Origin of the sequence: Marinobacterium jannaschii DSM 6295 (assembly GCF_000620085.1) — a bacterium.
Classification (GTDB): domain Bacteria; phylum Pseudomonadota; class Gammaproteobacteria; order Pseudomonadales; family Balneatricaceae; genus Pontibacterium; species Pontibacterium jannaschii.
Map to the genome: position 1 here is coordinate 57,672 of NZ_JHVJ01000006.1, position 230,686 is coordinate 288,357.

A 230,686-nucleotide genomic window follows, 5' to 3' on the forward strand; every position below is an offset into this window, starting at 1 on the left:
AGCCTGCTGCATCTGCTGCCCCAGGCGAGCATGACCGTAGTCGAGCTGCGCGAGGCCGTAGCCGAGGTCGCACGACGCTGGTTCTGGCTGCCAGACAGTGACCGGCTGGAACTGGAGATCTGTGATGCACGCGAATTCATGCGCTACGACCCGCCGCAGACCGATATGCTGTTTGCCGATATCTATCTGGATCACGGTATGGATGACGGCATGCTGAAAGAGAAGATGCTGGCCGCCTGTTACGACTGCCTGAGCGATGACGGCATTCTGGTGCTTAACCTGTGGGATCAGGGCAAAGGCCAGCATCCGCGGGCACGGGAGAAACTCTCTCACTATTTTGGGGATGCCAGCCTGTTCTGTCCGGTCGGCGGCGGCAACCTGATCGCCTTTGCTTTTAAGGGCGGTATGCCGGCCATCAATGCCCGCCGGATGCAGCAGCAATCACGTAAACTGGCCAGGCAGCTGGACACCTCGTTCTCTGCATTGCTTGAGCAACTGGAAAACCCTCCATGTTGAGGGATATAGTTGACGTCGGCCATGGCTATGCTTTATTCCTGAATAGCAGGATAATAGCCTGACAAAGGCGGGAAACCGCATCGTATAACCCGAAGAAAGACAAGACTATGCCTCTACTAGACAGCTTTACAGTTGACCACACCCGTATGGAAGCACCGGCAGTTCGTGTTGCCAAAACCATGACCACCCCGGGTGGCGATACCATCACTGTATTCGACCTGCGCTTCTGCCGTCCAAACGAGGAGATCCTGTCCGAAAAAGGTATCCATACGCTGGAGCACCTGTTTGCCGGATTTATGCGCGATCACCTCAACGGCAACGGCGTTGAGATTATCGATATCTCGCCAATGGGCTGCCGTACCGGCTTCTACATGAGCCTGATCGGCACCCCTGATTCAGAGAAAGTCGCTCAAGCCTGGCTGGCAGCGATGGAAGATGTACTGGGCGTCCAGGAGCAGAGCGAAATCCCTGAACTGAACGAATACCAGTGCGGTACCTACCAGATGCACTCGTTGCAGGAAGCGCAGGATATCGCAGAGAACATCAAATCCCGCGGCGTCGGCGTCAACAGCAATGACGAACTGAAGCTGGATCCGAAGTTCCTGGAAGAGCATTCCTGAGCACTTTTCAGCCTGGCTGCGGCCGGTGAATAAAAAACGGAGCTACGGCTCCGTTTTTTATTTCTGGCGATTTAGAGGGCAAAAATAGTTACTCACAGAATCTGTGGATAAACTTTGGGGAAATCTTGGGGTAACTGCATTCGCCTCTGCTACAGGCCCCGCCATATAAGGCCTTCAGAAAGCTGGTCTTTTTTTAACCAGCGCCTGATTCGTCAATTTTTTTATACACTGTCAAGTCTTGACGGCTTCTTTTCGCTACTTTTTTCACAGCTTCAAGATCCACAAATACTGTGGATAAGTTGTTGGATAAGTTCAGGAAAAGAGTCTCTGCACCAGCTATAGTGGCCTTTGTTACAAAACGGTCAGGAAACAGTCACAGGCTGGTCACCAGCTTCCACTCCTGACAGAAGCGGATAAACTCGTCCCGGGGAACCGGCCGGGTCAGGAAGAAGCCCTGAATATAGTCACAGCCTAATTCCTTCAGCAGATTAATCTGATCCAGAGACTCGACCCCTTCCGCCACCACCCGGATGCCCAGTGTTTTACCCATACGGATAATTACATCCACCAGGGTACGGTCCTGCTCGTCGGTCAGCAGATCCATAATAAAGCTGCGATCGATCTTGAGGATCTCAACCGGATAGCTGCGCAAATAGTTCAGCGCCGAATAACCGGTACCAAAGTCATCAATGGCAAATTGCACACCGGCCTTACGCAGATTCTGGATGGCGGCCAGCTGCTTGGCATTCTGCTCCATCAACAGCGACTCGGTGATCTCAAAGATAATATCTTCGGCCTTAACCAAACGCTGCGCCATGATCTGCAGCCAGCGCTGATCCACATCCAGGGCACTGAACTCCTTCACCGAACGGTTGACCGCTACTTTCAGCTTCAGCCCGGCATTGCTGAAGTGCTGCATATCAATACAGACCTGCTCCAGCACGAAGTTGCCCAGTGCCCGGATCGCACCGGTCTGCTCGGCGACCGGAATAAATTCCACCGGAGATATCTGGCCCCGCTCCGGGTGGTTCCAGCGCACCAGCGCTTCGCACTTATTGATCTCACTGCCTTTCAGTTCCAGAACCGGCTGGTAATACACCTCAAACTGACCATCATCGATACCGCGCACAATCTCGTTATGCATCTGGACATGACGTTCCACCTCCAGCCGCATATTCCGATTGAAGAAAAACACCCGGTTACGCCCGGCACTCTTGGCGGCGTACATTGCATGGTCGGCGTTCTGCAGCAGCTGACTGGCGCTGTCGCCATCGGTCGGGAAGATCGCTATACCAATACTGGATGAGATCGACAGCATACGGCCATCGATCGAGAACACGTCGTTAAAACGTTCCAGTAGTTTCTCCGCCAGCATCTCCACCTGGGTAGCGCTGTCTACCTGTTTCACCAGCATCACAAACTCATCCCCGGCCAGGCGCGCCACCAGATCATTGCGCCTCAGGGTATCCGTCATACGATGGGAAAACAGCTGCAGCAGGCGGTCGCCGACATCATGGCCATAAGTGTCGTTAACCTGCTTAAACATATCCAGGTCGGCAAACATCAGGGCAAAACGCTGACCGTCACGGCGGGCATCCGCGATGTGATTTTCCAGCTGTCGGGTAAAGTAATGGCGGTTCATCAGGCCGGTCAGGCCATCGTAGTTGGCGCGATGGATGGCCGTTTCAGTGGCCAGGGTCTTGGCTCGGTAAGTATGTGCCATAAAATAGGCGGCAATGGCATTGATCGCGGCAAACAGCGCCCCCAGAATCCACATCTGCAATGCGCGCTCCCGGGAGACCTGCCAGCCCTCCGGCGGATAGTAGCCCAGTACCCAGTTGCCGTGCGGCAGGTTGACATCAACCACGATGGAACCGTCACGAAAGGTCTGTTCAGAGCCGAAGAACACCTCACCTTTAGCACCGCTGGCATTACGGCCGCGAATCGCCAGTGCGCCGTCCCAATCCACGCCGAGGATTCCAGCCTGGTCCAGCAGCTCATCGTAGTCGATGACCGCCGCGACGATTCCCCAGAAGCGATCATTTTCGAGAGACTGGTACACCGGCAGCCGGGCGATAAGGCCCTGCCCTCCCTGCACCAGGTTAAGCGGCCCGGCCACCATCACCTGACGCTGGTTAACAGCGCGCTGAATAGTGCCAATCTGATCCGGCAGGGTGCGCAGGTCCACCCCCAGGATCTTTTCATTACCCTGGCGTGGATATACATCGCTGACCACAAGGTCCGGTGCCAGGGCGATATGGCGCAGCTGCAGGTCATTGCCCAGCAGTTCCGCCGCAATGGCCGGAAAGCGCCGGGCGACCAGGTCCGGATCGACGGCGATCTGGGCTTTCAGGCCGCGCAGAACACTCAGATTCGCCCCCATCAAGCCTTCCAGATCAGCCTTTACGGAGCTCAGGCGCATGAAAGCCGCGTACTTCTGTTCAGCTTCAAGACGGCGCTCTTCATTCAGCACCATCATAAAGATCAGTCCCATCAGAATCGTGAAGACGATACATGCTATGACAGGAGGATATTTCACCATCTGTTTCATGACTGCCCGCTTAGAATAGCAATAAGCCTTTAGATTAAGCTTTCAGATTAGATCAGTCATACTATCAATGTCATCAGACTTTTGGCGATTTTCCCCCTTGCGGCAACGGATGGGGCCGCAGCTGAAATAGCGGGACAATAAAAAAGGGGCGCGATGCCCCTTCAGCTAAACAATCAGCCTGCGCTCAGATCAGCGTGCTGCCAGCCATTTTTCCAGGTCGTCTGCACTGCCGACATGATCACCATCGATGAATACCTGCGGTGTGGTGCCCTGTCCCGAGATGGCCGCCAGCGAGCTGTAGCTGATACCATGGCTCCCCATCACAATCTCTTCATAACGGTAGCCGTTATCCTGCAGTGCCTGCTTGGCACGGGTGCAGTGCGGACAGCCCGGTTTAGTCAGCACTGTCACACGTACCGGCTGCTGGGCCTGCGGGTTAATGTACTCCAGCATAGTGTCGGCATCAGACACCTTGAACGGATCGCCTGGCTCTTCCGGCTCGACAAACATTTTTTCCACAATGCCGTCACGCACCAGCATCGAATAGCGCCAGCTGCGTTTGCCAAAGCCCAGTTCGGCTTTATCCACCAGCATGCCCATCCCTTCAGAAAACTCGCCGTTGCCGTCCGGCAGCATCATGATATTTTCTGCTTTCTGATCTTCAGCCCAGGCATTCATCACAAAGGTATCGTTGACCGAAAGACAGATGATGCTATCGATTCCGTTCTCTGCGAATACCGGTGCCAGCTCGTTGTAACGTGGCAAGTGGGTACTGGAGCAGGTAGGGGTAAACGCACCCGGCAACGCGAACAGGATGACATTCTTACCTCTAAACAGCTGGTCACTGCTGACATCGACCCAGTCATTACCCTGACGGGTGTGGAAAATAACCTCTGGTACCGGCTGTCCTTCTTTACTCTGTAACATCGTCTGCCTCCTTTGGCTCTCGTAAACTTGATGATGCAAGAATAGACGACCACCAATCATTTATAAAATTAAATAAGAGAATGATGTCGATTGGTAAATACTATTTAAGATCACTCTGTTCCCGCTTGCAGATAGCTCAATCTATACCAGACTTCACTATCGAATAAAGGACTAGCAGAGGAATGAAAGATGGCAGGAAGCACCCCTCGGATCGCATTTGCCCTTGGAGGCCTGGGCGGATTCAATGCACACGGCGTCGGGTTTCTGGATGCAAGCCTGAGTGAAAAGATAGCCCCCGACCTGATCAGCTGCACCTCAGGCCAGATCTACTGGGCCTGGCGTTACCTGCTGCAATTGAACAACGAACCCGACCCTGAAAGCGGTAAAAGCGTCAATATCGCCGCAGAGTTAACCGCAGAGATCGAAAAAACCAACCGCTTTCCCGCCCCTTTCCAGTGGCTCGATGGGCCTGTGATGGCGATGACCGGCGACCCCGGTATCTTTGCCCCGGCCGTAAATCAGTACTGGAGTAACCTGCTGAAGTTCCGCTTTCCGGAAGACCTCGAAAACTACTTCAGGAACCCCCGCGACGAAACCCTGCGACGCCTGATGCCAGCGCAGGTGTTTGTGCCCGAGCGCAGTCCCCACAGCCTGACCAACCTGGGTCTGAGACTGGCAAGAGAGCAAAAAACCGGGATTATCTTCAATGCGTTCGACGCCCGGGCCGGTGAAGAGATCCTGTTCGTTAACCAGCCGGCTCTGGATCAGCTGGAAGCCGCCCGTCCCGGCAAATACCGTAATGGCAGCCGGCACAATGACAGCCGGATCCGGCTGCTGGACGCCAACGATGAACAGGGATGCTTTGCAGCCGTGGAAGCCGCACTCTGGCTCTACCTCTATGGATTTGAGAATCCGGATGGCAGCGAAAGAACACTGGTCGACGGCGCCTACCACCGCCAGTTCATTATTCGCGAGCTGGCACCTCTGGCTGACCTGGTATTTTCCGTCAGGCCTCAGAGTACAGAGTGGCTGGCCGGCATGCCCCGCAATCAGCTGCAGGTTTCCAACTTCGTCACCCAGCTCTGGTTCAACTCTTCCTATTCAGGTGAAACCGCCCGAATCCACCTGATTAATGACCTGATCAACAGGGGCTACCTGCAGGCGGGAAAACCCTTCAGGCCCATAAGGCTGGAACCGGTTCAGTACGATACCCCTATCCATTACAGTGAGTACTTTGTCGAACGCGCCAGCGTTTATCAGGATGCCTACGATGCCACTGTGGAACGTATCCAACAACTGAAGCAACAGCATATCCTCTGAGCCAGGATTAAGAGGCTGGCGAACAGATCTGACAACCTGCCGGGGACACTTCAGATCGGTTCGCGGCAGCCTGAAAGTTTTGATCTGACCCGGCCTGCGGGTCGATCTTTCTCAAAATACCAACACCCGAGTCAATACTACATTTTTCCGGACTTGAAAAAGTCTCTCAGCATCTGTAAAAAGCCTCCCGAAAGCTCAATTTCTGCCCGCCCAGTCATATTTTTGTAAAGGAATACAACATGCTCAGCCTGAGAGTTATTGCCATGGTTTCGGCAACTGTTCTGATTTCCGCCTGCTCGAACACCAGCACCCGTTACAATACGACCGCTCAGGCACCGGCCCTGCAAGAACCGCTTGAAGCAGCCGGTCAGTGGCAACAACTGGCGAACGATGAGGCAAATAAGATCGGAACGGCCGGAGTTCTGGCCTATCCGGTGTATATCCAGCTGCCTGCCGAACCGAGCCCCTTTGAGCACAGCTACCGCGACCTGCTAACCAGCCAGCTGCTGCAACGCGGCGCTACCGTGGTCCTTAACCCGGATGCGGCCAAAGCCCAGATCTCTTACCGGGTTCAGCTGGCCGAGTTCCAGCAGGCCGAAGCGGCTAAAACCTATAACGCGGTGATTACCACTCAGGTACGGCGTCAGGCGCAGGTACTGCACTCCTCCTCCCATATCTACAATATCAGTGAGTCAGAAAGCGTTAACTTCCGCGAGTAGTCCTAGCCGTAACAGGGGCACTAACAGGTCGGGATATGGAAGAGGTATGCACTGGCTTTACCAAGCCCGACACTTTTCTCGAAACTGTCCTGGGTGTACGCAAGGTGCTGCAGGGCAGATCCCCGGCATTGATGCACCGTGATGCAGAACAGCGGCGCCCCTGGAGCAGCCGGACTGATCCAAACCGGCGCATAAGAAGTATTAAAACAAGACCGCCTGAGTTCTCGCCGCAGAAATAATTGCTAAGCGCAGAAAAAGTCGACTAAAGTGAAATCAGATATGAGATACCACTGGCGTCACAGGCGAGCGTCAGCGGTGATGGTGTGGCATATATCAGGGTGCAATCCCTTGCGTGTGCCTTCCCTGTGTACTCCTGCTGCGTCCCCTCCCCGCATCCTGCGGTTGTTGGGGGAAACGTAACTATACGGGCTGGCTTATCAGAGCTGAATAAAGGTCCATTCTGTAGGTTCCTGAATTCAGTCACAGGGAGGTTCTCCCTGTACCTTTACTGACATAGACAGTCTGCTTGTTAGAGAATCGCCTCGTGAATACTCGTGCACAACGATTGAAACAGGCAAGGATGCGGATGCGCCTCACTCAGGTAGAGGTAGCCCGGCGGCTTTCGAAAGCCGTGTCGACGATAAAGGGATGGGAAAGCTCCAACGGCACTGAACCTGCCACTCTGGACGACGTCCTTCGCGTATGCGAACTGTACCAGATATCCATAGACCACTATGTCCGTGGCGACGGCCCCCTCGACGGCTTGCTCGCAGGACAGAGTCGGCTTCTCAGGGCCTACGATGCACTGCCTCCGGCCACCCAGACCAGGATGATTCAGCTGATAGAGCAGATTAATCTTGATTTCAAATAGTCAGAATTCTGACGCTGTCCGGGAATCAGTATAAATTCCTGTTGTATTGCTGACTGTATCCCGGACAATACACACCGACTCACATGTATTACAGCGAAGATAAACGCAGTTCCGGATACGGCTGTTCAGACAATGCACTACCCGGTGCCGGTCTCAGCCAGTACATCAGCCAATGAGAAATCAGAAGATGGCAAAGGCCAATCGTAAAGTCGTGAAATATCTCAAGCAATTGTTTGCCTCTGTTGAACAGGCCACTCACGAAACTCCATGGATGCTTGACCGTCAGGACTTCTACGTGTTCCTGGAAAAGGAGCGTTACCGGGCAGATCGCCTCAACAGCCCTTTTTCACTGATTTTGCTGCCAGCGATTTCCGACAGCCAGGACCGGTCACGTTGTCTGCAACAACTTGATCAATCGATCAAGCCGCAGGTACGGCTGGTCGATGAAATGGGCTGGTTTAATGATAATCAGGTCGCCATTTACCTGTTCAATACCGGCAAGTCTGGCGCACACAGTTTTCTACAGCGCCTGCAGGCACTGAAAGACAGTCCTGCCAGCCTGAACAATGCTGAAATTCTGGTGTATCCGGATACCCTGAGCGACATCTCTGCGCCAGACCAGCGGGACCAGGATCGTCACGATCTGGAACTGTCTGCTAATCTTTTACTGCAACAGGGCCGCAGCGAGCAGGCGACGACGCGGGATATTTCAGCACGCGGCGTATTCCTGTTAACCAACTCACCACTGGCCGAGGAAAGCAAGGTCAGACTGGATATCACCCTGCCTATCGGAGATATCGATGGCCTGGCCGGCGAAAAGCTTGCACTGCATGCAACCGGTAAGGTGGTGCGCAGCGAAGCCAATGGTGTCGCCATAGAGTTTCAATCTGAGAATGAAGCCCTGGCTCAGAAAGAACTGGAAACCGAAACCTAAGTCATGTCGCTAAATCGCCCCTCAACAGCTCCCAGCAGTGATGCTCAGAAATTTTTCGCTCAGCCAATCCCACGCTGGAAGCGTGCCATGGATCTGCTGGTCGCGGGTACTATGCTGCTGTGCCTGGGGCCTTTACTGCTGACGGTTTACCTGATTATCAAGATTACCGACCCGGGCCCCGCTTTCTTTGTCCAGCAACGCATGGGGCGTGGAGGCATTCCGTTTGGCATGTACAAGTTCCGCTCCATGGTAATGAATGCCGATGCCCTCAAGACCGAACTGCTGAGCCAGAATGAGCGTGTCGGGCCTGCCTTTAAGATGACCAACGACCCGCGTATCACCCCGATCGGTCGTTTCATCCGCAAGTGGAGCATTGACGAACTGCCGCAACTCTTCAATGTACTGCGCGGCGAAATGAGTCTGGTGGGACCGAGACCACTGCCTCTGGAAGAAGATCAACAGATGGCTCAGTGGCACAATATGCGTCGCCAGGCCAACCCCGGCCTGACCTGTTACTGGCAGATATCCGACCGGGACAGCCTCAGTTTTGATGAGTGGGTCAGGCTGGATATCAAGTACCTGCGTGAGCGATCTTTACTTACTGACCTGAAAATCCTGCTGATGACCGTGCCTGCAGTGTTAAGCCAGCGCGGCGCTAAGTAATTCTTCCGGCTTTTCGGGGAAAGCCGCTTTCCACAAGCCCCCTGAGTCACAAAAGCCGCGCGCCATCGGGCACCAGACCGACCAAACTCCCGGCAAAAAAAACAGCGCCCCCCTTTTCTCGCGTTTCCCGGCCGTGCAATATTAGAACGCTATAACGTGTGGATTGATCAGGAAAGCGGCCAACAGTCGCAGCTCGGCAGCGGCTTGCTGAGTACTTCAGGGGCAGGGCAGCGAATCCCCCGGCCCGCTGCATGTGTATTAGTATTGCAGCAGCAGTCAGGAGAATCGTCCGCACTATCGACGGAAAGGATCTATGGGAATTAATTTCAGTAACTTCTCACTGGCAACACGTGCCTGGTCCATCTTTGCTATCTGCCTTATCGGCATTATCGCCAATGCAGTGACGGAGGTGGCGGATATCCGCAAGCATATCCGTCAGGCGCATGCGAACGAGATAGAACATCTGGTCGAAGCCTCACTGGGTATTCTGCGCTATTACGAACGCCGCGCCTCCCGTGGCGAATTGCCCTTGAAAGAGGCCCAGCAGCAGGCGCTGGCAGTGCTCTCCTCCATGCGTTACCAGCAAAGTAACTATATCTTTGTGGCCAATGATGACGGTTACTCTATCAGCAATGGCAACGCACAGCTGATCGGCACCGACATCCGTAATATGCGCGATGCCAATGGCAAGCTGTTTGTACAGGAACTCTACACCGTCGCCAAAGCCGGCGGCGGCTTTGTGAATTACCTGTTTCCCAATCCGAAAGCCAACGGCGAACAGCAGCCCAAGACCAGCTACGCCCGTTACTTTCCCGCCTGGGGCTGGACGGTCGGAACCGGTATCAATATCCGCGAGATGGAATCCCAGATCTCTGCCGCGCAGCAGCGCGCGTTGTTAATCGCTGCGGTGATCATCCTGTTGGTTTCAATCCTGATCGCTATCTTTATCCGCGGCCTCACCCGCCCGATCGCCCGCACCATCGAGGCGATGCAGAACCTGACTCAGGGTGATATGGATCTGGAGCAGCGGCTGCCGGAAAAGGGCTGCCGCGAGCTGGCCGATCTGGCGCGGGAATTCAACCAGTTCGTCTTCTCTCTGCGCACCCTGGTGAATCAGGTCAACCTGGCAGGGCATCGCCTGAACAGCGCCCTGACCCAGTTGCATGAGATCGGCAAGGATATGGAACCCGATCGCAGCACCCCCGAAAAGCAGTTGCAGCTAAACCGGGGCATTGAGCATATGCTCTCCACTGTCAGCAAGATATCGGAACGCACCCGGCAGATGCAGTCCAGCCACGAGCTGATGCGGATGCTGGCTGAACAGGACCCACTCACCGGCCTGCTGAACCGGCGCGCCTTTCTGGAGAAAGTGGAAGCCCAGCTGGCCGGTCTGGATGAGGGCGAGCCCCACTGCCTGCTGCTGGCGGATGTCGACCACTTCAAGGCGATCAACGATACCTTCGGCCACGACACCGGCGACCAGGCGCTGCTGGAGCTGTCAGTGATCCTGCAGGAGCATTTCGGTCGCCATGCCCTGGTATCCCGTTATGGCGGTGAGGAATTTGTAATCTGGCTGCCCAGCATGTATGAAGCGCTTGCCAGCGATATCTGTGAGCAGTTGCTGGCGCGCCTGCGCCACTATGAGCTGCTGACGGATCGCGGCGCGGTCAGTTTCACCCTCAGTATCGGCCTGACCTGCACCCGTGGCTCGGTGACGCTGAAAAACCTGCTGCGTAAAGCCGATGAGGCGCTGTACCGCGCTAAATCCAATGGCCGCGACCAGTACCAGGTCTGGCATGACGCCGAGCTGCTGGAAGAGAACTTCTGAGTGCAGTCGCAAACCGGGATAAAAAAGGGGCCTCAAAAGACCCCTTCCGGTTGCAGCGATAAGCCGATCAGCTTTCTGCCTGAATCGCCGTCAGGGCGATGGTGAAGACGATATCGTCCACCAGTGCGCCCCGTGACAGGTCATTCACCGGCTTATTCATCCCCTGCAGCATCGGCCCGATACTGATGACATCGGCACTACGCTGTACCGCCTTGTAGGTGGTATTGCCGGTATTCAGGTCGGGGAAGACAAATACCGTCGCCTTACCGGCCACCGAGCTCTCCGGCGCCTTACTACGCGCGACATTTTCCATAATCGCCGCATCGTATTGCAGCGGGCCATCGATCAGCAGATCAGGACGCTTGTCACGGGCGATACGGGTCGCTTCACGGACTTTATCCACATCGGCCCCGCTGCCGGAACCGCCGGTACTGTAACTGATCATCGCCACCCGTGGCGGAATACCGAAGGCCTTAGCGGAGTCAGCGCTCTGAATCGCGATATCGGCCAGCTGTTCTGCATTCGGATCCGGGTTGATGGCACAGTCACCGTAGACCAGTACCTGGTCGGGCAGGCACATAAAGAACACCGACGACACCAGGTTGGTGCCCGGCGCGGTCTTGATCAGCTGCAGCGGTGGGCGGATGGTATTGGCAGTCGTGTGTACCGCACCACTGACCAGGCCATCCACATGATCCATCTCCAGCATCATGGTTCCCAGCACGACGTTATCGCGCAGCTGCTCATCGGCGATGATTTCCGTCAGCCCCTTGTGTTTACGCAGCTCGACCAGACGCGCTATATAGTGTTCACGAATCTGTTCCGGATCAAAGATCTCAATACCCGGCCCCAATTTTACGCCGTGGCCTTTGGCGATGCGGCGGATCTCCTCCTCATTGCCCAGCAAGGTACAGCGGGCAATCCCCCGTTCGGCACAGATCGCTGCCGCCTTGATGGTACGAGGCTCGTCCCCCTCCGGCAGCACGATGCGCTTATTGGCACGACGGGCGCGCTCAATCAGCTGATAGCGGAACGCCGGTGGCGACAGGCGTCGCTCTTTGTTGGGCGCGCTGAATCGCTGCAGCCACTCGCTGTCGATATGGGAGGCACTGGCATCTTTCAGCTTCTCAATCCGCTCCAGGTCATCCAGTGGAATATCCTGACTGAAACGCGGCAGGCTGAGCGCCGTCTGCCAGCTGTCACTGCTCACCGTCAGGATCGGCAGGCCGGAGGCGTGGGCATCGTTGCAGAGCTTCATAATATCGGCATTGGGCTGGTAACCACCGGTCAGCACCAGCGCCGCCAGATCCACCCCGTTCAGGGCCGCCAGGCAGGTTGCCAGGATCACATCATCGCGATCACCCGGGGTCAGTATCAGAGAGCCGGCCTTTAGCTGATGTACGATATTCGCGACGGTACGGGCGCAAAGGGTGATCCGGGAGACACGGCGGCTGCCCATCTCACCGGTATTGATCACCTTGGCATTGAGGTAATCGGCAATATCTTTCACCCGGGGCGAGTTCAGCGCACTGCTCCAGGGGATTCCACCCAGCAGGCGAAAATGGTCACCGAAGATGGTGCAGTGTTCCCGCACCACCTCTTCGGTCAGGCTCAGGGCCATCGGATTTTCCGACGCCGCTTCCCAGCAGGGGCGACCATCGCGGTCAACCGGCGCGCCCAGCTTGGTTAGCAGGCATCCCAGCACCTTGGAATTGCGGATACCGCCAAAAGCGCGGGCAGTAATATCGATATGGTCTTCCAGTGCTTCCGGCGTATCGTTGCCCGGTGCGGCCACCAGCACCACCTCCGCATCCAATGCCTTGGCGATCTCTTTATTGATACGGGTTGCATAGGGCTGGTTGTGGGTCGGCACCATCCCTTCGATAATCACCACATCGGCGTCACCCGGCAGCGACTGTTCGAACCGGGCCACCAGCTCCTCCAGCAGCTCATCACCGCGCCCTTCACTGACCAGGTGTTCGGCTTCGCGGATATCGATCGGATCAGCAATCGGTGCCTTACAGCTGCCCTGTAATATGGCTACAGTGCGATCCAGCCCCTTGTCGCCGGATGCGGGCTGGGCGATCGGCTTAAAGAAATGTACCTTGATGCCCTGGCGATCCATCGCATGAAACAGGCCCAGTACGGCGGTTGTCAGTCCTGCACCGAGACCGGTCGGCGCCACCATTAACGTATGAGACACGTGAATACCTTATGAGTGTCCGCTGCAGCGCCGGGATCATGCGGGCGCAGCAGCGGATAGGGAGTTAGGCGATAAAAGCAGCAGCATCCTGCGCGATCATCAGTTCCTCATTGGTCGGTATCACCAGCGCTGCCGTGCTGCCTGCACGGGAGATCAGACCGCTGTTGCCCCGGATACAGTGCTCATTGGCGGCGCTATCCAGCTCGATACCCAGGAAGCGCAGCTGCTGCAGTACCTCAGCCCGGATCAGGCTGGAGTTTTCACCGATGCCACCGGTAAACACCAACGCATCCAGCCGTCCCAGTGGCACCACCAGCGATGCGATCTCCTTCGCCAAACGGTAGCTATAGACCTCCAGCGCCAGCTGGCTGCGGCTGTGTTCTTTAGCCGCCGCTTCTTCAATGGTCCGGCAATCGTTGCTGATACCCGACAGTCCCAGCAGGCCGCTCTGTTTCCAGAGGATGTCATGCACCTCTTCGATGCCGATATCCAGGCGCTGACACAGGTATTCATGGATACTCGGGTCGATACTGCCGCAGCGGGTGCCATGCACCACCCCTTCATTCGGCGTCATTCCCATACTGGTATCCAGTCCCTTCCCCCCTTCGACAGCCGCGACACTGGCGCCGTTGCCCAGGTGGGCGATGACCAGCGCCGTATCGGCTTCCGGTTTCCCCAGCATCTGTGCTGCCTGAGTAGAGATATAACGGTAGCTGGTGCCATGGAAACCATAGCGACGCACGCCGTGATGGATATAGAGCTCATACGGCAGTGGATAGATATAGGCCTTAGCCGGCATCGACTGATGGAAAGCGGTGTCGAATACTGCGGTATGCGGCAGCGTCGGGAAAGCATCACGCGCTGCCAGGATACCCAGCAGGTTGGCCGGATTGTGCAGCGGCGCCAGGTGCTCCACCTGACGCAGGGTATCGATCACCTGGTCGGTGATCAGGGTCGAGGCACGGAAAAATTCGCCACCATGTACCACGCGATGGCCAACGGCGGAGATACGCGCACTCAGCCCCTCAATACCACGAATCACCGCCACCAGTTTGTTTATGGCAACGGCATGATCCGCCTGGTTAATTTTGTAGACTGTTTTTTCGCCGTCGATCTTCACAATCAGCTGGGCTTCGTTGCTGAACAGGCGCTCAGCCAGCCCCTGCAACACTTGGTCGCCGCTGCTGGAATCGATTATGGCAAATTTAAGGGATGAACTACCGCAGTTCAGGACGAGTACCAAAGACTCAGACATTAATCGCATAACCTTCAATCATTACAGTCCATCGCAGTTATCAGCCGTTTCCAGTGACTGTTTGGCAGGTGCCGGTTTACTCTTGGCGGGTAAGACGATCAGACAGGACAGACCTGGCGGTAGCCTGGCAGCGCCCCGGCGGGTGCGGGGGATTCCTTCACTGCAGCAACCGGGAGTCAGTCAACATCAGAGTTGTCTCACCGGGTTACCAGGGTTATGGCTATTTTTATTGGGCTGGCTATGGGGCAGAATTTTAAGGTTTCTATTGTTAAAATCCAGCGACATTACCAACTAAAGTCTAATAAACAGCAAAAAGATTGTCGCCTGTCAGACCAGTTGGCATTTAGCGTTTACAGAGACTGCCGCCGGCGGGCCGTCAGGGCACGGCCAGCACCCCAGGTTCAGGTATTGAGGCGGGTATGCTCCCGCTCCAGTGAGGCATAGAGCAGGCAGTCACTGGCGGCGATAGTCGGACTGGTGGTCACCATAAACAGTTTCAGCCGCTGTGCCGTCACCAGATGGTTACCGCAGCAACGGAAGTACTGCCCCATCAGGTCTTCACCGCTCTTATTGTGCAGCTTCAGTCGCTCCAGCGAGCGCTCGGATGCGACCCAGCCAATCGGCAGCCCCTGTTCCACTTCACCAAAATTATACCGGTCCAGATCCTTGGGAATGGTCAGATCGGCCCCCAGTACAGGCTGGTTAGCCACCGCCAGGACACAGCTCGGGGTCAGCTCCAGCCGTACCGGGTGATGATAGAGATCGATCTGCAACCCCTCCTGTGGCGTCAGTACATCCTCCTGCTGCAGATAGCGCTGCAGTCCTTTCCAGGCAATATCATCAGCCTTGGGATCAGTCAGGCCCCCGCATTCAATAGTCACAATCGGGCAGTGCCGGTCACTGTGCTCCATAATGGCTCCCAGCCTCAGATCGGTGACGACCAGATGCTGGGCAAACAGCGATAGCAGCGCTTCATGGGCCGGATCTTCATGGGTCGCCACACCGAAGGCCGGGCTGTGCCCGGAGGTATTGTGGATATCCAGCATCGATTCCGGACACTGACTGCGCAACAGCGCCAGTATCTGTTCTGCCAGCCGCCCCGGCCTGTCCTCAAAAGGCGGCAGAAAACAGCGGTTCATATCGCGCTCATCCGGCAACTGCCGTAACGTATAACGCGGTTCAGTCAGGCAGACTTTCACTCCGACCACCAGAAACAGGGTATCAAAGTGCGGCTTCATGGCGCTGCTAAGCCAGCGATGCACCGCTTTGACCCCCGACAGTTCATTGCCATGCAGCAGCGTACAGACCACCCTCGGTGGCCCGCTCTGCAACCCTTGCTGGCGGATCAGGGTTGCCCCCGGCAACTCTTCAAGCCAGGCGAGTGGATCGACGGGTAAGCTATCCGGCGCCGGACAATCCAGTTGGTGTAAGTGCGTTCCTGCTAGGCTCATCGCAACTCTCCCCAGTTCGCTACCGGCTGGTTTTCCGCCACATTGCGCATGTAATGATGCAACATGGTAGACAGCGCGCGGTGACGTTTCTGACGCTGGCTCAGACGCTTCACCTGTCGCATCTGCCAGCGTGCACCGGTGGCGCTGAGCTCCAGCCGTTTACTGATAATGTCGAGATAGAAACTGATCTCCTGCTGATCCACACCGATCTGCTGCAATCCCTGCGCGGCCCGGGGCAACAGGCCCTGTACGATCTCTTTTACCGGCCGCGGTGTCAGGCGTGGATGACCATCCGGATCGGGCCATAACAGCTGGGCTCCGATACCGCATTCTGCGGCGCGGTAGAAATTAAAATCCATAGTGGCGAAAGGCAGTCCCGGGATCAGCTGTTCGATATCGTCACTCAGCGCCTCGGCCAGGCCGATCGCCAGCGCTGCATTGGCTACCATATCGCAGGGGCTCGGGCCCGATGGCAGTGCCCGCATCTCAATCCGGATATGTCCGCCATCGGCGGGGTCATAGATCGCCCGGTTCCAGGGCCAGACCGTGCCCTGATGCAGCCGCAGTTCAAACAGCTCGGGGGCTTCGCCATTGTTTGACGGCACGTCCCTGCACAACGGAATCAGGGGCGGATGCAGATGTACCGTCTCGGCAAACAGTTCATAAGCGCCGCGCCGCACCCAGCCGGTGCCAAAGTCAACCCTGGAGGGCAACTGCTGGTCCCGGGCATTGCGCGGGCGTCCATCGATCGCCTGCTTAAACAGCGGCACCCGGGTCTCATGCCAGAGCCGGTGCCCCAGCAGAAAAGGAGAGTTACTGCCCACGGCCAGCAGCAGGGGCGTCACCAGCTGCATCGCATTAAACAGGTCGGCAAAGCGCTGCGGTGTCACCCGGTAGTGCAGCTGCAACGAGGTATTGGCGCCCTCCAGCGATACATCCTGGGCCCTGAGGGAGATCGGTTCGGGGCCATTGATGCGCACCGCGAACATCCGTCCGCGCAGGCGGCGCAGTTCACGGGTCAGCACATGGTAGCGGCTCTGGTTGGTCATCGCCTTGACGCCGAAATCACTGCGTTTCAGGGTAGGCAATATACCGATAGGCACCACCTTGCCGCCCTGCTCAGCGGCAGCATCATTGAGCATCCCCAGCACCGCGCAGATCTCCGTCTCCAGGGCTGAAAATGGCATGCCCGCAGCAGCCACCGGCGTCAGGTTGTACTCGAGATTGAAACGGTTAAGCTCCAGCGCCAGTAACGGATCATTCACCCGCGACTGGATATCCTGATTGATCGCCAGCGCCCGTCCCTGCTGATCGGTAATTGAGAGTTCCAGCTCTGCGCCGATTGATCCCGGCCCCTGGCCAAAGCTGTGACTGGCCAGCAATGCGCGCAGCTCTTCCAGCTGATCAAGCAGCCGGTCCTGAAAGCGCTGGTAATCCTGCTGGGTAAATTCCCGGGTATCTATCTCGTACCCCATACCTTATCGCCTGTAGTGCCGTAGGAGTCTGCCAATAAAGCGCTCTGCATCTCTGCGGTATCGCCTGCGCCCTGAGCATGCGTTTTCAGGCGGCCGGAATTGTCCATAGTCCCCGTATAAGGGTAGTCCGGGCCTCTGACTTCTGCGCTAAATTCATCCCGATTCAGATGCCAGATCGAAGCACTGCCCGGCTTTAGCCAATGGCCGCAACGTGACGCGGTGCAGCAAGGCGATGAATATTTGCTAGGCTATAGGCTGGGACTGCCGGCCAGCGCCCAGCAATTTCAGGAGATAGAGGAAGCCAAGGTGACCTGTCGTAAATTGATCCCGGCTCTGAGCGGCCCGCTACTGGCGCTGTTGTTTTTTATATCGACACTGTCGACCGCAGAACCGCTCAGTCAGGAAGAAGCTGCCCACCTGCAGCAAAAAGGTAAGGTCAATGTCTGTATCGATCCCAGCTGGATGCCATTTGAGGGGATCGATAAACGGGGGAACTACACCGGTATCTCTGCGGACTTTATGCAGGCCTTTTCAGACCAGCTGAAAATACCCTTCGAGCTGGTTTCGACCAAGACCTGGGCCGAATCGATGCAAAAGGCAAAGCAACGGGAATGCGATATCCTGGCCATGCTGCACTACAACGAGCAGCGGGCGAAATTCCTGAACTTTACGCCGCCCTACATTTCGGTACCGGTGGTGCTGATCGCGCGGGATGACGCGCCCTTTCTGGATGATTTCGGCGCGATCAAACAGCAGAGCCTGGGCATTGTCCGGGGCTATGCCACTGAACACTTTATCCGTCAGCGTTTCCCGAACGTAAACATCGTCTATACCAACTCCCTCACCGACAGCCTGCGCAAGGTCTCGCGCGGCCAGCTTTATGCCACGGCCACGACCCTGCCCACGGCTCTCTACCTGATCCAGAAACTGGGACTGGCCAACCTCAAGGTCGCTGGCCATACCAGCTTTCTCTATGAACTGAGCATCGGTGTACGCAAGGATGACCTTCTGCTGGCCTCGGCCCTGAGTAAGGCTGTACGCCAGTTCCCACAGGAGGAAGCGGACAAGATTATGCAGCGCTGGTACACGGTGAAGGTACAGCAACAGATTGACTACACCCTGTTACTGACTATCACTGCGGTGTTTGTTGTCATCATTATGTTGCTGATCTATCGCAACCGGACGGTGCATGCCTTTAACGCCAAGCTGGCGAAGATGAATGCGCGCCTGACGGACCGTAACCAACGCCTGGAGCAGATCAGCAAGCGCGACTACCTGACCGGCATCTATAACCGGGTGCGTATGGACGGCGATATCCAGCAGGAGATCAACCGTTTCCAGCAGGGAGGCGGTAAGTTTTCAGTGATTCTGTTCGACCTGGATAATTTTCAGCAGGTGAATCTGGAGCACGGGCACGGCGTCGGCGACCTGATCCTGATCGAGGTCTGCCGCATGGTCGAAGACGTGATCCATGACTGGGACTGTTTCGGCCGCTGGGGAGGGAACAGCTTCATTATCCTCTGCCCGGACACCTCACTGGAAAAGTCAGTGGTTTTGGCAGATAAGTTATTGCGGGTGATGCACCTGACCGAATACAGCGAGGGTGTGTCGATCAGAGCCAGCTTCTGCTGTGTCGAATTTTGTAACAGCGAGACGCAGGCCGAACTGACCCGACGTATGGAGAATGCCCTTAAGCAGGCGAAAAACGAAGGCGGGGACCGGGTGATTACGCTGCAGTCGCCGGTCACTGAAGATGAAGATCCCGAGTAACCCACGGCTGGCCGTCAGGACAGGAAGCCAAAGGGATGCGCGCCCGAGACGTCCAAATCAGACTCGCCCCGGCGGACTTTCAGTCCAGATAGCAGTGCAGAAAGGCCAGAACGGAGGCCCACTGGGCCGGATCGGCGGCATCAGCGTCTTCGTGAAACAGGTCCGGTATCACCGCCTGTAGCGGGCCTGACCAGCTGTGGTATTGCTGGGGTGAGCGGCGCCCACTGCGCAGCGGCAGGGATACTTCAAGTGTTGCGATGGCGGCCCGATTCAGCCCCTGTTTTGACCTGGTACGGGGAATAATCAGGGCAGCGGGTTCCAGTATCAGCGCCAGTTGATCGGTCAGGACAGAGGATTCGGATCCGGCGATCAGGGCCATGCGACCATTACAGTGGACACAACCGGCAATCTGCTTCAGCCAGTGCTGTAAAGATGTCAGGTCCTGACTGATATTTCGACTTAAGCGTTCGGGATTGTATTCCAGGTGCAGGGCGATAAATCCCAGGCTGGCAAGATCATTCAACAGTGCACACACTTCTGCATCGTCGCTCTCACCCTGATCGAGCAATACCACGACAGGCACGGCCCTGTTGCCTTCCGGGCGGATCCAGCGGGCACGAAGCGGTAGTTCCACATCATCACAGTTCAGGTTCTGCGGCATTTTGCCCTTAACGCCGGCCAGCTCCGCATCCGATTCGATCACCGTCAGCGGTAAGCTGATCATCCCACGCATAAACGCACGCCGTTGCCGACTCGTGAGTAAAGACCTTGTGATGCGCTCCCATGGATTACCCGGAGCACGAATATCCCCCATCAGCCACCTCCACTTAACCAATGCGCGTCCGGAGTTTTGCCGTATTCCATAGCAAAGACGCATACTTAATCAGTTAAGACTTGCAAGAAATCTATACAGAATAATTTCAGTGTAGACGGGCGAGTTATTTGTGCAATTAAAATCAGTAAGTTAACTGACAACCTGCCGCTATCGTCGCATGGAGGGAGAGCCCGTAAAGGCCTGCTTACACCACCTCTTCCTGCCGATGACCAGCACGCTGAGCCAGCGATTCCAGCAATTGCGGCGTAATATCACTGGCTGGCACCGGACGGCTGTAGTAATAGCCCTGCACCATATCGCAGTTCAGCTCACGCAGAGCCTGCTGCACCTCGGCCGTCTCTACCCCTTCGGCAATGACCCCCATACCCAGGCTATGCCCCAGATGGGTCGCGCCACGGACAATCTGATAGTTACTGGCGTCCGTCGCCATATCCAGCACAAACTCCTGAGCCAGCTTGATCGTTTCTACCGGTAACTGTCTCAGATACATCAGCGAGGAAAAACCGGTACCAAAGTCGTCGATCGAGAAACGGATTCCATGTCCTGAGAGTTTATCCAGCGTAACCCTGACGGTCTCCAGATCACCCATAAACAAGGTTTCGGTAATCTCCAGCTCCAAATTCCGGGGGGGCAGCCCGGTTTGCTCCAGTATCATCAGCACCCGATCTGCAAAGCCCGCCTCAACAAACTGGCGCACTGAAACATTTACCGCGACATAGTCAAACGGCAGTTTCTGCTTGCGCCACTCGGCAGCCTGGCGGCAGGCCGTCTGCAATACCCAGTCGCCCAGCGCCGAAATCAGGCCAAAGCGTTCGGCCCAGGGAATAAACTCGGCAGGCGATATCCGCCCCTGATCCGGATGCTGCCAACGCACCAGCGCCTCGAAGCCGATCACTTTCGAGCGGCGCAGGCAAAGCTGTGGCTGATACTCCAGAAACAACTGATGACGCCGTATCGCCAGCGTCAGCGCTTCTTTCCAGTGCTGGTCGCGGGATTCATTACCACTCATGCTGGCATCATAAAAGGCAGCCGAGCCACGCTGATGACGCTTGGCATACTTCAGTGCCAGCTCTGCCCGCTCCAGTGGCTGCTCAGGTCGGGCATCCAGATCGGCATGATCTTCTATCAGGCTGGCTCCGACGGTCGCCGTTACCAGCTGCACCGAGCCATCCCCCAGCAGCAGCGGACTGGCGATCTCCTTCAGCAACTGCTTGATCATAAGCTCCGGCAATGTATTCAGTTGTTTCAGCATCACACCGAACTCATCACCACCAATCCGTGCCACAACCCCCTGGGTTCCCAGGCTGGCCTGCAGGCGCTCGGCGACACGACGCAGAATCTCATTACCGATACGCTGGCCCCAGATCTCGTTCTTGGCGCGGAACTGATCCAGGCCAAGCACGAAAATCAGCTGCCAGCGGCCGCCCTCATTGGGGGCAGTCAGCTGATGCATAAAACCGCTGCGGTTCAGGACCCCGGTAATCTCATCATGGTAAGCCAGAAAGGCCAGGCGCCCTTCAGCATCCCGGCGCTGGGAGACTTCCCGGCGCATCGAGCGCACGGACCAGGTCAGCCAGACCAGGGCCAGCACGCCGATGACCACCCCGGCATAGGCCAGATATCGCAATACCATGGCCTTATCAACCTTGCCCGGATCACGCGGCATAAACCAGCGCTGGGCGATCAGATCCTTCTCCGCCTCAGGAATAGCAGTCAGCGCTTTCTGTAGAATACTGGTCAGGTGCGGAATCTCTTTGCGCACGCCAAAGGACATCTCATAGTTGAGCCCCACCGGCCCCTCCATCCGTATCCGGTGCAGGCCGTTGCGCTGTGTATAGGCAAAAGCCGTCGACACGCTGGTCACCACGGCATCGACCTCACCGGCAGAGAGCTGCAGAAATGACTGAGATGAATCGGGATAGGACCGGATCAGTATGTCGGGGTGATTGTTGCGAATAAACTCATGCAGTGCCGTGCCCTGAACAACCCCGACCTGATGGCCGGCCAGGGTCTCCATCGAAGCCGATCCCTTATGATCCTCGCGGACAAATATATGGGTCTCAAGCCGGCCATAGGGGGTGGTGAACGTCAGAAACTGGCGCCGTTCCGGTGTACTGGTAGCCCCATACACCAGATCGGTCTCGCCCGCGCGAACCTGGCGGATCATCTCGCCATAGGAAGATGCCAGCACCGGATTAAAGCGGATACCAAGGCGCTGCTCTAACTCTTTAATATAATCCCAGGAAAGGCCGCGTAATTCACCAGCAGGGCCGTTTACCAGCATATAGGGCGGAACTATGGCGACACCCAGACGCAGCTCCTGGCCATGGTCGTGCAACCAGGCCCGCTCCTCTTCAGACAGTATCAGTTGCGCACAGAACCCTGCTGAGCTAACGCTCAGGATCATTAACAACCCGATCAGTCTGAAAATCACCGATATTCCCTGTTTCAACTGAATGCTCCGACAGCTGGCCAAATTCCATAAACACTGATGGTCTGCAGCGGCTGTCGACTGAATTGTCAGCAAACTCAATCAACTAAATGGAAAAGCATCTGAGAAAGCGTTTCATTCTACGCGCTTTAGGTTAGGGCGAACGGTCGGTTTAGTGACCTGGATCAACAGATCATCCAATTACCACCGGTAGCCGAGACCTCCCTGTCTAGCCAGGCAGCTGCCGGGCCTGGTGTACCAGCTGATCGATCTGGTTAATTCCGCGGCCCAGCCCGCGGGTGATATTCATCAGCAGAATCGTAAAATCCTGCGGATAGGCTTCATACAGACGGTGAAACAGGTCGCTGGGAATTTTCAGCAAAATACCGGGCTGCACCATGATGGCATTACCGACCCGGGGGTGTAACGCAAACATACCCACGAAGCCCACCTCTTCTCCGTGCTGATGTTCACGGGTAAAGGCAAGCTGGCCATCACTGAATTTCTCAAAATTCATCCGGCCAGAGAGAATAACGGCAAAGTAATCAGAGGGTTCGCCCAGCTCAAATAGCGTTTCACCGGCAAACAACTGCAGAATTTCGCCTTCTGTCAGCAGAAACCGGATCGCCTCATCCGAGAGGGCTCCCAGACATGAACAATCCCGAAGCTGCGTTATCGGCAACTCCGCAAACATCTGATCTGGATTCAGGAGGAGCATCGCACCATCTCCACAACAACTGCGATTATCTAAAGCATAGGAGATTTTCTGCAGCTACCCGGCAGAATTAACGATCGATCGATAAAAAATCATGACAACCCGCCTCAGCGCGGCACTCTTAACATCAGTTCAGACGTTCAAAGACCGTCGCCACCCCCTGTCCCATGCCAATACACATCGTCGCCAGTCCGAAGGTGCCATCCCGCTGTCGCAGTATGGTCAGCAAGCTGGCGCAGATTCGGGCGCCGGAACATCCCAGCGGATGCCCTAAGGCTATGGCGCCGCCGTGCAGGTTGACCTTCTCCTCCATCTTGTCGAGCAGCAGCAGGTTTTTCAGCACGGCCAGCGCCTGGGCCGCAAAGGCCTCATTCAGCTCAATATAATCAATATCATCCAGCGTCAGACCCGCGCGCTTCAGCGCCTTCTGACTGGCCGGTACCGGGCCATATCCCATCACGGCCGGGTCACAGCCGGCACTGGCCATGCTCAGTACCCGTGCCACTGGTTTCAGTCCCAGCAGCTCGGCCTTCGCTGCCGACATCAGCAATAACCCGGCGGCGCCGTCAGAGAAGGCGGAAGAGCTGCCAGCAGTGACCGTACCCACTTTCGGAATAAAAGCCGGTGGCAGTCCGGCCAGCGATTCAACGGTGGTTTCCGGCCGAATCACCTCGTCGTGGCTGAGCATACTTTTAAAGCCATCCGTATTGTGGCCTTCAATCGGAATCATCTCGTGCTGCCAACGCCCTTCCCGGGCAGCGCTAGCCGCCAGGCGGTGGGAGCGTGCAGCGAAGCTGTCCTGCATCTCACGACTGATACCGTTCATCCTGGCCAGCATCTCAGCCGTCAGGCCCATCATCATCGACGCTTTGGCAATCCGCTTAGATGCCGCCGGATTAATATCGAGACCATGCATAATCGGCAGGTGTCCCATATGCTCGACGCCTCCGGCGATACAGATATCCCCCTGCCCGCTCATAATGGTCATGGCGGCAGTGTGTAGCGCGGTCATTGAGGAGCCGCAGAGACGATTCACGGTCTGGGCCGGCACGGAGTGCGGAACCTCTGCCAATAGCGCGGCATTGCGGCCAATATTAAAGCCCTGTTCTTTGGTCTGGTTCACACAGCCCCAGACAATATCCTCAATCGCCGCGGCCTCCAGCGCAGGGGTGCGCCTCAGCAGCGCCCGGATCACTTCTGCCGACAGCTGCTCGGCCCGGACATTGCGGAACGCACCATGCTTCGACCGGGCCATGGGCGTGCGCAGGCAATCGACAATCACTGCATCTTTCGGATGTAATTTCATGACTTCTCTCCCTGAGCAAAATAGCGTTTTCCCGCTGCAGCCATAGCCTGCATTTTTGCCGTAGGCTGGTAGAGCGCTCCCAGAGCGGCGTGTGGCCCGGCCTGCTGGCAAAACTGATCCAACCCGAGATGATCAAGATAGTGCAGCGCCCCGCCCCTGAATGGCGGAAATCCGATGCCGTAGACCAGTGCCATATCCAGTTCAGCCGGGCTGGCAACAATGCCCTCTTCGAGACAGCGCACCGCCTCGATACAGAGCGGTATCATCATGCGCTGGATAATCTCTTCATCACTAAACGCGCGAGGCTGGCCGGTCACGTCATCCAGCATGCTATCGATCTCCGGATCGGCCTGCTTCAACGGCTTGCCTTTGTGATCGGTCTCATAACGATAGAAGCCCTGACCGCTCTTCTGGCCGAAACGTTTCAGGCTGTATAACCGCTCCAGTGCGCTTTCGCCCTGATGCCCCATACGATCGGGAAAGCCCTGTGCCATCACGCTTGCGCCATGACAGGCCGTATCAATACCCACCACATCCAGCAGATAGGCAGGCCCCATCGGCCAGCCAAACGCCTCCATAACCCGGTCAACCTGCCTGAAATCAGCGCCATCGTGAAGCAGCAGGCTAAAACCGGCAAAGTAGGGAAACAGTATGCGATTGACCAGAAATCCCGGACAGTCGTTCACCACCACGGCACTCTTACCCAGCGTCTGGGCGTAGGCCAACGTGCGCGCCACTGTCGCGTCGGAGGTTTTCTCACCCCGGATCACCTCCACCAGCGGCATGCGGTGGACAGGGTTGAAAAAGTGCATACCGCAAAAATTCTGGGGCCGCTTCAACCCGCGGGCCAGCTGGCTGATCGATATCGTCGAGGTATTGGAGGTGAGAATCGTATCCTCCGCTATAGCCTGTTCTGCTTCGATCAGTACCGCCTGCTTTACCTGCGGATTTTCCACTACTGCCTCGACCACCAGATCGACAGCGGCGAAGTCGCCGTAATTGAGAGTGGGCGTAATACGATTCAGTGTTGCTGCCATTTTCGCCGGGTCCGTGCGTCCCCGCTTCAGCTGGCCGCCAAGCAGTTTACTGGCTTCACTGAGCCCCAGCTGCAGTGCCTGCGGGGCAATATCCTTCATCAGGATCGGCACGCCTTTGCTGGCCGACTGGTAGGCGATACCACCGCCCATAATCCCCGCGCCCAGCACCGCCGCCTGCCTCACCGGCACACAGCCGGCTGCCTGTGTGCGCGCGACTTTTTTCAGGTACTGGTCCTTCAGGAAGACCCCCACCAGCGCATCGGTCACCTCACTGCGGGCGACCTTCAGGAAACCCGCCGTTTCTGCCGCCTGGGCCTGCTGCCGCTCCATTGCGGCATGCTGTTGCATCACCTTCAGCGCCGCCAGGGGGGCCGGATAGTGCGGCCCGGCCTTGGCTCCGATCACGCCTTTCGCCGACTCGAAGGCCATCAGCTTCTCTATCTCCGTCAGACCAACCGGGCGCTGTTTCTCGCTGCGACGGGCACGATAGTCGAAAGTGCCACAGGCACACTGCCCGAGCAGATCCAGCGCGGCGCTGTGCAGCAATTCCGCGGTGACCAGCGCATCGACAGCACCCTCGGCCAGCGCCTCAGCGGCGCGCTTTTCCACGCCACTGCAGATCCATTCATTGGCATTATCGATGCCGATCAGTCGTGGCAGCCTCACCGTACCGCCCCAGCCCGGATAGATCCCCAGCTTCACTTCCGGCAGCCCGACCTTCGCACCCTCGGCGATCACCCGGTAATCCGCAGCCAGGCACAACTCGAAGCCACCGCCCAGAGCCAGACCATTGATCGCGGCCACTGTGGGACAGGGCAGGTCCTCAATCCGGTTAAACAGCGCATTAACCTTGGTCAGCAGAGCGGCCAGTACCTCGTCGCTCTGACTGAAGGCCGCGCTGAACTCCGTAATATCGGCCCCGACAATAAAGCTTTGCTTAGCGCTGCTGATCATCACACCGCGAAGCTCTGCAACCTGCTCCAGTATCGAGACCGCCTGTTCCAGCTCCTGCAGCGTGTGCTGATCAAATTTATTCACACTGTCCTGCGCGCTGTCGAACAGCAGCTGGCAGACCCCTTCCCCGAGGTTTTCAACACGGATCGCTTTTCCTTCCATCAACATCTTCAGGCTCCTGCTGATATTGTCTGGCGATCGGTCCGTCCTATGCCGGATCAAATCGTTTCATCTCCTTTCCAGTCTAGACCGTCAGTGAAAAGCCTTCATAACAGATGCGCTCAGCCAGGCTGACAAGATAGTGCGGAAGCGGTGAAAAACAGGCTCTACAGGCGGCATCTGAACTAGCCTGAAATCAGTATTCCGGCACCCGGCCAGACTAGACTTAAGTCGCATGCAAATCATGCTGAGAATCGTTCGCAAATTAGCAGCAGGCAATATATTGACGCCTGTCAACCGGCCTGCAGGTAGCACTATGCCTGAGATGCTAAACGAGTAATCATTCCACATGTTTGCTGCCCAGCAGCGTTCTCTCCCGCCTAAAACCGATGCGGAGCATTGAATATGCAACAGTCGCAAGATCAGTCAGATCCGAAAACAGAACTGTCTGCCTTCCTGATACTAACCGCTGTAGTAGCCCCGCTGCTGGCAATCGCCATTGTTGGCGGCTACGGCTTTATGGTTTGGATCTCGCAGATTCTGACAGGACCTCCGGGAGTCTGACCGATGGTCGATCTTAACCGGCGCGCACTGCTAAAGGGTCGGCTCAGACCCGGAAGCAGTCCTCAGACTCAGCCTATACGTATGCCCTGGCTGATTGCTGAAGACGCCTTTACCGATCGCTGCACCCGCTGCCAGGCCTGCCAGCAGGCCTGCCCGGAACAGATCATCATCCGCGCAGATGGTGGTTATCCCGAACTGGATTTCCAGCGAGGCGAGTGCACGTTCTGCCGTGCCTGCGCAGATAGCTGTCCTGAACCCCTGTTTCGGGACGCAGGCGAAGCGCCCTGGCAACAGATCGCCAGCATGAGTGAAACCCTGTGCCTGGCCCATAACAACGTTATGTGCCGCAGCTGTGAAGACAGCTGTGAGCCCCAGGCCATCAGCTTCCGGCCCCAGGCGGGCAGAGTGGCCCGGCCGCTGATCGATCCGGACCTTTGTAACGGCTGCGGGGCCTGCGTCAGCAGCTGTCCTCAGCAGGCGATAACCCTGACTAAAACATCCGAGGTGCCTTATGGCGGATGACAGTATTCACATCGTCAGCCTGGTGATGATGACCCGGCCAGCCAACCTTGACGATGTCAAATCCCGTATTACCGACGTGGATGGCTCAGAAATTCATGCTACCAGCCCAGAAGGCAAGCTGGTGGTAACCGTGGAAGCCGACAGTAACCGCGAGCTGCTAGAGCGCGTGGAAACCCTGCAGGGCCTTGAAGGCCTCGTGGCTTCCAACCTTGTTTATCACCAGATGGCCTGATGCCAAACCATACGAGGAATATCATGAAGCTTTCCAGACGTGACTTCGTGAAAACCCAGGCAGCGGCTTCCGCTGCGGCAGCGGCAGGAATCAGCCTGCCCGCTTCTGCTACTAACCTGATCACTAAGTCATCCGACACCGAGATCAACTGGGACAAAGCACCCTGCCGTTTCTGCGGTACCGGCTGCTCTGTACTGGTAGGCACCCAGAACGGCCGTGTCGTCGCAACTCAGGGCGACCCGGAAGCACCGGTTAACCGTGGCCTTAACTGCATCAAGGGCTACTTCCTGTCCAAGATCATGTATGGCAAGGATCGCCTGACCTCACCGATGCTGCGTATGCGCGACGGTAAATATGCTAAGGATGGCGAGTTCACCCCGATCAGCTGGGACCAGGCCTTCGATATCATGGCCGAGAAGTGGAAGGATGCGCTGGCGAAAACCCGTAACTCCGACGAGATGCCACCGGTTGGCATGTTCGGCTCCGGTCAGTGGACCGTGTGGGAAGGTTATGCCGCCTCCAAGCTGATGAAGGCCGGCTTCCGTACCAACCATATCGACCCGAACGCCCGTCACTGCATGGCGTCTGCCGTGGGTGGCTTTATGCGTACCTTCGGCATGGATGAGCCGATGGGCTGCTACGACGACCTGGAACAGGCCGATGCATTCGTGCTCTGGGGCTCCAACATGGCTGAGATGCACCCGATCCTGTGGTCGCGTCTGACTGACCGTGCCCTGAGTGCCTCCCATGTCCAGGTTGCTGTGCTGTCGACGTTCAAGCACCGCAGCTTTGAGCTGGCGACCAACCCGATCATCTTCACACCACAGACCGACCTGGCGATCCTGAACTATATCGCCAACTACATCATCCAAAATGACTCGGTCAACCAGGAGTTCATCAACAAGCACACCCAGTTCCGTCGCGGTGTCACCGATATCGGTTACGGCCTGCGTCCGGAACATCCGCTGGAGCAGAAGGCGAAGAACCCGGGCAAAGGCGCCTCCACACCGATGACCTTCGACGAGTTCGCCGAGTTTGTCAGCGAATACGACGTGAAGTCCGTATCCGAACTGTCCGGTGTCCCGGAGCACAACCTGATCGAGCTGGCCAAACTGTATGCCGATCCGAAAACCAAGGTCGTCTCTTACTGGACTATGGGCTTCAACCAGCACACCCGTGGTGTCTGGGCCAACAACATGGTCTACAACATCCACCTGCTGACCGGCAAGATCTCCGAGCCGGGCAACGGTCCGTTCTCCCTCACCGGCCAGCCATCCGCCTGCGGTACTGCACGTGAAGTGGGCACCTTCGCTCACCGTCTGCCAGCCGATCTGGTGGTGAAGAAGAAAGAACACCGCGATATCGCCGAGAAAATCTGGAAAGTGCCTGAAGGCACTGTACCGGCGAAGGTGGGTTACCACGCCGTACTGCAGAACCGCATGCTAAAAGACGGCAAGCTGAATGCGTACTGGGTGATGTGTAATAACAACATGCAGACCGCACCAAACATCAACGAAGAAGGTCTGCCGGGCTACCGCAACCCGGACAACTTTGTTGTTTGCTCCGACCCATACCCGACCGTAACCGCACAGGCTTCCGATCTGGTCCTGCCAACAGCGATGTGGGTGGAGAAAGAAGGCGCCTACGGTAACGCCGAACGCCGCACCCAGTTCTGGTACCAGCAGGTGCCTGTACCGGAAGGCGCCAAGTCCGACCTGTGGCAGCTGATGGAGTTCTCCAAGCGCTTCAAGGTGGAAGAGGTCTGGTCTGATGCCCTGCTCGCCAAGGCACCGCATCTGCGCGGTAAAACCCTGTACGAAGTGCTGTACAAAAACGGCAATGTGGATGCTTTCCCACTGTCCGACTTTAAAGGCGGGGAAAAAGGCCACAGCAACGACGAAGCAGAATACTTTGGCTTCTACGTGCAGAAAGGCCTGTTCGAAGAATATGCCGCCTTCGGTCGTCACCACGCGCACGACCTGGCACCGTTTGATATGTACCACCAGGCACGCGGCCTGCGCTGGCCGGTAGTAGACGGTAAGGAAACCCTGTGGCGCTACCGTGAAGGCTACGATCCGTACGTCGAGAAAGGTTCCGAAGTCCAGTTCTACGGCAAGCCGGACAAGAAAGCGGTGATCTTCGCCCTGCCATACGAACCGGCAGCAGAGTCTCCGGATGAAGAGTACGACCTGTGGCTCTCTACCGGCCGTGTCATCGAGCACTGGCATTCCGGCACCATGACCCGTCGTGTGCCAGAACTCTATCGCGCCTTCCCGGATGCGGTGGTGTTTATGCACCCGGACGACGCCAAGAAACGCGGCATGCGCCGTGGCGATCAGGTCAAGGTACTGTCCCGTCGTGGCGAGGTACTCAGCCGTATCGAGACCCGTGGCCGTAACCGTCCGCCGGTTGGCCTGATCTTTATGCCATTCTTCGATGCCAGCCAGTTGGTAAACCGTCTGACTCTGGACGCCACCGACCCGCTGTCCAAAGAGACCGACTACAAGAAATGTGCCGTTAAGGTCGTGAAGGCCTAAGCGGCCGGATCAGCTAAACAGGAAGAGAATCACCGATGCCAGCCAACAAACGCCAGCACGCAGCCAACCCGGGACGTCGTCAGTTTCTGACTGACGCGGCACGGGGTGCCTGTGCGGCCGGTGTCTGTGGCCTCGGTCTTGCGGCCTACGCATCGCAGGCCAGCCAGAAAGACGCTCAGGCACTGCGCCCACCCGGTGCCCTGCCTGAAGCCGATTTTCTGTCTGCCTGCCTGCGTTGCGGCCTCTGTGTGGAAGCCTGCCCCTATGACACGCTGAAGCTGGCACGGCTGTTTGATCCAGCCGCCTCCGGCACACCCTATTTCGATGCCCGCACGACGCCCTGCGAGATGTGTGACGATATCCCCTGTGTCCCGGCCTGCCCCAGTGGCGCGCTGGATCAGGCACTGACCGATATCAACAACGCCCGTATGGGCACTGCAGTGCTGATTGACCAGAAGAGCTGCCTCAACTTTCAGGGCCTGCGCTGTGACGTCTGTTACCGTGTTTGCCCACTGATCGATGAGGCGATCACTCTGGAGATGCAACGTAACCGCCGTACCGGCGCCCATGCGTTGTTTATCCCAACGGTCAACAGCGATATCTGCACCGGTTGCGGTAAATGCGAACAGGCCTGTGTGCTGGACGAGGCGGCTATCAAAGTGCTGCCGGAGAAGCTGGCTGTCGCCGGTGCGGATAAGCATTACCAGCTTAGCTGGGAAGTGGAAGCGGAGCGGGGTTCACCTCTGGTACCTCAGCAGCTGAAGCTGCCGGTAAGGAAGCCGGGGGACAGCCAGTGAACGCACCGGGCAGCCGTATGGTCGAGCGTCAGGGCTGGTGGAAGGCTCACCGCTTTCTGCTGCTGCGCCGCATCAGCCAGCTGAGCATTCTGGCGCTGTTCTTCGCCGGGTCGCACCTTGGCATCACCCTCCTGCAAGGCAACCTCAGCAGCTCGCTGCTGCTGGAAACCGTGCCGTTGAGTGATCCTTTCGTGCTGGCTCAGCTGCTGGCTTCCGGCCACTGGCCTGAGCTCAGCGCGCTGATTGGTGGCCTGCTGGTGATCGGCTTCTACGCACTGGTGGGTGGGCGCAGCTACTGCAGCTGGGTCTGCCCGGTGAACCCGGTGACTGATCTGGCGGCCTGGCTGCGACGCAAGCTGGGGCTGGTGAAAACCACTCAGTTATCGCCACAGCTACGCTACTGGATTCTGGCCTGCAGCCTGATCCTGCCGCTGTTCACCGGTTACATCGTGTGGGAGCTGGTCAATCCGGTTTCCCTGCTGCAGCGCGGGCTGATCTTCGGTATCAGCGCAGGCTGGAGCCTGATTGCGGCAATCTTCCTGTTCGACCTGTTTATTACCCAGCGCGGCTGGTGCCGGCACCTTTGTCCGATGGGGGCCTTTTACAGCCTGATCGGCAAAGTCAGCCTGGTGCGCATCACCACCCCCGGTCGCCAGCGCTGCGACGACTGCATGGACTGCTACAAGGTTTGCCCGGAACCTCAGATTCTGAAGCCGGTGCTGAAACCCAATAAAGACCCGCTAACCGGAGCAGCGGAAACTGCCCCCGTTATCATCGCCTCGACCTGCACCAACTGCAGTCGATGCATCGATGTCTGCGCTGAAGATGTATTTAAGTTCGGTAACCGATTTGCCACTGAGGTGGAGAGAACACAATGAAAAAAATGACACTGTTGCTCGCATCTGTCCTGCTGTCTGCCTCGGCGACAGTTTCCCTGGCCGAAGATATCAGCGGCCTCGATTCCCTGCGCAAACAGGGACTGGAAACCCAGGACCCGGCAGCAAAGCTGAAGAACTACCCGAAAGACAATGAGAAAGTTGGCCTGTCCTACATTCAGCAGCCGCCGCTGGTACCTCACTCAGTGCGTGGCTACCAGGTAGACCGAAACGTCAACAAGTGCCTGAGCTGCCACAGCTTCAAGAACTACAAGAAGTACGATGCGACCAAGATCAGTACCTCCCACTTCACCAACCGTGACGGCACTGTCCTGAGTGACGTATCGCCACGGCGTTATTTCTGTATGCAGTGCCACGTTCCTCAGGTCAAAGCCCAGCCTCTGGTTGAGAACGACTTCAAACCTTCCGGTGCGCTGAGCGACTAAGGAGTACGCCATGAACCTGATTAAAAAGTTGTGGCGGGCCCTGCGTCGTCCCAGCGTGCACTACAGCCTTGGCTTCCTGACTGTCGGTGGCTTTATCGCCGGTATCATATTCTGGGGTGGCTTTAACACCGCGCTGGAATACACCAACACCGAGCAGTTCTGTACCTCCTGTCATGAGATGCGCAACAACGTCTTTGAGGAGCTGAAGCCAACCATTCACTACACTAACCGTTCCGGTGTACGTGCCTCCTGTCCGGACTGCCACGTACCGCATAACTGGACCGATAAGATCGCCCGTAAGATGCAGGCATCGAAAGAGGTGTGGGGTAAGCTGTTCGGCACCATCGACACCCGTGAGAAGTTCCAGGCTCACCGCCGCGAACTGGCAGAAAACGAATGGCGCCGCCTGAAGGCCAACGACTCGCTGGAATGCCGTAACTGCCACAACTTCGACAGCATGGACTTCACCTTGCAGGCCAGCCGCGCCGCCAAGCAGCACTCCACTGCCCTGGCCACTGGCGAGAAAACCTGTATCGACTGTCATAAGGGTATCGCACACGAACTGCCGGATATGACCGGCGTGAAGGGCTGGCACTGAGTTAGTTCGCCATCACGCTTAGCGATAGTAAAAACCGGATACAGGCTACTGCATCCGGTTTTTTGTTGCCTCTCTCTCCGGGGGCCAGCGTAATGATCTGGCAGCTACGCCTGTCTCTTCAGGGGGACTGTCTGGAGAGTCCGCCAGAATTAGCAAGCCCATCTTGTCCGGCTTTGTCAGTCACCGGTGATCGGTGGCCAGCCCCCCCTGAAGGTGCATCCCGCGTCAGGGTTACAGACATAAAAAATGGAGCCAGATGGCTCCATTTTTTATCGCGTTAAGCGGATCAGAGTTTCTGCTCCAGCTCCGGTACCACTTCAAACAGGTCTGCCACCAGGCCGTAATCCGCCACCTGGAAGATAGGCGCCTCTTCGTCCTTGTTGATCGCCACGATCACCTTGGAATCTTTCATCCCCGCCAGGTGCTGAATAGCACCCGAAATACCCACGGCGATATAGAGTTCCGGTGCCACCATCTTACCGGTCTGGCCCACCTGCATATCATTCGGAACAAAGCCTGCGTCAACGGCTGCACGGGAAGCGCCGACAGCGGCACCCAGCTTATCGGCAACCTTCTCCAGCATGGCGAAGTTCTCGCCATTGCCCATACCTCGGCCACCGGATATCACCACGGACGCAGCGGTCAGTTCAGGGCGGTCGGATTTCGCCAGTTCTTCGGCAATAAAGGTAGAGGTACCGGCATCACAGTTTTCAGAAACCGCTTCGATCGTCGCGCTGCCATTGCCCGCTGCCGCAGCATCGAAGGCGGTGGCACGCACTGTCATCACTTTCACCGCATCCGTGCTCTGTACCGTCGCGATAGCATTACCGGCATAGATGCTGCGTTTAAAGGTATCCGGGCTTTCCACTGCGATGATCTCGGAGATCTGGTTCACATCCAGCAGAGCAGCAACGCGTGGCAGGATATTCTTAGCCGTGGTGGTAGCGCCGGCCAGAATATGGCTGTAGCCCGAGGCAACGGAGAGCACCAGCTTACTGATATTCTCCGCCAGCTGATGCTCGTAAGCGGCATTGTCAGCCAGCAGTACTTTAGCGACACCGTCGACTTTGGCTGCGGCATCCGCCACCGCCTGACAGTTAGCACCGGCTACCAGCAGGGTGATTTCACCACCGATCTGTCGGGCCGCAGCCACGGTATTCAGGGTGGCCGGTTTCAATTCCAGATTGTCGTGTTCAGCAATTACCAGAATACTCATTACCCTGCTCCTTAAATAACCTTGGCTTCGTTTTTCAGTTTTTCCACCAGCTCGTCAACAGAGCCGACCTTGATACCGGCCTGACGCTGGGGAGGATTCTCAACCTTGAGCAGGCTGATATTACTGCCCACAGTGACGCCCAGCTCATCCGCTGTTTTCACGTCCAGTGGTTTACGTTTCGCCTTCATGATATTCGGCAGGGAGGCATAGCGGGGTTCGTTCAGGCGCAGGTCGGTGGTGACGATTGCCGGCATCGCCAGTTCAACCGTCTGCAGGCCTCCATCGACTTCACGCGTCACCTGCAGCTTGTCGCCATCAACTTTGACTGCTGATGCAAAGGTACCCTGAGGACGGTCCAGCAGCGCTGCCAGCATCTGACCGGTCTGGTTATTATCGGAGTCGATCGCCTGCTTACCCAGAATCACCATCCCCGGCTGTTCGGCCTCAACCACTTTAGCCAGCAACTTGGCGACGGAGAGGGAATCCGGAGAATCTGCAGTATCAATACGGATAGCGCGGTCGGCACCCAGTGCCAGTGCGGTACGTAACTGCTCTTCACAGCTCTTGCTACCGATAGAGACCACGACCACTTCATCAGCGGTACCCGCTTCTTTCAAACGCACCGCTTCCTCGACTGCAATTTCACAGAAAGGGTTCAGGGCCATCTTGACGTTAGCCAGGTCCACATCGGTATTGTCTGATTTGACGCGGACTTTGACGTTGTAGTCAATCACGCGCTTTACTGCGACCAGTACTTTCATGCCTCGATCCTTATCTTTGTTATCTAAATCCATCTTACGGCGGTTGCCTGATGAAACAATAACAAAAACACACAGATTAACTGACAAGAAAAAGCGCCAACCCTGTGATAATTACGACCGGTCAGGTTTCAGAATTCGGCCGTATCCACCAGCAGGCATACGGCATCGTGCCGCCAGTATTCATAGTCACAATCCAGTATCCGGTTTTCCTGATCGTAGTTCACACGAATAATCAGTAATCCATGGCTGCCCTGGGCGACATTTAGTGCCGCAGCGGCCTCCCCCGTCAATGCGGTCGGGTAGATCTGAAGCCGCAAGCGACCATAGCCGACACCGTAATGTTGCTGGTAGATCTCGGTCAGTGAGCCGTTCAGGTTATGTTGCAGTATATCGGGGAAAGGGGCCGGGTTCAGGTAGTGCTCCACATAAAGAACAGGACGCTGATCGATCCGGCGCAGCCGCTGAACCCGATGCACCCGGGACAAGGCGGGCAACTGCAGTAATCGGCTGATTTCCGTGTTCGCAGCCAGGGTCTGGCAGTCCAGTAACCGGGTATCCGGCTGGCGTCCCTGCTGCCTGACCATCTCATGGAAATGGCTGCGCTCTGCCGGGTTATAGTCCAGGCGCGGTGGTGAAACAAACCAGCCTCGCCGCTCCTCACGATAGATCACGCCCTCTGATTCCAGCAATACCAGTGCCTCACGCAGGGTGATACGCGTGGTATCAAACAGTTCTGCCAGTTTACGCTCCGCCGGAAGCTTACAACCGGCTGTCAGCAATCCACTCTCTATCTGGTCCTGTAGGGTACGTTTAATCGTCTGAAACTGGGACATCGTGATCGACCGGCTCTGATTTCTCTAACGGATCTTATTCTGACCACACCTGAGGCCAGGCACAAAAACTTTGTTCTTTTGGACTAGACCACATATTCATACTGGTTGGATCTATGATACAACACTGACAACAGGCTAAGTTAGCCCACATATAGGTATAAGCGATTATTTCTGCGCTAAATGTTTGCAATATAACTGCAATAGCCGCCGTTTATATTACTGCAGATATAATCTGATCTAGACCAATTCAAATTACAGCAGAAGCGGCGCGCGCTTAACAGGCCGCACTTCGGAACTTTACCGGGAATGGGTAAGCAGATGTCGAACAAAGTTATTCTGGTGATATTGGATGGCCTTAACTATCAGGTCGGCCGGGCCTGTATGGGCTTTACCCAGGCCCTGTGTGAACAGGGCATGGCGCGTCTTTATAAAGTGCAATGTGAACTGCCCTCGATGTCTCGCCCGCTGTACGAATGCATCCTGACCGGAGTAACGCCGGTCGAGAGTGGTATTGTGCATAACCACGTCAGTCGCAATTCCAATCAGCAGAGCGTCTTTTCTCTGGCCCGTGCTAACGGCCTGCGCACCGCCGCAGCGGCCTATCACTGGATCAGCGAACTCTATAACCGAACGCCCTGGGATGCAGCCCGCGATCGCCATACCGACGATGAAAGCCAGCTGATTCAGCACGGCATGTTCTATAGCGTGGATCATTATCCGGATTGCCACTTGTTTAATGATGCTGAATATCTGCGGCGCAGATTTGACCCGGACTTCCTGCTGGTGCACCCGATGAATATCGATGATGCCGGTCATAAAGCCGGACTGGACAGCGCTAAATACCGTAATACCACCCGCCATACCGATATATCGCTGTCAGAGTACCTGCCACGCTGGATTGAGGCCGGCTATCAGATTCTGATCACGGCTGATCACGGTATGAATGACGACAAGTCCCACGGCGGATTACTGTCCGAAGAGCGGGATGTACCGCTCTGGGTCATTGGTGATGCGTTCAGCTTGATGGAGGCGGAGCCTCTGCAAACCGATATCTGCGGCACGCTATGCCAGCTGTTAGGGACTCCGCACGACAAACCGCTGTGCCGGGAGCTGTTGAAGTGAGTCGACGGAACCGATCCGGAATACTGCCCGCCAGAATCATTGGGGGGATGAGTTGATGCCTCTGGCAGTATTTGATCTGGATGAAACACTGGTTCAGGCTGACTCCGCATCTTTATGGAGCCGCTATCTTGTCGAACAGGGCTATGTAACCGAGCCGGGCTTCCTGCAAAAGGAGTCTGAACTGATGGAGCTGTACGCTGCGGGCAAGCTGGATATGGCTGACTACATGTCCTTCAGTTTGTCGCCATTGAAGGGAAAACCGGCGGCAGAGATCAGGGCTATGCTGCCGCAGTTTATCGAAAGCTGGATAAAGCCACGCATATATCCGCAGGCCTTTGACCTGCTCTCCGACCTGAATCAGCGCGGCTATCGTCTGCTGATCATCTCTGCCACTGCAGAGTTTCTGGTTCGGCCAATTGCGCTGGAGCTTGGTGTGGCGGACGTGCTGGCGATCGATTCAGAATATGACGATCGGGGCTGCCATAGCGGTCGAACCCGTGGCATCCTGACGTTTCGCGAAGGAAAAGTGCTGCGATTGCAACAATGGCTGAGCGACCAGGGCCTGACGCTGGAAGGCGCCCGTTTCTACAGTGATTCAATGAATGACCTGCCGCTGTTGGAACGGGTCGATCATCCGGTTGCAACCAACCCCGATTCACGACTCCACCGACTGGCGACTGATCGCAACTGGGAAATTCTGGACTGGCGCAGCTGACCCTGTTCAGTGAATGCAGACTGCAGCGCAACCCTGATCAGGTCAGTTACCAGCATAAATATCAGCCTCCGGGCATTTACTCCCCTGTCACCTACACTTTACGGGTGTTACAAAACTGCAGGGAGAGGCCGGATGCAGGACGTTGGATACCAACCACAAAAAACCCTTAGCCACTGATGAGTGTGTTTCTGCAGGGCTTATTGCTCGGCGTGCTGGTGGCGGTGCCGGTCGGCCCGATCGGAATGCTCTGCATCCAGCGCACCCTTAATCATGGGCAGGCTGCCGGGTTGCTAACGGGGTTGGGAGCGGCCTGCGCCGATGCGATCTATGGCCTGGTCGCAGGCCTTGGGTTGACGGCGATCACGCTATGGCTCACCGCATCGCAGCAGTGGCTGAGCCTGGTCGGTGCGCTGCTGTTGATGGGACTCGGCGTACAAAGCCTGCTAAACCAACGCTATAACCTGCAACTTAAGGTGAAAGATTACAGCGGCTGGCATATGTTCGCCGGCACCTTCCTGCTGACCCTGAGTAATCCGGCAACTATCCTTTCATTTCTCGCCTTTATCTCAGCACTGGGGCTTAGTGGCAACAGTTCAGGCACTCTGTTACTGGTGGTCGGCGTGTTTAGTGGCTCCGCCTGCTGGTGGCTGCTGCTGGTAGTGATAGTGATGCGTCTGCGCCAGCGAATCAGTCATCACTGGCGTCGGCGCATCGGGCAGATCGCCGCCTCGGCTATGATCGGTTTTGCGCTGCTGCTGTTATCCCGCCAGTTTCTCTGATCGAAACTGCAGATCAGAGCATCTTTTTCAGGCTAAAGGCACCGCGCAGATCCCCGGCCTTAAAACCTGTCGCCTGGTCCTGTGGATAAAGTTGCTGCAACTTAGCAGCAACCGGGGCGGCAATGTCACTGCCGTGACAGGCGAGACACTTATCCTGCACCGGGATCGCTTTCATCATACGAAACTGCTGCTGCCCGCCCACGTCCACCACTTCAGAATAAGCCAGTGTTTTCAGATTAGCGCCCTGCGCAGCCTGATCGGCGAACTGCTGCAGAACCTTCAGCTCCCAGGCATCCGGTTTGTTTTCAGCGTTACGCAATTTCAGGCTGGTACGACCGATCTGCCAGCCCTGCTGCTCGGATATCTGTGCCGTGATCGGCAATGCCTTAGTATTACAAACCTCAATCGCTGCACCTGGTCCGCCGGACTTCATCGCTGTTTTCAGCTCACCAGACAGGTTCTTCGCCAGTGCCATCATTGCCTGCTTGGCCTCTGCCTTTAGCTCAGCAGGCTCAGCCGCACCTGCAGATACCGCCACTGTCGATGTCACCATCAGCGCCAGCACAATACTCAGTTTCATCAGATTAACCCCTCACCTGGTTTCAGAAACGAAATGATGAAGAGAGGCTAACAAAAAACCATTAAATTAGTAATATCTAATTTAATGGTTTTTAATATTACCCTATCAGGCAACGGCAGCCTTGAAGCTGCCGTTTCAAAATGCGGGTCGATCAGAAACTGTATGGGAAACGCACTCCGAAGGAGAAGTCGGGCGAGTCAGGCGTCAGGCCGATCGATAAGCTGGTCGCCATGGATAGGCCATCACCAAAGGAGTAGGTCACCCCGGTGTTAAATGTCGCAGCATTTGCATCACTGCCCACCACATCGCGCCAGATGCCATCTGCACCTCTGGTTTCTGCCTCATCCTGCAGGGTCTGGGAGTAGGAGAAGCTGATACTCATCACATCATTCACGGCAAACGCCATACCGAGACCAAACGCCAGAGAATCACCTAGACGCACTTCACCTGGCACCACTTCACCCGGGGTCGACGAAATATCATCAAACTTACGGGCAAACTGATGGGTATATTCAATACTGGCGAACAGAATGGCCGGGTCGGTGGTTTTAACGAAGGAGAGTCCGGTTCCCAGTGCCCAGAGACCACTGCCGGTTGGCAGTTCTGATGGATGTGTAATAGTGACCGCATCACCATTGCTGTCGACCAGTCCCTGCGGGGTCACATCATCGACACCATAGGGGTGCGAGCCGGAGGGCGCTTTCAGCCTCAGGCTCCAGACTGTGTCGGGGCGACTTGGCGTTTCAGAAAACAGCTTGTAGTAGGAGGACAGTTCGGCATCACCGAGCTGGAAATCTTCATCGACATTGACCTCAACACCTGACTCTGAGTAGGTGTTGTAACGGGTGATAAACGGAATTCGGGTAGCAAACTGCCAGCGATCATTGACGTTAAAACGGGAGGAAAAATCCAGTGTTATGATATCGGATTCAACATTATCCACCGATATGTCACCCAGGAAGATCGCGTCCAATGCCAGAAAGCCATCCAATACCAGCTGCTTACGATCATAATGGCTATAGGACAGGCCAACTTCCAGCGTCCACTTACGGCTGAAGTCTGCGTGCGTCTGCGCCATCAGGTCATCCACACTGTTGGAGCGATCCGCCTCACGCTTGATCGGCTGACCCGCTTGTTGTTCTGCTGGCTGTTGGCCCTGTGGCTGCTGAGCCCTCTCTTTAAGAGTCTCGTTCAGCTGCTGGCTTTCAAGCGAACGTAAACGTCGTTCCAGTTTCTCCACCTGCTGCACCTGGCTCTGATTGATCAGGCGCATCTGCCGGATTTCAAAACGGAGCTGATTGAGCTCCTGCTGTTCTTCTTCGGTTACCGCGTAGACGTTTGTACCGGCACATATCAGGCCTGCAGCCAAAGGTGCCCATAGGAGAACGGGTCGACGAATATACATATAAAAGTCCTTTCTCTGCCCACTAAATGCCATGGAGCCTGCCCGGACTCCATGACCCAACAGCTGCGAACAGCTGTCTACAGCCTGATCACTTGTAAGACTAGCGTATACCTATGAGATTGCGTAACGACTGGTTTACACCCTGTCCAATTTTCCCGGAATGCTGGGGATTGAGGACAACACGTAAACGCGAGCTGTTATACACACTGTTATAACTACCTCCCAGCTGAGTGCTCTGCACCAGCCCTCTGACTGAACCACCGCTGATCCCCTGCACTACTTTACCGACGCCGGGAACGACGATGCTGTAACCCACTTTGTTCTTACCGATATCCATATCCAGAACGGCACCACCGGAGAGCGTTTCCGCACCGCCACTGGTTACTTTAGTACCTCCGCTGCCACTGCCGCCGAAGTGTTTATCTGTGATATCCCACTGCACCGCGTTCTGCACGCCGTTGCCGTCACCGGCGACCTGGATATTCTGCACCACACCACTGATATCATGCAGGCTGTCGTTGCTGACATTATCCAGTCCGGCAGAAACCGAGTTGGTTGAAGCGCCACTGGCGCCGTTGCGGTAGATGGAGATGGCAGGTTTGTATTGATTGGAGAAGTCGAGATCGAGGTTAAGACCGTACTTATAGATCTCACCGGTTGCTGTTTTCCAGTACGAGTTCATCTGTACGCCGAAAAACAGCACTTTGCTGCCATCGACAAAACGTCCCCGTATCTGGGCCAGTACAGGATCAGATACCTTGTCACCCCGTACACCGTAACCGGTGAAAGAGGCACTATGGGCAACTGACGAAACAGCCAGGGTGCCGGCCACAATCAGGCCTAACATTACCCTCTGCATGACAGTTCCTCCTGTTGTTCGTTGCTAGAACAGTTCAGAATAGCGAAAACCAAAATCCAGCAGATCCATATCGCTGACCGGCGCATTGATATTGTGGAGATTACGGGCGGTCAGTGGAGGGGGTGGATTTAAGAGTACAGAGTTACGATCGAATCCAGGACCGATCACCGCAAATACGATGCCGTTCCACTGGTTCACAAAATCCTTCTTATCGATGATTTTGTTACCCAGTGCAGGATCAGATACATACACCTTATCGGTGTCTGATTTTTTCAGCACTACGAAGTGCTTATAGCCGTTCAGGTCCAGCAGGATGATAGTTGGAATCTTCAGATTATTCAGGGTATCCATATTGACCTGATATCCACGACCACGCATACCCAGTGCTTCAACATACTGCTTGATATTCAGCAATGAGAATCCCCGCTTGAGCACAACATCGGGATCACTGACAGCAAACAGGCCTTGCAGTACCTTCTGCTCGTCCACTTCCAGACGGTAGGCATATTTCATGATTGTTGCCAGAGCTGCAGCACCACAACTGAAGTCCGTCTGCTGACGAATCAGGTTGGCGTACTTACGCCCCTGCATACTCTGAATCTTGCGTTCCTGAACCCCCATACCGGGAGCCAGATGTCCGAAAGGTGCGGCATAAGAGATCGCTGGCAAAGAACAAGACAAGCTAACCAGCAAAACCAGTGTCCGGGTTACTCTGTTCATGGCTTTCTCCCTTAGATGAGCGCCGACCTGCCCCAAGGGCAGGTCGGCTCCTGAGATAACCGGTCGCTTAGTTAGCGCGGTTACGAGCGATGGACAGACTGTTAGACTGGGCGTTGGCATTACCGGCGGCGTTGTTGACACCGATATTACCAGTTGCATTCTCCAGAGCGTTGCCTGTCAGGATGGCATTATTTTCAGCCCGGACATACATTTTCTGGAAGTGCTCAACTTTACCGCTGAAGCTACCGTACAGTGCCTGTACACCGGCTTCTTTGAAGGCCAATTGACCGCGCTCTTTGCCACGATATTTACCTTTACCATGACCGTAGTAGCTGCCTTCGGTATAACCGTATTCAGAACCCCAGGTACGACCACTCTCTTTACCACGAGTGTAGCCACCTTCTTTACCTTTATAGGTTCCGCTCAGGCCTTTGCCATAGCCGTTACCGCAACGGGTTTTACAGCCTTTACCGGTACTCCACTTACCAGACTCATAACCGGAGTAACGCTCGCTGGTTTTACCTGAGTATTTCTCCTGGGTTTTGCCGTAGTAAGAGCCTTCCATATTGCCTGACTCTTTAAAGCCAAGGCGTCCAGATGTATTCCCTTTGTACTGACCTTTACCGTAACCGGCATAGTAACCGTACATCTGGCCATCCATCTTGATTCGGGTGGATGTTCCCACCTTCTCAACACCGGCTGAGGTATTGATAGTGTTGCCACTGACGTTCTGACCAGCCTGAACAGTCGCTTCGGCAATACCACCATGTCCGGAAGTCAGCGCCAGGTTGTTTTTCTGCGAGTTAGCCGCACCGGCAGCGTTGTTGACATTGATATTACCCATGGCGCCCCGCAACGTGTTGCCACGCATATGGGCATTATTTACAACACCGGTGGTTGTTACCCTGTTGTTACGCACCATATTGCTGGACTCGATATTGGACTCCAGCAGACCGAACACAAGGCTGGCATCCGCTGCAGCCAGCGCAACAGAGTTACCCTGCGCGTTGCCATCACCGGCGGCGTTGTTGACACCGATATTACCCTTGGCATTTGCCATGTAGTCCTTGTTCATAACAGCGTTGTTATCAACATGGTACTGGGTAATTTTGTTGCCATTGACCCGCTGAGTATCACCATCATCAATCACCGCACCACCGACGCTGTCTACCCAGAGGCGACCGTGCACATGTACATGACCTTTTACCGGTACATCTGCTACATCTTTATTGAAATCTTTACCGTGATGACCCCAGCGTTTTTTACCATAGTCGCCACCGGCGTTAGCCACTGAAGTGACGCAGAGACCAGCGATAGCCAGAGCGAGAGGAAGAGCTGCGAATTTAGTTTTCATTGTTGTTCTCCTTGCCATTATGCAATCTGTGTTGGTACTGCTTTTACTGTTTACTTAGTTGTTACTAGGACTACTGACGGAAATATTGAGTTTGAAACTGTTGGCGGTGGCGTTGCCCGAACCTGCCAGCTGGTTGATCTGAACCAGTCCACTGGCCCGGCCTAATGCCTCACCTTCTATTCGTGCTTCGCGGTACCCCTGTGGTACCTGAGCGTCTCCATCTACCGCATTACCGGTGACAGTTGCTGCGAGTTGCGACTCATTGACTACAAAGCCCCCACCTAAACCCAGTCCGATTGAAAAACCGTTGATCTGGGCGTTGCCCTGACCACTTGCCTGGTTGATGGAGATCAGACCTGAGGCCTGACCAAATGCATTCGCTGAGATCGTACTTACAGCCGCGCCACTTCGATCAGCTCCGTTGAGTTCTACGGTTTGAGTCAGATGCAGAGAGCTGTGAACTCCCTGCCCGACACTAACGGCCAGAGCACCTGCATTAAGTTGAGCGTTACCGTTGCCGGCAACCATGTTAATGCCGATGATTCCTTTACCGTTTTCCAGCACGTTACCGCTAATAACATTGAAGTTATCCGGTCCCGGCGGCCCTGCCTGGGCGCTCAGTGCTACCAAGGCTGCAGTACCCAGAAGCACACAGGTCAGCTTGTTCATGGCTGTTTCCCGATGTTGATTCGGATCTGCACGTTCGCGGTGTTTTTAGGTTTTCCCTGACCTCTGGTGGAGCTGTCCTCATCCCATAGGATCACCCCAGACCGGCTGAAAAACTGTATAGGTAATGAAGTTGCTTGGATCCCCTGCCCATACACCTGTCTTAAAACCTGTTCCTGAATCGGTTGGCCGAGAACAGAAGCCTCACGGGCAACCTCCTCAGACCGGGCCTCACCTGAAACACCGACTGTTCCAAACAGCAAAGCGCCAACCAGCAACAGTGGGATGCGCAAGCGCGATTCCTTTTTTTGCTGTGTTGTCATAAGTGTTACCTCGCTGTCGGTTTACAGTTCCTATATCGCAAGAGCGGGGCCAGTTTTTCTAACCGATTGATTTAAAAGAGCGAATTATCAAGAGCAGTAAAAAATGGATAGCAACACTGAGTTAGCCTGATGACAGCCGGTCAAAACTGTTTCAGAGACGTAACAGCTAACCTGCAACAAACCTTTCAAGGGGTGTTAAGTAATTGATAGACAAGCGAAACAGCAGCTGTAACAGGATGTGGTGCAAATCTGTCACAGTATTGAAACGAGGGCTGAAACCCAGCTTGATATCCAAATAAAGTCATTTAAATTCAAACAGATAAGAACTGTGTAACAGTTGAAAACAAAATTGAAATGTCACCACCCTGAAGGCCGTCATCTGTACACCTTGTGTAATGCAGGTTTTTGCAACCGCTGCACAATTGAGCCTGTAATAAATCCCGCTTTACAGCCTGAGGTACCGCTGTAACAGAAGTATCAGCTTTTTGCAGTCCTTGTATCTGAGCAAGCGAGATGCAGAAGAAAGTATGAAGAATGGAAGAAAAACTGACCTGGGAAAGGCCATTGCAGTCTCATCACAGGCCGTACTAGCCACACTGCAGCGATAGTGGACAAAAGCCTGTGCCTGCCCTGGAGGGCTTTACAGTCGATTCAGAAGTAAATCAGGGTAATTAACAGCTGGCCGCCGAATAGCGACCTGCAGTGCGGCAGGTTTACCAGAGACCATTCTTTGCATCCTGAAATAGCCGGGGCAACAGAGATCAGACACCGGTCCGGTAGCAACCGCTGTCAGACAAACATAAAAAACCCCGGAGTCAATCCGGGGTACTTATTACTGCTATTGCCGGTATTCAGGACGCTTCACTGTTCTCCTCAAGGCCGTGTTTGTGCATCAGGCGATACAGAGTCACCCTCGACACTCCCAGTTGCCGTGCAGCCTCCGAAACGTTGTTCTTAGCCTGAAACAGTGCCCGGCTGATACTGTTTTTTTCCGCCCGCAATCGGGCTTCTTCAAGCGTCAGAATCTCCTCGCATAACGGATGAGAGGCATCCAGCCCCAGATCAGCCGGAGATATCATCCGGCCATCACACATTACCAGGGCGCGTCGCACACGGTTTATCAGTTCCCGCACATTCCCCGGCCACAGGTGCTGGTTCATCGCGACCAGCGCCTTACGCGTATAACCACGGATATCCCGCCCGGCTTCGCCACCAAAGTGCTTAAAGAAGAACTGGGCCAGCAGCTCTATATCCCCCTCCCGTTCCCTTAGCGGCGGCGACTGCAGATTAAGCACATTGAGGCGGTAGTAGAGATCCTCGCGGTAACGTCCTTCCTCAATCGCCTTATTCAGATCGACATGGGTCGCTGCTATAACACGGACATCAACCGTGATAGCCTCTGTACCCCCAACCCGCTGAATGGTCCCCTCCTGCAGGAAGCGCAGCAGGTTGACCTGAAGTTCCAGTGGCAAATCGCCAATCTCATCCAGAAACAGGGTGCCGCCTGAAGCCAGTTCGATCCAGCCCTGCTTGCGCTGGGTTGCACCGGTAAAGGCTCCTTTCTCATAGCCAAACAGCTCAGAGTGGATCAGGTTATCCGGTAAAGCACCGCAGTTGACGGCGACGAAAGCCCCTTCGCTGCGTAGCGAGCGCTCATGGACCGCCCGGGCGATCAGTTCTTTACCGGTACCACTCTCTCCGGTGATCAGCACCGGAGCCCCGACGCTGGCGACCTTGCGAATGGCGGTGAATAGATCACGCATCACCGGCGAACTGCCCACCATCTCGTAAGAGGCGTAGGGATCCTGACTCTGGGCTTTGCGGGTCAGTTTGGCCATCCCCCAGGCATGGCCCAATGTAGCAATCAGGCTGTCGAGACAACCGGTAATCGGTAGAGTGTAATAATCTACAAAGTTATTCTGTATCAGTCGGCAGATATGGCCTGACACCAGGGCATCTGAAGACACCAGCGCCACCCAGGTCACCATACGGCTGGCGGCCACCAGCTCCTCAATCTCCCAGAGTTCCTCTTCCTCCAGACCATCCAGGTGAATCAAACCAACGTAAAAGGTGTCTTCTTCCAGACGTCTCCGTGCGTGGCCAACACTGTCAACGGTGTCCACCTGCCATCCTGTAGCTTCAATCTCTTCACACAGGTTGAAGGGTTGGGAAGAAGGACAGATATACAGGATAGGTCTTGCCTCCTCACAAGTAAGCGCCATCCTTATTCTCTCCTTTATCTCTCAGAAAACGTCCTTCTGCTGCTCTCGGTTGCACGCCCTTGCATCCGGAATACATGGTAGCCCCGCCGGGGGCCTTTATTATTCTCAGCTCCCTATCCGGGGAGTCGGATTGTTATCTGAACCGTTACCGGCCAGTGCACCGTTCTGCATCAGTTGCAGGATTTTCAGACGCTGTTGTCTCATTGAGCGATCTGGCTCTGGTGTGTTCAGCCAGGCCCGGTTGCTAAAGTAAAGCGCCCGCTGATACTTCCCTTCCAACATACAGATGTAACTTAACTCGCTGTACGCCTGCGCTTCTGTCATTAAACGACTGAGCGCTTGCAGGGCTTCCATATACTTCCCCTGCCGGGCATAGAGCAGGCCGAGATTTCGCCACGCAGGCGGGTAATCCGGACTGAGCTTCAATACCTCAGTATAACTCTGTTCGGCCGCCTGCCACCGGGATGCCAGGTAGTGGGAATAACCGCGGTTATTAATAACCTCACGATCATTCGGTGACAGCCGTAATGCCTTCCGGTACAACCGCTGTGCTTCCCGATAGTGCCCGGAGATATCCGCCAGCACAGCCAGGGCGTTATAGGCCCGGTGTTGCAGACGGGTCAGCGTTTTCTCCGTCGGCTCGCTTCCGGACCAGTGCACTACAGAAACAGATCCCTGCCGGCTCAATACAATGGCCTGCTGCAGATAGCCCTGCGCAGATTCAAACTGAGCCCTCGCAATATTGATCAGTCCCAGCTGCACCAGGGCGGTAACATCAGCAGGATCTGCATCGAGCGCCCGCTGATAAAGTTCGGCGGCATTCCCCTGCTCACCAAGCTCAAGCTGCTGCGCTGCGGCCGCAAGCAATGCAGCCTGGTTGTCCGGATTCAGGGTCAAAGCCTTCAGATAGGCCATCAGTGCCAATCTGTTCTCATCTGCTGATTCATGCTTCTGTCCGGTCAGCAGCCACTGTTGTGCTGTCGCAACATCGTTGCCATCCTGTTCCTCAATTGAAACAGGCTGTACCACCGGTGCAGGCATGCGGCTCTGTTTCAGGTTACATCCCATCAACATAAGCAGTAACAGTGCCATAACTACTGTTGAGGTTAGTCTGCCAACCGATACTTTGCGTTGTTTCAGTATTGGAACAAATTTCATAGAACTTACTGCCAAATTCGTTACTATTTGGTCTACATTTGTAAATCTACCGTTAAATCAATCAGATAAAACGGTGCAGACTGATCAGTTCAGATGCCGTCCTGCCGCAATACTCTGTGCTAATAAGTAAAGTGCCCTAGTCATATCGCTGTGTTCACGCTGCTCTGCTCGGCGCTGACTGCATGCCAGCGCGTCCCGGGCAGCCTGATAATCGTTGGGAATCTGACATATCGTCAAGTGCGGTAGCGTTTGTTCAATTTCATGCAGCAAGAAACCGCCGCCATGCTGACAACGATTTACCACCAGCATGATCCGGCTTTCTGCAATATCCAGTTCGTCCTGCAGCATACGGATAAGGTGCACACCTTCAGTAAGGTGCTCCGGTGTCTGCTCCAGTACAACGACAATGCGATTGGCCCGTTCCAGTACGACCGATGTGAGCAGGTCGATATGCCGTGGCAGATCGATCACCAGATGTTCTGAGCTGTGCAGCAACAGTGTCAGCAACTGCTGCATGCGCTCTGACGTCACTTCATCGCACAGCAGCAACTCAGGTCCCCGGGCACTGATAAGGCGCAGGTTTTCATCGATCTGCGGCATAAAATCCCGCAACGTCTGGCGATCCAGCTGTTCAACACTTTCCAGTGCCTGTCGCAGCCCATAACGTACTTTTACGCCGGTATAGTGGCTGAGCGAACCGGATTGCAGGTCCATATCCATCAGGATCGTCTGGCGCTGATGCTCAGCAGCCAGGGCACGGGCGATCCCGGCGGAGATCATGCTGGCACCGGCACCACCCCGGGCATTAATAAAGGCGGTCATCAAAGCCGACTCCCGCCCTGCCCGTTGCCGGACCCGGTCCAGCGTCAGGCTAACCTCATGGATCAGCTCGGTACGGCTGACCGGTTCGATCAGTATCCTCTGCAGCGACAACTGCGCGGCCTCCGCCAGCAGTTCAGGACAGGGCTCCGGCAGTACCGCGATGATATCCGGTCGCAGGCACTCGGGGCGCAGCGCAATACTCTGCAACACGGACAGCGCCTCTTCTTCGAGGTAAAGCAGCAGCAGGTCGGGCAGCCGGTCCAGACCGAACAACGGGTCAGCGCAGCCCTTTGGCATTAAGCGGATCCCGCTGTGAACGTCACTGAGCATCGCCACCGATTCCTGCAGAAAAAGCAGCGGCGGCAATGTCCGTCCGGTAATCATAATCTGACAGTGCTCCGGCCTTTGCTCCTCTTCCGGCAACAGCAATGAGTTGAGATTCGGATTCATAGTGAAACCTCCCCGGCGCAGCCGATAGCACCACTTCCCGGCGGATGTAAGCCAAGGCTTTCACCGGTGGTGATGGTGGAAAATTCAGGTGCCGCAATCTGCAGGTCGAAAAAGGGCAGCGCCAGCGGGTGCTGATAGTTTTCGATCGCTACCCTGACAAAGCCAATGTCACTGTGACGGCGAACCGGATCATTCAGCAGGTCGCCCTGGCGGTCCAGGTATTGCACACGGATATGATCGATCTGCAGACCGGGCAGTGCAGCGGCCCGGGCAACGGTGCTATTGCGAATCGCGTAGACGGCGTCGACAGAACACATCGAAGCCAGCCGCGCGCCCTGCTGCGAGAGCGCGTCCAGCTTATTCCAGACATAGAATGCACGGCCAAACTCCAGCGCCATAAACAGGGAGGCGGATAACAGAACCGCACTGAGACAGAGTTCAAGCTGCAGTCCGGATGCCGGTTGTTGTACTGAGTGATTCATGCTTATCCCCCCTGTACCAGCGGCATGGTGATGGTGCTGTTGATCGGATAGTGGGATTTCAGATCTGTAGCGATACCAAAGACATGCAGCAGTTCAAGCACCCTGGGCTGATACTGCAGTTCAACGACGACCTGGACGCTGTCGCCGGTCGGCGCACTGATTTCAACATGATCGGGCGACAGCCCCGGCAACAACCGGTTACCCCGCCCTGCGGTGTTGCCGAATACCAGCAGGTTGCGCGCCTGCCAGGCATACCCCTCAGCATCAGCAACCCGGTCAACCATACCCTGTGCCTGTCCGGCCATCGTGTGTGATGCCAGAAAACGGGCAGCATTGCGCTGGGCCTTACCCAGGCTGTGGATATCCAGAACTATCCGGCCCAGTTCGGCGGTGACCATAAACAGCAGAATCATCAGCGGCAGGATTTTGATCAGGTCGAGCAGCGCCCCGCCCCTCTCATTGCCGGCCCTTTGTCTGTGCGCTTCTCCCGATGTATTAAAGCCTCTGTGCTGTCTCATCCTGCACCTCCCCGATCACCGTCCAGATAAAGTACTATTCTGCTGGGTTGCGGGCCGGGCGCAGAACCAACGCTGCTCCCACCCTGCCCCAGACACCCTTTCACCAGCTCAATATCGAGCTGGGCATGGCCTGACTGGCGCTGTACCGGTTGCAACAGAAAGGCACAGGCGAAGCCAAGAATACGGGCTTCGGCCTTAGCTCCCTCAGTCGCCCCACAGGCTGCGACCGGCATAATCATCTCGCGCCGCCCGGCCAGCCCCTGTGCATTGCAGCCGGCCAGAGAAGGATCTGCCATACAACGGGCGGTATAGTGGCGATATCCGGCGTAATCGAAATCAGGCAGCTCAGTGGCCGAGCCAGAGCGCGTCAGGCTGACCAGATCCGGCAGACTGTAGGCTGAAGTGATCCCTCGCGGGGTAAAGCGATTGGCAATGCTGGCCGCAACCGGCCGCACCCGGTCACCACGGTAGAGTTCGACTTTATCGCCGACTTTCAGACACTGGTTGTAACCCTGGTCCAGGGCTCGCTTGATACCCTGGGTATTATGTCCGGCCGCCTGTGCCAGCAACTGGTAGCCTCCCAGCGCCTGCCCCCTGGCGCTGCTCAGGCGATTAATATTACCGGCGGCGTGGTTGCCAGCCTGGTAATTCAGCCCCAGATAGCTGTCTTTCGCGCAGCCTGTCTCTCCCGGCGTGCAGCCACAGATTAGAATGGGAGAGACACCGCAGACCTGCTTATCCAGCCCCGCAGAGGGTCCCGCCACGGCACTGGAAATCCATTCCCCTGAAGATCGCTCCAGTACCGCGATGCGGACAAAGTAGCGCTCTGTTGCAGTGCTGGCGGAAACCGGTGAAAACGGCGCCAGCTGATCAGAGAAGTCCACCTTCAGACTCAGCTCTTTCCTCTGCCAGGCCTTATACAACGTCTGATTGCCCTCAGATTGCAGGTTTCTCTCAAATGTCGAAATTGCGCGGCGTCTCGCCAGTGACTGATTGCCGGCGGTATCGTGCAGCACCTTCGCCGCACTGAGGGCCGCAGCGTCCACCAGAAACTGCAACCGGCTGCGACTCAGCATCAGCTGGCTGCCCTCCAGGGTGTAGGTCGCCATTCCCAGCATTGCGGCCAACACCACGGCGGTAGTGACATAGAGGCCGCTCTGTCTTTTTCTAGCTGAACCGGACATAACAGACTCCCAGCACTGTTCAGTTGATCACATGGCCAAAACCATGGGCGGATCCCTGCAGAGCAGCCCTTCTTACCGGCTGAGGCAGCGGTGCCAGCGACAGGTCTTTATCCACACCGGGACGGGGCTGCCAGTCATGTCCCAGCAGGTAGAGTGTGCCTGCCTGAGGCGGCAGCGATTGCGCTGCCCGGCTGATACGGAGTTCTGGCTGCGGCAGACTCGCAGTCACCAACAGAACCAGATCACTGTATCCCTGCTGGTAGGCTGCACTGCCAAACAGACGCCCGATCACCGGCAATTCGATTAATCCCGGCAGCTGCTGTGACAGCGCTCCCAGCTCCTCTTCCAGCAGACCGCTGAAGGCGATGGTCTGATTCGGCAACATATCTACCTGGCGCAGGACCGTCCGCACCTGCCCCAGCGGAGCGATCTCAGTGTTGATGGCTTTACGGATTTCCGTGGCTGCCTTATCTGCGGTCAATGAGGACACCTCAAACTCGGCCTGAAGGCTGATGCGATCATCTTTCTGCAAACGAGCCAGAAAGCGCGGACGCAGTACAAAGCGACGATACTGAAGCGATGATGCCAGCAATGCGTCTGAATCCGGTGCATCAGCCAGCTGTTGCAAGCTACCTGGCTGCTGGGAAGGAGGCAGTGGAAAAGTCCCCCCGGCGCGCAGGAAAACAGCTTCACCTGAACGCAGGTCCAGATCGGCTGTCGCCAGTAAACGGATATGGCCTTTCTCTTCTTCAGCACGTATCTGGTTCTGCATTAACTGCCGGTGGTAATCCTGCACCTCCCGGTTTTCGGCACGCACACTGGAAGCAGAAGCCGCAACCCGCCCGTCAACGGCAACGTAATCAGCCCCCAGCTGAGACACCAGATGCCGCGGAATCTCTGCGATCATCACCTGCAACTGTATCGCTGCGCTGTCGCTTAGCCGCAGCTGGTCCACTACAGTGGTAAAGTTTCCGCCTGAGTGCTGAAACTCCGGACGCAGGAAACCCTCAATCAGTCTCAGTATCTGTTCCCGGCGTTGCTCGCTGCTGATCGATCCGGACAGCAACAGCTTGTCCTGCAATTGCTCAACCTTCACCCTCTCTCCCGGCATAGCGGCCTTCAACATCGCCCGCAAATCATCAAGGTTGGCTGTTACCTCAACCTGATATTGCCGGATCAGTTTACCGTCACGGTCCAGCAGACTCAGCCGACTCTTTCCCAGCCCCCGAGCCTGGATAAACACCTCTCTCCGGTCCGATAACAGCGAGGCGATATATTCATTGTCTATTTTCAACTGATGGACTGATTCCGGCAGACTCAGCTGCTGGCTTTCATGCAGGCTCAGCTGAATACGGCCGGACTGCGCAGCAGACGCCACTGCAGACAGCGCCAGTAATGAAAAAGACAAGGCCACAAGGGCACAGGTACGAAGTGAAAATCTGATTCGGGCCATGACAAAACCTCGGCGGTGTTTTATCAGGTCTGATCCAAGGGATAGTGCCTGAGGCTGTTCGACAGCCGCACGGGACTAACACGCAGTTCCCTGCACGATGGACATTAGGAGAGTTTCCCTGGCTCCGGCGTTGATGGCAGCAGAGGAGCCATCAAGCGGCTCCTGTCTCGATATCGCAACCAGCGAGGGGCTGCGATACTGTAGGAATAGGAGGAGATAGCATCCGAAGACCGGTAACAACCCGATGCTGATAAACTCATTTCCGTCAGTATATTGAACAAACCAACACCTGACGCTACGAGTCTTCGGATGCTATCCAGGTGACCCTGAGATCACCGCCAGCGTGCAATTCACGCCGACTGAAACGGCCCTGAGGCCTGCAAAAAACTGCTGATGCCTGTAGTGCAGTGGGCTCTTAAAAGCAGGATCGGTCAGAGGAGAGTGCACTGCCAACACTGCTTCCCCTGCCGTCCTGCAAGCACGACCACCCAACTACAACCACCATACTGAAACCGCTAAGCAACTGAATAGACTGACAATTTCCCCTAAACTTCCATTCCCTGCCAGTTACTCTCTGTGTCCGGGGACGTTGTTGCTTTGTGTCTTTAATCATAGTGTTCACAGGCGGCGGGGTTGGCACTTTGACGGCAAGAGTTTGTAACTATTTTGATACCCGGCACGGTAAACTTCAGTCATTTTGTTACAGCATTGATACAGGTTGCTGCAAAACAGCGACAACCTCTGCTGAAATCCGAACGGATTGAACTATTCTGAGTGCATACTCAACCGTATTGGGCACATTATGGAAGATCCTCTACTGCTCTGGATTGATCTGCGCAGCTCCCCCGATTCAGACACCCTGATCAGCTACTACCGTGAAAACTTCCGGATCAGCTACCACGGCAATAATGTATCGGCGCTCGACCTGCTGGAACTGACGCCCCAGCCAGCGGCCATCTGCTTTGACTTCGATTACCCCGATCAGCAGGGCCTGAATCTGTTGCGTCAGATGCGACTGACCTATCCGGCCATCCCTCTGCTGATGATGAGCATGCAACACTCCGAACCCCTGGTGCTCTGGGCCTTACGGGTACGGGTGTGGGATTTTGTCTTCAAGCCGGTGCCCGCCCTGCTGGCACAGAAACAGTGTCAGGCGCTGCAGCAGCAAACAAGATCGACCAGCCACTGGGAGGAAAGCTGCCTGATAGAGGGTAACGCTCCACGCCTGCCGGACGAAGTCCGCTATTACAGCGAAAGCAGTGAAATGCGGGAACTGCATCCGGCGGTCTCCCATATGCAACAGCACTACGGCGAAAAGATCAGTGAAGAAGCGGTGGCGGCACTCTGCGGTATGCGCACCTTCCGCTTCAGCCGCACTTTTAAGAAAGCCTTTGGCGTCACCTTTCAGGAACACCTGCAAAAGATCCGCCTTGATGAAGCTAAGCGCCTGCTGAAGACCCCGAATATCAGCATACTGGAGATCGCCCTGACCGTAGGCTTTCATGACCAGTCCTACTTTGCCCGGGTATTTAAGAAGCGAATCGGCCTGACACCCAAACAGTACCGCGAACAACACCTGAGCCAACTGACACAGAAGCTCGATATACAGTCATAAGCGTGTCAGCGGCAAGTAACGTCCACCGCCTGTCAGCCATAAAAAAACCGCCCGAGGGCGGTTTTTTTATACGCAGGCAGTCAGCAATCAGACTTCCAGATAGTCCAGAATACCTTCAGCCGCTTTGCGGCCTTCAGCAATCGCTGTTACCACCAGGTCGGAGCCACGCACCATATCGCCACCGGCAAACACTTTCGGGTTGCTGGTCTGGTACGGGAACTCGTTTGCTTCAGGTGCAATCACGCGGCCATCCTGATGCATAGAGATCCCAAACTCTTCGAACCATGGCGCCGGGCTTGGACGGAAGCCGAAGGCAACCAATACTGCATCAGCGGCTACGATCTCTTCAGAACCTTCCACCACTTCGGCGCGGCGACGGCCATTTTCATCCGGCTCACCCATACGGGTCGTCACCAGCTTAATACCTGTCACCTGGCCCGCTTCACCGACAACCTCTACCGGCTGACGATTGAACATGAACTTCACACCCTCTTCACGAGCGTTCTGTACTTCGTTCTTGGAACCCGGCATGTTGGCTTCATCACGGCGGTAGGCACAGATCACCTGATCAGCACCCTGACGGATAGAGGTACGGTTACAGTCCATCGCCGTATCACCACCACCCAACACCACGACTTTCTTCCCTTTCAGGTCGATAAAGTCAGCAGGATCTTTCTCGAAGCCCAGGCAATGGTTCACATTGGAGATCAGGAACGGCAGTGCATCATATACGCCCTGCAGCTCTTCACCCGGGAAACCACCCTTCATATAGGTGTAGGTCCCCATGCCCAGGAAGACTGAATCGTATTCGTCGATCAGCTCCTGCATGGTGATATCTTTACCGACTTCGGTGTTCAGACGGAACTCGACGCCCATCTCGGTGAACACTTCGCGGCGTCGGGACATCACGCCTTTCTCAAGCTTGAACTCCGGGATACCAAAGGCCAGCAGACCGCCGATCTCAGGATTGCGGTCGAAGACCACCGGTGTCACGCCGTTACGTACCAGGATATCCGCCGCCGCCAGGCCGGCAGGTCCGGCACCGATCACCGCGACACGCTTATCGCTTTTAGGCACATCGGACAGGTCCGGCTTCCAGCCCATGGCGAAAGCGGTATCGGTGATGTACTTCTCCACCGAACCGATGGTGACTGCTCCGAAACCGTCATTCAGGGTACAGGCGCCTTCACAAAGACGGTCCTGCGGGCAAACACGGCCACAGACTTCTGGCAGCGAGTTGGTCTGATGACTCAGCTCAACGGCTTCCAGGATATTGCCCTCAGACACCAGCTTGAGCCAGTTAGGGATATGGTTGTGTACCGGGCATTTCCAGCTGCAGTACGGGTTACCGCACTCCAGGCAGCGGTGTGCCTGATCGGAAGCCTCCTCTTTCGGGAACGGCTCGTAGATCTCGGCAAACTCATTTTTACGCACGTCGGCCGCGATTTTCTGCGGCCCCTCGCGGGTTACGTCAATGAACTGGAAGTCGTTCTGTAAACGTTTAGTCATTGTCCCCACCTCTTGCGGGATACCTGCCGCCCAAAGGGCGGCAGGTACGGGTTACTCTTACTCCAGCGAATTCGCTGCGCTTATTCAGGACGGCTACGCATGTTATCCAGCAGATCGCCCAGACTTGCGGCCTTCGGCTTCACCAGCCAGAAGCGGCCGATATAGTCGTCGAAGTCTTCGAGGATCTGCTGTCCCCATGCACTGCCTGTTTCCTGAGTAAACTCAGTGATCACAGTACGCAGGTGGTTTTTGTAGGCTTCCATCTGCTCGACATGGACACGGTGGATCTCAACCAGCTCATGGTTGTACTTATCGACAAAGCTATTATCCATGTCGAGTACGTAGGCGAAACCACCGGTCATACCGGCACCGAAGTTATAGCCAGTCTCGCCCAGCACCGTTACCAGACCACCGGTCATATATTCACAACAGTGGTCTCCGGCACCTTCGATGACTGCATGAACACCGGAGTTACGCACACCGAAACGCTCGCCAGCACGGCCCGCTGCAAACAGCTTACCGCCCGTCGCACCATAGAGGCAGGTATTGCCCATGATGGAGGTTTCGTTGGAGTTAAAGGTCACTTCCTTAAACGGACGCAGTACCAGCTTACCGCCAGCCATACCTTTACCAACGTAGTCGTTGGCATCACCTTCAAGGTAGAGGTTCTGACCGCCGGCGTTCCAGACACCGAAGGACTGACCTGCATGGCCCTTGAAGTTAAAGGTGATCGGCGCCGTGTTCATGCCCAGATTACCGTGTGCCTTGGCAATCGCACCGGAAGTCCGGGCACCGACAGAGCGGTCACAGTTGGTGATCTTCAGATCCCAGCTGCCGCCGGATTTGCTGAAGATAGCGTTGCTGGCGATCTTCGCCATTTCGCTGTTCAGCTCACCCTTGTCGTACGGCTCATTGCGCTGTACCTGACAGATCTGCGGCATATCCGCAGCCACACCACCATCAGAGATGATCGGGCTCAGGTCCAGGTTCTTCTGGCGTGGCGTTTCACCTTCCAGAATCTGCAACAGGTCAACGCGGCCGATCAGCTCATCCAGAGTTCGAACGCCCAGCTCAGCCATCCACTGACGGGTTTCTTCAGCGACAAAGCGGAAGAAGTTCTTCACCATCTCAACCGTACCGCGGAAGTGTTTCTCACGCAGCCCTTCGTGCTGGGTCGCTACACCGGTGGCACAGTTGTTGAGGTGACAGATTCGCAGGTACTTACAGCCCAGCGCCACCATCGGCATAGTACCGAAACCAAAGCTTTCCGCCCCCAGGATGGCACCTTTCACCACGTCCAGACCGGTTTTCAGGCCGCCGTCTGTCTGCAGGCGGATCTTGCCACGCAGGTGGTTGCCTCGCAGGGACTGATGCGCGTCCGCCAGACCCAGCTCCCATGGCGAACCGGCATAGTGGATAGAGGCCAGTGGAGAGGCTGCCGTACCGCCGTCATAGCCGGAGATGGTAATCAGATCAGCATAGGCCTTGGCTACGCCGCAGGCGATAGTACCAACACCCGGACGGGACACCAGTTTGACCGATACCAGGCCATCAGGGTTAACCTGTTTCAGGTCAAAGATCAGCTGCGCCAGATCCTCGATGGAGTAGATATCGTGATGCGGCGGCGGCGAGATCAGGGTCACACCCGGCACCGAGTAACGCAGACGCGCAATCAGCTCGTTCACCTTACCACCCGGCAGCTGACCACCTTCACCCGGCTTGGCGCCCTGGGCGACCTTGATCTGCATAACCTCGGCATTCACCAGGTATTCCGGCGTCACACCGAAACGGCCGGACGCGACCTGTTTGATCTTGGAGCGCTTCATGGTGCCGTGACGGGCCGGGTCTTCACCACCCTCACCGGAGTTGGAGCGACCGCCCAGCTCGTTCATCGCCACCGCCAGGGCTTCATGTGCCTCAGGTGACAGGGCACCCAGAGACATGGCCGCAGAGTCGAAACGCTTAAGGATGTTCTCGATCGGCTCCACTTCATTCAGGGAGATCGATTCAACATCGCTACGCAGCCCCAGCATATCGCGCAGGGTTGCAAAGCCGCGGCTGTTCACCAGTTCGGCGTACTGCTTATATTTGGCAGCATCACCGCTCTGAACCGCTTCATGAATAGTGCGCACCACATCCGGATTGTAGGCGTGGTATTCACCGTCATGCTTGTACTTCAGCAGGCCACCGGCCTGGATCGGCTTACGCGCCACCCAGGCTTCTTTTGCCAGCAGACCCTGCTCGTACTGGAAGTCTTCAAAGCGTGCGCCTTCGATACGGCTGACCACACCCTTAAAGCAGAGATCAACAATCTCGGAGCTGAGGCCTACAGCTTCAAACAGCTGGGCACCACGGTAAGAGGCGATCGTAGAGATCCCCATCTTAGACATGATTTTCAGCAGGCCTTTGTTAATACCCTTACGGTAGTTCTCGTGGCTGTCCAGCGGCGCCAGTGTCAGCTCACCTGCAGCACAGAGATCATTCAGTACCCGGTATACCAGGTATGGGTAGACCGCAGTGGCACCAAAACCAAACAGCACCGCAAAGTGGTGCGGATCACGTACCGTACCGGACTCAACTACGATGTTGGAATCACAACGCAGCCCCTGCTCGATCAGACGGTGATGCACGGCACCGGTTGCCATCGCGGCATGTACCGGCAGGTAACCGCGGCGGATATTGGCATCGGACAGAATGATGATGACCTTACCGTCACGTGCAGCCTGTTCAGCCTGATCTGCTACCGCTTCCACGGCCTCGGCAAGGGATTTCTCATCCGGGTTGTAGTTCAGGTCAACCGTCGCTACACCGAAGCCATCGACATCATTGTCACGCAGACGGCGGAACTTACTGGCAGAGAGCACCGGTGTGGTCAGAATGACACGGCGGGCACGCTCAGGCGTCTCAACAAAGACATTGCGCTCGGCACCGACACAGGTTTCCAGTGACATCACGATCGCCTCACGCAGAGGATCGATCGGCGGATTGGTTACCTGGGCAAACTGCTGGCGGAAATAGTCGTAGGGAGAACGTACTTTATGTGACAGCACCGCCATCGGCTTGTCATCACCCATGGAACCGACCGCTTCCATTCCGGTTTCACCCAGAGGACGGATGATCTGATCACGCTCCTCAAAAGTTACCTGGAACATCTTCATATGAGCCTTCACTTCATCCGCAGACATTTCGCGGAAGGACTGAGACTCTTCGGTCAGGTTCATGGTCTGCTCGAGACGCAGGGCGTTCTCTTTGAGCCATTTTTTGTACGGCTGGGCCGTTTTCAGGCGGTTATCAACATCGGCCGTGTGCAGCACTTCGCCGGTGTTGGTATCGATCGCCAGGATCTGTCCCGGGCCAACCCGGCCCTGAGCCACGATATCTTCCGGCTCATAGCTGAATACACCGATCTCGGAGGCGGTGCAGATCATGCCATCTTTGGTCATGACCCAACGGGACGGACGCAGACCGTTACGGTCCAGCATACATACGGCGTAGCGACCATCGGTCATTACCATACCGGCCGGGCCATCCCACGGCTCCATATGCATGGAGTTGTACTCGTAGAAGGCACGCAGATCAGCGTCCATGGTATCAACGTTCTGCCAGGCAGGCGGCACAATCATGCGCACGGCACGATAGATATCCATACCGCCGACCAGCAGAAACTCCAGCATGTTATCCATGGAGGAAGAGTCAGAACCGGTGGTATTTACGATCGGTTGCAGCTCATCCAGGTTAGGCAACTGCTCGGTCTGGAACTTACTGGCACGGGCACGGGCCCAGTTACGGTTACCTTCAATGGTGTTGATCTCACCATTGTGTGCCAGGAAACGGAACGGCTGCGCCAGCGGCCAGCGCGGCGCTGTATTGGTGGAGAAACGCTGGTGATAAGTACATACAGCGGTTTCCAGACGCGGGTCGGCCAGATCCTTAAAGAATACCGGCAGGTCCACAGGCATCGTCAGGCCTTTATATGACAGAACCTTGTCAGAGAAACTGGCAATATAAAAATCAGGATCTTCGCTCAGGGCGTTTTCAGCTTTTCGGCGTGCCACAAACAGGCTGACAGCAAACTCACGTTCGGCTTTGTCAGTGTTGATAAACACCTGCTCAATCTGCGGCAGCGTGTCCTGGGCAATCGGCCCGAGACAGCTTTCATCGGTTGGAACCAGACGCCAACCGGCAACACTCAGTCCCTGAGCTTCTAATTCAGCGTTAACAATCTCACGGGCGGCCTGAGCTCTGCCCTCATCCTGAGACAGGAAGACCATACCCACTGCATACTGATCGCCAAGTTCGACGTTCAGCTCTTCTTTAGCTACGGTGCGCAGAAAACTGTCCGGCTTTTGCATCAACAGGCCACATCCGTCACCTGTTTTCCCATCCGCTGCAATACCACCGCGGTGGGTCATACAAGCCAGTGCTTCGATCGCTTTGTTCAGCAGATCATGACTTGCCTCGCCCTGCATATGGGCCATAAGGCCAAAGCCACAGTTATCTTTGAACTCACCGGGGCGATAAAGACCTTTGCTCATAAGCCAATCTCACTTAAAAATTCTTTATAATCAATACCTTACTTCCCCACCCTTTGTTCTGCAGTTGCGCTGCACAGACAAAAAGGGACAGCTATCTTACACGCCACAGCGCTTAAGAACAAATTTTGCTCAAGTCTGGCCAGAAATTATCCTCTCTAAGAGGCCCGAAACAGGAATTATTTCTTTCTTATATCAGCCTGAACGCCTTGTACGCTGCGGGCCCAGGGGCGAAGTTTACGCAATTTAGGAGGAAGTTTAGCCGTGGCCGCGACAGCGGCTTTACGGGAGGAGTAACGCCCATATACCACTACATGCCAGGGCTTACCCTTGTAGATGGTAGAGAAACTGTAGAAGCGATCAGGGGCAGTTTGCTGACGCAGGAATTTGTTGACGGTCGCGCGATCCCGGGCGCCCAGCATCTGCAGTGTGTACTCACGCTCAGACCATGTCATGATCGGATTACCCGCCTGGCGGGGAGCCACCGGCTTAACGCGTTTCACTACTGGCGTTGCTACCTTGACCGGCGGTTCCGGCTGAACGCTGACCGTTTCAGGCTTCACAGTAACCCGCGGCTTTTCCGCTGCCTTCTGTGGCTGGGATTTTTCGACTACCGTAATCTCCGGCCTGGCTTTAGCCGGCGCAGCAGCGGCAGTTTTCACTCCGGTAGCGGTTGCTGGTTTAGATCTGCTTTCGCTTAGCACCGGAGCAACGGCCGGTTTGCTCACGACAGGGCTGAGCCTGTCCTTGAGTGGTTTCTCTGCTGCAGGCAGGGGCTGACCAACAGCGTTGTCGCGCAAATCCGGCAATGCCAACTCAAGCGGCTTATCCGCTGTCAGCAAAGCCGGGGCTTGCGTTACAGATGCCTCCCGGACAACGGCGGCTTCAACAGGCTGCGCCACAGCAGAGCTGTCGGACGATACGGTTTGTTCGGCTATCTTGGCCGCATTTGCCGAAGACTCGGCCTGAACCCGTTTCAGGGCCGCTTCGATCTTACGTTCCTGTTCCTTCAGACGTTGCGCCAACACCTGGCGCGCCTGGTCTTCCTTGCCCTCATCAACGGATCGCGGTTGCGCCTCATCGGCGGGCACCTGCAGTTCAATCTCGACCCGATCGACGCTGTTGACCAGATTCACATCCGACTCCGGCATAAACTGCCAGGTCGCAACGCCGGTAATCGCAATCAGCACAAAAACGATACCGGCGAGATGTGGCAAAGGGAAAGGAAATGCGCGCGCACTGCCTTTTCCTGTCAGTTCTCCGGAGCGCAGTAATTCAATTGCGGCGGAGTCCAGGGCCCCGGGAAGGCCGGCAGCATTCTGCAGCAGTTCTTCAATCTTCTTCTTGGGCTGGTTCTGCAAGGTCGGATAGCGCAGACGCAGGAACTCTCTGGCCTCGTCCTCCGCATATGGCTCCAGCAGGGTGCGGTGCAACCGCCCCTCGCCCTGATCCAGCAACCGTGCCTGCCGCAGACGCTGTTCGAAATCTGGCTTACCCAGCAGGACCGCCTGGGCACCCTTGCTGTCACTGCCACCGGCCGCCATAAAGTTAAACAGCAATTCCAGTGCAGCGTCACTCAGCAGATCGGCATCATCGATCAGCAGCAGCAACCGCTGGCCCAGCGCCCGCATAGCCGAAACCTGCTCGTACAGTGCCTTCAACTGCCCTGCCTGATCGGTACCGTAGCGACTATGGCCGGGTAGCTGACTCAGCAGCAGCCCCATCAATTCAGGGACATCCATGGCAGCCTGAGGTGTCACAGAACAGACATGCAGGGTCGTATCCCTGAGATCGACAGGCGTGATCTCCTGCAACAGACGACTCTTGCCGCTGCCCTCGTCCCCCAACACCAGTAATACGAAATCGGAGTATCGCACCAGATGGCTTAGCTTATCTGCCTGCTGTAGTCGTGAGGGCGGCTCATAGAACATCTGGCCAGCCTTCGGCGAGCTCTGCATCGGTCGACTCATCCGCTACCGCAACCTCAGACCTGACCCAACCGGGCACCGGCGGTCAGGGTCTGCTGCAGCAACGCCGGATCGAATGCAGCAGTGACCGTTGCACGCCCAATCTGCTCCAGCAATACCAGCCGCAGCTGACCGTCGATCACCTTCTTATCGACCGCCATACGGGAGATAAAATCGTCAGCGCTCATCGCTTCGGGGGGCTGCACCGGCAATCCGGCCTGCTGGTGAATAGCCTGAATACGCAGATACTCGTCTGCACTGATCCAGCCAAGACGGCAGGACAGATCCGCCGCCATCATAGTGCCTGCGGCCACGGCCTCGCCGTGCAACCATTCACCGTAGCCCTGATGCGACTCGATGGCATGGCCAAAAGTATGTCCCAGATTTAGCAGGGCGCGGATTCCGGACTCTTTCTCGTCCTGGGCAACCACCTCCGCTTTGACTTCGCAGCTGCGGTAGATCGCCTGGATCAGTGCATCCTGCTGTTTCGCCATCAATGCCGGCATATTGCCTTCAAGCCATGAGAGAAACTCGGCATCGTAGATCAGACCGTACTTGATCACTTCGGCCAGCCCGGCCGACAGCTCCCGCTCAGGCAGGCTGTTCAGCACCCCGGTATCGATCACGACACAGCGCGGCTGATGGAAAGCGCCGATCATATTTTTACCCAGCGGGTGGTTAACGCCGGTTTTGCCGCCCACGGAGGAGTCCACCTGAGACAGAAGCGTTGTCGGTACCTGCACAAAATCCACACCGCGCTGATAGGCCGCAGCGGCAAAACCGGTCATATCACCGATCACACCGCCCCCCAATGCAATCAGGGTCGTACTGCGGTTATGGCGATCAGTCAGCAGGCCGTCGAAGATACTGTTGACCTGATCCAGTGTCTTAAACTGTTCACCGTCCGGCAGGATAACCTGATCAATCTTCAGGCTGCTGTCCAGGCTGGCTTTCAGCTGTTCCAGATAGAGCGGTGCAACGGTTTCATTGCTGACGATCATTACCTGCTTACCGCGGATATGATCGTTCATCAGCCCTTTATCCAGCAGGCCTTCACCAATATAAATAGGGTAGCTGCGATCACCCAGATCAACGTTCAGTGTCTTCATGGCTTTATTCAGAGGTCAGGTAGGTTATCGGCCAACGCGCTTATTTGCTTCCAGCTGTCGGATGATTTCGTTAGCGACAGCACGCGGATGGCGCTTATCGGTATAGATGATAAGGTCACTGGCTTCACGATACAGCGGATCACGCTTCTCAAATAACCCAGCCAGTACCGCTCGCGGATTTTCCGTTTGTAGCAGCGGGCGGTTCTTGTCCTTAGAGGTACGTTCGAGCTGCTGGTCAACGCTGGTGTGCAGATAGACGACGAAGCCGCCCGACTGCAGGTTACAGCGGTTTGCCTGTCGCAGGATTGCCCCGCCACCGGTTGCCAGGACAATATTGTCACGGCCGCAGAGTTCTTCGATCATCGCCTCTTCGCGCTCCCGAAATCCCTCTTCGCCTTCGACATCAAAAATCCAGGGAATATTAGCCCCTGCACGCTCCTCGATCTCCCGATCGGAGTCGAGGAATTCTATCTTCAGCTCTTGCGAGAGCAAACGGCCGATGGTGCTTTTACCCGCACCCATAGGCCCCACCAGAAATATATTCAATTCAGCTCTATCCGTCAGTTAATGCTCAGAGACTCCCGAACCATTTTAGGTGTGATAAAGATAAGGAGTTCTGTTTTACTGCTGCTATTCTCGGTGTTCCTGAACAAGTTGCCAAGTACCGGAAGGTCACCCAGCAGCGGAGTTTTGTTCACCGTCGTGGATGTCTCGTTCTTAAACACACCACCGAGGACAATAGTCTGCCCATCAGGAACCACAACCGAGGTTTCCAACTCATTGTTATCGATACTGATATTACCGGTTGGCAATACCTCGCCCAGTGAGTCCTGCTTGATCTTCAGCTCCATCGCAATTCGTTCACCCGGGTTGATGCGCGGTGTGACATCCAGCGACAGCACTACATCCTTGAATTCGATCTTCACTTCGCCATCTTCGACCGTCTGGAACGGGATCTCACGGCCGGATTCGATCCGGGCAGCCTTACCATTGGTGGTCACGATCTTAGGCTGGGAGATGATCTCCGCCTTGCCATCGGTCTCCAGTGCAGACAATTCCAGTCCCAGGATCGCGCTGGAACCCGGTTTAAAGCCGATCGCAAAAGAGGTCGGATTGGTCGCCGTTGCGCCCAAATCAACCATCAGACCGGCATCGGTGGGCGGGGTCGCAAAGTTGATACCGCCGATTTCATTGTTAACAATCAGGCCGCTGCCACCGTCGACATCCTCGTAGCCCAGCCCCCACTTGATCCCCAGGTCCTTGGTCACGTTGGCGCGGGCAGTGACCAGACGGGCCTCAATCAGTACCTGCTGTACCTCAACGTCGAAACGTTTCAGGGTACGGCGAATCTCGGAAATCGCCCTCTCGGATTCACGCACCATCAGCACATTGGTTTCATCATCGGCCATGATAAAGCCACGCTCAGATACCAGCCGGGCCTCCTGCAAGCGGGACTTCATCTCCGACGCCTTACGGTAATCCACCTGCACGAACTCCGTCAGCAACGGCGCCAGCTCCTCAATTTTCTTGCTGCTTTCCAGCTCCTGGCGTTCACGGTCAGCAATCTCAGCGGCCGGCGCAACCAGTAACACATTGCCCATAATCCGCTTATCCAGATCCTTGGTTTTCAGGATAATATCCAATGCCTGATCCCAGGGTACGTTTTTCAGGCGCAGGGTGATGCTGCCGGATACCTGATCGCTCACCACCAGGTTAAGCTCGGCGGTTTCAGCAATGATCTGTAACACTGCGCGCAGTTCAATATCCTGGAAGTTCAGGTCGATCGGCTCCCCCTGAAACGGGAACAGCTCCTGTTCTCGCTCCTCTTTCTCCGCCAGCGTCAGCGGCTTAAAGTCCAGCACCAGGCGGGTGCCGGCCTGATAAGCCATATACTCATAAGGTGCAGCGCCAGGTTTCACCAGCAGCGTGGTATTTTCGCCATCTGCCATCGCATCGATAAACATCACCGGCGTGGCGAAGTCCTGCACATCGATACGTTTTTCCAGCGCCCGGGAGAGGTGGGCCCCCAGCAGGTTGACCACTACATTATTCCCTTCCTCGATGATGTCCAGTCCGGCATCATCATCGGACAGCGAGATCACTACCCGGCCAAGACCGCCATCGATGCGCTCGAAATCAATACCGGATACCCGGGTCTGATCCGAGTTCAATGGCAGTGGGGCATTGCGCGCCAGTTTAGGCTTTTCCTCTTTGATCACCCGGCCTGACGCGGCAACCTTTTCTGCGCCTCCGGCAAAAAACACCACAAAGAGACTGTTGCCCTCTGCAGAGATCTTAAAATCACTGGCTTCAGTCAGCTCGGTGACGATACGCAACCGCCCCGGGGTCTGAGCAAAATTGACTTTCTTCACCGTCCCGGCATTGACGTCCAGGGCTTTGATTCCCAGATCGTTCTCTGTCCCCCAGAGATCGAGCACAGTGCGGGCAGGCTGCGAGATTTTATAGCTTTTCGGCACCGGTGGCGGCGCATCAAAATCGAATCGCAGTTCGATCTTCTTCCCTGGCAGCGCGACAAAGTTTGCATCCTGCAACATCAATGCCGCAGAAGCGTTTGATGACAATAAAGCCACAACCAAAAGCACCATCAGCCCTTTCAGTTGCCACAGCATGCCCGGATTATTCTCAGGTCTGGATTTGGCCATACTCACTGTCAATTTCCTTATTAATTCCGCGTATCAAGTACCAGGTTACGGCTACGTCGCATCCAGCCACCCCGGCCGTTATCGACGATCTCCCGCAACTCTACCTTATCATTATCGATCTTTCTGACTTCGCCATAGTCCAGACCGATGTAGTCACCTACCACAACCCTGTGTACGGCACCGTTCTGATCCCTCACCAGCGCAACAAACTGACCTTTGCCACCTTTGCGAATAGTTCCGACCATATTCAGATCATCCAGGGAAAAACTCTCCAGATAACCTTTCTCGCGTTGCTGATCCGGCTGCAGCGTGCTGGCAACCTGCTTAGGCTGTTCTTCCAGCACCTCAGGCTGGAGCGGCGTCAGGGCTCTGAACGGCTCTCTCAGACTAACGCCGTGATAGACGAAATTTTCATAGGGCTTATATTCAGGCAAGGGTTCGATACGCCCGGAAGGTTGAGAACGTGCCTGACTGACAAACTGCTTAAGATCTGCCAGATCCTCCACCCAGACCACACAACCGTTGAGCAAGCCACTCAGCGATAATACGCCCACCAGGCGCAATGGGATTTTCATAACCATTCCTTTATCACTGTCAGTTGGTATCGTCGTAGCGATAGGTTTTCGCACTAAGATTCATCGTCAGCTGGTCATTCCCGGCAGTCTTAATATCATAGTCATGCAGGGTCACGATGCGGGGCGTTGCCGCGACACCGCTGACGAACTGTCCCATCTGATGATAACTGCCGGTCACGGTAATGTTGATCGGCAGCTCGATATAGAACGCTTCCTTACGTTCGTCAGCCAATGCAATACTGGCAATATCAAGTCCGCTTTCGCGACCAATGGTAGTGATATCGTCCAGCAGTCCCGGCACTTCCTTCTGGGTCGGGAGCTGTTGCAATAACACCGCAAACCGTTCCTCAACATCCGCCATCTGCTTGCGCAGTGCATCCAGACTGGCAACCTGGTAAGCCTTGGCCTGGTATTGCTGTTTAAGTTCCTGCTCTTTGGCTATAGCACGATCCAGCTGGGTGATCTTCTCGCTAACATAAAAGTGCATACCAAGAAAAATAATGGCAGAGAAAACAATCAGATAAGTAATGATTTTGACGCCGATAGGCCAGGTGCCCGCGGTATTAAAATCCAGATCATTGATATCGAAGCCCTTAAAGGCGTTCTTGAAACTATCCATGCGCCCTGCTACTCCTCCGCTTCCAGTTTCTGAGCGGTGATCTGAACGCTGAGGTCAAAGCTCTTGCGCTCCTTCTCGGCCCCCACCTTTTTCAGGTTGGGCTCACCGAACCACTCCGAACGATCCAGATTACGCATCAGTTCCGAAACATCCAGGTTATCGTCGGCGACACCCTGAACCTGTACGCTGCTATCCTTACGTACCAGCTGGTTATAGTTAACGCCTTCAGGCACTACCCTTACCAGCTCATCGAAGATCCGCACGGTGACCGGCCGGTTCCCCTGCAAATCACTGATAGCGTTCAGACGTTCCAGCAGGCGTTCACGCTTCTCACGCAGCTCCCTGATCTCCTTAATCTTCTGATCAAGTACAGATACTTCCTGCTGGAGGTAGTTGTTACGTTTCTTCTGACGGTCCTGCTGGAGGTCAATGTAGTAACCGATTCCCAGTACCGTGATCGCCGCCAACAGGGCAGCACTCCCCATATTGGTAAAAAAGCGCTTTTGCATGACAACATTGCGCTCTTCCCGCCAGGGCCTCAGGTTGATAGTTGGCATTCAGGTCTTCCTAGCTCATTGGGGTTCGCATCGCCAGCCCGCTGGCCTTAACCAGTGAAGCAGCATCCTGTTGCAGTCGGGACGCCACCAGCTTGGGGCTGATCGCCATACCGGCAAAGGGATTGGCTTTTTCCGTTGTTATCCCCAACTCATCGGCAATATCTTCGACAAGTTGAGGCATGGCACTGCAACCACCGAGCAAAAAGAGTCGGTTAAGGCTGCTGTGGACACCCGATGAGTAGAATAACTGCAGCGCCCTGGAGATCTGCTGGGCCACTGTCTTACGGAAGGGATCTATGAATATCGCACTCAGTTCTGAGTTGAGCTCGCCGTTTTTCAGCTGATGTTCCAGGATTTCAGTTTCAGTGCCGGTATGCTGGCTTAACGCATTAATCAGTTCGGCGCTGCCAAAAGCCTGCTCACGGTGGTAGATAATCTTGCCGTGCTGGAATACGTACAGCGTCAGGGTAGATGCACCGATATCCACCATTCCCACCAGCTGCCCCGGTTCAAGTTCTTCCGCATGCACCAGCGGATAGGCACGCTCTATGGCGAAGACATCCACATCCACCACTTCACACTTCAGGCCAGCCGCACCGACAGCGTCTTCTCGCTGCTCAACATCATCACGACGGCAAGCCACCAGCAGCAGTTCATTGACTTCAGGCGCATCAGCCTTAGGGCCTATAATCTCGAAGTCCAGCGCCACCTCATCCAGCGGATAAGGGATAAAGTTGGATGCCTCCATCCGTACCTGGTCTTCAAGCTCAAGTTCGGTCAGGGCTGAGCTCATCTCAATCTGCTTGGTAATGACCGTAGACGAGGGCACAGCAACCGAGGCAAGGCCGGCTTTGTAACTCGCCTGACGCATCCCCTGCTCTATCGCCTCGGCAACGACAGCAACGTCCTGGACACTGCCATCAATCACCGCAGTTGGCGGCAGGGGCACGATGGCATAGGCCTCCAGGGTGACTCTATCCTTGTCACGCGACAATGCGACCAGTTTGACTGCCGAAGAACCGATATCGGCACCAATCATGGCCTCATCCTTCTTTCCAAACAAACTAAACACAGAAATTTTCCTTACTTCGCTATGCGTTCATACAGCCGTTTAGACCATATTACGGTAATTGGCAGTATATTTTCATGTAAATAAATCAATTTTCCCGTTAGTTCAGAGGTCACCAACCGATATAATAGTGATCAGATACCGAAACTTAACTATAGATAATCATGCGCATACTGCTTTCCCTGCTTAAGTTCTTCACCATTAGCGGCCTTCTTGTAGGTCTTTTGGGCGTGGGTGCTCTGGTGGCTGCCTACTATCACTACTCGCCAAAACTACCGGATGTGGAAACGCTGCGTGAGATTAAGTTTCAGACCCCGCTGCGAATTTACTCCCGCGATGAGAAGCTGATCGCCGAGTTCGGCGAGAAGCGCCGCACACCGGTCACCTACGATCAGATCCCGCCGCGCTTTGTAGAGGCGGTGCTGGCGGCCGAGGATACCCGCTTCTTCGAACACCCGGGCATCGATATTAAGGGCCTCGCGCGTGCGGCCTATCAACTGGCCAGCAGTGGCAGAATCCAGAGTGGCGGTTCGACCATCACCATGCAGGTAGCGAAGAACTTCTTCCTCAGCCGGGAGAAGAAGTTCAGTCGTAAGTTTATGGAGATCCTGCTGGCAATCCGTATCGAGCAAGAATTGAGTAAAGAGGAGATCTTCGAGCTTTACGTCAACAAGATCTTCCTTGGCCATCGCTCCTACGGCATACAGGCCGCGGCGAACGTTTATTATGGCAACGACATCAGCGAGTTGACGACAGCACAGCTGGCGATGATTGCCGGCTTGCCGAAGGCGCCTTCCGCATACAACCCGCTGGCAAACCCTTCCCGGGCACTGGAGCGACGCAACTGGATTCTCTCGCGTATGCACAGCCTCGCCTTTATTGAGGATCAGGAGTACGAAGAAGCCCGCAATGCGCCGGTCACCGCGAAAAAACACAGCACAGAGATCGAACTGGATGCCCGCTATGTGGCCGAAATGGTGCGGGCAGAGCTCTTCGAACAGTATGGCGACGACCTCTACACCGAAGGTTTCCGGGTTATCACTAATATCGATAGCCAGAAGCAGGCGGCCGCCAACCAGGCCCTGCGCGATGGCCTGCTGGCCTATAGCGAGCGTCATGGCTATCACGGACCGGAAAAGCGCTTTGAGATCGAGGCGCTGGGGGCAGAGCAGGTACTGAGCGAACTCCAGGCGATCCCGACTTTCAGCAATATCGAACCCGCCGTAGTACTAGAGCTTAAAGGCCAGGGCCTGCGGGTTCTGCGAAAAAATGGCGAATCGACCGAGCTGCCGTGGGACAGCATCAGCTGGGCCCGTCGCTTCAAGAGCGTTAACTCACAGGGTCCCCGACCGGCAAAGGCCGCTGACATTGTTAACGTGGGCGATGTTATCCGTATCCGCCAGGACGATAAAGCGCAGTGGCGCCTGACACAGATACCGAGGGTCCAAGGAGCATTTGTAGCGCTTGAACCGAAGGACGGTGCCATCCAGGCGCTGGTGGGTGGCTTTAACTTTGAACATAACAAGTTCAACCGCGCCACCCAGGCTCTGCGCCAGCCTGGCTCTAACTTCAAGCCATTCATCTATACGGCAGCACTCGACAATGGCTATACCCCTGCGACCACCATCAACGATGCACCGGTGGTGTTTCACGATAAGAACCTGGAATCGAGCTGGCGCCCGGAGAACTATAGCCGCAAGTTCTACGGTCCCACCCGGTTACGCGAAGCACTGTATAAGTCTCGCAACCTGGTTTCCATCCGCATCCTGCGCTCACTGGGGATAAACAAGACACTGGATTACATCCAGCGCTTTGGCTTCAACAAAGAGCAAATGCCACGCAACCTGACCCTGTCGCTCGGTGCGGCAGACCTGACACCGATGCAGCTCGTCACCGGATACGCCCGCCTTGCCAACGGAGGCTTCGCCGTCGACCCATACCTGATTAAGCGCATCGAAGACCAGAACGGCGAAACGATTTTCAGTGCCGCACCGGCCACCGTGTGTGATGGCTGTCAGTATTCCGACCCGGAAAACCCACCCCAGCAGCTGGCAGAAGGGGCGCCTATTACCAACCTGCCTCTGGCAGAGCGGATTCTGGAGCCTCAGGTCGCATACCTGATCTACAACATCATGCAGGATGTCATCAAACGGGGGACCGGGCGTAAAGCCCAGCGCCTCGGCCGGGAAGACCTGGCAGGCAAGACCGGAACCACAAATGACCAGAAAGATGCCTGGTTCTCTGGCTTTAACCGGGATATTGTCGCATCCGCCTGGGTTGGCTACGACAAGCCACAGCACCTGGGCCGGCGCGAATTCGGCAGCACGGCGGCATTACCGATCTGGATAGACTTTATGCAGGTAGCACTCAAAGGCCAGCCAGCCAGCTCGCCCCTGCCACCGGAGGGTATTGTCAGCGTACGTATCGACCCGGCGACCGGCCTGCTGGCCTATCCGGGTCAGCCCGGTGCCGTATTCGAGTACTTCCGCGAAGAGAATGTACCTCAGGCGATGGCCCAGATTCCCGGAGCCGCGAATCAGAATACGACGACTGACGATATATTCTGACCTGCTTTGCTAACCTACGCCACCCGCCATGCCGGGTGGCTGCCAGGCACAAAAAAACCCGGCTTTTGGCCGGGTTCTTTCTACCTCAGTTACTGCAACCTTATTTCAGGTCTGCGGCAGTCGTCAGAGGATAGTGCGCCGGCAGGCCGTGTTTTGCCACGCCGGAATCGATAGCAGCCTGCGCCACAGCGCCGGATACGGCACCCAGCAGACGGCTGTCAGTCGGCTTAGGAATGATGTACTGAGGACCGAATTCCAGAGAATCCAGGCCGTAAGCAGTCAGTACTTCCTGAGGTACGGGCTCTTTAGCCAGTTCAGCAATAGCGCGAACGGCGGCAGCTTTCATCTCTTCGTTGATCGCAGTAGCACGTACGTCCATTGCGCCACGGAAGATGAATGGGAAGCCCAGAACGTTATTTACCTGGTTCGGGAAGTCAGAACGGCCAGTTGCCATGATGACGTCATCACGGGTTTCGTGGGCCAGTTCAGGACGGATTTCCGGATCAGGGTTTGCACAGGCGAATACAACTGGGCTGGAAGCCATTTTTGCCAGCTGCTCAGCTGACAGCAGGTTCGGGCCGGACAGGCCAACAAAAACGTCAGCGCCTTCAATTGCATCGTCCAGAGTGCGTTTCTCGGTTTCAGTTGCAAAAGCAGCTTTTTCCGGAGTCAGATCATCGCGACCAGAGTGGATCACACCCTTACGGTCTAGCATGTAGATGTTTTCTACTTTCGCTCCCATATTTACCAACAGCTTCATACAAGCGTTGGCGGCAGCGCCAGCACCCAGGCAGACGATAGACGCTTCAGAGAGTTCTTTACCAGCAATCTCCAGCGCGTTAATCATGCCTGCAGCGGTAACGATAGCGGTACCGTGCTGGTCGTCATGGAAGACCGGAATGTTACAACGTTCGATCAGTGCACGCTCAATTTCAAAGCACTCAGGTGCCTTGATATCTTCCAGGTTGATACCACCAAATGTTTCCGCAATGCGGGCAACGGTATCAATGAAAGCCTGTGGGCTTTCTGCGTCCACTTCGATATCGACAGAGTCCAGACCGGCAAACTTCTTGAACAGCAGTGCTTTACCTTCCATTACCGGCTTGGAAGCCAGTGGTCCCAGGTCACCCAGACCCAGAATAGCGGAACCGTTGGAAATAACCGCGACCAGATTGCCTTTAGCAGTGTAGCGGTAAGCATTTTCCGGATCCTTAGCGATTTCGCGGACCGGTTCTGCTACACCCGGGCTATAGGCCAGAGCCAGATCACGTGCGGACTCAGCGGAGGTTGTTAGTTCCACGCTGATTTTGCCCGGACGGGGATACTCATGATAATCAAGAGCGGCTTGTTTCATATCTTCAGACATGGTTGCTGTTCCAAAGTAGTTAACAAAAGACGAACTTGGGATCATATAGCAAAAGGTCTTACCCTCACAACCAGCACGGAAGTATAGAGGCCTAAAAAACAATTGCGCTGTAACCCTTGCAGTATCAGGGCTGCAGCTCAAGTTGAGAGGGATGGCTCAGGTTGAGAAACCAGCGTTTCCCACTGCGCGAAGAGGACGATTTTCTATGATTCCGATCAATAATCCAGCCAGATACGACAATCTTGCGACCCCGGCTTAGCCGCTGCCGCCACTTATCTGATAACGACGAAGCCAGTTCGGGACTCAGGCGGATTGTCAGCTGACCATCCAGCACCAGAAACCAGCCTTTACTGCCTTTACTTAACCCGGAAACCTGTCCAGAAACCCGCTGATAGCCGCCCCGACGCAAAGCGGCAGCAGCCACCGGCCGGGCCAGCCGGCTATCCCAGACACCCCGAACCGCTGTTCTGGCATCTTGCTCTGCGGCCAACAAGCATGAATGCAGTCTCAGGTTAGGAGGAATAGCCACCATAAAGCCCAGACCTTCACGTAGCAGTATTTCAACAACACTACGCCCATCCGGTCGGTACAGGTTCGCCAGCACCCGACCATAGCGGTCTTTACGGTCATAGCCATATTGCAGCAGTACACCCTGCCGGACCAGCTGCTGCAGCCTCTGCCGGGCTTTGACGGCATAGGGCTGATCCGGCTGGCCTTGGCGCCCGACCTCCGGGGTATTGATGCCGATCAGACGGACCCGGCGGCCGTCTTTCAATGCCACTGTATCACCATCGAAAACGTGGCTGACGGTAACCCGCTGAGTGGCCGCTGGCTCAGGACAACGTTCAGCCTGAGCCGGATGGCAGGCAATAAAAAAGGCACTCATCAGGAGTGCCTTTTTTACGATCATCAGAAGCATTAATTACTTCTTCAGAGCACGACCGCCGAAACGCTTGTTGAAGCGATCTACGCGACCACCGCTGGTAGCTTCTTTCTGCTTACCAGTGTAGAACGGGTGGCACGCGGAGCATACGTCCAGGTGCAGGTCGCCGCCGGTAGAGCGGGTTTTGATTTCATTACCGCAAGAGCAGGATGCAGTAATTTCTTTGTAATTCGGATGGATATCAGCTTTCATGAGAAACCTCAGTTTTGTTGTGCCGCCACCCGGTCATCGTTGCCGGGCACCGCACTGAGTCGGTAAATTTTCTGGCAGGTGACGGAATCGGGTTCCAGCCCTGCTGCAAGTCAGGCGCGCAATTATACGCAGCTCGCAGAACTGCTGCAATAATAGTCAGCATGAATTCAACGCCTGTTTTAACAATAGACAGGCCTCACATAACAGAACTCTTTCACCCCATCGGCAAACTGCCTAAACTGGCGCGCCAGAAAAGCGATAACCCCAGCAGCCCGGAGCACCATGGAACTACTGCGCCTTGCCATCCCGAGTCCGTTACGGCGGCTGTTTGACTATTTCCCTCCCCGGGATATTGACGTCAATACACTCAGACCCGGCATTCGTGTTCGTGTTCCCTTCGGCAACCGGGAACTGATCGGCATCCTGTTCGAAGTCGTCCACGAAACGGAGCTGCCTTCCAGCCGGATCAAGGCCGCCCTTGAGATCCTCGATCAGCAACCGTTATTACCGCCACACCTGTTCAAACTGGCCAGCTGGGCCGCGCAGTACTATCAACACCCGATCGGCGACGCCCTGCATCAGGCGATTCCGGTGTTACTGCGTAAAGGGGCGCCCTGCGAGCACGCCCACGAACACCTCTGGCGCGCCTGTGCCGAGGCTCACCCTGACTCACTGGGAAAAACAGCCCGGCGTCAGCGCGAACTGCTGCAGCTGCTGCTGGAGCATCCCAACGGAATCAGCAGCGATGCGATCCGGGCCGAGGGCGGCAACACCCAGTTACTCAAGACCCTGCAGGAAAAACAGCTGGCGGAACAGTTTGTTAACCCGCGCCAACTTCAGCCGCTAAGCGGCGTTCAGCTATTGCGTGAGCCATCACTGCCGCTGAACGCTGAACAGAAGAACGCTCTGGATCGGATCTCGCCGGACAGCGGCTTCAACCCGATTCTGCTGGAAGGCATTACCGGCTCGGGCAAGACCGAGGTCTACCTGCAGGCGATCGAAAAAGTACTGGCAAGCGGCGCCCAGGCACTGGTACTGGTGCCCGAGATCGGGCTGACACCACAGACCGTACAGCGTTTTAAAGCCCGCTTTGCCGTCCCCGTAGTGGCGCTGAATTCCAATATGACCGATCGCCAGCGCCTGGATGCCTGGCTCAAGGCCCGGGATGGCGAAGCCTGTATTGTCATCGGTACCCGCTCGGCCATCTTCACGCCTTTTAAACAGCCGGGCATCATTATTGTCGATGAAGAGCACGATGCCTCCTTTAAGCAGCAGGACGGCTACCGCTACTCGGCACGGGACCTGGCGGTCATTCGCGCCCAGCGCGAAAAGATTCCGGTGATCCTGGGCAGTGCCACACCATCACTGGAAACCCTGAACAATGCCATCCACGAGCGCTACCAGTGGTTACGCCTGACGCAACGGGCCGGTAATGCCAAAGCGCCCGGATTCGAGCTGCTGGATATCCGCCACGAACCGCTGCAGGACGGACTGGCACCCGGACTGATCCGGCGTATCGGAGAAACCCTGGCCTCCGGCACCCAGGTACTGGTGTTTCTGAACCGTCGCGGCTTTGCTCCCAGCCTGCACTGCCATGATTGCGGCTGGATCGCCGACTGCCAGCGCTGCGATGCCAAGATGACTCTGCACCGTTCGCCGCCACACCTGCATTGTCATCACTGCGACAGCCAGACCGCAATCCCTTACCGCTGTCCGGATTGCGGCAGTGACCAGCTGAAGCCGGTCGGAGTGGGCACCGAACGCAGTGAGGACAGCCTCAACCGCCTGTTTCCGGGTTACCCGGTGATCCGGGTCGACCGGGACAGCACCCAGCGCAAAGATGCCATGAAACATATTATGGAACAGGTGCATCATGGCGGGCCCTGTATTCTGGTCGGCACCCAGATGCTGGCCAAAGGCCACCACTTTCCCAAAGTGACCCTGGTGGTGATCCTGAACGCCGACGGCGGCCTGTTCAGCGCCGACTTCAGGGGTATGGAACGCACCGCCCAGCTGATTCTGCAGGTTGCCGGGCGCGCCGGACGGGCCGAACATCCCGGCCATGTCGTGATGCAAACCCACCACGCCGACCACCCTACCCTGCAGCACCTGATTCATCAGGGCTACTACGCCTTTGCGCTCCAGGAACTCAGCACCCGGCGACAGGCCGCCCTGCCACCGTTTCGACATCTTGCCTTACTCAGGGCCGAAGCCACCCAGCAAGGACGGGCGGAAGCGTTCCTCGGCGCCGTCAGGCACCAGCTGGAGGAGGATATCCTGCTGCATGACGATGCCCACTGGCTCGGCCCCTTTCCATCCCCGATGGAAAAGCGCGCCGGGATGCACCGCGCCCAGTTACTGATCCAGTCCGAGCAGCGCACCTCGCTGCACCAGTTGCTGACAACCCTCTGCACTTACCTCGAACAACAGAAAGAAGCACGCAAGGTACGCTGGTCTATAGACGTAGATCCTATTGACGTGTTTTAAACTCGTTGCATCGCATGATTCAAGCTAATACATTTATCTTACGCATGCTGAGGATAAGACCGTGACGGCCCGATCCCCCGACTGATGGGATCGATGACATTTTCGGAGTGGTCGCTAATGATCGACAAAGCACAGCCGATACAGTGAGGGCTGAACTGTAATAGCTGTGCCGGTTAGCCGGAACCATCACAAATCTATCTTCAGTAAGGGAACATGCGACTCGCTCCAGCGGAGTGCGCGCCTGGCCCCCAATAAAAACAATAAGCGGAGTACAGGGAATAATGAGCTTAAAAGTCACTCAGAAGATCACTCTGGGTTTCATATCCATGGTGATTTTTATACTGGTGGTGAGTGCCGGCGGTCTCGTCGGTAACGACAGCATCAAACAACGTCTCAACCATGTTACTGACGATGCATTGCCAACCCTCGTCAGGAGCTTCAATCAGATGATCGAGCTGCAACAGGCCAATCAGGCCTTGTTCAGCGTGCTCGCCCATGATGACGAAAAAATCATCAAGACAGAACGGGCCGGATTTGAAAATCATCTGTCGACCTATAACCAGAATCTCGACGAAGTCGCAGACCAGCTGGACAGCAACTCAGAGCTGAACAGCGTCGTCACCCAGATGCGCCAGCAGAGCAGTGAATTTGCCTCTGCGGCCCGTATCGTGATGGACCTGCACAGCGTCGAGCTGAAGCTGAAGCAGCAGGTAGTCGAAGAGGAGATCCGCTTTCAGGGGCAGAGCGATGCCATCTCCTCCTGGGCGCAACGCTATATCAGCAACGGCCAGAACCTGAACGGCATTATCGCCGCCCGTGGCATGACGCGCGCACTCAGCACCCACCGTTTCCAGCTGATTAACTTTAAGCGTTCCGGCGATATCGAAGGCCTTAAAGCCGACCTGGAATCGACGCGTGACGACCTTGTCAGCAAGTATAAAGCGTTCGTAAAGGAAGATAAGAAAGCCTCTCAGATCGAAACCCTGGTCAGTGCCGTCAACGATCAGTTTTTCGGTAAGGAAGGCCTGATCAGCCTCTATATCCAGCTGCACGACACGGATATCAAGCTGAAGCGTCAGATCAGCAGCACTCATCAGAAACTGGAGCAGTCACGTGCGGCGGCCAATGCCTTTATCGACAGCGCCAAGGGGCTTGCCGAACATGCCAAGGTGGAAGCCGATGAAGCCAGCACCCTGAGCCGTACCCTGGTGCTGGCGCTGGCAGCCGGCTCAGTCATCGTTGCCCTGCTGGTTGCCGTGATTACGATCAACACCATCCGCCGCCCGCTGGCGCAGATACAGACCCTGCTGGCCCGGGTCCAGGATGGCGACCTGAAGGTTGAATTCGATCAGAGCCGCAAGGATGAATTTGGCGCTCTGGGCGCGTCACTGAATGCCGTGGTCAATAGCCTGAAAGATATCCTGCAACAGATCTCCAGCGGATCCGGCCGCCTTTCTGAGGTCGCCGGTCAGAATGCCGAGATCAGCATGCAGACCACCCACTCCATGACCCAGCAGAGCCAGCAACTGGAGATGACCGCGTCTGCCGCCACCGAACTGGAAAGCAGTGTCGCCGAAGTGGCCGATCACAGCGGTACCACACTGGAAGCCGTTCATGCCTGCGAAAGCCTCAGCATCGAAGTGAATCGCTATGTGGAAGAGACCCTCACCAGCATCCAGACCCAGGCGTCCGGCATAAACCAGGCCGTCGATGTCAGCAATGAGCTGGCCGGGTACAGCACCGAGATCGATGCCATCCTGGAGACCATCCACGCCATCGCCGAACAGACCAACCTGCTGGCCCTGAACGCCGCCATCGAGGCAGCCCGTGCCGGTGACCACGGTCGTGGTTTTGCGGTGGTCGCAGACGAAGTACGCGAACTGGCCAGCCGCACCCGGAACTCCACCCAGGAGATTCAGCAGATGGTCGAGAATATGCAGTCCAGCATCAAGCAGGTAGTATCTGTAATGCAGGTCAGCTATGACCAGGCGGAGCAGTGTGTCGGCCATGCCAACACCTCCCGTCAGTCGCTGCAGAGCATGAATGAAGCGATTGCCAATATCCGCGACCTGAACACCCAGATCGCCGAAGCGGCGCAGCAACAGAGCCAGGCAGTTGAGGAAGTAAGCCGCAACCTCACCACCATTAATACCGCCGCAGCCGACACCTCATCCGGTGCAGAACTGGCGGCCAACAGCAGCAATGAACTGCTTAACTTTGCTCAGGCCCAGCAGTCGCTGCTGACCCGCTTCAGCATCTGATCCGCACTCCCTGTGCTCAGGCCCGCAGCCAGTACCGGCTTGCGGGCCTCCCTCCTCTCAGGGGATAATAGCCCCCGAATCAGACCGGCCGCGCTTAATATTGTCGCCATATCAGCATGCTTAGCTGGCAAACGCTGGCCAGCGTAGCGGCACAACGGATGCCTGCGCACGCTTCGGCTATTTGGCAGGAAGCCACTGATTTCAGGAACAAATTCAGATCAGCGAGGTCGGAAAACGGCACTCAGCACCCAGCTGGTCATCTAAAACTGAACACCACCGATTCGCTATTCCGGAGCACAGGTAAACTATGGCCGCCCGTAAGGATTTTGCCTCCCGACCCAAAAAATCCAATTCCGCCAGTCGCAGTGCCCCTAAAAAAGCCGCGCCGGCCAAGCGTACAGCACCGGATAAAGCCAAAGCTCCTGCCAGGAAGGCCCCGGCGAAACGCAGCAACAACGATAAAGCCGCAGCTGCCGCCCGACCGGAGCGCCGCCCGTTGCCACTGGGCAAGCTGGTGATCACCCTGGCGCTGGCTGGCGGTCTTGGCTACCTGCTCTACTCTCTGACCCAGGTCAGCCCGACTGCGCCAAAGCCACAATCGGTGGAACTGAAGCCCAAGCCTAAGCCGCTTATGCCAGAGGTAAAAAAGCAGCCAGTGGTGGAAGCCCAGGGTGATGACAAGACCCGCTTCGAGTTCTACAAGATGCTGCCGGAAAGCGAAGTCACCACTTCAGACCCGAGCAAGTACAAGTCGACACCCAAGGCAGAAAAGACAAAGTACAAATACCTGCTGCAGACCGGCTCTTTCCGCTCTGCGGCCGATGCCGACCGGATGCGTGCCAACCTGCTGCTACAGGGTCTGCCTAACGTACATACCAGCAAGTCAGTCAGCAGCAACGGCACCACCTGGTACCGGGTACGTACCGGCCCGTTTGACTCCCGTTCGCGACTGAACAAAGCCTATGACAAGTTGGTGCGGATGAATATCGAACCGATGCAGATCAGGCAGTAGGCCAGGGCTCACGGCTAAGGGTAAGGCAGAAAAAACGGAGGCCCTGTTCAGCAGGCCTCCGAAGAAGGTTTAATCGCGCGAGAAGCGGCGATAGAGGAGGTTATCCAGCGACAGCCGGCCGGGCCCGAAGCAGACGAAATACGCCAGCATCACGCCCCACATAATATGCTGCTGCACACCCGCGTGACTGATATCAGGGTAGGACAGCACCGCCACCAGGTTCAGTACGAACAGTCCCGCGGCGCTGAAACGTCCGAGCAGGCCGAGCAACAGCAGTGCCGGCAGAACAAGCTCTCCGGCTGTGGCCATCACCGCCGCCACTTGCGGAGACAGCAGCGGCACGCTGTACTCATATTCAAACAGTGTCATGGTGGTGGACCAGCTCTTAATCTTGGTCAGTCCGGAGAGAAAAAACACCCGGAAGATCCATACCCGCAAGACCAGGCTGAATACCTCCTGCAACGGCATCTCCAACGGGCGGAGGCGGTTAAACTGACTGATCAGTGCCTGCATATTCATCGTTCTCCAGTTCAAATCCACAGATCCAGCCGTGCTCAATCGCCCTGGGCAACAGCACAGCCACATTTTCCCCGAGCAGATCACATAGCCCTTCCAGGCCGGGATCTGCCAGCAGATGTTCCAGCATCGAAAACTCTTCGGCATCGACAGGCTCAATAAACACCTCCCGACCCGGCCGGTGGATCACCAACTGCACCGGCGCTTCAAGATCCGGCAACTGTCCGTCAGGCCACTGAGGCTGATGGCAAAGCCAGAGTTGATCGACCCGAAAGCCGGCGGCCACCAGACTCAGCTGATCACTCAGAACGAAGCGCAGCCGACCGGCCTGTTGTTCGGCCGCCACGGCGAAGGCTGCAAAATCAAATGCCTGCGAATCCGCACTGTGGAAAGCCCGGTGCCAGGCCCACTCCAGCGCCAGCAACGCGGGCAGGTGGGGCACCTGCTGCACCGGCTCGAATCCGGTGCAAAAATCACTGAAGGTCTCGCCATAATCGTCCAGCCGCGTGACCTCTGAAGGGTGTTGCTGCACATAGCGCATCGCCAGCGCATCAAAGAATCGTTCACCGACAAACTGCCGGGCCACCGGGTAGATCTCCGCCAGGGCCTTACACAGCGTCGCCTGTACGCTGTCGCTATAGGCCATCAGGCAATGCTCGGCGCTGCGCCCCAGTGCATTCGCCTGCAGTTGAGCCGCAGAGATCGGCTTGCCGTCATAGATCGCGCGCAGAAACTGCCGTTGGAACTCAGCCAGCACAACTCACCTCCCCGGCCGTTTGGGCCGCGATGGCGCGGGCTTTCTCCGCTTCGGCTTCCAGCACTTCAAATCCGGGAATATCGTTATCCCACTCGATCAGTGTCGGCACCGGCCCAACGCGTTCGAGCGCCTGCCGGTATAAGTCCCAGACAGCGTCATAAACCGGCCGGCTGTGGCTGTCGAGCAACAGATCGCCCTGGTCCTCAAACCCTGCCAGATGGATCTCGCGCACCCGCTTCGCCGGTACGCCGCTGATGTAGTCAGCCGCGCTAAAACCGTGGTTAGTGGCACTGACATAGACATTATTCACGTCCAGTAGCAGGTCGCAGTCCGCCAGCTGACAGATCAGGCTGACAAACTCCCACTCGCTCATCTCTGATTCGGCGAAGGTGACATAACTGGACAGGTTCTCCACTACCAGTCGCTGGCCGAGGCAGTTCTGCACCTGATCGATCCTTTCCGCCAGGTGACGGGCACAGAGTTCGGTATAGGGCAGAGGCAGTAACTCATGACTGTTGTATTCATCACTGGCACACCAGCACAGGTGTTCAGATACCCAGGCCGGCTGATAGATATCCACCAGTTCTTTCAGTCTATGCAGGTATTCTTTATTCAGTGGTGCCGCCGAACCCAGTGACAGGCCGACACCATGAAAGGTGACAGGATACCGCTGACGGATCTGCTCCAGATACTGGTGTGGCTGGCCGCCTGCACCCATATAGTTATCGGTCATCACCTCAAACCAGGGCACGCGGGGCTTATGACTGAGGATATGTTGATAGTGGCAGCTTCGCAGCCCCAGCCCCACACCTTCGATCCTGTTTTGCACGCTGAGATACTCCCTGTCGAACATTCAGGCCGGAAAAAGCCGGACGAGTCACGCTCTTCCGGCCTTCTTAAGCGGTGTTAGCTCTTCTTGCTGACGACCGAGCCACCCACGATTTTGCTGCAGGTACCTTCAGGTACATAAACCCATTCATCTGCGACGCCATCTTTTGCTGCCTGACCGGCGCAACCATGGCTGGCAGTCCCACAATCATTCATACCCGCTTTTACGATACCGGCGCATTTTTCCATACCCGGCTTACCCGCCATTGCGGAAGAGGCTGCAGTCATGCCAATGGCCAGAACACCTGCTACTGCTGCGGACTTAAGTGCATCACGACGTTTCATATTAAAAATCTCCATACGGATTTCGTATCTAGTTGGGTTACACCTGCCAGCAAATCACCGCTTTTATGCAGGCCTCATAAGTAAAGACCCGGTCAGGCCAAAAAACCTCGCAAAATTTTTGAATTTTTTTTTGTCCAGCACCTCTTATCCGATACCCCCGCTATAAAAAAGACAATGTCATGGGAATAAAACAGCTTCTTCGCTGGCGTAGCCGCAGTCGCTTTGACGACCTGGTTGACCAGCACCACAGCGCGATTTACAGCTACGCCTGCTGGCTCACCCGATGCCCGGCGCGTGCTGAAGATCTGGTGCAGGAGGTTTACGTTCGGGCATGGAAGCATCTGGACCAGCTGGAAAAGGAGGTTTGTGGCCGTAGCTGGCTGATCACCATATTGCGCCGGGAGCACCTGCGCTGGCTGGATAAACGCAGTAATGGTCATAACGAAATGGCGCTGGACGAAGAACTGGCACAGGATGAAAGGTTCAGTGATCCTTACTGTGCCGATACCGAACTGCAACGCCATCAGTTACAGAAGGCGATGCTCAGGCTGGAAAGCGGCTATCTTGAGCCATTGCTAATGCAGGTACTGGGAGGCTACAGTATCGGCGAAATAGCCAAGTCGCTGGAGATAACAGAATCGGCCGTGCAATCCCGCCTCTACCGGGCGCGACTGCAGCTGAGCCAGACCCTGAACAGCGATACAGCGATAACCGCACCGCAACGGGGAGTGATCTGAGCGGATATGAATGACCTGGAATTTCGCCGCCGCGTACTGAGCGGTGAAACAGCGGATCAACAGCTACTCGATGCAGCAGCTGGCAACCCCCAGCGCCTGCGCTGGCTGGACCAGGCACGCCAGCTGGACCATAGCCTGCAACAGGCAACCCGGATAACACCACCCGGAGACCTGGCGCAACGCCTGAAACAAGGTCCGCGCCGCCGGCCTTTCGTAAAGGCCATCGCGGGCAGCGCTATCGCCGCCGCGCTGATTCTGGCAGTAACCCTGCAGCTGTATCCGCGCCCCGCTACACCCGACCTGCCCCAGGCGCTGCTGGCACACCTGAATCACGAACTGGTCAGCCTGTATGCAGATGGCCCGGTGCAGCAGCAGTGGGTGGCCAATGCCGCCAGCCGGCTGGGATATAAGATTGATCAGCCGATTCCCGGCATCAGCTATGCCGGAGCCTGTGACGTGGCCGGGAACAAAAGCCTGCACCTGACGGTAAAAACCGCCAACAGCCGGGCCAGCCTGTTTCTGATGCCCGCGCTGGAGAAAACTGCTGTGTCCGAATTCAGGCTGCAGAAACTGCACGGCCGCATCATCCCGTTGCAACAGGGTAGTGCTGCGATCCTCAGCCCAAGCCGCGAAGACCTCGACCAATTGCAACAACAGATTGAGCAGCAAATCAGTTTCTGAACTTGAAATCCTGTTGAACGCCTCCATCTTTGCTGCATAGATTCAATAAAGACTGGAGCATCTGATGACAACAATCGTATCCGTTCGCCGTGGTGACCAAGTGGTTGTTGGCGGTGACGGCCAGGTTTCCCTGGGCAACACCGTTATGAAGGGAACCGCTAAAAAGGTCAATGTGCTGCCAAAACACCAGGTGATCACCGGCTTTGCAGGCTCCACCGCTGATGCGATCACCCTGCGTGATCTGTTCGAGCAACAACTGGAAAAGCATCACGGCAACATCACCAACGCCTGTATCCACCTGGCCCGTGAATGGCGCAGCGACCGCGCCCTGCGCCGCCTTGAGGCGCTGATGCTGGTTGCCAATAGCGAGAAGACCTACCTGATCTCCGGTAACGGCGACGTCATCGAACCTGAAGACGGCGTTATTGCCATCGGCTCCGGCGGCAACTTCGCCCTGGCCGCAGCCCGTGCGTTGACTGACAACACCGAACTAGCCGCACGTGACATCGTTGAGAAGAGCCTGCATATCGCTGCCGGCATCTGTGTCTTTACCAACGACAACCTGACAATCGAAACGCTGGAAGCTGAAGCCTGATCCGGCAGGAGAACCCCATGTCCAATATGACCCCTCGTGAAATCGTCTCTGAACTGGACCGCCATATTGTTGGTCAGGCTGATGCCAAGCGCTCCGTCGCAATCGCCCTGCGTAACCGCTGGCGTCGTATGCAGCTGAACGATGAGCTGCGCGCCGAAGTAACACCGAAGAATATTCTGATGATCGGTCCGACCGGTGTCGGTAAGACCGAGATTGCGCGACGCCTGGCGAAGCTGGCAAATGCTCCTTTTATCAAGGTAGAAGCCACCAAGTTCACCGAAGTTGGCTACGTCGGCCGTGACGTTGAGACCATCGTCCGCGACTTGATGGATATGTCGATCAAGATGCTGCGCGAGCAGGAGATGGAGAAAGTCCGTTTCCGCGCCGAGGAAGCCGCCGAAGAACGCATCCTTGATGCCCTGCTGCCACCGGCCCGCGCCGGATTCGGTGAAGAGCCAAGCCGCGAAGACAGTGCCACCCGTCAGGTGTTCCGTAAGAAACTGCGCGAACACCAGCTGGATGACAAAGAGATCGATGTCGAAGTCGCGCCGCCACAGGCCAGCGTCGAGATCATGACACCGCCAGGCATGGAGGAGATGACCAGCCAGCTGCAGAACATGTTCTCCAATATGGGCGGTGGCCGTAAGCAGAGCCGTCGCCTGAAGGTCAAAGAAGCCTTCAAGCTGCTGGTCGACGAAGAAGCCGCTGCGATGGTGAAGGAAGATGACCTGAAGCAGAAGGCGATCGATTCTGTTGAACAGAACGGCATCGTCTTCCTCGATGAGATCGATAAGGTCTGCAAGCGCACCGAAAATACCGGGGGCGGCGACGTTTCCCGCGAAGGCGTACAGCGCGACCTGCTGCCGCTGATCGAAGGCTGCACCGTCAACACTAAATACGGCATGGTCAAAACCGACCATATCCTGTTTATCGCCTCCGGCGCCTTCCATCTGGCAAAACCTTCCGACCTGATTCCGGAATTGCAGGGCCGCCTGCCGATCCGTGTTGAACTGAGCGCCCTGACGCCGGATGACTTCCGCCGCATCCTGACTGAGCCAAGCGCCTCCCTGACCGAACAGTACCGCGCCCTGCTGGCAACCGAAGGCGTCACTGTCGAGTTTGCCGAAGAAGGGATCAGTCGTCTGGCTGAGCTGGCTTTCGATGTCAATGAAAGCACCGAGAATATCGGTGCCCGTCGCCTGCACACGATGCTGGAACGGCTGCTGGAAGAATTGTCCTTCACGGCAGCAGACAAGGCCGGTCAGACGATCAATATCGATAAGGCCTATGTCGACCAGGCCCTGGGCGAGCTGAGCCAGGACGAAGACCTGAGCCACTACATCCTGTAACCACACCCGTCGAGGCTGCTATGGCAACATCACATTTTCCGGACGATATTAAGCTGCACAAGAAGTCACGCACGCTTGAACTGGGCTACGGTAGCGAACGCTATGAGCTGACGGCGGAGTTTCTGCGCGTACACTCGCCCTCCGCCGAGGTGCGGGGCCACGGTAAAGGGCAGGAAACCCTGCAGGTTAAGAAAAAGTTCGTGGCGATCAACGGGGTCGAGCCGGTCGGCAACTACGCCCTGAAGATCATCTTTGATGATGGCCATGACAGCGGCCTCTACACCTGGGATTACCTCTACGACCTGTCCCATAACCATGATGCTTACTGGGACAAGTATCTCAAGGCACTGGCCGACGCCGGCGAAAGCCGTGACGGCGGCCTGATAGGCATTGGCTGAGTCAGTTAACTGACACGGACAATGCGCTCCCCCGAAAGCCCGGCCACCCAAGCCGGGCTTTTTTACGCCCGCACGACACCAGATCAATGGGTAGAGGCGACAAAGTTTCCGCCGCTCTGTAAAATGTAGCCATCTTGAATTTAAGCACTCGGGTCCAGCATGACTGATCAGCAGAAAGATAACACCACCCACTTTGGTTACCAGCAGGTAAACACCGAAGAGAAGGTTAAGCGTGTTGCCGATGTCTTCCACAGCGTTGCGGCGAAATACGATGTAATGAACGACCTGATGTCCGGCGGCGTTCATCGTATCTGGAAGCGGATGACCATCGAACAGAGTGGCGTACGTACCGGCGGTCGCGTGCTGGATATTGCCGGCGGAACCGGCGATCTTACCATGCGTTTCTCCCGCCTGGTCGGCCCGACCGGCAAAGTGGTACTGGCCGATATCAACGACTCCATGCTGAAAGTGGGCCGTGACAAGCTGCTCGATAAGGGCGTGACCGGAAATGTCGAATTCGTTCAGGCCAATGCCGAATGCCTGCCGTTTCCCGACAACTACTTTGATGTCATCACCATCGCCTTCGGCCTGCGTAACGTTACCGATAAGGACGCCGCACTGCGTTCGATGGCACGGGTACTGAAGCCGGGCGGTAAGCTGATGGTGCTGGAATTCTCCAAGACCGATAATCCGCTGCTGACCAAAGCCTACGACTTCTATTCCTTCAACCTGCTGCCGAAGATGGGACAGATCATCGCCAATGATGCGGAAAGCTACCGCTACCTGGCAGAGTCAATCCGCATGCACCCGGATCAGGAAACCCTGAAAAGCATGATGGAACAGGCCGGCCTGAGTAACTGCCGCTACCAGAATATGACCGGCGGTATCGTTGCCCTGCACACCGGCATCAAGCCCTGAGGAGATCACCATGCTGTCGATGCTCAATGCCACACTGCTTACCCTCGCAGAACAGGGCTGTAACCAGTTACTGCAACAGGATCAGGCCACACTGAACCAGCTGCAGTCCCTCCAGGGTAAGGTCATTGCGATTGAGATCGACAATCCGGTCTTCCACCTCTGCCTGATTCCGCATAATGAGGGCCTGCAGATCCAGCAGGATTACGCCGGCGATGCCGACGTCACCCTGAGCGGCTCGCCTGCCGATTTCCTGCGTCTGCTCAGCAGCCCCGACAAGGCGGATGCGATGTTTGGCAAAGGCATTCAGATCCGTGGCGACAGTGCGCTGGCGACCCGCTTTCAGAATATACTCAGCAGCGCCCATATCGACTGGGAAGAGAAACTGGGTGACCTGATCGGCGACCTGCCGGCCCACCAGCTGGCCGAACTGCTGCGCTGGAAAGGCAGCAGTTACAAGCAAGCGGCCAGCAGCCTGATGATGAATTTCGAAGAGTACCTGAAAGAGGAATCCGGCCTGATTCCGGCCCGTCCGGAGGTAGAGGGTTTTCTGGAACAGGTCGATCAGCTGCGCGACGGTGCCGACCGACTGGAAGCCCGCATCGGGTTACTGCAGCAAAAGCTGGATTCACAGGCACCCGCAGCTGACGCCTGATCCGGCATCAGCTGCGCACCCGTGCCACCGCGTCCAGCCAGCCCTGGTAACGCGACGTCCGCCGCTCGGCAGACCAGCCCGGCTCAAAGCAGCGTTCAAAACGCCAGCGCTCCGCCAACACCTGTAGCGACTCAAATGCCTCGGCCTGCAACGCCGCCAGTGATGCAGCCCCCCCAGGCGGTCGTCTCGATAACCTGAGGCCGCAAGACCTCGCAACCGCTCAGGTCAGCCAGCCGCTGCAATAACCAGTTATTCGCCGCCATACCGCCATCCACCTTCAGCTGTTGCGGCCTCAGACCATCTCCCTTCATCGCCTGCAGCAGATCACAGCTCTGATAGCACACGGCTTCCAGCCCGGCCGTGACCAGCTCGGCAATACCGGTATCCCGGGTCAGACCAAACAGCGCGCCCCGGGCGTCAGGGTCCCAGTAAGGTGCTCCCAGTCCGGTAAAAGCCGGTACCAGATAAACGCCGTGCGCCTCATCGGTCTGCTGCGCCAGCTGCTCCGACTGTGACGCACGCTCAATCAGGTGCAGGCCGTCACGTAGCCACTGAATCGCCGCCCCGGCAATAAAGATCGATCCCTCAAGGGCGTAACACACCTCACCATTGATGCGGTACGCCACGGTGGTCAGCAGGCGATGATCCGACTGCAGCGGCTCATGCCCGCTATTCAGCATCAGGAAACAACCGGTGCCATAGGTACTCTTAGCCATCCCCGGCTCGAAGCATGCCTGCCCCACCAGCGCCGCCTGCTGGTCACCGATCAATGCCCCGATGCGGATCTCACCGCCAAACAGCTCCGGCAGGGTGCGACCATAATCATCGGCACTGTCTTTTACCTCCGGCAACAGCTTGCGGGGGATTCGAAACAGCTGCAGCAGTTCCTCATCCCAGCACTGGCGATGGATATCGAACAGCAGAGTGCGGGAGGCGTTGCTGGCATCAGTGGCATGTATGGCGCCACCGGTCAGCCGCCACAACAGAAAACTGTCCACGGTACCGAACGCCAGTTCACCCTTTTCCGCCCGCTCACGCGCGCCAGGCACATTATCCAGCATCCACTGCAGCTTGGTGGCACAGAAATAGGGATCTGCTAACAGCCCGGTACGCTGGCTGATCAGAGTTTCATACCCCGTTGCCTGTAGCTCGCGACACTGTTCAGCGGTACGCCGGTCCTGCCAGACGATCGCCGGGCAGACCGGCTCGCCCGTGGCCCGGTCCCAGAGGACAGTGGTTTCGCGCTGATTGGTTATCCCCAGCGAGAGGATCTGATCGGCACCAAAAGAGACCTTGGTCAGTACTTCGCGCACGCAGCTGAGGCAACTCTGCCAGATCTCTTCGGCATCGTGCTCGACCCAGCCATCGGCGGGAAAGTGCTGCTTAAACGCCTGCTGAGCCAGCGCCACCACCTGTCCCTGCAGATCAAACAGGATCGCCCGTGAACTGGTGGTTCCCTGATCGATCGCCAGAATATATGCGCCCATGCCGCTTCCCCTGTGAAAAATCCGTTACTGAATGTGTAGCAGATATATCCGCCAGCCGGTATAAAAAAGCCCGCCTGGCGTTCACCGGGCGGGCTTATCCGTACTGCACGGCCGACTCAGAATGGCTTCACCACCACAAAGATCAGGATCGGGATAAAGATCAGTAGCGGCAGCTCATTGAACAGGCGGAAGTAACGACCGCTCTTATCCAGGGTACCGGCTCGCAGCTGCTTCAGGTAACTCAGGCACCAGTAGTGGTAACCGATCAGCAGCAATACGAAAAATAGTTTGGCGTGCAGCCAGCCGCCACTGAAACCGTATCCCAACCAGAGCCAGAGTCCCAACCCGAGGGTGAACAGCGCCATAATGGTCATAAAGCCAAACAGCTTGTTGGCCATAATCTCCAGCCGCGCCACATCCTGCCCCGCCTCGCGCCCTTCGACAAAATGCACAAAGATTCGTGGCAGGTAGAAAATCCCTGCCATCCAGCTGGTCATCGCCAGAATATGAAAGGTTTTTACCCACAACATACTGATATCTCCTCACTTATCAGTCCCTGTCTGTAGCGGGTATCTTACGCCGAATCAGCACCTGCAGCTCACCTTTTGTCAGGCCTCCGGCTGCTCCGGCCGCGGCATCAGGGATGGCATGGCCGCTGGCGGGCTTGTAGCAAGCACGGGCGAGTACAGCGGGGCCTTTTCCGGCCCCTGCTGGAAGGTCAGGCAGGTTAGAACGATGGCCAGCAGCGACAGTATCAGCGCAAAGCTGCCGGAGGTACCAAGCCAGCGTCGCACAGTCGGACGCTTGCGCCTGACGCGCAGCCAGCTCATCCAGAGCCCGGCAGCCACCATAAAGCTCAATGCCAGCCCGCCCAGCGCCCATAATAGCTTAACGCCCAGTCCGGCAAAGTTACCGAAGTGCAGTGGGTCTGCCGTGTCGACGATCCGTGACAGCAGGCTGAGATCTGCCGCAGTCTGTACCTGCAGCACCTCGCCACTGGCGGGATGCAGGTAAACCCGGCTGGCGCGGTCCCGCACCAGCAGGTCGCCGCGCTGGCCATAGACCCTTATTGCCTGATCGCCACGGGCGGGATACTGGATCGTCGTGACATCCAATCCCGGCAGCGCCTGGCGGGCAATCGAAGCAATCGCCCCCAGCCCGGGACGCTGATCAGTCTCCAGAGCGATCACGGCAGGTGCTGTGGGATAGTGCGCTACTGTGGCCGTTTGCAGCACTTTTTCGGCCAGATACCACAACCCGGTCAGCATGATCAGGGCGCTGAACCACCAGCCCCACACTCCGACCAGCTTATGCCAGTCCGACCAGCTTCCACGCTGCCATAGCTTCAGGCTGCGCGGTTTACGCAGGAACTGTCGCCACCACTTCTGGTAGACAGAAAAACTGGATACCAGACTGATCAGCAACAGCAGGCTCAGACCGGTAACCAGCCATTTACCGCCATTACCCAGTGAAAGATTCATATGCAGGTTACGCAGGAAGCGACGCACCCGTCCCCAGCCACCTTCACCCAGTAACTGCCCTGTATTGGCATCGAAATAGATATACCGGAACGGCTCGTCCGTTGTCGTCAGCCAGACCTCTCCGGCGAGGTAGTCTGCCGGATGCAGGTAAACCGACTTCACCTGACTACCGGGATATTGCTGTTCCAGCGAGCGCTGCAGGGCGGCAAAATCCGTTTGCCCCTGACGCGGTGCCAGTGCCCGATGCTTCTTATCCAGCAGGTATTCGATCTCGAAGCTGAGTGTTGCCAGTGTGCCACTGAGGCACACCAGCAACAGCAGGCTGCCGAGCACCATGCCCGCCCAGGTATGCAGGCGCAGCCATTGTTTCGGATGCATAGGTAGCGATCAGCCTGTTGAATCAGAAGTTGTAGGTTGCGCTCAGGTAAACCCGGCGCGGTTCCCCCGGAAAGTGGCCGGAACGGGAGAGGAAACCACTGCTGGCGTACTCTTTGTCGAACAGGTTCTTCACGTTCAGCTGCAACAACCAATCCTGATACTCGGTCTGCCAGCTCAGGTTATATACCGAATATGGCTTCACCCGCTGGCCACTGAGGCTGAATTGTTCATCGACATAGTCCACTCCCATAGCGATGGAAGAATCGATTGCCGGAAAACCATAACGGGTCCATAGACCGAAGGTGTTCTGTGGCGCATTGGCAAACTTATCCGTGTCCGGTACCGAATTTCGGGTCTGCTCTGAGGACTGCTTCACCCGTGCATCGTTATAGGCGTAGCTGGCGGTTGCCACCCAGTTCGGCGTCAGGTCGCCGGTCAGTTCCAACTCGAAGCCATTACTTTCGACTTCACCAATCGACACCAGGTCATCAGTACCATCATTGTTCACATCACCAGCGGGATCAGCCTGCAGGATATTGCGGCGACGGATACGGTAGGTGGCGGCATTCAGCGCCAGGCGGTTATCCAGCAGATGGGTCCGTACACCCAGTTCGATAATATCGCTGGTCTCCGGTTCAAAAGGACCACCGGCATTTGCAGACTGACTGCTGGCCGACTGTGGCTTAAAGCCAGTGCCATATAGGGCATAGGGGAAGAAGGTATCGTTGATGTTGTAGGTGGTACCGATGCGGTAGGTCACATCGCTGTCCTTAAAACTGCTGTTAGCGATGCGATCTTCATCATCAAACTTATCGTAGCGCGCCCCCAATGTCAGGCCCCACTGCTCGGTCAGAGCAATCTGATCCTGTAAGTAAATACCGTAGCGATCGCTTCGCGTGTCCTGCAAAGTAGGCGTCAGAGTATCCAGACTGTAGTCGGCCGCAGAGGTCAGGCCATAGACCGGATTCTGCAGATCAAGCCCTGGAACGGGACCATCCTTGCTTTGCTGCTTGGCCGTTCGCAGGTTAGCTTTGTAATCGTGGCGGTACCAATCCCCGCCAAACAGCAATACATGTTCGGTATCACCTACGCTCAGCTCCTTAACCAGATTAGCGGTAATGGATATTCCCTCATTTTCACGCTTCTGATTTCGAAATTGACGATGACTGAAGTCAGCAATACCGTCGCTATTGGTATCCACCAGGCCACGCGGTTCATGGTAGTTCTGCAGCTCTTCATTCTGGAAATAGCGGGTGGTCAGATCCAGCTGAAGGCTGTCGTCAAAGGCATGCTTCAGACGCGCCTGCACCACCTGGGCATTCAGATCCTGAAAATCTCCCGCCTCGTTATGGTTCCAGTTGATATCGGTAAGGAAACTGCCGTTATCATCGACCGGTACGCCACGCAGGCGGGCACCGCCCAGAGCCTGCTTGATATCGGTGTATTGCAGTACCAGGTTGGTCTCGTCGCTGAAGTCAAAACGGTAGCCAAGGTCGACGATAGTGTTATCTTCATCGGTGTTATTACGGAACGGCTCTTCCGAGGCGTTGTAGATACCCAGACGGTAAGCCTGCGTCTCCTGCTCGTTGGCGGCGCCGGTCATCTCCAGTGAAGTACTAAAGAAACTGTCATTACCAATGGCAACCTCTACCTGTCGGTTCTCTTCATACTCCGGCTTTTTTGTGACGTAGTTGATCAGACCACCCGGATCAGCGCCGCCATACATCGCACCCGCCGGCCCTTTCAGTACCACCACCTGGTCGATATTGAACAGCTGCGGTACCGCGAAGCCATTGAAAGGATCGCCTTTTACGCCGTCATAGAGAATCTCATCCTGACGGAAGCCTCGGAAGGTCACGCCGGAGTAACTGAAGGCATTCACACCGGCGATGTTCTGGTACAGGTCGGTAATTTTGCGTGCGGCCTGGTCTTCAATCAGCTCATTGGGAATCACCTGAACCGACTGCGGGATCTTTTCCAGCTCGGTCTCAGTCCGCGTTGCCATACTGGATGCTTCGATCCGGTAGAGTGATTGTGCGCGACCAACCACCTGTATGGCATTTTGTTCAACCGTCTCCTCCGTCCCGTCAGCCCAAACGGGCATGACGAACACGCTAGCCGTCGCAGAGGCGACCGCTATCGCCAGGCGCTTTGGCGCAACAACCTTCTTCATAACCATTTCCTGTACACTGGCTTAATTTTGCGCGAATACTAATGATAATGGTTTTTATTTGCAATACTTCCATTAATATTTACTGCAGTTGATTGAACTTTTTGGCCAATCGTTAACAACCAATCCCAGGAAGCGGAAAGCGGAAAGCGGAAAGCGGAAAGCGGAAAGCGGAAAGCGGAAAGCGGAAAGCGGAAAGCGGAAAGCGGAAAGCGGAAAGCGGAAAGCGGAAAGCGGAAAGCGGAAAGCGGAAATATTGTTAACGACGATGCCAGACGGTCAATACTGACAGGCTTTTCAGCCAGAACACTGGCCGGTCATGGCCGCGCCGCCACAAAGATGCGTCCGGTGGCGGATATGACCGCCACCGGAAACAAAGGAAAACGGCTCAGACGGCGCTGGTTTCCACTTCGAGCAGATCACCCAGTCCGACCTTAAGCTGGTCACCCGCCACCACTGGGCCAACTCCGGCCGGGGTACCGGTCAGCACTACATCACCCGGCTGCAGCGAGAAGAAATCACTGATATAGCTGATCAGTGGCAGTACTTTATTCAGCATATGGCTGCTGTTGCCATCCTGACGCACTTCCCCGTTTACCCGCAGGCGAATCTGCAGATTCTGCAGGTCAGCTACCGCACCGGCCGCGACAAAAGCCGACAGCGGGCAGGCGCCATCGAATGCCTTAGCTTTCTCCCAGGGGTGCCCCTTCTCTTTCAGCTTGCCCTGCAGGTCACGCAGGGTCAGGTCCAGCGCCAGTCCGACCCCGGCGATCGCCGCTGCAGCCTCGGCTTCTGTGGCATGACTCAGCGGCTGGCCGATCAGGATCGCCATCTCGGTCTCGAAATGCACACTGCCATGCCCGGTCGGCAGCCTGAAGGGCTGAGCCATCGGCACCACGCTGCTGGCAGGCTTGATAAACAGCATCGGCTCGGTGGGGATCGGGTTGTTCAGCTCGGCGGCATGGTCGGCGTAGTTGCGTCCCACACAGACCACTTTACCCAACGGCAGACCGACGGCGGTTCCATCCTGATACTGGTGCTGATAGCTCATCTTTTCTCTCCCTAAACCACAAAAAGGACACTCTGTTATGACCGGCTATGTTAGCCCTGTGCCGGTCGCAAGGCTATCTGCGTCTGGCGGTAGAGCCACAGGGCCAGCCCAGCGGTGAAGCAGAGCACCAGCAGCGACCCGGCGATCACGCCCTGCCAGCCCGCCGCATCCCAGAACGGCTGCAGGTAGAAACCACCGCAGCTGGCGCCCAGATAGTAGAACAGCAGATAGAGCGATGAGGCACTGGCCCGGGCGTGCTTCGCATGCTGGCTGACCCAGCTGCTGGCACAGGAATGGGCGATAAAGAAGCCCAGCGCGTTAATCAGGAACCCGGCGATAATGGCATTGATATCCGCGATTAAAGTGACCAGAGAGCCCGCAATCAACAACATAATTCCCAGCACCATCACCAGCGGCTGAGGGATAAAGTGGCAGATTCGGCCTGACAACATAGAGCCCAGGGTGCCACTGAGGTAGGTCAGGAACAGCATCCCCAGAAACCCCGCTGACAGGTTATAAGGCGCATCCGACAACAGAAAGGTGGCGTAGCTGTATTGGTTGATAAAGATAAAGAAGTTAAAGCCACCGATCAGATAGGCCACCAGCAGCAGCGGATTCTTCAGGTGCGTCAACATATCGGCCGCCATCTTGCGCGGCTGCAGCGGACTCGGCTTAAAGTGGGCAGAGTCCGGCAGTAAGCCGTAAAACACCACCAGGCAGATCAGGCTGACCACTGCCATCACCTCAAAGGCGGCCGCCCAGCCCAGCCAGTCGCCGACAAAGCCGCCGATAAGACGGCCACCGATACCGCCCAGCGAGTTCCCGGCGATATAGAGTCCCACCGCGACAGACAAGGCCCGCTTGCTGAATTCATCGCCCATATAAGCGATCGCCACCGCTGGCAGCCCCCCGAGGCAGATCCCCTGTAGCGCCCGTAACAACAGCAACATGCTGTAGTCATCCACCTGGGAGATCAGGGCTGTACAGAGCGTTGCGCCCGCCATGCTGAACAGCATGATCCACTTGCGACCAAGCGCATCCGACAGCGGACCATAGAGCAACAGTGAGACGCCCAGCATCAGCGTGGTGATGGTGAAGCTCCAGCCCGACTGCAGGGCGGACACCCCGAACGCCTCGGCCAGCATCGGCAGTAGCGGCTGGGTGATATAAACATTGGCAAAGATCATAAAAGAGCCGAGGCAGAGCGCCAGGGTTGCGCGCCAGAATGCAGGGGTGCCGGAGTGGATCATATCAGCCTCGGAGTCAGCAGCAGGAATCAGTAGCGTCACTCTAGCAACCGGAGGATAATCAGAAAAATATATACAAATTATCAGACCTATAAGCACTAGTTATAGCAATCACTATGGACCTGAAACAGCTGCGCTACTTCTATACCGTCGCTAACCTCGGCAGCTTTACCAAAGCCGCCGAGCAACTGCATCTTGCCCAGCCTGCCGTCAGTATGTCGATCCGCAAACTGGAACAGTCCCTCGACCTTACCCTGTTGCACCGGCAGGATCGCGCGGTCACACTCACGGATGAGGGCGAACGCCTCTACCGACACGCCCATCGTATTCTGCAGGCCGCTGATGATGCCCTGCTGGAGATGCAGGAGCTGAAAGGGCTGACCCGGGGCGAGGTACGGGTCGGTATTCCCAGCATGCTGGGTTCTTACTATTTCCCGCCGATTCTGATGGCTTTTCGTCACCGCTACCCGGAGCTGAATCTGTCGGTCGTCGAGGGCGGCACCCGCTATATCAAGCAGTTACTGGAACAGGGCGAGCTGGACCTGGGCATAGTGGATGGCCGCCGGCACGAGCGCCTGGAAAGCCAGGTATTCCTGCGCGAGCAGATGAAGGTGGTATGTAACCGGGATCACCCGTTTTCGGTACAGCAGCAGGTCAGCCTGGATCAGTTCTTTGCCGAAGAACTGGTGATGCTGAAAGAAGGCTATTTCCACCGCAAGGTCGTCGATGAGCTGGCGCACAATGCCCGTATCAGCCCTAATATTGGCTTCGAAACCAACCTGATCCCGCTGATAAAATCGATCGTCAAACAGGGTTTCGGTATCTCCACCCTGCTGGGAATGGTAACCGACGATGAGCCGGAACTACTGGCCATTCCCTTCTCCGAACCGGTCTGGCTCGACCTCAGTATCGCCTGGCGTAAGGAGGGCTATCTCTCCCGCGCCAACCGCGCCTTTGTCGATTTCCTGATGGAACATGCCGAGCTGAAGCAATAAGGGTGCTTGCCGCTGGCCCCGAAATAGCTCTATGATGCGGGCACTTTTTGAGAGGATAGCAACATGTTGAATGTAAATGAGTACTTTGATGGCGCTGTAAAATCAATCGGCTTTGAAAACACTGAAGGCCGCGTCACGGCAGGTGTTATGAACCCAGGTGAGTATGAGTTCGGTACCAGCGAAGATGAGCTGATGAAAGTGGTCTCCGGCGAACTGATCGTCAAACTGCCCGGCAGCGACAACTTTGAATCCTTCAAGAGCGGCAGCGAATTCCGTGTTGCCGCCAACCAGAAGTTCCAGGTCAAAGTAGAACAGACCACCGCATACCTCTGCTTCTACGGCTAAACCCGATATTGGCGCTGTAGCCCGAATCTCCGCTCAGGTATTCAGGCGCGCAACTACGGTGCCGGCCAGGGGGCTCAAAGCCCCCTGATGCTGGAAACAGCTTCAACTTAACTTGAGTATTTTTCCGACAATCCCAAATCCCCCCGCGTACCTTTCATACAGCTCTGTGTTAATATGTCCGCCTTTACCAAGGCCGATTGACCGGTGGTCCCCAGCCACCACATAACTATTAGAGCTTCTAAAAAATGAGCAAAACCACTTCCCTGGAAAAAAGCAAAATCAAAATTTTGCTGTTGGAAGGCGTACACCAGTCTGCAATTGATACGCTGAATAACCAAGGCTATACCAACATCGAATATCTGACCGGCTCCATCCCGGAAGCTGAGCTGATCGAGAAGATCAAAGATGTTCATTTTATCGGTATCCGTTCCCGCACCCAGCTGACCGAGAAAGTTTTCAGTGCCGCTGAGAAGCTGGTTGCTGTCGGCTGTTTCTGCATCGGAACCAACCAGGTTAACCTGCAGGCCGCCACCGAACGCGGTGTCGCGGTATTTAACGCTCCGTACTCCAACACCCGCTCGGTTGCCGAACTGGTGCTGGCGGAAGCGATCATCCTGCTGCGCGGCGTTGCCGAGAAAAATGCCAAGGCCCATCGCGGCGAATGGCAGAAATCGGCCAAGAACTCCTACGAGATCCGCGGTAAGAAGCTGGGAATCGTCGGTTACGGCAGCATCGGTTCACAGCTGAGCGTTCTGGCCGAATCCCTGGGTATGGTGGTGTACTTCTATGACGTTGTGACCAAGCTGCCGCTGGGTAATGCCACTCAGATTGCCTCACTGGAAGAGCTGCTGGGCATGTGTGACGTGATCTCCCTGCATGTCCCTGAAACAGCCGCCACCAAAGACATCATGAACGCCCGACGCTTCGCTCAGATGAAAGACGGCTCCGTATTCCTCAATGCGGCACGCGGCACAGTGGTAGAGATTGACGCCCTGTGTGAAGTGCTGGCCTCCGGCAAACTGCTGGGTGCCGCTGTAGACGTGTTCCCGGTCGAGCCGCGTACCAATAAGGACGAGTTCATCTCGCCACTGCGTGAGTTCGACAATGTGATCCTGACCCCGCATGTGGGTGGTTCCACCATGGAAGCCCAGGAAAACATCGGCTACGAAGTGGCAGAAAAGCTGGCTAAATACAGCGACAACGGCACCTCCATCACCTCGGTGAACTTCCCGGAAGTCGCCCTGCCGGAGCACCCGAATGTGCACCGCCTGCTGCATATCCACAACAACGTACCGGGCGTGCTGACAGCGATCAACACGGTGTTCTCCGAACACAATATCAACATCTCCGGTCAGTACCTGCAAACCAACGACAAAGTCGGTTATGTAGTGATTGATGTGGATGCTGACTACTCTGAAGTGGCGCTGGAAAAAGTACGTCACGTCGAAGGCACGATTCGCGTCCGCCGTCTGTTCTGAGACCGGTACACTATCTCAGGGTGTGCAAACACCCTGCCCCTGCTGCTGCAGACTGTCACTGATATGCTGCAGCAGCTGCTTCCTGTAAGGCTCTGATTCATTCACCAGATGGTGACAGGCCCCCTCGATCAGCTCGACCCGGTTATGCCGTAACAGGCGATCCAGCAGCGGCAGGTTATGCTGCCACTCCACCGTATTGTCATCGGTCCCCTGTATCACCCGGGCGGTAACCGGCAACTGCTCACAGGCTTCGATCTGATCTATCCAGCGCAGCATGGCCCCGATCCACTGCACCGATATACGGTGATGCTGTAACGGATCCCGTTCACGCACAAACTCGCTGAAATCCGCATCATGGGAGCTTTCGCTGTATGCCCGAGGCACCTGTTTCAGGATCCGTCCCAGCCAGCGGTACTTACGCCGGATCATCTCGTACTGGGTGGGCCTTATCAGCGGTGCCAGCAGTATATGTTGCTGTACCGGCCAGCGGGCCAGCAGTTCAAAGTGGAGACGCGCCTGCTCCAGTAGAACGGCCGCGCCGGTGCTCTGCCCCATCATCACCCAGGGCGATTGCAGCCGGGCATCATAGCGCTGCAGTAACGTACTGAGATCATTGGCATAGCGACTGAAGCTGTCGATACCATTGGGCGCGCCCGACGATAAGCCATGCCCTTCGAGGTCATGGATCAGCACCTGCCAGCCCTGAGCCAGCAACGCGTGGATCAGGTGGTGATAGAGACCGGCATGGTCGAGATAGCCATGCAGCAAAACCACCGTCCCCCTGACGGGGCAGACCGGCCGGAAAAGCTGCACCGCCAGTGTCGCTTCCGCCAGTGCCTCCAGTCCGATCAGGTGCTGACTGCAGAAAGGCGACTGCAGGCGATAAAAGCAGCGATAAGCCTGTACCGCGGAACTTTCACAAGCGATACTGTCCGACAACTGGAAGCGCGGTAGCTGTGCCAATAATTCAGTACGATCAAATCCGGTCATACCGCCCTCCTGAGACCCGTTTTTGCTCCGCCGGACAACAGCACTCGCGGGGATTATTTAACTGTAGTTGTAAGCAGTCCGATTGTCTGCCTGCACAGATGCCTGAAATTTCAAATGGTTAGCTTTGTGAACGTGCTATTCAGAACCCTTTCTTTTCTGCTTTTCGCCTTTTTGCTTTCCTTGCCAACCGCCTATGCGGGCGTCTCGGAGGATCTGGCAGCAGCCAAGCAACAACTCTCACAACTCAATCCGGAAAGTGATGCCCTGGCACCACTGCGGGAAACCTACGAAGATGTGGTCAAGACGCTGGAGAAGGCGGAACGCTATGAGCAACGCACCACGGAACTCAGCCAGCGTATAGAGAAACTGCCCGGCCTGGTGGAAAAGCGCAAGAAAGAACTGGATCGCAATATCCAGCCCCAGCTGGGCAAACTGGAGCGGATGTCGGTCAGCCAGATGGAAAAGCTGGAAACGGCTTACCGCGCAGACCTTTTGGCCCTGGAAAAATCCCTGGGCCTGCAACAGAAAGAGCTGACCGGACAGGAAAAGAAACTCATCAGCCTGCGTGAGCGCCTCGGCAAGTTGCGTTACGAACTGGAAAAACAGGCCGAAAGCTACCAGACCGACGGCGAGGACAGCAACCAGCAGCAGGAAGCCGAAGTGATGCTGCAGAGCGCGACCTTTGCCCGCACGTCCGCCCGCATCCAGCTCACCGAGCTGGAAATGCTCGCCCTGCCTGATGAAATCGAACTGGCGCAGATCGAGCTGCAGCTGAAACAGCGTGAACTGGATATCAAGCAGGAGCAGATGGAACAGATAGAGTCCCATCTGCAGCAGCGTCGCCGTAGCGAAGCTGAGGAAGTGCTGAGCGAGCTGGAACAGACCCGGGAGGCAGAGGACCTGCCACCGCCGCTGCGTCAGGCCATCGACAAGAATCAGGAGCTGAGCCAGTCACTGCGCAAGGCGCTGGAGGATGCCGAACAGGCAACCCTGCTGCGACGCCAGCTGGAAGACCAGTCCACCCAGCTGGGCACCAACTACCGCAGTATCCAGCAACAGCTGGAGCTGGATATCGGCTACATCGGCGTTGAGCTGCGCCGCCTGATCCTGCGTCTGTCTCAGCCCATTGATACTCAGAACACCCGCAGTCAGATCAATGAGCTGCGGCTGCTCAATCTGGAGCTGGATCGCAGCCAGACATCGCTCACCACCGACCTGCGCGGCCGTCTGATCAATATGCCGGAAGGGCTGACTGAGGCCCAGCAGCAGCGTTACAGCGAATTGTTAAAGGATCAGAACAGCCTCAAGGCGCGGGTACGCGAGAGTCGCCAGCAGCTGATTACCGAGCTGTCGCAACTGCTGGCGGTAAAAGAGCAGATGAATGAGAAGATTCGCCAGGCACGTAAGCTGCTGAACCAGAACCTGCTCTGGCTGCCCAGTGTCGCCCCGATTGACCTGGACTGGCTGAGCGACTTCGGCGATGGCCTGCTCTATCTGCTGCAACACAGTGCGACCTCCCTGGTGCAGAACCCGCTGCAGCTGGACAACGAATTTATCGTCCTGATGATCGCAGTCCTGTTTATCAGCATGGCGGGCTGGGCATGCCGCCGCTTTGAGAACAATCACCGGGCCCAATGGCATCAGGAACTGGGGAACGTGGTTCATGACCGCTTTGCCCGGACCTTCTGCCTGCTGGCCCTGGCGCCACTGATCAGCGCCCCGCTGCCGGCCGCCCTGCTACTGATCGGCCAATACGGCCTTAACCCGGAACATCCCGATGCCATCGGCCTGCGCCACAGCATGCTGTTCACGGCCATCGCCACCTGGTACACCCTCACCGTTATCCGCTGGCTGCGCACCCCGGACGGCCTCTTTACCGGCCACTTCAATATCTCCGAAGTGCTGTCGCGCCGTCTGCGCAACCGCTTAATAGTGCTTTACACCTTTGCCGTACCGCTGGGTATCCTGTTGCTGCTGACCGAACAGATGGACTCGGTGGAACTGCGCTCGACCATCAACCGGGTGGCCTTTATCGGCCTGGCGCTGACAGCAGCCATCTTCTGGAGCAGCATGTGGCCGGTGCGCGAGCACCTGAACCAGCTCAGCGAAGTCCAGCGCTGGTGGCTCAAGTCCGAGTTGTGGCTGGGCCTCTTTACCCTGTTCAACCTGGTACTGATCGGGATGGCGCTGTGGGGCTATGTGTTCACCGCCGCGATGCTGATTGTGGTGGCACTGACCGTGGTCTGCATCAGTTTTGCCATTTTTATCTGCTTCCATCTCGGCCTACGCTGGCTGTTGCTGGAGGAACGCAAGCTCTCCTTCGATCGGGCCCGAACGCGGCGGGCCGAAATTCTCGCCGCCCGGGAGAAAAACGAAGAGGTGCCACCGGTAGAGGAGAACCTGCTGGATATGCAGACCATCTCCGAACAGTCACGGCTGCTGCTGAAGATGCTCAGCCTGGCGGCCCTGCTGACCGCCATGTGGGTGCTGCTGGGTGATTTCCTGCCCACCCTGAACGTACTGGATAAGGTCGAGCTGTGGTCCACCACCCTCACGACCGCCGAGGGTAATATCCTCGAAGCAGTATCCCTGCAGGACCTTCTGCTGGGACTGCTGATCCTGGGACTGAGCCTGTTTGCCGCACAGAACCTGCCCGGCTTGCTGCAGCTGCTGGTGCTGCAGCATATGACACTGGCACCGGGGACAGGATTTGCCATCACCACCATGATCCGCTATCTGCTGATCTTCATCGGCATCATCACCAGCTTCAGCCAGTTCGGCGTTGCCTGGAGCAAACTGCAGTGGCTGGTCGCCGCGCTGGGCGTAGGCCTCGGTTTCGGCCTGCAGGAGATCGTCGCCAACTTTGTTTCCGGTGTGATCATCCTGTTTGAAAAGCCGATCCGGATTGGCGATACCATCACCATCGGCGGCCTGACCGGGAACGTGACACGTATTCAGATCCGCGCCACCACTATTGTCGACTGGGACCGTAAAGAGGTCATCATCCCCAACAAGACCTTTATTACCAGCGAACTGGTGAACTGGTCGCTGAGCGATGCCGTCACCCGGGTAGTGATCAAAGTCGGCGTTGCCTACGGTTCGGATACGGCGCTGGCCCGCAGCCTGCTGCTGGAGGTGGCCAAAGGCAATGACAAGATACTCAGCGACCCGCCTGCCGAAGCGTTCTTCTTCGGCTTCGGTGCCAGCACGCTGGACTTCGAGCTGCGGGTCTATGTCAGCAGCATGTCGAGCCGGAATATCGTCATCCACGAGGTGAACAGCGCCATCGACGCCGCCTTCAAGGCACACAATATCGAGATCGCATTCCCACAGCTGGATCTCCACCTGTATCGGGCTGACGCCGATACAGCACAGGCTCCGCAGCTCCAGAACTCAGCGGAAGCGGTATCGGATAACACAATATCGGCACAGCCGGATGCAGTCCAGGGGGCTTCCCAGAGTAAGTAAAAACCCGTATTTTCAGATATCCGGAAACTATCTGAAAGGAGCCGATAATGACGGCGATGGACAATACAGCGAAGCTGATCTTCAGTACCCATATTGACGTGCGCTGGGGTGATATGGATGCCTACAGCCACGTGAATAATGCGATGTATATGCGCTATCTGGAGGAGGCCCGGGTACAGTTGCTGGCAGAGATGGGCGCCAGTATGGATGGTAACGGTATCGATCCGGTCATTATCAACGTCGGCTGCACCTTCCTGCAGCCGGTCACCTACCCCGAGCGGCTGCGTATCGACTGCTATGTCGGCGCGCCAGGCCGCTCCAGCTTTATGAGCTGGTATCGCATCTACCCTGAATCGGCACCGGATCAGCTGGCCAGCGAGGGCTATGCAAAAGTGGTCTGGATGGACCACCGTTCCGGCCGCTCGACGCCACTTCCCGAGAAGATTCGCCGTCGCCTCCCCAGTGCCGGATAAAGACGCTACGAACCTATTCAGGGTTTATTTTGCCTGCAGATTGTTTACAATAAAAAGGCCAACGCAATACAACTCTGAACACAATCTATAGCACCGCAACGGTTTCAGGGTATGCACCTTGTAGCACGCGGCCTCCGCCTTTAGTCCCTACCCTCATACTTTAGACGGGAAAGGGGCGACAGCTTGTGACATTTAAGCTACTGTTGCGATGCAAAAAGTTTTCGTTCAGAAAACATACAGATCGACGGTTACCCGGTTGCCTCGCGCCGGAGCCGATACAACTACAATGAGGCATTACATTATGAGTCAAAGGGTACAGTCCGGCGGCCTGCAGGTCGCAGCGGATCTATACAATTTTATTAACGAACAGGCACTGCCTGGCACCGGTGTTGATGCCGACCAGTTCTGGTCAGGCTTTGACGCAATTGTTCACGAGCTGGCTCCCCGCAACCGTGAACTGCTGGCCAAACGCGATCAGCTGCAGTCTCAGATTGATGACTGGCACAAACAGCACCGCGCCGAAGCGTTCGACTTCAACGCATATAAGGCGTTTCTTCAGGAGATCGGCTACCTGCTGCCTGAAGGCGAAGCGTTTCAGGCCACTACCCACAATGTAGACCCGGAAATGGCCACCATGGCCGGACCACAGCTGGTGGTACCGGTGATGAACGCCCGCTTTGCGCTGAATGCAGCCAATGCACGCTGGGGCAGCCTCTATGATGCACTCTACGGCACCGACGCGATCAGCGAAGCCGGTGGCGCAGAGAAAGGTAACGGTTATAACCCTGTCCGTGGTGGCAAGGTAATCGAATTTGCCCGCAACTTCCTCGATGAAGCCGCACCGCTGGCCAACGGCAGCCACAGGGATTCTGCCGGTTACAGCATTCAGGGCGACAGCCTGCAGGTAGTGCTGCGCGATGGTAGCGAAACCACCCTGGCGGAAGGCAATCAGCTGGTCGGCTACCGTGGCGATGCCGCCAACCCGGATGCCGTGCTGCTGAAGAACAATGGCCTGCACTTCGAGATCGTGGTCGATCGCAGCAGCCAGATCGGCAAGAGCGACGCCGCCGGTGTCGCCGATATCGTGATGGAATCGGCCCTGACCACCATCATGGACTGCGAAGACTCTGTTGCAGCCGTCGACGCTGCCGATAAGGTCGTGGTCTACAGCAACTGGCTGGGACTGATTAAGGGCGACCTGACCGAAGAGGTCAGCAAAGGTGGCAAGAGCGTCGTGCGCCGTATCAACCCGGACCGCGAATACACCGCGCTGGATGGTTCCACCCAGGCACTGAAAGGCCGCAGCCTGATGTTCGTACGTAACGTCGGTCACCTGATGACCAACGCTGCGATACTGGACAAGGATGGCAATGAAGTACCTGAAGGAATCATGGATGGCGTAATCACCAGCCTGATCTCTGTCCACGATCTGAAGGGCAACGGCCAGTTCAGCAACACCACCACCGGATCGATCTACATCGTTAAGCCGAAGATGCACGGCCCGGAAGAAGTGGCGTTCGCCAATGAACTGTTTGGCCGGGTCGAGGATACCCTCGGGCTGCAGCGCTTTACCCTGAAAATGGGCATTATGGACGAGGAACGCCGTACCACGGTGAACCTGAAAGAGTGCATCCGTGCCGCCCGCGAGCGCGTGGTATTTATCAACACCGGTTTCCTCGACCGTACCGGTGACGAGATCCATACCTCGATGGAAGCCGGCCCGATGATCCGCAAGGGCGATATGAAACAGTCCGCCTGGATCAGCGCCTACGAGAACTGGAACGTGGATATCGGCCTGGAATGTGGCCTCAGCGGCCGCGCCCAGATCGGTAAGGGCATGTGGCCGATTCCGGATCAGATGGCCAACATGCTGGCCGCTAAGGTCGGACACCCGATGGCCGGTGCCAACACCGCCTGGGTTCCGTCACCGACCGCCGCGACCCTACATGCGCTGCACTACCACAAGGTGGACGTGTTTGCCCGTCAGGATGAGCTGCGCAGCCGCGGCCGCGCCGCGCTGGACGATATCCTTACCGTACCGGTGGCAACTAACCCGAACTGGTCGGCAGACGAGATTCAGAACGAACTGGATAACAACGCTCAGGGTATCCTGGGTTACGTGGTTCGCTGGATCGATCAGGGTGTCGGTTGCTCCAAGGTCCCGGATATTAACGATGTCGGCCTGATGGAAGACCGCGCGACCCTGCGTATCTCCAGCCAGCATATCGCCAACTGGCTGCATCACGGTGTCTGCACTCAGGAGCAGGTGATGGAAACCATGCAGCGTATGGCTGCCGTGGTGGACCGCCAGAATGCCGCCGATGCCAGCTACCGTCCGATGGCCGCTGACTTCGACGGCAGCGTGGCCTTCCAGGCCGCCTGCGAACTGGTATTCGACGGTTGCGCCCAGCCAAGCGGTTACACCGAGCCGGTACTGCACCGTCGCCGCATCGAAGCCAAGGCTAAGTTTGGTGCCTGAGTGGCCGTAACACGCTGATACAAAAAACCGGCAGAGCCCATCCCAGGCCTGCCGGTTTTTTTCTGCCTGGGCACCGTAGCGCCGCTCCGGAAGCAGTCTGCCGGACTAGACCAGCGCCATCGACCTCTGCAGCAGCCCATGCAGTTCCCGCGCCGGTAACGGCCGACTGTACAGATAGCCCTGCCCCTGATCACAGCCGAGGTCCCGCAGAAAGCCCTGTTGCTGCGAGGTTTCGACGCCTTCAGCAATGACGGTAAAGCCCAGGCTGTGTCCCATCACGATCACTGCGGTAGCGATCGCCGAATCATCTTCATCGTCCGGCAATTCACGCACGAACCCCTGGTCGATCTTCAGCTTCTGTATCGGCAGTTTCTTCAGGTAAGCCAGTGAGGAGTAACCGGTACCAAAGTCATCAATCGCCAGCGTAATACCCAGTGCGCGGATTGAAGCCAGCAGTTCGATGGCCTTGCCTTCATGCCCCATCACGAAGCTTTCGGTGATTTCCAGCTCCAGGTGGCTGGCCGGGAATCCGGTTTCGCGTAATACCGACTGCAGGGTGAGCAGCAGGTTTTCCCGCTGCAGCTGCACGGTGGAGATATTCACCGCAATCAGGCCTGGATCGATCCCGGCGTCCAGCCATGCCCGGCCCTGACGGCAGGCCTCACGCAACACCCACTCCCCCAGCCGGACAATCAGGCCGGTCTCTTCGGCAATCGGGATAAACTTATCCGGCGGAATCAGACCTTTCCCCGGATGCTGCCAGCGCACCAGCGCCTCAATACCGCTCAGTTCACCGCTGTTAAGGTCAAACTGCGGCTGGTAGAACAGTACCAGCTCATCCTGCTCGATCGCCCGCCGCAACTGCCCTTCGATCACCACATGTTCAAAGGCACTGGTGGTCATCTCCTCCTGATAGAACTGATAGGTACTGCGGCCGGCCGCCTTCGCCTTGTACATAGCCGAGTCGGCATTGCGCAGCAATACGGTGCCATCCGCAGCATCGGTGGGATAGACCGAGATCCCGATACTGGCACCGATAAACAACTCAAGATCGCCCAGGCTGCAGCTGCGGTTCAGCGCCCCCAGCAGGCGATCAGCCAGGCGCGCGACCTCATCCAGATCCGGTACGTCTTCCAGTAACACCGCAAATTCATCGCCGCCCAGGCGGGCAATAGTGTCTTCACTGCGCAGTTCATGACGCAGGCGACGGGCGACCTCCTGCAGCAACTGGTCACCCACTTCATGCCCGAGGCTGTCATTAATATGCTTAAAGTTATCCAGGTCGAGATACAGCAGCACCATCATGTTGCGCTCGCGGGCAGCCTTTTTCAGCGCATGACTAAGCCGGTCGGAGAACAATAACCGGTTAGGCAGGGCGGTCAGCGGATCATGGTGAGCCAGGAACTCCATCTCCTGCTGAGACTCCTTAATCTGGGTAATATCAGAAAATACCCCGACATAGCTCAGCAGCTCGCCCTCTTCATCCCGCACCGCACTGATAGTCAGCCATTCCGGATAGATTTCGCCGCTTTTACGCCGGTTCCAGATCTCGCCCTGCCAGCTGCCGCTGTCACGGATGGCACGCCACATATCGTCATAAAATGCCTGGCTGTGGTGTCCGGACTGCAGCAGCGAGGGTTCACTGCCGAGCACATCCGATTCGCTATAACCGGTGATATCGCAGAAGGCCCGGTTCACCGCGATAATCCGCCCCTTGGTACTGGTGAGAATCACGCCCTCACGGGTGCTTTCAAACACGGCGGCGGTCTGGCGCTGCCAGAGCTCGGCGCGCTGGCGGGCAGTAATATCCTGGGCCAGCGACAACACGCCCGTGGTTTCCTGCTGCGGGTCCTGCAGCTTCACCCGGGTAATCTCCAGCAGCCGGGTGCGGCCATCGGCCAGGCGGATCTCTTCCTGGGTCTGCAGCGGCTTATCCTGCTGCAGGCAGAGCCGGTCGGTCGACTGGCTGCGGCTGACAAACTGCTGATCGGTCAGCAGTTTCTGCCACGGTTGTTCGGTCGCACCACTCTGGTCGTACTGAATCAGTTCGGCAAAGGTCCGGTTCAGGTATTTCAGGCATTGCTGCTCATCGTTCCACCAGATCGACAAAGGCGCATGATCCAGTACGGTCTGGAACTTCTGGCGTTCCAGGTCCAGGGCCTCGGTCTGTCGTTTCAGGGTATCGATATCGATAATTACCCCGGTCATCTTGGTCAGCTCGCCCTGCTCGTCACAGAGCACCGTAACCACGTCGCGGACCCAGATATAGCCATCGGCGGTCTGCATGCGGTATTCGAAGGTGTGGTTGCGCTTGCGCCGCGTCTCTTCAAGACAGAAATCGCGGGCCGTCGCACGGTCTTCCGGATGCACCAGCTCGGACCAGCTATCCAGGTCGGTCCAGTGGGACACCGGAATTCCCAGTAACTTTTCGGAATGGGGGGATACATAGCTGAAGCACTGGGCAGTGGTATCGTATTCCCAGCCAATCGCATTGGTATTCTCGACCAGGGAGCGAAAACGCATTTCATTCAGGCGCAGCCCTTCGATAGCGCTCTTTTCACCGTCGATATCACGGGTCATGCCGATCATGCGCCGGGGCTGCCCCCCCGCATCGCGGGACACTACCCGGCCGCGGTCGATAAACCACTTATAACGGCCGTCGCAGCAGCGCATCCGGTATTCACACTCATACTGCTCGCTGTCATCCTGCAGATGCTCCTGCAGGCGATCGAGGCAGGCCGGCAGGTCATCCGGGTGCAGCCGATTCACCCACTGCGCCCGGTGTGCCGAATGTTCTCTGGCCGGAAAACCCAGTAACTGCTGCCAGCGGGCCGAGTAGAAGGCCTTATCCGATGCGATATCCCAGTCCCAGACGCCGTCGCCCGAGCCATCGACTGCAAACTGCCAGCGCTGCCGGACACCATCCAGTTCCTGACTGGTCTCCACCAGCTGGGTAATCTCAACCACATAGCTGAGGAACTGCTGCGCCTCACCGCTGCCATCCCGCACAATCACCGTCTTATCGTAAAACCAGGCAACGGAACCATCATGGCGCAGAATGCGATAGGGCGACTGCTCCAGCCGCTCACACTGCGGATTGTCCAGTGCCCGCTGCAGTTTGCCGCAAACCCGGTCACGGTCGTCAGGATGCAGGCAATCCGCAAAACAGAGCACGCCGCCATCCGGCCGCTCCGGCTCTATGCCATAAAGCTGGCGGATATTGTCGGAGACATATTCCAGTGGCCAGCCAGCCTCATTCCTCCAACGGAACACCGCAACCGGCCCCTGACCGAAGAGACGGTGCTCCTCTTCCAGCATCTGGTAGGCCTCGACCCGCTGAGTGACATCCCGCAGCATCAGGATAAAGCCCGGCCCCGGGCTTTGCTGCGGCATTATTGAACACTCCAGGTGACGCAGCTGGCCGTCGGGGTAATGCGATACATCCTGCCTGACCACCTCACCCCGACTAACCCGTCGTTTAAGGTCTGGCTGGCGCAGCAGCGCTAATAGCGGATGGGCACTGAAGGCAAACAGGTTCTCACCCAGCAGCGCCCGTTGCGGGCTGCACCAACGCTGCATCAAACCGCTGGCATACTCGATCCGGCCATCCCTGTCCGTAATCAGTACGGCGGCATCATCCAGTGCCGCCACAACTTTCTCCATCGCCTGGCGCTGTGCCAGCTGCTGGTCTCGCTGCTTCAGTGCCAGTTGCAGCAACTTGGTGTACTGGGCCGGCAATCCCTTGATCAGGTCGTGACGGGTGACCAGTCCGGCCACCTGATCCTGTTCCATCACGATCAGCCGGCGGATATTCAACTGCTGCATACGCTGTTCCGCTTCCAGCAACGTGGCCCGGTGATCGATCGTATGCACCGGCGAAGTCATCTCCGCCCCCGCAGTTACCTGATCCATCGATACCGCCTGCAACAACAGCCGGGCGATATCCCGTTCACTGAGGATACCGACGACCTTGCCGGCATCGGTAACGATGCAACAGCTCAGGCGATGGCGGTGCATCAGCTGTACCACGTCACTCAGCGGCTGTTGCGCGTCCACCGTCTGTAACTGGCGGCTCATCACCTCAGACAGCGCACGCGGCGCCATAAAATGCGCCGCCGGCAGGTGCTGCAGAAAACTGCCCTCGTCGACGATCCCGATCAGATTTCCGTCATCATCCACCACCGCCAGATGACGGATGGTCTGCTCCCGCATCAGCAGATAGGCGTCCACCAGGCTTTCACTCTGATGGCAGACACAGACCGGAATGCTCATAACCTCCAGCGCCAGCAAGCTGGATGGTTCAGCCGCAGACTCCGCCAGTGCGACCAGGTCCCGCTCGGTAATCATTCCCTGCGGTACGCCATCCCGGCAGACCACGATCCCCGAGCTGTCACAACTCTGCATCAGTGCCAGCACAGAAGAGACCCGCGCAAGGGCATCAACCTGAGGGGGCCGGCAACTGATCATATCCAACAGCGAAGGGAGTGAAAGCAGGTCATTCGACGTCATGGAAGCAATCCGTAGGGTAGCGCACGCTCAGCGCGCTTTCCGAAAAAGGTCTCAAAAAGGGTACGCAATTTTTCTTAATTGATCAAAAGCGGAAGGAAGTGTGCCAGTTTGCCTTTTAAAAAGCCCGATACAGATCAACTGAGCCGACAGTTTATTTAAGGATTAATCAACAATTAGTTGTAGCAAGCTCTCCGCACAGCTGGATTGAATAAAGCCTGGGGGACTACTCGCCCGACAAAGCACCGCAGGTTTTCCACCGGCATAAAAAAATCGGGCACAAAGGCCCGATTCAGAGTTACAACAAGGAATCTATTTACCAGATTTTCTTATCACGGATCACAAACACTGAGCATTCGGCATGTCGCAGTACCTTCTCAGCATTTGAACCCAGCAGGTAACTGGACAGTCCGGGTTTACCTGCGGCCACCAGAATCACATCCGGCTTCAGCACTGCAGCCTCTTCCAGGATCTCATCGTAGATCACGCCATCACGGGTGTGGCAGCTGCCACGATAGGCCTCTGAAACATTCTGCTCAAAAACCTCAGATACCCGCTTCTTGACCTCACGGCGTATCTGTTTCACCACTTCGGTCGACAGCAGCGTAAAGCTGGAATTGTGGATTTTGGTCTGATCTACGTACAGAGCGTGAATCTTACCGCCATCACTGCCAAATAGCTGAGTAGCCACTTCAACTGCGCTGGCAAACATCTCTTCATGTTCGAGATCCAGCGGAATCAGAATATTGTTAAACACGTCAGATCCTTTAACCCATTACTTTATTCGGCAGCCACATCACGGCTTCAGGGAACAGCATGCACAGAATCAGTACCGACAGTTTAATCAGCACGAACGGCGTCACCGATTTATAAATATCCAGCATGGTCACCCCCGGCGGGGCTATACCTTTCAGATAGAATAGTGCAAAACCATAAGGCGGCGTCTGTACCGCGATCTCGATATTCAGAATCATCAGGATACCGAACCAGATCGGGTCATAGCCCAGCTCCACCACGATAGGCGTAAACAGCGGGGCACACATCAGTACGATAATAAACTCGTCGATAATGAAGCCCAGCAGCAGCATGATCAGCTGCAGCACGATAATCACACCCAGCGGCGGCAGCCCCAGATCTTCAGTGAAACCGGCCACCATATCCTGCACGCCCATCAGCAGATGGAAGTTACTGAACAGGGTTGCACCCATGATGATCCACATCGCGACACTGACCAGCATCGCCGTTTCCATACCGGCAGCCCGGAACATCCCAAAACGGAAACGCTTGAAGAAGAACGCCAGCAGAACCGCACCAACGACACCAATGGCACCGGACTCTGTCGGCGTGGCCATGCCACTGATGATGCTGCCCAGCACCGCAAAGATCAGCAGCACAGAGAACAGGCCATCACGCAGGGTCCGCATCTTCTCCTTCTGCGTCATGGTGGCTTCCTGGCCGGTACCCAGCGGGGCCCGTTCAGGGTTCAGCTTGCAGCTGACCACGATATAGGCGACCAGCATAAAAATAGTCACAACCGCCGGCACCAGCGCGGCCATAAACATCCGCCCGACCGAGTTCTGGGTAGTCGCCGCAAACATAATCATCGGTACGCTGGGCGGAATCAGTATTCCCAGGCCACCACCGGCCATAATCACACCCAGCGCCAGACGCTTGTCGTAGCCGCGCTGCAGCATCGGTTTCAGGGCGATACTGCCGGAGGTCATGATGCCGGCACCGATGATTCCGACCATGGCACCGATCATCGAGCAGACGCCCACTACGCTGATCGCCAGCGAGCCGCGCACCCGGCCGATAATCAGCTGGCTGGCGTTAAACATTGCATCACCAATACCCGAACGGGTCAGCAGCTGCCCCATATAGATATAGAGAGGGATCGCCAGCAGTACAAAACTGAACAGCGTCGATTCAAAGGTGCTCGGGACAATATTAAAGATCCCCTCACCCCAGGTAGAGTAACCCACGGCCATCGCGATGCCGCCCAGTGCCAGTCCAACCGGCGCCCCCAGGGCAAAGGAGACCAGGATGCATAACAGCAGGATGCCTGTCAGTACTTCAATTTCCATCTGCGTCAGTCTCCTCAGCACGTTCAATCAGATTCCGGCCCGTGATCAAATGGTAAAGGTCTTCCAGCATGTCACTGGAAAACTGCAGGATCATCAGGCTTGCGGCCACAATTAACATCATCCAGAAGTGATGCATCGGCGGTGACCATTCACTGAAGCGGCGGTAGTTAAACTCCACGGCCTCATTAAACTTCTCAGTGCAGATTAAAATCACCACCACCATAAAGAAGATGGCGAGAGAGCTGGACAGCAGATTAAAGACCCGCTTCGAATTGGCCGAAACGGCGATATAGAGGATATCCACATTGATATGGGCTTTTTTCTGCTGAGCGTAAGCCCCACCCAAAGCCGCAATATAACCTGCCATAAACAATGACAGGTCGTAGGCCCATACCGTTGGTTTATTCAGAAAGTATCGGGCAAAAACTTCAAATGCCACGACAAATGCCAGCATAGGCATCACATATGACACGCTTTGGCCAATAAAAGCCACAACGTGATTTACACTGGCGCAATAGGCCTTAAGTGTAGCGGTTATCATAATGCTATAGCCCTGAAATAAAAAAGGTAAAGGACAAGGCCCTTTACCTTTGATATTACCGGCCCCCTGAGACGGGACCCGGCAATACCTATTATATAGTTATAGGTCTTACTGTTTTTTCAGGATTTCAATCAGCTGCTTGCTGTACTTATCCTGAGAAGCGTATTCGTCCCACAGAGACTCACCCGCTTTAGACCATACGGCCTTATCGGCATCGCTAGGCACCGGGCTCCACTTCATGCCTTTGGATTCCATATCCGCAATCGCTTCAGACTCCCACAGGCGGGACTTAGTCATCTGCTCACGGGCGTGGACCGCAGTCGCAGCCTTAACGATCGCTTTCAGATCCTTAGGCAGCTTGTTCCATGCCTTCTGGTTAACGAAGACCGGCAGCACCTGAGCACCTGCCAGCGGCAGACGGTACATGTACTTAGCGACTTCGACGTGGTTACCGTCACGGTGATCGATCAGGTTAGAGCCGATAGAACCGTCGATAACGCCAGTGGCCAGACCGGTGTAGATCTCGCTCCAGGTCAGGGAGACAGGCGAAGCGCCCAGGTTACGGACGAATTTGCCGTATGCGCCCGGTGCACGCAGTTTCAGACCCTTGAAGTCTTCAACGGAGTTGATTGGCTTCTTGGTCAGCAGGTAAACCGGTGGCTGAATGTATGGGTCCAGCCATACCAGCCCCTGGGAGCCGTATGCGTCGGACAGTACCTTGTCAAAGCCTTTCTCGTGGAACAGAACACTCAGCTTGCCCACGTCAGCAGTACCACCTGGCAGGCCCACTTCAACGATACCCGCAGGCATTTCGCCGGCATTCATCGGCTGGAAGGTTGCACCCATCGTGATCAGGCCGGATTTCACCGCCCCCAGGATACCGCGGGTATCCACACCTTCACCGGCGTACATCATCTTCACTTTGATACGGCCACCGGACATCTCTTCGATGTTTTTCGCCAGGTTGCCATACACCTCGCCAAACGCGGTACCGCGCGTGTAGAGGTTAGCAAAACGCCAGTTGTGCTCTGCTGCAAAAGCAGATGAGATGCTACCCAGGCCCAGAGCCACGGCCAGTGAACCTGTTACCAACTGCTTCTTAACTTTGCCAAATACGTTCAGCATATTGTTTTACCCTTTTTAATTCTTTTTTGATCGCTGCTGAGGTGTCACCAAAATGACACCAAGACCAAATTAACAGAGGCTTTTGGCTTGTTACATCAGCCCCGACCTATGTAAAGGTTCACCCTAATCAAACTTTCTCTCACCCCATTAAAACCATTCAGAAATATGTCTGAACCGCCCCCCGATACGCTGTTTTTCAGCCCCGAACTTAAGACCAAAGTCGAACAGAAAATCATCAGACCCAGGCTCAGGAAACAGCGGTCCGGAATCGGAAAATTACAGATGGGTAGAAGAGCGCCTGTGAAAAAAGGCCGAAAAGTGAGGATCGGGCAAAAAAAGGCCCAGTATATAAGAAGATATATACCGGGCAAGACGGTCTAGTAACTAAACCTGAAGCAAGAAGACAATTAGCGGTGTTCCGCAACCAGTAACGCAACACCTCTGTCATCTGGCAGGGGCCATGATGGCAATGCCCTGCCGGAATCCAGCCCGTCGATAAACATAGGGAAGCAGCGGGGGCTGGAAGGTCAAACTCAGAACATCTCAGCCGCGACTTCGCGAATCACACGCACCAGCTCGTCGATATGCTCTTTCTCAATCGTCAGCGGTGGGGAGAAAGCAATGATATTGCCCATGGCACGAATCATCACGCCCTTGTCGTAGCAGGCTCCCTGGAAAGCACCACCGACCGGCTTGCCGCTGTCGGCAAACTGCACAGCACCGATCAGGCCATAGTTACGCACATCCACAACCTGCTCGATATCGGCCAGCGAATGCAGCGCGTCCTGCCAGTACTCACCGATTTCACCGGCAGCACGGGTCAGCAGTCCCTCTCGCTCGTAGATATCCAGCGTCGCCAGACCTGCGGCACAGGCTACCGGGCTCGCAGAGTAGGTATAGCCGTGGTACAGCTCGACACCACCCGCAGGCGTATGCTCGAAGATAGAGTCATGGATAAAGTCAGCGACGAATACCGCCCCCAGAGGAACGATACCGTTGGTGATACCCTTGGCAGATACGATCATATCCGGCACCACATCGAACTCGACCGCAGCAAAAGCAGCTCCCAGACGGCCCCAGCCGGTGATCACCTCATCGAAGATCAGCAGGATATCGTGCGCAGTACAGATTTCGCGCAGACGTTTCAGATAACCTTCAGGCGGCAGAATCACACCACCGGCACCACTGATAGGCTCAACAATCACCGCCGCGATGCTGTCAGCACCGTGGAATTTAATCAGGTTTTCCAGCGCTTCGGCGCGATCCAGGCCGTGTTCCGGCAAACCTTTGCTGAACGCGTTGTTTTCCAGGTCGAGTGTATGCGGCAGGTGGTCTACCGGCAGCAAAGTTCCGAAGCCGGTACGGTTCGGCGTCAGGCCGCCAACGGAGATACCACCGAAGTTTACGCCGTGATAAGCCATTTCACGACCGATCAGCTTGGTCTTGGTGCCTTTGCCACGGGAGCTCTGATAAGCCAGCGCGATCTTCAGGGCGCTTTCCACCGCCTCAGAACCGGAGTTGGCGAAGAACACCTTGTTCAGCGGATCAGGCGTATGCTGTATCAGACGCTCGGCAAACTCAAAGCCGATATCGTGGCCGAAGCTGAACGGTGACGTGTAATCCAGCTCATGAGCCTGTTTACCGATCGCTTCCGCAATTTCCGGACGGGCGTGGCCCGCATTGACACACCACAGACCTGCAGTTGCATCCAGAATTGTCTGACCCTTATCGGTATAACAGAACACACCTTCTGTTCTTTCAATAATACGAGGATTGGCCTTAAAAGCACGGTTCGGTGTAAAAGGCATCCAGAAGGCATCTAAGCTCTTATATTTTTTCATCTTTATTAACTACCGTAAGGGCGGAGATTCTTAAATAACAAATAGCGAACGCTGCAATAACAAGATACGAAAACCAGCAAAGGCTTTTTAAATATCATTCGGAAAGCCCCTGATAATATCTTTTCAGGTGTCATATTTTTCCGAAAAAACAACCGTTCGTCTTGTAGTTATAACCCTCGAGCGCTTTAAGGAAGCCAGCGTTCGAGCAGTCATAGAATTGACGGTAAAAGTATTAGAATCACCGCCAGCGAAAAATGCCCCGCTCTCCAACTAAACGTTTAGGGTCACCAAACAAAGTCCGTACAGAACTCTCAGCAGTCACCTCGAAAGCAGCGGCGCAGTAGCTGTTTAGGGCGCTTTGGGGGATACTAGGGCCTCTGCAGTATCCGCGGTGGTGATAGGTATTATGACTGTAAAAAACTACTCCCTGGGACAGGTTGGTGACTTCGAGATCAAGCAACTGAGGATCTTTAAGTCCGTGGTGGATAACGGTGGCTTTTCCGCTGCCGAGACCGAGCTGAATATCAGCCGCTCTACCATCAGTATCCATATTTCAAACCTGGAATCGCGCCTCAACCTGACGCTCTGTCGCCGTGGCCGTGGCGGCTTTGCCCTGACAGATGAGGGCCGGGTGGTCTATGAGATGACCAATAATCTGTTACAGACGCTGGAAGAGTTCCGCAGTGTCGTCAACGACCTCAGCAGCACCCCATCCGGCATGCTGCGCATCGCCCTCAGCGACGGCACCAGCCTGGACCCGCGAGGCCGCTTTCCGCAGATGATCAGCGATTTCTGCGCCAAAGCACCGGAGATCACCCTGCAGACCGATGTCGCCGCGATGGCCGATATCGAGCGCATGGTACTGAACGATGAAGTGGATATCGGCTTTATCCCCTATCACCGCAAGCTGGAAGGGCTGGAGTATATCCACCTGTACAGCGATGACTGCCACTTATACTGCGGCCAGACCAACCCGCTGTTCGCCCTCAGCGAAACCGAGCTGACGGATGAGGTGGTCAATCAGTACACCGCCATCGAACCGGGACTGAAGCCGAATGAACAGGCCACCGAGCAACTGTCACATATGAGCCTGAAAGCCACTGCCTATTTCTATGAAACCCGGCTGGCGATGATTCTCTCCGGTAAATTTATCGCCTTCCTGCCGGAAGCCCTGGCACAACCCTATGTCGAGCAGGGCGTGATCAAGGCGATCGCTAAGGACGCCCGTTTCTATCACCTCGGCGTAGCGGCGATCGTGAAAAAAACCACCCAGCCGCATAAAGCCAAAGAGCTGTTCCTGCAGTCGGTCCACAGCGTTATGGACGCCTGAGCGTCAGCCATAAAAAAGGCTCCCGCGGGAGCCTTTTCTGTTACAACCATCTGCGCTTAAGCGGCCTGCCCGGCCGCGTTGCCGGAACCGGTCTTATCCGCCACTTTATCGCAGATATAGTTGCCGATCGGAATGGCCGAGGTCGCAGCCGGTGATGGCGCATTGCAGACATGCAGGCTGCGCGCACTTTCAGCAAACAGGAAATCATGCACCAGCGAGCCGTCTTTCATCACGGCCTGGGCACGGATTCCGGCCGGGTAGGCTTCCAGATCAGACAGCTTCAGTTGCGGGCAGTATTTCTGCACGGTTTTCAGGTAGCCGGGCTTCCACCAGGAGTTTTTGGTTTCGACCAGGCCAACCCTGAAGTTCGCCTTCAGCACCTTCCAGAATCCGGAGAAAGTCACCATATCCCAGATGTCGCGCAGGCTGATATTGAGCTTACCGTAACCTTCACGCTTCCAGCCCTGCACCGCATTAGGCCCGACCGTCACCGAACCATCGATCATCCGGGTCAGGTGCACACCGAGGAACGGCAGGTCCGGATCAGGAATCGGGTAGATCAGGTGCTTCACAATATTGTTGTAGTGCGCCGGCAGGCGGTAATACTCGCCGCGGAACGGGATGATCTGAAAATCAGTTTCAATCCCCAGCATTCGCGTTGTGCGGTCGGCCATCAGGCCAGAGCAGGTGATCAGGAAGCGGGCGCGCACAGCATCCGGCTTACCGTTGCTCATGACACTGACGGTCACATCCTCAGCGCTTTCACTCAGACCGACCACTTCGGTATTGAGACGGGTCACACCGCCCATCTCCTCGAAGCGCATCGCCATCGCCGTGGTCACCTGCTGATAGTTGACGATACCGGTATCTTTTACCAGGATGCCGCCAACCCCGACAATATTCGGCTCCAGCTCTTTCAGCCGGGCTTCGTCGATCAGCTCGACCTCGATACCGTTCTGCTGACAACGCTCATACAGTGCCAGCATCCGCTCTTTCTCGACGCTGTTGGTCGCCACCAGCAGCTTACCGCACTGGTCGTAGGCTATATCGTTCTGCTGGCAGAACTGAATGGTTGCCGCCACACCCTCTTTGCAGAACTTTGCCTTCAGGCTGCCCGGAGCATAGTAGACACCGGCATGAATCACGCCGGAGTTATGGCCGGTCTGATGCTTGGCATAGAGGCCTTCCTTCTCAATCAGGATGACTGATTTTTCCGGGTGGCGCTGCTTCAGCTGCCAGGCAGTAGACATACCGACAATGCCACCGCCCACAATTACGTAGTCATATACCATCTCTGAAATCCTGCTTTTATAGCGGCTATTCCGGCGCCTAAAAGCAGGCTGCCGAATCAGATCAATTCATTCCGGTTATCGCCAGAATACAACAAAGCCAGACCCGTTTAGGAGTCCGGCTTTTTATCCTCCGGCCTGTCTCAAAGCGACAGGGCCAGCGTCTTACTTGGTGAAGTGGCCGCGCTGGCGCAGCAGCTCACGTTCCAGGCCATCATGGGCAACAAACTTGTCGCGACCGTGCAGCCAGCAATGGTTCTGAACCACCAGCATTGCGCCCACCGGCACGCGCACATTGACGCAGTTTTCATCGGATTCCAGAGACTCGCCCATGGCATGCAGATAGAGGCCCTGCGCCATATTCTGTGGCTCAGCGAACTGGTCGATAAACAGCATATGTGGTTTACCGTTCTTATCTTCCTCGAAGAAGATCGGGTGCTGGATCTTGTACTCGATATTCTTGCTTGGAGGCGCGCCCCACTGGATGTCCTGCTTCGCCAGCGGATGACGGTAGAAACGATCCAGATCCTGCCAGTCATCGACGTGCAGCAGCAGGGAATCACCGCCTTCCATGTTTTTCTCCACCATCTTCATCATCAGCACGAAGTCGGTGCGTTCGTCGACGTAAGTACCGTCGTTGTGCAACTCCATGCGGCGGTGTGCCTTACGCAGGTAGCTGTCGCTGCTGTCCGTGTTACGCACGGTGAAGCGGGCGTAGTACTTGCCGTACATCGCATCGAAGTTTGGAATACCGATCAGGTGGGAAACCGCAGTGGACAGCTTAACGTTGAAGTCAGTCACTTCTTCGACTGGCTGGCCTTCATACTGCAGCATGAACGCGCCGGTCGCGCGGTCCTGCATGATGTCGTTGAGGCACTTACCGAGGGTCATATTGCAGGCCCGGTCCAGAGCATCGGCGATGGCGAAGCGCAGGAACGGTTTGTACTCCAGCGCCTGGACAGGCCACTCAGCCGACGCTTCTTCAAACGCTTTCAGCGTTTCTTCAGTCAGTGTCACAACCTGCAGGCGTTTGGTAGCTGCAAACGGGTTGACGCTAAAGCCGGAGTAAGCCGGGGACAACTGCTCAACGGTCGACATCTTATTTTCCTCACACTGAATTTATTGTTCGACTTGATAGGAGCCAATAATGTCGACATTTTTAACTTATGTCAACGTTTTAATTATTCAACGTCATTTAACAGAAATCTCGTCTTAACGTAGAATGGGCTCATCCTGATTAGAGACACAGCGTTATGCCATCCACTGCGACAGCTGCCCCTGGCAGTGACAACTCTGCCGGCCTGGTACTGGGCCAGCTTAAGGACGATATTCTGACCGGATTTTTCAGCCCCGGTGAGAAGCTGAAGATGACCACCCTGAAAGCGCGCTATCAGGTCGGAGTCAGTCCCCTGCGCGAGGCGCTGTCCCAGCTGCTGGTCGAACAGCTGGTGGTGGTTGAGAATCAGCGCGGCTTTAAGGTTCACCCGATCTCACAGGCGGAGATGCAGGATATCTATCAGACCCGTTCGCATATCGAGGCACTCTGTGTCGTCCAGGCGATAGAGAACGGCGATGACGCCTGGGAAGCCGGTATTGTGGCGGCGGCGCATCAGTTGAAAAAATCGGCCAGCCTGCTGGAACAGTCGGAAGCGGACCTGCACCGCTGGGAAGCACTGCATCAGGCCTTCCATACTGCCATCGCCCGCGGCTGCCAGTCACCGAGCCTGCTGCATGTGCGCCGCTCGCTGTACGAGAAAGCCTCGCGCTACCGTAACCTGTGGTTGAAACAGAATATGATCGACGGGGTGGTGTTTGACGCTAACCAGAAGGATCACAACGATCTGGTGGATGCGGTACTGGCGCGGGACAGCGACACCGCCGAGCGGCTGATCAAGGAACACCTGCTGGCGCCCTACCGTGCGCTGAAGAATTTCGTCTACTGATCAGACCGGCAGCGTTCAGCCAGACATAAAAAAACCGGCGCTGGATGCGCCGGTTTTTTGTTTCAGGCCTGACTCAGTAACGGAAACGGTTGAGCTTATTCTCCAGCTCCTTAATCAGGTCAAACAGGCGCCCGCTTTCACGGTTGACCTCACCGGCGCCGACCGACAGTTCATCCGCAGTGTCATTGATGGTGACAATGCTGCGGGAGATATCCTCGGATACGGTGCTCTGCTCATCGGCGGCCGTAGCGATCTGGCTGGTCATATCATTGATGCGGGAGATCGCATCCACCACCGAATCCAGGTGATGGGCGGCATTCTCCGCCCGCTCGATACAGTTACTGGTGTAACTCTGGCCATTTTCCATCGCACTCTGGGCCTGGCGGGAGCGCTCCTGCAGCTGTTCGATCAGCGCCTGAATCTCGGTGGTGGAGTTCTGGGTCTGGGAGGCCAGGTTACGCACCTCATCAGCGACCACCGAGAATCCGCGACCCTGCTCGCCGGCCCGGGCCGCTTCAATCGCCGCATTCAGTGCCAGCAGGTTGGTCTGCTCGGAGATCCCGCGGATCACCTCGACGATCTTGCCGATATTCTCACTGTCCTGCGCCAGCTGATCCATAATGCCGCCGGCCTGGGTCATCTCCGTCGCCAGCTCACGGATGGAGTCGACCGAGTGATAGACATTGCTGGAGCCTTGTTCCACCGCCGACTTGGCATCAGTGGCCGCGGCGGAGGTATCGGCCGCGCTCTGCGCCACCTGGGTGGCCGATGCCGACATCTGGTTCATCGCCGCCGCGACCATCTCGATCTCCTGCTGCTGACGCTGCACCCGGCTATGGGTCTGACTGGAGATTTCGGAAGTCCGGTTAGCGGTCTGTTCCACCGAATCCATCTCGGCGGCAATATCCTTGACGATACTGTGAGTTTTCTCGACGAAGGCATTGACCCCGTTGGCCAGATCTCCCACCTCATCACGGCGTTCCAGATTCAGACGTCGGGTCAGGTCACCGTCACTGGAAGCCAGTTCATGTACCCGGCTGGCGGTCAGGCTGATCGGCGCTGCAATACCGCGCGCCAGCCAGCCCAGCAGGACCACACCCAGCACGGCAATCACGCTGCCAATCAGGGTCTGCCGGGTCAGGGCTGCGCTGAAGTTATCGGCCAGCACAGCTTCGGTTTCGGCCACACCGGCCAGTACCACCGATTTCGGCAGGCGGATCACCACTCCCCAGGATTCGCGCACCTCCGGCAAGCGTATAGCGGCCAGGCTGATGTAGCTGGCATCCTGCTGGATAATCAGGTCCCCACCGCTTTTCAGCTGGGAAGCAAACAGCGTGAGTTCATCCGCCGCCAGCTTTTTACCGATCATTGACGGGTCTGCGGAGTGTCCGGCTACCAGCCCGTCACTACTCAACACCAGTACTTCGCCACTCCCATTGTATAGGCGGCTTGCCGCCTGGCTGGCAATCTCCTGAATATAGGCCAGCGCCAGGTCTACCCCGGCCATACCGTAGTAACGGCCATCCACCATCAGCGGCATGGTAATAGAGGTGCCGACCATCTGCTGCCCCTGCATCTCCCAGGTATAAGGCTCAACCAGGCAGTTGCGCTGCTCTTTCAGCGGGCAGTTATACCAGTAAGCACCGGCCGGATCGGTCGCCTCAAAGACATTCTTCAGGTTAAGCGGGCGCAGCGCCAGGGTATCCCCCGAACGGGACCAGTACGGTGCATACTGGCCGTTTTCAAACGTATGACTTTCGCCCTTATGGCTGGCATCCTCGCGGTCGACTGCATTGGGCTCCCAGGCCACATAAGTGCCGATCACCGAACGGTTTTCCGCCAGGATACCGCGCAGGTAACGACTGAAACGCTGACGCTCCAACGCGACCAGATCGTTTTCACGGATATAGGTCTGGGCGGCCTGGCGGATACCCTTCGCCACCGCCAGAGATTCGCCCAGACGCTGACTGATGCGGCTGGCTTCAAGCCGGGCCACAGCCTGAAGTCCGAACTCGGCTTTCTGCCCCAGCTGCTCGGTCGTCAGCGCCGTGACCTCATCTTTGGTGCTGTGACTGGCAATCGTGGCATAGATCAAAGTCGCGGCAAGGGCCGCGAGCAGACAGAGCGCCGAAACGGCGGCAATTTTGTTGCGGATGCTTGTCAGCATTTCAGTTATTCCCTTGTCAGACAGGCTGATACGGTCTTCACCTGCACTTATAGTTATTATGCTCGGGGCTGTAACAACTGCGTGCCTATCCCACGCACCCCGCCCCCTTTATATCAGCTGAGCGCCTGAACCCCGTACCTGAATACTAGACTTTAATCGCATAAGGTAGCAGCCCAAACCTATAAAAAAAGAATACTTTTCCCTTACATTTTAGTGGCTTAAGCAGATATATGCTGACGCAGCCTGATATTTTTGACTTCGTCCACGGCAGGCGTTCGCTGATCCCCGTGGTTAGAGCCAGCGATCAGAAGCGGGGCTTTCGATGTTTTGTTTGGATCGCAGCGCCATCCTCCGGCGATTGGAACGTCCTTGCAGGAGGATCAGAATGAGGTGTTTAAATCACAGCAGCTGATCAAAAAAACATCAGCTCCGACTGGAATCGGTCATATTCAATAGCTACCCTTACCTCTCCATGCACCCGATTAACTATAAAAAACGAGCCGGATTCTGGGCGCTGATTGCCCCTCAGATAAAGGCGAAAGGGATAACGTTATGGCCAGAGTAGACCAGTGTCGACAGTGCGCGGACGTTCTGAACAGGCAACCATTTGGATCCCCCTCCGGGTTGGCTCAGACGCGACAGCATTATAACTGCACCACCTATCGCTGTTCCGGCTGTGGTAGCCGCCTGCAGCAGCGGCATGTACCGCACGGCTGGGCGATCAGCCGACGATAACCGACCAGCAAGTCCCGGGGCCTGTCAGCGCAGTCTGGCCCTGTTCTATTCCGCCCGCGCCAGTCTCGAGCGCTCCGGCTTGCAGGCCAGCACCACTGCCAGCAACACCACCGCCGAACCCAGCAGCATCTGCAGTGTCATCACCTCGCCAAACCAGAGCCAGCCCAACAGCGCCGCCGCTGGCAGATAAAGGTTGAACACTCCGGCCAGCAGGGTAACCGGCAGCGTCTTGAAGGCCCGGGTCCAGCCAAAGTTAAACAGAGAGCCAAACAGCGCGGCGATAGTCAGCAATAATGCCGTATCCATCGTCACCGGCTGCCACTGCCACAGGGCCACCGGGGCAAAGCCGATCGCGGTCAATGCCGCCAGCCAGAACATCAGGGCCCCGGAGCTCTGTTGCTGGCCGTAGTGGCGCGTCAGTACATTCATCAGCCCCCAACAGGCCGTGCCGAGCAGCGCCGCCGTAATCGCCAGCAGGTCAGGCTCGACGCCGTGACTGAAGTCCAGCATCAGCAACACACCGGCAAACCCCGCCGCCACCGCCAGGTAGCGCTGGACGCTGTTGCGTTCCCGGAACAACAGGCGGGCAAACAGGATCGAAAACAGTGGCTCCAGAAAAAAGATCGCCACCGTCAGCGACAGAGGCAGTTTCGACAGGCTGAAGATAAAGCTGCCGGTGCCGATCAGGTTCAGGATCATCCGGGTGCCATAGATGCTGTTCAGGCGAAAGCCTTCAAACCAGCGAAACTGCAGCGCCAGTGGCAGCAACAGCAAAGCCCCGAACAGCCAGCGCAGAAAGATTGTCTGCATCGGCGGCAGGTCACCCAGCGTAAACTTAAGCGTCACATCCAGCGCCACATTAGACATCACCGCCAGTGCCGCCCAGAACAATCCCTGCTGTGTATCCCTGATGCTGAGTGCTGTATTCACGCTGTTCTCTCTGACCCATAGCTCGATTAAAAAACGGCGCTATTGTTGCGATAGACAAGCCCTCGCTCAAACGATTAAATTAGCTCTCTTTGCCTCAGTTTTTCTCATACCAAATGAAACAGCTGCCACCGCTAAATGCACTCAAAGCCTTTGCTATTGCCGCCGAACAACTCAGCTTTACCCGTGCCGCTGACCTGCTGAATGTCAGCCAGGGCGCCGTCAGCCGTCAGGTGCGCCTGCTGGAGGAACACCTCGGCGTGGAGCTGTTCCAGCGCCACCACCGCAGCCTCAGCCTGACCCCGGAAGGCCACCTGCTGGCCCAGGAGCTGGCACCGGCCTTCAACCGTATCTCGGCCGTGGCCGATACCCTGCGCAGCCAGTCACGGCCGCTGCGGATAAAAGCCGCCGCCACCCTGACCAATCGCTGGCTGCTGCCACGGCTGCATGACTTTGAATCCCGCCACGCGGGCAAGGTACAGCTGGCGACGGTACGTACGCCGGTGAATCCGATCGAGGTGGGGTTCGATGCCGCGTTGATCTACTGCCCCGGTCCGCCGCACACGCCGCTGCCGGGCAGCGAACTGCTGTTCGAGGAACTGATGATGCCGGTATGTAATCCACTGTTGCTGGATGATCCGGAAAAGCCGCTCAGCATGGAGCAGTTCCTGCGCCTGCCGATTCTCTGGAACCACGCCGAGGGACGTGACTGGCAGCAGTGGAGCGCCGCGCTGGGCATCTCAGAACTGCCCGAACCCAGCCTGATCTTCGATACCGATACTGAAGCGATGCAGGCAGCCATCAGCGGCCATGGTGTCTGTCTGTCCAACCTGAGTTTTATCAGCCGCGAGCTGAGCGAGGGGCAGCTGGTATCGCCGATCGATACCCCGCTGGTGGCAACCGGCCACTATTACTGGGTGGTGAATCCCCAGAGCCTGAAGAAGTCTCTGCTGGAACAGTTTCACCACTGGCTCTGCGAACAGGCCGCAGCGTCGATGTGGATTACGGAAGAGGAGGAGGAAACGGTCTACCCGGCGGCGAACCACCGGGCAGACTGACGGGGCTTCAGAACATCAGACCCGGAACTGGGACACCAGCTGACTCAGCTCGCTGGCCAGACGGGCCTGCTGGCCGGAGTTGTCGGCCACCTGAGTGGAGACATTGTTGACCTCGCTGGCCGCAGCATGGATATCGCTGATATTGCGGTTAATATCCTCCGACACCTGATGCTGCTCTTCCGCGGCACTGGCAATCTGGTTGGTCATATCATTGATTGCCTGCACCGAGGCCTCAATCTCTTCGAAGGCGTGACGCGCCTGCCCCGAATAGGCCACCGCCTGCTCCGACTGATCCAGGCTGGCGGTCATGTTATCCGCCACCTGCGAGGTCCGGCTGTTAAGCTGGTTCAGCAGGTTGTTGATCTCTTCGGTCGAAACCTGGGTGCGCTGGGCCAGGCCGCGCACCTCATCCGCCACCACCGCAAAGCCACGACCCTGATCACCGGCACGCGCCGCTTCAATGGCCGCATTCAGGGCCAGCAGGTTGGTCTGGTCGGCAATATCGCGGATCACATCGAGGATGGTGTTGATATTCTGGGTCTCACTCTCCAGCTGGCGGATAAACTCCGCCGACTGCTCGACGGTGCCGCGCAGCTGCTCAACGCTGTTTACCGTCGCCAGAATCACCTCTTTACCGTCGCTGGTCGAACGCTGGCCGGTTTCGGCAGCCGTGGCCGTTTCGACACAGTTACGCGCCACTTCGTTCGCCGCTGACGCCATCTCATTCACCGCAGCCACCACCATCTCAACCGCCTGCAGCTGCTGATCGCTGGCACCGCTCATATTTCCGGCACTGCTGCGGGCGCTTTCCGCCACCTCGGTCACCTGAATCGCACTCTGGTTGATCTGGCCGACCAGACGCTGAATCGAATCCAGGAACTGGTTAAACCACAACGCCAGCTCTCCGGTCTCATCCCGGCTGATAATATCCAGACGGCGGGTCAGGTCACCTTCGCCCTGGGCGATCTCCTTCAGGCCGTTCTTAACCTGGTTGATCGGATTGACGATCAGCCCGGCCAGATAGAACGCCGCAAACATAAACAGCACCACCAGCAGCAGACTGGCGATTACGATCATCCAGGTCATGGTTACGGCGGAGGCGTAGATCTCCCCGCGTTCCATCAGGCCGATGAACTTCCAGCCCAGATCCGGCGAAACAAAGACGCTGGCTTCATAGGCCTTACCGTTCAGCTCGACCGAAACCCCGGCACTGTCGGTTCGTGCCAATGTCGCATAGGCAGCCCCCTCCAGTGCCGAGATCTGCTTGAAGTTGTTGTCCGGGTTAGTCGGGTCAACAATGATATTTCCATTGTCCTCCACCAGCATCAGGTAGCCGGTTTCGCCCAGCTTGATCTGCCTGACGATATCGGTCAGCTTCTTCAGCGATACATCCATCGACATGACGCCGACCTGACGGCCGCTGCGGTCCTGCAGCGTTTTGACCGTGGCAATATAAGCAGCATCGTCAGCCGCCCAGTAATAGGCATCGGTGGTCAGGGTCTGGCCCGGGCTGGCCATCGCCTGCTTATACCAGGGACGCTGGCGCGGGTCGTAATTGCCGAGATCGGTAATCGGCCACTGGATATAGCCACCGTCCTCGGTGCCCATATAGACGTAGGAGAGGTCTGGGTGAGCCTGACCAAACTGGTCGAAACGGCTGAAAATCTCCTGCTCCAGCCGGCTGTTTTGCAGCGGTGTCATCGGGGCCGTTGGCTTGTCGACATACTTGGCCAGCGAATCGTCGAGACGCTGCATCACTGGCATCGAAGCCAAGTATTCAACGTTCTCCGCCATGCCCTTAAAGTACATCGAAAAGGCATTATCGACCTGCCGGATCTCCCGGTTGCTGGCATCGAGAAACTCCGCATACGCCTGCTCCCGCGTCTGATTGATCGAAAACGTCGAGACCAGTAAGACCGGCAGCAGCGTTGTCAGCATAAATGCCAGTGCCAGTTTTTTCCTGATAGTCATGCCACTCACCCCATCTACAAATCGAAGCCAGAACATCTGGATTATTGTTGTAGCGCGGAGATTACTTAAAAAAACCGGGCTTGGCCGTCTAAGACCTTAGTATTGTCGCAATCAGTCAATCGACGTGCGCAAAACGACACTTTCTGGTGGTTGGATAAGCCGCTGTTAAGCCCGCTCCGGCTGCTCTACAATGAGGCGCTCAAGTTCGAGGAGTTAGCCCGTGGAACGCATTACTATCTCGCTGGATGACGATCTGGCCGCCCAGTTTGACCAGTACCTCAATCAGCGCAGCTATAAGAACCGCTCAGAGGCGATGCGCGACCTGATCCGCGAGAAGCTGGAAAGCGAGCGCCTGAAACAGTCTGAACAGGGCGATTGTGTCGGCACCCTCACCTACGTCTACAATCACCACGAACGGGAACTGGCCGCGCGCCTGACCCAGGCCCAGCATCACCACCATGACCTGGCCAGTTCCACCCTGCATGTCCACCTCGACCATGACAACTGCATGGAAACCGTAGTGGTGAATGGTCCGATCGGCCGGGTACGCGAGTTCGCCGACTCGGTGATCTCCCGTCCCGGTGTACGCCACGGCCAGCTTTACGTCGTACCGGTCGACGTCGAGGACAGCCATCACGAGCACAGCCACAGCAGTGGCAGCGCCCCGCGTCACAGCCATATCAAGCCCCAGACCTGAGTGTCCGCTGCCCGGAGGAGCTCCCTCCGGGTTATGTCCGCGCCTCCCTGCCGCTAATTCACAGGCACAATAAGCACCGTCCCATTTGCCTGAATCCTGCCTTTGTAATACTCTGGCAGACCAATTTCATACAAAATATTATTTCTTCATACTTATGATCAGACGGATCTGCCACGCGCTCCGCCAGTCCTTCGGCGGCCTGTTGCTTACTACCCTGCTGGCAACACCTGCCCAGGCCCACTTTCAGGAGCTGATTCCGGACAGCGATATCGTCAGCTCACCGGCCCAGCGCCAGCTGGGACTCAGCCTGACCTTCACCCACCCGATGAGCGGCGGCCCGGCGATGGCGATGGCCAAACCGAAACGCTTCGCCGTCCTGACCGGTGGCGAACAAGTCGACCTGCTGGATAGCCTGGACAGCACCCAGGTGGACGGCCAGGCAGCCTATCGCAGTCAGTACAGTATCCAGCGTCCCGGCGACCACACTTTCTTCGTCGAACCGGCCCCCTACTGGGAGCCTGCCGAGGGCAAGATGATCATCCACTACACCAAGGTCACGGTGGATGGTTTTGGCGGTGAGTCTAACTGGCAGCAGGATCTCAACCTGCCGGTGGAGATCAGCCCGCTGGTACGCCCCTATGGCCTCTGGAGCGGCAACCTGTTCCGCGGCATCGTCAAGCAAGATGGCAAGCCGGTGCCCTTCGCCGAGATCGAGGTAGAGTGGCGTAACGATGGCAGCCTGACCGCTCCGGCCGATCCTTATGTCACCCAGGTAATCCTGGCCAATGCCAACGGGGAGTTCAGCTACGCCATGCCACGTGCCGGCTGGTGGGGCTTTGCTGCGCTGGTCGAGGCTGAACAGCCGATGCTCAATCCGGCCGGAGAGGAAGTGCCGGTGGAGCTGGGCGGGCTGATCTGGGTTCATACCCGCGATATGAAATAGCTCCGTACTGATAGCCCCGAACTAACCCGGAACACCCCAAAAGATCAGGAGAGAGCAATGGCCCATATCCCAGACGGCGTCCTCAGCGCCCCGGTACTGATCAGCGGCGCAGCCCTGACCATCGGCTTTACCGCCGTGGCCCTGAAGCGGCTGGACTACGACCGCATCCCCCAGGCGGCGATGCTGGCGGCGGCCTTGTTTATCGCCTCACTGGTGACCATCCCGGTCGGGGTCAGCAGTGTGCATCTATTACTGAACGGCCTGATGGGACTGATGCTGGGCTGGGTAGCGGTCCCGGCGATTCTGGTGGCCCTGACCCTGCAGGCGATGTTTTTCGGCTACGGCGGTCTGATCGTGCTGGGCGCCAACACCCTGAATATGGCGCTACCGGCGCTACTCTGTGGCGCCATCCTGCTACCCTGGCTAAAGCGTAGCGGCCATAACCGCGGCTTTATGATCGGTGCCTGTGCCGGTGCCATCGGCGTCGTCGGTACCGCCCTGATGGTCGGTCTCTCCCTCGCCTTCAGCGGCGACGCGCTGATTCCGGCCGCCAAAGTGGTTGCCGCCACCTACCTGCCGCTGTTGCTGGTGGAAGCCGCCGTCACCGGCGCCATCGTCGGCTTCCTGCAGAAGGTTGCACCGCATATCCTCAACCAGCCGGTCCCACAGCATGCCTGAGATCCGCCGCCTTTGCGGCGCTGCCCTGACAGCAGCGCTGCTGCTACTGAGTCCCGGCGCCCAGGCTCACCTGCTGAAGCTATTTGCCAGCGCCGAGAACGGCCAGATCAGCGGCTACGTCTATTTCAGCGGCGGTGCCAAGGTGCAGCAGGCAGCAGTCAATATCAGCGATAGCAGCGGCGCGCTGCTCGGTGAGCTGAAAACCGATCCTCAGGGAGCCTTCAGCTACCGCAGCCAGAAGCCGGTCGATCACCTGATCAGCGCCAGCACCCTGGATGGCCATGCCGCCACCTGGACCATCAGCGCCGCCGAACTGGGCGGCCAGGCAATATCCGCTAACCCGGCGAACAGCGCCGCAGCGGCCACTGCCAGCCGGGATAATCTCGACCAGCGTATCGAAGCCGCCGTTGCCCGTCAGGTGCGCCCCCTGCGCGAAGCGATCGAACGGCAGCAGGAGAAGGCCCGGCTGCAGGATATCTTTGGCGCCCTCGGTTATATCGCCGGCCTCGCGGGCCTGGCCCTCTGGTGGCGCAGCCGCCAGCCAGCAACCAAGCAGGACTGACAGCACCCGCCGCACAGCTGCAGCCAACGGGCGCTTAGGGCATACTGGAAGCTCCTCTACGCCAGATATGTCAGCCAACGATGGACCCGTTAAAGCAGCTAATCTCCGATGACCCCAGCCACAGCCACCTGATGGAGCTGCTCGCCAGCCTCTGCCAGGGCGCTATCGCCGTCGATCAGGACGCCAATATTGTCTGGCTCAGCGATGCCTACCGCGAGCTGATGGGGCTGGATGCCAACCAGCCGGTAGTGGGCGAACCCGTCACCTCGATACTGCCCACCAGCTATATGCCCCGGGTGGTGAAAAGCGGCAAACCCACCTTCGTCGACCTGATGCAGATTAACGGCCGCTGGTGCGTCGTCACCCGGCTGCCACTGCGCAACGCCGACAACGAGATTCTCGGCGCTGTTGGCTTCGTCTTCTACGACGATCTCGACAGCATCCAGCCACTGTTTGATAAGTTCGCCCGCCTGCGGCGCAAGTTCGAGCATGAGAAACTGCTGCGCCCGTCGAAGTACGCCCTGGCCGACCTGATCGGTGAATCGGAGCAGATGCGCCAGCTACGCCGCCAGGCCGAGCGCGCCGCCCAGCTCGACACGACGATCCTGCTACTGGGCGAGACCGGCACCGGCAAAGAGCTGTTAGCACAGGGCATTCACCAGGCCTCGCCGCGCCGCCAGGGGCCTTTCGTCGGCATCAATATGGCCGCACTACCGGAATCACTGGTCGAAGCCGAACTGTTCGGCACCGCGCCCGGCGCCTATACCGGGGCCGGACAGCGCGGGCGCACCGGCAAGGTCCAGCTGGCCGACGGCGGCACCCTGTTTCTTGATGAGATCGCCGAGATGCCGCTGGCGATGCAGGCCAAGCTGCTACGGGTATTGCAGGAACGCGAAGTCGAAGCCCTGGGCTCCAACCGGCTGGAAAAAGTCGATGTCCGGGTGATCGCCGCCACCGCCAAGGATATGCGCCAGCTGGTGGACAAGGGCGAGTTCCGCGCCGATCTTTACTACCGCCTTAATGTACTGCCGATCACCCTGCCACCGCTGCGTCAGCGCAGCAGCGATATCCCGCAGCTGAGCGAACATATACTGCGGCAGATCCAGCATGAGACCCAGCTGCCACCGCTGGTGCTGTCCGCGTCCGCGCTGCAGTGGTTGCAGCAATACGCCTGGCCGGGCAATGTGCGCGAGCTGCGCAACCGGCTGGAGCGCGCCTGCGTGATGGCCGAGGGTGAACAGATCGAAGCGGCCGACCTGGGCGCCCAGGATGATCTGCCGACACCGCTACCGGAACAAAACAGCCGTCCGGCCAGTCTTAAGAACCGCCAGCAAAAGGCCAGCTGTGAAGCGATCTTCGAGGCGATCGATGCCTGTCACGGCAATAAAACCCTGGCCGCCAAGCAGCTCGGGATCGGCCGCGCTACCCTGTATGAACAGCTGAAGAAGTGCCAGAACTAACCCGATACCGGACAATGTGATGCCCGATATGCCACAACAGCCCGACAGCCCCTCAACCGATCCGTCCGGCAACCTGAACGACAATGAATTTCTCGCCGGACTGCGCAGCCAGATGCTGAAATTCGCCCTGCTGCAGCTGGGCGATCAGCACGAGGCCGAGGACGCCGTACAGGAAGCCCTGGCTGGGGCACTGAAAAATGCCGACGCCTTTGCCCGCCGCGCCGCCCTCAAGACCTGGGTGTTCGCTATCCTCAAGCATAAGATCGCCGACAGCCTGCGCCAGAAACAGAAATTCGCCAATGTCTCACCGCTTTTAAGGGATGACCAGGACGAGGCCGCCGAAGATGCCCTGCGCTTTGACGACAAGGGTCGCTGGCACCGCAGCGAACGCCCGAACCGCTGGCAACAGCCGGAGCAAACCGTCGAGGACAGCCACTTCTGGCGCACCTTCGATGCCTGCCTCAACGGCCTGCCGGAAAAGCAGGCCCGACTGTTTATGATGCGCGAGTTTATCGAGCTGAGCAGTAACGAGATCTGCCACAACGAAGCAATCAGCCAGTCCAACCTGCATGTGATTCTCTACCGCGCCCGGCTGCGGCTGCGCGACTGCCTCGACAGTCGCTGGTTTAACAAGGAGCCAGCCTCATGATGAACTGTAAACAGGCCACCCGGATGCTGTCGGATGCTCAAGAAAGGCCCCTGACACTGAAAGAGCGCAGCACGCTGAAACTGCATCTGATGATGTGTTCCGGCTGCCGTAACTTCGGCGACCAGATGCAGAGCCTGCGTGGCTTTGCCCGCGATTACAGCCACAAACCCGGCGACGGCGATCCATCCGAGTGAGTGACCGCTCATAAATTTTCAGTTTTCTTTCACCCGGCAGTGTAAGAATTCCCCCATTGCGCCGACTAATGACAAAACGGATCGCAAGACAGCGCTGTCCGCCATCGAATTCAGGAGTACTTGATGTTAGCCACCCTACCACTGCTGGAAGTCAGCGATTTCCCGTCGATCCGCCGCGAGAAAACCTCAACGCTGCAGGTAAACCTGGGCTACCGCTGTAACCTCAGCTGCCTGCACTGCCATGTAGCGGCCGGACCTAACCGCACCGAGATGATGCTGGCGGAACATATCGACCTGGTGATCGACGTACTGAAAGCCCGCAATATCGGCACCCTCGACCTGACCGGTGGCGCACCAGAGCTGCATGAAAACTTCCGCGAGCTGGTGACTAAAGCCCGCGCCCTGGGCGTGACAGTGATCGACCGCTGTAACCTGACGATCCTGTTTGAGCCGGGTCAGGAGACCCTGGCCGAGTTCCTGGCCGAGCAGGAAGTGGAAATTGTCGCCTCCCTGCCCTGCTACTCACTGGAAAACGTCGACAAGCAACGCGGCAAGGGCACCTTCGATGCCAGCATCGAAGGGCTGAAGAAACTTAATTCGCTGGGTTACGGCATGCCGGGCAGCGCGCTGAAACTCAATCTGGTCTACAACCCCCAGGGGCCGAGCCTGCCACCCAACCAGGTAGCGCTGGAAGCGGACTATAAGCGCGAGCTGAAGCAGCACTTCGATATCGAGTTCAACCAGTTGTTCGCCCTGGCCAATATGCCGATCCAGCGTTTCGGCTCAATGCTGATTTCCAAGGGCCAGTTCGACGGCTATATGGATCTGCTCAAGGCCAACTACGATGAGGCTAACCTGGCGGGGCTGATGTGCCGCTCGCTGATCAGCGTCGACTGGCAGGGCAACCTCTATGACTGTGACTTCAACCAGCAGCTGAACGTCGCCCTGGCCAACGAGAAACCCTCCCACCTGCGAGATCTGCTGACGAAAGACCTGGATGGCAAGCCTGTCTATGTCGCCGATCACTGTTACGGCTGCACCGCCGGACAGGGCAGCAGCTGCGGCGGCGCACTTTAACCGAAAGGGAGTTCAGTGATGAAAAAGATCTTACTGCTGGTGATCGGCCTACTGGTCGCCGCCTTCTTCGCCTTCGACCTGCAACAGCTGCTGACCCTTGAGGGCCTGAAAAACGGTCTGAGTCAGTTCGAGCAGTGGCGTGACAGTGAACCGCTGCTGGTGGGTGGCGGCTTCTTCGCCCTCTATGTCGCGGTCACCGCCCTCTCCCTGCCGGGCGCGGCGGTGATGACCCTAGCGGCCGGGGCATTGTTCGGCCTCTGGTGGGGCCTGCTGATCGTCTCTTTCGCCTCCAGCCTCGGTGCCCTGCTGGCATTCCTGGTTTCCCGTTACCTGCTGCGTGATACGGTGCAGGCCCGCTTCGGCAGCCGCCTGCAGGCGATCAATGACGGCGTCGCCCGCGACGGTGCTTTCTACCTCTTTACCCTGCGCCTGGTACCGGTGTTCCCGTTCTTCCTGATCAACCTGCTGATGGGCCTGACGCCAATCCGCGCCGTCACCTACTACTGGGTCAGCCAGCTGGGGATGCTGGCCGGCACCCTGGTGTTTGTGAATGCCGGGACCCAACTGGCACAGCTGGAGAGCCTGTCGGGCATACTGTCGCCCGCCCTGCTGATCTCCTTCGCCCTGCTCGGCCTGTTCCCGTTGCTTGCCAAGGGGGTGCTGGGCATGGTGCAGAAACGCCGGGTTTACGCCAAGTGGCAGAAACCGGAGCAGTTTGACCGTAACCTGATCGTCATCGGCGGCGGTGCCGGTGGCCTGGTCAGTGCCTATATCGCAGCAGCGGTAAAGGCCAAGGTTACCCTGGTAGAGGCCCACAAGATGGGCGGCGACTGCCTTAACTACGGCTGCGTGCCGAGCAAGGCGCTGATCCGCTCCGCCAAGCTGGCCCACCAGATGCGCCATGCCGAGCACTACGGCCTGGAGAACACCCAACCCAACTTTTCCTTCCAAAGAGTGATGGCACGGGTGCACGAGGTGATCGCTGCGATCGAACCCCATGACAGTGTCGAGCGCTACACCAACTTAGGGGTCGAGGTGCTGGAAGGCTATGCCAGCCTGATCGATCCCTGGACGGTGGAGATCAAATACCCGGACGGCCGCAGCCAGCGCCTGACCAGCCGCAGCATCGTCATCGCCACCGGTGCCCGGCCGCTGGTACCGGATCTGCCGGGGCTGGAACAGAGCGGCTACCTCACCAGCGATACCCTCTGGCAGACCCTGGCCGAGCGTGATCAGGCGCCGAAACGCCTGCTGGTGCTGGGCGGCGGCCCAATCGGCTGTGAACTGGCCCAGAGCTTTGCCCGCCTCGGCTCCGAGGTGACACTGGTGGAGGGCGCCGATCGCCTGCTGGTACGTGAGGACAACGATGTCTCCGAACTGGCGCAGCAATCCCTGGCCGATGACGGAGTGAAGATCCTGACCGCACATATGGCGCGTCGGGTGGAATCGGAAGGCGACAAAGGCAAGCGCCTGATCCTCGATCATAACGGCAGCGAAGTGGCGGTGGAATTTGATGACCTGCTGGTCGCGGTCGGCCGCCAGCCACGACTGGAAGGTTTCGGCCTCGACCGCCTCGGCATCCCGACCCATCGCACCGTCACCACCAACGCCTACCTGGAGACCCTCTACCCCAATATCTTCGCCGTCGGCGATGTGGCCGGGCCTTTCCAGTTCACCCATACCGCCGCGCACCAGGCCTGGTATGCCGCCGTGAACGCGCTGTTTGGCGATTTTAAGAAGTTCAAGGCAGATTACCGGGTGATCCCCTGGACCACCTTTATCGATCCGGAAGTGGCCCGGGTCGGCCTCAGCGAACAGGATGCACTGGATAAGGGGATCAAAGTGGAAGTCACCCGCTACGGCCTGGATGACCTGGACCGCGCCATCGCCGACGGCAGCGCCCACGGCTTTGTAAAGGTACTGACCGCCCCGGGCAGCGACCGCATACTCGGCGTCACTATCGTCGGCCAGCATGCCGGTGACCTGCTGGCGGAGTTTGTGTTGGCGATGAAACACGGCCTGGGGCTGAACAAGATCCTCGGCACCATCCACGCCTATCCGACCTGGGCCGAAGCCAACAAATATGCCGCTGGCGAATGGAAGCGCGCCCATGCACCGCAGCTGATCCTGCGCTGGCTGGGACGTTATCACGACTGGCGTCGCGGCAAGCGTGGCAAAACCTCCGACACGCCAACCAAAGGAGAGAAGCATGCTGAGAATAGTGACGATCTGCCTGCTGCTGATCAGCCAGAACGTATCAGCTGACACCTTCGATCACAGCCGCCTGGACCGCCTGCTGCAACAGCATGTTGTGATGCAGGGCCAGGGCGAAGCCAGCGCGGTGGACTATGCCGCGCTGGCAGCTAAACCTGGTGACCTGGAAAGCTACCTTCAGGCATTATCGGCTGTGGATAAGTCAGAGTTTGAGCAGTGGGCCGAGAGCGAACAACTGGCGTTCCTGATTAACGCCTACAACGCTTTTACCCTGCAGCTGATCCTGACCAAATATCCGGATCTGGACTCGATCAAGGATCTCGGCAGCCTGTTCCGCTCTCCCTGGAAGAAGGCCTTTGTGCCACTGCTGGGCGAACAGCGCTCGCTGGATGATATCGAGCATGGCCTGATTCGCGGCTCCGGCCGCTATGCAGAGCCGCGTATCCACTTCGCGGTGAACTGCGCCAGTATCGGCTGCCCGGCATTGCTTAACAGAGCCTATCAAGGCGACCAGCTGGAACAGCAACTTGAACGGCAGACCCGCGCCTTTCTGAGCGATCGCAGCCGTAACCGTATCGAGGGGGGCGAGCTGCAGCTGTCGCCGATCTTCAAATGGTATCGCGAAGACTTTGAACAGGGCTGGCGCGGTAGCGACAACCTGAGCCAGTTCCTGCTGCGCTATGCCGATCCGCTGGGCCTTAACGCCGCCCAGCGTCAGCAACTGCAACAGCAGGATCTGGAGATCGATTTCACCGACTATAACTGGTTACTCAACGATGTCCGTAGCTGATCCTGTTCCAGCCCCCTCAGCCACAGCGCGACTGCAGTCGATACCACGGCTTTCAATCATCGTTCCCATGATCAACGAGCGCGAAGCCCTGCCCGCCCTGCTTGATCACCTGCGTCACTGGCAACAGCGCGGTGCCGAGGTGCTGCTGGTGGATGGCGGCAGCGACGATGGCAGCGACCGCCTCGCCCAGGCGATGGGCTTTGAGGTTATCCACAGCGAACGCGGCCGCGCCAACCAGATGAATAGCGGGGCCGCAGCAGCCAGGGGCGAAGTACTGTTGTTCCTGCATGCCGATACCCGGCTGCCCGAGGAGGCCGACCGTCTGTTGTTGGCCGCCATCGACAACGGCCGCGACTGGGGCCGCTTCGATGTGCGTATTATCGGCAACTCGATAATGCTGCCGCTGGTGGCGCGGCTGATGAACCTGCGCTCGCGTCTCAGCGCTATCGCCACCGGCGACCAGGGGATCTTTATCCGCCGCGAGACATTTCAGCAGCTCGGTGGTTTTCCACAACAGCGACTGATGGAAGATATCGAACTCTCCGCTCGGCTAAAAAAGATCAGTCACCCCGCCTGCCTGAAGCAGAAAGTAGCCACCTCCGGGCGGCGCTGGGACCAGAACGGTGCCCTGAAAACCATCCTGCTGATGTGGCGGCTACGCTGGGCCTACTGGCGCGGCAGCCACCCCGACCGGCTGGCCGAGCTCTATCGGTAAGAGCCAGCTGGAAGCCTTCAGCCACAAGCGATAAGAAAGAGCGACAAGCGCCCTGCAGAGAAAGCCATGACAGAAAAAACCACCAGAATCGTAATCTTTGCCAAAGCCCCCAGGGCAGGCTTTGCCAAAACCCGGCTGATCCCCGCCGTGGGCGCCGAAGGCGCAGCAGAGCTGGCCAAAAAGCTTCTGCTGAATGCCGTCGATGCAGCCCTGGCAGCCGATATAGGCCCGGTAGAACTCTGCGTCACCCCCGACCTTAGCGATCCGTTATGGCAGCAACTCGACCTGCCGCAGCAGCTGCACTACTCGGTACAGTGCGACGGCGACCTGGGCCAGCGCATGGCTGGCGCGGTACAAAAGGTATTGGCCTACGGCGAGCAGATCATCCTCACCGGCACCGACTGCCCCATGCTCAACGTCCAGCGCCTGCGCGATGCCGCCGCAGCCCTCAATCATCACCGCTGCGCCCTCTACCCGGTCAGCGACGGCGGCTACTCGATGATCGCCTTAAATGACTTCGATCCCTCACTGTTTAGTGATATCCCCTGGAGCACCGAGCAGGTATTTCCAATGACCCAAGAACGGTTGGAAAACCTTGGCTGGGACTGGTGGCAGGGAGAGACGCTGCGCGATATTGATGAGCCGGAGGATTTACAGTGGTTACCGAATAAGCGTTCGACCGAGTGAAATATCAAACCGAGAAGTCATATAAGATGTATAAGCCCACCTTATTAATATATGATAGTCAACAACTGAGTTGAATATCGAAATGTTTACGCCTACCAGATAAATGGCGGCACTTTATAAGAAAGTGCCGCTAAACTTCCAAAAGATATACCTAGTTTATAAAAATTATGGCTGAGCTAAGCAACTATCATCGTATAAAGAAAAGTCACTGCCATATACATTAAGGCATGATATCGTTCCTGCCCCTGATGTTGCAGGAGCAAACTGGTAATCAAGCTCAGACATGGCAATTTTAAAAACACCATTCTCCTCACTTCTAACTTGCCCAGAATTTAAACTTGATCTACTTATTTTCAGCGTCGATTGATCATTAGCAGAAATTACCGGAAACCCATCAATTGATGTATCAGATACATTGGCAGAGCTAGCATGAAACGTACTAAATCCATTCTGAAGGTCACTATTCTTAATAGTAACTTTCGCCCCTTGCATTATATTACCTCCAACATTTTCACTGGGAACTATTGATCTTACTCGGTTAAGTTCGACAATAGAGCTACCACTTATAGACCATAGAACAATTATACGATTTTGATCCGCCACTAGTGTTGTATCATATACTAAATTCTTGGCTGAGCCCTGACTTGCAGATGCACTCAGTACCGCTCTATCATTTCCTGCATGCACTTTGACATTACGTACTATGTTATTTCCTGAACCTCCTAATATGACCCCACCACTGCTAGTATCAGTACCTCGTACTCCAAGATTACTAACTTCTCCATAACCAGACAATCCCACAGCACCCGCAAAACTGGAGCTACTTTGCTCAATTATAGTTACTTCAGGACCAGCACCGCTTACTTTTGTATAAGAAGGAATATCAAGCCTACTGGATCCAATATTAAAAACGCCAGGCTCGATAATAATAAGTACAGGTTGTTGAGCGGTTGGGTTGATAGTAGAGATTGCAGAAAGTAGATTATTACCATTTGTAATAGCATCACCCTCTGAACTCACTATAACTGTATCCGAAAACGATACGATATTTAGAGATTCAAGTTGATCTAGTCTATTGTCAAAATCTCCGTTTTCCAGCGTTTGAATTCGAAGCTCAAGATTACTTTGAATACTATTTTGGTTAGCGGTAGCTTGGCTCAAGGCATTATCTGCCGCAGCTTGGGCAGCTCCAGCCGCAGCCAGTGCTGTAGAAGCCTCCCCTAGGGCAGCCGACGCCTCGCTTGCCGCTGAATTTGCTGTTGATTGTGCTGAATTAGCCGCAGCTTGTGCTGAATCTGCTGCCCCTTGAGCAGCAGCGGCATCTGAAGCCGCTGAGCTTGCAGACGCCTGTGCAGAATTAGCAACTGATTGTGCTGAAGTTGCCGTGCCAATAGCTGCTGCTGCTTCCGCCGCTGCTGTATCCGCCGCCGACTGTGCAGTACTAACATCTCCATCCAGCGTTGCAATACTGCTTTCAGCCGCAGATAGAGACGTGCTGCACACCCATGTGTTTGAACCGTTTACTCTCGCAACTTCATTTGGTCCGCAGCCGAGCCTTGATAAGGTAGCAGGTGGAGCTGCGAAAGCCACAGTTGAGGCTAGGGTTAATGTAACAGCCACCAGATATTTAATATGTTTTTTTTCTTGCTGTATTTTCATTTTCTCTTACCTAGTTAATATAGGCTCATAGCCACATCCCTAAATTAAACTGGCCTATAGCTTGACTATTTACCTATTAGATAAATAAACATTTATCAATCTTCTTCTGTAGTTTTCAAGATGTCAGATCCTCTAGATAAATGAGACCTACCTTACCCATCAGGTATAGCGACGGAAGATGAAGAAAAAACTATCCAAATGAATAGTTTTGTTTTTTATCACTTGGTCTTTACTTCGGAGTATTGGATGGACGCCTTCATCTGCCATCCCCCAGCCGGGGGATAATTGTGGAAATTACTGCTTATCCACAGGCAGGTTGATGGAGAGGGCGAGGCGGATCAGTTCGGATCTTTCCCGAGTGTGGGTTTTGGCCTGGATCGATTTGATCTGGCCACGCACGGTTTCCAGGCCGGTGTGGCGGATATCGGAGATATCCCTTGCCTGGTAGCCTTCGGCCAGTAGCTGGCAGATCTGTTGTTCCGCCTGGGTGAGGCCAAAGAGTTCGCTAAAGGCACCGGTGTCGATCACCTTGCGGTCTTCCGGGTCGATTACGATCAACAGCAAGCCGAGGGGGATCTCTTGGTGGTAGATGGGCGAGAGTTCCAGCAGGTAAGGGGTCTGGATACTGCGCTTTTTTGCAGAGAGTTTAACCTGGCGGTGCTGGGCCGGGCTGGCCAGCAACTCGGTCATGGTCTGTTGCAGACGCAGGTTATCGGTCTCATGGCTCAGTACCAGACGTTGTTTCAAGTCGAGGCGGATACCGTTTTGCGCTGAGGCTATCTCTTGGGCCAGCTGGTTATGTGAGATCAGGCTACCATCGTTATTAAGCAGAAAGACGCCAACGTGGAAGCGGTCGAGCACTTCGAGTACGGCATTAAAGCGTGCCTTCAGCAACAGGAAGGGGCGGGAGACGGCGATCAGATTGGCCAAGTGGGGAATAAAGAAGCGGCTGGTTGCCAGGCTCTGCTGGCGCTTGCGACTGTTGGCATTGTGGAAGGAGATATTAATGCAGTCGTAGTAGCTGGGGTGCTGGTTTAGGGCGCTGATATAGCGTTCTTCGACACCGTAGTTTTGCTTTAGCCAGTGCCCCAGCGCGGCGAGGTCCAGCTTATCCTCGGAGATCCTGTTGTGCTCCTGCTGGAATTCGCTGATCTCCATCAGGCCGGTGGTCTCAGTGATACGGGCAAGGGTTTGCATCAGGGGACGTTCGGCATCGACAAAGCCGCTGTGCAGGTAGGCGTCCATCGAGTTGCGGATCTTATCTGAAGCCCAGAAGCTTTGCAGATCCATCAGTACCCTGTCGCCGACCCACATATTGATGCCATAGGCACCGATCTCGTGGTTAAGGGCATCCACCATCGGCTCCCAGTCATCGGGATTGAGGATCACCTGGTAGATCCGCTCCAGCAGCTTGACGTTGGATTCACTGATCATCGGCGCTCCTGTCACCGGTTGGTCGACAGCGCTGGGATCGCAGCAGCATCACAGCCGTTGCCAACAAAAGGATTGTGGGTAAAAAAGCCATCAGCCGATCGCTACCGAAGTCAGGCGCAGTACCCGCGACAGTAGCTCGGCCTGGTTGCGGCTGTCAGTCTTTCTTAACAGGCTGCGGATATGGAAGCGCACCGTGGCTTCTGAGACAAAGATCAGCTCGGCGGTTTCACGCACGCTGTGGCCTTCCATCAGCTGGTGCAGCACCCGTACTTCCGCCTTACTCAGGTCAAAGGTTGTCTGCAGCTGTTGTGCCGGTGGCAGGTCAGATGCCGGGGAGAGGATAAACAGGATGCAATCGGTGGATTGACCGAGCCAGTCCATCTGGGCACCGCTAGCCCGCCAGGGAAAACAGAGTACCGTTTTGCGAATGCCCTTTTCGCTAAAGGGCACCATCGCCGCAAAACCTGGCTGTTCGCTGTGCAATGCCCCCAGAATCACCCGGTGCAGCTTGCGGTTGGCCTGAGGCTCAGGGATACGAATCCCCAGGCTCTGGGTCTTGGCATCGGCATAGCAGAGGTAGGGCTCGGCACGGCGGTTATGCATCACCACCTTACCCTTGCTGGACAGCAGCAGGGTCGCGGCTGAAAGGTGTTCCAGCGAATCCAGTCCAATATGGGAGACCTGCTGCGCCTGCATCATTTGCAGGTTGATCATAAATGCCCGCTGCAGATGAGGTACTAGGGTCTGCATCAGTTGATGTTCTTCCGTACTAAACACCGAATCTTGCTCGCTGCGCGCAATGGAAATCCAGCCACGTCGTTCATCGTCCCGATAGAACAAGCCACAATTGAAATACTTATACCCAAGATCTTCATAGAAGTTTTCATAGATAGAGAGGTTATGAAGTTGTTGCTCATCCCAGACGTTCTGGGTCAGTACCGCCTGACCTGCGGGAATGCGTTCATAGATGGTGGTCAGGCTATCCTGGCCGATCAGGTTTTGCTCGTAATAGGCCACCTTCTCAGCGGATACACCATTACTATAGATATAATTGAAGTGAGGATGCCGGGTATCTTCCAACACCAGATTTGCGCTGTGCCCACCAATGGCGTGTTGGATATCACCCGCCACTTTGGGCCACAACTGCGGGTCGGCGGCTGCCGCATAGATCCCATCGATCAGGTTAAGAAGCTCCGTGGCGTTCATGCTTGTTCGCCTGTATCAAGCCTGTTTTCCACCGCGCGACTGCGTCGTGTTCGCTCCATCACGACCCCCGCGAATCAAAAATCCTGAACAATTAATCAAGAATAGTTCAAAAACGTCTTTTGGGTATCTCCTGATCAGACCAGAGAGCCAGCCTGAATAACTTTCTAGCTGGTTTGGCAGAAATCTCTCAGTGCGTTGTAAGAGATTCTGCCCTGCCCCGACTAACACAACAAAGCGCCGAACAGAGAGCGGCCACCGGCAGCGATCCGCCAGTGGCCAGAAAGGTCCGGCATAGCATCCTATCTGTTAGCGGAGTACCCCATGGAGATTTTACTTGCAGCCCTGATCGCCGCCGTCGCACTGATCTCGCTGCTTCTGTCCAACCGAGTCAGCGAGCCCGGTGCCTTTTTTCGCGGTGAAGAGGAGGATGGTTCAGCACCGGGTCTGATCACCCTGACCTTCTCCCAGGTGACCACCTGGATCTTTGCCCGCTCGTTGCTGAATGCGGCTATTCTCGGTTTCTACTACGGCATCTGGGGCACCCTGGCCTACGCCGCTTACTATCTGTCTTTCTTCAGCGGCGGCCTGATTATCGATAAGCTGCGTTTCGAACAGGGCTATGGCAGTGTGCAGGACTTCCTGCGCGACCGTTTCGGCCACTGGGGCACGCGCTGCTATAACTTCGTGATCGGTGTGCGGCTGGTGAGCGAGGTGTTCGCCAACCTGCTGGTGATCGGTATCCTGTTTGGTGTCGCCGGCTCCACTGCCTATACCTTTGCGGTGATCGCCCTGGCGCTGGTGACGCTGATCTATTCAATGCTGGGTGGCCTGCAGGCATCGCTGCGTACCGACCTGTTCCAGATGCTGGTATTCCTCGCTGTCATGGCGATGCTGATGCTATCGGTGCTGTTCGAGGGCCTGATCGGGCCTGAGCTGCTGGTCTTTAAACCATTCGATATCAGCCAGCCCGGCCCGGTGCTGTTGATGGTGGCGCTGCTACAGGTGTGGAGCTATCCGATGCACGATCCGGTGATGATGGACCGGGGCTTCCTGGCCGACCGCGCCACCACCCGGCGCAGCTTTATCCATGCCGGCTGGATCAGCAGCCTCTGCATACTGGCCTTTGGCTGCCTCGGGGTGATCGCCGGTGCCCATGCGCTCAGCGGCGAGAGTATGAATGACGCCCTCAGCCGCCTGCTGGGCGAGATCCCGATGTTCCTGTTCAGCGCCTCACTGGTGATCTCCGCCATGTCGACCCTCGACAGCACCCTCTCCAGCTCCGCCAAGCTGATGGTGGTGGATATGAAACTGCTGCCCGCCAGCCTGCGCAACGGCCGGATGGTGATGGCGCTGTTTATGCTGGCCGGGGTGCTGCTGGTGTTTGTCGGCAGTAAGGATCTGTTCAGCGCCGTGGCGGTCAGCGGTACCGCCTCGATGTACCTGGCGCCGGTGATCTTTTTCAGCCTCTGGGGCGGCAAGCGGGAGATCCCGCTGTGGAGCTACCTGGGCAGTTTTGTGCTGGCCCTCGGCGGCGCGGCGCTCTATTTCACCGAGTCCTCCGGCCACAGCGCCTTGCTGGGCGAAGCCCATAAGTACACCAAGCTGCTGTGGATCTGTATCACGGTGATGGCAGGCGGCTGTCTGCTATTTATGGCGGGACTACTTAATCAGCGCAGCAATACCGGTACCCAGAGCGAGGCGGTCTGATATGACACAGGAGTGTGAAGATCTGGGCACCCTGCAGGATCAGGTACTTATTTTCGGCGGCCCCTATAGCAACCTGGCCGCAACCCGGGCGATAAGGGCCGAAGCCCGGCGCCTGGATATTCCGCCGCAGCGGGTGATCTGTACCGGTGATCTGGTGGCTTACTGCGCCGATGCCAGCGCCACCACCGAACTGATCCGAGACTGGGGCATCCCAATGGTGATGGGCAACTGCGAGGAATCCCTCGCCGCCGATGCATCGGATTGCGGCTGCGGCTTTGAGGAAGGCAGCAACTGCTCGCTGCTGTCGGTACAGTGGTATCGCTATGCCAGTGCCCAGCTCAGTGCGACTCAGAAGCAGTGGATGGGCAGTTTGCCACGAAGTTTACAGTTCAGGCTGGGCGGAAAGTCGTTTCGCGTGGTACATGGCAGTGTCAGCCGCATCAATGAGTTTATCTTTGCCAGCAGTGATGAGCTGCACTGCGATGCTGAGCTGCAGCGTTCGAATACTGATGTGGTGATCGGCGGTCACTGCGGTCTGCCCTTTGGCCGCACACTGACGTCAGGATACTGGCTTAACAGTGGCGTGATCGGCATGCCCGCCAACGACAGCAGCCGGGATGGCTGGTACCTGCTGCTTACCCCGCAAGAGCACGGTATCCAGGCCCGCTGGCAGCGCCTTAGCTACGATGCTGAGGCCAGTGCACACGCGATGCAGGCTGCGGGGCTGGACAGTCCCTATGCCACAGCCCTGCTCAGCGGCCTCTGGCCCTCAACCGATATATTGCCGGCGCAGGAGAAAGATCAGAGCGGCATTGCGATCGACGCCGCTACACTAAACTTCTGCATCGGAGCCAACTGAATGGACGGGCACTGCATCGCCTTACAGTGCCCTTTTAGACCTTCTTTTCAACCTATGTCCGGTAAGCGAGAAGCTTCCGGGCCCCGGCAGCAACCCGGTATGCAACCAATTCCGCTCCCGGGCGTCGGTTTAGATCCATAGTAGTAGCCGATCAGTACCTTAGCGTAAGCGATCCGCTACTCCCGCATACCTATACTTTCAGTAGGGTTATTTAGCCATACAGGGAGTATACGAAAGTGAAACCATTACCGTCTTTTGCCGCAGCCATCCTGCTGGGCAGCACCTTAACCGCCACCGCCGGACCGATGGAGGAAGCCGCCGGCGCCGAAGTCTTCAAGCGCTGTCACGCCTGCCACTCTGCCGATGCCAGCAAGAACACCTTTGGTCCCAGCCTGACCGGCGTGGTGGGCCGCAAAGCCGCCAGTCTGCCGCGTTTCTCCTATTCTGATGCACTGAAGAACTCAGGCCTGGTCTGGAATGAAGACAACCTGCGCCTCTGGGTGGCGGACAACGAACAGCTGGTGCCCGGCACCCGCATGCGTCATGTCTCCATCAGCGATCGCGCCGAACAGGATTACCTGATTGCCTACCTCAAGTCACTGAACTAAACCTGTGGCCCGTTACCGGAGTAGCGGGCCGCCCCCTGACTGTCCCTCCGTTCAGCCACGACTACTGCTTCACACCGGCAATATTGCCAGATTCAGGCTTTCCCCTTTATTTATAATGCCTTCACAGCATTGAACAGCCGTTCGGCCGAATAATCTCTGTACGCGAAAGCTCATGACGTTTTGCGACTAAGCCGGCCGATCTGACGGCAACATGCATGAGCTAAAAGCCAGGAAAATCGGCAATAGATCGACTATTCCGGAAGTTCAATCGGTATGGTATCGGCGCAGGATTTCCGCAAAAACTTCGGCTTTCTGAGCCAGCCACGTCCTGTTGCATCACCTACAAAGCCACCACCCGTAAGCGCCCTGATAACCGGGACTCAGGCCGCTACAAGCCTATCCGCTGCCCCCAGACAGGTTTGGTGCTAAAGACTGTTACGAAAACAGAACAGCCAGCCGAAGCCAGTTAAGAAACTGATATGTATAACAAAAATGACTTTAACTGATACAGCTGCCTGTGCCGCTGTATCAGATTCATTACAGCCACCTGTAACAAAGCGGCTGAAAAATCACCCCCTTGCCAAACAGCTCTCTATTTAACTTTATTAATCAGCCAGTTACCCAGTCTGGCCTGGTTACTGCTGTTAGCAGTACATGGCAGTGCAAAACATATCAGGCGGCGCAGAAAAAGCGCTTCAGGCAAGGCAGACGGGAGATGACAAGATGGGCACACGAATTCTGGCAACAACCTGGCTGGCAGTTCTGATTCTGGTCATCACCTTTCTCTAAGCACAGCGATCAATAACCAACACCATAATAAGAAAACTCCCCGGCGTCGCAGGCGGCTCAATTAACCTTTCAGATAATTATAAAGGCTGCCGCGTCGCCGCACGGGATTCCCTCCTAACGGCCGGATACAAAGGCAGATCATTCGCCAGGCGACATTCACCGTCTCCAGCATCAAGCCCGCCGTGGCGCGGGGGTGGCTGCTCACGATAAAGACCGGGATGTCATCCACGCGGTATCTACGGTTGCCCCGATACGGCTGCGTTTGCGGGCCTGTCGCGGCCGTGGCCACTGACCTTTAAACGACACCAGAAAAATCTCATCCGCTTTGATGATGCCGGCTTAATGCGTAGCTTGATGCCGGCTAAAACAGGATAGAGAACGATACCGCCACAGATAAGGCGGCGGTCTTGCAACGCACACAACGCCGGGCGGCCTGGCGTACCCTCGTCCCGCAGAGGGCCTGCGCATATGGCGCCCAACACTCCGGTTTACGCAGGCGTGCCAGCACGGGTACCGCTGAGCTGCGGGTACGGGTACGGGTACGGGTACGGGTTAGCATGAGATAACGCGGCAGGCATAGCAGCCCCCCACGGCTCAAAAGCGGCGGCAAGGCAATACGGGCATACTGAGGAGGCGGTACTACGGATACGCAGCATCGGGACTCAATTATCATGCCGCTGATGTGCATCGCCACGCTGAAGCCCGCCGCTGACTATACCCGCCGATCATCCGGCGCTGTAAAACCGCCGCAATGCAGCTGTGGCGGTTTTCCTGACATCCGCCCTGTATCAAACACAAGACAGCACAACACTTCCAATCAACTCATTGAAAAATATACAGATAATCCGTCTATTTGAAATACGCCCTAACAGACTGTAAAGATAGAGTTACAATCAAAAAGCGCTGTAAAGATTTAGATTAAGTGCTGTTAACATACTGATTTAAAAGGAAAAAACATCTCACTCCCGAGCAAGACCCGGCTACCTGGCCGCGTCTCCTGCCTGATCAATAGCTTACAGTTTTATCGCCATAGTGCTGGCCTGGTCTTATGGCTTCAATTAAAACAGCTTATATTTCAGCCACTTAGAAGTTATGGCCCGGTTACTGCTGCGGTTATTTAAAACACAGTCAATAAAAACCAGCCCCTAAAGGCGAGGAGGGTAATATGGGTTATCATCTGTTATTCGCAACCTGGATGGCAGTTTTGCTGATGTTTGTCTCGCAGATATGACAACGGCAATGCTATCCCATGTTCGGGGCCTGAATAGCGGTACCCTCTCGCCCTGAACCGTTAACCGTACCTCTCCCTGCCGACGCTTTGCCCGCCCTGTCACCGTAAAATTCACACCCGACAACGCCCCGTCACTGCCAAAGCAGATGCTGCCGCAGCCTGTGACTGCGTTCGCGGCAACACTATTTACGACACAAGCCCTCCGTATCAATACGGATACTGGCGTATAAACACAGCGACAGATCCGGCGCTGAACGCGTATAGCGCGGTACAGAGAGGCAGAATAAAATACTGAAAAAACAAGGCTATTTGCCGCTAAAATCAGAAAAAACATCTATCCGGTAGCAGTTTTTCTGCTTCGCAATATATTCAGTCAGTTACACCAAGCTCAACTTAAACTTAAGCAATTACTAAACTAAGTTTTATTTATTGTAAATTTATAAAAGAAAACCCGACCTGCACACTCTGCCTGCGACATATAAAAAAATAACTAAGTCCCAGCGGAGGCACTACGGTGTTTAAGCAAAGCCAAAGTAAAATCAAATCCCTGATCAGCGCCTGTGCTCTGGCGGCAACGCTCAGCAGCACAACCCTTTCAACCGCCAGTGCAGATGATTTCATCCTGGCACATGCCTATCCTTCCGATCATATCTTCCATCAGACCTCCAGCATCTTCACCGAAGAGCTGGCGAAACAGGGCTCCGGCCTCGAGATCAGTTACCATCCGGGCGGCGACCTGGGTGACTGGACCTCACTGTTCGAGCAGAGCATGGAAGGCGTTATCCCGATGACACTGACCTTCGGTGCATCTGAATTCGATGGCCGCCTGGATCTGACCTGGCTCGGCTATGTGGTCGATAACTGGGAGGATGCCCGTAAGGTGTATGGCCCGAACGGCAAAATGCAGGGCGTTTACAATCAGATCCTCGACGATCTCGACCTGAAGGCGCTGGGCACTATCCCAACCGGCTTTGGCTCTGTCGCCATGCGTAAGGGCGAAACCAAGACCCCGAGTGACTTTCCGTTTGAAGCCAAGGGCGTGAAAATGCGCGTACCACCGGTACCGATCGCCATCGAACGCTTCAATAACTGGGGCTTCTCAGCGGTTCCTATGCCGTTCTCCGAGCTCTACACTTCGCTTCAGCTGGGCACCGTTGATGGCCGCGCCTTCGGTCCATCGGTGGAGATCTGGCAGATGCGTGATGTGCTGGAATCCTACATCCTGACCCGTGACTACTTCGAACACGCCTTCTGGCTGGTGAACAAGTCCTGGTTTGAGGACCTGTCCGCTGAAGAGCAGCAGAAACTGACCGCTGCCGCCGACGCCACCCTGAACCGCATCTGGGATGAAGCCCAGAGCATCGATGACGGTTTCCTCGCCAAAGTGCGCGATGCCGGTATCAATGTGGTTGAGCTGACGCCTGAAGAGCTGGCGAAAGCGAAGAAGACCCTGTACGCCAACGAATGGCCATTTATGGAAAAACAGGTTGGTCCTGAAATTATGGATCAGCTGCGCGAGATCGCAGGCATTAAGTAAGCCTGCCAGCAACAGGGCCCGTTTCGGGCCCTGTTTGTTTTACTTGCGATAAAGAGGTAATTCCATGAATACACAGGTTAAGCAAGAATCTGCTGTCAGCAGTGCTGATGCCCTGCCCGACTCCCTGGCTGCACCAGGCCCGTCCAGTATCCTGACCCGGCTGGAAGCGGGTTTTGACTGGTGTTTCCGCGCCCTGATCATCTTCACCGGACTGGCGCTGGCAGTGCTGATGTTTACTCAGGTGGTGCTGCGCTACGGCTTCGACTCCCCCTTCGCCGGTATTGAAGAAGTGGCCATTCTGCTGGGGGTCTGGATCTACTTTCTGGGTATGGGCTATGCCACCCGCGCCCAGGAACATATCCACGGCGGCATCGTCAGCCTGGTAGTGAAAGATCCGTTCAAGCTGGCGCTGGTGCGCTTTTTCAGCAATATCGTCTGCGTGATCGCGGCCGGTATCTTTGGTTATTTCGCCATCAAGTATTCGCTGTTCGTGATCGAGAAAGGCCGCCTGAGCCTGTACCTGAAATGGCCCAAAGGTCTCTGGAGCGCCAGCATGATTGCCGGCTTCACCACTATGACCGGCTACTTCCTGCTCCACAGCATCAATGAGCTGCGCACCATCCTGCGCATGCGCAACAGCACCTGATAACCCGCACCAGATAACTCTCCGGAGCTGCATCCTATGGTTACTTTTCTCCTGGTCATGCTGGTGGTCGTGGTACTGCTGCTGATCGAAATTCCGGTTGCCTTTGCCTTTGGCATCGGCGCGGTTCTGTTCCCGGTGCTGACCGGAAACAATATCTCTTTCCTTGTGCCACACGGTTTTAATACCGCCAGTGGTTTCGCCCTGCTGGCGCTGCCACTGTTTGTACTGGCCGGCACCCTGATGGCGGTGGGCGGCATCTCAGAACGCCTGCTGGACTTCGTTAACTCCTTTGTCGGCCGTATCAAGGGCGGCCTGGGTGCCGTGACGGTGGTGACCTGCGCCCTGTTCGGCGCCATCTCCGGCAGCTCTTCGGCGGCGATTGCCGCGATCGGCCAGATCATGATCCCGCGCATGGTGCGCGAGGGCTATCCGGAAGGTCATGCCACTGCGCTGGTGGCCTGCTCTTCGGTGCTGGCGCTGCTGATCCCGCCCAGCATCCCGATGATCGTGTTCTCCATTACCGGTGGTATTTCGGTGGGCGCGGCCTTTCTCTCCACCATCATCCCCGGCATCCTGCTGGCGATCGTCTACTGTGGCCTGAACTTCTGGTTCCTGCGCAACAATGACTCCATCTCAGTCGCCCCCCAGCTGAGCTTCGCCGAAGCCGGCAAAGGCGTGATGATGTCCGGCTACAGGGCCAGCTTTGCCCTGCTGATGCCGCTGCTGATCCTTGGCGTGATCTACAGTGGTATCGCCACACCGACCGAGGCGGCGGCGATCGCCGTGATCTATGCCATTCCGGTGGGGATGTATATCTACAAGGGACTGACGCTGAAGTCGCTGGGCAACGCCACTATCCGGGCGGTGATCACCACCGGCTCGATCCTGGCGGTACTGTTCTTCCTGTTCATTATGAGCCGGGCGATGATTCTGGAGCAGATCCCGAAACAGCTGGCCGAAGCCCTGCTGCAGTTCTCGGAAAACAAGTATGTGATCCTGCTGATGATCAACCTGCTGCTGTTGCTGATCGGCATGATCGTCGACGATATCTCCGGCAGCGTGCTGGCGGCGGTGATCTTCCTGCCGGTGATCAACCAGCTGGGTATCCACCCGATCCATTTTGCCGCTATCGTCGGCGTCAACCTGGGGCTGGGGAATGTGTCGCCCCCCTGCGCGCCAATGCTCTATATGGCCGGGGCGGTGGGCAAGCTGCCACTGGATAAATACCTGAAGCCCACCCTGAAGTTCCTGGTGTTCGGCCACCTGCCGATGGTCATGCTGGTGACCTTCATTCCGGAGATCGCCCTCTACCTGCCACAGACCCTGATGGGCATCGAGTAAGGCAGAAACGAAAAAGCCCCCGACCCAGGTCGGGGGCTTCTCGTCAGGCCGGGACAAACCACTGCGGCATAGCCACGGATCAGTCCCGGCTAACCTCCCCGCTTACTCCGCCTACCCCTCGCGCTTACGCTTTTTGGCTTCACCGGATACGGTGCGGCACATACGGGCAAAATCCCGTTCACGAGCCCGCCGCTGCGCCAGGGTCGCCGCATTATGCGCCTGCTCCCGCATCAGCTTGCTATAGCTGTCGAGACGACGCTGATCCAGCTGGCCCCGGCTGATCGCTGCGCTGACGGCACAGCCCGGCTCAGTCTGATGCTGGCAGTCGGCAAAGCGACACTGTTGCGCCAGCCCGGCAATATCGGCAAAGCTCAGCGCCAGGCCCTGTTCACAACCGGCCAGCTGCAGCTCGCGCATGCCCGGGGTATCCAGCAACAGGCCGCCGCCGGTCATCAGGTGCAGCGAGCGCGCGGTGGTGGTATGCCGCCCCTTGCTGTCGGCCTCGCGGATGGCGCCGGTCTGCTGCGCCTGATCGGCCAGCAGGGTATTGATCAGGGTCGACTTACCCACCCCGGATGAGCCCAGCAGGGCCACGGTCTTGCCATTCTGACACCAGGGTGCCAGCGTTTGCGCAGTAACGGGATCAAGGGCATTGACGGCCTCTGCCATCAGCAGGGGCTCCAGCGCCCTGACCTGCTGCAGATGCTCATCGGCATCAGGGCACTGATCGGCCCGGCTCAGCAACACCAGCGGATCGGCTCCGGCTTCACGCACCAGCGCCAGATAGCGCTCGATACGGTTCAGGCTGAAATCGTCGTTAAGCGAGCAGACGATAAAAGCGGTATCCACATTGGCCGCGATCAGCTGTTCAGATACCTTGCTGCCGGGCGAGCGACGGGAAAACAATGACCGGCGCTCCAGTCTGCGGGCAAAAATGTCACTGCGATCCAGCAACAGCCAGTCGCCTACGGTCAGCGGCGGCATACCGGGGCTGAGCGGCAAACGGATTTCGCCGCGCTCGGTCAGCAGTTCAAGGCAGGATCGGTGCTGGCAGACCACCCGGGCGGGGATATTGTGTTCCCACTCGTCGAGGCTGATCTGTTGTTGAAAGAAAGGCGTCCATCCCAGCTGGGACAGGGAATAGGTAATAGTAGTCATAACAACCCCTGACGCACGAAAGCCGCATGACAGGCTCTCTCGGCGTCACAGAAAGAATTCTCAGGGGGCCAGTAGCCCCGGCATAAGACCGGGCAGTGTGATCAGCGACTGATCAGGTACGGCATGAGAAGCCGCAATCAGCGCATTGCCCGGAAGGTGTTGACTACAATCATCTGTACCCTCCCGCGTGAAATCAGTGGTTAGACTGGGACTGAATTTAGCAGAGTCGCGGCAGATATCAAGGTTTCAGGCCCCTAGTCCATCTCATGCTGCGCCAGCTCGTGCAGGAAGGTCTCCAGCACCAGGTTGGGGCGCACCCCTTTACGGGTCACCGCCGCATACTGGATGCTGTATTTCATTATGTCGGGCCGCAGTGGCCGCATTTTGCCATCCGCCACCCAGCGCGCCGCATAATGGGTCGGCAGGAAGCCGATATAGAGCCCGCTGAGGATCAGGAAAGCGATCCCCTCGCGGTCCGAGGCACTGGCGGTCAGCGACAGCTGCTGCAGGCACTCGCGGGCAGTGGCCGGCTGGGCGAAGGCACAGTCGATCGTGTCGCAGTCTTTCAGCTCCGCCGCGCTGATGGCGCTGTCCGGGGTGGTGAAAAGCTGATGCTCTGAGCTGCAGTAGAGCTGTACATCCTCGTCATAGAGGGTGGAATACCCCAGCCCCTTCAACTGATGCACCATCGGCACCACGCCAACATGCAGCTGGCCATCCAGCAGACCGGTCTCCACTTCGTTAGGCGGCATCATGCGAATGCGGATATTCACCTCAGGCCCCTGCTCGCGCAGGGATTTCAGCGCATTGGTGATGCGCATGCGCGGAAAGGTCACCAGGTTATCGGTGATGCCGATCGCCAGCTCGCCCTTGAGCTGCTGGTGAATGGCATGAATCTCACTGCGGAAGGACTCCAGCGAGGTAAACAGCTGCATTGTCGCCAGATAGACCGCCTGGCCCTCATCGGTCAGCGAGAATCCGGCGCGGCCACGCTGGCACAAACGCAGCCCGAGGCGCTTTTCAAGGTCCGACATACTGATACTGATCGCCGAGCTGGTGACATTCAGCTCGACCTCAGCCTGGGCAAAACCGCCACTCTCCACCACGGTACGAAACACCCGCAGCAATCGCAGGTCGATATCACTTATCTGTCCAATCAAAGACTTAGCAGAACGAACCACGGCAACCCTCCAGGCAGATCAAAGCAGAATCAGATTTAGTTAAGCATTACTTAAATCTTTGCTTAACTAAAGATTTTTTATTTTGAATTCATCAAAACTAATAACCGGGCCACACTCTGTCCATACATTTTCACAGATCCCCCGAATTCTTGAGGAGTGAGCGATGAGTGACACAATAAAAAATCAGTCGCCAACCCAGGCACAGCTTGACGCACACTGGATGCCTTACAGCTCTAACCGTGAGTTTAAAAAAGACCCACGGATCATCGTCGCGGCCGAGGGCTGCTACTACACCGATATCGATGGCCGTAAGATCTTCGATGGCCTGTCCGGCCTCTGGACCTGCGGCCTGGGTCACAATGTGCCGCAGATTAATGAAGCCATCGCACAGCAGGCGAAGCAGCTGGATTACGCCCCGGCGTTCCAGTACGGCCACCCTAAAGCGTTCCAGATGGCCGAGCGTATCACTCAGTTTATGCCGGAAGGGATCAACCGGGTGATGTTCACCGGGTCCGGTTCTGAAGCGGCTGACTCCTCGCTGAAAATCGCCCGCGCCTACTGGCGCAAGAAGGGGATGCCGTCCAAAACCCGCCTGATCGGCCGGGCCAAGGGCTACCACGGCGTCAACTTCGGCGGCATCAGTGTCGGCGGTATCGGCGCCAACCGTGTCCTTTATGGCGAAACCCTGACCGTCGACCACCTGCCCCACACTCAGGTTGAAGGCAACGAATTCACCCGCGGCATGCCGGAAACCGGCGCCGAGCGGGCCGAACACCTGCTGGAACTGATCGCGCTGCATGATGCCTCTAATATTGCGGCCGTCATTGTCGAGCCGTTTGCCGGTTCTGCCGGGGTAATCATTCCGCCGAAGGGTTACCTGCAGCGCCTGCGTGAGATCTGCGACCAGCACAACATCCTGCTGATCTTCGATGAGGTGATCACCGGCTTCGGGCGTGCCGGGGCGAAAACCGGATCTGAAGCCTTCGGTGTGACGCCGGATATGATCAATATGGCGAAACAGATGACCAACGGTGCCCAGCCGATGGGTGCCGTCGCGGTGAAGCAAGAGATCTACGACTGCTTTATGGAAAATGGTGGCCCTGAATATATGATGGAGCTGCCGCACGGCTATACCTACAGCGCCCATCCAATCGCCTGTGCCGCCGGCCTGGCAGCACTGGATGTGCTGGAACAGAACCATCTGATCAATCGTGTCAGCGAGATGAGCGGTCTGTGGGAAGAGTCGGTCCACAGCCTGAAAGGCAGCAACCATATTACCGATATCCGTAACTACGGCCTGGCTGCAGGCCTGACGATCGCATCCAAGCCGGGTGAACCGGCACGCCGTCCTTATGAGATCGCGATGAAGATGTGGCAGAAAGGCTTCTACGTCCGTTACGGCGGCGACACTATCCAGCTGGCACCACCGTTTATCGTCGAACGCGACGAGATCGACAGCCTGATTAACGCCCTGGGCGAAACCCTGCAGGAGCAGGACTAAGCCCCACGCGGTAAGTAACCAACAATAAAAAGCGGCCGCGCCGCCATCCCGGCGCGACCGACACTGAATTTAAAGAGGTCTAGTGAACATGAATCTGATCGGACACCTGATTAACGGCGAGATCGTTACCGACGCAGCGCGCACCCAGGACGTATACAACCCATCCACCGGCGCGGCTGAAAAGCAGGTGGCGCTGGCATCCCAGGCTACCGTTGAACAGGCCATTGCGGCCGCTCAGGAAGCATTCCCTGCATGGCGCAATACCCCACCGGCCAAGCGTGCCCGTGTTATGTTCCGCTTCAAGCAGTTGCTGGAAGACAATGCAGAAAAGATCTGTGAACTGATCGGCCAGGAACACGGCAAAATCTCCCACGATGCCATGGGCGAACTGCAGCGCGGTATCGAGAATGTCGAGTACGCCTGCTACGCCCCAGAACTGCTGAAAGGCGAGCACAGCAAGAATGTCGGTCCGGCAATCGATTCCTGGAGTGAGTTCCAGCCGCTGGGCGTCGTGGCGGGCATCACCCCGTTCAACTTCCCGGCGATGGTGCCACTGTGGATGTACCCGATGGCGATCGTCTGCGGTAACACTTTCGTCCTGAAGCCATCCGAGCGTGATCCGTCCTCCACCCTGTTTATCGCCGAGCTGCTGAAAGAAGCCGGCCTGCCAGATGGCGTAATGAACGTGGTTAACGGTGACAAGGAAGCCGTAGATACCCTGCTGAACGACAGCCGCATCGAAGCTGTCAGCTTTGTCGGCTCCACACCGATCGCCGAGTACATTTACTCTACCGCCAATGCCAACGGCAAACGCTGCCAGGCACTGGGCGGTGCTAAGAACCACGCTATCGTGATGCCGGATGCGGATATGAACAACGCCGTTGAGGCCCTCACCGGTGCCGCATTCGGCTCCTCCGGCGAGCGCTGCATGGCGATCTCCGTAGCGGTAGCAGTAGGCGATGAAGCTGCCGATGCCGTGGTACGCAAGCTGCGCCAGCGTATGGAAACCCTGAAAGTGGGTGCCTTCGATAACGCCAGCAACGATTTCGGTCCGCTGATCACCCGCCAGCACGCTGATAAGGTGAAAGGCTATATCGCCAGCGCCGCAGAACAGGGTGCCAATATCGTTGTCGATGGACGTGATGCCCAGGTTGAAGGCTACACTGACGGTTTCTTTGTCGGCGGCACCCTGATCGATGGCGTGAAACCAGGCATGAGCTGCTACGAAGAAGAGATCTTCGGCCCGGTACTCTGCGTGATGCGCGTCAACACCCTGCAGGAAGCGATGGACCTGATCGATGCCCACGAATACGGCAACGGCACCTGCATCTTCACCCGTGACGGTGAAGCAGCGCGTTACTTCTCCGACAACATCAAGGTCGGTATGGTCGGCATCAACGTACCGCTGCCGGTACCGGTTTCCTACCACAGCTTCGGTGGCTGGAAGCGCTCCCTGTTCGGTGACCTGCACGCCTATGGTCCTGATGCCGTGCGCTTCTACACCAAGCGTAAGACTGTGACCCAGCGCTGGCCTGCCTCCGGTATCCAGGAGAAGGCCCAGTTCGCCTTCCCGAGCGAGTAAGCGAAACACTACTCTCCGAAGGGAACCCTCAGTCCGGCACCGGATGCCAGGGTTGCGGGTTCCCGGTTTGCCCGATACAGCAAGTTGTCTGTATTTTTCGCCCGGCCCTTTGTGGCCGGGCTTTTTTATGCATAATGCACAGCCCCTCTCCGCCACAGTGAAGTAAACCGTATGAAATCAGCCGCCCGGTGGCTTCAGCCCCTGATCGACCAGCCCGTTAGCGGTGCGCTGGCAGTAGTCTTGCTCTGGGGCCTGAACGTGGTGATGATGAAGATCGGCCTGAACGATATGTCACCGCTGCTGTTCACGGCCAGCCGCTTCGCCCTGCTGGCGCTGGTGCTGCTGCCTTTCTGGCGGATTGCGCGGCATCAGTTTCGCGATATCGCCACCCTGGCACTGGTGATGGGGATCGGTCATTTCTGCACCCTGGCGATCGGTATCAGCTACGTCGACAGCTCAGTGGCCGGGCTGATCCTGCTGCTGGGTGCGCCCTGCTCCTCACTGCTGGCCTTCCTGTTCCTGAATGAACGGCTGCGTCCGGTGCAGGTACTGGCCCTGCTCGGTGCCGTAGCCGGCATTGCCACCCCGATCCTGCTGCAGCAACAGGTCGAGCTGCAGCTGGGCGCAGTGATTATCCTGTTTTCCATGCTGGTTTGGGCGGCGGGCAACCTGTTAGTCAGGCGGATCAGCGACCTGCCCGTGCTGACAGTACAGTTCTGGATCGGCATTATCAGCAGCCCGCTCTGTATGTTGCTGTGGTGGCTGCAGCCCGATAGCCGCCCCTTCAGCGAGCAACTGACCGGCAACAGTATCGCCTCCCTGCTCTATGTGGTGGGCGGCTCTTCGGTACTGGCCTATTACATCTGGTACCGGCTGATCTCACGCCACAGTATTAACCGGATCGTCAACCTGACCCTGCTGCAGCCGCTGGTGACGATGGGCTTTGGCTACCTGTTGCTGGATGAGATGCTCAGCGGCCTGCAGCTGACCGGCGCGGCCGTCACACTGGCTGCCATGTGGCTGTTCTATCAGGCCCGTCAGCGGGCTTAACTCCTTATTCGAACCCTCCCGCGCGGCATGTCCAATGTCGCGCCATCGATTCCGCACCGCACAAATAAAATCCTGCACTACACTGAGTAACTATTGCCTGATTACGACTGTGCGCCGTAAAGCACTATAAAAATCAGGGGGGAACACTTATACTGCACTGCAGCAAAAATAGGTATATACCCCTAATCCTAAGGGAGAGGACTATGCATAATTTCTCATCCATCGCCGTCATCGGCGCAGGCCAGATGGGCTGTGGCATCGCACAATCCATTGCCGCCGCAGGTATCGAAGTGAAGCTGTCAGACGCAACACCGGATCTGGCACAACAGGGCCTGGCACGGATTCATCTGCGCCTGCTGGGACAGGTTGAGAAGCATAAGCTGCAGCCCGAGGAAGCAGACCACATTGTCGCAAATATCACGCCGGTGCCTTCTCTGGAATCTATCCATAACTGTGATCTGGTGATCGAAGCCGCCAGCGAAGACCTGGCGCTGAAACTGGAACTGTTCCGTAAGCTGGATCAGTACGCCAAGCCCGAGGCTCTGCTGGCGAGCAACACCAGCTCTCTCAGCATCACCACCATTGCCGCCGCAACCCGTCGCCCGCAGAACGTGATCGGCATGCACTTTTTCAATCCGGTACCGGTCATGGAGCTGGTCGAGGTGATCCGCGGCCTGGCCACCAGCGATATAACCCAGACCCGTATCCTGCGCCTGTCCGAAGCACTGGGTAAAAAGCCGGTGTGCAGCGTTGATAAGGCCGGTTTTGTCGTAAACCGTATACTGCTGCCGATGCTGAACGAAGCCTGTTTCCTGCTGGATGAAGGGGTCGCCAGTGCCACCGATATCGACAGCGCCATGCAGCTGGGCTGCGCGCACCCGATGGGACCGCTGGCACTGGCGGATTTTATCGGCCTGGATACCTGTCTGGCGATTATGGAAGTACTGCAGAAAGAACTGGGAGAGGTGAAATACCGTCCGGCACCGCTGCTGCGCCGCTATGTCGCCGCCGGATGGCTGGGCAAGAAGACGGGTCGCGGCTTTTTCGACTATAACGACTGAGCCCGTCGCAGACAGATAGTCCGGACAACTCGGACACCAGACATAAAGCGTCTGATATTACAGACACCTTATCTCTGCCGTTTATACCGAAAAGCCATCAACCCATTGTTTTCACTAAACAATACAGGTATGGCCCGGGTATTGCTGTAACTGCTGAAACTAAACCAGCAGCAGATAACAACAACAATCGAAGGGCATCACCATGAGAAGCTTACAGATCACCCCCAAGCAGGCAGCACAACTGATCCCCGACGACGCCACCGTGGCGACGGCCGGATTTATCGGTATCGGCTTTGCCGAGTCCCTTGCCAGTGCTATCGAACAGCGCTTCCTGAGCGAGGGTCACCCGCGTAACCTGGGTCTGATCTACGCCGCCGGACAAGGTGATGCCCGCCAGCGTGGCCTGAATCACTTCGGCCACGAAGGCCTGGTCAGCCGGGTGGTTGGCGGTCACTGGGGGCTGGCCCCAAAGCTGGGCGAACTGGCGATCGCCAATAAGATCGATGCCTGGAACCTGCCCCAGGGGGTGATCTGTCACCTGTTTCGCGACACCGCCGCCGGCAAGCCCGGCACCCTGACCCATGTCGGCCTCAACACCTTTGTCGATCCACGCTACGACGGCGGCTGCATCAACCCGCGCACGCCGAATGACAAGGTAGAGCTGATCGATATTGCCGGTCAGGAGTACCTGTTCTACAAATCCCAGCCGATCCAGGTCGCGCTGCTGCGCGGCACCACCGCGGATAAGCGCGGCAATATCTCGATGGAGCGCGAAGCGCTGCCACTGGAAGCGCTGGCGATCGCCCAGGCCACCCGCAACAGTGGCGGACTGGTGCTGGTACAGGTGGAACGCATCACCGACAGCCACAACCTGACCCCGGACCGGATCAAAATCCCCGGCATTCTGGTCGATCACGTTATTGTCGCCGACCCGGCCGATCACCCGCAGACCTTTGCCGAACCCTACAACCCGGCCTACAGCGGCGAGATCCGCCAGCCTGCCGGTCATCATGAAGCGGCACCGCTGAATGCCCGCAAGATTATCGGCCGCCGTGCCCTGATGGCACTGAACAAAGGCGCGGTGGTGAACCTGGGGATCGGTATGCCGGAGATGATGGCAACAGTCGCGGCCGAAGAGGGACGGCTGAAAGACTTCACACTGACGGTCGAGCCGGGCGGTATCGGCGGTCAGCCGGCCAGCGGCCTCAGCTTCGGTGCCGTGGCCAATGCCGAATCCATTATCGACCAGCCGGCACAGTTTGATTTCTACGATGGCGGCGGCCTGGACCAGGCCTTCCTCGGCCTGGCAGAGACCTGTCCTCAGGGCCACGTCAATGTCAGCCGTTTCGGCACTAAGCTGGCCGGTGCCGGCGGCTTTATCAACATCACCCAGAACACCCGCGAGGTATTTTTCCTCGGCACCTTCACCTCCGGCAGTCAGCAGCTGGAGATAGAAGACCACCAGCTCCGGGTGATCCGCAACGGCCACCTGCGCAAGTTTAAGAAACAGGTCGAGCAGATCACCTTTAACGGAGAGTACGCGCTGCAGAAAGGGCAAAAAGTCACCTTTATCACCGAACGTGCCGTATTCGAACTCACCGACGCCGGTATGAAGCTGACCGAGATTGCACCGGGCATCGACCTGCAGCGTGACATTCTCGACCTGATGGATTTCCGTCCGATCATCGACGATGACCTGGACACCATGGACCCACGGCTGTTTAACGACGGCCCGATGCACCTGCAGCACACCGGCAGTATGCCGATGCAGCAGATGCGCAGTCTGTGGCAACGCATGCTCTGCAGACGCTCACACGAGAGCGAGCGCCTGCTGGCATCCCCGGCGGTATAAGGCAACAGAAGTCCCTGGCTAGTGCAGGCACTTCAGTTGTTGTGGCACCGTCTATTGCGGAGACAGACCTCTCCGCCCTGAACTGATCCGGCGTGTGACTACGTCGGTGGCAGCTAACATTTTGTGCTTTGCGTCATAGTGCAACCGCTGCCGCCGTACACGTCGGATCAGTCTTTTTTACCTCCGGATACTGGCTTTTCCACAGAGCTGTTCAATAATGAGGAGGAACCTGAATTCAGGTTGCTTGCCTGGGGAAAGATCTGATGAAAAAACTGACGCTGATTCGGCACGCCAAGTCCAGCTGGAGTGATCCCTGCCTCTCAGATTTCGAACGCCCGCTCAATAAGCGTGGCAACCGGGACCTGCCGGGACTGGCACAGCGAGTGCAGCGCTTTCAGCTCTATCCTGACCACCTCCTCAGTAGCGGCGCGGTACGTGCGCTGACAACCGCCAAAGCCGTCAGCGACGAATTAAAGCTGCCTTCACAGCAGATAGAAGTCGTGCCGGAACTGTATGAATCCTGCTACGAAACCCTGCTCAACGTGCTGCAGAACCAGCCCGACCGCCATCGCCATATTATGCTGGTCGGCCATAACCCCGGATTGGAAGACCTGGCCTACTACCTGACCCATGAAACCGGCCTGCCCTGCCCCACCGCATCAGTGCTGCATATCCATCTCAGCATCACCAGCTGGTCGGAACTGGCCGAGTCCTGCGGTGCCCTCGAACTGTATGACTACCCGAAAAAACACCTGACCGACAGTGAGGCTGAAGAGGTCTGAATCTTCAGTTTGAACTCCGGCGATAGAAGGGGTTGCGACTGCGGTGGTAAAATCGCTGTTTTCCACCCACGCAGGATGCCCGCCGTTGGAACTCTATCTGCAAACTTTTGGCTTTACCGCCAACACCGTTGCGCCGATCTTCTTTATTGTCTTTCTCGGCACCTTCCTGAAACGGATCAACCTGATCAACGATAACTTTATCGCCGTCGCCTCAAAGCTGGTGTTTACCCTCACCCTGCCGGCACTGGTCTTTATGGCGATCTCCCGGACTGATTTCCAGTCGGTATTTAACCCCCACCAGATGATCTACCTGGTGGTGTCCACCCTGATCAGTTTCAGCCTGCTGTGGTGGCTGGCGGCGCGCTGGATCAGCGATGGCCGCGACCTGGGGCCTTTTATCCAGGGTGCCTTTCGCGGCAACTATGGCATTGTCGGCCTGGCCCTCTCCTACAACCTGTTTGCCGAAGCGGGGCTGGCGCAGGGTGCGGTACTGCTGGCGATGGTGATCCCACTCTATAACGTGCTGGCGATCCTCTGCCTCAGCCTGCCGCTACAGAAAAGCGATACCGCCAGTCTCGGCCAGTCAGCGCTGGAAGTGGCGAAAAACCCGCTGATCCTGGCCGTTGCTGCGGCACTGCCGTTCTCTTTCTTCGGCTGGCAGCTACCGGAAGTGATCGGTAAAACCGGCAAATATTTCGCCAATATGACCCTGCCGCTGGCCCTGCTGGCAATTGGCGGCTCCCTCAGTCTGAAAAGTCTGCGCAACAGCTCGGCGATGGCCGCCTGGGCCACCGCCTGCAAATTGGTGATTTTTCCGGTGGTGCTGACCAGCGGTGCCTGGCTCTATGGCTTCCGGGGACAAGAACTGGTGATGCTGATGGTATTGTTCGCCTGCCCCACCGCTGCCGCCAGCTTCGTGATGGCCAGGGGGATGGGGGCCAATGGCGAGCTGGCCGCCAATATCGTCCTCACCACCACCATCGGCTCCACCCTGACCATCAGCGCCGGGGTTTACCTGATGCGCTTCTGGGGCGTGATCTGATCACGACCTCTGCAGCGACAGCTCCTGCCGGATAGTGAGCCGATATTTTTTCACCTATCTGGTCCTAGTCGACCACGTAGCCGGCCTTTATGCTGACCGCCATGAAGATTATCCAGCTTGATCAGCCTATCGATGACCCGCAGCGTGCCGAACATCTGTTTCGCGGCGAGCTGCTGGTGTTCCGCAATATTCCGGCAATGCGGCAGCTGATCGACCGCACCGACCAGCTGCTGCGCGACAAGCTCAGCGGACTCGACCCGGTCCGCGCCCAGCACCGGCTATCGCCGCAAGACTTCCTGCAGCTGACCGGCGAGGTACAGAGCGAATTCCGCAAAAGCCAGTGGCCCAAGGATCTGTTTTTCGCCGCCCTGCAGCAGTGTGGCGTTGAGCTGTCAGAGACCTTCTACGACCATTTCCCGCTGCGGGTCGTGCCCTTCGATAGGGATAGCGACGGCAGTCACAACGGCGCCCATCGTGCCGCTATCGGTCACCATCGCGACAGCTGGGGAGCCAATATCTTCAGCCAGATCAACTGGTGGGCCCCGATCTATTCACTGGAAGCCGAACGCAGCATCGCCTTCTATCCCGATTACTGGGACAGGCCATTGGCGAATAACACCGACAGCTGGTGTTTTGAGGATTATCTGGCGGAACGGCGCAAAGTGCCTGAAGAGCGGCGCAGCGCCTACCCCTCAGCGCCACAGCCGCTGGAGGTCGTGGATGAGAGCGGAGTTGAAAAGATACTGATCGAGCCGGGTGACATCCTCTGCTTCGCCAGCGCCCAGCTGCACGCCAGTGTGCCCAACAGCACCGATGCCACCCGCTTCAGTGTCGAGATGCGTACCATCAACCGCCAGGACCTGCAGGCCGGGCGCGCCGCGCCGAATGTGGATAACGCGGCCACCACCCCCATGCACCGCTGGTTTCGCGGTATTGTGGATAAGCAGCCGCTGGAGCTGAAAATCGAATCAATTTCCCCAACACGAAAAGTGTGAAATGTTGTTGCTTTAGTAATAACGATCTTCTTTTCTCATCTTCGTTAACTTACCGAAATTCCAGAAGATAAAGGTCGTTAGCAGGAGCATGGCGCTTAAAGCTGCAGCCATAAAGTAGAAATCCATAGCGTTGGTTTCAAGCTTAGAACGAAGTTCGTTGAGTTCAGGAAACAACCCCGAATAGACTAATTCAATGGAGTCTCCCGACTGGTATTCTTTGTTCTTGCTATAGACGTTAGGGTACGTACTTCCTGTGAATGTGTTACTCACAGCATCAGTGAACGAATAGTGAATAGCTAGCATCGTGCCATCAGTTGCTATTTCAACCTCATCAACGTGCCCATCAGAGTGTTTGGGAAAAGCTTTGATCGCCGCATACTTAATACCTCCGTTACTGGAAATGGAAACAAAGATCATCGCAACAGCAATCAATACAAACGAAATGGTAATACGCGTAAACAGGTCATCCCTTTTCGCTTCGCGTGGGTAAGGCATAAACTATCTCTTTCAAAGTGTAAGGTTCTGAAGAGTTTCTCAATGTAAAAGCTTCAGATCGTCGCCAGTTCAAGTATCGGTTTATTCATTTGCTTAGCTTGTTGTGTAAAGCTAACAATCTCCTGAAGCAATTCCGTAACTTCTTCCAGCGAAAAAGCAGACAACTCTTCATTGTCATACCATTGTGCTGAAATCCCCGGCACCTGATCTGGTTGAACACTAGCCAGCACTGCTATGTATTCTGAAGCCAACTCAAAAACGAACAGATCTTCTTCATCACCTTCAAACAGGCTTTCTCCAAAAGTTGGTAATCCCGGATCAAGCTCATCACCGGCAAGCCGTTCCCATAACAGCCCCAGCTCGACGACACCGATGTTTTTCATAGAAAGGTGTGGCCAATCGTCAAAGTCGTACTCTTCAGTGGTCACAATTGAGGCAATTTTCTCTGCATCTGCTTTATCAGCGATAAACCAATCGGTATAGAAACCCATAAAACTTCCCTCTGAATTAGTAAGCGATTCCGCTTCTGGGAAGGATCTGTGACAGGTAGTATCTGGAGCTGCCTTCCCTTCCCTGTTAAAAGCAGTTAGATAGCAAGAATCACTTTGAACCAACAAGTGAAGCTTCTTGCAGGCGGGTTATAGCATGATCTCCTGGATAGAAACATACATTGCGAGACAACGATCTCTCAATATATAAAGTGGACCTTTTAGATATTACACCCTCTACAGGGAATTGCCCCTACGTAGTAACCCCGCAGGATCGGTGCTGAAAAATAGCTATACTGAGCCACATTCCGCTATCCCCTCAGGGGTGATCAACTTCAATCAGGGAGAATCCGCCGCATGTCGTTTATCGCGGCCCCGGTCCGTTCGTTTAACTCTTGCCTGCTCTCCAGCCTGCTGTTTTGCCTCTGGCTGACAGCTGCACCCTTGTCCGCCGCCCCGGCCGAGACGGTAACGGTCGGCGGCGACTACAACTATCCACCCTATGAATTTCTCGATGAAGATGGCCTGCCGGCGGGTTACAACGTCGAGCTGACCCGTGCCATCGCCGAGGTGATGGGCATGCGGGTCGAGTTCCGCTTCGGTGACTGGTCCGAGGTGCGCCAGGCGCTGGAACAGGGGGAGATCGATGCCCTGCAGGGCATGGTCAGCTCCGCCGGACGCGGCAAGACCTTCGCCTTCAGTCCGCCCCACGCCATCGTACATCAGTCGATCTTCGCCCGCCGTGGCGAGCCGGTGGCGACCCGGCTCGATCAGCTGCGCAATAAGGAGGTCATCGTGCAGAAGCACGGCATCCTGCACGACGAGCTGCTGCGGCAGAATATCGGCGCCCTGATTATCACCGTCGACACCCATGCCGATGCCCTGCGTCTGCTGGCCGCGGGTAAACATGACTACGCCCTGGTCGCCAACCTGCCGGGACTCTACCTGGGTAAGGAGCTGGGACTGTCCAATATCGTGCCCGTGGGCCAGCTGTCACAGGCCCGGCGCTACGGCTATGCGGTACGCAAAGGCGATGAGGAGTTGCTGGCGCAGTTCAGCGAAGGGCTGGCCATCCTGAAGAACACCGGCCGCCAGCAGGCGATCTACGATAAATGGCTGGGAGCATTGCAGGAGCAGGGCCTGCCCTGGAAACAGCTGGGCAAGGTGGCTGCCATCCTCTCGGCCTTGCTATTGATCGGTCTCGGCGGCGCCATGATCTGGAACCGCATGCTGCGGCGACAGGTGGATAAGCGCACCGCCGAGCTGCACCTGCAGCAGCAACAGCTGATCCAGGCCGACAAGATGACCTCGCTGGGGATACTGGTCTCCGGTGTGGCCCATGAGATCAACAATCCCAGCGGACTGATCATCCTCAACCTTCCGGTATTGCAGGAAGCCTGGCAGGACTGCCAGGAGTATCTGGAGCAGCGCTTCGAGGAAGATGGTGACTTTATGCTCGGCGGCCTTGCCTACTCGCGGATGCGCGATGAGATTCCGGCCATGCTCGGTGAGATGCAGGATGGTGCCCAGCGCATCCGCCGCATTGTAGAAGACCTGAAGGACTTCGCCCGCCAGGAGAGCGAGGATATCCGCGAGCCGTTCGATCTCAATGAAGTGGTCGCCACCGCCGTGCGGCTGGTGGATAACTCCATCCGCAAGGCCACCGATAACTTTCAGACCGACTACGCCAGTGAGCTGCCCAGGGTACGCGGCAATGCCCAGCGTATCGAACAGGTGGTGATCAACCTGATTCTCAACGCCTGTCAGGCACTGCCTGCGCGCAGTAAGGGCGTACGCTTACGCACCGGCTACCGCTCCGACCTGCAGCAGGTGCTATTGCTGGTCGAGGATCAGGGCTGTGGTATCGACGCCGACAACCTGAAGCGGCTGATGGACCCTTTCTTCACCACCAAGCGCGAACAGGGCGGCACCGGCCTGGGCCTGTCCGTCTCCAGCGGTATAGTACAGGCCCATGGCGGCCAGCTGAGCTTTGATTCCACCCCCGGCGTCGGCACCACTGTGGTGATGACCCTGCCCCTGAACGGAGAGACCCCGGCATGATCAATCAATCCCTCTACCCGGAATTCGGCGTGCTGCTGGTGGATGACGAGGCCTCCTACCTGCGCAGCCTGAGTATCCTGCTGGAACGCAACGGCGGTATTACCAATATCCACCGCTGCAACGACAGCCGCGAAGTGATGGCCATCCTGCAGCAGCACCCGATCGGCCTGGTGCTGCTGGACCTGACCATGCCACACCTGTCCGGCAACGAACTGCTGCCGCTGATCACCGAACAGTATCCGGAGGTAGCGGTGATCATTATCAGCGGCCTCAATCAGGTAGAGTCGGCGGTGGACTGCCTTAAGCTGGGCGCCTTTGACTACTTCGTCAAAACCACCGAAGAGAACCGCCTGATCGAGGGAATCAAGCGCGCGATACGGATGCAGGAGATGCGCCGGGAAAACCGAGCCATGGGCCAGCGTATCCTCAGCAACTCGCTGGAGCGGCCCGAGGTATTCGAGGCGATTATCACCCGCAGCAGCCAGATGCGGGCGGTGTTCCAGTACCTGGAATCGGTGGCCCCCAGCAACCAGCCGCTGCTGATCTGCGGCGAAAGCGGCACCGGCAAGGAGCTGCTGGCACAGGCCTGCCACCAGCTCAGCAACCGCAGTGGCGCCCTGGTGACGGTCAATGTCGCCGGGCTGGATGACAATGTCTTTGCCGACACCCTGTTCGGTCACCAGCGCGGTGCCTTTACCGGGGCCGACAAGAGCCGTGCCGGACTGGTGGAGGAAGCCGCCGGCGGCACCCTGTTTCTGGATGAGATCGGCGATCTCAGCATGAGCTCCCAGGTGAAGCTGCTGCGCCTGCTGCAGGAGGGCGAGTACTATCCTCTGGGCAGCGACCGCCCCAAGCGCAGTCGCGCCCGCATCATTGTCGCCACCCATCAGGATCTGGCCCGGCAACAGCAGGCGGGCCGTTTCCGTAAGGACCTCTACTACCGTCTCTGCACCCATCAGGTGATGATCCCGCCGCTGCGCCAGCGCAAGGAGGATATCCCCCTGCTGCTGCAGCACTTTGTCCAGCAGGCCGCCGGCGAGCTGGATAAACAGCCACCCGGCTATCCGCCGGAGCTGGCCCAGCTACTGGCCACCTACCACTTCCCCGGCAATGTGCGCGAGATGCGGGCGCTGGTGTTCAATGCCCTCAGCCAGCACCGCTCCCATATGCTGTCGATGGATGCCTTTAAGCAGGTACTGGGCGAGGATACCCAGCCGGCTAATTACACTGAGGCCACGGTCAGCTTCAGCCCCGACAGTCCGCTGCCGACGCTGGCGGAGATGGACCAGCTATTGGTGGCGGAGGCGCTGCAGCGGGCCGACAACAACCAGTCACTGGCCGCCCGGCTGCTGGGGATCTCCCAGCCCGCACTCAGTAAACGGATGAAGAAGATGCGCCCGGCCAACAGCTGACCGGGGTTAAGCGGCGGCCTCTGAGTAGCGGCGCATCCGCGCCGGGGTCATCGGCAGGTGAACTGCCGCGGCCAGCAATCCCAGTGCTGCGCTGAGGATCAGCGCCAGGTCGTAGTTACCGTACCACTGAAACACCAGACCGCCCCACCAGCTGCCGAGGAAGGCGCCGACCTGGTGACTGAACATCACGAAACCGAACAGTGACGCCAGGTTACGGCCGCCAAAGATCTGCGCCACGGTGCCGCTGGTCAGCGGCACGGTTGAGAGCCACAGCATCCCCATCAGTACCGAGAAGATGTAAAACAGCGTCGAGCTGGGCGGCAACAGCAGCAACATCATGATCAGGCAGGCCCGCAGCCAGTAGATCAGGGTCAGCAACCAGGGCTTATGCCAGCGATCGCCAGCCCAGCCAACCCCGATCACACCCACCACATTGACCAGCCCGATCAGCGCCAGCGAGTCGGAAGCGACCGCCACCGGCAGGCCGCAGGAGGCGACGAAGCCCGCCAGATGCACTGAGAGGAAGGCGATATGCACGCCGCAGACGAAGAAGCCGATATTCAGCAGCTGGTAATCCCGGTTACCGAAGGCCTCGCGGATCGCCTGCCAGCTCAGGCCGCTGCCAGGCTGGCCCGGTACGGCGGCGTCATCGCGTCGCTCCCGCAGCACCCCGGCCAGCAGCAGGATCAGCAGGCTCGAGGCTGCATAGACGGTATAGATCTGTGACCACTCCACCAGCGGAGCCAGCCAGCCGTGCAGCATGGCGTAGACAAACTGCCCCAACGAGCCGCCGGCACTGGCAATCCCCAGCGCCAGGGTGCGGTTACGGTCGCCGAAGTGACGCCCGACCGCCGCCAGTACGATCGGATAGGTGGTCGCCCCCACGCCGACCCCGATCAGGATCGCATTACCGGCAAAAAACATTGCGCTGCTTTCGGCCTGCGCGGCCAGCAGCAGTCCGGCGGCATAGATCACGCCCCCGGCCAGCAGCACCCTCGGCGTACCGAAACGTTCCGCCATCATCCCGGCGATGGGCGACACGGCTCCCCAGATCAGGTTCTGCACCCCGAAGCCAAAACCCAGCGTCGCCATCGGGATGCTCAGATCCAGGCTGATCGCCGGCAGCATCAGCCCGGTACTCTGGCGTATTCCCATATTGCACACCAGAATCAGCGCCGCTGCGGCCACCACCCACCAGGGGTTTATCTTTATGTTTTGCATTCTTCCATCCCTGTTCGCGAAGCCTTCCCGGCCACGCAGAATCTATATTTTGTGACGCCCATCACACCACCCCGTCACGGCAACGGACAAGCCGGTCAGAACCAGGCGATGACCTGCTCACCATACTGATCCGACAGCAGCTTGGCCGACATCAGCAACGTGACGGTGACGATCAGTGGCCGGATCAGCCGGGTGCCCTTGGTGACCACCATTTTCGCCCCCAGCTGGCCGCCGATCAGCTGCCCCGCCGCCATTATCATCCCCGCCAGCCAGACGATATTGCCACCGAGGGCAAAAAAGATCAGCGAAGCGATATTGGAGGTAAAGTTCAGCACCTTGGTGTGGGCGGTGGCCCGGGCCAGGCTGAAGCCCGCCAGGGAGACAAAGGCGACGGTAAAGAAGGTGCCGGTCCCGGGGCCGAAGAAGCCGTCATAGAAACCGATCGCCGTGGTGAAGACAAAGGCAAACAACGCGGGTTTCACGCGCTGGTCACTGTCCTGGTCACTGATCCGGGGTGACAGCATAAAGTAGAGCGCGATCAGCACCAGCAGCAATGGCATCACGGTGGCCAGCAGCGAAGTATCCAGCAGCTGTACCAGCACCGTGCCCAGTACTGCCCCGGCAAAGGTACAGCCGATCATCAGCCGCATCTGGCTCAGATCCACCAGCTTCTTTTTGACGAAGTAGCGGGTGGCGGCAAAAGTACCGAAGCTGCCCTGCAGCTTATTGGTCGCCAGTGCCTCCACCGGACTCATCCCCGTGGTCAGCAGCACCGGCAGGGTAATCAGGCCGCCGCCACCGGCAATAGCGTCCACCGTGCCGGCCCCCAGTCCGGTGAGAAACAACAGCGCGATCAGTGCAACGTCCAGTTCCATAAAGTCTCCCTGCGATACGTAACCTGAAGCAAAGGGTCAGGCTCGAAAGAGCGCCACTTTAACAGCGTTATAGCGCCCTGACACCGTCTGTTTGCGCGCCTTGAGAGCCGGCTGCATGATGCCCGGCAAAACCCCTATAACCTCGGTTATGGGGATAACCAGGGTTATAGCGTCCGCCAGAGTCACCCTCCCCTGTAAACACAGGCGTTACAGGCAAGGCATGGGCGATTACAGGGATTGCGCCATAACTCTGGTTATACCCCTGACAGACTGACCCTAAGCACCACTCAAAGCCACTTATCCATTAAAAAACAAAGAGTTAAAAACATATTCAAAAACTGGCACTGGCTTTGCTCTAACAGAGATAACGACAACAATAATCCTGAGCAAAAAATGCCTGAGCCACAGCACACAACCGAAACCGATTCTATCGCCACCGATCTTCACTCGCCTGCACCGGCCTGTCGCAGCGAAAAAGACCTGCTCGGCAGTGCCGAGATACCGGCCGATGCCTACTACGGTATCCAGACCTGGCGCGCTTGCCAGAACTTCGACCTCAGCGGCGTGCCGCTGAGCCACTTCCCGCAACTGGTGCGGGCACTGGCGATGGTGAAGATGGCTGCCGCCCGCGCCAACAGCCAGCTGGGCGATCTGCCGGAAACCAAGGCCGGCGCGATCGAAGCGGCCTGTCAGGCGCTGATCGACGGCCAGCATCACGACCAGTTCGTGGTGGATATGATTCAGGGCGGTGCCGGTACCTCGACCAATATGAATGCCAACGAGGTGATCACCAATGTGGCGCTGGAGCAGCTCGGTCATGACAAGGGCGATTACCAGACCCTGCACCCCAACAACGATGTGAATATGTCCCAGTCCACCAACGATGCCTATCCGACGGCGGTACGACTGGCGATCCTGCTCAGCCACGGCGAGCTGGTCAGCAACCTGCGCAGCCTGCGCCAGGCACTGCTGGAAAAAGCCGAGCAGTTTAACCATGTCATCAAGATGGGCCGCACCCAGCTGCAGGATGCGGTACCCATGACTCTGGGGCAGGAGTTCAAAAGCTGGGCCTCTACCCTGGGCGAGGATATCGACCGCATCGCCGGGCTGGCGGAACTGCTGACCGAGGTGAATCTGGGCGGCACCGCGATTGGCACTGGTATCAACGCCGATGCCCGCTACGGCAAGCGCGCCGTCTCCGAACTGGCACGGATCAGTGGTTTCCCGCTGATCCAGGCGTCGGACCTGGTTGAAGCCAGCTCCGATATGGGCGCCTTCGTGCTGTTCTCCAGCATGCTCAAGCGGCTGGCGATCAAGCTATCCAAGATCGCCAATGACCTGCGCCTGCTCAGCATGGGGCCGCGTGCCGGCCTCAACGAAATTAACCTGCCGCCGCAGCAGCCGGGCAGTTCGATTATGCCGGGCAAGATCAACCCGGTGATCCCGGAAGCGGTGAATCAGGTGGCCTATCAGGTGATGGGTAACGACCTGGCCGTCTCGATGGCCGCCGAGGCCGGTCAGCTGCAGCTCAACGCCATGGAGCCGCTGATCGCCTACAACGTACTGGAATCGATCCGCCTGCTGCGCCAGGCGATGCCGATGCTGGAGCAGCGCTGCATCCGTGGCATTACCGCCAACGAAGCGGTCTGCCGCGCCCAGGTCGACAACAGCATCGGTATCGTCACCGCACTGAACCCGCATATCGGCTACGACAACGCCACCCGGCTGGCCAAGGAAGCCCTGCGCAGCGGGCGCTCGCTGGTGGAGCTGGTGCGTGAAGAACAGCTGCTGTCCGAGCAGCAGCTGGCGGAGATCCTGAAACCGGAAAATATGATCCATCCCGGTCGCTAAGGCGGCCGCACAACCTTTGCTAGACCTGCAAAAACCTTAACAAAACAACGATAACTAAAAGAGGCATTGTTATGACCACTGCAACCTCATCCGGGGGCGTCTGGAGCAACCTGGCGCTGTGGAAAAAGATCTTTATCGGCATGGTCGCCGGTATCCTGGTCGGCGCCGTTGTCGGCCCTGACGCCGAGGTGCTGAAACCGATCGGTACCCTGTTTATCAACGCCATCAAGATGCTGATCGTACCGCTGGTGTTCTGCTCGCTGATCGTCGGCGTCACCTCGATGGAAGATAGCCGTAAGATGGGCCGGATCGGCCTGAAATCGATCTTCATCTACCTCGCCACCACCGCCGTGGCGATCACCATCGGCCTGGGCCTGGGCACCCTGTTTGCACCGGGCGCGGGCCTGAATATGAGCGCCAGCGCCGAAACTGCCGCGGCGGCCAAGGAAGCGCCCTCGCTGGTCACCACCATCCTCGGCCTGATTCCGAAGAACCCGATCGAAGCCCTGGCCAGCGGCCATATCCTGCAGATCATCGTCTTCGCCCTGGGTCTGGGCATCTCGCTGAATATGATCGGCGAAAAAGCCGAACCCGCAATTAAGGTGTTCAACAGCCTGGCGGAAGCGATGTACAAGCTGACCGAACTGGTGATGAAGTTCGCGCCTTACGGCATCTTCGCCCTGATGGCCTGGGTCGCCGGTAAATACGGCCTCGACCTGCTGATGCCGCTGATGACCGTGATCGCCGCCGTCTATGTCGGCTGTATCCTGCACGTGGTACTGGTCTACAGCGGTGCGATCGCCCTGATCGCCCGCCTGGCACCGGTGCAGTACCTGAAAGGGATCGTCAATGCCCAGATGATGGCCTTCAGCAGCACCAGCAGCTCCGGCACCCTGCCGGTGAGCATCCGTTGCGCGCGCGAGAACCTGGGTGTGTCGAAAGGCATCTCCAGCTTCGTGCTGCCACTGGGCGCCACCATCAATATGGATGGCACCGCACTGTATCAGGGTGTTGCCGCCCTGTTCGTCGCCCAGGCCTTCGGTATCGACCTGACCACCGCTGACTATCTGACCATTATCGCCACCGCCACCCTGGCCTCTGTCGGCACCGCTGGCGTACCGGGTGCCGGCCTGATCATGCTGTCCCTGGTACTGACCACCGTCGGCCTGCCGATGGAAGGCCTGGCAATTATCGCCGGTATCGACCGTATCCTGGATATGGCGCGCACCAGCGTCAACGTCTCCGGCGACCTGATGGTGTCGGTGCTGGTCGCCAAGAGTGAAAACGAACTCGACGAGTCTGTGTATAACGCCGCCGAGCCGGTTTCTGTTGATTCCCAGGATGCATCTCAGGCCGCTAAAGCCTGAGTTGCCCCCCTATTCCTGGGTTATGTGCACTGGGGCTACCCTTCGGTAGCCTCATTTTTTATCGCCCCCCGCGGAACCCGGTTGAGTATTTTCGCCGCCGGCTTCCACTCTGACCGCCGCTGTCATCTCCCCCGCCTGAGCAGTTGCCAGCTGATACCAGTCAACCCCCCGGGTCATTAGCATCAGTGTCGCCAGGGCGGCGAATATCAGGGTCGCGCCCATCAGCAGGGCAAAGTCTTCCGAAGAGATAATCACGTAAAGCAGCAGATAGAGCAGGCTAATCCCCAGCGCAAAAAGCCCCCCCCGTAACAGACTTCCCAGTACCGCTGCCAGATAACTGCAAAGCAACAGAGCACACGCCAGCGTGGACAGGCTGTAGGCAAGCATAAAGTTCATATGTTCGCTGAGTGACACCAGCAGAAGGTAAAACACGCTTAGCGCCAGGCCGACCATCGCGTATTGCACAGGATGGATCTGCAGCTTTTTTAACACTTCAAACAGGAAGAAGGCAATAAACGTCAGCACTATGAACAGTAGGCCATACTTTACCGAGCGCTCAGCCTGTACGTAGTTATCCACAGGCTGGATAAGCTCAGCACCCACGCCATAGCCATTCAGTGCACAGTGACTGCGCTGCTGACAATCCTCAATCACCTTATTCAGATCACCCGAGTATGGCGAGGTTACCCAACTGGCACTGAACCCCTCGGCGCTGGTTTCGTAATGCTGCGGCAGGTGACGGCCGTTAAAACTGGGGTGCGGCCAGTCAGATTGCATACTGATCTGACTGCTCTTACCGAGAGGCGTGATCTGGAGTTGCTCCATCCCACGCAGTTTCAATCCCAGTTTGAAGGAGTACGTTATCACTTTGCTATCATCAGGCAGGGGAATCACGGCATGGACGCCCTGGGTTTCGTTCCCCAGTTTGACGCCCGGCGCAAAGGGCAGCACCTGCTGATTCCACTCCAGCTGCGGCACTTCGATAATCCCGCGCATATCACTCACCAGCAGCAGCAATGTCGGCTTGCCCCAACGTATACTGCCCCCCATCGTTTCCTGACGATCCCGCCCGAAGGCAACCATCCCGGCGCTGGAGAACTGCCCCTGCAGGGCCACTTCGCTGCTATATACCGGGATCCGGTAGATCCCCCGGCGACGGGTGCTGGTAGTGATTGCACTATCCACGTTCAGGCTCTCAGGCCGCAGGATCAGGGTGCCACTGGCCTTTTGCCCCTTAACCTCATACTGCTCTTTATCGCTGTTCCAGACCTTTTTCTGGTAGTGATGCTGCCAGGGAAGCTGGATCAGCGGTCCGGAGACCAGCTGCCTGCCCGTCCATTTGCTGGCGATATCCTGCACCGCCTGGCTGCGATAGTTCTGACGCTCAGAGATCAATCCCTCAACCAGCATCAGGGGTACCATCAACAGCAGGCCGAGCCCCAGAATGGCGAGAATTTTAAAAGTGAGTTTTGACTGCATAGCGGCTCTCTCCATGGATCACATAGCAATGACTTTCCATGCAGGATAACGCTGCCGTTTGTGGCCACAGTGAGGCTTATATGTGTTTTACATGTGCTTTTGCAGGCAGCCGGATTCGCGCCAGTGCCCCCTGCTGCGGATGATTTTCAACGCTTATGCTACCGCGGTGCAGTAGTACGACCTCCTGCACAAAACTGAGCCCCAGCCCGGTACTTTTCTGGCCGCTATCCGGCCGGGGCAGGGAGTAGAAGCGTTGCCCTATTTTTTTAAGGGCATAGTCTGGAATGCCACACCCCTGGTCGCGGATATCAACCTGGATGCTCTGATCAGGCAGCTGCTGCAGCTGAACAGAGATCCGGCTGTCCGGCGGGCTGAAATCGAGGGCATTCTCCAACAGGTTACGAATCGCCTGCCCCAGCAACAGCGGATCACATTCGACAAAACAGGGCTGGAGCTGTATCTCGAAACCGATCTGCTGTTGTCCGGCCCGGGGACTCAGTATCTCAGTCTGCTGCTCGATAAGCTGTGCCAGATTAACCTGTTGCGGGTCTCCGATTGAGCTACGGTTTTCCAGCTGGGCCAGTTGCAATAACTTATCCACCAGCTGACGCATCCGGCGGCTTTCATGCAGGATGTTGCGGGCAAAACGCTGGCGTTGTTCGGCACTGTCTACCTCGCCAATCAACTCTGCCGCCCCACTCAGTGCCGTCAGCGGGCTTTTCATCTCATGGGTCAGGCTGTGGATATAGTGCTCAATATATTCTTTGCCATCGAGCGCCTGTTTCATCTCCTCCATTGCCTGCGCCAGGCTGGCCAGCTCGGGATCATGCAGCTTAGGCGGCGCTGTCCGCTCCCCCGCCTTTGTTGCCCGGGCATAGGTCAGCAAGCGACGAATATTGATACTTAACCAGGTGGACAGCAGAGCCCCCAGCGCGACAGCCATCAGCAACAGCCAGATACCACGGCTACGCACTTTCTCCCGGGTCAGCTGCCAGAAGGGCTCGATGCTGACGCTGGGCTTGCCAACGCTCAGTACGCCGATAACCTGTGGCGATACGCCGGGGCCGGCCCGGTTGTAAACCGGTGCAGCGATATACATGACCGAACTGAGCGGATTGTCTGAATCCTCAAGGGTGCTGCGGGCGCCATACTTACCCTGTAGCGTAAGATAGACATCATTCCAGCGTGAGTAGTCCGCCCCCAGGTCACGCTGACTGGAATCATAGCGCACGATACCCGCCTGATCGGTGATATAGATCCGCAGCCGGGTGTCGGTTTTCTGATGACTGTCGATCCGGGCATCCAGCGCCCGCGAAGCCACACGATTCAGGGCCTTATCAAGATCACCCTGCGCCAGTGAACCGTTCATCAGCTCCTCGCTGACCATCTCCGCCAGCAGATTGGCAGTATCTACCAGCGAGCTTTCCATCGACTGCCGGAGTGCCGGACGCAGATCACTCACCAGGGTATTGAAAAACAACCAGGTACCGAGACCAATGATGGCAAAGTAGGCTAAAAACAGCTTCAGTCCGAATTTCATGGTCAGCGCTGCAGGCTGTAACCCAGGCCGCGATGGGTGCGGATCGGGTCCTGAGTAGCGTCAATGCTGCGCAACTTGGCCCGCAGGCTTTTGATATGGGTATCAACCGCCCGCTCCAGGCTGACTTCCGGCGCCTCCCAGGCGATATCCATCAGCTGGCCACGGGAGAACACACGTTCCGGCTGCTTAATAAGTGCCGCCAGAACCCGGAATTCATATCGGGTCAGCGTTACGGGCTGCCCCAGATAACAGATACGGGCAGCGGCTTCGTCCAGTTGAAACAGGCTATCTCCGGTTGCCGCCACTGCAACCTGCTCTCCCAATCCGGACCCAGCCCTTTTCAGGATCACTTTTACCCGGGTTGCCAGTTCCCGCGGGCTGAACGGTTTGGTTACATAGTCATCGGCACCGATCTCCAGTCCCAGAATACGATCGACTTCGTCTGAGCGGGCAGTCAGGAATATCACCGGCAGCTCACTGAATTCACGTAGCCGCTTACAGAGCTCAAAGCCATTAAAGTCAGGCAGCCCTATATCGATAATCGCCAAAGCGTAGTGTTGTTCCCGTAAGCGCTCTAAGGCATCTCCCGCCAGACCACAGTGGTCGCTGCTGAAGTTATCCAGCGACAGGGCAACAGCAATGTTATCTGCGATCGAAGGCTCATCTTCAACAATCAGAATGCGACGTGGATTCATGGAGGTTCCGGGCTTAATGCGGGCAATAGCAGCAAAAGTATCCCGCAACCGACCCAGTTTGCAAACTCCGGCCTTAATGCCAAGGATCAATAGAGAACAGGGGCCGTAACGAACAGGAGCGGTTATGCTCAGGCTTAACTGGCGCTAAAAGTCAGCAGGCCCGTTAACCCGGTGGAGAAAGTCTGTCTGCGATGGCGACCGACTGATCGCGGTGTGACCCATGCCGGTCCGTTCAGGGATCGACGGTGGCGTCTTTATCATCACACCACTGACTGAGGTAGTGCTGCAGGCTGCAGCACGCCGAGGCTTCAAAGCAGCGCGGCAGTTCGGCCAAGGCCTGAATCCGGTCGAGGCGGAACTGGCGATAGTCCTGCCGCAGCTCACACCAACCCAGCAGGCACCAGACCTTGCCCCAGTAGATCATGCCCAGCGGCCAGACCGGCCTGTCGCTGGCCTGACCGTCTTCACGCACGTAACTGAGGCTGATCACCTGCTTTGCCTTGATCGCCTCGCGCAGGCGATCACTGAACTGGGCGCTCTGCTCGCGCCAGAAGTCCGGCACCAGCAGCCACTCCGGCTGCGCCACCTGCTGCAGGTGCTGGCGGTCGGGCAGGACCGCATGGATCTTGGCCAGCGCACTATCGGCCGCACGGCCCAGCTCCTTATCGGCCCAACCCTGTACCATCCGTACTCCCAGTAGCAAGGCTTCCAGCTCCGCTTCGTCAAACATCAGCGGCGGCACACTGAAGCCCGGCTTCAGCCGGTAGCCGACCCCGGCCTCACTTTCGATCGGCACTCCTGACAGGGAGAGGGCCTGAATGTCACGATAGATAGTGCGTTCCGACACCTCCAGTTTTTCTGCCAGCTGTTCGGCGGTGATTACCCCCCGGCGACTACGCAGCAATGTCAGCAACTGGAACAGTCGTTCCGCTTTTCTCATCTTCAGGCCCTTGGGGTTTTATGGTTATCAGGCGGCCGGGGCTTCCGCCTCGGCATTGCCTTCACAGATCATCGCTTCAGTGATGGCGGTCATATGGCGCAGGGTGCAGCTCTCCATCTCGATCAGCGGACAGATCGCCTGACCAGCGGCGCTCTCCATAAAGGCATCGCCCGCTGCTTTGGCCTTTGCCATATCCTGCCAGTAGATAATATCGAACCAGGTGTCGGTATCATCACAGCTCAGCGAGCGGTAGTAAAACCCCGGCTGCGCCATCACAAATTCATTTACCGCCGCCTGGGCATCCAGCCACTGTTGCGGATCAGTGTCGGACTTAAGTTTGAAGGTCACGATCTCCATCGCGGTAGTGACTTCAGGCGTGATTGCTGGAGTGGTTTCAGGGCTGTTCATTGTGGATCTCCTTATACGGTTCGCATCGCTGCGTTGATTAGAGATTCCATTCTGAGACAGCCCTACTGACAGCGTGGTGTCAGTAGGGATTTAGGATCTGCTGGAAATCTCAGCTCCTATACTGAAAGGATCCTAAACGCCTTTGTCCCAAGCGGCGTACAATGCCCCCTGTGGACAGGATGTTATAAGTGAGGAGGGATTGGCGTGCTGGAATTTTTTCACAACCTGCTGGATATCTACCTGGATACCGCGCTCTGGCTGTTACTGGGACTGGGGCTGGCAGCGGTGATCAAGGGCTGGATTCCCCAGTCACTGGTCAAACGCTGGCTGGATGGCAAGGGCATTAAACCGGTGATCCGTGCCGCGCTGATCGGTGCCCCGCTGCCGCTGTGTTCCTGTGGCGTGCTGCCTACGGCGATCGGCCTGCGCCGGGCCGGGGCTTCAAAGCCAGCTACCGCCTCTTTCCTGATCGCCACTCCGGAAACCGGGGTCGATTCGATCTCTATCACCTACGCCCTGATGGGTCCGGTGATGGCCGTGGTGAGGCCCATCGCTGCGGTAATCAGCGCTATCTTCAGCGGCCTGTTGGTGCTGATGTGGGAACAACGGCAGCGCACAGCTGCTTATCAACAGGACGCAATTACCGAAGCAGTCGCGACAACAACCATTACCGAAAGCAGCTGCTGTGGCAGCGATCAAGCCGGGCCCGCCAGAGCAACAGCCAAGGCCAGTGGTAGCTGCTGCAGTAAAAGTACGGCAGCCAGCACGTCCAGCGACTGCGCCCGTTCAACCCCAGAGACTCATGAGACTCATGAGACTCATGAGACTCATGACTCTCCAGACAGCGGCTGCTGTGGCGGCGACAAAGTAGGTAACGATGGAGTCCGCACTGAAAAAACGGGATTAATGAGCGGCCTGAAGTTCGCCGTCGCCGATATCCTCGATGATATTAAAGTCTGGCTGGCCTTTGGCCTGGTGCTGGCGGCGATTGTCGCCACCCTGATCGAACCCGGCAACCTGGCAGGCTACGGCTCGGGCTTCGGTGCCATGCTGCTGATGCTGCTAGCCGGGCTGCCGCTCTATATCTGCGCCACCGCCTCCACCCCGCTGGCAGCGGCGCTGTTGATGGCCGGGATGTCGCCCGGTGCCGTGCTGGTGTTTATGCTGGTGGGACCGGCTACCAATATCGCCTCCATCGGCATCCTCAGCAAAGAGCTCGGCAGGGCGGCGGTAGCTCTCTACCTGACCGGTATCAGTATCAGTGCCGTGCTGCTGGGCCTGCTACTGGACAGCCTGCTGGGCGATCAGGCCTTTGCCCTGACGCTGGGCAGCAGCGCCCACCATCACAACGACGGCGCCAGCCTGCTACAATGGCTCGCTGGCGGACTGCTATTGATCCTGGCGATCCGCCCGCTGCGCGATAAACTGCCTCTCTAAGCCAGAACCATAAGAGCCGAACCATGCTGAAGATCTTTGCCAACAGCCGCAGCGCCAAACTCTACCAAGCGATCCGCACTGGCGATCTGGATAAGCTGAGCAAGCTGTTGCCGAAATTCGATCGCGAGCAGCTCAGTCAGCGGCTGCAGGAGCAGCAGAGTCCGCTGGAGGTCGCCATCCGCAGCCAGCAGGCCAGGGCGCTGGAACTTCTGTTGCAGAAAAAGCCGCCGACCGATCAGCCCTGCAGCTCAGGTGAATCACTGCCACTGCTGGCATTACAGCAACAAGATGCCAGCCTGGCCCTGCTCAGCACCCTGCTACAGGGGGGAATTGAAGCCGACAGTGCCGCGCTGGCAGCAGCCTGCTTCGCACACTGCGACGAATCCCAGCTGATGCTGCACCTCAGCCGCCTGATCCAGCATGACCCGGCACTGATCGAAAATCCGCAGCTGATGCACCAGGGACTGGCCAGCGGATCGCAGCCCCTGGTGCACTTCCTGATCAACTCCGGTGCATTGCTGCCGGATGACCTGGATGAGGCCGCTTATGATACTCAGCTGCTGCACTACGCCCGCAAATGCGCCGAGGATCGCAAGATCCGCCAGATGTTCCTCGGCGGCTAGGCCCTTATAGCCTTTAGCAGACAGCTTACTTACGGGTGGCCTTTAGCACCTTCTGTCCGGACTCGCGCTGGCTCAGTCGTTCGACGTAAGCAGCCAGAGCTGAATCCGGCGCGATCAGCTCGGCGCCGTGCGGCAGGGCCGCGATATAATCCAGCTGCGGCGCGATAATCAGGTCCGCCAGCGTCAGCTGGTTGCCCATCAGGTAGGCCTTGCTATCTAGCTGACCGGCCACCAGCGTCAGCGCTTCAAGCACGGCAGGCTGCGCTTCGGCCACCTTATCCATGCGCACCGTGCCGCCCTCGCCTTTCGGAAAAGCAAACTCCAGCAGATAATCCCGCACCAGCGCCTTATCGACGTAAATCGAGAGCAGTGCGCACCACTGGTCCACCAGCGCCCGCTGCTCCGGAGCTTCCGGCTGCAATGCCGGGCCATCAAATTCAGTATCCAGATAACGGCAGATAGAAGCGGTCTCACAGAGCACACGGTCGCCATCGATCAGCACCGGAATCTTGCCAAAGGGATGCAGGGCAAAGTGTTCCTCTGACTTGAATCCGATCTCTTTGCCGCCGACCTCCAGCCCGAGGCTGTAACTGATTCCCTTCTCCTCACAGCACAACTGCACTGAACGCACAAAGCTGCTGAACTGGGGGCCGAAAATATGTACCGAACGGGTCATCTCAAATCCTCCTTAACAGTTATGCCTCTCAGGTTAGGCCGCGTGACAATATGATCAAGAACATATTCTGAATCTGTGGCACAGTGAGGTCTGACCAGACAGAGAATAGATACCATGGCCTGGAACCCGGAGCACAAACAGCAGACTCGCGAACGGATTCTCAACAATGCCGCACGGCTGTTTTCCACCCGGGGTTTTGATGGGGTCAGCATCGATCAGGTCATGCAGGAAGCGGGCATGACCCGGGGCGCTTTCTACAGTCACTTCAGTTCCAAATCCGCCCTCTATGCGGAATCGATGAAATTTGCTGCCCGCCAGGCCGTGAATGGCGTCAAGGCCCGCTGTAGCAGCGCATCGCCACACCAGATGATCGAAACCTATCTCAGCCAGCAGCACCGCAGCGGCGATCCCTTTCGCTGCCCCCTGGCGTTTCTGATCACTGATGTGTCCCAGCAGGATGAAGCCGTGCGGCAAACCTATACCCGGCTGTTCCGTGGCTTTGTCGAAAACCTGTCACCGCAGCACAGTGCCGCTGAACGTGAGCAGCTGCTGCAACAGGCAGTGATGATGATCGGGGGTATGGCAATCGCCCGCGCGCTCAGTGATGACAAGCTGGCGACGGAGCTGCTGCAGGCCTGTCGCAGCGCCATTATTCCCGCCGGCACGGAAATTGACCCAGATCAAACCTCAGCTTAATTTCTGATCAGTTGCCGGCAGCCGGCCGCAATCGAAACTACACTGCCGACTCCCCTTAATGACGCAAAACCGGTCGACAACAACAATGAAAATGGTGAACAGCAATGGATTACCGTTCGTTAGCCAGAGAGAATGAGGCCGTCCCTGAGGGGACGGAAGAGAGCAGGTGTATGAGTGAGGAGCGCGACCAGCTCCGCAGGCAATTGCTAAACCGGGCAGAAAGATTGCGGGATGATGGCACCCATGCAGCCGAATTCTGGCTGGCGGAGCAATATGAGATGACTGCAATGTTCCTGAAAGTCTGATCCACAAAGCAATAGGAGCGCGTCCCCCGACGCGCTCTTTGTTCCCAAAAAGCAACAGACAAGATAGAGTGAGTATCAGTCACCCTGCTCTGGGTCACTATATCCATCTGAAAGCAAAGAGTTATTTCGCATATTTATCGATATGCACCTAAGCTGTTGGATACATCATTCCAAATGGAGAGGTCGATATGCCGTACAACCGCGAGCTAATGGAAGAATTGAATGTACTCGCTCTGTTTGACCTGGAAACCACACAGGCCGGTATCAAGGTTCATTCCGATGCCCGTCCCGAACTGATTGAAGCCACCAAGCGCCTGTATGAAAAAGGCCTTGTATCCAATCCGGACGGGGGTTACCTGACACCGCTCGGTCATGATGCGGCTGAAAACAGCTCAGTCTTACTTACGATTTTGAACACCGCCAGCGGTCTCTGAAAAACCGCTTAGCCACCTGACAAACTCCATATTGTCGGGAGCTGACATTGAATCAGCGCGAATATTAAACGGGGCCTCATTCAATATGAGCCCCGTTTTTGCGTCTTTGCAATTATGATGGTTACCGATAGAATCTAGCCCCCTGCCGTTAATGACACGGCCGATAACGCATTCAGTGATTATCACTTCTACACGAGGCTAACCATGGTGGACTTTGTTACATCTTTCCGGAAAGGTCTGAACACGGCCGAAGAAGCGATCAGAAATCACAACGAAATTAATGCCGTATTTGACGCCTTGGAAGAGCAGCTGAACCAGGCCACTAACGGTCAGCTGAAGCTTTGCCGCAAGGAGTTCTTCGAGCGCAAGGCAACCCTGGATTTCTCCCAGCAGAAGGAGAAGTACTGGGCTATTGCCGCCGAAAACCGCCTGCTGCACGACAGCCCGGTGGCGGAACTGGCGCGTTGGGAACCCTCGGAAGCGGGTTATCCGGCAAACGTTAACTACGCCGGCAGTGACCATATCTGTCACGGAAAGGATGAGCTGGAAGCGGTCTTGTGTAGCCTGCTGGCCGATACCCGTATCGGTGATCGCCTCTACCGACTGCTGAATAACGATGACACCGCAGCACCCCAGGCAGAACAGAGCAGCAAGCCGGCAGAGACCGCAGCTCAGACCAGTGCTACGGCAGAAACTGAAGCCCCGGCTGCAGAGAGCGAAGCGAAGAAAAAGAAGCCGCTGCTCCCCAAACGCAGCCTGCTTAAAGGCCTTTCATAAGGCCTTTAAGCAAGCGACCGTCCCTGAGCGCCAGTCAGCTTTCCGTCGATTGCCTGGCTTTCAGATCCCGCGCCAGTCCCAGCCTCGGGATATCGATCTTCGGACAACGATCCATTACCACCGCCAGTCCGGCCGCTTCAGCCCTGGCGGCTGCCGGATGGTTGATTACGCCCAGCTGTAGCCAGACCGCAGCCGCACCGACGGCGATTGCCTCATCGACCACCTCCGCGGCCGCCTCCGGGTTACGGAAGATATCCACCAGATCGGGAACCGGCTCAACCTCCTGCAGCGAGCCGAGCACGGTCTGTCCCAGTATCTGCTGACCCGCCTTTAACGGATTCACCGGTATCACCCGGTAGCCGCACTCCAGCAGGTATTGCATCACCCGGTAGCTGTCACGGTGCGACTTCGGGCTGGCTCCCACCAGGGCGATCGTACGTACCTGCTGCAGTAACTGAGTTAACTCTCTGTCGCTCTGTAACATCCGCTTAGCTTCCCTTCGTTTACTCGGAGGCCGTCGCGCGGCACACCGGGCAGGCATTATCCTTGCGCAGTTTCAGGCTGCGCCACTCCATGCTGCGACCGTCCAGCAATAGCAGCTTACCCACCAGGGGCTTGCCGATACCGGCCAGTACCTTGAGCGCTTCCATCGCCTGCACCGACCCGATAATCCCGACCAGCGGCGCCAGTACGCCGGATTCGGAGCAGGTCAGCCCCTCCTCCTCGCCCTCTTTATAGAGGCACTGGTAACAGGGTGAGTCCGGCTGACGGGGGTCATACACCGCAACCTGCCCCTCCATACGGATCGCCGCCCCGGAGACCAGTGGTTTCAGGTGGGCAACGCAGGCCGCATTGATGGCAAAACGGGTACCGAAGTTATCAGTACAGTCCACCACCAGGTCCACCGCCGCCACCTGTTCAGCCAGTTCGGCCTGATCCAGCCGGCGGTTGATGGCACGGACCTTAACTTCAGGATTCAGCTGCGCCAGGGCGTGCGCCGCCGATTCCACCTTGGGCTCGCCAATCGTCGCCGTGGTATGGACGATCTGACGCTGCAGGTTAGTCAGCTCAACATGGTCATCGTCGACCAGTACCAGCTCACCCACCCCCGCCGCGGCCAGGTACATAGCCACCGGACTGCCCAGGCCGCCGAGACCGATAATCAGCACCCGGGCACGGAGCCAGGCTTCCTGACCATCAATATCCACCTCGGGCAACATGATCTGGCGGCTGTATCTCAGTAACTGCTCATCACTCAACATCGTTTTCTACTCCCGTGCCGGGCGCTGCCGGCCAGCGTCCCAAGGTGACGCGGTCACGGCTGCCCAGATCCTGTTCTGTGGAAATCTCACTGTAGCCACACTGCGCCAATACCCGCCGTGAGGCTTCGCCCTGATCATAGCCATGCTCGAACATCAGCCAGCCGCCCGGTTTCAGATAATGACGGGCCTGTTCGGCAATCAGCTGAATATCCGCCATCCCGGCGTTATCTGCAACCAGCGCGCTGAGCGGTTCGAAGCGCACATCACCCTGCGCCAGATGAGGGTCCTGCGGGTCGATATAGGGCGGATTACTCACCAGCAGGTCGAACTCGCCCTCCAGGGCATCAAACCAGTTGCTCTGACAAAACCCGGCATTACTGATCCCCAGGCGCTGCCGGTTGCGCTCTGCCAGCGCCACCGCAGCGGCAACCCGGTCACAGCCGGTCAGCTGCCAGGCGGGACGCTCTGAAGCCAGCGCCAGCGCAATCGCGCCCGTGCCGGTGCCCAGATCCGCCACACGATAGTCGCCATTATCCAGCTTCGCCAGAGCCAGTTCGACCAGGGTTTCGGTATCAGGCCGCGGGATCAAAGTATCCGGCGTCACCTCCAGCTGCAGGGTCCAGAAATCGCGGTAGCCGAGAATATGAGCGACCGGCTCGCCTTTCTCCCGCCGTGCCAGCAGCGCCATGAACGCCTCCTGCTGCTGCGGTGTCAGTGTGCGGTCAGGCCAGGTAAACAGGTAGCTGCGCGGCTTTTCCAGCAGATGGCAGAGCAACAGTTCCAGATCCAGCCGGGCGCTGTCGCTGAGCTTTTCCAGTCGTGCGCTTTGAGCCAGCGCCTCATCAATTCTCATCTGTCGTTTTTCCATAGCAAATCAGTGGCAGGCGTCGCAATCTGGTATTTTCCCCTGCCCCCGGTTTGATTTATATTCGCAAAAATGAAGGTACGCGATCAGCCGTTCTCTGTTTGTATCCTGCCTGTGCGGCGACAACAAGGGCTGATCTACCTCAGTTATGCTTGAACCGGCAATGAGTCTGGCCCTGGAGCCTCGCCATGCGGCGAATCGCTTCGGTACACCCCGACCATTGCTCCTATTATCAATCTGTGAAGCGAGAGCCGAAGAAGATGGGCACTAAAATCCGTGTCAATCATAACCCGACTGATGATCTGGATAGCTGGGAAGAGGAATACCCTGAAGAAGAGAGCCGCAGAATGCCGCGTGGCCAGCGGCGGCGTGAAATTGAAGACCGCCTGGCTGAACGCCATTTGCGTAAACAGATAGAGGACAGCTACTACTTCGATTAAACGGACGATAGATCTACTGATGCAGAGACCGGGGTCTCTGCATCACCTTCCTGACGCTACCCGCCTGTCAGCCCTGATCTTCCGACAGTGCGCCCAGCTGCTCGGCCTGATACTCATGCATCAGCGGCTCAATCACATGTCCCAGTTCACCGGCAATCACTTCCTGCAGCTTGTACAGCGTCAGGTTAATGCGATGATCCGTCACCCGTCCCTGCGGATAATTGTAGGTACGGATTCGCTCTGAGCGGTCGCCACTGCCGACCAGGCTCTTACGGGTGCTGGCCTGCTCCGCCGCATGCTTTTCCTGCTCAGCGGCCTGCAGGCGGGACGCCAGCAAAGACATCGCCCTGGCGCGATTTTTATGCTGCGAACGCTCGTCCTGACACTCCACCACCACGCCGGTCGGGATATGGGTGATACGGATTGCCGAGTCGGTCTTGTTGACGTGCTGACCGCCAGCCCCGGAGGCACGGAAAGTATCGACACGCAGGTCGGCCTTATTAATCTCGACATCACCCACCTCATCCATCTCCGGCATCACCGCCACGGTACAGGCTGAAGTGTGGATACGGCCCTGGGATTCGGTCTCAGGTACACGCTGTACGCGATGAGCACCGGATTCAAATTTCAGCCGCGAGAATACATCCTTGCCCACCACCCGGGTGATCAGCTCTTTATAACCGCCGTGCTCACCTTCATTGGCACTGACCACTTCGATCTTCCAGCCCTGGCCTTCGGCAAAGCGGGAGTACATGCGGAACAGGTCACCGGAGAAGATTGCGGCTTCATCACCGCCGGTTCCGGCCCGGATCTCGAGGAAGACGTTACGGGCATCGTTAGGGTCCTTCGGCAGCAGCAGGATCTGCAGCTCAGCTTCCAGCGCTTCGATACGCTCCTTGGCGGCGGCGAACTCCTCCTTCGCCATCTCACGCATATCCGGATCATCGTCCGCCAGCATCAGTTCGGCTTCAGCTACATCTTCGCCGGCCTGGTTATAGGCGGCGAAGCTCTGTACCACCGGCTCCAGCTCGGCATACTCGCGGGAGTAATCACGGAAACGGTTCTGGTCTGAGATCACACCCGGATCGGACAGCAGTGCCGCCAGCTCTTCATAACGGTCGGCCAGCTTTTCTAATTTCGCAACAATGGAGGGTTTCATGAATTCTTTTCGTTGTTGGTGTCATCGCCCAGATCAAACAGCTCCTGTACCAGTCCGAGCATCTCGCTGCGTCCTTCGGCACTGGCTCTGCGAAGCTGGATCGTTGGCTGATGCAACACCTTATTGGTTAAGCCGCGTGCCAGCTGGTTCAGGACATCTTCGGCAGGCTTGCCGTTGCGTAGCTGGCGCAGGGCTTTTTCAAGTTCCTGGTCACGCAGGGACTCGGTGCGGGTTCGCAGTGCAGTGAGGGTATCGACAGCCTCCAGTGCACGCAGCTGACCCATAAAATCGTGGGTGCCGGATTCAACCAGAATTTCAGCCTCGCGGGCCGCATCTTCACGGCTGCGCTGGTTCTCCTCGATCACCTCGGTAAGATCATCGACGGTGTAGAGGTAGACATCATCCAGTTCGGCGACTTGCTCTTCGATATCACGCGGTACCGCGATATCGACCATAAAGATCGGCCGGTGCTTACGCTTTTTCAGCGCCGCTTCCACAGCCCCCTTGCCCAGGATCGGCAGCTGGCTGGCGGTGGATGCGATAACAATATCGGCCTCCGGCAGCGCCTCGGGGATATCGCCCAGCAGAATCGCCTTGCCGGAGAACTCCTCGGCCAGGTTCAGTGCCCGCGACAGGGTGCGGTTCGCCACCGTAATCTCTTTCACACCCGCCTGGCAGAGATGGCGGGCGACCAGCTCGATGGTTTCACCGGCCCCGATCAGCAACGCCCTGGAAGTACTCAGGTCAGCAAAGATATGCTGTGACAGGCTGACTGCAGCGTAAGCCACCGAAACCGGGTTCTGGCCGATCGCGGTATCGGTACGCACCTGTTTCGCCACTGAGAAGGTCTGCTGAAACAGCCGTCCCAGTTCAGCACTGATATAGCCGTGCTCCTGCGACAGGGAGTAGGAAGACTTCAGCTGGCCCAGTATCTGGGGTTCGCCCAGCACCAGCGAATCCAGCCCGCTGGCCACCCGCATCATGTGACGCGCAGCATCCTCGTTCCAGTAGGCGTAGGAGCAGTTCTGCAGCGTATCCGGGTCGAGGTTGTGGAAAGCTCCCAACCACTCCAGCAGATCCCGCGTGCCGGCCAGCTCGGTCGAGCAGTAGAGTTCGGTCCGGTTGCAGGTCGAGAGGATAGCGATCTCTTTCAGTCGCGCATGTTCGCGGGCATGGGCCAACGCATCGGTCAGCTGCTCCGGAGTGAACGCTACCCGTTCACGCACTGAAACAGGAGCGGTCTTATGATTGATACCTAGCGCCAATAGAGCCATAACGTCTGCAACTAACCTCTCACCCGGGCCTCTCCTTCAGCATATGACACCAGCGACCCGATTAACTAAGCGCGTAATCATACAATGCTTTGCCCCAAAGGTTAAAACGGCCCGTGGCTCTTTTCCGGGTTTCCATTGACCTGATCACGGCGAAAAGCCCGGCTCAGCGCCCGCGCAGACGGTTTATCCGCAGCCGGGCGGGAACTTTTAACGCCAACACCACCCAAAACACAGACAGCACTGCAAATTGCCATGCAATGCCGTCACTTTGTTGCGATGCAGGAAGAATCCGTCCTGATGCTGCTGACAAGCTGTCCGGGATTCATCTATAGTGACTAAACGTTATAGGGACCTATGCTGTTAAATTCATGAAGAAAATTCTGCTTGCCGCCATATCAAGCGCCCTGCTGGCCGGGTGCAGCTCTCCGATTCAGAAAAGCGCCTCTGCCATAGAGAGCACGCCGCCTGCGTATGAGCCGGGTGAACTCAACCGGAAATCACTCTATGACCTGCTGGTAGCCGAGATATCCGGCCAGCGGCAACAGTTTGATACGGCGCTTGAGCTGTATCTGAAACAGGCCGAGCTGACCAATGACCCCGGCGTTGCCAAACGCGCCACCCGGGTCGCCCAGTATGTCAAAGACCGCGAATCCATGGCCAAGGCCGCTGCGCTCTGGCGGCAGGCAGAGCCGGACAATATGGAACCCTATCAGATCTCCGCCAGCCTGCTGCTGCATGAAGGCAAGTTTGACGAGGCCCGTCCGCTGTTACGCAAGGCGATGAGCGAGAATTCAGAGCGGCTGTTATTGGTGATCCGCAGCCAGATTCCCAAGATGGAACAGAGCACGTTACAGGGCTATTACAACCTGCTGCAGGAGATCCAAGGTGATGACCCGGCGGCCAGCCTGATCACCCAGGGCCTGCTGCTGATTCAGATGGAACAGCCCGAGGACGGCCTGAAAGCGTTTAACGGCGCCCTCGCACTGGAGCCGGATAACCTGGACGCCCTGGTGCAGAAAGCCGAGCTGCTGCGTGCCACCGGCCGCACCGACGAAGCCCTGGCGCTGCTGAAGCGAAAGACCCTGAAGATGGATCTGGAAGAGAACCGCCAGCTGCATATCCTCTATACCCAGCTGTTATTCCAGTCCGGCAAGACCGATCAGGGCCGTCAGCAGGCAGAGAAATTGCTGAAAGCACTGCCGGATGACCCGCAGCTGAAATTCTACCTTGGCCTGCTGATGCTGGAATATAACCAGCTGAAGCCCGCCAGCAACATCATGCAGGAGATCCTGCGCAGCCACCCCAATGACAGCCGGCCACACTTCTATATGGGTCATATCGCCCAGAAGGAAAACCGCATCGAAGATGCCGTAAGCCACTATATCCGGGTCAAGGATGGTAAGAACATACTGCAATCCTTTTCCCGCGCACTGACCCTGCTGGACAAGCCTTCCGATCAGGCCCGAGTCCAGCAGATCATGAAAGACGGCCGCGCCAGCCTGCCGGCGATGGTGCCGCGGTTCTACGCCCTGGAAGCCGAATGGCTGAACCTGCGCCAGCTGAAAACCGAAGCCCTGAAAGTACTGAACGAAGCCCTGGCCCAGTTTGATGACGATATCAGCCTGCTTTACAGCCGCGCGATGCTGCAGGAAGCGACTCAGTTCGATCTGGCGGAGAAAGACCTGCGCCGGATTTTACAGCTGGAACCCGACAACGCCATGGCCCAGAACGCCCTGGGGTACACCCTGACCCTGCATACCAGGCGGTATAAAGAAGCGCTGCAACTGATCAGTAAGGCGCTGGAACAACGCCCTGACGATGCCGCCATCATAGACTCGATGGGCTGGGTGCTGTTCAAACTGGGACGCGTCGAAGAAGCCCTGCCCTACCTTGAACGCGCCTATAAGGAAGTCCAGGATGCCGAGGTCGCCAGTCACCTGATTCAGGCCTATCAGGCGGCCGGCCAGCGCGCCAAAGCCGAAGCCCTGCTACAGAAAAGCCTGAAACAAACACCGGACAGCAAGGAACTGATCGAGGCGGCCCGTAGCCTGGATATGCCGCAATGAAACTTCGCTCTATCCTGCCGCTGCTACTGATCAGCATTGTACTGGCCGGCTGCAGCGGCTTTCAGCAAGCAGATGCCCCGGCCGAGCGGCAGCTTGACTGGGCTGAATACCGGCAATATATGGCCCGGCTTAACCACTGGGAACTGCTGGGAAAAATCGGCATCCGCAGCGATGCCGAAGCCCTGTCCGCCAGTATGCAATGGCAACAGCAACAGAGTCGCTACGCAATCCAGCTGCGCGGCCCGCTGGGCCAGGGCGGCGCCGATATTCAGGGCGACCCGCGCCAGGTCAGCATTGAGATCCCCGGCGAAGGCCGCTATGAAGCCGATAATCCGGAACTGCTGCTGCAACAGACCACCGGCTGGCAGCTGCCGATCAGCGATATCCAGTATTGGATAAGGGGCATCCCTTCCCCGCAGGCCCCATTCGAGCAGGTGATCGAAAAAAATCGACTGCAAACACTTGACCAAAACGGCTGGCATATACAATATGTCCGCTATCAACGCTTTGGTGTTCTGCTACCAAGCAAAATCAAACTGAGCCGTGGCCAGATCCGCATCACATTAGTGGTAAAGAAGTGGCAAATCAGCGCCTGAAAACGGCCTCTGTCAGTTTGACATTTCACTCACGTTCGTAGAGAATGTGCGCCGTCTTGTGCAGGCTGACCTGTTAGCCATGTACAGGAAGATCGACTGGGGTATCGCCAAGCGGTAAGGCACTGGATTCTGATTCCAGTATGCGGAGGTTCGAATCCTCCTACCCCAGCCAACTTTTCGATGATGTATTCCCTGTCACAGATCCAGTTTCCATAAAATCGAAGAAGGTGCTCGCGGTGTCCAAAATGATGGTCTTTACCGGCAATGCAAATCCGGAATTGGCGCAAAAAGTAGTTGAGCGCCTGGATATTCCGATGGGCAAAGCTAATGTCGGTCGATTCAGCGACGGTGAAGTTAGCGTAGAGATTCAGGAAAACGTTCGTGGTAAAGACGTTTTTGTTATTCAGTCTACTTGCGCACCAACTAACGACAATCTGATGGAACTGGTTGTCCTGGCAGACGCACTGCGCCGTGCATCTGCAACACGTATTACCGCCGTAGTCCCTTACTTCGGTTACGCACGCCAGGATCGACGCCCGCGCTCTGCCCGTGTAGCGATCAGCGCCAAAGTGGTTGCAGATATCATGTCCACTGTCGGCATCGACCGTGTACTGACTGTAGACCTGCACGCTGACCAGATTCAGGGCTTCTTTGATATCCCGGTTGATAACGTATACGGCTCGCCTGTACTGCTGGACGATATCCTGGACCAGGAATACGAAAACCCGATCGTTGTATCACCGGATGTGGGTGGCGTAGTGCGAGCACGCGCAGTTGCCAAACAGCTGGACTGCGATCTGGCGATCATCGATAAGCGTCGCGAACGCGCCAACGAATCCCAGGTTATGAACATCATCGGTGACGTCTCTGGCCGTACCTGCATCCTGGTGGATGACATGTGCGACACTGCCGGCACCCTGTGCAAAGCAGCCGCAGCGCTGAAAGCGAACGGTGCAGCCAAGGTCGTTGCTTATGCAACCCACGCTGTACTGTCCGGCCCTGCAATCAAGAACATCACCGGTTCCGAGCTGGATGAGTTTGTCGTCACCGACACCATCCCGCTGACTGACGATGCTCAGGGCTGCGAGAAGATCCGTCAGCTGACTCTGGCCCCAATGCTGGCCGAAGCGGTTCGCCGGGTTTGTAACGAAGAATCTATCAGCGCGATGTTCCGTTAAGGCACATCCGCTACCGACGGCCTGTTAACAGGTTGCCGGACTGCCCAATCTCGGGCTAACACTACTGCAAAGTCCTGGTCGCAAGGCTTTGCAGTTTTTAGTATCTATAGGTAATAAAATGACTGATTTCGTAATCAATGCAGTAGCTCGTTCAGACGAAGGGAAAGGTGCGAGCCGCCGCCTGCGTCGTGAAGGCCTGGTACCAGGTATCGTTTACGGTGGTGACAAGCGTAAGAACCCTGTTGCTATCTCTATCCAGAACAACGAACTGGTTAAGCAGATCGAAGATTCTGCATTCTTCTCCTCCATCCTGACTGTACAGCTGGACGGTAAAGAAGAGCAGGTAATCATCAAGGACCTGCAGCGTCACCCGGCTAAGCGCGAAGTACTGCACGCTGACTTCCAGCGCATCACCAAGTCCAGCCTGATCAAGATCACTGTACCTCTGACTTTCGCTAACTTCGAAAAATCCGCTCCTGCTAAAGCAGCGGCTAAATTCGCAGTTGAGAAAAACACTGCAGAAGTACTGTGCCTGGCTGACAAACTGCCAGAAACTCTGGTTGTTGATCTGGCTAACGTTGAAGCCGGTCAGGTTCTTCACCTGTCCGACATCACTCTGCCAGAAGGTGTTGAAATCGTTGCACTGCGTCGCGGCGAAGACCACGACCAGGGTATCGGTTACGTATACGCTCCACGTGGCGCTAAAGCTGCTAAGTAATCGCCTTCGTGCGTTACAGGTACCGGCATGAAAGACAAGATCCAGTTGATTGTTGGCCTGGGTAATCCAGGCGCTCAATACGCAAACACTCGTCACAATGCCGGTGCCGAGTTTGTCGAGCAGCTTGCTGCTCGACAGCTCGTTACCCTCCAGCCCGAAAAGAAATATCACGGGCTATACGCTAAGACGCTGATTGACGGACAGGCAGTCCACCTGCTGATTCCGACTACCTTTATGAATCTTAGCGGTCAGTCAGTCTCTGCACTGGCAAACTTCTTTAAAATTCCTCCTGAATCGATTCTTGTCGCACATGACGAGCTGGATATAGCTCCGGGTGTTGCACGCTTCAAAAAAGGAGGTGGCCACGGCGGCCATAACGGTCTGCGTGACACTATATCCCGCCTTGGTAACAACAAGAATTTCTACCGGCTGCGCATTGGTATCGGACATCCCGGTCACAGCAGCCAGGTATCCGGCTTCGTCCTGACTAAAGCCCCGGCATCGGAACGCGATGCGACACAAGCCGCCATTGACGAAGCGCTGCGCTACCTGCCTGACGCTATCAGAGGCGAATGGGCACAGGCTATGAATAAGCTCCACAGTTTTAAAGTTAACGGATAGGACAGCATTATGGGTTTCAAATGCGGTATCGTTGGTTTGCCCAACGTGGGTAAATCTACCCTGTTCAACGCCCTGACAAAGAACGGCATTGCTGCAGAAAACTTCCCTTTCTGCACCATCGAGCCAAACGCCGGCACGGTTGCTATGCCTGATCCGCGCCTGGACAAGCTGGCTGCCATCGTTGACCCTCAGCGCGTACTACCAACCACTATGGAGTTTGTTGATATTGCCGGTCTGGTCGCCGGTGCCTCCAAAGGTGAAGGCCTGGGTAACAAGTTCCTGGCCAATATCCGTGAGACTGATGCGATCGCTCACGTGGTACGCTGCTTCGAAGATGAAAACGTCATCCACGTCGCCAACCGCATCGACCCTCTGTCCGATATCGAGATCATCAACCTCGAACTGGCGCTGGCCGATCTGGACTCTGCCGAGAAGCAGCTACAGCGCGTACAGCGTCCGGCTAAGGGTGGCGACAAAGAAGCCGTGGCACAAAAAGCGATGCTTGAACGCCTGATCCCTCATCTGGAAGAAGGTCTGCCGGTTCGCTCACTGGGCCTGAATGACGACGAGCTGCAGATCGTCAAGGGCTTCCACCTGCTGACCATCAAGCCAACCATGTATATCGCCAACGTCGATGAAGATGGCTTTGAAGACAACCCGCACCTGGACAAGGTGCGTGAGCTGGCAGCCTCCGAGGGTGCCGGTGTTGTGGTTGTCTGCAATAAGCTGGAAGCTGAAATTGCCGAGCTGGACGATGAAGAACGCGATGAGTTCCTTGCCGACCTGGGTATGGAAGAACCGGGTCTGGATCGTGTTATCCGTGCCGGTTACGAGCTGCTGGGCCTGCAGACCTACTTCACTGCGGGCGTGCAGGAAGTTCGCGCCTGGACTGTTAAGGTCGGTGCTACCGCCCCACAGGCAGCCGGAGTTATCCACACCGACTTCGAGAAAGGCTTCATCCGTGCAGAAGTTGTCGGCTACGACGATTTCATCGAGCACAACGGTGAGAACGGTGCTAAAGATGCAGGCCGCTGGCGTCTGGAAGGTAAGGATTACATCGTCAAAGACGGTGATGTTGTCCACTTCCGCTTTAACGTCTGAGTCAGCCCCGTTGTTGAAAAAACCGCCTTACAGGCGGTTTTTTTCTGCCTGGCTGAAAGCTACAGGCCCTCAATAGCCGATATCAGTACAGAAAACCGCCACTGACATGGCGAACAGCTGAACGCCTTATAACCAGTTAAATTTTTTGCGATTTTTTTGTATTTTTTCTTATTAAAGGTGTTGACAGAAAAACCTAAAATCCGAATAATACGCGCCTCAACACGAAGGCAATATAGCTCAGCTGGTTAGAGCATCGCATTCATAATGCGAGGGTCGCAGGTTCGAGTCCCGCTATTGCCACCATGTTGAGAAAAAGAGTAGGGGTATAGCCAAGCGGTAAGGCAACGGGTTTTGATCTCGTCATGCGTTGGTTCGAATCCAGCTACCCCTGCCACTCTTTTTGAGCACGGCAATATAGCTCAGTTGGTTAGAGCATCGCATTCATAATGCGAGGGTCGCAGGTTCGAGTCCCGCTATTGCCACCATGTTGAGAAAAAGAGTAGGGGTATAGCCAAGCGGTAAGGCAACGGGTTTTGATCTCGTCATGCGTTGGTTCGAATCCAGCTACCCCTGCCACTCTTTTTGAGCACGGCAATATAGCTCAGTTGGTTAGAGCATCGCATTCATAATGCGAGGGTCGCAGGTTCGAGTCCCGCTATTGCCACCATGCTCTGAACCACTTATAGCTGAAAGCGCAATGCTTAAAGCTGACATTGTTGGGGTATCGCCAAGCGGTAAGGCACAGGATTCTGATTCCTGCATGCGGAGGTTCGAATCCTCCTACCCCAGCCACCTCCTCTTAAAAGCTTCCCCATTACTTGATCACACAAACACTGAATGCCCTGATCCGTATACGCTTTCGTATCGTCAAGCGGTAAGGCACTGCTTATGCTTCTTGAAGCGTGATTCCAGTATGTGGAAGATTCGATCCCTCCTACCCCAGCCATCTCCTCTTAAAAGTTTCCCATTACTTAATCACACAAACACTGAATGCCCTGATCCATATACGCTTCCGTATCGCCAGACGCTAAGGCACTGCTCAGTCCTCTTGAAGCGTGATTCCTGTATGTGGAGATTCGTCCAATCCCATACCAGCCAGCTCCCCGTAATAGCCTCTCAACGACTGAAGCGCTGAACGCCCTGCTCCGCTCATAGTTCCTGTCACTAAGAAGCATTCGCTAATGCAATCTAAGAAACAACGACTAAACTGCCCTACGATATTGGTATTAAATTCTGGTTAAGGGCGACCTGGGTCAAGTTTCGGGCAAAAGCACTTCCTGACAGGCTGATATAAAAAAGTTAGACTCCCGCTTCTGTCGGGGAAATCAGCCAAGCAAAAAGGGAGCGCTAGATGACGCTGTTGCAAGCTACATCGAAGCAGACACAGGAAGTTCTGGAACAACTATCCAGCCGTCGGCGGCAGCGAATGCGTAAACATGTTCAGCTACTCTTTCTGGGCCTGGAGCAGGAAGAGGTTGATCCGATCGTCAAGCTGCTCAGAGCTTCCCGGCTGTCCCCGCGGGGACAACGGGTCCAGACTGAGCAGGAGTTTCTTGACGCCCTCAGTGAACGCTCCTGGGACCTGATTCTATGCACCATCGATCGTTACGAGTTCACCGTTAAACAGGCCGTACATCATCTTAAGCGCGCCAACAAAGATATCCCCGTGATCCAGATTGTTCCCCAGGCGGACAGTCAGCAGCTGCTGCAGGGCATGCGCGCTCATATTCAGGCCGTGGTGCCACTCGAAGAGGTGGAACTGCTGACACTGCATATCCGCCGCGAACTGGATAACCTGGAGACCCGCCGCCAGCTGCGCTTTACCGAAGCCAACCTGTCCGATGCCGATCAGCGCAGCCTCGAACTGATGCAGAATGCCTCATCAGCCTACGCCTACTGCAGCACCCGCAGCATCCTGCTGGCAAACAAGCGCTTTACCTCCCTGTTTGGCTACGACAACCCGAATGAGCTGGTAGGACTGGAACTGCATGACTGCATTACCCAGGAGGAGTTCGAGCGCCTGGAGCAGCTGAATGAAGGCGTACTGGATGCCCACAACACCGAATCGATCCAGCTCGACTTCAAGCGTAAGGATGGCTCTCACTTCAAGGCCCGGCTTGATGTTCAGCCCGCCCGTTACGAAGGTATCGCCTGCCTGCAACTGAAAGTGTCCCGCAGCCAGACTTCTGAGGAAGAAACCCTCAACAGCAAGCTGGATCTGATCAGCGGCCTGTACAAGAAGAGCCATACCGAGAAGGAGCTGGATCGGGTGATTCAGCGTGCACTGGATGGCGGTGCCGACTGCAGCCTGCTTTATGTCAGCCTGGACCAGTATGCGGCGATCATGCATGAATGCGGCACTGAAGGCTGCGACCAGATTGTCCGCGATATCGGCGCGATCCTGACCAAGCACGTCAACAACGCTCACCTGAGGGGCCGTATCGGCGATGACGCCTTTGCCGTGGTCTACTATGACCCCAGCCCTGACAAGGCGCTGCTACTGGCTGAGAAGCTCTGTACGGCGATCGCCGGTAACCTGTCAGAAGCCGGCGGCAAGACGATGCAAACCTCTGCCAGCATCGGCATTGCCAGCATCAGTGATAACGCCCCTAAGCGTGCCGAGTTGCTCAAACGTGCGCTGAGTGCAGCAGAAGACGTGCGGGCACGGCGTGCAGAAGGCAATGGGGTTTCACTCTATATGGCCGAAGAGGAGATGCCGGATCAGGAGAGTGAGATCCTGGCGATGCTGCGCCGTGCGATTGAGAAGCAAAGCTTTAAACTGCTGTACCAGCCGATAGTTTCGCTGAAACAGGATGCCCAGTCCTGCTATTACGAAGTCCTGTTGCGCCTGATCGATGATGGCCGCGAAGTGTCACCCGGCGAGTTCATGGATGTACTATCCCGCAACAAGATGAGCCTGATGGTCGACCGCTGGGTGATCAAGGAATCCCTGCGCCAGCTGCAAAAGGAGTACAAGAGCGGCCAGCGCAGCCACCTGTTTATCAACCTGACCGGCCGCACCCTGAAAGATGTCAGCACCATCTCCTGGTTTGCCAACCTGCTGAGGAAATCCGGCCTGCCGGCTGAGAACATTATCTTCCAGATCAGCGAGCTGGATGCCTACACCTACCTGCGCCATGCCAAGTCCTTTACCGAATCACTGCGCGAACTGCACTGCCGCATCTGTATCAAGCACTACGGCGCCTCTCCTGACTCCGCCCTGGTACAGAGCAGCATCCAGCCGGAGCTGGTGAAGCTGGACGGACAACAGGTTCAGGGGCTGGAACAGAGCAACAACGAAGAAGATAAGCTGTTCTACCAGAAACTGAGCCAGCTGCATGCCGAGCAGCGCATTACCATTGCGCCACTGGTCGAGGGCACCCAGGTCATGAGTAAGCTGTGGCGTGCCGGTGTGAACTACATTCAGGGCAACTACCTGCAGCCACCTAAAGAAGCGATGGAATACGATTTCTTCGATAGCTGATTAAGCAAGAAGTCCCGGATAACAAAAAGCCCCGCCCTCTTTCGAAGGCGGGGCTTTTTTGTAGCTCGTAGCTCGTAGTAGCTCGTAGCCTACAGCGTATCGCGGTCTCGGAATCCGATCAGGTAGAGAATACCGTCCAGTCCCAGGGTGCTGATCGCCTGCTTGGCGCTCTGACGCACCAGAGGCTTGGCGCGGAAGGCGATGCCCAGTCCGGCGATCGACAGCATCGGCAGGTCGTTAGCGCCGTCACCGACAGCGATGGTCTGCTCCAGCTGCACACCCTCACGTTCGGCGATCTCACGCAGCAGCTCAGCCTTACGCTGACCATTGACGATGGTGCCTTTGACTTCACCGGTCACTTTGCCATCGACAATATCCAGCTCATTGGCATAGACATAGTCGAAGCCCAGCTTCTGCTGCAGGTGCTTGCCGAAGTAGGTAAAGCCACCGGACAGGATCGCGGTCTTAAAGCCCAGAGCCTTAAGGTTAGAGACCAGCTCTTCCACCCCTTCAGTCATCGGCAGGCGCTGTGCGATGCTTTCCAGTACCGAGGCATCCAGCCCTTTCAGCAGGCCGACACGGCGGCGGAAACTCTCGTTAAAGTCGATCTCACCGCGCATTGCCGCTTCGGTGATCTCGATCACCTGGTCACCAACACCGGCTTCCTTCGCCAGCTCGTCGATCACTTCCGCTTCGATCAGGGTAGAGTCCATATCGAACACCACCACACGGCGGTTACGGCGGAAGATATTGTCTTCCTGGAAGGCAATATCCACATCCAGATCGGATGCCGCCTTAAGGAATTCTTCACGCAACGCCGCGCCATCGGCAGGCTGGCCGCGCACCGAGAACTCGACGCAGGCCTTGGTGCGGGTATCAGGCGACTCATTCATGGAAATACGGCCGGACAGACGGCTGATATTATCGATATTGAGGCCATGACTGGCTGCAATATCGGTCACCTTAGACAGGTGTTCAGCCGTGACCTTACGCGCCAGCAGGGTAATAATATGACGGGACTTTCCCTGTCCGTCGACCCAGTGCTCGTAGTTGTCTTCTTCGACCGGCTGGAAGCGGATATTGAGGTTCAGTTCATGTGCCTTAAACAGCACATCCCGCAGGATCGGAGAGGACTCCGCTTCTTTCGGGACTTCTATCAGAATACCCAGTGACAGGGTATCGTGGATAACAGCCTGGCCAATATCCAGAATATTAATCTTGTATTGCGCCAGAATTGCGGTAATTGCCGCTGTAACACCCGGTTTATCTTCACCGGAAATCGTCAACAGGATGATCTCTTTCATCGGAGGTTCCGTGGCCGGTAGGTATCGGCGCACGAGTATAACAGATCGTGCCTTGTGCGACGTAGAATTAGCTAAAACCGTCCTATCTGGAAACCTGTCTCGTGTCTGACTGGCTTACAACTATCAACCCGGACTGGCTGCTGCCGCTGATCGGTCTGATCGCCCTACTGGAATCGCTGGCAATTGTCGGCCTGCTGCTGCCGGGCGTCGCCCTGCTGGCCGGACTTTGCTGGCTGGCCGGGGCCGAAGGCGTATCGGTCCCGCTGTTGCTGCTGAGCGGCTTCATTGGCGCAGTCCTGGGCGACTGGATCAGTTTCAGGCTGGGTCACTATGCCCTGCCCTGGCTGCAGCAGCGAGCCCCCCTCAGGCACCATCCGGACTGGCTGGACAAGGGCGAGCGCTTCTTCCGTCACTATGGCGGCAGCAGCGTGCTTCTGGGGCGTTTCATCGGTCCGCTACGACCGATCATACCGCTGGTGGCCGGCAGCCTGCAGATGCCGTCACAGCGCTTTCTGGCATTTAACCTCCTCTCTGCCCTGCTATGGGCGCCGGCCTATCTGTTACCAGCCTACTGGCTCGGTCAGGAGAGCGGTACACTGGCCTATCACTGGAATATATGGACCCAGCTGGCCGCTGCAGCAATGCTGCTTTTAGTGCTGCTGCATGCGATTCACCCGCGGCTGGACAAGGCGCATCGCCCGTGGCGTCACTTCCCCTCCCCTCACAGCCATAACGCCCAGCTGCTGGGCTTTATCTGTCTGGCTCTGTTTCTGGCGCTGCTGGCGTTTCGTGCTTACTACCAGGTCCCGCAATGGGAGCTTCAGCTCAGTAACCGCTTACAGGCCGTACCGCCTGGGGTCAGTCAGTGGATGGCCGCTATCACCCTGGCAGGTGACCTGCAGCTGTTACTGGCCATGAGCGGCGTGGTCTGCCTCGGCTTGTTACTTGGCGGCCACCGGCTGCTGGTCCTGCTGTTCGCCGCTGCGATACTGCTCGCCGCCAGCCTGAATATTGCCCTGAAATACGCTTATGCCCTGCCGCGACCGGAACCGATCGGCCTGATCTACAGCAGCTACAGCTTTCCCAGTGGCCATGCCAGCGGGGCAGCTGCGTTCTGGGGGATGCTGGCCGTCATCTTCAGCTATGGACGGCCGCCACGCTGGCGCAGGATCAGTTACAGCCTGTGCCTGCTGCCTCTGCTGCTGATTCCGCTATCCCGCCTGGTGCTGGGCGTGCACTGGCCGCTGGATGCGCTGGCAGGTCTGTTGGAAGGAGTCTGCATTGCGGCCCTGTTTCGCTGGCTCTGGCAGCAGCAACAGTGTGCCGCGCTGACAAAAAAATGGGGGCTGCTTGCGCTCGCCCCCATTCTGCTCTGGCTCGGTTACCTGGTCCTTAACTTCGACGCCGCACTGCAGTTCTATCAGCTCAGTGCGGCCGGTTAAGGCAGTCTCTCAGCTCAGTCTCAGCCGTGCTTTTTCGACTTGGCTTTCTTTGCCGACTTTTTAGCGCCCTTCGCGGCAGCGGCCTTCTTGCCGCCCGCCTTCGGCTTGGCAGACTTAGCCTTACGTTTCTGCGACTTGCGGCTCTTACCACCCACCTTACCACTGAGCTCCATCAGCTCACGCTCGGCCGCCGACAGCTTTGGCTTATCCTTTCCGGCAGCAAGCCCGTCTGCCGAAGCCGTTTTAGCCGCCGCGGTTTTCACTCCGCGCTTACGTGGATTGATCAGCTCAGTTTCGCTGTTTTTGGCCCCCCGTTTGCGCGGCGCCTTATGGCCTTTTTCCGGCTTGGCCTTATGGCCCCAGTCGTCCTTATGACCGGCATGGTGGGCCGGCAGTTTCTTCGCCTCAGGCGCAGTCACCGGCGCGGCAGCGGGCTTAGGGTCTCGGTTTCCGATAGAACCTTCAGCCAGCATATCGCGCTTCTTACGACGCTTTCCGCGTAACGCCTCAACCATCTCGAAATCGATCTTGCGCTCGTCCAGATCGACCCGTACCACTTTCACCCGAACCCGGTCACCGAGCTGGAACTTCTTGCGGGTGCGTTCGCCCAGCAGGCGCTGCTTCGCCGCATCAAAGTGGTAATAGTCGCCCGGCAACGCCGTGATATGCACCAGGCCTTCGACAAACAGCTGTTCCAGTTCGATAAAGAGGCCGAAACCGGTGACTGCCGAGACAGCACCGTCGTACTCGTTCCCCACCTGACTCTGCATATATTCACATTTCAGCCAGGAGACCACGTCCCGGGTCGCATCGTCGGCACGACGCTCGGTCATCGAGCAGTGCTCACCCAGCTGCAACAGCTGCTCCATGCTGTAGCTGGTCAGGAAGTCCGGATTGGGCTGAAACCCGTCCGGGCGGCCGATAGCGCGATCCTGCTTGGCTGAATGGATCTGGGCACGGATCGCCCGGTGCACCATCAGGTCGGGATAGCGGCGGATCGGCGAGGTAAAGTGGGTATAGGCCGGATAGGCGAGGCCAAAGTGGCCCTGGTTATCCGGGCTGTAGACCGCCTGACGCATCGAGCGCAGCATCATAGTCTGGATAATATGGCGATCCGGCCGGCCTTCGATCTGTTCCGCCAGGCGCTGGTAGTCCTTGGGCTCCGGCTCTTCGCCACCGGCCAGGTTCAGTCCCAGCTCACTGAGGTAAGCCCGCAGGTTGGCCAGCTTAGCTTCCTTAGGTCCTTCATGGACGCGATACAGGGTTGGCACTTTCAGCTTCGCCAGGAAACGCGCCGTGGCGACGTTGGCACACAGCATGCATTCTTCGATCAGCTTATGGGCATCGTTACGCTGCACCGGGACGATCTCTTCGATCTTACGCTGGTCGCTGAAGACGATGCGGGTTTCGGTGGTCTCGAAATCGATCGCGCCACGCTCCTCCCGGGCACCACGCAGGGCATGGTAAAGGCTGTACAGGGTTTCCAGTGGCTTCATCACGCCAGCATATTCCTGACGCAGCTGCCGGCCTTCCTTACTGTCAGGCTGCATCAGCATCTGCCCCACCTTGGTATAGGTCAGGCGGGCATGGGACTGAATCACCGCTTCATAAAACTGATAGCCGGACAGCTTGCCAGCCGCGCTGATGGTCATTTCACAGACCATCGCCAGGCGATCGACATGGGGATTCAGCGAGCAGAGGCCATTGGAGAGCAACTCCGGCAGCATCGGCACCACATACTCCGGAAAATAGACCGAGTTACCTCGGTTATGCCCCTCATGATCCAAGGCGCTGTCGGGACGGACATACCAGGAGACATCGGCGATCGCCACCCAGAGACGCCAGCCACCGCTGCGTTTTTTCTCGGCATAGACCGCATCATCGAAGTCGCGCGCATCTTCACCATCGATGGTCACCAGTGGCAGATGGCGCAGGTCGACGCGGTTGGCCTTGGCGCTCTCTTCCACCTCGGCCTGCAGTTCGCCGGTCTCCTGGCGCACCGCATCCGGCCACTCACTGGGCACATCGTAATTGGCGATGGCGACCTTGATCTCCATCCCCGGCGCCAGATGATCACCCAGTACTTCCACCACCTTCGCCAGTGGCATATTGCGCTTACCCGGCTGCTTGGTAATCTCGGCGATCACCAGCTGCTGGTCCTGATACTGCAGCGGATTTTCCGGGTCCGGCTTGATCATCACTTCCTGGGTAATACGCTGGTTCTCCGGCCGCAGCGAGCCAAAGCCATCCTGACCGGAAAAGCGTCCCACCAGGCGGCGGGTGCAGTGCTCCAGCACTTCGATAATCTTCCCTTCGCGGCGGCCCTTATGATCGCGCCCGCTCTCCTGCACCAGCACCCGGTCGCCATCAAAAACCTGCTTCATCTGACGCGGGCTGATAAACAGGTCATCGCCGCTGCCGTCCGGCGTGACGAAACCGAAGCCGTCGCGATGACCGATCACCCGGCCCGGAATCAGCTCCATATTCTTGATCAGACCAAACTCGTTCTTGCGGTTGCTCATCAGCTGGCCATCACGGCACATCGCCTTAAGCCGGAAACCTACCGCATTAAAGCTGTCCTCTTCCACAATCCCCAGCTCCTGGCAGAGTCGCGGATGGCTGATTGGCCGTCCCCATTCCTGCAGAAACTCCAGCATGAACTCGCGGCTGGGTACCGGGTTACCGTATTTCTCCGCCTCAGCGGCGGCCTTGGGATCGCGTTTTAGCCAGTCTTTACTCATGGAATCCTTTTAACGATATGGCAGGGCTACGGGCCGCATATTCGGCTGCGCCCCTGTTCACAGTATTATTCTGAGTGTACTTCAAATTGCAGTATTTGAATTGTATTCAAGCGTTTAATAGCGGTTTTTTGGCGCAGGATTAAAAAAGCCGGCGCAAGGCCGGCTTTCTGAAACGTTATGGACGATCGTCCACCTCTTCCTCCTTTTCGGGAGGCAGCAGGTCTTCCTTACAGATGTTCATCGCGATCAGTACGTTGGCCGCCACATAGATGGAGGAGTAAGTACCGATAAAGACACCGACCAGAAGTGCCACCGCGAAGCCGTGGATCATCTCACCACCAAACAGCGCCAGTGCCAACAGCACCAGCAAGGTGGTTAAGGAGGTCACCAGGGTACGGCCCAGCGTCTGGCTGAGGGACGAGTTCATGATCTCGATCGGCGTGCCACGACGCATCTTGCGGAAGTTCTCACGGATACGGTCAGACACCACGATAGTATCGTTGAGTGAGTAACCGATCACCGCCAGCACCGCCGCCAGTACCGTCAGGTCAAACTCAACCTGCAGTACCGAAAAGAAGCCCAACACGATGATGACGTCATGCGCCAGGGCAGCCACAGCGCCCACTGAGAACTTGAACTGGAAGCGGAAGGCGACGTAGATCATGATCATCGCCAGCGCGACCAGCATGCCCAGGCCACCCTGTTCGCGCAGTTCTTCACCCACCTGGGCACCGACAAACTCGTTACGGCGCAGGGTGATTTCGTTGCTCTCATCTGCCTGCAACGCGGCAACCACCTTATCACCCAGTTTCGGGTCGTGATCACTGCCGAGACGGATCAGGATATCCGTCGGCGATCCGAAGGTTTGCACCACGGCATCGTTATAGCCGGAACCTTTCAGCTTATCGCGGATATCTTCCAGCTCGACCGCCTGCTCGTAGCCAACCTCCACCAGGCTGCCGCCGGTAAAATCCAGCCCCAGCTTGAGGCCGTTAAACGCCAGCGAGCCGATAGAGACCAGCAGCAAGACCAGAGAGAAGATCGCCGCCCCTTTGCGCAGCCCCATAAAGTCATAGATTTTCTGCGTCTCTGACATTACTTCACACCTCCGATCGAAACGGTCTGCAACTGACGGCCACCGTGGGTCAGGTTAACCAGCGCACGGGTCACCAGAATGGCAGTAAACATCGACGTCAGGATACCCACCGACAGGGTTACGGCGAAGCCTTTTACCGGACCGGTACCCATCGCAAACAGGATCAGCGCCGCAATCAGGGTGGTGATGTTGGCATCCAGGATAGTGGTAAAGGCGCGGTCGAAACCGGCATGAATCGCCGACTGCGCCGGCAGGCCGTTTTTAAGCTCTTCCTTGATACGGGCAAAGATCAGCACGTTGGCATCCACCGCCATACCCACCGTCAGCACGATACCGGCGATACCCGGCAGGGTCAGGGTGGCCGACAGCATCGACATCACCGCTACCAGCAGCATCAGGTTGAAGCTCAGGGCAACATTGGCCAGCAGGCCGAAGGTGCGGTAGTAGATAACCATAAACAGCAACACCAGACCGAAGCCCCAGGTCACTGCCGTAACGCCCTGTGCAATATTCTCGGCACCCAGGCTAGGTCCGACCGTGCGCTCTTCGACGAAGTAGATCGGTGCCGCCAGTGCACCGGCACGCAGCAGCAGTGCCAGTTCGGAGGACTCACCTGCACCGTCGAGACCGGTGATACGGAAGTTACTACCCAGCACAGACTGGATCGTCGCCAGGGAGATGATGTTCTTCTCCTGGAAGCGGATCTTCTCTACCACCGGCTCGCCATTAACCGTCTTGTAGACACTGCGCTCTTTATCTTCGACAAACAGCACCGCCATGCGACGTTTCACCGCATTGCGGGTGGTACGTGCCATCAGATCACCACCCTTGGAGTCCAGGGTGATATTCACCTGTGGCTGACCGTTTTCATCGAAAGAGGCCTGGGCGTTGGCGACATTATCACCCTTGATGATGATGTCTTTTTCCAGTGTCGCCTTGCGGCCCTGCTCGCTGCGGAACTTGTAAGTTTCGGTGCGCGCACTGCTGGCACCCGGTGACGCTTCGAGGCGGAACTCCAGGGTCGCCGTCTTACCGATAATACGCTTGGCGGCTGCCGTATCCTGAATCCCCGGCAGCTGCACCACGATACGGTTGCGGCCCTGACGCTGTACCAGCGGCTCGGCTACACCCAGTTCGTTAACACGGTTACGCAGGGTCGTCAGGTTCTGTTTCAGGGCATAATCTTCGATATCGCGGATCGCCTGTTCAGACAGGTTGAATACCACGAAGTAGCTGCCGTTTTCTTCAGCGCTGGTCAGCAGGAACTGCTGGTACTCTTTGCGCAGGACCGTCAGCGCCTCGTCACGGACGTCGGCTTTGGCGAACTTCACCGCCAGGCTGCCATCATCACGACTGGTCACGGTACGGTAGCGCAGCTTTTCTTCCCGCAGCTTACCTTTAATCTCAGAGGCGTAATTTTCCAGTTTCTGTGCCACCGCCGTTGGCAGATCCACTTCCAGCAGGAAGTGCACGCCACCTCGCAGGTCGAGACCCAGCTTCATCGGGCCGGCACCCAGGCTGGTCAGCCAGTCCGGCGTAGAAGGCGCCAGGTTGAGGGCAACGACATAGTCATCGCCAACCACGCGGCTGACCACCGCTTTCGCCTTCAGCTGGGTTTCACCGTCATTAAAACGGATCAGGCCGCTTTTCTTTTCCAGCTCGGCATTTTTGATTTCCAGCCCCTCACGCTTCAGCGCCGAGGTCACACGGCTCAGCAGGCTTTCATCTACGGTGTAGATATCGCGGCTGCCGGTCAGCTGGATGGCGAAGTCGTCCTGATATAGGTTCGGCGCGGAGTAGAGAGCGCCAAGCAGCAGGACAACAGCGATGAGGAGGTTTTTCCAGAGGGGGTATCTATTGAGCATACTGTGCCCTTGTTCCTTGCAGAAGTTCCTTGCAGAAACAAAAACGCCACTTCAGCAGTGGCGTTTCCGATTAGCCGCTATCAAATGCTTTTGATAGTGCCTTTAGGCAGTGCCGCGGCGACGTGTACTTTCTGGAACTGCATTTCAACGCCTTCGCTGACTTCCAATACTACGTAGTCGTCGTTCACTTTAGTGATCTTGCCGACCAGACCACCGCTGGTCATCACTTCGTCACCCTTGCTCAGGCCGCCAAGCAGGTTTTTGTGCTCTTTGGCACGCTTGGACTGTGGACGCCACATGAAGAAGTAGAAGATCAGACCGAAGCCGACCAGAAACAGCAGGTTAAACATTTCCGGTGCGGCGGCTGCACCCGCTGCGCCTTCGGCAGCATTCGCAGTAGAGATAAAAAAGCTCATGTAGCTTAACTCCTGACAATAAAAAGAAAACTGTTACTTATATGGTGCTCAGTGGCGGCGTTTCAAGGCCCCGCTTAGCGTAAAATTCGTTCACAAAGTCGTCCAATTTACCTTCTTCAATTGCCTGGCGCAATCCGGCCATAAGCGTCTGATAGTAGGTAAGATTATGGATTGTGTTCAGCTGTGATCCGAGGATCTCCTTACACTTATCCAGATGATGCAGATAAGCGCGGCTGAAATTACGACAAGTGTAACAAGCGCAGGTTTCATCTACGGGACGGGTATCGGTCTTATTCGCAGAATTACGGATTTTGACGATACCGGTATCGGTAAACAGGAAACCGTTACGGGCATTACGGGTCGGCATCACGCAGTCGAACATATCGATCCCACGGCGCACGCCTTCCACCAGATCTTCCGGCTTACCGACACCCATCAGGTAGCGCGGCTTATCCTCCGGCATCTTATACGCCAGATGATCAAGGATCTTGACCATCTCATGCTTAGGCTCGCCCACTGACAGACCGCCAATGGCATAACCGTCGAAGCCGATCTTCTCCAGCCCTTCCATCGACTCATCACGCAGATGTTCGTACATGCCGCCCTGAACGATACCAAACAGCGCCGACGGACTGTCGCCGTGGGCTTTCTTGGAACGCTCGGCCCAGCGCATCGACATCCGCATCGACTGTGCCGCTTCGGTTTCCGTCGCCGGATAAGGGGTACACTCATCGAAGATCATCACGATATCGGAGCCCAGGTCACGCTGCACCTGCATCGATTTTTCAGGATCGATAAATACTTTGGAGCCATTCACCGGCGACTGGAAGGTCACGCCCTGCTCGGTGATCTTGCGCATCTTGCCCAGGCTGAACACCTGGAAGCCGCCGGAATCGGTCAGGATCGGTCCCTTCCACTGCATAAAATCATGCAGGTCGCCGTGCTGCTTGACGATCTCGGTACCCGGACGCAGCATCAGGTGGAAGGTATTGCCCAGAATGATCTGGGCACCGGTTGCCTCGATATCCTTCGGCAACATACCTTTGACGGTGCCGTAGGTACCGACCGGCATAAAAGCCGGGGTTTCCACCACGCCACGGGGGAATGTCAGACGTCCACGACGGGCCTTGCCCTGCGTCGTGATACGTTCAAACTTCATGAAACACTCTCTGCTCACTTTACCTCCAACGCCCCGTTCTTACGGGTAATAAACATCGCATCACCGTAACTGAAGAAGCGGTAACACTCCTCAACCGCAGTCCTGTACGCCTGCATCACATGCTCGTAGCCTGCAAAGGCACTGACCAGCATCAGCAACGTCGACTCCGGCAGATGGAAATTGGTAATCAGCACATCCACGGTTTTGAATTCGTAACCGGGGAAGATAAAGATGCTGGTATCGCCGAAGAACGGCTCGATCTCACCATTCTGGCTGGCACTCTCCAGTGAGCGCACACTGGTGGTACCGACCGCAACGACCCGGCCGCCACGGGCCTTGGTCTCACGCACCGCCTGGCAGACCGCTTCGCTCACCTCGATATACTCGGCGTGCATCACATGCTCTTCGATCTTATCCACCTTCACCGGCTGGAAGGTACCCGCCCCCACATGCAGGGTAACGAAGGCCTTGGTGACCCCCATCTCATCCAGCTTGGCCAGCAACGCCTCATCGAAGTGCAGGCCAGCGGTCGGCGCGGCTACGGCACCCGGCTTCTGATTGTAGACCGTCTGGTAACGCTCGCGGTCTTCCAGCTGATCCTCGCGCTTCATATAAGGCGGCAACGGCATATGGCCGTGCGCCTCCAGCGCCTCGATCAGCGAACCCTCGATATCGAAGCGCAGCTGGAACAGGTTTTCGTGACGCCCGGTCACTTCCGCCTGCAAACCACCCTCAAGGGTCAGTTTCGCCCCCGGTTTCGGTGAGCGGCTGGAACGAACATGGGCCAGCGCCTCGGAGGCATTCAGCACCCGTTCCACTAGAATCTCGACCTTGCCGCCACTCTCCTTCTGGCCAAACAGGCGCGCCGGAATCACCCGGGTATCGTTAAACACCACCAGATCGCCCGGCTGCAACAGCTCCAGCACATCGGCAAAATGACGGTGTTCAAGGTTGCCGCTGTCACCCTCAAGGCACAACAAACGGCTCTGAGTACGTTGCTCCAGCGGATAGCTGGCGATCAACGCCTCAGGAAGATCAAAATGAAAGTCTTTAACCTGCATTCAGGACACTTCAGAAAGGCTGATTGAAAGGAGCGACATTCTACCGGAGTAAGGAAAAATTTGCAGTTATCAGCGCTAACTGATTGACGCCACGTGAAAGCCACTTATAATACGCCCCCACTGCAGTGCCAGCGTGGTGAAATTGGTAGACACAGGGGATTCAAAATCCCCCGCCTTAACGGGTGTGCCGGTTCGAGTCCGGCCGCTGGTACCACTACTTAAGAAGCTCCTTTGAAGGGGCTTTTTTTGTGTCTGTAGTCTGGCTAGTCTGCTGACTAGAGAAACATCTCAAAGTAACCATGCTGACGGTTTTTAAGGAATGAAGACCCCAATAGGCCTGGATAAGGATTCTCAGGAAATACGTTTAATTGACGACGTCGAAAGCGGCCTAAAGTGCAATTGTGTATGTCCAGAGTGCGGGGCTCCGCTCCTCGCAAAGAAGGGCCCAATCAAAGCCGATCATTTCTCTCACTATAAAGCCACCGAGCAACAAGCCTGTAGAGAAACAGCCGTCCACTTGATGGCAAAGTATGTATTGTTAAACGCCTCTACAATCCTTTTTCCCACGACTCATTACAGTTCCAAGACCATCTACTCACGTCTACAGGAACCATTCAGTTCAGCGCGAGAGTTCCTTGCAGAGTCATTAAAGGTTTGGGATACCCAAGAAGAGGTTAACCTACCGGCCCACCGAATAAAGCCAGATATTATCTGTACGACTGCAATCGAAGGGCTGGAACTACAGGTAGCTATCGAAGTTGCTGTGACACATGAAGTGGATGACGAAAAAGCTCAAAAGATCGCAGCAGCCGGCTTAGCATCCTTTGAGATAGGCCTAGCTAATCTGACAACTAAGTCTCAACTAACGTTCGACGACATCGAGAAAGCACTTGGTGAAAAGGACAGGTTGTCCTGGATAAACGAAAGTGAGCCTTTCCGACAGCATCTCCATTATATTTGTCATTCAAACGCCGCAGAGGCTAGGGATAGGCGAAACCAGGAAATTGATAAATGGATGGACTGCATACGTAACTACTTCAAAGTAGTAAAAACTCTATCCTTGCCAACCTACACTCTCCCAGCAGTAGTCACTTCACTTGATAAAGACCTAGCAGGCAACTACATAAAGCCCAAGTTTCCCCCAACACCCGAGCTACCAACAACCCTTCAATTATGGGATATAACAGGCCCTGTTAAAGCCCAACTTGAAGCTAAATGTACCGTGAGCACACATCAATTTCGTCTCTTCATAGCTATACAATTACCCACAGCTAACACCTTCTCTTCTGATAAATCCCATCTACGATTAGATATTTCAGAGTTACCAGCCCCTCAAGAACTCGAACGACAGTTGAAGTGGGGAAAATCTAAAGTAATGGATGAACATATCTCCACTGTGCGCTATATAAAACAACAAGCATTAAAGGCTGCTAACAACAAAATAAAACAGGACCTGCAGCACAGAATTGAGTGGTTCAACGACATCCTAGACGGAACCAAGCAACCTGAATTTCACAACATTGATCGAATTCAACAGGATTACAACCAAGCGTTAATTGAGCTAACCCACAAAGGCATTCCTGCGAAGCAATGGACGAAAAACTACAAGGATGGATGGATTTTCGGATGCCCTAATGAGTACTGGCAGATCCTCCTAATTCGCACAATCTGCTTGGTGAACAATGATGGGGTGAATACGAAATACTATGCAGACAGACTTAAGAAGCATCACGGTGTCGATGCCATTGAACCGATTAGGACTCTCACCTTCCGTAAAAGCATCATGCACAAGGTAGGCTTTGATCCGGATCTTGTGCCAAGCACCTACAAGATCTTGTGGGACTTTTTCCTTCATCTTGAAGGACTTAACGTTCTGAAAAAGTCGGGACGGGGTCAGTTCAGAAAGCTGATTCCATTTGGACATTCATATCAGCAACTGTGATCTGTGAAAATTCCCCGAAAGCATTCACGATTGCTATTGAAGATAGTTTCTTTGGCGATAGCCAACACCTCGATCTTAGTCGAGATTAACAACCTTCTCAGCACTCACAATTAAGCATTAATGGGTTTTACTCTGCCCCGATTTTATCCAAATGTGCTAAGCGGTTATCGAGTTTAGGGTTGTTTTTAGCGTCTCGGTCTGACGGAAAATCGTTTATCTCTCACACTCAAAGCAATTCCTCAAGGAAAGACGGTTATAGTGGCCAACCATTCCCGGACAGTAAGTTAGCTTTTCCTTTGCCGCAACGGGCGGCTGTCCCTGAATGTATTGATGTGACCGTCGCCAGTTGTAGCGCACTGTCGCTTTAGCCTCTTTCCCTGGCCGATCTGAGCAGCATATCGTAGAAGCACCGGGCGGCAGGGCCGGTTGTGGCACCTTTAGGTAAGGTCAGGTGTAACGGCACCTGATAGCTGTCGGCATGTTCGACGCGAAGTACCCTGAGGTCACTATCGTTACCGGCATCAACGATGTGTTGTGGCAGTCGGCAGAAACCCACGCCCTGGGATACGGCGCGCATGGCATGGTCAAAGTTATCAACCGTAATACGCTGGCGCGATTTCAACCAGCCGACATCCTGTGCGGCGGCGGGTTTGTCCGAACCACCCAGGTCACGGACCACTATCTGGCAACTGGTGGCAAAGTCCGCCATTGTCAGGCTGACCCTGTCTGCCAGGGGGTGATTTCCGGACACCACCGGCACCATGGTTGTTAAGCCAAATGCTTCGGCCGGATAGTTGGTGACGGGCAGGTTGATAATTGCGATATCCGCCCGCTCGGCGGTGACCATCTCGGTGGTTTTCGAGAGTGAGGTTTCTAGCACCTGAATTGAGGTTGTGCTGTTTTGCGCCAGAAACTCAGCCATCGGTCCGTATAACCAGTCCGGATTACACAGGTGGTCCATGCTGACGGTGATTTCTGATTCGATCCCACTGGATAACTGGGCACTGACCAGTTCCAGCTCCTGGGCCTGGTCCAGTATCGGTGCCGCCCGGCGCAGTAATACCCGACCGTTATCAGTGAGCACCGCCCTGCGTCCCTGCACCTCGACTAAGCTCACCCCAAGCTGTCGTTCGAGCTTCTTCACAGCATAGATCAGGGTGGTATGACTCTTGTTCAGGACTGATGCTGCAGCCTGAATACTGCCGGCCTGTTCAATTGCCCTGAGGGTGAGCCACTGCTCCAGCGTTGTCTTTAGCTTCATATGTCAATTTTATAGACAATAAATAGCAATATTATGAACTTTATTGTCTATTTTTTATAGGAAAAAATAGCTCCAGCAATCAGAGAGCAGGTTGACGCTCTCACCCTCGTAACCCTGTTGGAGAGATGATAATGGCTAAATTACTACAGGTGGATTTTGACTTTCAGGGCCCGTTTGGCGAAGAGATGTCCGCAGGGCTGGTCGACCTTGCACGGTCTATCAATGACGAACCGGGCATGATCTGGAAAATCTGGACAGAAAACGCGCTGGAGAAACGTGGCGGCGGTGTTTATCTGTTTGAAGATGAGGCCAGCGCGCAGGCCTATCTTGAGATGCACTCGGCACGCCTGAAGGCTCTGGGCGTCACCGAAGTCAGAGGCATAGTGTTTGATATTAATGAGCCACTGAGTGTCATCAATCATGCGCCGCTTAGTTGAGAGAAGGGGACTTTATGAACAACAAACTCTTTCTGACCCTGCACGGGACAATCTATACGGTTTTTGCCCTGACACTGTTTTTTATACCAACGCTTATGTGGCCAATGTATGGCGTCGAAATTAACGACCGGTATGCCTACTTCCTGTCGCAACACACCAGTATTTTTCTGGGCGGTGTAGCGGCGGTCAGCCTGTTTCTGCGTGAGATAGAGTCGGGGCCGATGGCAAGGCAGCTGTTTAAGGCTTTGCTTACCACTAACGTACTGGGGGTTGGTATCACGTTTTACGCGGCCGTTGGCGGTATCTTTGTCGGCTTCGGCTGGAGTGATCCTGCTTTTTTCGCGGTTCTTTCCATACTTTGCTTTCTGCAGCTGAAACGCCAGTAACAATACGTCAGCCTTTGCCGTCCGGGTAGGGCGGCTGGCGGAATTCTGGAGAAATTGAGGAGATCTTCAGCTTGCCCTTTGCGGGCATCAGGCAAACGTGCAGAATCGGATCAGCCCCCTCCTCCAGCAACTCAATGGACTGAAGCCATGTCTCACCCGAACGCCAGCGACTCTCTTTCCCCCGACTACTTTAGAAAAGGCTCCCTGGTGCTGTTTCTCGGGGTCTTTATCGGCTTTGCCGCCGATTATGGCTTCAACCTGACATTGAGTAACGCCCTGCCCAGCCATGAGTACGGTGACTATAAGGTGGCTTATGCCTTTGCCGCCATTACCAGCGTGCTGGTGTTGCTGGGTGGCGACCGGGTCGCGCCGCGCTTTTTGTCGGCATCGCTGTCACGGGGAGATAACCGCCCCGTCTGGGAGTTTCTCCGCTTTTACCTGCTGATCGCAGCCGGGTTGTCGCTGGCGGTGTTTCTCTGTACGGCGGCCGGTGCTGTGCTGCATATCGGCAGCACCGACCTGCAGGATCATCATCCGCTGCTGCTGATATCGCTGGTGATTCCCTTTATCGCCATCGGTGCGCTGCTCAGCCGGATACTTCAGGCCGCCAAACGACTGGCGCTGTCTAACCTGCCCTGGCGTATCGCCCTGCCGCTGCTCAAGACCGGGCTGGTATTGCTGCTGGTGGCCGCCCTGAGCGAAATCCATCTGTGGCAGGTGATCGCCTCAGCGACGCTGGCGGTTTGGCTGATCATTGGCTGGCAATGGCATAAGATCCGGCAGCTGAAGCTGTTAACCCTGCAGCGGGCACCGCAGACATTTGCCGGGGCTTCGGTACTGAAGCTGTCCGTGCCGATGATGCTGGCGATGCTGATTACCCTGGCACTGAACCAGATCGACCTGTTTATGCTGGAGATGCTGGCAAACGAGCAGGATGTGGGACACTTCGCAGCCGCAGCCACCACCGCCCACCTGCTGCCAGTGGCACAGGTCACTATCGCCGGGTTGTTCCTGCCACTGATTGCACCGGCACTGGAACAGGGCCGAAGCCGTGCCCGCGCCTTGTTCTGGCAGGGCCAGAAGGCCATCGCGATAACTGTGCTGAGCCTGACCCTGTTACTGCTACTCGGCGGCCCCTGGCTGCTGTCTTTCTTCGGCAATGACTTCCTGCTGGCAGAACAGGCGCTGCACTATCTGGTCGCGGGCTATGCGCTCTGGGCACTGGCGGCATTCGCCTCCACCTGGCTGCAGTATGGCGGCCAGGGTCATGTCGTGGTGATGATTGGCTGTGCGACGCTGCTGATTGATGCCGGCGGAAACTACTGGCTGATCTCCCGCTATGGGATCGACGGCGCTGCCATGGCGACCTGTCTCTCGATGGGGTTTGCGGCACTGGCAACCTGGACGGCCTGCTACCGTCATCTGCATCAGGCAGACACCGGGGGCCAGCCATCGGCGACCTGATCCCTCAGTCTCGGCAGCAACCTGGATGCAGCGTGGAATTAAAGCTCGATGGCGGTTTCAAACTTTTCCCGCCCCAGTGAGATCATGCTGCGGTACTTACGCAGGTTCTGATCGCTGGAGAGCGTCCGGCGGCTGAAGTTTTCATAAGCCTGCAGATCCGCCACCATCACCACCAGCAGGAAATCGACCTCACCGGTCACCTGGTAGCACTGGGTGACTTCAGGCGCAGCTGCCATCTTGCGTTTAAAAGCGGAGTAGATATCCAGCTGGTCACGGGCCATCTCCACCTCGACAATGATATTCAGCGGATGCCCCAGCACCGCCGGATTGACGATGGACACATCGGCAATAATGACGCCCTCGTCGCGCAGTCGCTTTACCCGGCGCAAACAAGCTGGCGGCGACAGTCCAACCAGCTCGGCCAGTTGCTGATTACTGATACGATTATCCCGCTGTAGCTGGTTAAGAATACGGCGGTCGATACGGTCCAGTTCGATTTTCATATGATTCCATTTATTACATCAAAAACTTAATTAAATTTCTTATACAAGAATTTTTCACAATTTTTATCAAAATAGTAGCGCCATTATAAAATCACCGCTCAGCCACACCCGATACAATGCAGCCCTTCTCAATCTGATCTGATCAATATGGAGCGTTGCAGCATGCCGGCGTTACTCAGGCACCCCTTTATTTCTGTCACCCTGCGTGAGCTGGCACTGGAGATCTACGAGGTCTGCTTTACCCTGTTTAAGCTGATGATCCCGGTCCTCATCGTGGTGAAGGCCCTTGAAGAGATGGGCGCGATTCCCTATATCAGCAGCCTGCTGGAGCCGCTGATGCAACTGGTTGGCCTGCCGGAATCGATGGGACTGGTGTGGACCACCACCCTGCTGACCAACATCTACGGGGGTATGCTGATCTTTTTCCAGCTGGCGCCACAGGAGAACCTGTCGGTGGCACAGGTTACGGTGCTCAGTGCATTGATGCTGATGGCACACGGACTGCCGGTAGAGGTGCGTATCGTGCAGCAGGCCGGGGTGCGTTTCCTCTGTGCCCTGGCGATCCGCATGCTTGGCGCGCTGGGGCTGGGGCTGATCCTGCATCACCTCTACAGCTGGGGTGACTGGCTGCAGCAGCCGGCACAGCTAAGCTGGACACCCCCGCCGGTGGACAGCAGTCTGAGTTCCTGGCTGCTGTCCCAGCTGGAGAGTTTTGCCATGATCGTGGTGGTGGTCAGCGCCCTGCTCAGCCTGCTGCGTTTCCTGCGCTGGATCCATGTCGAGCGGCTGATGATCTGGCTGCTGCAGCCGGTGCTTAAGGTGCTTGGCATTGGTCCTCAGGCCACCTCACTGACGATTATCGGTATCACGCTGGGGCTCTCCTTCGGCGGCGGCCTGCTGATCCGCGAAGCCCGCAGTGGCAATGTCAGCCAGCGCGACTGTTTTGCGGCACTGGCACTGCTGGGGCTGCTGCACAGCCTGATCGAGGATACCCTGTTGGTGTTGCTGCTGGGAGCCGACCTGTCCGGGGTGCTCTGGATGCGGCTGGCCTTCAGCCTGATCACCGTTGCCCTGATGACCCGCTGGCTCGACAGTACCAGCGAATCGTTCCGCAACCGCTACCTGTTTCATGATGTCACCCACAACGACCCGCCCGGGGGAAAGCTGCATGCAGGATAATCAGGAGTATCGCCGCGGTATCGGTTACGCCATCGCCGCCTATGGCATGTGGGGACTGGTACCGATCTACTTTAAAGCGGTGGATCAGGTCTCAGCGCTTGAGGTGGTCAGCCACCGCATTATCTGGTCAGTACTGTTCCTGTTACTGCTGCTGGGGATCGGCCGCCGCTGGCACGACCTGAAGCAGCTGCTGGGCAACCGCAAGCTGGTCAGCGGGCTGGCCCTGAGTGCCCTGGTGGTCTCCAGCAACTGGCTGGTTTTTATCTGGGCGGTGGCGCAGGAACGAATTCTGGAAACCTCACTGGGGTATTTTATCAACCCGCTGGTCAGCGTCTTTATGGGGATGCTGTTCCTGCAGGAGCGGCTGCGGCCGGGACAGTGGCTGGCGATCTCACTGGCGGCAGGAGCCGTCGGCTATCAGCTAGTCTTGCTTGGCAGCCTGCCCTGGGTCGCGCTGGCACTGGCCTTCAGTTTCGGAACCTACGGTTTGCTGCGTAAGAAGATCCAGGTGGACGCGATACTGGGGCTGTTTGTGGAAACCCTGCTGATGCTGCCGTTTGCCCTGGGCTATCTGCTCTGGCTACAGACGCAGGGCCAGCTGCAGTTCGGTCACGACGGCACTGACATCACCGCACTGCTGGCGCTGGCCGGGATTGTCACCAGCCTGCCATTGCTGGCGTTCACCGCCGCGGCGCGACGCCTGAGCCTGACCCTGATCGGCCTGCTGCAGTATATCGGCCCGACCATCACCTTTATGCTGGCGGTGTTCTATTACCATGAACCGCTGGACAGTGACCGACTGCTGACATTTATCCTGATCTGGCTGGCACTGCTACTGTTTACCGCCGAAGGCTGGCGCTCGAAACGCCGCCGCAGGGCGCTGCCTGCCGCAAGCTAACGGCCGGCTCAGCCACTCACGCTGCTGTTGTCGACTGAGGCGATCAGGGTATCTACGGCGTTCATCGGCAACGCCTCACGGTGGCGGATCAGTACGGTCGGCACCGTCGCCAGGTGTGGCGCCAGCGCTTGCAGCACCAGGGCATCACTGAAGCGGCTATGACTCACCACCGGGCGTGGCATCAGGGTCTGCCCGAGTCCCACGGCGACACAGCCGAGAATGCCATCCAGGGTGCCCAGTTCCATCACCTCGCCTCGTTGTTCACCCTGCTCCCGTTGCCAGCTGAGGGCACGGGCACGGTAGGCGCAGCCCTCGCGAAACAGGATCAGCGGCAGTGCCGCACTGCCATTGTCCCGGGACCGGACCAGCACCAGCTCCTCCTGCAACAGCTCCGTCGCCACCAGGTCCGGATGCTGCACCGGACCGCCGACAAAGGCGCAATCCAGCTTACGCTGCAACACCTGCTCGACCAGCGCCGCCGAGGTATCGGTACTGATATGCAGATCGACCCCGGGATGGGCCTGTCGCACCTGTTTCAGCAACGGCGGCAGGCGCAGCGCAGCAAAGGTTTCCATCGCGCCGATACGCAGGGCACCGGCGCTTTCGCCCACATTACGCACCGCCTGCCCGGCCTGCTGTTCCAGCTGCAGGATACGGCGCGCATACTGCAGCAGCACCTCGCCCTGGGGCGCCAGCACCAGTCCCCGTCCCTGACGGTAGAACAGCGCAGTGCCCAGCTCCTCCTCCAGCCGCTTGATCCGCGCCGTGACATTGGACTGCACCGTATTGAGCTGCCGCGAGGCCGACAGAATGCCGCCCTCTTCAACAACCGCCTGAAAGGTCCGCAGTGACTGGATATCCACAACCATTCTCCAAGAAAGAACATTTCTTTCTTTTTTATTCATTATTAATGATACAAAAAAGCATATAGCGTCTCCCCTGATGATGTAAAGGGGGATCTATGAGCACGGACACACAACGGTTAAAGGTATTAAGCGCCGGTATTTTCAGTCTGATCCTGATGCTGGGGATCGGCCGCTTCGCCTACACACCACTATTGCCGGTGATGCAGCAGCAACAGGTACTGGGGATCGCCGAAGGCGGCTGGCTGGCGGCGATCAATTACGGTGGCTATCTCTGTGGCGCCATACTGGCAGCGATGATCGGCGATCTGGTGGTGAAAGACCGGCTCTACCGGGGCAGCCTGGTGCTGGCTCTGCTCACCACGGTCGGCATGGGCCTGACGGAGAATATCTGGCTCTGGGCAGTACTGCGTTTCTTCGCCGGGCTGGCCAGCGCCGGTGGCCTGCTGATCGGTTCCGGTCTGATCCTGAACTGGCTGATCCGCCATGGTCACCGCAGCGAGCTGGGCATCCATATCAGCGGCATGGGCCTGGGCATCAGCCTCTGTGCTCTGGCCGTGGAGCTGATGAGTCCCTGGTTTGACTGGCGCGGGCAGTGGCTGCTGTTCAGTCTGATCGGCGGACTGATACTGATCCCGGCCTGGCGCTGGCTGCCTTCGCCGGATCGCAGCCAGCTCAACCACAACGGCCCGCAGATGCAGGATAATCCACCCGGCAGGCTTTTCCTGCGCCTGTTTATGGCGGCCTACTTCTGCGCCGGGGTTGGCTATGCCGTCAGCGCGACCTTTATTGTGGCGATTGTCGAGCAGTTGCCGGGGCAGGCCGGAAATGGCGCGCTGGCATTTATCGTGGTGGGCGTCGCCGCTGCACCGGCCTGTATTCTCTGGGACCTGATCGCCCGCCGCATTGGCAATATCAACGCCCTGAGCAGCGCCTACCTGCTGCAGATCCTCAGCCTGTTGCTACCGGTGATGATCCCCGGCCTGAGCACCAGCCTGATCGGTGCTGCCCTGTTCGGTGCCACCTTTATCGGTATCGTCAGCCTGGTGCTGACTATGGCGGGCCGCTACTACCCGAGCCGACCGGCCAGGATGATGGGGGTGATGACTATCTCCTACGGCATCGCCCAGATCATCGCCCCGGCCCTGACCGGACTGCTGGCAGAACACTATGGCAGCTATGATGCGGCGATCTGGCTGGCGATCATTATGATGGCGGCAGGCAGCCTGCTGACCCTGCCGCTGGGCATACTGGAGCGACGCAAGCGACAGCCCCGGGGCACCTCGACAGCGGCCCTCAGGGCAACGACCTGACCGCCCGGGGAGCTTCGGAAAAGCGTCGCGCCGCCGGGCGATAATCGCGGCTGAAACTGTGCCGATATCAACCTCTGAAGGGATCCATCCCATATTGCATATAAAGCAATACAGTAATGATAATATCTCAATATACGCAAGATTAGAGTTGCGTTAGAGTAGCGCCATTCGATCGCGGATCTGTCGGCTAACCAGCTATTGGACGGCTTCGCCATCCGCCGGATCTGACAGTGCCAATGCAGACTGAAGTCCGGCGATCAGCGACAAACACGATGAATTCAGTGTGTTTGCCTCCGTGCAGACACTCACTTATTTGAATGGAAATATCAGCCATGTCTAACAACTATTTCAACACGCTGCCTCTGCGTGAGCAGCTGGAACAACTGGGTAAGTGCCGCTTCATGACCATGGACGAGTTCGACGATGGCGTTGAAGCTCTGAAAGGCAAAAAGATGGTCGTTATCGGTTGTGGTGCTCAGGGCCTGGCTCAGGGCATGAACCTGCGCGACAGTGGCTGCGATGTTTCCTACGCACTGCGTGAAGCTGCGATCGCTGAAAAGCGTCAGTCCTGGAAAAACGCCACCGAGAACGGTTTCGTTGTCGGTACTTACGAAGAGCTGATCCCGACGGCTGACGTTGTACTGAACCTGACGCCGGACAAGCAGCACACACCTGTTGTTAACGCTGTTATGCCGCTGATGAAAGAAGGCGCTTGCCTGTCTTACTCCCACGGTTTCAACATCGTTGAAGAAGGCATGAAGATCCGTGACGACCTGACTGTCATCATGGTTGCACCTAAGTGCCCGGGTTCTGAAGTACGTAACGAATACGTGCGTGGCTTCGGTGTTCCTACCCTGATCGCTGTTCACGAAGACAACGACCCTAAAGGCGAAGGTCTGGCACTGGCTAAGGCATACGCGGTTGGTACCGGCGGGCACAAAGCGGGCGTTCTGATGTCCTCTTTCATCGCTGAAGTTAAGTCCGACCTGATGGGCGAGCAGACTATCCTGTGCGGTATGCTGCAGACCGGTTCCCTGCTGTGCTTCGACAAGATGGTCGAAGAAGGCATCGAGCCAGGCTACGCTTCCAAGCTGATCCAGTACGGCTGGGAAACCATCACTGAAGCTCTGAAATACGGCGGCGTAACCAACATGCTGGACCGCCTGTCCAACCCTGCGAAGATCAAGGCATTCGATCTGGCAGAAGAGCTGAAACAGATCATGCGTCCGCTGTACAACAAGCACCAGGACGACATCATCGATGGCACTTTCTCCCGCGTGATGATGGAAGACTGGGCGAACGATGACAAAAACCTGCTGGGCTGGCGCGCAGAGACTGCTGAGACTGCTTTCGAGAAGACTCCGGCTGGCGATGTAGAAATCTCCGAGCAGGAATACTTCGACAAAGGCATCCTGATGGTTGCTATGGTTAAGGCGGGTGTTGAACTGGCGTTCGAAACCATGACGGCTGCCGGCATCATCGCTGATTCTGCATACTACGAGTCCCTGCACGAAACGCCGCTGATCGCGAACACTATCGCCCGTAAGAAGCTGTACGAGATGAACGCCACTATCTCCGATACGGCTGAGTACGGCTGCTACCTGTACAACCACGCGTGTCTGCCGCTGCTGGCTGACTTCATGAAGGACATCAAGACCGACGTTATCGGTAAGGGTCTGGAGCTGGAAGACACTGGCGTAGACAACGCCCGCCTGATTGAAGTGAACGCGGCCCTGCGTGCTCACCCGGTTGAAGCGATCGGCGCGACTCTGCGCGGTCACATGGCTGACATGAAGAAAATCGTTTAAGACACTCCCTGCTGCTGCCCGCGCCCCGCGCCGGCAGCCACTGCAGACGATCAAGGCCGGGACTCATCTCCCGGCCTTTTTTTTGACTTTTTGGTACCCGATAGGGGTATACCCCGAACAGACAGGTCAGCTGCGATGACAATTCGCCTAGATGATTTAACCGTAAATTTTGACGAGCGCTTCCAGCTCAATAACATCAACTGGCAGCTGGAAGACGATCAGCACTGGGTGGTTACCGGTGCCAATGGTTCCGGCAAGTCCGCCCTGGCGGCGGTACTGGCCGGGGCCGGTGAGATCGTTTCCGGCAATCTGCAGGGCGTGCCGCCGCGGGTCGGGCTGGTTTCCTTCGAGGCCCAGGCCGAGCTGATCGCTGCCGAGCTGAAGAAAGATGACGCCGACATTATGGATGTGATCGCAGAAGGCACCCCGGTGCGGGAGATCCTGCTGCAGCCAGGCAGCGATGCGGCACTGGTGGATGAACTGGTGGAGAAGTTCGGCCTCAGCGCGCTGATGGACCGCGCCTTCCGCAAGCTCTCCACCGGCGAATCACGCAAGATGATGTTGATCCGCGCCCTGGCCAGCCAGCCGGACCTGCTGGTGCTGGACGAGCCGTTCGATGGCCTGGATGCGGCGACACTGGCGATGCTGCAGCAGTATCTGGCGTCACTGGTTGAGACGATTCCGATGGTGCTGGTACTGAACCGCTTTGACGAATTCCCGGACTTTATCAGCCATATCGCCTATGTCGATAAGGGCCGGCTGGCGCATCAGGTGGCACGCAATGACGAAACCGCCTATGCCGAGCTGTATAAGCTGCTGCACCTGAAAACCACCGAACTGGAAGTCCCGGCTGCCGATCCGGAAACCGCGATTCCGGCGCTGGACCCGACTCAGCCGCTGGTGAAGCTGAACGGCATCAATATCCGCTACGGCGATACCACCGTGATTGGTGACCTGGACTGGACCATCGAACCCGGCAAGCACTGGCAGCTGAGCGGCCCCAACGGCAGCGGTAAGACCGGCCTGCTGTCGCTGATCACCGGCGACCACCCGCAGTGCTACGTCAACGATATCTTTGTGTTTGGTTTTAAGCGCGGCAGCGGCGAGAGCATCTGGCAGATCAAGCAGTTTATCGGCTATGTCTCCACCTCACTGCAGTGGGAGTACAGCGTTGGTACCGGCCTGCGCAACGTCATTATCTCCGGTTTCTACGACAGCATCGGCCTCTATACCAAGGCCACCGAACGGCAGAAGCAGATCGCTGACCAGTGGCTGGCCCTGCTGGGGATGAGCGAGCGCGCCGACGAGCCGTTCAACAAGCTCTCCTACGGCGACCAGCGCCTGCTGCTGATCGCCCGCGCGATGGTGAAGCACCCGCCGCTGCTGATCCTCGATGAACCCTGCCTGGGTCTGGACGATATGAACCGTCAGCTGGTGCTGGCCCTGATCGAGAAGATCTGTGCCGACAGCGAAACCACAGTGCTGTACGTCAATCACCACCCGGAAGACCAGATCAAGGGGATCGATAACTACCTGGAACTGGATAAGCGCTGATCACGCCTGCGGGCCACCCGGCCCGCTTTAACCTTCAGCCGCACTGAAGCGCTGCCCCGAGATCGCCGGATGGTACAGCGGCTGAATCACGTTGCCGGCAGGGTCGGTGCAGTGAAAACTGCGCGCACCGTCACTGTGATCATGCGGCTGGTCCAGCAGGGTCACGCCCTGGGCCTGCATAAACTCAAACCACTGCTGCAGGTGCGCCTTGCTGTCGACGATAAAGCCGAAGTGGTCCATACAACCACCTTGCCGGGATTCACCCGGGGCCGCCCGTCCCAGCGACAGGTTATCGTTACCACAGCTGAGATAGACCAGGTTCGGACTGGCCCGGCGCAGCAGCTGCATCCCCATAATCTCCACATAAAAGCGTTCACAGGCTTCCAGATCGTGAACTTTCAGTGCCAGATGGCGCAGGCCATTAAAGGGCGCAGGACGTGTCATAGCTTCACCTCAATTATTTTGACCCAAAAGTCAGGATTCAATATAGTAACCAGCCATCCCCCCGATGCCAAGTGGAGCTTCTATGTACTGTATTGTGGTGAAAAATCAGCTGAAACCGGGCTGTCGCGATGCCTATCTGGCGGCGATGCTGCCCAATGCCAAAGCCTCAGTGGAACATGAACCGGGCTGTCTGGTATTTGATGTGCTGGAAGCGCGGGAAGAGCCGGACACCTTCTACCTGTATGAGATCTACCAGAGTGAGGCGGCCCTGCAGGCGCATAAGGAAACCGGGCACTACCTCAGCAGCCGCCCGCTGATCGCCGACCTGCTGCAATCCACCTCGGTACTTCGGGCCGATGTCATCAGCACCCATCCGGATTGCCGTCCGGCCGCTTAATCCCTCCCCTGACCGCCCGACCGCCCCGGTGCGGCGGTCCCTCCTGCCGGTGATTACCCGACCCTCAGGGCTTACGGCCCGCCGCCATGCGCTCAGCGTCAAAAACTGCTTCCCCCGCTGCCAATATCCGCCTCAGCTTGCTTCATATACTGGCTGCTATCAGGTGCGTTACTGCCGTAATAACCGCGGTAGGGACTCAGCCATGAACACACAAAAACAAATTCAAGAGGTGTGATATGTCCAGTAGCGTGGATCCCATAACCCTGGCCGTCGTACGCGGGGCACTGGAAACAGCCCAGCGCGAGATGACCCTCACGCTGGAGAAGACCGGCCGCTCCAGCGTGTTTAACCTGGCCCACGATTACAGTAACGCTCTGTTCGACCACTACCCGGAGATGATCCTGCAGGGGCAGGATATCCCGATCCACCTGGGCTCACTGATTCCGGCCATGAAGGAGGTAGCGGCGTTTTACGGTGACGATATCCACGAGGGCGATGTGATCTATCACAACGATCCCGCTTACAAGGGCAGCCATATCCTCGATTGCTGTATGTACAAGCCGGTGTTTTATCAGGGCGAGCTGGTGTTCTGGACCGTCTGCAAAGGCCATCTGACCGATATCGGCGGCCCGGTGCCGGCCGGCTACAACCCGGATGCCAAGGAGATCTATGCCGAAGGCCTGCGTATTCCGCCGGTCAAGCTGTGGGAGAAAGGCCGGCGGCGCGACGATGTGGTCAACCTGCTGCTGACCAATATGCGGGCCCGACGCGACCAGGAGGGTGACCTCAATGCGCAGTTCGGTGCCTGCCGGGTGGGCGAGCGCAACCTGATTGCGTTACTCGATAAATACGGCGTGGCCGAGGTGAAAGCCTGCATTGCCGAACTGAAAAACATGGCTGACCGGCAGATGCGCAGCCTGATCGCCGAGGTGCCGGATGGTGAGTATTTCGGCTCGGCGGTACTGGAAGATGCCGGCCACGGCTTCGGCGAAATGGAGATCACTTCCAAAGTCACTATCAGCGGCGAGCGGGTGCATATCGAAGTGCAAAGCCCGCCGCAGGTGCCCTACTTCATCAACTCCTATGAGGGTAACTCCATGTCCGGGGTTTATCTGGGGCTGATGATGTTTGCCCAGCTGCCGCCGCCTTATAACGAGGGGCTGTACCGCTGTGTCAGCGTCGACCTTGGCCACAAAGGTAGCCTCTGCAACGCCGAAGAACCGGCACCGCATGTCAACTGCACCACCACACCGATGGAAACCCTGACCGATGCCGTGCGTAAGGCGCTGGAACAGGCTGCACCGGAACGGGTCGCTGCCTCCTGGGGCCACGCCAGCGGCATCAATATTGCCGGTATCGATCCGCGTACTGGCGAACAGTACGTCACTATGGTATTGGCCTCCATCATCTCCGGGGCCGGAGCGACCCGGGTCATGGACGGCTGGCATGCCTGCGGCCCGCTCTGCTGCTTCGGCGCCCTCAGTTCGGGCGATACCGAACTGCTGGAATACGCCTATCCAATCATTATCCGACGCTACGGACTGGTGCAGGACAGCGGCGGGGCCGGTATGTATCGCGGCGGATCGGGCACCGTCTGGGAGGTTGAACCGATCGATCACGATATGACGGTGGTGGCCTTCGGCGAAGGCCGTCAGATCCCGACAATGGGCGCGGCCGGAGCACGTAACCGTATGACCGATCCGAAGCTGGGCAGGCTGGTACTGCAGGCCGACAGTACCGAAGTGCACCGCAAGAACACGATCTTCACCGTCAAACCGGGACAGCGGCTGGCCAACTTCAATCCCGGCGGTGGCGGCTACGGCGATCCGTTGCAGCGCCAGCCCGAAGCGGTGTTGCAGGACTACCGCAATGGTCTGGTTTCTCTGGAAGCGGCGGCCAAGGAGTATGGCGTCGTGATTGATGCCCGGACCCTGAGTATCAACACCGCCGCCACCGACACTCTGCGCCGTCAGGCCAGCCACAGCAGCAAATAAGGACAATAAGATGCGTAATAAATATCGTCTGGGTATTGATGCCGGTGGCACCTTTACCGACTTCGTACTGGCCGAAAACAACGGCAAACTGAGGGTATTCAAAAGCCCCTCGACACCGCAGGATGGCACGCTGGCGATCAAAGCCGGGCTGGCCCAGATCAGCGCCGAAATCGGTCGTCCGATCGAGGAGATCATCCAGGACTGCGACCTCTGTATTAACGGCACCACCGTGGCCCTCAACGCCCTGATCGAGAAGAAAGGGGTTAAGGTCGGCCTGCTCTGCACCGCCGGACATGAGGACAGCCTGGAGATCCGGCTGGGCCACAAGGAGGAGGGCTATCGCTATGAAGCGGATTTCCCACCGGCGCATATGATCGTGCCGCGCCATCTGCGCCGCCCGATCAACGAACGGATCGTCGGCAGCGGCGAGGTCAACCAGCCACTGGATGAGCAGGAGATCCGCGACGCCGTCGAGTACTTCAAGGCCGAACAGGTCGAGAGCGTTGCCATCTCCTTTGTCTGGGCAGTACGCAACCCGGCGCATGAAAAGCGCGCCAAAGAGATCGTGCAGGAGATGATGCCGGGAGTGTTCGTCTGCAGCGGCAGCGAAGTCTATCCGCAGGTGCGTGAATACACCCGGACCTCCACCACCGTGGTGAATGCCTACCTGAGCCCGGTGATGCGGCGCTACGTACAGAAGATCGATGACTACTTCCAGTCCCTCGGTGTGCGCTATCCGGTACGTTACTTCCAGTCCAACGGCGGCCTCGCCGTGGGTGAGGCGATGCAGGGCCGGGCAGTCAACGCCATCAATTCAGGTCCGGCCTCGGCTCCCCAGGCGGGCCTGTTTGTCGGCCAGCCGTTCGGCATCGATAACGTGATCACCGTCGATATGGGCGGGACCTCGTTCGATATCACCCTGACCAGGGATGGCCAGACCAACCTGAATAAGAACATCGACTTCCTGCGCTATCGTATCGGTGTACCGATGATACAGGTCGAGACTCTGGGCGCCGGCGGCGGCTCGATCTGTCAGGTCGACCAGTACGGCATGCTGCAGGTCGGCCCGGAAAGCGCCGGGGCCTCACCGGGACCGGTATGCTATGGCAAGGGCGGCCAGCGTCCGACAGTGACCGACGCCAACCTGGTGCTGGGCTACCTGAATCCCAAGGCGGTACTGGGGGGCACCATCCGCCTCGACCGGGATGCCGCGGTTCGCGCGATCAGGGAGCATGTTGCCGACCCGCTGGGGATCTCGGTGGAAAAGGCCGCCTACGGCATCAGCACTATCGTTAACCTGAATATGGTCAACGGTATCCGCCGGGTCTCTATCGAGCGAGGCTACGACCCGCGCGACTTCGCCCTGCTGTGCGCAGGCGGCGCCGCCGGGATGCATATTACCGCGCTGGCCGAGGAGATCGGTAGCTCGACCGTACTGGTGCCGAAGGTCTCTTCGGTGTTCTGCGCCTTCGGCCAGATCATCTCGGATGTGCGCTACAACTACCTGGCCTCAGAACCGATGCGGCTGGATAACAACGCCAACCTGCAGCTGCTGAATGATAAGTTTGAAGCACTGGAACGACAGGGACGTGAACACCTGCAGGCCGATGGCTTTTCCGACCGGGAGATCAGTTTCAGCCGCAGCGTGGAGATGCGCTACGTCGGCCAGATCCATGAGTGCAATGTCGATATCCATCCGGGCCCGATCTGCCGCGAGAAGATGGCCGCGGTACTGGATGACTTCCACCGCCGCCACGAAGAGCTGTACACCTATGCCGAACCACACAACCCGGTCGAGCTGGTCAATATCGAGACCACGCTGGTCGGCGAAGTGGGCAAGCCACAGTTCGAGGTACCGCAACAGCGCGGCCTGACGGTCAGCGATGCACTGATCGAATACCGCCCGGCGCTGTTTGACGGCGACGGCCACTGGCTGGACACGCCGGTCTATGCCGGGGCCATGCTGGATGTCGGAGTGGTGATCAATGGTCCGGCGATCGTCGAGGAGGCTACCACCAATATCGTGGTCCGCGAGGGCTGGCAGCTGGTGCTGGAAGAGAACAACTGCTTCCGCCTGACCCGGCGCTGAGCCTCCTGATGCAACCCTTTACCCGATAGCAGTAACCTTGGCCGGTCCTGTGCAGCCCTGCACGACCGGCCCTTTTTACCGGATGGCCGCGACAGCACGGTCATCTTTTACACAGTCCGCCCGCAAACACCGCTAGAATGGATGGATCTGCCCCGATATGAACTCAATAAAAATAAGAGAGGCGTTCATATGCACACCAGCTACAGTACCCACCTGCTGCCGCCACGCGACCGACAGCGCTACTGGCAGGAAGTGATCGGAAATACCTATTTCCCGCTCGACCTGAGCTTTCGCAATGCCCGCGATTTTCATGGCCAGCTAAGCCAGTGGAGCTTCGGCACCCTCGGCGTCTCCCACCTGTCCAGCTCAGCCACCTGCTTCAGCCGCAACCAGCACCAGATCGACCGCTCTGAATCCTATTTCCTGATCACCATGCCGACCCAGGCCCCGGTCCAGTTCAGCCAGGCGGGCCACAGCGTGGTCTGTAATCCCGGTGCATTTATCCTGGAACGCAGTGACCTGCCCTACACATTCAGCTTCAGCCATGACAACCTGCTGTGGGTACTGCGCGTACCGATGTCCATGCTCAGCAGCCGGGTGCGTGACCCGGAACGCTACCTGTATATGGAGTTCGACCGTCAGAAAGGTGCCGGGGCGTTGTTTGCAGACTTTATGAAAAGCCTGGTACGGCAGTCGCCCTACACCGACGAAGCCAGTCAGGCGCTGCTGGGCGGCCAGCTGATCGAGCTGCTGACCCTCAGCCTGCAGAACGACGACCGCATCCTGATGAGCAATGAAGCCAGCCTGCGCAACGCTCATCTGCGCAATATCGAGCGCGTGGTGCGGGACAATATCCAGCGCCCTGAACTGTCACCGGATATGATCGCCAATGCCTGTCATATCTCGACCCGCTACCTGCACAAGCTGTTTAAGGACTCCGACCAGACCGTCAGCCAGTGGATCAAAGAGCTGCGCCTGCAGGCGGCGCTGAACGATATCCGTATCGACAGCGGTCAGACCACGCTGGCCGAGATCGCCTACCGCTGGGGGTTCACCGACCAAGCCCACTTCTGCCGCCTGTTTAAGGCCCGCTTTGGCTGCTCTCCCCGCGAGATGCGCAACCGGCACTGACCGGCCCCGGTAGCGCCCGCCCGGGCGTTTCCCGGATGATCAAAAAACCGGTCCCTGCAGCACAATTATTCCCCGCCCCGGTCTTCTAGTCTGTGAAGGTCTCTGCCACAGGCAGGGCCTGCCTCCCAATAATCACAAGAGAAACAGGTTATGGCCGGAAAAATAAATACAAACACCGATACGCAGGGGCCCGCCCTGCATCACTCCATACCCCGGGAAGAACGGATGAACCGGGGCTCACTCAGCATGGCCTGGTGGGCGATCTGCAGTGCGATGTTCTGGCTGGTGGTCGCCGCCACCCTGGCGATGAACTTTGGCACCGGAAATGCCCTGATCGGGCTGGCGCTGTCAGTCGTCAGCTACGGCCTGATCAACGCCATCATCACCCGCTACGCGATCCGCACCGGGCTCTCGGTGGCGCTGTTTTCACGGGTGCTGTTCGGCAAGATCGGCGCCAGCCTCGCGACGCTGATCTTCTTTGCCACCGCGATCTACTACAGCGTATTCGAGGGCTCGGTGATCGCCGTGGCGATTCAGGCCTACTTTCCCTCGCTCAGTATCGAAGTCGCCTATCTGATCGTGGTGCTGTACAGCGTGCCGCTGGTCTTTGGCAGCGTGCAGAACTGGCTGGATAAGTTTAACGGTGTGCTGCTGCCCTTCTATATTCTCGGCCTGATCGCAGCCGTGGCGGTGTCGATCAATGAATACGGTTACAGCGATGCCTGGCTCAATATGGGACCTGAAGGCGGCGCGCCGGAGAACGGCTGGTGGAACTGTTACACCTACTTTATGGGGGTATGGATACTGATGATGTACACCTGGGACTATGCCCGCTTTGGCCGTGAGGACGATGCCCGCTACCACGCCAACATCAATTTCGGCATGCCCTTCTACCTGTTCACCTTTATGGTCAACGGCGTTGCAGGCATATTCCTCGTCGCCACCATCCCCACCGAGGGCGGCCTGTCCGAAGTATCCGTGGTACTGGCGATCCTGAAACTGATGGGCATCTGGGGACTGCTGTTTGTCTGGGTCAGCCAGACCCGCATCAATACCGCTAATTTCTATCTGGCGGCGGATAATATGCAGGCCTTTTTCGAGCGTTTCGGGCTGGGCCACCTGCCTCGCTATGTCTGGGCGATTGCAGTCGGTGCCGTGGTCTACGCGCTGATGCTGATGAACGTGTTCGACTTTATCCTGCAGGCACTGGCTTATCAGGGCATCTTTGTCGTCGCCTGGGTCGCCATCGCGCTGGCGCATATCTTTTCGCCGCGCTACGACCAGCTGTTTGATGGCCATATCGAATGTGATCACCAGCGGGTCACCTCACTCAACCCCTGCGGCCTGCTGGCCTGGTTCTCTGGTGCCGGCATCGGGGTGATCACACTGAACTTTGGCAACGAATCGCTGGCGCTGTTTTCCGCCCCGATCACCTTCCTGATCGCATTCTGCGTCTATCTGATGCTGCTCAGCAGCGCCAAACACCACTGGTTCGTTAAACCCAGTCGCTCATAGGCGATCCGCTGTGGCGCAAAGGCCAGCCGTTCTGCGACGGTCCGGCCGATTGCCGTTTTCCCGGCCCGTCTTGAGCCTCGGCTCCATCCCCGTTAGAGTGCAGACAAACCCATCTTAGGCAGTGGCACTTATGACTGAAATTATTCTGTTAATCGTGGTGGCGGCAATCGCCGTGATGTTTTTCCGCAACAGCTCGCGCAACAAGCAGCTGGCAGCCGAGAATATGCAGGCGGGCCGGGCCTTTCTAGCCGAGAATGCGCAGGACCCGGAAGTCACCACCACCGACTCCGGGCTGCAGTATAAGATCCTGCAGCCCGGCAGCGGCGAGCAGCATCCGAGTGCCACCGATAAGGTCAAAGTGCACTACCACGGCACCCTGATCGATGGCCGGGTGTTCGACAGTTCGGTCGACCGTGGCGAGCCGATCAGTTTCGGCCTCAACCAGGTGATCCGCGGCTGGACCGAAGGCGTGCAGCTGATGGTCGTCGGTGAAAAACGGCGCCTGTTTATCCCCAGCGAACTGGCCTATGGCCAGGGCTCGGCCGGGATTATCACCCCCGGCTCGACCCTGATCTTCGACGTTGAGTTGCTGGCGATCGGCGACTGATGAGGGCCCGGCAGCGAGCCGGACTGACGGCAACCGACAGGGCCGGCTCAGTCCCGCCGCAGCGCCAGCGGCAGGATGCTCAGCCCCGCACGGGGATGCTGCAGCAATGCCGCTTCGATGCCATACACCTGCGCCAGGCGCTGCTCGGTCAGTACCTCGGACGCAGTGCCTTGCGCCACCACCTCTCCCTGATCCAGCATCACGATGCGGTCGCAGTAGCGGCTGGCCAGGTTCAGGTCGTGCAGCACCACCACCGCGCCACGCCCCTCTTTATT

At 57.0% G+C, this 230,686-nt stretch carries 196 protein-coding genes, 8 tRNA genes and 1 pseudogene (2 of these 205 only partly in view); 109 read left to right on the forward strand and 96 right to left on the reverse strand.

The window, feature by feature from the left end; translation table 11 throughout:
- Nucleotides 1-516, forward strand: partial view of a spermidine synthase gene (locus Q354_RS0105180; protein ID WP_051559914.1) — the 3' portion only. 243 nt of this gene lie to the left of the window's left edge; 516 of the gene's 759 nt are visible here — the last part of the coding sequence; its start codon lies beyond the left edge, outside the window; its stop codon occupies nt 514-516.
- A 107-nt stretch (nt 517-623) separates the two neighbouring features.
- Nucleotides 624-1,136: an S-ribosylhomocysteine lyase gene (gene luxS, locus Q354_RS0105185; protein WP_027856679.1), complete on the forward strand. Its 513-nt coding sequence runs from the start codon at nt 624-626 to the stop codon at nt 1,134-1,136.
- Between the two features lie 373 nt (nt 1,137-1,509).
- On the opposite strand, the gene Q354_RS27210 is transcribed toward luxS, so the two are convergent.
- Complete coding sequence (locus Q354_RS27210; RefSeq protein ID WP_051559915.1) at nt 1,510-3,687, reverse strand: putative bifunctional diguanylate cyclase/phosphodiesterase; 2,178 nt, start codon at nt 3,685-3,687, stop codon at nt 1,510-1,512.
- Nucleotides 3,688-3,876: 189 nt separating this feature from the next.
- The gene (locus Q354_RS0105195; protein WP_027856680.1) at nt 3,877-4,614 is read right to left on the reverse strand and encodes a glutathione peroxidase; all 738 of its coding nucleotides are present in this window, start codon (nt 4,612-4,614) and stop codon (nt 3,877-3,879) included.
- Nucleotides 4,615-4,803: 189 nt separating this feature from the next.
- Here Q354_RS0105195 and Q354_RS0105200 point away from each other — a divergent pair, with 189 nt between their 5' ends.
- The 6 genes from Q354_RS0105200 to Q354_RS27215 all read left to right on the forward strand — a co-directional run bounded on the left by Q354_RS0105200 (nt 4,804) and on the right by Q354_RS27215 (nt 10,949).
- Nucleotides 4,804-5,934, forward strand: a complete 1,131-nt coding sequence (locus tag Q354_RS0105200; protein WP_027856681.1) for a hypothetical protein — start codon at nt 4,804-4,806, stop codon at nt 5,932-5,934.
- Between the two features lie 239 nt (nt 5,935-6,173).
- Nucleotides 6,174-6,653: a hypothetical protein gene (locus tag Q354_RS0105205; protein ID WP_027856682.1), complete on the forward strand. Its 480-nt coding sequence runs from the start codon at nt 6,174-6,176 to the stop codon at nt 6,651-6,653.
- Nucleotides 6,654-7,197: 544 nt separating this feature from the next.
- A complete protein-coding gene (locus Q354_RS0105215) occupies nt 7,198-7,524 on the forward strand; it encodes a helix-turn-helix domain-containing protein (RefSeq protein WP_156948217.1) in 327 nt (108 codons plus the stop codon).
- A 187-nt stretch (nt 7,525-7,711) separates the two neighbouring features.
- A complete protein-coding gene (locus Q354_RS0105220; RefSeq protein ID WP_027856685.1) occupies nt 7,712-8,458 on the forward strand; it encodes a PilZ domain-containing protein in 747 nt (248 codons plus the stop codon).
- Between the two features lie 87 nt (nt 8,459-8,545).
- Entirely contained in the window at nt 8,546-9,121 is a 576-nt protein-coding gene (locus Q354_RS24695) for a sugar transferase (protein ID WP_051559916.1), read from the forward strand.
- Between the two features lie 313 nt (nt 9,122-9,434).
- Entirely contained in the window at nt 9,435-10,949 is a 1,515-nt protein-coding gene (locus Q354_RS27215) for a diguanylate cyclase (RefSeq protein ID WP_027856686.1), read from the forward strand.
- Nucleotides 10,950-11,016: 67 nt separating this feature from the next.
- Here the strand turns inward: Q354_RS27215 and pta are convergent, their stop codons facing one another.
- The 4 genes from pta to Q354_RS0105250 form a co-directional block, all read right to left on the reverse strand.
- Complete coding sequence (gene pta, locus Q354_RS0105235) at nt 11,017-13,137, reverse strand: phosphate acetyltransferase (protein ID WP_211252224.1); 2,121 nt, start codon at nt 13,135-13,137, stop codon at nt 11,017-11,019.
- Nucleotides 13,138-13,216: 79 nt separating this feature from the next.
- Nucleotides 13,217-14,407, reverse strand: coding sequence for an acetate/propionate family kinase (locus tag Q354_RS0105240; protein ID WP_027856688.1), 1,191 nt, complete (start codon nt 14,405-14,407; stop codon nt 13,217-13,219).
- 401 nt (nt 14,408-14,808) lie between these two features.
- The gene (locus tag Q354_RS0105245) at nt 14,809-15,858 is read right to left on the reverse strand and encodes a M14 family metallopeptidase (RefSeq protein WP_036228627.1); all 1,050 of its coding nucleotides are present in this window, start codon (nt 15,856-15,858) and stop codon (nt 14,809-14,811) included.
- On the reverse strand, nt 15,855-17,333 hold the full coding sequence (locus Q354_RS0105250) for a glutamate--cysteine ligase family protein (RefSeq protein WP_027856690.1): 1,479 nt from the start codon (nt 17,331-17,333) through the stop codon (nt 15,855-15,857). The genes Q354_RS0105245 and Q354_RS0105250 overlap by 4 nt, the downstream gene beginning before the upstream one ends.
- Before the next feature lie 306 nt (nt 17,334-17,639).
- On the opposite strand from Q354_RS0105250, the gene Q354_RS0105255 reads away from it, so the two are divergent.
- Entirely contained in the window at nt 17,640-19,103 is a 1,464-nt protein-coding gene (locus Q354_RS0105255; protein ID WP_211252215.1) for a diguanylate cyclase, read from the forward strand.
- Between the two features lie 79 nt (nt 19,104-19,182).
- Here Q354_RS0105255 and Q354_RS0105260 read toward each other — a convergent pair whose 3' ends face one another.
- The 5 genes from Q354_RS0105260 to fadB form a co-directional block, all read right to left on the reverse strand.
- Complete coding sequence (locus Q354_RS0105260; RefSeq protein ID WP_027856692.1) at nt 19,183-19,836, reverse strand: hypothetical protein; 654 nt, start codon at nt 19,834-19,836, stop codon at nt 19,183-19,185.
- Nucleotides 19,837-20,122: 286 nt separating this feature from the next.
- Nucleotides 20,123-22,372, reverse strand: coding sequence for an EAL domain-containing protein (locus Q354_RS27220; RefSeq protein ID WP_156948221.1), 2,250 nt, complete (start codon nt 22,370-22,372; stop codon nt 20,123-20,125).
- A gap of 226 nt (nt 22,373-22,598) precedes the next feature.
- Nucleotides 22,599-23,087, reverse strand: a complete 489-nt coding sequence (locus Q354_RS24710) for a Crp/Fnr family transcriptional regulator (RefSeq protein WP_051559918.1) — start codon at nt 23,085-23,087, stop codon at nt 22,599-22,601.
- A 124-nt stretch (nt 23,088-23,211) separates the two neighbouring features.
- Nucleotides 23,212-24,390 (reverse strand): acetyl-CoA C-acyltransferase FadA, encoded by a 1,179-nt coding sequence (fadA, locus tag Q354_RS0105280; RefSeq protein WP_027856693.1) that lies wholly within the window; start codon nt 24,388-24,390, stop codon nt 23,212-23,214.
- On the reverse strand, nt 24,387-26,549 hold the full coding sequence (gene fadB, locus Q354_RS0105285; RefSeq protein WP_027856694.1) for a fatty acid oxidation complex subunit alpha FadB: 2,163 nt from the start codon (nt 26,547-26,549) through the stop codon (nt 24,387-24,389). The genes fadA and fadB overlap by 4 nt, the downstream gene beginning before the upstream one ends.
- A gap of 396 nt (nt 26,550-26,945) precedes the next feature.
- Here fadB and napE point away from each other — a divergent pair, with 396 nt between their 5' ends.
- The 8 genes from napE to Q354_RS0105325 are packed head-to-tail and all read left to right on the forward strand — an operon-like array spanning nt 26,946 to nt 33,111.
- Complete coding sequence (gene napE / locus Q354_RS0105290; protein ID WP_027856695.1) at nt 26,946-27,104, forward strand: periplasmic nitrate reductase, NapE protein; 159 nt, start codon at nt 26,946-26,948, stop codon at nt 27,102-27,104.
- A gap of 3 nt (nt 27,105-27,107) precedes the next feature.
- A complete protein-coding gene (napF, locus tag Q354_RS0105295; RefSeq protein ID WP_027856696.1) occupies nt 27,108-27,626 on the forward strand; it encodes a ferredoxin-type protein NapF in 519 nt (172 codons plus the stop codon).
- A complete protein-coding gene (locus Q354_RS0105300) occupies nt 27,616-27,858 on the forward strand; it encodes a chaperone NapD (RefSeq protein WP_027856697.1) in 243 nt (80 codons plus the stop codon). Before napF ends, Q354_RS0105300 begins: the two co-directional genes overlap by 11 nt.
- A gap of 23 nt (nt 27,859-27,881) precedes the next feature.
- A complete protein-coding gene (gene napA, locus Q354_RS0105305; RefSeq protein WP_027856698.1) occupies nt 27,882-30,395 on the forward strand; it encodes a nitrate reductase catalytic subunit NapA in 2,514 nt (837 codons plus the stop codon).
- A 35-nt stretch (nt 30,396-30,430) separates the two neighbouring features.
- Nucleotides 30,431-31,192: a ferredoxin-type protein NapG gene (gene napG, locus Q354_RS0105310; protein WP_051559919.1), complete on the forward strand. Its 762-nt coding sequence runs from the start codon at nt 30,431-30,433 to the stop codon at nt 31,190-31,192.
- Nucleotides 31,189-32,070: a quinol dehydrogenase ferredoxin subunit NapH gene (gene napH, locus Q354_RS0105315; RefSeq protein ID WP_211252216.1), complete on the forward strand. Its 882-nt coding sequence runs from the start codon at nt 31,189-31,191 to the stop codon at nt 32,068-32,070. Before napG ends, napH begins: the two co-directional genes overlap by 4 nt.
- Nucleotides 32,067-32,513 (forward strand): nitrate reductase cytochrome c-type subunit, encoded by a 447-nt coding sequence (locus tag Q354_RS0105320; RefSeq protein ID WP_027856701.1) that lies wholly within the window; start codon nt 32,067-32,069, stop codon nt 32,511-32,513. The genes napH and Q354_RS0105320 overlap by 4 nt, the downstream gene beginning before the upstream one ends.
- Before the next feature lie 10 nt (nt 32,514-32,523).
- Nucleotides 32,524-33,111, forward strand: a complete 588-nt coding sequence (locus Q354_RS0105325) for a cytochrome c3 family protein (protein WP_027856702.1) — start codon at nt 32,524-32,526, stop codon at nt 33,109-33,111.
- Between the two features lie 286 nt (nt 33,112-33,397).
- On the opposite strand, the gene Q354_RS0105330 is transcribed toward Q354_RS0105325, so the two are convergent.
- The 3 genes from Q354_RS0105330 to phnR form a co-directional block, all read right to left on the reverse strand.
- Nucleotides 33,398-34,327 carry an electron transfer flavoprotein subunit alpha/FixB family protein gene (locus Q354_RS0105330; protein ID WP_027856703.1) on the reverse strand — a complete coding sequence of 310 codons (930 nt, stop codon included), beginning with the start codon at nt 34,325-34,327 and terminating at the stop codon, nt 33,398-33,400.
- A gap of 11 nt (nt 34,328-34,338) precedes the next feature.
- Nucleotides 34,339-35,088, reverse strand: a complete 750-nt coding sequence (locus Q354_RS0105335) for an electron transfer flavoprotein subunit beta/FixA family protein (RefSeq protein WP_027856704.1) — start codon at nt 35,086-35,088, stop codon at nt 34,339-34,341.
- Between the two features lie 128 nt (nt 35,089-35,216).
- A complete protein-coding gene (phnR, locus tag Q354_RS0105340) occupies nt 35,217-35,921 on the reverse strand; it encodes a phosphonate utilization transcriptional regulator PhnR (protein WP_027856705.1) in 705 nt (234 codons plus the stop codon).
- A 318-nt stretch (nt 35,922-36,239) separates the two neighbouring features.
- On the opposite strand from phnR, the gene Q354_RS0105345 reads away from it, so the two are divergent.
- The 3 genes from Q354_RS0105345 to Q354_RS0105355 all read left to right on the forward strand — a co-directional run bounded on the left by Q354_RS0105345 (nt 36,240) and on the right by Q354_RS0105355 (nt 38,537).
- Nucleotides 36,240-37,043, forward strand: a complete 804-nt coding sequence (locus tag Q354_RS0105345) for an alkaline phosphatase family protein (RefSeq protein ID WP_027856706.1) — start codon at nt 36,240-36,242, stop codon at nt 37,041-37,043.
- 55 nt (nt 37,044-37,098) lie between these two features.
- Nucleotides 37,099-37,758, forward strand: coding sequence for an HAD family hydrolase (locus tag Q354_RS0105350; protein ID WP_027856707.1), 660 nt, complete (start codon nt 37,099-37,101; stop codon nt 37,756-37,758).
- Between the two features lie 176 nt (nt 37,759-37,934).
- Nucleotides 37,935-38,537 carry a LysE family translocator gene (locus tag Q354_RS0105355; protein WP_036228631.1) on the forward strand — a complete coding sequence of 201 codons (603 nt, stop codon included), beginning with the start codon at nt 37,935-37,937 and terminating at the stop codon, nt 38,535-38,537.
- 13 nt (nt 38,538-38,550) lie between these two features.
- Here the strand turns inward: Q354_RS0105355 and Q354_RS0105360 are convergent, their stop codons facing one another.
- From Q354_RS0105360 to Q354_RS0105425, 14 genes are all read right to left on the reverse strand, one after another.
- Nucleotides 38,551-39,117 carry a Tll0287-like domain-containing protein gene (locus Q354_RS0105360; RefSeq protein ID WP_027856709.1) on the reverse strand — a complete coding sequence of 189 codons (567 nt, stop codon included), beginning with the start codon at nt 39,115-39,117 and terminating at the stop codon, nt 38,551-38,553.
- A 151-nt stretch (nt 39,118-39,268) separates the two neighbouring features.
- The gene (locus tag Q354_RS0105365; protein ID WP_156948223.1) at nt 39,269-40,522 is read right to left on the reverse strand and encodes a hypothetical protein; all 1,254 of its coding nucleotides are present in this window, start codon (nt 40,520-40,522) and stop codon (nt 39,269-39,271) included.
- Between the two features lie 100 nt (nt 40,523-40,622).
- Entirely contained in the window at nt 40,623-41,381 is a 759-nt protein-coding gene (locus tag Q354_RS0105370) for a hypothetical protein (protein WP_156948225.1), read from the reverse strand.
- A 24-nt stretch (nt 41,382-41,405) separates the two neighbouring features.
- Entirely contained in the window at nt 41,406-42,101 is a 696-nt protein-coding gene (locus tag Q354_RS0105375; protein WP_036228634.1) for a C39 family peptidase, read from the reverse strand.
- 67 nt (nt 42,102-42,168) lie between these two features.
- Entirely contained in the window at nt 42,169-43,455 is a 1,287-nt protein-coding gene (locus Q354_RS0105380) for a FliH/SctL family protein (RefSeq protein ID WP_156948227.1), read from the reverse strand.
- A 54-nt stretch (nt 43,456-43,509) separates the two neighbouring features.
- Nucleotides 43,510-44,124 carry a hypothetical protein gene (locus Q354_RS27225; protein ID WP_051559921.1) on the reverse strand — a complete coding sequence of 205 codons (615 nt, stop codon included), beginning with the start codon at nt 44,122-44,124 and terminating at the stop codon, nt 43,510-43,512.
- Nucleotides 44,121-44,444, reverse strand: coding sequence for a hypothetical protein (locus Q354_RS0105390; RefSeq protein ID WP_027856714.1), 324 nt, complete (start codon nt 44,442-44,444; stop codon nt 44,121-44,123). The genes Q354_RS27225 and Q354_RS0105390 overlap by 4 nt, the downstream gene beginning before the upstream one ends.
- A gap of 851 nt (nt 44,445-45,295) precedes the next feature.
- Complete coding sequence (locus tag Q354_RS0105395) at nt 45,296-46,666, reverse strand: sigma-54 dependent transcriptional regulator (protein WP_036228636.1); 1,371 nt, start codon at nt 46,664-46,666, stop codon at nt 45,296-45,298.
- 105 nt (nt 46,667-46,771) lie between these two features.
- Nucleotides 46,772-47,758 carry a tetratricopeptide repeat protein gene (locus Q354_RS0105400; protein ID WP_027856716.1) on the reverse strand — a complete coding sequence of 329 codons (987 nt, stop codon included), beginning with the start codon at nt 47,756-47,758 and terminating at the stop codon, nt 46,772-46,774.
- 150 nt (nt 47,759-47,908) lie between these two features.
- The gene (locus tag Q354_RS0105405; RefSeq protein ID WP_027856717.1) at nt 47,909-49,096 is read right to left on the reverse strand and encodes an AAA family ATPase; all 1,188 of its coding nucleotides are present in this window, start codon (nt 49,094-49,096) and stop codon (nt 47,909-47,911) included.
- Nucleotides 49,093-49,578 carry a TadE/TadG family type IV pilus assembly protein gene (locus Q354_RS0105410; RefSeq protein ID WP_027856718.1) on the reverse strand — a complete coding sequence of 162 codons (486 nt, stop codon included), beginning with the start codon at nt 49,576-49,578 and terminating at the stop codon, nt 49,093-49,095. Before Q354_RS0105410 ends, Q354_RS0105405 begins: the two co-directional genes overlap by 4 nt.
- A 2-nt stretch (nt 49,579-49,580) precedes the next feature.
- Complete coding sequence (locus Q354_RS0105415) at nt 49,581-50,096, reverse strand: TadE/TadG family type IV pilus assembly protein (protein WP_027856719.1); 516 nt, start codon at nt 50,094-50,096, stop codon at nt 49,581-49,583.
- Nucleotides 50,093-51,280 carry a TadE/TadG family type IV pilus assembly protein gene (locus Q354_RS0105420; protein WP_156948229.1) on the reverse strand — a complete coding sequence of 396 codons (1,188 nt, stop codon included), beginning with the start codon at nt 51,278-51,280 and terminating at the stop codon, nt 50,093-50,095. Before Q354_RS0105420 ends, Q354_RS0105415 begins: the two co-directional genes overlap by 4 nt.
- 19 nt (nt 51,281-51,299) lie before the next feature.
- Nucleotides 51,300-52,733, reverse strand: coding sequence for a pilus assembly protein N-terminal domain-containing protein (locus tag Q354_RS0105425; RefSeq protein ID WP_027856721.1), 1,434 nt, complete (start codon nt 52,731-52,733; stop codon nt 51,300-51,302).
- 802 nt (nt 52,734-53,535) lie between these two features.
- Here Q354_RS0105425 and Q354_RS0105430 point away from each other — a divergent pair.
- Nucleotides 53,536-54,348 carry an AraC family transcriptional regulator gene (locus tag Q354_RS0105430; protein WP_027856722.1) on the forward strand — a complete coding sequence of 271 codons (813 nt, stop codon included), beginning with the start codon at nt 53,536-53,538 and terminating at the stop codon, nt 54,346-54,348.
- Between the two features lie 87 nt (nt 54,349-54,435).
- Here Q354_RS0105430 and Q354_RS0105435 read toward each other — a convergent pair whose 3' ends face one another.
- From Q354_RS0105435 to pilM, 10 genes are all read right to left on the reverse strand, one after another.
- Entirely contained in the window at nt 54,436-55,857 is a 1,422-nt protein-coding gene (locus tag Q354_RS0105435; RefSeq protein ID WP_027856723.1) for an FAD-dependent oxidoreductase, read from the reverse strand.
- A gap of 80 nt (nt 55,858-55,937) precedes the next feature.
- The gene (gene gltB, locus Q354_RS0105440) at nt 55,938-60,392 is read right to left on the reverse strand and encodes a glutamate synthase large subunit (protein WP_027856724.1); all 4,455 of its coding nucleotides are present in this window, start codon (nt 60,390-60,392) and stop codon (nt 55,938-55,940) included.
- 176 nt (nt 60,393-60,568) lie between these two features.
- A complete protein-coding gene (locus Q354_RS0105445; RefSeq protein ID WP_027856725.1) occupies nt 60,569-62,347 on the reverse strand; it encodes an AAA family ATPase in 1,779 nt (592 codons plus the stop codon).
- A gap of 26 nt (nt 62,348-62,373) precedes the next feature.
- The gene (gene aroB, locus Q354_RS0105450; protein ID WP_027856726.1) at nt 62,374-63,465 is read right to left on the reverse strand and encodes a 3-dehydroquinate synthase; all 1,092 of its coding nucleotides are present in this window, start codon (nt 63,463-63,465) and stop codon (nt 62,374-62,376) included.
- A 24-nt stretch (nt 63,466-63,489) separates the two neighbouring features.
- On the reverse strand, nt 63,490-64,011 hold the full coding sequence (aroK, locus tag Q354_RS28660) for a shikimate kinase AroK (RefSeq protein ID WP_281174712.1): 522 nt from the start codon (nt 64,009-64,011) through the stop codon (nt 63,490-63,492).
- Between the two features lie 14 nt (nt 64,012-64,025).
- Nucleotides 64,026-66,128 (reverse strand): type IV pilus secretin family protein, encoded by a 2,103-nt coding sequence (gene pilQ, locus Q354_RS24720; RefSeq protein WP_051559922.1) that lies wholly within the window; start codon nt 66,126-66,128, stop codon nt 64,026-64,028.
- Between the two features lie 20 nt (nt 66,129-66,148).
- On the reverse strand, nt 66,149-66,703 hold the full coding sequence (locus tag Q354_RS0105465; RefSeq protein WP_027856728.1) for a pilus assembly protein PilP: 555 nt from the start codon (nt 66,701-66,703) through the stop codon (nt 66,149-66,151).
- Nucleotides 66,704-66,722: 19 nt separating this feature from the next.
- On the reverse strand, nt 66,723-67,322 hold the full coding sequence (locus Q354_RS0105470; RefSeq protein ID WP_027856729.1) for a type IV pilus inner membrane component PilO: 600 nt from the start codon (nt 67,320-67,322) through the stop codon (nt 66,723-66,725).
- An 8-nt stretch (nt 67,323-67,330) separates the two neighbouring features.
- A complete protein-coding gene (locus Q354_RS0105475) occupies nt 67,331-67,879 on the reverse strand; it encodes a PilN domain-containing protein (RefSeq protein ID WP_027856730.1) in 549 nt (182 codons plus the stop codon).
- Nucleotides 67,880-67,889: 10 nt separating this feature from the next.
- The gene (pilM, locus tag Q354_RS0105480) at nt 67,890-68,951 is read right to left on the reverse strand and encodes a type IV pilus assembly protein PilM (RefSeq protein ID WP_027856731.1); all 1,062 of its coding nucleotides are present in this window, start codon (nt 68,949-68,951) and stop codon (nt 67,890-67,892) included.
- 161 nt (nt 68,952-69,112) lie between these two features.
- Here pilM and Q354_RS0105485 point away from each other — a divergent pair, with 161 nt between their 5' ends.
- Complete coding sequence (locus Q354_RS0105485) at nt 69,113-71,515, forward strand: penicillin-binding protein 1A (protein WP_027856732.1); 2,403 nt, start codon at nt 69,113-69,115, stop codon at nt 71,513-71,515.
- A gap of 100 nt (nt 71,516-71,615) precedes the next feature.
- Here the strand turns inward: Q354_RS0105485 and Q354_RS0105490 are convergent, their stop codons facing one another.
- From Q354_RS0105490 to rpmE, 3 genes are all read right to left on the reverse strand, one after another.
- Nucleotides 71,616-72,881, reverse strand: a complete 1,266-nt coding sequence (locus Q354_RS0105490; RefSeq protein WP_027856733.1) for a malic enzyme-like NAD(P)-binding protein — start codon at nt 72,879-72,881, stop codon at nt 71,616-71,618.
- A 124-nt stretch (nt 72,882-73,005) separates the two neighbouring features.
- Nucleotides 73,006-73,767, reverse strand: coding sequence for a thermonuclease family protein (locus Q354_RS0105495; RefSeq protein ID WP_169828860.1), 762 nt, complete (start codon nt 73,765-73,767; stop codon nt 73,006-73,008).
- A 36-nt stretch (nt 73,768-73,803) separates the two neighbouring features.
- Entirely contained in the window at nt 73,804-74,016 is a 213-nt protein-coding gene (gene rpmE, locus Q354_RS0105500) for a 50S ribosomal protein L31 (protein ID WP_027856735.1), read from the reverse strand.
- 282 nt (nt 74,017-74,298) lie between these two features.
- Between rpmE and Q354_RS0105505 the strand changes: the two genes are divergently transcribed.
- From Q354_RS0105505 to Q354_RS28850, 3 genes are all read left to right on the forward strand, one after another.
- Nucleotides 74,299-76,503, forward strand: a complete 2,205-nt coding sequence (locus Q354_RS0105505) for a primosomal protein N' (protein ID WP_027856736.1) — start codon at nt 74,299-74,301, stop codon at nt 76,501-76,503.
- 281 nt (nt 76,504-76,784) lie between these two features.
- Nucleotides 76,785-78,764 carry a methyl-accepting chemotaxis protein gene (locus Q354_RS0105510; protein WP_027856737.1) on the forward strand — a complete coding sequence of 660 codons (1,980 nt, stop codon included), beginning with the start codon at nt 76,785-76,787 and terminating at the stop codon, nt 78,762-78,764.
- Nucleotides 78,765-79,071: 307 nt separating this feature from the next.
- Nucleotides 79,072-79,776, forward strand: coding sequence for an SPOR domain-containing protein (locus Q354_RS28850; RefSeq protein ID WP_051559924.1), 705 nt, complete (start codon nt 79,072-79,074; stop codon nt 79,774-79,776).
- 69 nt (nt 79,777-79,845) lie between these two features.
- Here Q354_RS28850 and Q354_RS0105520 read toward each other — a convergent pair whose 3' ends face one another.
- From Q354_RS0105520 to Q354_RS0105535, 4 genes are all read right to left on the reverse strand, one after another.
- Nucleotides 79,846-80,295: a DoxX family protein gene (locus tag Q354_RS0105520; protein WP_211252217.1), complete on the reverse strand. Its 450-nt coding sequence runs from the start codon at nt 80,293-80,295 to the stop codon at nt 79,846-79,848.
- Nucleotides 80,264-81,049 carry an HvfC/BufC N-terminal domain-containing protein gene (locus Q354_RS27230; RefSeq protein WP_051559925.1) on the reverse strand — a complete coding sequence of 262 codons (786 nt, stop codon included), beginning with the start codon at nt 81,047-81,049 and terminating at the stop codon, nt 80,264-80,266. The genes Q354_RS0105520 and Q354_RS27230 overlap by 32 nt, the downstream gene beginning before the upstream one ends.
- Nucleotides 81,039-81,878, reverse strand: coding sequence for an MNIO family bufferin maturase (bufB, locus tag Q354_RS0105530; protein ID WP_027856739.1), 840 nt, complete (start codon nt 81,876-81,878; stop codon nt 81,039-81,041). The genes Q354_RS27230 and bufB overlap by 11 nt, the downstream gene beginning before the upstream one ends.
- Before the next feature lie 77 nt (nt 81,879-81,955).
- Nucleotides 81,956-82,222, reverse strand: a complete 267-nt coding sequence (locus Q354_RS0105535; RefSeq protein WP_036228748.1) for a BufA1 family periplasmic bufferin-type metallophore — start codon at nt 82,220-82,222, stop codon at nt 81,956-81,958.
- A gap of 179 nt (nt 82,223-82,401) precedes the next feature.
- Here Q354_RS0105535 and Q354_RS0105540 point away from each other — a divergent pair, with 179 nt between their 5' ends.
- From Q354_RS0105540 to Q354_RS24735, 7 genes are all read left to right on the forward strand, one after another.
- A complete protein-coding gene (locus Q354_RS0105540) occupies nt 82,402-82,959 on the forward strand; it encodes a sigma-70 family RNA polymerase sigma factor (protein WP_027856741.1) in 558 nt (185 codons plus the stop codon).
- A gap of 6 nt (nt 82,960-82,965) precedes the next feature.
- Nucleotides 82,966-83,640: a DUF3379 family protein gene (locus tag Q354_RS0105545; RefSeq protein WP_027856742.1), complete on the forward strand. Its 675-nt coding sequence runs from the start codon at nt 82,966-82,968 to the stop codon at nt 83,638-83,640.
- A 64-nt stretch (nt 83,641-83,704) separates the two neighbouring features.
- Nucleotides 83,705-84,235, forward strand: a complete 531-nt coding sequence (gene hslV, locus Q354_RS0105550) for an ATP-dependent protease subunit HslV (protein WP_027856743.1) — start codon at nt 83,705-83,707, stop codon at nt 84,233-84,235.
- A 17-nt stretch (nt 84,236-84,252) separates the two neighbouring features.
- The gene (gene hslU / locus Q354_RS0105555) at nt 84,253-85,584 is read left to right on the forward strand and encodes an ATP-dependent protease ATPase subunit HslU (protein WP_027856744.1); all 1,332 of its coding nucleotides are present in this window, start codon (nt 84,253-84,255) and stop codon (nt 85,582-85,584) included.
- Nucleotides 85,585-85,604: 20 nt separating this feature from the next.
- Nucleotides 85,605-85,982 (forward strand): gamma-butyrobetaine hydroxylase-like domain-containing protein, encoded by a 378-nt coding sequence (locus tag Q354_RS0105560; protein WP_027856745.1) that lies wholly within the window; start codon nt 85,605-85,607, stop codon nt 85,980-85,982.
- Between the two features lie 159 nt (nt 85,983-86,141).
- Nucleotides 86,142-86,900, forward strand: coding sequence for a bifunctional demethylmenaquinone methyltransferase/2-methoxy-6-polyprenyl-1,4-benzoquinol methylase UbiE (gene ubiE, locus Q354_RS0105565; RefSeq protein WP_027856746.1), 759 nt, complete (start codon nt 86,142-86,144; stop codon nt 86,898-86,900).
- Nucleotides 86,901-86,910: 10 nt separating this feature from the next.
- The gene (locus tag Q354_RS24735) at nt 86,911-87,552 is read left to right on the forward strand and encodes a ubiquinone biosynthesis accessory factor UbiJ (RefSeq protein WP_051559926.1); all 642 of its coding nucleotides are present in this window, start codon (nt 86,911-86,913) and stop codon (nt 87,550-87,552) included.
- Between the two features lie 7 nt (nt 87,553-87,559).
- Here the strand turns inward: Q354_RS24735 and glpK are convergent.
- The 6 genes and pseudogenes from glpK to Q354_RS0105600 form a co-directional block, all read right to left on the reverse strand.
- Nucleotides 87,560-89,039, reverse strand: a pseudogene (gene glpK, locus Q354_RS24740) (glycerol kinase GlpK).
- 116 nt (nt 89,040-89,155) lie between these two features.
- Nucleotides 89,156-89,569, reverse strand: a complete 414-nt coding sequence (locus Q354_RS0105580) for a CopD family protein (protein WP_027856747.1) — start codon at nt 89,567-89,569, stop codon at nt 89,156-89,158.
- A gap of 78 nt (nt 89,570-89,647) precedes the next feature.
- On the reverse strand, nt 89,648-90,898 hold the full coding sequence (locus tag Q354_RS24745; protein ID WP_051559927.1) for a PepSY-associated TM helix domain-containing protein: 1,251 nt from the start codon (nt 90,896-90,898) through the stop codon (nt 89,648-89,650).
- 22 nt (nt 90,899-90,920) lie between these two features.
- A complete protein-coding gene (locus Q354_RS0105590) occupies nt 90,921-93,071 on the reverse strand; it encodes a TonB-dependent siderophore receptor (RefSeq protein ID WP_027856748.1) in 2,151 nt (716 codons plus the stop codon).
- A gap of 385 nt (nt 93,072-93,456) precedes the next feature.
- A complete protein-coding gene (locus Q354_RS0105595) occupies nt 93,457-94,119 on the reverse strand; it encodes a fumarylacetoacetate hydrolase family protein (protein ID WP_027856749.1) in 663 nt (220 codons plus the stop codon).
- A gap of 50 nt (nt 94,120-94,169) precedes the next feature.
- The gene (locus tag Q354_RS0105600) at nt 94,170-95,369 is read right to left on the reverse strand and encodes an MFS transporter (protein WP_027856750.1); all 1,200 of its coding nucleotides are present in this window, start codon (nt 95,367-95,369) and stop codon (nt 94,170-94,172) included.
- A 113-nt stretch (nt 95,370-95,482) separates the two neighbouring features.
- Between Q354_RS0105600 and Q354_RS0105605 the strand changes: the two genes are divergently transcribed.
- The 3 genes from Q354_RS0105605 (at nt 95,483) to serA (ending at nt 98,184) form a co-directional block, all read left to right on the forward strand.
- A complete protein-coding gene (locus Q354_RS0105605; protein ID WP_027856751.1) occupies nt 95,483-96,361 on the forward strand; it encodes a LysR family transcriptional regulator in 879 nt (292 codons plus the stop codon).
- A gap of 63 nt (nt 96,362-96,424) precedes the next feature.
- Complete coding sequence (gene ppnP / locus Q354_RS0105610) at nt 96,425-96,706, forward strand: pyrimidine/purine nucleoside phosphorylase (RefSeq protein WP_036228649.1); 282 nt, start codon at nt 96,425-96,427, stop codon at nt 96,704-96,706.
- Between the two features lie 245 nt (nt 96,707-96,951).
- Nucleotides 96,952-98,184, forward strand: a complete 1,233-nt coding sequence (serA, locus tag Q354_RS0105615) for a phosphoglycerate dehydrogenase (RefSeq protein ID WP_027856753.1) — start codon at nt 96,952-96,954, stop codon at nt 98,182-98,184.
- Between the two features lie 15 nt (nt 98,185-98,199).
- Here the strand turns inward: serA and Q354_RS24750 are convergent, their stop codons facing one another.
- Nucleotides 98,200-99,174: an alpha/beta hydrolase gene (locus Q354_RS24750; RefSeq protein ID WP_051559928.1), complete on the reverse strand. Its 975-nt coding sequence runs from the start codon at nt 99,172-99,174 to the stop codon at nt 98,200-98,202.
- Nucleotides 99,175-99,300: 126 nt separating this feature from the next.
- Here Q354_RS24750 and Q354_RS0105625 point away from each other — a divergent pair, with 126 nt between their 5' ends.
- From Q354_RS0105625 to Q354_RS0105635, 3 genes are all read left to right on the forward strand, one after another.
- Complete coding sequence (locus tag Q354_RS0105625) at nt 99,301-102,642, forward strand: mechanosensitive ion channel domain-containing protein (protein WP_169828861.1); 3,342 nt, start codon at nt 99,301-99,303, stop codon at nt 102,640-102,642.
- Between the two features lie 47 nt (nt 102,643-102,689).
- On the forward strand, nt 102,690-103,115 hold the full coding sequence (locus tag Q354_RS0105630) for an acyl-CoA thioesterase (RefSeq protein WP_245600998.1): 426 nt from the start codon (nt 102,690-102,692) through the stop codon (nt 103,113-103,115).
- 301 nt (nt 103,116-103,416) lie between these two features.
- A complete protein-coding gene (locus tag Q354_RS0105635; protein ID WP_027856756.1) occupies nt 103,417-105,594 on the forward strand; it encodes a malate synthase G in 2,178 nt (725 codons plus the stop codon).
- A gap of 105 nt (nt 105,595-105,699) precedes the next feature.
- Here the strand turns inward: Q354_RS0105635 and Q354_RS27235 are convergent, their stop codons facing one another.
- From Q354_RS27235 to Q354_RS0105670, 6 genes are all read right to left on the reverse strand, one after another.
- Nucleotides 105,700-110,103: an EAL domain-containing protein gene (locus Q354_RS27235; protein WP_051559929.1), complete on the reverse strand. Its 4,404-nt coding sequence runs from the start codon at nt 110,101-110,103 to the stop codon at nt 105,700-105,702.
- Nucleotides 110,104-110,416: 313 nt separating this feature from the next.
- A complete protein-coding gene (locus Q354_RS0105645) occupies nt 110,417-110,857 on the reverse strand; it encodes a universal stress protein (protein WP_027856757.1) in 441 nt (146 codons plus the stop codon).
- A 10-nt stretch (nt 110,858-110,867) separates the two neighbouring features.
- Nucleotides 110,868-112,184 (reverse strand): TRAP transporter large permease, encoded by a 1,317-nt coding sequence (locus Q354_RS0105650; RefSeq protein ID WP_027856758.1) that lies wholly within the window; start codon nt 112,182-112,184, stop codon nt 110,868-110,870.
- Entirely contained in the window at nt 112,174-112,638 is a 465-nt protein-coding gene (locus Q354_RS0105655; RefSeq protein WP_245600999.1) for a TRAP transporter small permease subunit, read from the reverse strand. The genes Q354_RS0105650 and Q354_RS0105655 overlap by 11 nt, the downstream gene beginning before the upstream one ends.
- A 195-nt stretch (nt 112,639-112,833) precedes the next feature.
- A complete protein-coding gene (locus Q354_RS0105660; RefSeq protein WP_027856760.1) occupies nt 112,834-113,850 on the reverse strand; it encodes a TRAP transporter substrate-binding protein in 1,017 nt (338 codons plus the stop codon).
- Between the two features lie 533 nt (nt 113,851-114,383).
- Entirely contained in the window at nt 114,384-115,691 is a 1,308-nt protein-coding gene (locus Q354_RS0105670) for an aminotransferase class III-fold pyridoxal phosphate-dependent enzyme (RefSeq protein WP_027856762.1), read from the reverse strand.
- A 406-nt stretch (nt 115,692-116,097) separates the two neighbouring features.
- Between Q354_RS0105670 and Q354_RS0105675 the strand changes: the two genes are divergently transcribed.
- Entirely contained in the window at nt 116,098-117,021 is a 924-nt protein-coding gene (locus tag Q354_RS0105675) for a LysR family transcriptional regulator (RefSeq protein WP_027856763.1), read from the forward strand.
- Between the two features lie 56 nt (nt 117,022-117,077).
- Here Q354_RS0105675 and lhgO read toward each other — a convergent pair whose 3' ends face one another.
- Nucleotides 117,078-118,313 (reverse strand): L-2-hydroxyglutarate oxidase, encoded by a 1,236-nt coding sequence (lhgO, locus tag Q354_RS0105680; protein WP_027856764.1) that lies wholly within the window; start codon nt 118,311-118,313, stop codon nt 117,078-117,080.
- Between the two features lie 162 nt (nt 118,314-118,475).
- Nucleotides 118,476-119,408, reverse strand: a complete 933-nt coding sequence (gene glaH / locus Q354_RS0105685; protein WP_051559930.1) for a glutarate dioxygenase GlaH — start codon at nt 119,406-119,408, stop codon at nt 118,476-118,478.
- Between the two features lie 155 nt (nt 119,409-119,563).
- Here glaH and csiR point away from each other — a divergent pair, with 155 nt between their 5' ends.
- Nucleotides 119,564-120,253 carry a DNA-binding transcriptional regulator CsiR gene (gene csiR, locus Q354_RS0105690; RefSeq protein WP_051559931.1) on the forward strand — a complete coding sequence of 230 codons (690 nt, stop codon included), beginning with the start codon at nt 119,564-119,566 and terminating at the stop codon, nt 120,251-120,253.
- A 73-nt stretch (nt 120,254-120,326) separates the two neighbouring features.
- Here the strand turns inward: csiR and Q354_RS0105695 are convergent, their stop codons facing one another.
- Nucleotides 120,327-122,420, reverse strand: a complete 2,094-nt coding sequence (locus Q354_RS0105695) for a methyl-accepting chemotaxis protein (protein WP_027856767.1) — start codon at nt 122,418-122,420, stop codon at nt 120,327-120,329.
- Between the two features lie 780 nt (nt 122,421-123,200).
- A complete protein-coding gene (locus Q354_RS0105700) occupies nt 123,201-124,085 on the reverse strand; it encodes a DMT family transporter (protein WP_027856768.1) in 885 nt (294 codons plus the stop codon).
- A gap of 113 nt (nt 124,086-124,198) precedes the next feature.
- Between Q354_RS0105700 and Q354_RS24760 the strand changes: the two genes are divergently transcribed.
- The gene (locus tag Q354_RS24760; RefSeq protein WP_051559932.1) at nt 124,199-125,140 is read left to right on the forward strand and encodes a LysR family transcriptional regulator; all 942 of its coding nucleotides are present in this window, start codon (nt 124,199-124,201) and stop codon (nt 125,138-125,140) included.
- A gap of 15 nt (nt 125,141-125,155) precedes the next feature.
- Here the strand turns inward: Q354_RS24760 and Q354_RS0105710 are convergent, their stop codons facing one another.
- Nucleotides 125,156-127,111, reverse strand: coding sequence for a methyl-accepting chemotaxis protein (locus Q354_RS0105710; protein ID WP_027856769.1), 1,956 nt, complete (start codon nt 127,109-127,111; stop codon nt 125,156-125,158).
- Nucleotides 127,112-127,331: 220 nt separating this feature from the next.
- Between Q354_RS0105710 and nikR the strand changes: the two genes are divergently transcribed.
- From nikR to Q354_RS0105770, 12 genes are all read left to right on the forward strand, one after another.
- A complete protein-coding gene (gene nikR, locus Q354_RS0105715) occupies nt 127,332-127,808 on the forward strand; it encodes a nickel-responsive transcriptional regulator NikR (protein WP_027856770.1) in 477 nt (158 codons plus the stop codon).
- Between the two features lie 202 nt (nt 127,809-128,010).
- Nucleotides 128,011-128,751, forward strand: a complete 741-nt coding sequence (locus tag Q354_RS0105720; RefSeq protein WP_211252218.1) for a DUF4198 domain-containing protein — start codon at nt 128,011-128,013, stop codon at nt 128,749-128,751.
- A 57-nt stretch (nt 128,752-128,808) separates the two neighbouring features.
- Entirely contained in the window at nt 128,809-129,429 is a 621-nt protein-coding gene (gene cbiM, locus Q354_RS0105725) for a cobalt transporter CbiM (RefSeq protein WP_027856772.1), read from the forward strand.
- Complete coding sequence (locus Q354_RS0105730) at nt 129,422-129,991, forward strand: carboxypeptidase-like regulatory domain-containing protein (RefSeq protein WP_027856773.1); 570 nt, start codon at nt 129,422-129,424, stop codon at nt 129,989-129,991. Before cbiM ends, Q354_RS0105730 begins: the two co-directional genes overlap by 8 nt.
- A gap of 80 nt (nt 129,992-130,071) precedes the next feature.
- Complete coding sequence (locus Q354_RS0105735; protein ID WP_027856774.1) at nt 130,072-131,451, forward strand: sigma-54 interaction domain-containing protein; 1,380 nt, start codon at nt 130,072-130,074, stop codon at nt 131,449-131,451.
- A gap of 19 nt (nt 131,452-131,470) precedes the next feature.
- The gene (locus tag Q354_RS0105740; protein WP_027856775.1) at nt 131,471-132,100 is read left to right on the forward strand and encodes an RNA polymerase factor sigma-70; all 630 of its coding nucleotides are present in this window, start codon (nt 131,471-131,473) and stop codon (nt 132,098-132,100) included.
- Nucleotides 132,097-132,294: a zf-HC2 domain-containing protein gene (locus tag Q354_RS0105745; protein ID WP_027856776.1), complete on the forward strand. Its 198-nt coding sequence runs from the start codon at nt 132,097-132,099 to the stop codon at nt 132,292-132,294. Before Q354_RS0105740 ends, Q354_RS0105745 begins: the two co-directional genes overlap by 4 nt.
- A 123-nt stretch (nt 132,295-132,417) precedes the next feature.
- Nucleotides 132,418-133,371, forward strand: a complete 954-nt coding sequence (gene arsS / locus Q354_RS0105750; RefSeq protein WP_027856777.1) for an arsenosugar biosynthesis radical SAM (seleno)protein ArsS — start codon at nt 132,418-132,420, stop codon at nt 133,369-133,371.
- A gap of 18 nt (nt 133,372-133,389) precedes the next feature.
- Nucleotides 133,390-135,636 carry an FAD-dependent oxidoreductase gene (locus tag Q354_RS0105755; protein ID WP_211252219.1) on the forward strand — a complete coding sequence of 749 codons (2,247 nt, stop codon included), beginning with the start codon at nt 133,390-133,392 and terminating at the stop codon, nt 135,634-135,636.
- Nucleotides 135,581-136,375: a DUF547 domain-containing protein gene (locus tag Q354_RS0105760; protein ID WP_027856878.1), complete on the forward strand. Its 795-nt coding sequence runs from the start codon at nt 135,581-135,583 to the stop codon at nt 136,373-136,375. Before Q354_RS0105755 ends, Q354_RS0105760 begins: the two co-directional genes overlap by 56 nt.
- Nucleotides 136,362-137,090, forward strand: coding sequence for a TIGR04283 family arsenosugar biosynthesis glycosyltransferase (locus tag Q354_RS0105765; RefSeq protein ID WP_156948231.1), 729 nt, complete (start codon nt 136,362-136,364; stop codon nt 137,088-137,090). The genes Q354_RS0105760 and Q354_RS0105765 overlap by 14 nt, the downstream gene beginning before the upstream one ends.
- Before the next feature lie 66 nt (nt 137,091-137,156).
- A complete protein-coding gene (locus Q354_RS0105770) occupies nt 137,157-137,777 on the forward strand; it encodes a TIGR04282 family arsenosugar biosynthesis glycosyltransferase (protein ID WP_027856780.1) in 621 nt (206 codons plus the stop codon).
- Nucleotides 137,778-137,942: 165 nt separating this feature from the next.
- Here the strand turns inward: Q354_RS0105770 and Q354_RS28180 are convergent, their stop codons facing one another.
- The 3 genes from Q354_RS28180 to Q354_RS0105785 form a co-directional block, all read right to left on the reverse strand.
- The gene (locus tag Q354_RS28180) at nt 137,943-139,436 is read right to left on the reverse strand and encodes a hypothetical protein (RefSeq protein ID WP_036228654.1); all 1,494 of its coding nucleotides are present in this window, start codon (nt 139,434-139,436) and stop codon (nt 137,943-137,945) included.
- 294 nt (nt 139,437-139,730) lie between these two features.
- Entirely contained in the window at nt 139,731-140,870 is a 1,140-nt protein-coding gene (locus tag Q354_RS0105780; RefSeq protein WP_027856782.1) for a helix-turn-helix transcriptional regulator, read from the reverse strand.
- 90 nt (nt 140,871-140,960) lie between these two features.
- Nucleotides 140,961-142,076: a helix-turn-helix transcriptional regulator gene (locus tag Q354_RS0105785; protein ID WP_027856783.1), complete on the reverse strand. Its 1,116-nt coding sequence runs from the start codon at nt 142,074-142,076 to the stop codon at nt 140,961-140,963.
- A gap of 321 nt (nt 142,077-142,397) precedes the next feature.
- Here Q354_RS0105785 and Q354_RS24770 point away from each other — a divergent pair, with 321 nt between their 5' ends.
- The 3 genes from Q354_RS24770 to Q354_RS0105800 all read left to right on the forward strand — a co-directional run bounded on the left by Q354_RS24770 (nt 142,398) and on the right by Q354_RS0105800 (nt 145,250).
- Entirely contained in the window at nt 142,398-143,783 is a 1,386-nt protein-coding gene (locus tag Q354_RS24770) for a sodium:solute symporter family transporter (protein ID WP_036228658.1), read from the forward strand.
- 1 nt (nt 143,784) lies between these two features.
- On the forward strand, nt 143,785-144,642 hold the full coding sequence (locus Q354_RS24775; RefSeq protein ID WP_036228661.1) for a metallophosphoesterase family protein: 858 nt from the start codon (nt 143,785-143,787) through the stop codon (nt 144,640-144,642).
- 236 nt (nt 144,643-144,878) lie between these two features.
- On the forward strand, nt 144,879-145,250 hold the full coding sequence (locus tag Q354_RS0105800) for a c-type cytochrome (protein WP_027856784.1): 372 nt from the start codon (nt 144,879-144,881) through the stop codon (nt 145,248-145,250).
- Between the two features lie 1,150 nt (nt 145,251-146,400).
- Here Q354_RS0105800 and Q354_RS28445 read toward each other — a convergent pair.
- A complete protein-coding gene (locus Q354_RS28445; protein WP_169828862.1) occupies nt 146,401-146,598 on the reverse strand; it encodes a hypothetical protein in 198 nt (65 codons plus the stop codon).
- A 1,186-nt stretch (nt 146,599-147,784) separates the two neighbouring features.
- Between Q354_RS28445 and dctP the strand changes: the two genes are divergently transcribed.
- The 3 genes from dctP to Q354_RS0105820 all read left to right on the forward strand — a co-directional run bounded on the left by dctP (nt 147,785) and on the right by Q354_RS0105820 (nt 150,794).
- Nucleotides 147,785-148,807 carry a TRAP transporter substrate-binding protein DctP gene (dctP, locus tag Q354_RS0105810; protein WP_051559934.1) on the forward strand — a complete coding sequence of 341 codons (1,023 nt, stop codon included), beginning with the start codon at nt 147,785-147,787 and terminating at the stop codon, nt 148,805-148,807.
- Between the two features lie 64 nt (nt 148,808-148,871).
- On the forward strand, nt 148,872-149,453 hold the full coding sequence (locus tag Q354_RS24780) for a TRAP transporter small permease (protein ID WP_051559935.1): 582 nt from the start codon (nt 148,872-148,874) through the stop codon (nt 149,451-149,453).
- Between the two features lie 36 nt (nt 149,454-149,489).
- Entirely contained in the window at nt 149,490-150,794 is a 1,305-nt protein-coding gene (locus Q354_RS0105820) for a TRAP transporter large permease (RefSeq protein WP_027856786.1), read from the forward strand.
- A gap of 111 nt (nt 150,795-150,905) precedes the next feature.
- On the opposite strand, the gene rsgA is transcribed toward Q354_RS0105820, so the two are convergent.
- Together rsgA and Q354_RS0105830 are read right to left on the reverse strand one after the other, a co-directional pair.
- Nucleotides 150,906-151,952, reverse strand: a complete 1,047-nt coding sequence (gene rsgA / locus Q354_RS0105825) for a ribosome small subunit-dependent GTPase A (RefSeq protein WP_027856787.1) — start codon at nt 151,950-151,952, stop codon at nt 150,906-150,908.
- A 254-nt stretch (nt 151,953-152,206) separates the two neighbouring features.
- Nucleotides 152,207-153,133, reverse strand: coding sequence for a LysR family transcriptional regulator (locus Q354_RS0105830; protein WP_027856788.1), 927 nt, complete (start codon nt 153,131-153,133; stop codon nt 152,207-152,209).
- A 163-nt stretch (nt 153,134-153,296) separates the two neighbouring features.
- On the opposite strand from Q354_RS0105830, the gene Q354_RS0105835 reads away from it, so the two are divergent.
- The 8 genes from Q354_RS0105835 (at nt 153,297) to Q354_RS24790 (ending at nt 162,998) form a co-directional block, all read left to right on the forward strand.
- Nucleotides 153,297-154,634: an aspartate aminotransferase family protein gene (locus Q354_RS0105835; RefSeq protein WP_027856789.1), complete on the forward strand. Its 1,338-nt coding sequence runs from the start codon at nt 153,297-153,299 to the stop codon at nt 154,632-154,634.
- Nucleotides 154,635-154,722: 88 nt separating this feature from the next.
- The gene (locus Q354_RS0105840; RefSeq protein WP_027856790.1) at nt 154,723-156,216 is read left to right on the forward strand and encodes a CoA-acylating methylmalonate-semialdehyde dehydrogenase; all 1,494 of its coding nucleotides are present in this window, start codon (nt 154,723-154,725) and stop codon (nt 156,214-156,216) included.
- Between the two features lie 171 nt (nt 156,217-156,387).
- Complete coding sequence (locus tag Q354_RS0105845; RefSeq protein ID WP_027856791.1) at nt 156,388-157,266, forward strand: DMT family transporter; 879 nt, start codon at nt 156,388-156,390, stop codon at nt 157,264-157,266.
- A 203-nt stretch (nt 157,267-157,469) separates the two neighbouring features.
- On the forward strand, nt 157,470-158,327 hold the full coding sequence (locus Q354_RS0105850; RefSeq protein WP_027856792.1) for a 3-hydroxyacyl-CoA dehydrogenase family protein: 858 nt from the start codon (nt 157,470-157,472) through the stop codon (nt 158,325-158,327).
- A gap of 202 nt (nt 158,328-158,529) precedes the next feature.
- Nucleotides 158,530-160,179, forward strand: a complete 1,650-nt coding sequence (locus Q354_RS24785; RefSeq protein WP_051559936.1) for an acyl CoA:acetate/3-ketoacid CoA transferase — start codon at nt 158,530-158,532, stop codon at nt 160,177-160,179.
- A 263-nt stretch (nt 160,180-160,442) separates the two neighbouring features.
- Nucleotides 160,443-160,961 carry a SixA phosphatase family protein gene (locus tag Q354_RS0105860; RefSeq protein WP_027856793.1) on the forward strand — a complete coding sequence of 173 codons (519 nt, stop codon included), beginning with the start codon at nt 160,443-160,445 and terminating at the stop codon, nt 160,959-160,961.
- 85 nt (nt 160,962-161,046) lie between these two features.
- On the forward strand, nt 161,047-162,003 hold the full coding sequence (locus tag Q354_RS0105865) for an AEC family transporter (protein ID WP_027856794.1): 957 nt from the start codon (nt 161,047-161,049) through the stop codon (nt 162,001-162,003).
- A gap of 101 nt (nt 162,004-162,104) precedes the next feature.
- Entirely contained in the window at nt 162,105-162,998 is an 894-nt protein-coding gene (locus tag Q354_RS24790) for a phytanoyl-CoA dioxygenase family protein (protein ID WP_051559947.1), read from the forward strand.
- Nucleotides 162,999-163,010: 12 nt separating this feature from the next.
- Here the strand turns inward: Q354_RS24790 and Q354_RS0105875 are convergent, their stop codons facing one another.
- Nucleotides 163,011-163,493, reverse strand: coding sequence for a hypothetical protein (locus Q354_RS0105875; RefSeq protein WP_027856795.1), 483 nt, complete (start codon nt 163,491-163,493; stop codon nt 163,011-163,013).
- A 53-nt stretch (nt 163,494-163,546) separates the two neighbouring features.
- The gene (locus Q354_RS0105880) at nt 163,547-163,984 is read right to left on the reverse strand and encodes a hypothetical protein (protein ID WP_027856796.1); all 438 of its coding nucleotides are present in this window, start codon (nt 163,982-163,984) and stop codon (nt 163,547-163,549) included.
- Nucleotides 163,985-164,338: 354 nt separating this feature from the next.
- Here Q354_RS0105880 and Q354_RS0105885 point away from each other — a divergent pair, with 354 nt between their 5' ends.
- Both Q354_RS0105885 and Q354_RS0105890 read left to right on the forward strand, forming a co-directional pair.
- The gene (locus Q354_RS0105885; protein ID WP_027856797.1) at nt 164,339-166,042 is read left to right on the forward strand and encodes a transporter substrate-binding domain-containing protein; all 1,704 of its coding nucleotides are present in this window, start codon (nt 164,339-164,341) and stop codon (nt 166,040-166,042) included.
- Nucleotides 166,042-167,454 (forward strand): sigma-54-dependent transcriptional regulator, encoded by a 1,413-nt coding sequence (locus Q354_RS0105890; protein ID WP_027856798.1) that lies wholly within the window; start codon nt 166,042-166,044, stop codon nt 167,452-167,454. Before Q354_RS0105885 ends, Q354_RS0105890 begins: the two co-directional genes overlap by 1 nt.
- Before the next feature lie 6 nt (nt 167,455-167,460).
- Here the strand turns inward: Q354_RS0105890 and Q354_RS0105895 are convergent, their stop codons facing one another.
- Together Q354_RS0105895 and Q354_RS0105900 are read right to left on the reverse strand one after the other, a co-directional pair.
- Nucleotides 167,461-168,675: an MFS transporter gene (locus Q354_RS0105895; RefSeq protein ID WP_027856799.1), complete on the reverse strand. Its 1,215-nt coding sequence runs from the start codon at nt 168,673-168,675 to the stop codon at nt 167,461-167,463.
- Nucleotides 168,676-168,770: 95 nt separating this feature from the next.
- A complete protein-coding gene (locus Q354_RS0105900; protein ID WP_027856800.1) occupies nt 168,771-169,550 on the reverse strand; it encodes a TSUP family transporter in 780 nt (259 codons plus the stop codon).
- 393 nt (nt 169,551-169,943) lie between these two features.
- Between Q354_RS0105900 and Q354_RS0105910 the strand changes: the two genes are divergently transcribed.
- A complete protein-coding gene (locus tag Q354_RS0105910; protein WP_051559937.1) occupies nt 169,944-171,401 on the forward strand; it encodes an aspartate ammonia-lyase in 1,458 nt (485 codons plus the stop codon).
- A gap of 71 nt (nt 171,402-171,472) precedes the next feature.
- The gene (locus Q354_RS24795) at nt 171,473-172,768 is read left to right on the forward strand and encodes a dicarboxylate/amino acid:cation symporter (RefSeq protein ID WP_036228664.1); all 1,296 of its coding nucleotides are present in this window, start codon (nt 171,473-171,475) and stop codon (nt 172,766-172,768) included.
- Between the two features lie 51 nt (nt 172,769-172,819).
- Here Q354_RS24795 and creD read toward each other — a convergent pair whose 3' ends face one another.
- The 5 genes from creD to Q354_RS24805 form a co-directional block, all read right to left on the reverse strand.
- Nucleotides 172,820-174,247 (reverse strand): cell envelope integrity protein CreD, encoded by a 1,428-nt coding sequence (gene creD / locus Q354_RS24800; RefSeq protein WP_051559938.1) that lies wholly within the window; start codon nt 174,245-174,247, stop codon nt 172,820-172,822.
- 76 nt (nt 174,248-174,323) lie between these two features.
- Nucleotides 174,324-175,787, reverse strand: a complete 1,464-nt coding sequence (creC, locus tag Q354_RS0105925) for a two-component system sensor histidine kinase CreC (protein WP_027856802.1) — start codon at nt 175,785-175,787, stop codon at nt 174,324-174,326.
- Nucleotides 175,788-175,789: 2 nt separating this feature from the next.
- Nucleotides 175,790-176,482 (reverse strand): two-component system response regulator CreB, encoded by a 693-nt coding sequence (creB, locus tag Q354_RS0105930; RefSeq protein WP_027856803.1) that lies wholly within the window; start codon nt 176,480-176,482, stop codon nt 175,790-175,792.
- A 232-nt stretch (nt 176,483-176,714) separates the two neighbouring features.
- Complete coding sequence (locus Q354_RS0105935) at nt 176,715-177,422, reverse strand: helix-turn-helix transcriptional regulator (protein ID WP_027856804.1); 708 nt, start codon at nt 177,420-177,422, stop codon at nt 176,715-176,717.
- Between the two features lie 27 nt (nt 177,423-177,449).
- Nucleotides 177,450-177,830, reverse strand: coding sequence for a hypothetical protein (locus tag Q354_RS24805; RefSeq protein WP_036228667.1), 381 nt, complete (start codon nt 177,828-177,830; stop codon nt 177,450-177,452).
- A 204-nt stretch (nt 177,831-178,034) separates the two neighbouring features.
- On the opposite strand from Q354_RS24805, the gene Q354_RS0105945 reads away from it, so the two are divergent.
- Nucleotides 178,035-179,267, forward strand: coding sequence for an SO_0444 family Cu/Zn efflux transporter (locus tag Q354_RS0105945; protein WP_156948233.1), 1,233 nt, complete (start codon nt 178,035-178,037; stop codon nt 179,265-179,267).
- A gap of 23 nt (nt 179,268-179,290) precedes the next feature.
- On the forward strand, nt 179,291-179,890 hold the full coding sequence (locus Q354_RS0105950) for a hypothetical protein (protein WP_027856806.1): 600 nt from the start codon (nt 179,291-179,293) through the stop codon (nt 179,888-179,890).
- Nucleotides 179,891-179,915: 25 nt separating this feature from the next.
- Here Q354_RS0105950 and Q354_RS0105955 read toward each other — a convergent pair whose 3' ends face one another.
- Nucleotides 179,916-180,566 (reverse strand): glutathione S-transferase family protein, encoded by a 651-nt coding sequence (locus tag Q354_RS0105955; RefSeq protein WP_027856807.1) that lies wholly within the window; start codon nt 180,564-180,566, stop codon nt 179,916-179,918.
- Between the two features lie 114 nt (nt 180,567-180,680).
- Here Q354_RS0105955 and Q354_RS24810 point away from each other — a divergent pair, with 114 nt between their 5' ends.
- The 4 genes from Q354_RS24810 to Q354_RS0105975 all read left to right on the forward strand — a co-directional run bounded on the left by Q354_RS24810 (nt 180,681) and on the right by Q354_RS0105975 (nt 182,778).
- Nucleotides 180,681-181,262: a TetR/AcrR family transcriptional regulator gene (locus Q354_RS24810; protein WP_051559939.1), complete on the forward strand. Its 582-nt coding sequence runs from the start codon at nt 180,681-180,683 to the stop codon at nt 181,260-181,262.
- Between the two features lie 170 nt (nt 181,263-181,432).
- A complete protein-coding gene (locus tag Q354_RS28855; protein ID WP_281174713.1) occupies nt 181,433-181,567 on the forward strand; it encodes a hypothetical protein in 135 nt (44 codons plus the stop codon).
- Between the two features lie 188 nt (nt 181,568-181,755).
- Nucleotides 181,756-182,001 (forward strand): TIGR02647 family protein, encoded by a 246-nt coding sequence (locus Q354_RS0105970; protein WP_027856809.1) that lies wholly within the window; start codon nt 181,756-181,758, stop codon nt 181,999-182,001.
- 204 nt (nt 182,002-182,205) lie between these two features.
- Complete coding sequence (locus Q354_RS0105975; RefSeq protein WP_027856810.1) at nt 182,206-182,778, forward strand: hypothetical protein; 573 nt, start codon at nt 182,206-182,208, stop codon at nt 182,776-182,778.
- 34 nt (nt 182,779-182,812) lie between these two features.
- Here the strand turns inward: Q354_RS0105975 and Q354_RS0105980 are convergent, their stop codons facing one another.
- From Q354_RS0105980 to prmC, 3 genes are read right to left on the reverse strand one after another with little or no spacing between them, the layout of a single operon-like run.
- Nucleotides 182,813-183,262 carry a CoA-binding protein gene (locus Q354_RS0105980; protein WP_027856811.1) on the reverse strand — a complete coding sequence of 150 codons (450 nt, stop codon included), beginning with the start codon at nt 183,260-183,262 and terminating at the stop codon, nt 182,813-182,815.
- Nucleotides 183,263-183,281: 19 nt separating this feature from the next.
- Entirely contained in the window at nt 183,282-184,040 is a 759-nt protein-coding gene (locus tag Q354_RS0105985; protein ID WP_027856812.1) for a molybdopterin-synthase adenylyltransferase MoeB, read from the reverse strand.
- Nucleotides 184,030-184,893 (reverse strand): peptide chain release factor N(5)-glutamine methyltransferase, encoded by an 864-nt coding sequence (gene prmC, locus Q354_RS24815; protein ID WP_051559940.1) that lies wholly within the window; start codon nt 184,891-184,893, stop codon nt 184,030-184,032. The genes Q354_RS0105985 and prmC overlap by 11 nt, the downstream gene beginning before the upstream one ends.
- 200 nt (nt 184,894-185,093) lie before the next feature.
- Here prmC and Q354_RS0105995 point away from each other — a divergent pair, with 200 nt between their 5' ends.
- Nucleotides 185,094-185,345: a PA3496 family putative envelope integrity protein gene (locus Q354_RS0105995; protein WP_156948235.1), complete on the forward strand. Its 252-nt coding sequence runs from the start codon at nt 185,094-185,096 to the stop codon at nt 185,343-185,345.
- Nucleotides 185,346-185,412: 67 nt separating this feature from the next.
- Here the strand turns inward: Q354_RS0105995 and prfA are convergent, their stop codons facing one another.
- Together prfA and hemA are read right to left on the reverse strand one after the other, a co-directional pair.
- A complete protein-coding gene (gene prfA, locus Q354_RS0106000; RefSeq protein WP_027856814.1) occupies nt 185,413-186,504 on the reverse strand; it encodes a peptide chain release factor 1 in 1,092 nt (363 codons plus the stop codon).
- Complete coding sequence (gene hemA, locus Q354_RS0106005) at nt 186,501-187,778, reverse strand: glutamyl-tRNA reductase (protein ID WP_027856815.1); 1,278 nt, start codon at nt 187,776-187,778, stop codon at nt 186,501-186,503. Before hemA ends, prfA begins: the two co-directional genes overlap by 4 nt.
- 368 nt (nt 187,779-188,146) lie before the next feature.
- On the opposite strand from hemA, the gene Q354_RS0106010 reads away from it, so the two are divergent.
- The 14 genes from Q354_RS0106010 to Q354_RS0106075 all read left to right on the forward strand — a co-directional run bounded on the left by Q354_RS0106010 (nt 188,147) and on the right by Q354_RS0106075 (nt 197,542).
- Entirely contained in the window at nt 188,147-189,844 is a 1,698-nt protein-coding gene (locus Q354_RS0106010; RefSeq protein WP_036228671.1) for a tetratricopeptide repeat protein, read from the forward strand.
- Nucleotides 189,841-190,440 carry a lipoprotein insertase outer membrane protein LolB gene (gene lolB / locus Q354_RS0106015; RefSeq protein WP_027856817.1) on the forward strand — a complete coding sequence of 200 codons (600 nt, stop codon included), beginning with the start codon at nt 189,841-189,843 and terminating at the stop codon, nt 190,438-190,440. Before Q354_RS0106010 ends, lolB begins: the two co-directional genes overlap by 4 nt.
- A 97-nt stretch (nt 190,441-190,537) precedes the next feature.
- Nucleotides 190,538-190,612, forward strand: a tRNA-Gln gene (locus Q354_RS0106020).
- 64 nt (nt 190,613-190,676) lie between these two features.
- A complete protein-coding gene (locus Q354_RS0106025; protein ID WP_156948237.1) occupies nt 190,677-191,618 on the forward strand; it encodes a ribose-phosphate pyrophosphokinase in 942 nt (313 codons plus the stop codon).
- Nucleotides 191,619-191,736: 118 nt separating this feature from the next.
- Nucleotides 191,737-192,336, forward strand: coding sequence for a 50S ribosomal protein L25/general stress protein Ctc (locus Q354_RS0106030; protein ID WP_027856819.1), 600 nt, complete (start codon nt 191,737-191,739; stop codon nt 192,334-192,336).
- Between the two features lie 27 nt (nt 192,337-192,363).
- Nucleotides 192,364-192,957 carry an aminoacyl-tRNA hydrolase gene (gene pth / locus Q354_RS0106035; protein ID WP_027856820.1) on the forward strand — a complete coding sequence of 198 codons (594 nt, stop codon included), beginning with the start codon at nt 192,364-192,366 and terminating at the stop codon, nt 192,955-192,957.
- Nucleotides 192,958-192,966: 9 nt separating this feature from the next.
- The gene (gene ychF, locus Q354_RS0106040; protein ID WP_027856821.1) at nt 192,967-194,058 is read left to right on the forward strand and encodes a redox-regulated ATPase YchF; all 1,092 of its coding nucleotides are present in this window, start codon (nt 192,967-192,969) and stop codon (nt 194,056-194,058) included.
- A gap of 226 nt (nt 194,059-194,284) precedes the next feature.
- A tRNA-Met gene (locus tag Q354_RS0106045) sits at nt 194,285-194,361 on the forward strand.
- Nucleotides 194,362-194,377: 16 nt separating this feature from the next.
- Nucleotides 194,378-194,452 (forward strand) — tRNA-Gln (locus Q354_RS0106050).
- Between the two features lie 14 nt (nt 194,453-194,466).
- Nucleotides 194,467-194,543: transfer RNA gene (locus Q354_RS0106055), tRNA-Met, on the forward strand.
- Between the two features lie 16 nt (nt 194,544-194,559).
- Nucleotides 194,560-194,634: transfer RNA gene (locus tag Q354_RS0106060), tRNA-Gln, on the forward strand.
- A 14-nt stretch (nt 194,635-194,648) separates the two neighbouring features.
- Nucleotides 194,649-194,725: transfer RNA gene (locus Q354_RS0106065), tRNA-Met, on the forward strand.
- A gap of 50 nt (nt 194,726-194,775) precedes the next feature.
- A tRNA-Gln gene (locus tag Q354_RS0106070) sits at nt 194,776-194,850 on the forward strand.
- Nucleotides 194,851-195,409: 559 nt separating this feature from the next.
- Nucleotides 195,410-197,542, forward strand: a complete 2,133-nt coding sequence (locus Q354_RS0106075) for an EAL domain-containing protein (RefSeq protein ID WP_027856822.1) — start codon at nt 195,410-195,412, stop codon at nt 197,540-197,542.
- A gap of 89 nt (nt 197,543-197,631) precedes the next feature.
- On the opposite strand, the gene serB is transcribed toward Q354_RS0106075, so the two are convergent.
- Nucleotides 197,632-198,846, reverse strand: a complete 1,215-nt coding sequence (gene serB / locus Q354_RS0106080; RefSeq protein WP_027856823.1) for a phosphoserine phosphatase SerB — start codon at nt 198,844-198,846, stop codon at nt 197,632-197,634.
- 101 nt (nt 198,847-198,947) lie between these two features.
- Here serB and Q354_RS0106085 point away from each other — a divergent pair, with 101 nt between their 5' ends.
- A complete protein-coding gene (locus Q354_RS0106085) occupies nt 198,948-200,288 on the forward strand; it encodes a phosphatase PAP2 family protein (protein ID WP_027856824.1) in 1,341 nt (446 codons plus the stop codon).
- Between the two features lie 20 nt (nt 200,289-200,308).
- Here Q354_RS0106085 and rnr read toward each other — a convergent pair whose 3' ends face one another.
- From rnr to queA, 6 genes are all read right to left on the reverse strand, one after another.
- Complete coding sequence (gene rnr, locus Q354_RS0106090) at nt 200,309-203,029, reverse strand: ribonuclease R (RefSeq protein WP_027856825.1); 2,721 nt, start codon at nt 203,027-203,029, stop codon at nt 200,309-200,311.
- 175 nt (nt 203,030-203,204) lie between these two features.
- Nucleotides 203,205-204,125 carry a protein translocase subunit SecF gene (gene secF / locus Q354_RS0106095; RefSeq protein WP_027856826.1) on the reverse strand — a complete coding sequence of 307 codons (921 nt, stop codon included), beginning with the start codon at nt 204,123-204,125 and terminating at the stop codon, nt 203,205-203,207.
- Nucleotides 204,125-205,990: a protein translocase subunit SecD gene (gene secD, locus Q354_RS0106100; protein WP_027856827.1), complete on the reverse strand. Its 1,866-nt coding sequence runs from the start codon at nt 205,988-205,990 to the stop codon at nt 204,125-204,127. The genes secF and secD overlap by 1 nt, the downstream gene beginning before the upstream one ends.
- 80 nt (nt 205,991-206,070) lie before the next feature.
- On the reverse strand, nt 206,071-206,406 hold the full coding sequence (gene yajC, locus Q354_RS0106105; RefSeq protein ID WP_027856828.1) for a preprotein translocase subunit YajC: 336 nt from the start codon (nt 206,404-206,406) through the stop codon (nt 206,071-206,073).
- Nucleotides 206,407-206,443: 37 nt separating this feature from the next.
- Complete coding sequence (gene tgt, locus Q354_RS0106110) at nt 206,444-207,565, reverse strand: tRNA guanosine(34) transglycosylase Tgt (protein ID WP_027856829.1); 1,122 nt, start codon at nt 207,563-207,565, stop codon at nt 206,444-206,446.
- Nucleotides 207,566-207,579: 14 nt separating this feature from the next.
- Nucleotides 207,580-208,626, reverse strand: a complete 1,047-nt coding sequence (gene queA, locus Q354_RS0106115; RefSeq protein ID WP_027856830.1) for a tRNA preQ1(34) S-adenosylmethionine ribosyltransferase-isomerase QueA — start codon at nt 208,624-208,626, stop codon at nt 207,580-207,582.
- 127 nt (nt 208,627-208,753) lie between these two features.
- Between queA and Q354_RS0106120 the strand changes: the two genes are divergently transcribed.
- A tRNA-Leu gene (locus Q354_RS0106120) sits at nt 208,754-208,840 on the forward strand.
- 105 nt (nt 208,841-208,945) lie between these two features.
- Nucleotides 208,946-210,568 carry a competence protein CoiA family protein gene (locus tag Q354_RS0106125; protein WP_027856831.1) on the forward strand — a complete coding sequence of 541 codons (1,623 nt, stop codon included), beginning with the start codon at nt 208,946-208,948 and terminating at the stop codon, nt 210,566-210,568.
- Between the two features lie 364 nt (nt 210,569-210,932).
- Here Q354_RS0106125 and Q354_RS0106130 read toward each other — a convergent pair whose 3' ends face one another.
- Nucleotides 210,933-211,829, reverse strand: coding sequence for a LysR family transcriptional regulator (locus Q354_RS0106130; protein WP_027856832.1), 897 nt, complete (start codon nt 211,827-211,829; stop codon nt 210,933-210,935).
- Nucleotides 211,830-211,960: 131 nt separating this feature from the next.
- Here Q354_RS0106130 and Q354_RS0106135 point away from each other — a divergent pair, with 131 nt between their 5' ends.
- The 3 genes from Q354_RS0106135 to Q354_RS0106145 all read left to right on the forward strand — a co-directional run bounded on the left by Q354_RS0106135 (nt 211,961) and on the right by Q354_RS0106145 (nt 214,116).
- Nucleotides 211,961-212,266 carry a monooxygenase gene (locus Q354_RS0106135; RefSeq protein WP_027856833.1) on the forward strand — a complete coding sequence of 102 codons (306 nt, stop codon included), beginning with the start codon at nt 211,961-211,963 and terminating at the stop codon, nt 212,264-212,266.
- Between the two features lie 14 nt (nt 212,267-212,280).
- Nucleotides 212,281-212,652 carry a hypothetical protein gene (locus tag Q354_RS0106140; RefSeq protein WP_027856834.1) on the forward strand — a complete coding sequence of 124 codons (372 nt, stop codon included), beginning with the start codon at nt 212,281-212,283 and terminating at the stop codon, nt 212,650-212,652.
- 147 nt (nt 212,653-212,799) lie between these two features.
- Nucleotides 212,800-214,116, forward strand: coding sequence for an oligosaccharide flippase family protein (locus Q354_RS0106145; protein ID WP_027856835.1), 1,317 nt, complete (start codon nt 212,800-212,802; stop codon nt 214,114-214,116).
- A 38-nt stretch (nt 214,117-214,154) separates the two neighbouring features.
- On the opposite strand, the gene Q354_RS0106150 is transcribed toward Q354_RS0106145, so the two are convergent.
- Nucleotides 214,155-214,619 carry an Lrp/AsnC family transcriptional regulator gene (locus tag Q354_RS0106150; RefSeq protein ID WP_211252221.1) on the reverse strand — a complete coding sequence of 155 codons (465 nt, stop codon included), beginning with the start codon at nt 214,617-214,619 and terminating at the stop codon, nt 214,155-214,157.
- A gap of 162 nt (nt 214,620-214,781) precedes the next feature.
- Here Q354_RS0106150 and Q354_RS0106155 point away from each other — a divergent pair, with 162 nt between their 5' ends.
- Entirely contained in the window at nt 214,782-215,798 is a 1,017-nt protein-coding gene (locus Q354_RS0106155; RefSeq protein WP_027856837.1) for a hypothetical protein, read from the forward strand.
- Nucleotides 215,788-216,696 carry an EamA family transporter RarD gene (gene rarD, locus Q354_RS0106160; RefSeq protein ID WP_027856838.1) on the forward strand — a complete coding sequence of 303 codons (909 nt, stop codon included), beginning with the start codon at nt 215,788-215,790 and terminating at the stop codon, nt 216,694-216,696. The genes Q354_RS0106155 and rarD overlap by 11 nt, the downstream gene beginning before the upstream one ends.
- An 8-nt stretch (nt 216,697-216,704) precedes the next feature.
- On the opposite strand, the gene Q354_RS0106165 is transcribed toward rarD, so the two are convergent.
- Nucleotides 216,705-217,559, reverse strand: a complete 855-nt coding sequence (locus tag Q354_RS0106165) for a LysR substrate-binding domain-containing protein (protein ID WP_027856839.1) — start codon at nt 217,557-217,559, stop codon at nt 216,705-216,707.
- Between the two features lie 98 nt (nt 217,560-217,657).
- Between Q354_RS0106165 and Q354_RS0106170 the strand changes: the two genes are divergently transcribed.
- The 3 genes from Q354_RS0106170 (at nt 217,658) to modF (ending at nt 222,234) form a co-directional block, all read left to right on the forward strand.
- Nucleotides 217,658-218,872: a YbfB/YjiJ family MFS transporter gene (locus tag Q354_RS0106170; protein WP_027856840.1), complete on the forward strand. Its 1,215-nt coding sequence runs from the start codon at nt 217,658-217,660 to the stop codon at nt 218,870-218,872.
- A 332-nt stretch (nt 218,873-219,204) separates the two neighbouring features.
- A complete protein-coding gene (gene ilvC, locus Q354_RS0106175) occupies nt 219,205-220,680 on the forward strand; it encodes a ketol-acid reductoisomerase (protein WP_027856841.1) in 1,476 nt (491 codons plus the stop codon).
- A 135-nt stretch (nt 220,681-220,815) separates the two neighbouring features.
- On the forward strand, nt 220,816-222,234 hold the full coding sequence (gene modF / locus Q354_RS0106180) for a molybdate ABC transporter ATP-binding protein ModF (RefSeq protein WP_027856842.1): 1,419 nt from the start codon (nt 220,816-220,818) through the stop codon (nt 222,232-222,234).
- A gap of 27 nt (nt 222,235-222,261) precedes the next feature.
- Here modF and Q354_RS0106185 read toward each other — a convergent pair whose 3' ends face one another.
- Nucleotides 222,262-222,678 (reverse strand): VOC family protein, encoded by a 417-nt coding sequence (locus tag Q354_RS0106185; protein ID WP_027856843.1) that lies wholly within the window; start codon nt 222,676-222,678, stop codon nt 222,262-222,264.
- An 82-nt stretch (nt 222,679-222,760) separates the two neighbouring features.
- Here Q354_RS0106185 and Q354_RS0106190 point away from each other — a divergent pair, with 82 nt between their 5' ends.
- The 6 genes from Q354_RS0106190 (at nt 222,761) to Q354_RS0106215 (ending at nt 230,411) form a co-directional block, all read left to right on the forward strand.
- Nucleotides 222,761-223,075, forward strand: a complete 315-nt coding sequence (locus Q354_RS0106190) for a putative quinol monooxygenase (protein ID WP_027856844.1) — start codon at nt 222,761-222,763, stop codon at nt 223,073-223,075.
- 236 nt (nt 223,076-223,311) lie between these two features.
- Nucleotides 223,312-225,069 (forward strand): caprolactamase subunit beta, encoded by a 1,758-nt coding sequence (gene capB, locus Q354_RS0106195; protein ID WP_027856845.1) that lies wholly within the window; start codon nt 223,312-223,314, stop codon nt 225,067-225,069.
- 10 nt (nt 225,070-225,079) lie between these two features.
- Nucleotides 225,080-227,158, forward strand: a complete 2,079-nt coding sequence (capA, locus tag Q354_RS0106200) for a caprolactamase subunit alpha (protein ID WP_027856846.1) — start codon at nt 225,080-225,082, stop codon at nt 227,156-227,158.
- 189 nt (nt 227,159-227,347) lie between these two features.
- Complete coding sequence (locus Q354_RS0106205; RefSeq protein ID WP_027856847.1) at nt 227,348-228,289, forward strand: AraC-like ligand-binding domain-containing protein; 942 nt, start codon at nt 227,348-227,350, stop codon at nt 228,287-228,289.
- A gap of 150 nt (nt 228,290-228,439) precedes the next feature.
- Nucleotides 228,440-229,804: a purine-cytosine permease family protein gene (locus tag Q354_RS0106210; protein WP_027856848.1), complete on the forward strand. Its 1,365-nt coding sequence runs from the start codon at nt 228,440-228,442 to the stop codon at nt 229,802-229,804.
- 130 nt (nt 229,805-229,934) lie between these two features.
- Nucleotides 229,935-230,411: an FKBP-type peptidyl-prolyl cis-trans isomerase gene (locus Q354_RS0106215; RefSeq protein WP_027856849.1), complete on the forward strand. Its 477-nt coding sequence runs from the start codon at nt 229,935-229,937 to the stop codon at nt 230,409-230,411.
- A 47-nt stretch (nt 230,412-230,458) separates the two neighbouring features.
- Here the strand turns inward: Q354_RS0106215 and Q354_RS0106220 are convergent, their stop codons facing one another.
- Nucleotides 230,459-230,686: the 3' end of an ABC transporter ATP-binding protein gene (locus tag Q354_RS0106220; RefSeq protein ID WP_027856850.1), read on the reverse strand. The gene runs 561 nt beyond the window's last position; 228 of the gene's 789 nt are visible here — the last part of the coding sequence; the start codon falls outside the window, past its right edge; the stop codon is at nt 230,459-230,461.

Coding starts and splice junctions, on each gene's coding strand:
- Q354_RS0105695 (WP_027856767.1), bottom strand. CDS start 122,420: ATGCTGACAAGCATCCGCAACAAAATTGCCGCCGTTTCGGCGCTCTGT.
- Q354_RS0105660 (WP_027856760.1), bottom strand. CDS start 113,850: ATGCTGAACGTATTTGGCAAAGTTAAGAAGCAGTTGGTAACAGGTTCA.
- Q354_RS0106145 (WP_027856835.1), top strand. CDS start 212,800: ATGTCTCACCCGAACGCCAGCGACTCTCTTTCCCCCGACTACTTTAGA.
- Q354_RS0105205 (WP_027856682.1), top strand. CDS start 6,174: ATGCTCAGCCTGAGAGTTATTGCCATGGTTTCGGCAACTGTTCTGATT.
- serB (WP_027856823.1), bottom strand. CDS start 198,846: ATGAAAGAGATCATCCTGTTGACGATTTCCGGTGAAGATAAACCGGGT.
- Q354_RS0105740 (WP_027856775.1), top strand. CDS start 131,471: ATGCCCGATATGCCACAACAGCCCGACAGCCCCTCAACCGATCCGTCC.
- Q354_RS0105400 (WP_027856716.1), bottom strand. CDS start 47,758: ATGGCACTGTTACTGCTTATGTTGATGGGATGTAACCTGAAACAGAGC.
- glaH (WP_051559930.1), bottom strand. CDS start 119,408: ATGTCGACCGTTGAGCAGTTGTCCCCGGCTTACTCCGGCTTTAGCGTC.
- rarD (WP_027856838.1), top strand. CDS start 215,788: ATGCAGGATAATCAGGAGTATCGCCGCGGTATCGGTTACGCCATCGCC.
- Q354_RS0105245 (WP_036228627.1), bottom strand. CDS start 15,858: ATGAGCCTAGCAGGAACGCACTTACACCAACTGGATTGTCCGGCGCCG.
- fadB (WP_027856694.1), bottom strand. CDS start 26,549: ATGTTGATGGAAGGAAAAGCGATCCGTGTTGAAAACCTCGGGGAAGGG.
- prfA (WP_027856814.1), bottom strand. CDS start 186,504: ATGAAACCCTCCATTGTTGCGAAATTAGAAAAGCTGGCCGACCGTTAT.
- Q354_RS0105595 (WP_027856749.1), bottom strand. CDS start 94,119: ATGAGCTATCAGCACCAGTATCAGGATGGAACCGCCGTCGGTCTGCCG.
- Q354_RS0105590 (WP_027856748.1), bottom strand. CDS start 93,071: ATGAAGAAGGTTGTTGCGCCAAAGCGCCTGGCGATAGCGGTCGCCTCT.
- Q354_RS0105580 (WP_027856747.1), bottom strand. CDS start 89,569: ATGTTGTGGGTAAAAACCTTTCATATTCTGGCGATGACCAGCTGGATG.
- Q354_RS0105820 (WP_027856786.1), top strand. CDS start 149,490: ATGGTTACTTTTCTCCTGGTCATGCTGGTGGTCGTGGTACTGCTGCTG.
- Q354_RS0105950 (WP_027856806.1), top strand. CDS start 179,291: ATGCTGAAGATCTTTGCCAACAGCCGCAGCGCCAAACTCTACCAAGCG.
- lolB (WP_027856817.1), top strand. CDS start 189,841: ATGAAACTTCGCTCTATCCTGCCGCTGCTACTGATCAGCATTGTACTG.
- Q354_RS0105485 (WP_027856732.1), top strand. CDS start 69,113: ATGCGCATACTGCTTTCCCTGCTTAAGTTCTTCACCATTAGCGGCCTT.
- Q354_RS0105605 (WP_027856751.1), top strand. CDS start 95,483: ATGGACCTGAAACAGCTGCGCTACTTCTATACCGTCGCTAACCTCGGC.
- Q354_RS0105845 (WP_027856791.1), top strand. CDS start 156,388: ATGAAATCAGCCGCCCGGTGGCTTCAGCCCCTGATCGACCAGCCCGTT.
- Q354_RS0105755 (WP_211252219.1), top strand. CDS start 133,390: ATGAAAAAGATCTTACTGCTGGTGATCGGCCTACTGGTCGCCGCCTTC.
- csiR (WP_051559931.1), top strand. CDS start 119,564: ATGCCATCCACTGCGACAGCTGCCCCTGGCAGTGACAACTCTGCCGGC.
- hemA (WP_027856815.1), bottom strand. CDS start 187,778: ATGGCTCTATTGGCGCTAGGTATCAATCATAAGACCGCTCCTGTTTCA.
- Q354_RS0105710 (WP_027856769.1), bottom strand. CDS start 127,111: ATGACTATCAGGAAAAAACTGGCACTGGCATTTATGCTGACAACGCTG.
- Q354_RS0105880 (WP_027856796.1), bottom strand. CDS start 163,984: ATGGGTTTCTATACCGATTGGTTTATCGCTGATAAAGCAGATGCAGAG.
- Q354_RS24805 (WP_036228667.1), bottom strand. CDS start 177,830: ATGAACAGCCCTGAAACCACTCCAGCAATCACGCCTGAAGTCACTACC.
- pth (WP_027856820.1), top strand. CDS start 192,364: ATGAAAGACAAGATCCAGTTGATTGTTGGCCTGGGTAATCCAGGCGCT.
- Q354_RS0105840 (WP_027856790.1), top strand. CDS start 154,723: ATGAATCTGATCGGACACCTGATTAACGGCGAGATCGTTACCGACGCA.
- Q354_RS0105935 (WP_027856804.1), bottom strand. CDS start 177,422: ATGAGAAAAGCGGAACGACTGTTCCAGTTGCTGACATTGCTGCGTAGT.
- pilQ (WP_051559922.1), bottom strand. CDS start 66,128: ATGGCCAAATCCAGACCTGAGAATAATCCGGGCATGCTGTGGCAACTG.
- creD (WP_051559938.1), bottom strand. CDS start 174,247: ATGCAGTCAAAACTCACTTTTAAAATTCTCGCCATTCTGGGGCTCGGC.
- ychF (WP_027856821.1), top strand. CDS start 192,967: ATGGGTTTCAAATGCGGTATCGTTGGTTTGCCCAACGTGGGTAAATCT.
- Q354_RS24710 (WP_051559918.1), bottom strand. CDS start 23,087: ATGCTCCTCCTGAATCCAGATCAGATGTTTGCGGAGTTGCCGATAACG.
- Q354_RS24780 (WP_051559935.1), top strand. CDS start 148,872: ATGAATACACAGGTTAAGCAAGAATCTGCTGTCAGCAGTGCTGATGCC.
- Q354_RS0105430 (WP_027856722.1), top strand. CDS start 53,536: ATGGAAGATCCTCTACTGCTCTGGATTGATCTGCGCAGCTCCCCCGAT.
- Q354_RS0105475 (WP_027856730.1), bottom strand. CDS start 67,879: ATGCCAACTATCAACCTGAGGCCCTGGCGGGAAGAGCGCAATGTTGTC.
- Q354_RS0106190 (WP_027856844.1), top strand. CDS start 222,761: ATGTACTGTATTGTGGTGAAAAATCAGCTGAAACCGGGCTGTCGCGAT.
- serA (WP_027856753.1), top strand. CDS start 96,952: ATGAGCAAAACCACTTCCCTGGAAAAAAGCAAAATCAAAATTTTGCTG.
- Q354_RS0105300 (WP_027856697.1), top strand. CDS start 27,616: ATGGCGGATGACAGTATTCACATCGTCAGCCTGGTGATGATGACCCGG.
- cbiM (WP_027856772.1), top strand. CDS start 128,809: ATGGCCCATATCCCAGACGGCGTCCTCAGCGCCCCGGTACTGATCAGC.
- Q354_RS0105955 (WP_027856807.1), bottom strand. CDS start 180,566: ATGACCCGTTCGGTACATATTTTCGGCCCCCAGTTCAGCAGCTTTGTG.
- Q354_RS0105520 (WP_211252217.1), bottom strand. CDS start 80,295: ATGAATATGCAGGCACTGATCAGTCAGTTTAACCGCCTCCGCCCGTTG.
- Q354_RS0105365 (WP_156948223.1), bottom strand. CDS start 40,522: ATGTATATTCGTCGACCCGTTCTCCTATGGGCACCTTTGGCTGCAGGC.
- Q354_RS0105670 (WP_027856762.1), bottom strand. CDS start 115,691: ATGAAAAAATATAAGAGCTTAGATGCCTTCTGGATGCCTTTTACACCG.
- Q354_RS28445 (WP_169828862.1), bottom strand. CDS start 146,598: ATGCTAACCCGTACCCGTACCCGTACCCGTACCCGCAGCTCAGCGGTA.
- Q354_RS0106155 (WP_027856837.1), top strand. CDS start 214,782: ATGCCGGCGTTACTCAGGCACCCCTTTATTTCTGTCACCCTGCGTGAG.
- Q354_RS28850 (WP_051559924.1), top strand. CDS start 79,072: ATGGCCGCCCGTAAGGATTTTGCCTCCCGACCCAAAAAATCCAATTCC.
- Q354_RS0105885 (WP_027856797.1), top strand. CDS start 164,339: ATGTCGTTTATCGCGGCCCCGGTCCGTTCGTTTAACTCTTGCCTGCTC.
- arsS (WP_027856777.1), top strand. CDS start 132,418: ATGTTAGCCACCCTACCACTGCTGGAAGTCAGCGATTTCCCGTCGATC.
- Q354_RS24735 (WP_051559926.1), top strand. CDS start 86,911: ATGCTGTCGATGCTCAATGCCACACTGCTTACCCTCGCAGAACAGGGC.
- Q354_RS0105240 (WP_027856688.1), bottom strand. CDS start 14,407: ATGTCTGAGTCTTTGGTACTCGTCCTGAACTGCGGTAGTTCATCCCTT.
- Q354_RS0105355 (WP_036228631.1), top strand. CDS start 37,935: ATGAGTGTGTTTCTGCAGGGCTTATTGCTCGGCGTGCTGGTGGCGGTG.
- Q354_RS27225 (WP_051559921.1), bottom strand. CDS start 44,124: ATGAACAAGCTGACCTGTGTGCTTCTGGGTACTGCAGCCTTGGTAGCA.
- Q354_RS0106135 (WP_027856833.1), top strand. CDS start 211,961: ATGGCTAAATTACTACAGGTGGATTTTGACTTTCAGGGCCCGTTTGGC.
- Q354_RS27215 (WP_027856686.1), top strand. CDS start 9,435: ATGGGAATTAATTTCAGTAACTTCTCACTGGCAACACGTGCCTGGTCC.
- Q354_RS0105370 (WP_156948225.1), bottom strand. CDS start 41,381: ATGCAGAGGGTAATGTTAGGCCTGATTGTGGCCGGCACCCTGGCTGTT.
- Q354_RS0105390 (WP_027856714.1), bottom strand. CDS start 44,444: ATGACAACACAGCAAAAAAAGGAATCGCGCTTGCGCATCCCACTGTTG.
- Q354_RS0105895 (WP_027856799.1), bottom strand. CDS start 168,675: ATGCAAAACATAAAGATAAACCCCTGGTGGGTGGTGGCCGCAGCGGCG.
- Q354_RS0106185 (WP_027856843.1), bottom strand. CDS start 222,678: ATGACACGTCCTGCGCCCTTTAATGGCCTGCGCCATCTGGCACTGAAA.
- Q354_RS0105375 (WP_036228634.1), bottom strand. CDS start 42,101: ATGAACAGAGTAACCCGGACACTGGTTTTGCTGGTTAGCTTGTCTTGT.
- Q354_RS0105195 (WP_027856680.1), bottom strand. CDS start 4,614: ATGTTACAGAGTAAAGAAGGACAGCCGGTACCAGAGGTTATTTTCCAC.
- hslU (WP_027856744.1), top strand. CDS start 84,253: ATGTCCAATATGACCCCTCGTGAAATCGTCTCTGAACTGGACCGCCAT.
- Q354_RS0105490 (WP_027856733.1), bottom strand. CDS start 72,881: ATGTCTGAAGATATGAAACAAGCCGCTCTTGATTATCATGAGTATCCC.
- Q354_RS0105445 (WP_027856725.1), bottom strand. CDS start 62,347: ATGCAGAGCTCGCCGAAGGCTGGCCAGATGTTCTATGAGCCGCCCTCA.
- ubiE (WP_027856746.1), top strand. CDS start 86,142: ATGACTGATCAGCAGAAAGATAACACCACCCACTTTGGTTACCAGCAG.
- Q354_RS0105495 (WP_169828860.1), bottom strand. CDS start 73,767: ATGAGTGCCTTTTTTATTGCCTGCCATCCGGCTCAGGCTGAACGTTGT.
- Q354_RS0105985 (WP_027856812.1), bottom strand. CDS start 184,040: ATGTTGAGTGATGAGCAGTTACTGAGATACAGCCGCCAGATCATGTTG.
- Q354_RS0105910 (WP_051559937.1), top strand. CDS start 169,944: ATGCCTGAGCCACAGCACACAACCGAAACCGATTCTATCGCCACCGAT.
- capB (WP_027856845.1), top strand. CDS start 223,312: ATGTCCAGTAGCGTGGATCCCATAACCCTGGCCGTCGTACGCGGGGCA.
- Q354_RS0105745 (WP_027856776.1), top strand. CDS start 132,097: ATGATGAACTGTAAACAGGCCACCCGGATGCTGTCGGATGCTCAAGAA.
- yajC (WP_027856828.1), bottom strand. CDS start 206,406: ATGAGCTTTTTTATCTCTACTGCGAATGCTGCCGAAGGCGCAGCGGGT.
- Q354_RS0106205 (WP_027856847.1), top strand. CDS start 227,348: ATGCACACCAGCTACAGTACCCACCTGCTGCCGCCACGCGACCGACAG.
- secD (WP_027856827.1), bottom strand. CDS start 205,990: ATGCTCAATAGATACCCCCTCTGGAAAAACCTCCTCATCGCTGTTGTC.
- Q354_RS0105675 (WP_027856763.1), top strand. CDS start 116,098: ATGACTGTAAAAAACTACTCCCTGGGACAGGTTGGTGACTTCGAGATC.
- Q354_RS24790 (WP_051559947.1), top strand. CDS start 162,105: ATGAAGATTATCCAGCTTGATCAGCCTATCGATGACCCGCAGCGTGCC.
- Q354_RS0105410 (WP_027856718.1), bottom strand. CDS start 49,578: ATGAATCACTCAGTACAACAACCGGCATCCGGACTGCAGCTTGAACTC.
- Q354_RS0105470 (WP_027856729.1), bottom strand. CDS start 67,322: ATGGATAGTTTCAAGAACGCCTTTAAGGGCTTCGATATCAATGATCTG.
- hslV (WP_027856743.1), top strand. CDS start 83,705: ATGACAACAATCGTATCCGTTCGCCGTGGTGACCAAGTGGTTGTTGGC.
- Q354_RS27210 (WP_051559915.1), bottom strand. CDS start 3,687: ATGAAACAGATGGTGAAATATCCTCCTGTCATAGCATGTATCGTCTTC.
- aroB (WP_027856726.1), bottom strand. CDS start 63,465: ATGAAGACACTGAACGTTGATCTGGGTGATCGCAGCTACCCTATTTAT.
- Q354_RS0105900 (WP_027856800.1), bottom strand. CDS start 169,550: ATGGAACTGGACGTTGCACTGATCGCGCTGTTGTTTCTCACCGGACTG.
- Q354_RS0105250 (WP_027856690.1), bottom strand. CDS start 17,333: ATGGGGTACGAGATAGATACCCGGGAATTTACCCAGCAGGATTACCAG.
- rsgA (WP_027856787.1), bottom strand. CDS start 151,952: ATGACTACTATTACCTATTCCCTGTCCCAGCTGGGATGGACGCCTTTC.
- creC (WP_027856802.1), bottom strand. CDS start 175,787: ATGAAATTCGGACTGAAGCTGTTTTTAGCCTACTTTGCCATCATTGGT.
- Q354_RS0106170 (WP_027856840.1), top strand. CDS start 217,658: ATGAGCACGGACACACAACGGTTAAAGGTATTAAGCGCCGGTATTTTC.
- Q354_RS24760 (WP_051559932.1), top strand. CDS start 124,199: ATGAAACAGCTGCCACCGCTAAATGCACTCAAAGCCTTTGCTATTGCC.
- Q354_RS24695 (WP_051559916.1), top strand. CDS start 8,546: ATGGATCTGCTGGTCGCGGGTACTATGCTGCTGTGCCTGGGGCCTTTA.
- Q354_RS0105545 (WP_027856742.1), top strand. CDS start 82,966: ATGAATGACCTGGAATTTCGCCGCCGCGTACTGAGCGGTGAAACAGCG.
- Q354_RS24750 (WP_051559928.1), bottom strand. CDS start 99,174: ATGACCGGATTTGATCGTACTGAATTATTGGCACAGCTACCGCGCTTC.
- Q354_RS0105335 (WP_027856704.1), bottom strand. CDS start 35,088: ATGAAAGTACTGGTCGCAGTAAAGCGCGTGATTGACTACAACGTCAAA.
- phnR (WP_027856705.1), bottom strand. CDS start 35,921: ATGTCCCAGTTTCAGACGATTAAACGTACCCTACAGGACCAGATAGAG.
- Q354_RS24770 (WP_036228658.1), top strand. CDS start 142,398: ATGGAGATTTTACTTGCAGCCCTGATCGCCGCCGTCGCACTGATCTCG.
- Q354_RS0105770 (WP_027856780.1), top strand. CDS start 137,157: ATGACAGAAAAAACCACCAGAATCGTAATCTTTGCCAAAGCCCCCAGG.
- Q354_RS24785 (WP_051559936.1), top strand. CDS start 158,530: ATGAGAAGCTTACAGATCACCCCCAAGCAGGCAGCACAACTGATCCCC.
- Q354_RS24795 (WP_036228664.1), top strand. CDS start 171,473: ATGACCACTGCAACCTCATCCGGGGGCGTCTGGAGCAACCTGGCGCTG.
- Q354_RS0105560 (WP_027856745.1), top strand. CDS start 85,605: ATGGCAACATCACATTTTCCGGACGATATTAAGCTGCACAAGAAGTCA.
- Q354_RS0105765 (WP_156948231.1), top strand. CDS start 136,362: ATGTCCGTAGCTGATCCTGTTCCAGCCCCCTCAGCCACAGCGCGACTG.
- Q354_RS0105835 (WP_027856789.1), top strand. CDS start 153,297: ATGAGTGACACAATAAAAAATCAGTCGCCAACCCAGGCACAGCTTGAC.
- Q354_RS0105320 (WP_027856701.1), top strand. CDS start 32,067: ATGAAAAAAATGACACTGTTGCTCGCATCTGTCCTGCTGTCTGCCTCG.
- queA (WP_027856830.1), bottom strand. CDS start 208,626: ATGCAGGTTAAAGACTTTCATTTTGATCTTCCTGAGGCGTTGATCGCC.
- Q354_RS0105330 (WP_027856703.1), bottom strand. CDS start 34,327: ATGAGTATTCTGGTAATTGCTGAACACGACAATCTGGAATTGAAACCG.
- Q354_RS0105260 (WP_027856692.1), bottom strand. CDS start 19,836: ATGCGTGGGATGATCAGCTTACCGCTGACGGTGATCGAATCGGATGCG.
- Q354_RS0106130 (WP_027856832.1), bottom strand. CDS start 211,829: ATGAAGCTAAAGACAACGCTGGAGCAGTGGCTCACCCTCAGGGCAATT.
- Q354_RS0105420 (WP_156948229.1), bottom strand. CDS start 51,280: ATGTCCGGTTCAGCTAGAAAAAGACAGAGCGGCCTCTATGTCACTACC.
- Q354_RS0105220 (WP_027856685.1), top strand. CDS start 7,712: ATGGCAAAGGCCAATCGTAAAGTCGTGAAATATCTCAAGCAATTGTTT.
- creB (WP_027856803.1), bottom strand. CDS start 176,482: ATGAATCCACGTCGCATTCTGATTGTTGAAGATGAGCCTTCGATCGCA.
- Q354_RS0105345 (WP_027856706.1), top strand. CDS start 36,240: ATGTCGAACAAAGTTATTCTGGTGATATTGGATGGCCTTAACTATCAG.
- rpmE (WP_027856735.1), bottom strand. CDS start 74,016: ATGAAAGCTGATATCCATCCGAATTACAAAGAAATTACTGCATCCTGC.
- Q354_RS0105995 (WP_156948235.1), top strand. CDS start 185,094: ATGCGGCGAATCGCTTCGGTACACCCCGACCATTGCTCCTATTATCAA.
- Q354_RS0105635 (WP_027856756.1), top strand. CDS start 103,417: ATGAGTCAAAGGGTACAGTCCGGCGGCCTGCAGGTCGCAGCGGATCTA.
- Q354_RS0105875 (WP_027856795.1), bottom strand. CDS start 163,493: ATGCCTTACCCACGCGAAGCGAAAAGGGATGACCTGTTTACGCGTATT.
- Q354_RS0105435 (WP_027856723.1), bottom strand. CDS start 55,857: ATGACTAAACGTTTACAGAACGACTTCCAGTTCATTGACGTAACCCGC.
- Q354_RS0105650 (WP_027856758.1), bottom strand. CDS start 112,184: ATGGAAATTGAAGTACTGACAGGCATCCTGCTGTTATGCATCCTGGTC.
- Q354_RS0106210 (WP_027856848.1), top strand. CDS start 228,440: ATGGCCGGAAAAATAAATACAAACACCGATACGCAGGGGCCCGCCCTG.
- Q354_RS0106125 (WP_027856831.1), top strand. CDS start 208,946: ATGAAGACCCCAATAGGCCTGGATAAGGATTCTCAGGAAATACGTTTA.
- Q354_RS24810 (WP_051559939.1), top strand. CDS start 180,681: ATGGCCTGGAACCCGGAGCACAAACAGCAGACTCGCGAACGGATTCTC.
- Q354_RS0105510 (WP_027856737.1), top strand. CDS start 76,785: ATGAGCTTAAAAGTCACTCAGAAGATCACTCTGGGTTTCATATCCATG.
- Q354_RS0105425 (WP_027856721.1), bottom strand. CDS start 52,733: ATGGCCCGAATCAGATTTTCACTTCGTACCTGTGCCCTTGTGGCCTTG.
- fadA (WP_027856693.1), bottom strand. CDS start 24,390: ATGAAATTACATCCGAAAGATGCAGTGATTGTCGATTGCCTGCGCACG.
- Q354_RS0106215 (WP_027856849.1), top strand. CDS start 229,935: ATGACTGAAATTATTCTGTTAATCGTGGTGGCGGCAATCGCCGTGATG.
- Q354_RS0105975 (WP_027856810.1), top strand. CDS start 182,206: ATGGTGGACTTTGTTACATCTTTCCGGAAAGGTCTGAACACGGCCGAA.
- rnr (WP_027856825.1), bottom strand. CDS start 203,029: ATGAGTAAAGACTGGCTAAAACGCGATCCCAAGGCCGCCGCTGAGGCG.
- ilvC (WP_027856841.1), top strand. CDS start 219,205: ATGTCTAACAACTATTTCAACACGCTGCCTCTGCGTGAGCAGCTGGAA.
- Q354_RS0106075 (WP_027856822.1), top strand. CDS start 195,410: ATGACGCTGTTGCAAGCTACATCGAAGCAGACACAGGAAGTTCTGGAA.
- lhgO (WP_027856764.1), bottom strand. CDS start 118,313: ATGGTATATGACTACGTAATTGTGGGCGGTGGCATTGTCGGTATGTCT.
- Q354_RS0105325 (WP_027856702.1), top strand. CDS start 32,524: ATGAACCTGATTAAAAAGTTGTGGCGGGCCCTGCGTCGTCCCAGCGTG.
- Q354_RS0105600 (WP_027856750.1), bottom strand. CDS start 95,369: ATGATCCACTCCGGCACCCCTGCATTCTGGCGCGCAACCCTGGCGCTC.
- Q354_RS27235 (WP_051559929.1), bottom strand. CDS start 110,103: ATGACGTCGAATGACCTGCTTTCACTCCCTTCGCTGTTGGATATGATC.
- napF (WP_027856696.1), top strand. CDS start 27,108: ATGGTCGATCTTAACCGGCGCGCACTGCTAAAGGGTCGGCTCAGACCC.
- Q354_RS0106010 (WP_036228671.1), top strand. CDS start 188,147: ATGAAGAAAATTCTGCTTGCCGCCATATCAAGCGCCCTGCTGGCCGGG.
- Q354_RS0106140 (WP_027856834.1), top strand. CDS start 212,281: ATGAACAACAAACTCTTTCTGACCCTGCACGGGACAATCTATACGGTT.
- Q354_RS0105850 (WP_027856792.1), top strand. CDS start 157,470: ATGCATAATTTCTCATCCATCGCCGTCATCGGCGCAGGCCAGATGGGC.
- Q354_RS0105540 (WP_027856741.1), top strand. CDS start 82,402: ATGGGAATAAAACAGCTTCTTCGCTGGCGTAGCCGCAGTCGCTTTGAC.
- Q354_RS0105980 (WP_027856811.1), bottom strand. CDS start 183,262: ATGTTACAGAGCGACAGAGAGTTAACTCAGTTACTGCAGCAGGTACGT.
- Q354_RS0105465 (WP_027856728.1), bottom strand. CDS start 66,703: ATGAAAATCCCATTGCGCCTGGTGGGCGTATTATCGCTGAGTGGCTTG.
- Q354_RS24745 (WP_051559927.1), bottom strand. CDS start 90,898: ATGCATCCGAAACAATGGCTGCGCCTGCATACCTGGGCGGGCATGGTG.
- ppnP (WP_036228649.1), top strand. CDS start 96,425: ATGTTGAATGTAAATGAGTACTTTGATGGCGCTGTAAAATCAATCGGC.
- napA (WP_027856698.1), top strand. CDS start 27,882: ATGAAGCTTTCCAGACGTGACTTCGTGAAAACCCAGGCAGCGGCTTCC.
- Q354_RS0106030 (WP_027856819.1), top strand. CDS start 191,737: ATGACTGATTTCGTAATCAATGCAGTAGCTCGTTCAGACGAAGGGAAA.
- Q354_RS0105780 (WP_027856782.1), bottom strand. CDS start 140,870: ATGATCAGTGAATCCAACGTCAAGCTGCTGGAGCGGATCTACCAGGTG.
- Q354_RS0105505 (WP_027856736.1), top strand. CDS start 74,299: ATGGAACTACTGCGCCTTGCCATCCCGAGTCCGTTACGGCGGCTGTTT.
- capA (WP_027856846.1), top strand. CDS start 225,080: ATGCGTAATAAATATCGTCTGGGTATTGATGCCGGTGGCACCTTTACC.
- Q354_RS0105655 (WP_245600999.1), bottom strand. CDS start 112,638: ATGCTGGCATTTGTCGTGGCATTTGAAGTTTTTGCCCGATACTTTCTG.
- Q354_RS0105350 (WP_027856707.1), top strand. CDS start 37,099: ATGCCTCTGGCAGTATTTGATCTGGATGAAACACTGGTTCAGGCTGAC.
- secF (WP_027856826.1), bottom strand. CDS start 204,125: ATGTCAGAGACGCAGAAAATCTATGACTTTATGGGGCTGCGCAAAGGG.
- tgt (WP_027856829.1), bottom strand. CDS start 207,565: ATGAAGTTTGAACGTATCACGACGCAGGGCAAGGCCCGTCGTGGACGT.
- Q354_RS0105630 (WP_245600998.1), top strand. CDS start 102,690: ATGACGGCGATGGACAATACAGCGAAGCTGATCTTCAGTACCCATATT.
- Q354_RS0105760 (WP_027856878.1), top strand. CDS start 135,581: ATGCTGAGAATAGTGACGATCTGCCTGCTGCTGATCAGCCAGAACGTA.
- Q354_RS0105535 (WP_036228748.1), bottom strand. CDS start 82,222: ATGAAACGTCGTGATGCACTTAAGTCCGCAGCAGTAGCAGGTGTTCTG.
- luxS (WP_027856679.1), top strand. CDS start 624: ATGCCTCTACTAGACAGCTTTACAGTTGACCACACCCGTATGGAAGCA.
- Q354_RS0105360 (WP_027856709.1), bottom strand. CDS start 39,117: ATGAAACTGAGTATTGTGCTGGCGCTGATGGTGACATCGACAGTGGCG.
- modF (WP_027856842.1), top strand. CDS start 220,816: ATGACAATTCGCCTAGATGATTTAACCGTAAATTTTGACGAGCGCTTC.
- Q354_RS0105735 (WP_027856774.1), top strand. CDS start 130,072: ATGGACCCGTTAAAGCAGCTAATCTCCGATGACCCCAGCCACAGCCAC.
- napG (WP_051559919.1), top strand. CDS start 30,431: ATGCCAGCCAACAAACGCCAGCACGCAGCCAACCCGGGACGTCGTCAG.
- Q354_RS28180 (WP_036228654.1), bottom strand. CDS start 139,436: ATGAAAATACAGCAAGAAAAAAAACATATTAAATATCTGGTGGCTGTT.
- Q354_RS0106150 (WP_211252221.1), bottom strand. CDS start 214,619: ATGAAAATCGAACTGGACCGTATCGACCGCCGTATTCTTAACCAGCTA.
- Q354_RS0105730 (WP_027856773.1), top strand. CDS start 129,422: ATGCCTGAGATCCGCCGCCTTTGCGGCGCTGCCCTGACAGCAGCGCTG.
- Q354_RS0105785 (WP_027856783.1), bottom strand. CDS start 142,076: ATGAACGCCACGGAGCTTCTTAACCTGATCGATGGGATCTATGCGGCA.
- Q354_RS0105380 (WP_156948227.1), bottom strand. CDS start 43,455: ATGAAAACTAAATTCGCAGCTCTTCCTCTCGCTCTGGCTATCGCTGGT.
- Q354_RS0105405 (WP_027856717.1), bottom strand. CDS start 49,096: ATGAATCCGAATCTCAACTCATTGCTGTTGCCGGAAGAGGAGCAAAGG.
- Q354_RS28855 (WP_281174713.1), top strand. CDS start 181,433: ATGAGTGAGGAGCGCGACCAGCTCCGCAGGCAATTGCTAAACCGGGCA.
- Q354_RS24775 (WP_036228661.1), top strand. CDS start 143,785: ATGACACAGGAGTGTGAAGATCTGGGCACCCTGCAGGATCAGGTACTT.
- Q354_RS0105200 (WP_027856681.1), top strand. CDS start 4,804: ATGGCAGGAAGCACCCCTCGGATCGCATTTGCCCTTGGAGGCCTGGGC.
- Q354_RS0105415 (WP_027856719.1), bottom strand. CDS start 50,096: ATGAGACAGCACAGAGGCTTTAATACATCGGGAGAAGCGCACAGACAA.
- prmC (WP_051559940.1), bottom strand. CDS start 184,893: ATGAGAATTGATGAGGCGCTGGCTCAAAGCGCACGACTGGAAAAGCTC.
- pta (WP_211252224.1), bottom strand. CDS start 13,137: ATGGTGGCGCCGACCGGTCTCGGTGCAGGACTGACAACCGCCGTACTG.
- Q354_RS0105395 (WP_036228636.1), bottom strand. CDS start 46,666: ATGGCGCTTACTTGTGAGGAGGCAAGACCTATCCTGTATATCTGTCCT.
- gltB (WP_027856724.1), bottom strand. CDS start 60,392: ATGAGCAAAGGTCTTTATCGCCCCGGTGAGTTCAAAGATAACTGTGGC.
- napE (WP_027856695.1), top strand. CDS start 26,946: ATGCAACAGTCGCAAGATCAGTCAGATCCGAAAACAGAACTGTCTGCC.
- Q354_RS0105860 (WP_027856793.1), top strand. CDS start 160,443: ATGAAAAAACTGACGCTGATTCGGCACGCCAAGTCCAGCTGGAGTGAT.
- Q354_RS0105970 (WP_027856809.1), top strand. CDS start 181,756: ATGCCGTACAACCGCGAGCTAATGGAAGAATTGAATGTACTCGCTCTG.